Origin of the sequence: Variovorax sp. J2P1-31 (assembly GCF_030317215.1) — a bacterium.
GTDB lineage: Bacteria > Pseudomonadota > Gammaproteobacteria > Burkholderiales > Burkholderiaceae_C > Variovorax.
Genome location: NZ_JASZYA010000003.1, coordinates 619079 through 849764, shown reverse-complemented (window position 1 = coordinate 849764; position 230686 = coordinate 619079). Strand labels below are relative to the sequence as shown.

Sequence of the window (230686 nt, the reverse complement as noted above, 5' to 3'; positions counted from 1 at the left end):
TCCTTATCTACCGCCGCTGCCGCCATCCATCACCGCCTTGGGCGTCTGCTGCATGCCGCGCAGCGTGACGATCTCGCCCAGCGTCGCGTAGTTGGGCCCGCCGATGCGGCACACCGGGTCGAGCGCGCGCGTGTCGACCTTGCCGTCGTGCAGCAGGCCGTCGCGCAGGTGGAAGGCCGTGACCTCGCCGACGATGAACTCGGCGCCGGTCTCGCCGAAGGCGATCACGCGCTCCAGCCGGCATTCCATGCTGACCGGCGCATCGGCCAGCCGCGGCACGCGCACGGTCTGGCAGGGCAGGGTGCCCAGCCCGAGCAGCTCGGTCTCGCTCACGTCGGGCGCATGCTCGGCGCTGCTCTCGTGGATCGCGACCATCTGCGAGGCGTCGCCGATGTTGACCACGAACTCGCGCAGCGCGTGGATGTTGGCGCCGGTGTCCTTGCGCTGGCCGGCCTTGCGGCCGATGTTCACGCCCAGCAGCGGCGGCTTGTTCGACACGAAGGTGAAGCAGGAGAAGGGCGCGAGGTTGACCACGCCGGCTTCCGACACGGTGGTGATCCACGCGATCGGGCGCGGCACCACGATGCCGCTCATGAGTCGGTAGGTGGCTTCGGGCGAGAGGTCGCCGGCATCGAGAAACATGGGAGGGCCTTCCGGGGTGGCTGAGCCTCGATTGTCGGGAGCGAGGGCGCGCCGCCCATCGCGCACTTCCCGAAAACGTCCATCATACGGAACAGGCCCGTGATATTGCATTGCAGCATCGGGCTGCCGATTCTTAGAGTGGGCGGGTCGCCGATCAAACCGCAGTCCACTTGCGGTGCCGGCCTCAGAGCAGGAGACCCGTCTTGAAGATTTCGACCATCGCATCCTTCGCCGTCGCCACGTGCGCCGCCCTTGCCGTGCTGCCCGCCATCGCGCAGGGCCAGTGGCCCGACAAGCCCGTGAAGCTGGTGCTGCCCTATCCGCCGGGCGGCAACGTGGACGGTGCCGCGCGCATCATCACCGAGCAGCTGCAGGCGGTGTTCAAGCAGCCCTTCATCGTCGACAACCGGCCCGGCGCGGGCGGCATGATCGCGGCCGAGCAGGTGGCCAAGTCCACGCCCGACGGCTACACCTTCTTCATGGGCGCCAACGGGCCGATCCTGTTCTCGCCCACCATCTTCAAGCGCACCAGCGCCTACGACTGGAAGAAGGACTTCCTGCCGGTGAGCTCGGTGTCGTTCACGCCGCTGGTGCTGCAGGTGCATCCGTCCACGCCCTACAAGACCGTGGCCGACCTGATCGCCGAAGGCAAGAAGGCCGGCAACGCGCTGACCATGGCCTCGCCCGGCGCCGGCACGCAGAACCACCTGGTGAGCGAGTACCTGCAGCGCGAGAGCGGCGCCCACTGGACCACCGTGCACTACAAGGGCAACGCGCCCGCCACCACCGACCTGCTGGGCGGCCAGGTGCAGTTCAACTTCGACCAGATCTCGGTGGCCAACCCCTTCATCCAGCAGGGCCGCACGCGCGCCCTGGCCGTGACCTCGCCCAAGCGGCTGCCGCAGCTGCCCGACGTGCCGACGCTGCAGGAGGCGGGCTTCAAGGACTTCAGCACCGAGACCTTCACCGGCGTGCTGGCGCCGCGCGGCACGCCGCCGGCGATCGTCGCGCGCCTGTCCGAAGCGCTGCAGAAGATCCTGGCCGACAAGGCGGTGCAGGCCAGGTTCGACACCCTGGGCTCCGAGGCCCGCGGCAGCACGCCCGAGCAGTTCACGCAGTTCCTCACCAAGGAAGACGCGCGCTGGATGCCGGTCATCAAGCAAGCCAACATCTCGGCCGAATGATGGACGCCGCCACCACCGTCCTCGGGCGCGCCGCGCCCGCCGCGCGCACCAGCGTCTACGTCGAAGGCTTCAGCCACAAGAACCCGATCCCCGCGGGCTGCCGCGTCGGCCCGCTGCTCGAGAGCGGCAGCATCCAGGGCAACGACCCCGCCACCGGCAGGCCGGCCGAGACCATCGAGGCGCAGTGCCGCTTCATGCTCGACAACGTGCGCCGCATCGTCGAGGCCGCGGGCGGTGGCACGCAGGACATCGTGAAGCTCACGGTCTGGATGAAGGACCGCAGCCAGCGCCCCGCGCTCAACGTGCCCTGGCTCGAGATGTTCCCCGATGCGCGGTCGCGGCCCGCGCGCCACGCGATCATCGCGCCCGAGCTCGACATGGGGAAGCTGATCGAGTGCAGCTTCACGGCCTGGATCGCCTGACCTCTTCCACCACTCATCGCCCACGACCCATGCCCGACTACCTTCCCTTCGACCCCCATCCGCGCGCGCCGGTGCCGCTGCCGCCCGCGCTGGCCTGCGACAGCCAGTTCCATGTGTTCGGCCCGCGCGCGCAGTACCCGGTGCGGCCCGACGCCGCCTACGAGATGCCCAGCGCCACCTGGCAGCTCGCGCAGCGGCTGCACGCCACGCTGGGCATCGAGCGCGGCGTGATCGTCCAGGCCACCACCTACGGCGCCGACCACACGGTGGTGCTGGATGCGCTCGCAGGCCTCAACGCCGGTGGCCCGCGCCGCTACATGGCCTGCGCCAATGCCGCGGTGCTGACCGAGCGCGACGACGCCTACCTCCAGAAGCTGCACGATGCCGGCGTGCGCGGCGCGCGCTTCACGCGCGGCGGCCTGGGCATCCGCTTCAGCGCGGCCGAGCAGCAACGCGCCTTCGCGCGCGTCAAGGAGCTGGGCTGGTACGTCAAGGTGCAGCCCGAGCCCACCGGCATCGCCGAGCAGCTCGCGGCCTTCGAGGCGCTCGAGGTGCCGGTGCTGCTCGACCACATGGGCCGCGCCGATCCCTCGCGCGGCGAGGCCGACCCCAGCCTGGTGCGCATGCTCGAACTGCTTCGGCGCGGCAACTTCTGGGTGATGCTGTCGCTGTCCGAGAAGCTCTCGCGCACCGGCGCTCCCTGGGACGACGTGGTGCCGCTCGCGCAGCGCCTGATCGCGGCCGCGCCCGATCGTTGCGTCTGGGGCAGCGACTGGCCGCACCCGGTGTCGGTCAAGCAGCCGCCCAACGAGGGCGCGCTGCTCGAACTGCTCTACCGCTTCGCCCCCGATGCCGCCACGCGGCAGAAGATCCTCGTCGACAACCCCGCCCGCTTCTTCGGCTTCGAGACCGCATGAAACTCATCAGCTACCTTCACGGCGGAGCCTCGCACTGGGGCTGCGTCATCGGCGACGGCGTCGTCGACCTCGGCCGCCGCCTGCCGGCCTTCGCCTCCGTCGCGGCCCTGCTCGAGGGCGGCGAGGCCGCGCTCGCGCAGGCCCGCGAGGCTGCAACCGGTGCTTCGCCCGACCATGCGCTGGCCGAGGTCCGCGTCGACCTGCCCATCGCGCGGCCGCGCCGCGTGTTCTGCATCGGCGTGAACTACGCGCACCGCAACGCCGAGTACAAGGACGGCAGCGAGCTGCCCAAGTACCCGAGCATCTTCATGCGCGTGGCCGAGTCCTTCGTGGGCCATGGCGAGCCGCTGCGGCAGCCGATCGAATCGACACAGCTGGACTACGAAGGCGAGATCGCCATCGTCATCGGCCGCCGCGCGCGCCGGGTCGAGGGCGAGGACGCGCTGGCCTGCATCGCGGGCCTGACCTGCATGAACGAGGGCACGGTCCGCGACTGGGTGCACCACGCCAAGTTCAACGTGACGCAGGGCAAGAACTGGAACGCCTCGGGCGCCATCGGCCCTTGGATCGTCACGGCCGACGAGTTCCCGCAAGGCTACGGCGCGCTGCGCGTGCAGACGCGCGTCAACGGCGAGCCGCGCCAGGACGACACGACCGCGAACCTGATGTTCGACTTCGCCTACCTCGTGGGCTACCTCTCGACCTTCACCACGCTGGAGCCGGGCGACATCATCGCCACCGGCACGCCGATCGGCGCGGGCATCCGCTTCGATCCGCCGAAGTTCCTGCAGCCCGGTGACGTGGTCGAGGTCGAGGTCAGCGGCGTGGGTGTGCTGCGCAACGTGGTCAGGGCCGAAGAGGTGGCGGCATGAGCCTGGACCGGAACACCCTCGCCCAGGCGGCCGAACGCCTGGAGGAAGCCGAGCGCACGCGTGTCGCCTGCCGCCAGTTCTCGCTCGACCACCCGGACATGACGATCGACGATGCCTACGCGATCCAGCATGCCTGGATGCAGCTCAAGCTGCGCAAGGGCCGCACGGTCAAGGGCCACAAGATCGGCCTGACCTCCAAGGCCATGCAGCGCGCGGTGAACATCGGCGAGCCCGACTACGGCACGCTGCTCGACGACATGTTCTACCGCGACGGCGCGGTCATTCCGTCGGAGCGCTTCCTGCAACTGAAGATCGAGGCCGAGCTGGCCTTTGTGCTGGCGCGGCCGTTGTCGGGCCCCGACTGCACGCTGTTCGACGTGCTCGACGCCACCGCCTACGTCACGCCCGCGCTGGAGATCCTCGACGCCCGCATCCAGCGTGTCGACCCCGAGACGAAGCGCATGCGCAACGTGTTCGACACCATCTCCGACAACGCGGCCAACGCCGCGCTGGTGCTGGGCGGCCGGCCCTTCAAGCCGGCGCTGGTCGATGCCGACATGCGTCGCATCGGCGCCATCGTGAGCCGCAACGGCGAGGTCGAGGAGACCGGCCTTGCGGCGGGCGTGCTCAACCACCCGGGCTACGGCGTGGCGTGGCTGGCCAACCGGCTGCACCGCTTCGGCGTCACGTTGCAACCGGGGCAGGTGATCCTCGCGGGCTCCTTCATCCGGCCGATCGAGGTCGGCAAGGGCGACACCGTGGTGGCGGACTTCGGCGAGTTCGGCACGGTGTCCTGCCACTTCGGCTGAACCGGCCTCAGGCGTACAGCGGCTCCTCGTCCATCGACTCGCACTGGTCCTGCAGCATCTGGATCTGCCCCTTCCAGTAGTCGCTGGTGCCGAACCACGGGAAGTTGATCGGGAAGATCGGGTCTTCCCAGCGCCGCGCGAGCCAGGCGCTGTAGTGGATCAGCCGCAAGGTGCGCAGCGGCTCGATCAGCGCGAGCTCGCGGCGGTCGAAGGAGCGGAACTGCTCGTAGCCGTCGAGCAGGCCGCTCAGCTGGCCGGTGCGCTGCGCGCGGTCGCCCGACAGCAGCATCCACAGGTCCTGCACCGCGAAGCCGCTGCGCGCGTCGTCGAGGTCGACGAAGTGCGGGCCGCCGTTCGGGCGGTCGGTCGGGGTCCAGAGGATGTTGCCCGGGTGCACGTCGCCGTGCAGCCGCAGCTTGCGCAGCTGGGCGTCGGTCGAGGTGGGCGAGAGGGCGGTGGCGGCGATGCGGTCGAGCGCGGCGTTGCAGGCGGTTTCCCAGGCGCGCTGCACGTCGAGCGGCACCTTGTCGTGGCCCAGCAGCCAGTCGCGCGAGGCGGTGCCGAAGGTCTGCAGGTCGAGCGCCGGACGCGCGACGAAGGGCCGGGCCGCGCCGATGGTGTGGATGCGCGCCAGGAAGCGGCCCACCCATTCGAGCACCTCGAAGTCGTCGAGCTCGGGAGAGCGGCCGCCGCGGTAGGGGCTCACGCTGAAGGCGAAGCCGTCGTGGTGGTGCAAGGTTCGGCCGTGCACCTCGAGCGGTGGCACGGCCGGCACGTCGGCCGCGGCGAGTTCGAGCGCGAAGGCGTGTTCCTCGAGGATCTCGGCCGTGGTCCAGCGTTCGGGCCGGTAGAACTTGACGACCACCGACGCGTGGTCGGCCGGCTGGTCGAGGAACACCTGGTAGACGCGGTTTTCGTAGGAGTTGAGGGCGGTCAGCCGCCCGTCGCCGTGCAGGTCGAGCGTGGCCAGCGCGTCGAGCACCACGTCGGGCGTGAGGCTCTCGTAGGGATGGGTATTGGCGGGCGCACTGGAAGAGGTCATGCGGCCATTGTCGCCACACCGACCCCCGGGGCCGTTACAGACCTTCCGGTCGCGTCTGAAGCGAAAGGATATGACCGACGCGCGGGTCGCCCTGGCCCGCCAGCACCTGCGCGTAGGCGGCCTGCACCGCCTCGCCGCCCTCGTGGTGTTCGGCGCGCAGCCAGGGCTGGCGCGGGTCGGCCACGGTGGCGAGGAAGTCGTGCCAGGCGGCCACCATGCGCCGGCCGAATGCGTCGGCGCCCCATTCGGCGCTGCGCTTCTGGATCTGCGCGGGCGCGAAGAACAGCGTGGCGCGCGGGCCGGGCAGGTCCTTGCCCGCGCCCTTGGCCGAGAGCTGCGCCACATGGGTGCCGCCGATCGAGCTGCTGTAGCGCAGATCGGTGAAGCGCGTGTGGATGGCCGTGCGCAGCGCGCCGTTGCCGGCGAAGTCGATGTAGACGCAGGGCGTGTCGGCCGCGATGGCATCGAGCGCATCGTAGGTCACGACGCGGTGGTAGCAGCCCAGGCTCTCGCAGAAAGCCACGTTGGCGGCCGAGGTGAGGCCGACCACCTCGATGCCCTGGCGCTGGTGCAATTGGAAGGCCGTGCCGTAGGCGGTCTTGCTCGAGGCGCTGGACAGCAGCAGGGTGCGGGCGCCGAAGAAGTCGTTGTCGGCCATGAAGTCGTCGATCAGCCACGAGGTGATGAACAGCGGCCGCAGCAGCGACTGCAGGTCCTCGGTGTCCGCGGTGTAGAGCGGATCGGTATCGCAGCGGAAGTACTGGTTGTAGACGGCCGGCAGCTCGGCGCGGTGCGGCGCCGCGTCGGTGAAACGCGCGGGTGAAAGCCGGTCGGGGCTCAGCACCGTGCCCGACGCCATCGGCCAGTAGCCGTAGAGCCGCTCGCCCACCGCCACGCCGGGATGCAGCGACTGCACCACGCGCGCGAAGCCCCACACCGGGATGTGGCCCCAGCCCTCTTCATCGGCCGGGAAGAACTGCCAGTAGCGCATCGCGTCGCCGAAGGCGGCGTAGGTGATGTTGTTGGAGGTCAGCGCGAAGCGGTCGATGCGAACGCGCACCTGGCCGTCGGCCAGGGGTGGGTCGGCGGCGGTCTGCAGGCGCGTGGTGGCGAGCTGGTCCTTGCGGACCTGGAAACGGGTGGTGGTATGCATGGGGCGGTCTCCACGGGGCGTGAATGGGGGGGCCGGCAGCCACCTTAGCCGCGCCGGATGAAAACGGCCATCGCGCCCGGTGTCGGGTCGTCACGCGCGAGACAAGCGTCGCCATGAAAAAAGCGCCCCGGCTCGTGGCCGGGGCGCCTGGTCGTGCTGCGGGGACGCGGGATCAGGCGATCGTCAGCGTCACGTCGATGTTGCCGCGGGTGGCGTTCGAGTACGGGCAGACCTGGTGGGCGGTGTCGACCAGCTTCTGCTTCGTTTCGGCGTCCAGGCCGGGCAGCGTGATGGCGAGCTGCACGGCGATGCCGTAGGCCGCGCCGCCATTCGTCGGGCCGAGCGAGACCTTGGAGTCGATCGCGACGTCTTCCGGCACCTTGACGCCGATCTTCGGGCCCACGGCCTTCATCGCGCCGATGAAGCAGGCGGCATAGCCGACCGCGAACAGCTGCTCGGGGTTGGTGCCCGGCTTGCCCGAACCGGGCGAGCTCAGCTGCACGTCGATCGCGCCGTCGCTGCTCTTGCCTGCGCCGTCGCGGCCGCCGGTGGTGTGGGCTTCGGCGGTGTAGAGAACCTTGTCGAGTTTCGTGGTCATGGTCGTTCCTTGAAGAGGAGGTGGGAAAAATGCTTCCGAAAGAAGAAGCGGTGGGATGGAAACAGGTGGGTGGCTAGGCGGCCTTGATGCGGTCGCGCAGGGTCTGGATCTGCTGCGTCAGCGCGACGAGTTCGGGCACCGAGCACTGGGCCGCGGCCATCAGGCAGGCCGGCACATCGGCGGCGCGCGCCTTGAGCCGGCGGCCGGCGGCGGTGAGCGTGATGCGCACGCGGCGCTCGTCGGCCGCGTCGCGCATCCGCGTCAGGTAGCCGTTGGCCTCGAGGCGCTTGAGCAGCGGCGTGAGCGTGCCCGAATCGAGCGACAGGCGTTCGCCGAGCTCGGACACCATCTCGCCGTCGCGCTCCCACAGCGCGAGCATCACCAGGTACTGCGGGTAGGTGAGCTGGAGCTTCTCGAGCATCGGCTTGTAGAGCCGCGTCATGGCCAGCGAGGTGGAGTACACGGCGAAGCACAGCTGGTTGTCCAGCTTGAGCATGTCGTCGAGGGTGGGGGCGGAGCGCATGGTCTGAACTGTAGCGAACAATTGAATTGTGCGCAAAGTAATTGCCGGGATGCCGTCAGGGTCGAAGCGACGGCGTCATGGCGCCGTCATGCAAGGCGTGCAGCGCCGGCCGGCTCCGGACGGCGCCGCAGGCGCGATCAGTTGTCCATCAATGCCTTGGCCACCGCGTGGAAGGCCGGCAGCGTCAGCGGGTCGTTGCCGGCGTTGGCGGCGATCGGGTGCGCGGCGTAGCGCACGATCACCATCTCGGCCTTCGGGTCGACGTAGATGCTCTGGCCGTGGATGCCGCGCGCCATGTAGGCCTGGTGTTCGTTGTGCGTGATCCACCACATGTCGCGGTACGACCAGCCCGGCAGCAGCGCATAGCCGGCCTTGGCGAAGTCGGCCTTGCTCGCGCCGCGCGTGATGTCGGCCACCGCGGCCGCGGGAATCACCTGCTGCCCGTTGGCCCGGCCGCCGTTGCGCATCGTCTCGCCGAAGCGGGCCAGGTCGCGCAGCGTGGTGTTGAGCCCGCCGCCGCCCGACTCGGTGCCGATGCGGTCGACCATGAAATAGGCGTCCTGCTCGGCGCCGATGCGGCGCCAGATCTTCTCGCTCATCAGCTCGGCCAGCGACTGGTTCGATGCGCGCCGCAGGATCCAGGCCAGCACCTCGGCGTTGACCGTCTTGTAGGCGAAGGCTTCGCCGTGCGCGCCTTCCTTCTGCAGCGTCTTGAGGAAGTCGTAGAAGGTCCTGGGCCCGGCATAGCCCGGTGCCTGCGCGAGCATGCCGCCGGCGCGTGCGTAGTCCCAGATCTCGGCCTTGGGGTCGGCGTAGTTCTCCGAATACTTCACGCCGATGGTCATGTCCATCACCTGGCGCACGGTGGCGTCGCCGTAGGCGCTGTCCTTGAGTTCGGGCAGGTACTTCGTGACCGGCGCGCCGGGGTCGAGCCGGCCCTCGGCCGCCAGGATCGCGGCCAGCGTGCCGACGAAGGACTTGGTGACCGACATCGCGAGGTGCGGCCGCTCGGGCGTGAGCGCGCCGAAGTACTTCTCGTAGACCACCTGGCCGCGGTGCAGCACCAGGATGCCGTCGGTGTAGGTGCGCGCCACCATCTGGCCGAAGTTCATCGTCTCGCCGCCGATCGCCTGGAAGCGGATGCCGTCGAGGTCGCGCGGCGCCGCGGGCAGGGCCGATGCCGCGCCGCCGCCGCGCCACACGTTGGCCGTCGGCACGGTCTCGCGCACATGCGAGAAGGTCCAGCGGTTGCGCGGGAACACACCGCCGGTGCCGGCGTCGAAGACGATCAGCTTGTCGGGCGGCGGCGGGAAGCCCTGCATCCAGCCCAGGGCCTCGACCGAGGTGGCCGCGGGGTCGGGCAGCGTGGGCGGCGGCGTCTGGGCACTGGCGATGTTCATCGCGAACAGTGTGCCAGCGGCCAGCGATGCCGCGCGGCGCAGGAGGGATTGGACAGGCATGGGTGGGTCTCCTCTGTTGAAAAACCTGCGGGTGGGGCGCGCGGTGCGGATGCCGTCGCCCGTGTGTCTCAACGGCCGGTGAAGCGGGCCGGCCGGCGCTCGATGAAGGCGCGCACGCCCTCGGCCGCGTCCTCGCTGCTGGCGAGGCGCTTCTGCGTGTCGATGAACTCGGCCACCGCGGCCATCGGCCCCTGCTCGACGGCCTTGAGCACGTTGAGCCGGGTGGCGATCACCGCTTGCGGCGCCTGGGCCGCGATCCGTTGCGCGATGCGCAGGGCCTCGCCCAGCTCCTCGCCGGCCGGCAGCACACGCTGCACGAAGTTGAGCCGCAGCGCCTCGGCACTGCCGAACTCGTCGGCCGTGAGCAGGTGCAGCATCGCGTTGCCCAGGCCCGCGCGCTCGGCCATGCGCAGCGTCGCGCCGCCCGTGGCCATGATGCCGCGCTGCACCTCCAGCTGCGAGAAGCGGCAGTTGTCGGCCGCGACCACGATGTCGGCGCCCAGCATGAGCTCGATGCCGACCGTGAAGCAGATGCCCTTGACCGCCACCACCATCGGCTTGGTGCGCCGGCGATAACCCTCGAGCCCGAAGTCGTGCGGCTCGACCAGGCCCTTGGGCACCACCTTCTCGCCGCGCTGCATGAATTCGGAAAAGGCCGGCAGGTCGAGCCCGGCCGTGAAGTGATCGCCGAAGGCATGCAGCACGCCGACCCGCAGCGAGGGGTCGTCGTCGAGCCGGGTGTAGGCCTCGGCCAGCTCGCGGAACATGCGCGGCGTCCAGCCGTTGCGCTTGGCCGGGCGGTTGATGCCGATCAGGAGCACATGGTCGAGCACCTGCGTGTCGATGCATCCCTCGGGCGGCGGGGTGGTGCCGGTGGCGATCATTCTTTGGTCTCCTGTCTTTTTGTTCTTCCTGCGCGCTATCTTCTCTCATCGCGGAACACCGCGGAACCGGCTTTGCCGGGCCGCTGGTGTGGCCCCCTGGAAGGGGGAAGGGCGCCGCCACACGAAGTGGGCCAGCCCCTCGGGGGTCAGTAGGTGTACACGCCTTGGCCGGTCTTGCGGCCGAGTTGGCCGGCCGCGACCATTTCCTTCAGCAGCGGGCAGGGGCGGTACTTCGAATCGCCGTACTCCTCGAGGTAGACCTCCATCACGGCCAGGCACACGTCCAGGCCGATCATGTCGGCGAGGGCCAGCGGGCCGATGGGCTGGTTGGTGCCCAGCTTCATGCCGGCGTCGATGTCCTCGGCGGTCGCGATGCCTTCGGACAGCACGAAGAAGGCCTCGTTGATCATCGGCACCAGGATGCGGTTGACCACGAAGCCCGGCGCGTTCTTCACCGTGATGGGCGACTTGCCCAGGCGCACCGCCAGTTCCTTGACCGCGTCGTGCGTGGCGTCGCTGGTGAGGTAGCCGCGGATCAGTTCGACCAGCGCCATCATCGGCACCGGGTTGAAGAAGTGCATGCCGATGAAGCGGTCGGCGCGCGAGGTGGCGGCCGCCAGCTTGGTGATCGAGATCGACGAGGTGTTGGTCGCGATGATCACTTCGGGCGCCAGCAGCGCATCGACCTGGCCCAGGATCTTGAGCTTGAGCGCGTGGTTCTCGGTGGCGGCCTCGATCACCAGCTGCGCGCCCTTGAGGTCCTCGTAGTTCGTCGAGCCCTGGATCAGCGCCAGCGCGGCCGCCTTCTGCTCGGCCGTGAGCTTGTCCTTCTTGATCAGCCGGTCGAGGCTGCCGCCCACGGTGGCCAGGCCCTTGTCGACCGCGGCCTGCGAGATGTCGACCATCACGACCTTGACGCCCGCGACCGCGCACGCCTGCGCGATGCCGTTGCCCATGGTTCCGGCGCCGATGATGCCGACGGTTTGAATGCTCATGCCAAATGCTCCTGAGGAAATGAAAAAAGAGGGGTGCGCGGCGAAGGCGCGCAGAAGGACATTGTGGCGCAGCGCCGGTGCATTAAAGTGCCCGCTTTCCCCTTCGAGACACTTCGCCATGACCACCCTCGGCACCCCCCTGTCCCCCACCGCCACCCGCGTGATGCTGCTCGGCTCCGGCGAGCTCGGCAAGGAGGTGCTGATCGCGCTGCAGCGCCTGGGCGTCGAGACCATCGCGGTCGACCGCTACGAGAACGCGCCGGGCCAGCAGGTGGCCCACCACGCGCGCACCATCACCATGAGCGATCCGGCCCAGCTCAAGGCGCTGATCGAGGCCGAGCGCCCGCAGCTGGTGGTGCCCGAGATCGAGGCCATCGCCACGCCGATGCTGCAGGAGCTCGAGGCCGCGGGCGTGGTGCGCGTGATCCCCACCGCGCGCGCCGCGCGCCTCACAATGGACCGCGAAGGCATCCGCCGCCTCGCAGCCGAGACGCTGGGCGTGCCCACCAGCCCCTACAAGTTCTGCGATTCGCTGGCCGAGCTGCAGGCCGCCATCGACGCCGGCATCGGCTACCCCTGCATCGTGAAGCCCGTGATGAGCAGCTCCGGCAAGGGCCAGAGCAAGATCGACGGCCCGGCCGATGTGCAGAAGGCCTGGGACTACGCGATGGCCGGCGGCCGCGTGAGCCACGGCCGCGTGATCGTCGAGGGCTTCATCGACTTCGACTACGAGATCACGCTGCTGACCGTGCGCGCGCCCGACGCCCAGGCCGCAGTGCAGACGCACTTCTGCGAGCCCATCGGCCATGTGCAGGTGGGCGGCGACTATGTCGAGAGCTGGCAGCCGCACCCGATGTCGCCGGTGGCGCTCAAGAAGGCACAGCAGATCGCGCGCGCCGTGACCGACGACCTGGGCGGCCAGGGCCTGTTCGGCGTCGAGATCTTCGTCAAGGGCGAGGAGGTCTGGTTCAGCGAGGTCAGCCCGCGCCCGCACGACACCGGCATGGTGACCATGGCCACCCAGTGGCAGAACGAGTTCGAGCTGCATGCCCGCGCGATCCTGGGCCTGCCGGTCGACACCACGCTCAAGAGCGCGGGCGCCAGCGCGGTGATCTACGGCGGCGTCGACGCCACCGGCATCGTGTTCGACGGCGTGGCCGATGCGCTGTCGGTGCATGGCGTCGACATCCGCCTGTTCGGCAAGCCCGAGAGCTTCGTCAAGCGCCGCATGGGCGTGGCGCTGGCGCATGCGGCCGATGTCGACACCGCGCGCGCCAACGCCAAGGAAGCCGCTTCGCGCGTGAAACCGCGCCAGGCCTGAACCCTGTCCCCTCCACTCGCGGAAGAGAGCGACCCATGCTGCATCCCCAGGCCCGTGCCCTGCTCGATCTGATGAAGGAACGCGGCGTGCCGCCCACGCACACGCTCTCGCCGGCCGAGGCCCGCGCCACCTACCGCGAGCGCCGCACCTTCACCCAGCCCGATGCGCCCGAGGTGGCCGAGGTGCGCGATCTGCAGGCCGAGGGCATTCCGTTGCGGCTCTACCGCCCGCTGGGCGCGAAGGCCGATGCAGTGCTGCCCGCGCTGGTGTACTTCCACGGCGGCGGCTGGGTCATCGGCGACCTCGACACGCACGATGTGCTGTGCCGCGGCCTGGCCAACGGCGCGGGCTGCGCCGTGGTCGCGGTCGACTACCGCATGGGGCCCGAGCATCGCTTCCCCGCGGCCGTCGACGATGCGCTGGCCGCCACGCGCTGGGTCCATGCCCACGCCGCCTCGCTGGGCCTCGATGCGCAGCGGCTCGCGGTGGGCGGCGACAGCGCGGGCGGCAACCTCGCGGCCGTGGTCGCGATCGCGGCGCGCGATGCGGGCGACCTGCCGATCGCCTTCCAGCTGCTGATCTACCCGGCCACCGACATGCGGCGCGGTCAGCCCTCGCACAGCACCAACGGCGAGGGCTACCTGCTCACGCGCGACACGCTGGCCTATTTCCACGACCACTACATCGACGACGCGCGGCACGACCTCGACCGGCGCGCCTCGCCGCTGCTGCACCCCGACCTGTCGAGGCTGCCGCCCGCGCTGGTGCTCACCGCCGGCTACGACCCGCTGCGCGACGAAGGGCTGGACTACGCGAACGCGCTGGCCGCGGCCGGCAACCGCAGCAGCCATGTCTGCTTCGAGCGCCAGATCCACGGTTTCCTGCCCATGGGCCGGGTGCTCGACGAAGCGAACACCGCGCTCGCGCTGTGCGCGGCCGAACTGCGGCGCGCCTTGCAGGCCTGATTGCTAGCTGCCGGCCTTGGCGCGCCGGCCCTTCGCGGCCGGGCGCAGCCCGTGGATCACATGGTCCGCGAAGGCCGCGGCGATCGCGTCGCCGCGGGTCTCGCCCTTCTCGGTGAACCAGCGGTTGATGTTGTTGATCGCGCCCATGAAGAAGAACACCGCGAGCTTGGGGTCGCAGGGCGCGATCGCGCCTTCGTCGATGCAGCGCGTGACCAGCGCGCGCAGCTGCGTGTCGACCACGCGGCGGCGCTGCTGGATCAGCGCGTGGTGCTGCGCGGTCATCGAGTAGTACTCGGTCAGCACCACGCAGGTGCCGAGCTCGCTGGTCATCTTGCGGATGTAGCGCTCGACGAAGTCGCGCAGCGCCTCGAGCGCCGCGGGCTGCCCGGCTTCGGCTTCGGCCAGCGCCTCCTCGGCCATGCCGATGGCCAGCCGATGGCACTCGTAGAGGATCTCGTGCTTGTTCTTGACGTAGCGGTAGAGCGCGGGCTTGGTCACGGCCAGCGCGTTCGCGATGTCGTCCAGCGTGGTGTTGTGGAAGCCCTTGACGCCGAAGGTGCGGCCGGCGGCGGCGATCAGCGCGCGCTTGCGGATCTCGCGCGGGTCGGGCGTGCCGGCCAGCGCATTGTTCCAGCGTGGCGGCTTCGGCGGGGTTTTGACTTTGGACGTGGGAGCCATGGATGCAGGGGATTGTGGGCCAAGCGCGCAGCGGGTCTGCCCGCTTGACGCCTCGCCTTGTCGTTCCTATATTAACGACAAGTTACTGCCGAGTAACTTTCATTGACCGCAAAGAACCGAGCGGGCACGGGCTTCCCGCGCACCGACTTCCTCCGGAGACAAACACCATGGCATTCCTTCGTTCCCTGGGCCGCTCGCTGTGCGTGGGCGCCGCGCTCCTTCCCTGGGCGCTGGCCGCGACGGCGCAGGCGCAACCGACGCTCAAGATCGCCCACATCGACACCTTCTCGGGCCCCACGGCCTCGACCGGCGTCACCGTGGCCAAGACGCTGCTCTATGCGGTCGACCTGATCAACGAGCGCGGCGGCGTGCTGGGCCGCAAGCTCGAGGTGGTGCCGCTGGACAACGCGGGCGATCCGGCCAAGGCGATTTCGATGCTCAACAGCACCATCGACCAGAAGATCAGCTTCATGGTGCAGGCCGGCAACTCGGGCATCGCGGGCGCGTTGCAGGGCGCGATCGAGAAGCACAACGCGCGCAATCCCGACGCGCGGGTGCTCTACCTCAACTACGGCTCGGCGCTGCCCGAGCTGACCGGCGAGAAGTGCAGCTTCTGGATGTTCCGCTTCGAGGCCCACCAGCTGATGAAGATGTACGCCATCGCCGACTACGTGAAGCAGAACCCGCAGATCAAGAAGATCTACCTGATCAACCAGGACTACGCCTTCGGCCGCCAGGTCAGCGCCGACGCGCGCGCCATCATCGGCAAGGCACGGCCCGACGTGCAGTTCGTCGGCGACGACTTCCATCCCTTCGGCAAGGTCAAGGACTTCTCGCCCTACGTGCTGAAAATCAAGCAGTCGGGCGCCGACACGGTGCTCACCGGCAACTGGGGCAACGACCTCTCGCTGCTGGTGCGCGCGAGCAAGGAGTCGGGCTCGAACGCGCGCTACGTGACCTACTACGGCGGCCTGTTCGGCGTGCCCACCTCGATCGGTGCCGCGGGGGAAGACACGGTGTTCCAGATCTCGTCGTGGCACCCCAACGTGCCGGTCGAGGACAAGCAGCCGGCCCTCGAGAAATACCAGCGCGACTTCAAGGCCAAGTACGGCGAGGACCTCTACTACACCTCGATCCTGGTGCAGATGGACATGCTGGCGCGCGCCATCCAGAAGGTGGGCAACACCACCGACCTGGTGAAGATCGCGCAGGCCCTGGAAGGCATGGAGTACGACTCGCCCTTCGGCAAGATCCAGATGCGCAAGGAAGACCACCAGGCCACGCATCCGCTCTACATCAACCAGTTGGTGAAGGGCGTCAAGTACGACGCCGAGGGCCTGGGCATGGGGTGGAAGACGGTGGCGAAGGTGCCGGGGCCCGTGACGGAACTCCCCGTGAACTGCCAGATGAACCGACCGGGCGTATGACCCACCCCCGTAGCGCCTGCGGCGCCTCCCCCTCCAGGGGGCGACACCGGCGGCCTGGCAGAGCCAGTTCCGCGGTGTCCCTGGACGGTGACCTTGACGGTTTCATGCGTCGTGCTTCGTGCGACGGTGCGAGGGAGGCCTGAGATGCCCGTGCAAGACATCCGTTCGACGATCGAAGGCAAGGTGGCGGTGGTCACCGGCGGTGCCTCGGGCCTGGGCGCGGCCACCGCGCAGGCGCTGCGGGCCGCGGGTGCGCGGGTCGTGCTGATCGACCGCGATGCGGCGGCGGTCGAAGCGGCGGCGTCACGCCTCGGCGCCACCGGCTTCGCGGCCGACGTGGCCGATGCCGAGGGCATCGAGGCCGTGTTCGCGCAGGTCGAGGCGCGCCTCGGCCGCACCGCGCTGCTGGTCAATTGCGCGGGCATCGCCGATCCCGGCAGCGTGGTGCGCCGCGGCGTCGCCATGCCGCTGGCGGCCTTCCGCCGCGTGGTCGAGATCAACCTGCTGGGCGCGATCAACTGCATCCGCTGCGCGGTGCCGCAGATGATCGAAGACCGCGCCGGCGACGCCGAGGCCGGCGTGATCGTCAACACCGCTTCGATCGCGGCCTTCGACGGCCAGATGGGGCAGGCGGCCTATGCGGCCTCGAAGGGCGGCGTGGCCGGCATGGTGCTGCCGCTGGCGCGCGAGCTGGGCGAACACGGCATCCGCGTGATGGGCATCGCGCCCGGCGTGTTCGAGACGCCGATGACGCTCAACCTCGCGCCCAGGTCGCGCGAAGTGGTGTTCGCGGCCGTGCCGCCGTTCCCCAAGCGGCCGGGTCAGGCCGACGAATTCGCGGCGCTGGTGCTGGCCATCGTCGCCAACCCGATGCTCAACGGCGAGGTGATCCGCCTCGACGGCGGGCTGCGCATGCCGGCCCGCGTCTGACGCGGGCGCTTCGACAAAGAAAAAGGACGCGATGCAGATCGACCAAACAGTGGCCGTCGTCACCGGCGCGGCCTCGGGCCTGGGCCGGGCCACGGTGCAGCGGCTGGCGGCGCAGGGCGCGCGCGTGGCCGCGATCGACCTGGCCGGCGCGCCGCTCGACGCGCTGGCGCAGGCCATGCCGCAGGTGCTCGCGATCGGCGGCGACGTGTGCTCCGACGCCGGCATGGAAGCGGCCTTCGCGCAGGTGCGCGACGCTCTTGGCACGCCGCGCATCCTGGTCAATTGTGCGGGCGTGCTCGGCCCCGCGCGCGTGTTCCGCACCGACAAGGCCACGGGCAGGGTCATGCCGCGCGAACTCGACGTGTTCCGGCGCGTGATCGAGGTCAACCTGGTGGGCACCTTCAACACCATCCGCCTGTTCGCCGAAGGGCTCGGCGGCGACGATGCGGCCGATGGCGAGGACCGCGGCGTGATCGTCAACACCGCTTCGGTGGCCGCCTACGAGGCGCTCTCGGCGCAGACGGCCTACGGCGCCTCGAAGGCCGGCGTGGCCAGCATGACCTTGCCGCTGGCGCGCGAACTCGCGCGCTTCGGCATCCGCGTGATGGCGATCGCGCCCGGCACCTTCGAGACCGGCATGTACGAGGTGGTGCCCACCCACACCCGCCGCACGCTGATCGACGATGTGCCCTTTCCGCCGCGGCCCGGCCGGCCCGATGAGTTCGCGCACATGGTGCAGGCGCTGATCGAGAACGGGATGATGAACGGCTCGGTGCTGCGCATCGATGGCGCGGTGCGCATGCGCGAACCCACGGCGCCGCGCGAAGCGAGGCCGCAGCCATGAGCGACGCACTGCGCCTGGAGGCGCTCTACGGCGACCGGCTCGTGCCCTGCTATGCCGAGCGGCCGCGCAACCTCGACGCGATGCTGCGCGCTGCGGTGGCGGCGCGCGGCGAGGCGCCCGCGATCGAGGATGGCCACACCACGATCAGCTACCGCCAGCTCGACCGCCTGGCCGACCGCGTCGCCAGCGGCCTGGTCGCGCACCAGGTCAAGGCCGGCGACCGCGTGGCGCTGTTCGTGGGCAACCGCGCCGAATTCGTGGTGCTGCTGGCCGGCCTCTGGCGCCTCGGCGCGATCGCGGTGCCCATCGGCGTGCGGCAGAGCGCGCCCGAACTCGCCTACATGCTCAACCAGTGCGGCGCGTCGGCGCTGGTGTTCGATGCCGCGCTGGCCGACCGGCTGCCGCCGCGCGAAGAGATCACGGGCGTGCACTGCCGGGTGTGCATCGAGGAAGCCGGTCACCCCTCGGATGGGCTGACGTACACCGGACTGCTGGCCGGCGGCAACGACGCACCGGTGGCGGCCGACTTCGCCGACACGCAGCCCGCCTGCATCATGTACACCTCGGGCACCACCGGCCATCCCAAGGGTGCGGTGCTGTCGCACCTGGGCTTCTTCCACACCGCGCGCCACTACGTGCGGCGCTTCGGCTACACGGCCGACGACCGCTTGCTGCTGACCATCCCGGGCTCGCACATCTCCGGGCTGCTGGCGGTGGTCGTGGTCGCGCTGCAGGTGGGCGGCTGCCTGGTGCTGCAGCGCCAGTTCAACGCCGGCGAGACGCTGGCGCTGATCGAGGCGCGCCGCGTGAGCGCCGCGGTGATGGTGCCGGCCATGTACAACCTGTGCCTCTTGCATCCGGAACTGCCGCAGCGCGATCTCTCGTGCTGGCGCATCGGCCATTTCGGCGGCGCCGCGATGCCCGAGGTCACGATCGCGCGGCTGGCCGAGGCGCTGCCCGGCCTGGCGCTCTACAACGGCTTCGGCGCCACCGAGACGACCTCGGCCGTCACGCTCACCGAGCGCGGCGATGCGGCGCGCCACCCCGACACCGTAGGCACGGTCGTGCCCTGCGTCGACATCCGCGTGCTCGATGCCGAGGGGCGCGAGGTGGCGGTCGGCGCATCGGGCGAGCTGTGGATCCGCAGCCCCGGCAACGCCATCGGCTACTGGGCCAACGCCGAGGCCACGCGCGCGTCCTTCGTGGCCGGCTACTGGCGCTCGGGCGACATCGGCAGCGTCGACGCCGAGGGCTTCGTGCGCGTGTTCGACCGTCTCAAGGACATGATCAACCGCGGCGGCTTCAAGGTCTACTGCGTGGAGCTGGAGAACGTGATCCAGCGCCATCCCGGCGTGATCGAGGTGGCGGCGGTCGCGAGCCCGTGCCCGGTGCTGGGCGAGCGCACCCATGTGTTCGTGCACGCCACCGAGGCCATCGACACCGAGGCGGTGCGCGCGCTGTGCCGCCGCATGCTGGCCGACTACAAGACGCCCGACTTCGTCACGGTCAGCGCCACGCCGCTGCCACGCAACCTCAACGGCAAGCTGGTCAAGGCACCGCTGCGCGCGCAGGCGCGCGAGGCGGCCGTGCAACGCCACGCCACCCCTTCCTCAGAAAGAAGCGCATGACATCCTCCCCCGTCTACATCCTCGGCGGCCACCAGACCGACTTCGCGCGCAACGCCGCGCGCGCCGGCGACGGCCTGTTCGAACTCATGCGCGAAGCGGTGCAGGGCGCGCTGGCCGATGCGCGGCTCGAGGCGCGTGACATCGAGGCCGGCCACGTCGGCAATTTCGTGGGCGAGCTGTTCACCGGCCAGGGCCAGCTGGGCGGCATGCTCGCGGCCATCGACCCGGGCTTCGACGGCACGCCCGCGGGCCGGCACGAAGCGGCCTGCGCCTCGGGCAGCATCGCGCTGCTGGCCGCGAGCGCCGAGATCGAATGCGGCCGCTACGACTGCGTGCTGGTCACCGGCGTGGAGCTCGAGCGCAACGTGCCCGGCGCGGTGGCGGCACAGCACCTGGGCGCGGCCACCTGGGTCGGCCAGGAAGGCAAGGGCGCGACCTACGTCTGGCCGCACATGTTCCATCTCGTGGGGCAGGAATACGAGCGGCGCTTCGGCCTGAAGTACGAACACCTGGCGCGCATCGCCGAGATCAACATCGGCAACGCGCGCCGCAACCCCCTGGCGCAGACGCGCGACTGGCGGTACACCGATGCCAGCTTCACCGCCGACGACGAAGCCAACCCGGTGATCGAAGGCATGATCCGGCGCCAGGATTGCGGCCAGGTGACCGACGGCGCCGCGGCCGTGGTCCTCGCCTCGCCGCGCTTCGCGCAAGCCTGGGCCGCGCGCCACGGGCTGTCGCTCGATGCCGTGCCGCGCATCGCGGGCTGGGGCCACCGCACCGCGCACCTGCAACTCGCGCCCAAGCTGCAGGCCAGCGCGGGCCAGCCCTATGTGTTCCCGCATGTGCGCGAGGCGATCCAGGGCGCGTTCCGGCGCGCGGGCGTGGCCGACGTCTTCGCGCTCGACGGCATCGAGACGCACGACTGCTTCACCACCACCGAGTACATGGCCATCGACCACTTCGGCCTCACCGCGCCGGGCCAGAGCTGGCGCGCGATCGAGGACGGCACCATCGCCCACGGCGGCCGCCTGCCCATCAACCCCAGCGGCGGCCTGATCGGCCTGGGCCACCCGGTCGGCGCCACCGGCGTGCGCATGGTCCTCGACGCCGCCCGCCAGGTCACCGGCCGCGCCGGCGCCTGCCAGGTCGAAGGCGCCCGCCGCTTCGCCACCCTCAACATCGGCGGCAGCGCCACCACGGTCGTGAGCTTCGTCGTCGAAGCGAGCTGAACGCAAACAAACCACCCCGCCCCAAAGCAGAAAGCCGCCCGAGAGGGCGGCTTTCTTGTTCGTGGGACACCGCGGAACCGGCTTTGCCGGGCCGCTGGTGTCGCCCCCGGAAGGGGGAGGGGCGAAGCGACACGCAGTGCGCGAGCCCTTGGGGGAGAGCCAAGTACTACCGCGGAACCGGCTTTGCCGGGCCGCCGGTGTCGCCCCCCGGAAGGGGGGAGGGCGAAGCGACACGCAGTGCGCGAGCCCCCGGGGGGAGAGTCAATCCTCTACGAAGGCTTCCTCGCGTTTTGCCTTGATCGACGGCAGCAGCACGATGCCCAGCAGCAGCACCGCGGCGACCAGCAGGCCGGCCGACAGCGGCCGCGTGACGAACACGCTCCAGGTGCCGCGCGACAGCAGCAGCGCACGGCGCAGGTTCTCTTCCATCATCGGGCCCAGGATGAAGCCCAGCAGCAGCGGCGCGGGTTCGGCCCTGAGCTTGAGGAACAGGTAGCCGATGAAGCCGAACAGGCCGACCATCCAGACGTCGAAGGTGTTGTTGTTGGTCGAGTACACGCCCACCGCGCAGAACAGCACGATGGCCGGGAACAGGAACTTGTAGGGCACCGTCAGCAGCTTGATCCACATGCCGATCAGCGGCAGGTTCAGGATGATCAGCATCGCGTTGCCGATCCACATCGAGGCGATCAGGCCCCAGAACAGTTCCGGGTTGCTGGTCATGACCTGCGGGCCCGGCTGGATGTTGTGGATGGTCATCGCACCGACCATCAGCGCCATCACGGCGTTGGGCGGGATGCCCAGCGTCAGCAGCGGGATGAAGGAGGTCTGCGCACCGGCGTTGTTGGCCGACTCGGGCGATGCGACGCCGCGGATGTTGCCCTTGCCGAAGGGCACTTCGCCCGGCTGCATCTTGATCTTCTTCTCGAGCGCGTAGGCCGCGAAAGCCGCCAGCAGCGCACCGCCACCGGGCAGGATGCCCAGGGCCGAACCCAGGGCCGTGCCGCGCAGCACGGCTGGCGTCATGCGCTTGAAGTCGTCCCTGGTGGGCCACAGGCCCTTGACGTTGGCGGTGAACACTTCGCGCTCGTCGTCGGGCTGCGAGAGGTTGCCGATGATTTCGCCGTAGCCGAACACGCCCATGGCGATCACCACGAAGCCGATGCCGTCGGTCAGTTCAGGGATGTCGAAGCTGAAGCGGGCCACGCCCGAGTTCACGTCGGTGCCCACGATGCCCAGCAGCAGGCCCAGCACGATCATCGCGACCGCCTTGAGCAGCGAGCCCGAGGCCAGCACCACGGCGCCGATCAGGCCCAGCACCATCAGCGAGAAGTATTCGGCCGGGCCGAACTTGAAGGCCAGCTCGGTCAAGGGCGGCGCGAAGGCGGCCAGGATCAGCGTGCCCACGCAACCGGCGAAGAAGGAGCCCAGGCCGGCCGCCGCGAGCGCGGGGCCCGCGCGTCCCTGTCGGGCCATCTGGTAGCCGTCGATGCAGGTGACGACCGAGGACGATTCCCCGGGCAGGTTGACCAGGATGGCGGTGGTGGAGCCGCCGTACTGGGCGCCGTAGTAGATGCCGGCCAGCATGATCAGCGCCGACACGGGGGGCAGCGCGTAGGTGGCGGGCAGCAGCATCGCGATGGTCGCGACCGGGCCGATGCCGGGGAGCACGCCGATCAGCGTGCCCAGGATGCAGCCGATCAGGCAGTACAGCAGGTTCGTGAAGGTGAACGCGACGCCGAAGCCGATCGAGAGGTTGTGAATCAGATCCATGGTGTTCTTTCTTTTTCTCGCTCAGCCCGAAATGAACGTGGGCCAGACCTGGATCTGCAGCTTGAGCGCCCAGATGAAGGCCACGTAGCTGCCGACGGCGAGGATGGTGGCCAGCACCAGCACGTCGCGCAGCTTGAAGTGCTCGCCCGCGAGGCTGGCGATGATGGTCAGTGCATAGATCGCGAGGATCAGTCCCATGGCGGGCAGGCCGATGCTCGGCAGGCCGCCCAGCAGGATGCCGAAGGCCAGGTTGGCGGCGATCACGAAGAACAGCGGCTTCCAGGCCCACTTGCCGATCTTTCCGCCGTCGGCGGTCTCGACCACCAGCGACTGGAAGATGATCACCAGCCCCAGCAGGGCCAGCAGCACGCCCAGCATGAGCGGGAAGTAGCCGGGCCCCATGCGGGCGCCGTCTCCGATGTTGTACGTGGTGGCGCCGACCGCGAAGGTGGCGCCCACGGCAGTGAACATGACCCCTGAAAAGAAGTCAGCCTGACTCTTGATACCCATTGTCTCGACCCTCTGATTGGAAGGCATGAGGGTCGTCCGCGGCGCCTGACCATGGGCTGACGAAAGCGCTAAGCAGTAACGCGTAGCGCGCGCTTCGGGTCTGCCCGGAGTCAGGTTGCAAAGCCGTCGATGGCCGGGGTACAGACGCAAAAAAGGCTCCCGAAGGAGCCTTTTCATTTCACGGATGTGAGAGCGAGGGCTTAGTAGCCGCCGCGGCCACCGCCGCCGCCGCCGTAACCACCACCGCCGCCGCCACCGCTGCGGCCGCCGCCACCGCCGTAGCCGCCGCCGCCGCCACCACCGTAGCCGCCGCCACCGCCGCCGCCGCTACGGCCACCGCCGAAGCCGCCGCCGGCCGGACGGGGTTCCATCGGGCGAGCTTCGTTGACGGTCAGAGCGCGACCGTCGAGGGTGTGGCCGTTCAGGCCTTCGATGGCTGCCAGCGCTTCAGCGTCGGAACCCATTTCGACGAAACCGAAACCCTTGGAGCGGCCCGTTTCGCGTTCCATCATGACCTTGGCGCTGGTGACAGCACCGAACTCGCCGAAGGCTTGTTCCAGATCGTTGTCGCGGATGGAGTAGGACAGATTGCCTACGTACAGTTTTTTGCCCATGGAGGGACTCCTAATTCAAACCAAAATAACAAAGCGATGGAGTCCCAGAATCACAACTGACTGAATGAGCGCTGTGGCGCGAAACTGACCGATCACCGGTTCACGCTGCAGACGGAGACCGCCTGAAACGCTAGGGCATTGTCGTTCACTCCTGGCGTTTTGGGTGAAAAGCTTTGCCCACCCCCGCGTAAACCCCGAAAAAAAAGCAAGTGGCCCCTGCGAAGGGGTGGGCTGGCTATGCTTGCCGCCTCGCTCCTCGCCTGACTTCCGGGCCCTGTTCAAGACACCATCTCCGCATGCCATTCACCGCCCTGGGCCTTCTTTCTCCTCTTGCGCTGGCTGCCAGCGCCCAGGGCTATGCCGAGCCGACGCCGGTGCAGAGCGCGGCCATTCCCGCGGTGCTGGCCGGCCGCGATCTGCTGGCCTCGGCCCAGACCGGATCGGGCAAGACAGCCGCCTATGCGCTGCCTTTGCTCCAAAAACTGTTGGATGCACGCAACGGTTCGGCGCGCGATCTGCCGGCGCTGGTGCTGGTGCCCACGCGCGAACTTGCCGCCCAGGTGGGCGACACCCTGCGGGAATTCGCCCGGGCGCTGCCCCGGCCGCTGCGCATCGCGGTGGCTTTCGGCGGCGTGTCGATCAACCCGCAGCTGATGGCGCTGCGCGGCGGCGCCGACGTGATGGTCGCCACGCCCGGCCGGTTGCTGGACCTGGTCGAGCACAACGCGCTGCGCCTCGGCGCGCTGTCGACCCTGGTGCTGGACGAGGCCGACCGGCTGCTGGACCTGGGCTTCGCCGAGGAACTGCAGCGCATCCTGGGCCTGCTGCCCGCGCGCCGCCAGACCCTGCTGTTCTCGGCCACCTTCCCGCCGGCCATCGAGGCGCTGGCCGCCACGGTGCTGCGCGACCCCTTGCGCATCGACGTGCCCTCCGAGCCCGCCACCGCGCCCGACATCGCCCAGCGTGCCATCGAGGTCGACGCCCCGCGCCGCACCCAGCTGCTGGCCAGGCTGGTGCGCGACGAGCGCTGGGCGCGGGTGCTGGTGTTCGTCGCGACCAAGCATGCGGCCGAGATCGTGGCCGACAAGCTGCGCAAGGCCGGCCTCGAGGCCGAGCCCTTCCACGGCGTGTTGAGCCAGGGCAAGCGCAGCCAGGTGCTGGCCGACTTCAAGGCTTCGCGGGTGCAGGTGGTGGTGGCGACCGACCTGGCCGCGCGCGGCATCGACGTGGTGCAGCTGCCCGCGGTGGTCAACTACGACCTGCCGCGCTCCGCGGTCGACCATGTGCACCGCATCGGCCGCACCGGGCGCGCGGGCGAGCGTGGCGTGGCGGTGAGCTTCATTACCGAGAACGACGAGGCGCATTTCCGCCTGATCGAGAAGCGCCAGGGCGCGCAGGTGCCGCGCGAGCAGGTGGCGGGCTTCGAGCCCGCGCCGCGCCAGGCGTTGAACGCGCAGGCCGAAGCCGGCACGGGCGGCATCAAGGGCAAGCGCCCGAGCAAGAAGGACAAGCTGCGCGCGGCGGCCGTGGCCGCAGCCGCCAAGACCGGCGGCTGAAAGGTCGCCTTGTGTGAGGTCAGCGCGCCGCCGCGAGCGCGCTGAGCCTTTCGGCCTGACGGGGCCCGCTCCGGCGCGGGCTTGCCCCGGATTCCCATCGAGCGCCGCTTGCGGTCCGTCCCTGCCTGGCGACGCTTGGCGCAGACCTCATGGTTTCCACCAGTAAAACGTTACACCGATTGGTCCTACGATCCAAAAACGGCTTGTGTAACGATTTACCGACTTCTTGTGGGGTCGGCATTGCCCGCCGTCACCAGGAGACAACAACATGAACCAGCCTTCCCGACGCCTCGTCCTGAGCCGTGCCTGCGCCGCCGCCGCGGCGCTCGCCGTGCCTGCCTTCGCGCGCGCCCAGTCGACGGTCCAGCTGCGGATGAGTTCCTCGCTCACGGCCGACAGCAATTCCTCGCACTTCCTCTGGTACCAGCGCTTCGCCCAGAACCTCAAGGCGGCCACCGGCGACAAGCTGGCGCTGACCTATTTCCCCAACAACCAGCTGGGCAAGGAGTCCGACGTCGTCCAGCAGGTGCGCCTGGGCGCCATCGACATGATGGTTTCCGGCACCTCGATCTGGGCCACCGCGGTGCCCGAGATCGGCGTGCTCGACATGGGCTACCTGTTCCAGAACGCCGATCACGTGGGCAAGTCGCTCGACGGGCCGGCCGGCGCCGCGCTGTCGAAGCTGCTGCTGGACCGCGCCTCGGTGAACGTGCTGGGCTATGCCTACAGCCTGGGCGCGCGCAACGTCTACACCAAGGCGCCGATGAAGTCGGCGACCGAGCTGCGCGGCGTCAAGGTCCGGGTGCTGCCGGTGCCCAACTTCGTCGCCACCCTCAAGTACATGGGCGCGGTGGCCACGCCGATCCCCTTCGGCGAGATCTACACCGCGCTGCAGACCGGCGTGGTCGACGGCCTCGAGCAGGACGCGCCGACCGTGCTCTCGGGCAAGTTCTACGAGGTCGCGAAGCACTGCATGCTGACCGAGCACATCTTCAATCCCGTGATGCCGGTGATCAGCAAGCGGGCCTTCGAGCGCATCCCGGCCGCGCTGCAGAAGCCTTTCCTCGAGGCCGCGCGCGATGCCACGCAGTTCCAGCGCGGCCAGGCCGCCAGCACCGAGGCCAAGGCCTTCGAACAGCTGAAGGCGCTGGGCGTCACGGTGAGCACCGTGGACCGCGCCGCGTTGACGCGCGACGTGTCGAAGCTGTGGACGGAGTTCGCCACGCAATACCCCGCGACGCGGCCGATCGTCGATGCCATCGGCAGCGCCAGGGGCTGAAGCCATGGCGCTGGCCACTTCCAACCCTTCCACCGCTTTCTCCGCGACGGCGCCCTCGGCGATGTCCGGGCGCGAGCGCATCGAGCGCGCCTCCGCCCGCCTGCGCGTGGCGATCGAGGCCGTGGCGGCGCTGGTGCTCGCCATCGACGTGCTCGTGGTGTTCTGCTCGGTCGTGTGGCGCTACTTCCTGCACGACCCCTTCGACTGGGCCGAGGAGGTGGCCAGCGGCCTGTTGCTGCTGCTGGTGTTCCTCGGCGCCTCCATCGGGCTGGCCCGGGGCCAGCACATGGGCATCGACAGCATCCGCGGCCTGCTGCCGGCGCGCGGCAGGGATTTCGCCGTGCAGTGCTGCAACTGGGTGGTGCTGCTGGTGGCCGGGGTGATGAGCGTCTCCGGCCTGCAGCTGATGGCGTCCAGCCGCGGCCAGATCACGCCGCTGGGCCTGCCGCAGGTGATCCTGGTCGCGCCGGTCGTGATCGGCGGGCTGCTGTTCCTGGTGTTCGCGCTGCGCAACCTGCTGCTGGCGCCGAAGGGCGCGGTGCGCGGGCCGGGCATCGCGGTGGCGGCGATCGTGCTGGCGGTGATCGGCCTGCAGCTGTTCGCGCCCGCGGCCATGCCGGGCGCCGGCGTGTGGATGCTGCTGTCCTTCGTGCTGTGCCTGGTCGGCGGCGTGCCGATCGCCTTCGCACTGGCCTTCAGCTCGGCCACCTACTTCACGCTCAACCCCAGCCTGCCGATGGTGGTGTATTCGCAGCAGGTGGCGGCCGGCGCGGAGCACTTCGTGCTGCTGGCCATTCCCTTCTTCGTGCTGGCCGGCCTGGTGATGGAGGTCAACGGCATGTCGTCGCGGCTGATCGAACTGCTGGTGCGCGCCGTGGGCCGCCTGCGCGGCGGCATCAACCTGATCATGATCGTCGCGGTGGCCTTCTTCTCCGGCATCTCCGGCTCGAAGCTGGCCGACGTGGCGGCGGTGGGCGGCATCATGATGCCCGCCGTTCGGCGCTGCAAGCAGGACGAGAACGAGGCCGCCGGCCTGCTGGCCGCCACCGCGGTGATGGCCGAGACCATCCCGCCGTGCATCAACCTGATCATCTTCGGCTTCGTGGCCAACGTGTCGATCGGCGGGCTGTTCATCGCCGGGCTGGTGCCGGCGGCCTTCCTCGCCGCGGCCCTGGCCGTGCTGGCCGTGATCGTCGGCACCCGGGCCGACCCGGCGCAGGCCTTTCCCCACCGCCGCCGCCTGCTGACGCTCATCGGCGGCGCGATGGTCGGGCTGCTGATGATCCTGATGATCGGCAAGGGCGTGACCTCGGGCATCGCCACCTCGACGGAAGTGTCGGCCTTCGCCGTGGTGTACGCGCTGCTGGTCGGCGGCCTGGCCTTCCGCGAGCTCAGCTGGCGCAGCGTCTACAAGCTGTTCGTGGACTCGGCCGCGCTGGCCGGTTCGATCCTCTTCATCGTCGCGGCGGCCTCCAGCGTGTCCTATGCGCTGACCATCGAGCAGATCCCGCAGGACCTGGCGGCGGCGATGGTTGCGGCCGGCCACACCTACGGCGTCTGGCTCTTCATGCTGATCTCGATCGCGCTGCTGATCGTCTTCGGCTCGGTGCTCGAAGGCGCGCCGGCGCTGATCATCTTCGGTCCGCTGCTCACGCCGGTCGCCACGCAGCTGGGCATCCACCCGCTGCACTACGGCATCGTGCTGGTGATCGCGATGGGCTTCGGCCTGTTCGCGCCGCCGCTCGGGCTGGGCCTGTTCGCCACCTGCGCGGTGACCGGCACGCGCATGGTCGACGTCGCGCGGCCGATGGCAAAGTACCTGGCCGTGCTGCTCGTGGCGCTGCTCGTCATCGCCTTCGTGCCCTCCCTCACCCTCTGGCTGCCCGCCCGTTTCGGATTCTCTTGAAAAACACCACCGTCACCATCGAGGACGTCGCCCGTCAGGCGGGCGTGTCCATCAGCACCGTGTCGAACGTGCTCAACGGCCGCGAGGCCCGCATGACGCCCGAGACGCTGGCGCGCGTCCGCCAGGTCATCGAGACGCTGGGCTTCCGGCCCAACCAGTCGGCGCGCCGGCTGAAGACCGGCCACATGCCGATGATCGGGCTGCTCGTGCCCTCGATCGCCAACCCCTTCTTCGGCGCCCTGGCGCGCTGGGTGGAGGACGCCGCGCTGGCGCGCGGCTACGGCGTGCTGCTGTGCAATACCCAGCGCAGCGCCACCCGCGAACGCGAGTACGCGCAGGCCTTCATGGCGCAGGGGATCCAGGGCGTGATCCTCGGCTCCTCGCTGCAGGCCCAGGAACACCTGGGGCCGATGATCCGCAACGGGCTGGCCGCGGTCTGCTTCGACCGCACGGCCCAGCATGCCGAGCTGCCGATCGACTACGTCAGCCTGGACAACCGCAGCGCCGGCGCGATGGCGGCCGAGCACCTGATGTCGCTGGGCCACCGCGCGATCGCCTATGTCTCGGCGCCGCTGCACTCGGTCAACCGCATCGCGCGGCTCGAAGGTGCGCGCGAGGCCTGCCAGCGCGCGGGCGTGCGTTTCGAGGTGCAGACCCAGGAGGTGGCGCCCGGCCAGTCCGAGATGGAGATGGCCGAGATCGGCCGGACCGCCGCGCTGGCGTTGCACGAGAAGGGAACGCTCGCCACCGGCATCGTGGCGATGAACGACATGCTGGCCATCGGCCTGCTCGCGGGCCTGCGGCAATCGGGGCGGCGGGTGCCCGAGGACGTGTCGGTGATCGGCATCGACGACATGTTCCTCGGCCAGTACCTGAGCCCCGGGCTCAGCACCGTGCGCCAACCCATGCACGAGATGGCGGTCGCCGCGGTCGAGCGTGTGCTGGAGCGCATGAAGGACACCGACCAGGCGCCGCACGAACTGATCTTCGTGCCCGAGCTGGTCGTTCGCGAATCCACCGCCGCCGTCGGCGTGCGCCACCAACCCACCAGGAACCAACAGGCATGACTCCACAGCAAGCAACCCTCACCACCCTCGTCACCGGCGGCGCGTCGGGCATCGGCGCCGCCATCGTGCGCGCCTGCGCCGCGCGCGGCGACAACGTGGTCTTCACCTACTGGTCCAGCGAGGAAGAGGCCAAGGCCCTGGCGGCGGAGTTCGGCGACCGGGTGCTGGCCCTGCGCTCGGACGTGACCGACGAGCAGCAGGTCGATGCCGCCTTCGAGGCCGCCATCGGGCGCTTCGGCCGCGTCGACGTGCTGGTCGCCAATGCCGGCGGCCTGCTGCAGCGCGTGAAGTGCGCCGACACCACCCTCGCGTTCTGGCGCCAGGCCATGGATCTGAACCTCACCAGCGCCTTCCTCTGCTGCCGCGCCGCGCTGCGGCACATGACGCCCCGGCGCACCGGCAACATCGTGATCATGGCCTCGCTGGCCGGCCACGACGGCGGCGGCCCGGCCGCCACGCACTACGGGGCCGCGAAGGGCGCGCTGCTGGCCTATGCGCGCGGGCTGGCCAAGGAGGTCGGCCCCGATGGCATCCGCGTCAACGCGATCGCCCCCGGCCTGATCGCCACGCGCTTCCACGACGTGTTCAACACGCCGCAGGGCCGCGCCGCCGGCGTCGAGCGCACGCCGCTGCGCCGCGAAGGCCAGCCGGAGGACGTGGCCAAGGCCGCGCTGTTCCTGAGCTCGGACGATTCGTCCTTCATCACCGGCGAGGTGATGGAGATCAACGGCGGCATGGCGCTGTTCTGAACAGGCCCTAAGCCTTGAAGCGCTTGCGCGTGAGCGCGAGCGCCAGCCAGAACGCCGCCACCCCGTAGACCACCAGCACCAGGCCGTGCCGCAGCGCATCGGCCGGCCACTGGTCCATGAACAGCGGCCGCACCAGCGCCACCGCGTTGGTCAGCGGCAGCCAGGCCGCGATCGCGCGCACGAAGCCGGGCAGCTGCTCCAGCGGGAAGAACACGCCCGAGAGGAACATCATCGGCGTCATGAACAGCGTGAAGTAGTAGGTGAAGAAGTCGTAGCCCTTGGCCAGCGCGTTGAAGATCAGCGCGATCGACGAGAAGGTGATGCCCGCGCCCGCGAGCACGCACCAGGCCAGCAGCAGCTTCGGGCTGTGGCTGATGCCCAGGCCCAGCATCACCAGCAGGATCGCGGTGGTGGTGAAGATGGCCTTGAAGGCGGCCCACAGCATCTCGGCCAGCACCACGTCGTCGAGCCCGACCGGCGCGTTCATGATGCCGTCCCAGGTCTTCTGCACGTGCATGCGCGAGAAGGCCGAGTACAGCGCCTCGAAGGAGGCCGCGTTCATCGCGCTCATGCAGATCGAGCCGCTCGCGAGGAACAGGATGTAGGGCACCCTGGTGCCGTCGACCTCGACCTGCCCGACCAGCGCGCCCATGCCGTAGCCGAAGGCCACCAGCCAGATCAGCGGCTCGGCGATGTTGCCGATCAGGCTGGGGATCGCGAGCTTGCGCCACACCAGCAGGTTGCGCAGGAACACCGGCCACCAGCGCATGGACAGCGCGGGCGGGCGCCAGATGGAGGGGCGGGCTGCGTTCAGGGGGAGGGGGGTGGCGGACATGGCTATCCATCCTCGCGGATCTGGCGGCCGGTGAGCTTGAGGAACAGGTCCTCGAGGTTGGCCGGCCGGTGGAAGGTGCGCAGCCCGCCGTGCTGGGTCAGCGCGTTCAGCAGCGCACGCGCGTCCTGCGTGTAGAAGAACACCGTCTCGCCGCTGACCTCGATGCGCGCGGCCAGCGCCTGGAGTTCGGGTGCCTTGGCCAGCGTGAGCGCGCCGTTGCCGTAGACCTCGACCACGTCGGGCTCGAGGTGCTCGGCGATCAGGTCGCGCGGCCGGCCCTCGGCGATCTTGCGGCCGTGGTCGAGCACCAGCAGGCGCGAGCACAGCCGCTCGGCCTCGTCCATGAAATGGGTGGTCAGCAGGATCGACTTGCCCTGCTGCAGCAGCACCTGCAGCCGCTCCCACATCAGGTGGCGCGCCTGCGGGTCGAGGCCGGTGGTGGGCTCGTCGAGCAGCAGCAGCCGGGGGTCGTTGACCAGCGCGCGCGCCAGCGACAGCCGCCGGCGCATGCCGCCCGAGAGTTCGCCGGGCTTGGCCGCGGCCTTGTGCGAGAGCGCGGCGAATTCCAGCAGCTGCGGGATGCGCGGTGCGATCTGCGCGCGCCGAAAGCCGAAGTAGCGGCCATAGACCAGCAGGTTCTCGGCGCAGCTGAAGTCGGGGTCGAGGGTGTCGAACTGCGTCACCACGCCGAGCCGGGCCTTGATCGCTAGCGCGTCGCGCGGCATCTGCAGCGGGCCGTTCTCGCCCTGGTAGGTGATCTGGCCGCCGTCGGGCGCGGTCAGGCCCAGGCACATGCGCAGCGTGGTGGTCTTGCCCGCGCCGTTGGGGCCGATCACGCCCAGGCATTCGCCGGCCGCGATGTCGAAGGACAGGTCGTCGACCACGGTGGTCTCGCCGTAGCGCTTGCGCAGCCGCTCGGCCTGGAAGAGGGGCGGCGCGCCCGGGTGGGCCGCGTGCGGCAGCGTCGCCTCAGCCATGCACGCTGCGGCTGTCGGCCGGTGCCTCGTCGCGTTCGTCCATGCCGTAGTCGCGCACCACGCTGGCGATGCGCAGCCGGTAGTTGCCGAACACATGGCTGCGGCCCGCGGCCTGCGCGCGCCGGTGGGCGTCGAGCGCCCGCCAGGCGGCCAGCGAGGCCTCGTCGCGCCAGAAGCTCAGGCTCAGCATCTTGCCGGGTTCGTAGAGGCTCTCGAAGCGGTCGATGGACAGGAAGCCGTCCATCTTCAGCAGGTCCTCGCGCAGGGCCGCGGCCATCTGCAGGTAGGTGTCGCGCTGGCCTTCTGCGGGCCAGACTTCGAAGATCACAGCCATCATCGTGAAGCGTCTCCATGAAGGTCGGCCGATGGGGTCTGCGGCCGGCCTGGGTCCTGATGATCGCATCTTCGCTGCGCATTCGTCAGGGTCCCGCGCCGGGCCGGGCTCTTACACTGGCGCGTCCATCCGGGCGCATGGCAACTGGGAGTTCAGGGAATGAAGGTTCTTGTTCTGGGCAGCGGCGTGATCGGCGTGAGTTCGGCCTACCAGCTGGCGCTGGCCGGCCACGAGGTCACGGTGGTGGACCGGCAGCCGGCCGCGGGCATGGAGACCAGCTACGGCAATGCCGGCGAGGTCTCGCCCGGCTATTCCTCGCCCTGGGCCGGGCCGGGCGTGCCGCTCAAGGCCGTGAAATGGCTGCTGATGCACCACCGCCCGCTGGTGATCCGGCCGCAGCTCGACCTGGCGCTGGTGCGCTGGGGCTTCGCGATGCTGCGCAACTGCACCGCCGCGCGCTACGCGCTCAACAAGGGCCGCATGGTGCGCCTGGCCGAGTACAGCCGCGACTGCCTGCGCGAGCTGCGCGCGCAGACCGGCATCGAGTACGACCAGCGCATGCAGGGCACGCTGCAGCTGTTCCGCACCCAGGCCCAGCTCGACGGCACCGCGGCCGACATCGCGGTGCTGCGGCGCGACGGCGTGCCCTTCGAACTGCTCGACCGCGAGGGCTGCATCCGCCACGAACCCGCGCTGGCCGCGGTGCGCGAGAAGTTCGTCGGCGGCCTGCTGCTGCCGGGCGACGAGACCGGCGACTGCTTCCAGTTCACGCAGCGGCTGGCGGCGCTGGCGGCCGGGCTCGGCGTGCAGTTCCGCTACGGCACGCAGATCCGCCGGATCGAAGCGTCGGGTGGCGCCATCACCGGCGTGCAGACCGCCGCCGGCACGCTCGCCGCCGACGCCTACCTGGTCGCGCTGGGCAGCCATTCGCCGCTGCTGCTGAAAGACCTGGGCCTGCGCATCCCGGTCTACCCGGTCAAGGGCTATTCGATCACCGTGCCGATCACCGACGCGGCCGGCGCGCCCGAGTCGACCGTGATGGACGAGACGCACAAGGTGGCGGTGACGCGCCTGGGCGAGCGCATCCGCGTGGGCGGCACGGCCGAGCTGGCGGGCTACACGCTGAAGCTGCACGAGGCGCGCCGCCAGACGCTGGAACACGTGGTGACCGACCTGTTCCCGCAGGGCGGCGACGTGTCGCGCGCCGAGTTCTGGTGCGGGCTGCGCCCCATGACGCCCGACGGCACGCCCATCGTCGGCGCCACGCGCTGGCCCAACCTGTTCCTGGCCACCGGCCACGGCACGCTGGGCTGGACCATGGCGGTCGGCACCGGCCGGGCGCTGGCCGACGTGATCTCGGGCCGCACGCCCGACATCGACCTCGATGGCCTGACGGTGGCGCGCTACGCCGACGCCTACCGCTGAGCGCGCGGCCGGGTGCGCAGCGGATCGAGCAGCGGCTTGAGCCCGTTGTGGTCGATCTCGTGCATCAGCTGCAGCAGCCGGCCGATCTCGCCCTTGGGAAAGCCTTCGCGCGCGAACCAGGTGAGGTAGTTGCCGGGCAGGTCGGCGATCAGCAAGCCCTTGTGCTTGCCGAAGGGCATCTCCAGGGTCACGAGGCGTTGCAGGTCTTCGGGGTTCATCGGGCCACGGGTCCCGGGGTGGCGTGCGCCACGTCGAAGCGCGCCGCCAGTTCGTGCAATCGCCGGTCCAGCGTCCAGAGGCTGCTGCCGGGCGTGACCAGCGTCGACGCCAGAAGGCTCAGGTCGACCAGGCCGCAGCCGAGGCCGTAGAGCTTCTCTCGTTCGACGAAGTCCATGACCTCCGACGGCGTGGCCTGCGAAGCGGCCCGCAGCAGGCCGATGTCGCGCAGCGTGCGCTGGCGCGGCGCCGGCGGCGTGCCGCAGGCCAGTTCCAGCACGACCATCGGATGGGTCAGCACCCGGTCCTGCGACAACAGCGAAGCAAGCGCGTCGTTGCCGTGCCGGAAGTGGTCCACCCAGACGGAGGTGTCGACCAGCACCACGCTCATCGCGCGGCCGGCGCTTCGCGGCGGCGCGGGATGTCCGGCATCGAAGGGGCCTTGCCGCCCAATGCGCTCAGTCGCTTGGCCGCCTGGACGCGGACGAAGGTCTGCACGGCTTCGCGGAAGAGGTCGGCCTTGTCCATGCCGGGGTCGGCCAGCTCCAGCGCCTGCTGGTAGAGCGTGTCGTCGAGGGTGACGGTGGTGCGCATGTGTGCCTCGATTGATGCGAAATTGCATCAATATTAGCATCAACCGCCCGCGCGCTTGACCGTCATGCCCTTCTTCTGCAGCGCGGCGATCACGGTCTCGCGGTGGTCGCCCTGGATCTCGATCACGCCGTCCTTGACCGTGCCGCCCGAGCCGCAGTTGGCCTTGAGCTGCTTGCCCAGCGCGGCCAGGCCTTCGGCGTCGAGCGGCACGCCGCGTATCAGCGTCACGCCCTTGCCCTTGCGGCCCTTGGTCTCGTGCGAGACGCGCACGATGCCGTCGCCGGCCGGCACGGCCTTGCGCAGGGTCTTGCAGACGCAGGCCGTCATCGGCTTGGCGCAATCGGGGCACACGCGGCCCGTGTCGGTGGAATAGACCAGGCGGCTGCCTGGGATGCTGCTGTTCATCGTCGAGAGGCGGAAGAAGAAGGGAGGGCTCAGGCCGGGGCCAGCGGAAAACGCACGCTGAACACGACGAAGGGCTCGGCATGAGCGTAGCCGATGTGGCCGCCGTGGGCGCGCACGACCGCCTGCGCGATGTAGAGCCCCAGCCCCAGGCCGTTGCGGTTGCGCGGGTTGGGCTGTTCGCGCCGCTTGAAGGCATTGAACAGCTGCGACGCCAACTCCGGCGCGATCGGTGGGCTCACGTTGCTCACGTCGAGCGTGGCCTGGCCCGCCTGGTGGCTCAGCTGCACGATGATCGATTCGCCTGGCGCGCCATGCTGGCGGGCATTGCTGATCAGGTTGCTGAAGACCTGCGCCATGCGGTCGCCGTCGACCTGCGCGAGCAGCCGGGGCGGCGCTTCCCGGATCAGCTGCACGCCCGGGTGGGCGGTGCGCATCTCGTCGAGCAGATCGTCGAGCAGGCCGGTGAGGTCGACCTCGGTGCGGTGGATGTCCAGGCCGCCGCCGGTCTGCAGGCGCGACATGTCGAGCACCTGCGAGATCATGCGCGCCATGCGCGTGCTCGAGGCCTGGATGCGCTGGCCCATGCGCCCGCCGGTGCTGGTCACGCTGCGGCCCTCGGCCTCGGCTTCCTTGCCCAGCAGGCGGGCGGCCATGGCGATCGAATGCAGTGGGTCGCGCAGGTCGTGGCCCAGCATGGCCATCAGCTCGGAGCGCCCGCGCGCCACCTCGGCCACGTGCGCCGAGCGTGCGCGCAGCAGTTCGTCGAGCAGGCGGCGGCCGAAGGCGGTGTCGTCGGCGTCCCAGGGCACCGAGGTGTCGCGCACCGTTTCGCGCCAGACGTCGAAGGAACCGCGCGGCGTCAGGCGCGGGCCGAGCGGGCCGATCCGGTAGGTCTTCTCGGGGTGGCCGCCCCACTGGATGGTCTCGAGCTGCTCCTTGCGCAGCAGCACCAGCCAGCCGTGGGCGTCGGGATCGAAGGACAGCGCCAGCATGCCGCACCAGACGCCGGCCGCGTCGGCCAGCGCGGGCGCGAGCTGCCGCAGCGACGGGGTCGCCAGCATCTGGCCGACCGGCGCCTGCGCCGCGTCCAGCCACTGGATCAGCTGCACGGCGACGTCGTGCGGCACCTCGCCCTCGATGTGCAGCTTCGAGGCTTCGGCGATCACCACCGCGTGCGCCTGGAAGGCGGCGGCCAGGTCCGGCCCCATCGCGGCCAGGGCCGTGGCGGTGTCGTCGGAATGCAGCGCGGCCTCGATCAGGCGCGTGCGCAGGTCGGCGGCCTCGGCGCTGCGGCGCGCGTGGTCGCGCGCCATCAGGCTCTGCACGTTGGCCGCCAGGATCTGTGCGAGCACGTCGCAGGCCATGCGCACCGAGTAGGGCACCTGCAGCGGCGCCATGTGGTGGCAGGCCAGCATGCCCCAGAGCTGGCCGTTGACCACGATCGAGATGCTCATCGAGGCGCCCACGCCCATGTTCTGCAGGTACTCGATGTGGATCGGCGACACGCTGCGCAGCACGCAGTGGCTCATGTCCAGCGCGTCCGTCACGCCGGGCGCCGGCTGCACCGGCACCGGCGCCGCATGCACGTCGGCGATCAGCCGCAGCGTGTTGACCACGTAGAGCCGCCGCGCCTGGGCCGGGATGTCGCTGGCCGGGTAGCGCCGCCCGAGGAAGGGTTCGAGCGTCTCGATGCGGTCCTCGGCCACCACGTCGCCGCTGTCGTCGTGGCGGAAGCGGTAGCCCATCACGCGGTCGAAGCCGGTGAGCTGCCGCACCGCGCGCACGGCGAACGCCATCAGGCCGGCGACAGAGTTCTGGCGCTTGATGCGCTCCATGGCCCGGTGCGCCTTGAGCGCGAAGTCGGCCATCACATCAGCGGTGGCGGGGCGCAGTTCGAATTCGGCGATCACCACGCCGGCCGCGCCGTGCACCACGAGGTCGAACACCTGGCCGTTGACGCGCACCTCGGAACTGGTCGGCAGGCCGTCGTCGGGCAGGGCCAGCAGCTCGTCCAGGGCCGCGTGCACGTCGGCATCGGCCGCGAAGTGATGCGGCGACAGGATCTCGCCGGCCGCCGGCGCCGTCGGCCCGAGCAGCGCGGCGGCATTGGCGCTGACGTAGACCGCGGCCCTGGCGGCGGAGAAGGCGAACAGCGCGCCGTGCGACTGGATCAGGCCCGGGATGTGGATCGGCTCGCGCGCGCAGTTGTCCAGGTTGATGGGCAGGTCCGCCGTGCTCATGCCGTGGTCTCCGTGCGCCGGTGGCATTGCAGCAGCAGCTCGAAGGCATGCACCGCCCCGTCGCAGGCGCCGCGCACCGCATCCGGTGCGAAGGACTGGGCCCGCAGCTCGGCGATGAAGGCCTTCCAGCGCGCGCCGGTCTGCTCGCCCGCGCCCTGCAGGTAGTTCAGCGGATGGGGCGCCAGGCGCTCGGCCAGCTGGCGGTAGAGCACCCGGCCGCCCAGGCGCGAACCCTCGAGCACGTAGGCGATGCCCCAGAGGAAGGCGGCGTCGCGCTGCAGGCGCCCGGGGGCCGCGTCGGTCGCGTGCGGCGAGGGCTCGGCGGGCAGCAGCGCGTCGCACAGGCGCAGGTCGTCCGCGAGCTGCAGCCGGTGCGCGTCAAGGGGCGGCGGCGCGGGCTCGAAGGCGGCAAGCCGGTGCATCCAGGCATCGAGCAGCCGCAGGTGCGCGCGGTAGTCCGCCAGGCTGGGTGAGGGGCGCGCCAGCGGCAGGCATCGATCGACTTCGGAATGAAGGGGGCCGGTGGCCGCTCGCAGGGCGTCGAGGATGTCGGTGGGCACTGGGGGGCTGGCCTGGGAGGAATGTTCGGAGGGTCCTGACATCGCTGCGCGGCAGTACTTTCGGGGCCATGATAGGCTTGATGCGGTGCACGTCACCGTTCTAATTTTCGAGGACGATACCGCGCCCGGCCATGTCAAAAGACACATCCGCGCGGCGGCCGCCTCGACGGCGCGGGCCTGTCGCCCGCGTGGGCTGCGCCGGGCGGCCTACTGGAACGCGACCTCGGCGAAGCTGCGCAGCTTGCGGCTGTGCAGCCGGCTCGAGCCTTCGGCGCGCAGGATCTCGATGGCCTTCATGCCGATGCGCAGGTGCTGCTCCACGCGCTCGCGGTAGAAGTGGTTGGCCATGCCCGGCAGCTTGATCTCGCCGTGCAGCGGCTTGTCGCTCACGCACAGCAGGGTGCCGTAGGGCACGCGGAAGCGGAAGCCGTTGGCGGCGATGGTCGCGCTCTCCATGTCCAGCGCCACCGCGCGGCTCTGGCTGAAGCGGCGCTGCGGCTCGTTCTGGGGCAGCAGCTCCCAGTTGCGGTTGTCGGTGCTGGCCACGGTGCCGGTGCGCATGATGGTCTTGAGCGCCGGGCCGTCGAGCTGCGTGACGTCGGCCACGGCCTTTTCCAGCGCCAGCTGGATCTCGGCCAGCGCCGGGATCGGCACCCACAGCGGCAGCTCCTCGTCGAGCACATGGTCCTCGCGCACATAGGCGTGGGCCAGCACGTAGTCGCCCAGCTGCTGGCTGTTGCGCAGGCCCGCGCAGTGGCCCAGCATCATCCAGGCGTGCGGGCGCAGCACCGCGATGTGGTCGGTGATGGTCTTGGCGTTGGACGGGCCGACGCCGATGTTGACCATCGTGATGCCGGTGCGGTCCTCGCGCACCAGGTGGTAGGCCGGCATCTGCGGCAGCCGCGGCGGCGCCATGCCGCCCTCGGGGCCGTCGTAGCCGACGCGGTAGTGGGTCACGTTGCCCGGCTCGATGAAGGCGACGTAGGGGCTGTCGGGCTTGGCCATCTCCTCGTGCCCGAGCGCCACGAACTCGTCGATGTAGAACTGGTAGTTGGTGAACAGCACGAAGTTCTGGAACCACTCGGGCGCGGTGCCGGTGTAGTGGCGCAGCCGGTGCAGCGAGTAGTCGACGCGCGCGCCGGTGAACAGCGCCAGCGGCTCCGGCTCGCCGGGCTTGGCTTCGTAGGTGCCGTTGGCGATGCCGTCGTCCATCGCGGCCAGGTCGGGCAGGTCGAACACGTCGCGCATCAGCGCGCGCCGCTCGGCGGTCATGGTGCCTTCGATGTGGTCGTTCTCGGCGAAGGAGAAATGGATCGGGATCGGCTGCGTGGCGGTGCCGACCTCGAGCTCGACGCCGTGGTTCTCCAGCAGCAGCCGGAACTGCTCGAGGTAGTAGTGGTGGAACAGGTCGGGCCGGGTCAGCGTGGTCTCGTAGCGGCCGGGGCCGGCCACGAAGCCGTAGCTCAGGCCGGCCGTGGTCGGCGGGCTCTGGCGCGACACCGTGTGGGTGTGGACGCGCACGAAGGGGTAGCAGGCGCGCACCCGGCCGGGCAGCGTCTCGCCGGCCACGAAGCGCAGCATCGAGTCGCGCAGATGGGACAGCGCCTGTTGGTAGATCAGCTGCACTTGCGCCAGCGCCGCGGCGGCGTCGGTGAAGCGGGCGGGGGCGACGAAAGGAGGCATGTAGGGCATGACGGCATTGTGCAATGCCGCGGTGACCGGCGCGCCCGCGCGCACGCGCGGAACCTCAGTCCAGCAGGCAGTCCAGCACCTGGGCCAGCATGTCGTCCACGCCGCGGGCCTGCACCGCGCCCGGCAGCGCGACGTCGCCGTGCATCACGAAGACCGGCTTGCCCCACTTGAGGCCCATCGCCATCTCCGACAGCGTGCCCATGTTGCCGCCGATGGCGACCAGGCACACGCCGCTGCGCGCGATGATGCCGTTGCGCATCTCGCCCATGCCGGTGGGAATGGCCACGCTGAGCCATTCGTTGGCGTTGCGGTCGTCGTCCTCGGGCAGGATGCCGACCGCGATGCCGCCGGCCTCGATGGCTCCGCGCGAGGCCGCGGCCATCACGCCGCCACGCCCGCCGCAGACCACCGCCATGCCCGCGCCGGCCAGCGCATGCGCCACCGCATGGGCGGCCTCGCACTCGGCCGGCCCGCCGTCGCCGGGGCCGATGATCGCCACCGGCTGGCGGTGGCGCGCCGGCCCCCGCTGCCGCGCTGCCAGGCGCGCCAGCGCCTCAATGACCGGCGCCGACAGCACCACGCTCGCGCCTTCGCGTAAAGACATCGCCCACTCCCATCACGATCACACACACCACCATCAGCACCAGCGACAGGGCCGCCGCCACCGCGAAATCGGACCCGCCGTCGCCCACCTGCGCCAGCAGCATCAGCGGCAGGATGTTGAGCTGGGTGCCCACCAGCGCCAGCGCCGTGCCGTAGGTGCCCATCGCGATCGCGGCCACCATGCAGGCGTTGGACAGCACCGAGGGCAGCACCTCGGGCAGCACCGTGTCCCGGAAGGCACGCGCCTTCGACGCACCCAGCGTGCGCGCCGCCTGCGCCGGGCGCAGGTCGAGGTTGGCGAACACCGGGTACAGCGACAGCGCCACGCGCGGGATCAGGTAGTAGGCATAGGCGAGCCCCAGGCCCGAGACGCTGTAGATCCAGCTGCCGATCACGGCCGGGTCGGCACCCAGGCCCGCGAGCAGCTGCGTCACGAAACCCGCACGCCCGAAGGCCAGGATGAAGCCGTAGGCGATCACCAGGCCCGAGAAGGCCAGCGGCAGGCCCAGCAGGGTCATCATCCATTGGCGCCGGCCCTCGGGCTGGCGCGCGAGTTCGATCGCGATGCCGGTGCCCACCAGCGCCGAGATCGCGCCCGCCGCCAGGCCCAGGCCCAGCGTGTTGCGCAGCGCGCCGAAGAACAGCGGGTTGCCGAACAGCCGCCCGAAGGCGCTGCCGCCCTCGCCGAAGGCCTCGGGCAGCAGCGCCGCCAGCGGCACCGCGAAGAACAGCGCCATGAAGGCCCAGGCGGGCCAGGCGCCAAAGCGTCGCATGCCGGCCTACTTCCCCAGCGCGGCCTGCGCCCAGAGCTTGTCGACCTCGGCCTTGCGCTCCGAGGCCTTCACCACGTCGAGCGGCCGGATCTGCGGCGCGGGCGGCATCTTGGCGGCCACGTCGGCCGAGAGCGGCGTGCCCGGCACGGCGGGCCGCACGAAGCCCTGCGCGAACAGCGACTGGCCGGCCTCGCTCATGATGAAGTGGAGCCACAGCTTGCCCGCGTTCGGGTTCGGGCCGTTCTTCACCAGGCTGATGGCGTACGGCGCGGCCACGCTGGCTTCCTTCGGGATCACGACTTCCACCGCGTCGCCCATGCCGTCGACGTGCTTGGCCTTGAGGCCGTCGTTCTCGTAGCTGATCCACACCGGGATCTCGCCTTTCAGGAACTTGGCGTAGGGCGTGGTGCCCTCCACGCGCAGCACGTTGCCGGCCGCATGCAGCTTGCCCAGGTAGTCGGTACCGGGCTGCACGTTGTCAACGCCGCCGCCGTTGGCGTAGGCCGCGGCGAAGGTCAGCACCTGGCCGATGCCGGTGGAGCGCGGGTCGAGGTAGACCACCGTGCTCTTGAACTCGGGCTTGAGCAGGTCGGCCCAGCCGGTCGGCACGTTCTTCACCAGCTTCCTGTTGACCAGGAAGGCGATGTTGAGCGTGTGGATGGTGAACCAGCGGCCCTCGGGCTCGCGGAACACCGGCGGCAGCTTGTCGAAGTCGACGGGCTTGAAGGGCGCGACCAGGTCCTTCTTCGCCGCTTCGACGGCCGAGGCCGCGAAGTAGTAGGCGGTGTCGGCCTGCGGGCGGCGCCTGGTCTTCTCGAGCGAGACCACGGTGGCGGCCGAGCCGATGTCGTTGTAGGTCAGCTCGATCTCGGGGTAGCGCTTCTTGAAGGCCGCGAACAGCGCCTTCCAGTTGGCCCATTCGGGGCCGGTGTCGAAGGACACGCACAGGCCTTCCTTCTGCGCCTCGGCGTAGAGCGCCTTCTCGCCCGCGTAGAGCTCGGGGCCGTCGAAGGCGAAGGCGGTGCGGGCCGCGAGGCTGGCCAGCGGCAGTGCGCCGGCGGCCTGGATCAGATGTCTGCGTTGCATGGTGGCTCCTTGGAGGAAAAGATCAGTGGTCGAGCAATCGGAGGTGTTCGGGCGCGATCGCGATGGCCTGCGCGGCCGGCAGGGGCGATTCGGCGAGGAAGGGCTTGGGCGCCCCCGCCACCTCGAAGTCGTAGCGCGTGAGCGCGCCCAGGTAGCGTTGCGCGCCGGTGCGGCCCGCGAGGCGGTTCACCGCATCGGGCGCCGGGTCGGGCGCGATGTGCTCGGGGCGCACCAGCACATGCACCGCGGCCCCGGCGGCCCGCGTGCCCGTGGGCGCGGCGAGCTCGGCGAAGCCCAGATCGATGCGATCGGTGCCGCTGACCCTGGCCGGCAGGATCGTCGAGAGCCCGACGAACTCGGCCACCGCGCGGCTCGCGGGGTGCTCGTAGATCTCGCGCGGCGTGGCGATCTGCAGCAGCCGGCCGTCCTTGAGCATGGCCACGCGGTCGGCCATCACCAGCGCTTCCTCCTGGTCGTGCGTGACCAGCAGCGTGGTGGCGTCGAAGCGCTGCTGGATAGAACGGATCTGGTCGCGCAGGTGGCCGCGCACGCTCGCGTCGAGCGCCGACAGCGGCTCGTCGAGCAGCAGGGCGCGCGGGTCGATGGCCAGGGCGCGCGCCAGCGCCACGCGCTGCTGCTGCCCGCCGGAGAGCTGCGCCACCGCGCGCTGCGCGTACGCGCCCAGGCCCACGATGTCGAGCAGTTCCTGCGCGCGCCGGTGGCGCTCGGCCGTGCCCACCTTGCGCAGCTGGAGCCCGTAGGCCACGTTGTCGCGCACGCTCAGGTGCGGGAACAGCGCGTAACTCTGGAACACCATGCCGATGTGGCGCTGGTGCACCGGCGTGCGCGACATGTCCTCGCCGCCCAGCACGATGCGGCCCGTGTGGCCGGTCTCCAGCCCCGCCACCAGCTTGAGCAGGGTCGACTTGCCCGAGCCGCTGGGCCCGATCACCGCGACCAGTTCGCCGGTGCGCACGTCCAGCGACAGCTCGTGCAGGCCGTGCGTGCTGCCGGGGTAGTTGTAGCTGACCTTGTCGAGGAGGAGGCTCATGCGCGTCGCTTCACCAGGGAGGAAGACAGGAGGGCCGACGCGCTCGCCAGCACCAGGAGGATCACCGTGGCCGCACAGGCGAAGCCCGTGGCGCCGTAGAAGGCCTGCAGCAGCACCACCGGGTAGGTGCGGTTCTGGAAGCTGGTGAGCAGGTTCGACACGCCGAATTCGCCCACCGAGAGGGCGGCCACCATCACCAGTCCGCTGACCAGGCTCTGGCGCAGGCTGGGCAGCACGATGCCGGTGAACTGCTGCCAGCCCGAGGCGCCCAGCGTGGCGGCCGCCTGTTCGAGCCGGCCCAGGTCGAGGTGGCGCAGGTCGGCCAGCAGCGTGTTCGTGAGGTAGGGCAGCGTGAGGATGGCGTGCGCCGCGATCAGCAGTGGCATCGAGCCCAGCCAGGGCGCGAGGTCGGTGTTGAATACGATCATGTAGCCGAAGGCCATGGTGATGGGCGGCACCGCCACCGGCGTGGCGCTCACGATGCGCGCCGCCAGGCTGCCGCCGCGGCGCGCGCCGTGGTACAGCGCATAGGCCAGCGGCAAGGCCAGCACGGTGTTGATGGCGCAGGCCGACAGCGCCACCACCAGGCTGCTCACGAAGGCCTTGCGGAAGGAGGTGTCCTGCCAGAGGTCGACATACCACTGCCCCGTGATGCCCGTGGGCAGCAGCGTGTTGGTCCAGTTGCCGCCCAGGCTGCCGATCATCAGCAGCACGATGGGCAGCAGCAGGTACAGGCCGTAGAGGAGCGAGATGCCGCGAACCAAGGGTTGTCTCCAATGTCATGGACACCCGGCATACTTTCCGGATGCGCTACTGTCTGCGCGGTGCATGCCGCAGCGATGCTCCGAATTCTAGGAAGCGCATGCCAAGCCATGGGTGAAAGTTGGATGACGACGTTTGAGCAGTTGGAAAGTGTTTTTCACGCGGCTTTCACACAGCGGGGCCATGGATGAAGCGCGACTGTCCCACCATCCAGGAGCTGCTGGCCTTCGACGCCGTGGCGCGCCACGAGAGCATCACGCTGGCTGCGGGCGCGCTGTGCATCACGGTGAGCGCGGTCAGCAAGCAGATCGCCGGGCTCGAGGCCTTCCTGGGCCGCGCGCTGCTGCAGAAGAACGGCCGCGGCGTGCAGCTCACGCCGCAGGGCCGCGTGTACTGGCAGAAGATCTCGGGCGGGCTGCGCGCCATCGAGACCGCGACCTTCGAGGCGCGCTCGGGCGATGCCGGCGCCGGCCTGCTCACGCTGGCGAGCGTGCCCACCTTCCTCACCAAGTGGCTCATCCCACGCCTGCCCGCCTTCAGCCAGAAGAGCCGCCATGTGATGCTGAGCTTCAGCCGCCATTTGGAGCCCAGCGACGGCATCCCGGCCGGCGTGGACGCCGCCATCCGCTACGGCCCCGACGGCTGGCCGGGCGTGGTGTCGGAGTACATCGCGGGGCGCGAGTTCGTGCTGATCGTGGCGCGCGCGCTGGTCGAGGGCCGGCACCGCATCGCGCAGCCGGCCGACATCCTGGGCCACACGCTGCTGCACCACGAGGGCGCGCCCACGGCCTGGCGGCAATGGGCTGCGCAGCACGGCGTGCCCGAGGTGCAGACCGTGGCCGGCCCGCGCTTCGCGCAGTACTCGGCGCTGATCCAGGCCGCGCTCAACGGGCTGGGCATCGGCCTGGTGCCCAAGCTGCTGGTGCAGGAAGAGCTGGCCGAGGGCGCGCTGCTGAGCCCCTGCGGCACGCCGGTGAGCGTCAACCAGGGCCACTACCTCTGCTACCGGCCCGACCGGCTCGACCTGCCGGCCTTCGCGGCGTTTCGCGCATGGCTGCTCGAAGAGGGCGTGGCCTCGCGCGGCGTCGAAGCCGAGGCATGATCCTTTCCACATCCAAGGAGACGAATCGATGAGAGTTGCAGTCATGGGCGCCGGCGCGGTCGGTTGCTACTACGGCGCCATGCTGGCGCGCGCGGGCCACGCGGTGGTGCTGATCGGCCGGCCTTCGCATGTGGAGGCCGTCCGCGCCCGCGGGCTGCGGCTGCAGACCCATGCCTTCGACGAACAGGTGAAGCTCGAGGCGAGCACCGACGCGAACGCGGTGCAGGGCGCCGACCTGGTGCTGTTCTGCGTCAAGTCCACCGACAGCGAAGCGGCTGCGGCGCAGATCGCACCGCACCTCGCGCCCGACGCGCTGGTGCTCACGCTGCAGAACGGCGTGGACAACGACGAACGCGTGCGCGCGGTGCTGCCGTCGCACGAGGTGGCCGCGGCCGTGGTCTACGTGGCGACCGAGATGGCCGGGCCGGGCCATGTGAAGCACCACGGGCGCGGCGAGCTGGTGATCGCGCCTGCGCGCCGCAGCGCCGAAGTGGCAGGGCAACTGATCGCCGCGGGCGTGCCCACGCAGATTTCCGACAACGTGCGCGGCGCGCTGTGGGCCAAGCTGATCCTCAACTGCGCCTACAACGCGCTGTCGGCCATCACGCAACTGCCCTATGGCCTGCTGGCGCAGGGCGCGGGCGTGACCGAGGTGCTGCGCGACGTGGTGGCCGAATGCCTGGCGGTGGCCAAGGCCGAAGGCATCGCGGTGCCGGGCGACACCGCCGCCGCCGTGCGCGCCATCGCGCAGACCATGCCCTCGCAGTACTCATCGACCGCGCAGGACCTGGCGCGCGGCAAGCTCAGCGAGATCGACCACCTCAACGGCCTGGTCGTGCGGCGCGGCGAGGCGCTGGGCGTGCCCACGCCCGCGAACCGGGTGCTGTTCGTGCTGGTGAAGCTGCTGGAAGGAAAGAAGCAGGCCTAGCCTGGCATGGGTTCGCGCATCGTCACGAACTCTTCAGCGGCGGTCGGATGGATGCCCACCGTGCTGTCGAACAGCGCCTTGGTCGCGCCCGCGCGCATCGCCACCGCGAAGCCCTGCACGATCTCGCCCGCGTCGGCGCCCACCATGTGCAGCCCGACCACGCGGTCGCTCTTCTTGTCGACCACCAGCTTCATGAAGGTGCGTTCCGTGCTGCCCGACAGCGTGTGGCGCAGCGACTTGAACTCGCTGGAGAACACCGTCACCTCGCCGAACTTCGCGCGCGCATCGATTTCGCTGTAGCCGCAGGTGCCGATGTTCGGGTGCGTGAACACGGCCGTGGGAATGAACTCGTAGTCGAGCCGGCGCTGGCCCTTGCCGAAGAGTTCGTCGACCACCACCATCGCCTCGGCCAGTGCCACCGGCGTGAGCTGCACGCGGGTCGACACGTCGCCCACCGCGTAGATCGACGGCACCGAGCTGCGGTAGTGCGCATCGACCGCGATGGCACCCTTGTCGTCGAGCTTCACGCCCGCGGCCTCGAGGCCCAGGCCCTGTGTGTTGGGCACGCGGCCGGTGGCGAACAGCACCGCGTCGGCCTCGATCTGCTGGCCGCGCGTGAGCGTGGCGGTCAGGCCCTGCGCACCGCGCGTGATCGATGCGACCTCGCTGTTGAGCCGGATGTCGACGCCGGCCTTGCCCATCTCATGGGCGACGAACTGGCGCACGTCGTCGTCGAAGCCGGTGAGCAGGTGGGCGCGGCGGTGCAGCTGCGTGACCTGGGCGCCCAGGCCGTTGAAGATCGAGGCGAACTCGGAGGCGATGTAGCCGCCGCCCACCACCAGCAGGCGCTTCGGGAAGGGGTCGAGGTCGAACATCGCGTCGGAGCTCACGGCGTGTTCGCGCCCGGGGAAGTCGGGCACGAAGGGCGTGCCGCCCGTGGCCACCAGCAGGTGCTTGGCGGTGTGGCGCCGGCCGTCGATCTCCACCGTGTGGGCGTCGATGAACTGGGCCCAGCCGGTGACCAGCGTGACGCCCGAATTCTTCAGCAGCGAGGCATAGACGCCGTTGAGCCGGCCGATCTCCTTGGCGCGTTGCGTCTTCAGGTGGGCCCAGTCGAAACGCGGCGCCTCGGGCAGTGTCCAGCCGTAGCCCGCGCTCTCCTCAAAGGCCTCGGCATAGCCGGCCGCGTAGCTGTAGAGCTTCTTGGGAATGCAACCCACGTTGACGCAGGTGCCGCCCAGCTCGGCGGCTTCGGCCAGGCCGACGCGGGCACCGGACTGCGCGGCCATGCGGGCGGCGCGCACGCCCCCGCTGCCGCCGCCGATGACGAAGAGATCGAAGTCGAATGTGCGCATGAGAAAGAGCTCCTTGCGGCCACTGTAGCGGCGGGCCGAAGACAGTGCCGCGGTCGGGACTTGGCGCCGGCGCGAGCGAGAATCCGCGTCGCAACGAGGGATCCACATGAGGAACAACGCAAGGAGATGCGCGGCGGGCCAGGCACGCGTGTGGCTGTCGGCGCTGGCGCTGTGCGCGATGGCCGTCGCGCCGGCCGCGGCGCAGCTCGCGCGCAAGCCGTCCTACTACCAGCAGCAGAACCCGCCGCAAGCCGAGGGGCCGGCCGCCCAGGGCACGCCGCGCGCCGGGGTGCCGGGGTCGCTGCCGGCCCTGCGACAGCGGGCCGATTTCGACGCGCTGGCCCGGGTCTACGACGCCGGCACGCCGATGCAGCTGGCCCATGTGCTGTTCGTCGTCGACCGGCAGGCCAGGCCGGTGCGCACCCATTACCTCGACACGCCGCGCTACCAGCTGCATGTGCGCTTCGTGCGCGACACCGGGCTTTCGCCGCGCGCGGGCAAGCGCGAGATCGACCGCAACTACCTCGTGCCCGACCGGCGCTTCCTGTTCGGCACCTTGAGCTGGCAGCAGAACATCGGCAGCTTCACCTACGAGTTCTGGGAAGGCGACCGGCTCACCGCGGCGCTGCTGCGGCAGGCCGATGCGCAGGTGAAGGCCAGCTTCTTCGCGCCGGTGAAATTCAAGACCAATTCCACGCTGCACGACCGGGTCGCGCAGGAGGCCGGTGTCGACTTCGTGAGCCAGGCGGCGCTGATCCGCGCGCAGCCCTTCCTGCCACTGAACCTCGGCACCGCGACCGGCCGCGTGCGCATCGTGGATGGCGCTGCGGGCCTGGGCGCGCTGCGGCCCGACGACATCGCGGTGCTGCGCGAGGTGCCGCTCGGCCTGCCGCCCGTGGCCGGCGTGCTGACCGAGCGGCCCTCGACCGCGCTGTCGCACGTCAACCTGCTGGCCAAGGGCTGGGGCATCCCGAATGCCTACGTGCGCGACGCGGCGGCCGTGTTGAAGGAGCATGCGAGCCAGTGGGTGGCGCTGAAGGTCGCGGCCTCGGGCTACCAGGTGCGGCGCCTCACGGCCGAAGAAATCGTGGCGCTGCCGCCGCGCGCCGTGCGCACCGCGTCCACCGGCGCCACGCCCGGCGCGGCCCAGGCCACCCGGCCCGACCTGCGTGAAGACCGCCTGCTGCCGCTGGCGTCGTTGCGTGCGCGAAACAGCGCGCAATGCGGCACCAAGGCCGCGAACCTCGGCGCCCTGCAGGCCGCGCGCATTCCCGGCACCTCGGTGCCCGACGGCTTCTGCATTCCCTTCGGGCACTACGACCGCTTCATGCGCACCCACGGCCTGGCCGAGCGCATCGCGCGCATGCAGCAGCAGCCCGGTTTCGCGAGCGACCCGACGATCCGCCAGCAGGCGCTGGCGCAACTGCGCGAAGAGATCGTGCAGTGGCCCGTCGACGCCGCCACCGCGGCCTCGTGGCGCGCCGCCTGGCAGGCGCAACTGGGCGGCGGCGGTGTGTTCGTGCGCAGCTCGTCCAATTCAGAAGACCTGCCCGGCTTCAGTGGCGCGGGGCTCTACACCACCGTGCCCAACGTCCGGAGCGGCGATGCGCTCGAACGCGCGGTGAAGACGGTCTGGGCCTCGGTGTTCAACCCCGAGGCCTGGGAGGCGCGCGGCGCCGCGGGCTTCGGTGCCCAGTCGGTGCTGATGGGGGTGTTCGTACAGGCCGCTATCGACGCCACGAACGCCGGCGTGATGATCACCCGCGACCCCTTCGACGCCGGCCATGCGCACACCACCTACATCTCGGCCAAGCGCGGCATCGGCATCCGCGTGGTCGAAGGCCGGCGCGTGGCGGAGCAGGTGATGTACTCGAGCTGGTCGAAGGCGATCCAGGTGCTGAGCCGTTCGGCCGAAGCCACCTCGCTGCAGCTCGACAAGGACGGTGGCGTGAAGGAGGTGCCGGTGGAGGAGGGGCGCGCGGTGCTGACCGACGAGCTCGTCGTGCGGCTGGCGACGGTGGGCGCGGCGGTCAAGCGCCGCTTCGACGGTGTGGACCAGGACATCGAGTGGGCGACGGTCGGCGACCGCATCGTGCTGCTGCAGGCGCGGCCCTATGTGGAGCGGCGTTGAGGGTTGCGCAAGCGCGGCCGGCAGGGTTTTGGCGCGCCAGTGAAAATCACAGCCAGGTGACTGGATCCAAAGGACGAAAAGAGATGACCGAACCCGTGAATGACAAGGGCTATGCCGGCGACGTGACGCCCGCGCAGGCCGCGCAATGGATGGCGAGCGGCGAGGCGGTGCTGGTCGACGTGCGCACAGACGCCGAGCGCGAGTGGGTGGGCTACGTGCCCGGCGCCGTGCCGCTGGCCTGGAAGCAATGGCCGGGCATGGCGCTCAACCCCGCGTTCGACGAGGGCGTGCGCGCCGCGGGCGAGGGCGGCCGGAAGCTGGTGCTGCTGTGCCGCAGCGGCGTGCGCTCCATCGCGGCCGCGAAGCGCGCCACCGAGCTGGGCCTCGAGGCCTACAACATCCTCGAGGGCTTCGAGGGCAACCCGGACGAGAACGGGCACCGCGGGCAGACCGGCGGCTGGCGCAGGCACGGGCTGCCCTGGAAGCAGAACTGACGCGCGACCGCCGCGAGGCCGAAGGCCTTGAAGCCACGGCGGAGTCCATTCCAACGGCTCAGGGCGGGGTCAGGAGATCGGGGCGATGGGCACGGAGCCAGGTTTCGGCAACGGCCAGCAATTGCGCGGCCTGGCCGATGCAGGCCTGCAGCGTGGCTGTGGACACCGGGTCGCCCTCGTAGTCGCTCACGTTGCGTTGCCGACGCAGCGCATCGAGCACGATGATCTCCGGCTGCGCCACACCCATCGTCAGGCCCAGGCTCTGGATGGCCGTCTGGTGGTGGCCGGGTTGGCTGGTGGATGTGCGGTAGCCGTTGGCCCACAAACCCAGCATCGCGCATTGCATGATGCATTTGTAGGCTGCATCGAAGCGGTTGTCGGCGCTGACCTGTACAACTTGCGCGTCGGCCAGGTTCCGCCGCGCGGCCTGAAGCAGTTTGGCGATGCCCGCCGCATCAGGCTGGTGGGCCTGCAACCGCCCGATCGCCAGCAAGTCCTGCAAGCTCATCGGCGCCTCCCTTCACAAACAGTTGTGGCTTGGCCAGGATGTCGCGCGCGAAGGCATCGCCAGTGCGCACGCGTTGCGCGAATTCCTCTGGTGCGTAGAGCACCGTGTTCACCTCACGGCCCAGCGCCGCGTGCAGAGGAAACACCGCCTGTGCCAGCGTCATGAAATTGACGTCGCCCAGCACCAGCAGGTCCACATCGCTGCCCGGCGAAGGCGTGCCGCGTGCCACCGAGCCGAACACCAGTGCCAGCCGGATCTGTGCATCCAGCGGCGCCAGCGCTTCGCGCACGGCAGGCACCACGCCATGCGTCTTGCGAAACAGGGCCGCCAGGTCCTCGAACAGGGGGTGGCCCGTGTTGGCGTTGTAGCGCACCTGGTTGCCTTGTTCGCTGCGCAGCAGCAGGCCGGTGCGCGCCAGCTTGTCCACCTCCCGCCCCAGCGTGCCCGCATGGCTGTCGGTCAGGCGCGCAAGCTCCCGCAGATGGAAGGCAGAGCGGGGCTGCAGCAGCAACACCGCCAGCACACGTTGCCGTGCTGCGGGAAACAGCAGGTCCATCAGGGAGGTTTCGTTGCTCATTAGGCGACGATTGTTGCCAATAAGGCGACGTTCGGCAAGTCCTGGATTTTCAATGCGCAAGCGTGAGGCCTGCCGCCTGAATCGATCCGCAAGAGGACGCAGCCGAACCGACGGCACTCAGAAGAAAGCCCACGGCATGCCGTGGGCCTCCCGTAAAAGAGCGACGAAAGGAAGCTCAGTTCAACGGCGGAATCCGCAGCTTCTGCCCCGGATAGATCTTGTCCGGGTTGCTCAGCATGGGCTTGTTGGCCTCGAAGATCGCGTTGTACTTGTTGGCGTCGCCGTAGTACTTCTTGGAGATGGCCGACAGCGTGTCGCCGCGCACCACGTCGTGGTACTGGGCGGGCGGCGCGGCCGGCGCGACCAGGTTGTTGTCGACGCTGGTCACGTTGGCGACATTGCCCGCCGCGAGGCCGGCCTTCTCGCTGGCTTCCTGCGAGGGCGCATTGCCGGCCAGCGTGACCACGCCCGTGGCCGCGGCATAGCTCACCGCGAGGTTGCTCAGGCCGAGGTTCTGCGTCTCGATGTAGGTCTTGATCGCGGCGGCGGCCGCCGCATTCGGGTCGGTGCCCGCTTCGGCCGCGTGCGCCGACGAACCGCCAAACAGCTTCTCGCCCGCTTCCTTGATGAAACTCAGCAAACCCATGGTGTCCTCACTTCGTATGTTGGTGGATCGGACTGCCACTTTAAGCACGCCAAAGGCGATCACGGTGTCAGCCGCCGACGCGTGTGCAAGCATTGGTAAAACCCGAACGACAAAGTCGCAATAATCCCGCCATGACCTTTCTCGCCATCGACATCGGCAACACGCGCCTCAAGTGGGCGCTCTATGCGGCTGGACACCCGGGTGCGGAACTGCTGGCCAGCGGCGCCGAGTTTCTCGACCACATCGAGCGCCTGGCCGAGGGCCCCTGGGCCGACATGGCGTCGCCGACGGCGATGCTGGGCTGCGCCGTGGCCGGCGACGCGGTGCGCCGGCGCGCCGAGGAGCAGGTCACGGAGCGCTTCGACTGCGCCGCGCGCTGGGTGGTGGCCAGCGCGGCCGAGGCCGGCATGGTCAACGGCTACGACCACCCGACGCGGCTGGGCGCCGACCGCTGGGTCGCGATGATCGGCGCGCGCCACCGCATGCTGGCGCAGGGCGCGCCGCGGCCGATGGTGGTGGTGATGATCGGCACCGCCGTGACGGTCGAGGCCATCGATGCCGACGGCCGCTTCCTCGGCGGCCTGATCCTGCCGGGCCACGGCATCATGCTGCGCGCGCTGGAGTCGGGCACCGCCGGGCTGCACGTGCCCACCGGCGACGTGCGGGAGTTCCCGACCAACACCAGCGACGCGCTCACCAGCGGCGGCACCTATGCGATCGCGGGCGCGGTCGAGCGCATGCGCCAGCATGTGAAGGCGCATTGCGGCGCCGAACCCGCCTGCTACATGACGGGCGGCGCGGGCTGGAAGATGGCGCCCTCGATGGTGAGCCCCTTCGAACTGGTCGACGGGCTCATCATGGACGGGCTGCTGGTGATCGCCGAGGCGCGCGCGGCGGCCTGAACCCCTTGCGAAACTCAGCCGGCCTTGGCGCCGGTGAGTCCGTCCACGGCCTGGAACATCGCCTGCCGCGCCTGGCTGATGATCTGGCCCTTCCAGGCGTCGGTGTCGGTGTAGAAGGCTTCGCGCATGCGCGCATGGATCGCGTCCGCCAGCTCGGGCGCGGCCTCCGGGTGCTTGTGCAGCCAGTGGTCGGCACGCAGCGCGCCGGTCATCTCGAGGATGGGCAGCGTGCCGTACTCGAGCGCGATGCCGGTGTACTCGGCCTGCGGGCATTCGGCGTAGATCGCACCCCAGTTCAGGCCGGTCAGCAGCGCCGAGGTGGAAGAGCCGTCGTAGATCGAGGTGACCGGCGTCTCGGCGCCCCACCAGGCGTTGGCGCGCGCATAGGCGGCGGCATCGTCGCGGCAGGCGAAGATGCGTTCGCCGATGCCGTTGGGCCCGAGGCCGGTGTGCAGGTCGATCCAGGCCAGCTGCCGCGCCTTCTGTGCATGCGTCTGCAGCACCTGGCGGAAGGTGCGGTTGCTCCAGGTCGGCGCGGTGCCGCCGAAGAACACGCCGTCCTCGAACTGGTACTGGCCGCCCGAGACCGCGGCCTGGTAGGCGACCACGCCGTGCTGGCCGATCCAGGCCTCGAGCTCGGCCTGGTTCTGCGCCGATGGCGGCCATTGCTCGGGCAGCAGCAGCGGGTGCAGGCCGGCGTAGGCGGCGTTGACCGGCAGCGGCTGCGTGAAGTCCATGAAGTTGCGGTTGAGGTCGACGTTCTCGTGGGTCACGCGCCGGCTGTAGGAGAAGCCGTGCGGGTTGAGCGCATGCACGTAGAGCACGCCGACGCCGGCCGCGCGGGCCTTCTCGCGCCACTCGGCGTCATGCAGCGCGAACACCTGCACGCCGCTGCCGCAGTGGCCTTCGACACCGTGGCAGGCGCTGGTGATCAGCAGCAGCTGCCTGGCATCGGCCGGGCCTTCGTAGGCCACGTCCATGGCCAGGGCCTCGCCTTCGCGGCCCGGCAGCGGATGCGGATGGGTCTCGACCGTGAGGCCCGCCGTGACGCAGCCCTGCAGGAACTTGCGGCGCGCTTCGGCATAGGTCGGAGAAAAGGCCTCGGTCACGCCGATCATGCGGCGGCTCCGGGCTGGCCCTGGGCGAGGAACTGCTCGGCCAGTTCGACCCAGCAGGTGGCGCCGAGCGGAATCAGGTCGTCGTTGAAGTCGTAGCTGGCGTTGTGCAGCGTGCACGGGCCCCCGCCGTGGTGCATGTCGCGGTGCGCGCCGTCGCCGTTGCCGATGAAGGCATAGGCACCGGGCTTGGCCTGCAGCATGAAGGCGAAGTCCTCGGCCGTCATGGCGCCTTCCTGCGGCAGCACGTTCTCGGCGCCGACGATGCCGGCCATCACCTTTCGCGCGAAATCCGCTTCCGCAGGCGTGTTGATGGTCGGCGGGTAGTTGCGGTGGAAGTGGAAGTCGACCTCGGCGTCGTGCGCCGCGCTGATGTGCTCGGCGATCTTCTTCATGCGCGACTCGATCAGGTCGAGCACCTCGAGCGTGAAGGTGCGCACCGTGCCCTGCAGCTCGCAGCTGTCGGGGATCACGTTGTTGGCTTCGCCGGCGTGGATCATCGTGACCGAGATCAGGCCGGTCTCGGTGGGTTTCTTGCTGCGCGTGAGGATGGTCTGGAAGGCCTGCACCATCTCGCAGGCCACGGGCACCGGGTCGATGCCGGTGTGCGGCAGCGCCGCATGGCCGCCCTTGCCGCGGATGGTGATCTTGAAGTCGTTGCTCGAGGCCATGGCCGGGCCCGGGCTCACCGCGAACTGGCCGGCCTTCATGCCGGGCCAGTTGTGCATGCCGAACACGGCGTCCATGGGGAATTGCTCGAACAGCCCTTCCTTGATCATCTCGCGCGCACCGCCGCCGCCTTCCTCGGCCGGCTGGAAGATCAGGTAGACGGTGCCGTCGAAATTGCGGTGCTTGGCCAGGTGCTGCGCCGCGGCCAGCAGCATGGCGGTGTGGCCGTCATGGCCGCAGGCGTGCATCTTGCCGTGGTGCTTGCTCGCGTGCTCGAAGGTGTTGAGCTCGGTGACGGGCAGCGCGTCCATGTCAGCGCGCAGGCCGACGGCCCGGGTGCTGGTGCCGTTCTTCACGATGCCGACCACGCCGGTCGTGCCCAGGCCGCGGTGGATCGGGATGCCCCATTCGGTGAGCTTGGCCGCAACCACGTCGGCCGTGCGCACCTCCTGGAAGCAGAGTTCGGGATGGGCATGCAGGTCGCGTCGGATCGACGCGATGCCTGCCGCTTGAGTAACGAGCGAATCGATGAGTTTCATAGGATAAGTGTTGCACACCCCCAGGCTCCGCGCACTCCGTGTCGCTCCTCCTTCCCCCTTGCAGGGGGCAACACCAGCGGCCCGGCAAAGCCGGTTCCGCGGTGTTCTCCGGGAATACCCTTCAGCGACCGGTTTCCTTGAGCCAGGCCGCGCGTGCCGCCAGCGCGGTGTCGGTGAAGTCGGTGAACACGCCATCGACGCCCAGCCGGTAGTAGGCCAGGTACTCGTTCTTCGGGTCGCCCTTGTAGTCGGCCGCGAGCCGGCGCGACTCGTTGCGGAAGGTGAAGGGGTGGACGAACAGGCCGGCCTTGTGGGCGTCGGCCACCAGCGTGGTGGGCGCCAGCGAGGTGGCGTCGGCGTCGTTGACCTTGCCGTCGCCGTTGAGGTCGCGGGCCTTGCCGTCGGCGCCGACCGTGCCCTTGATGCTCAGGATGTAGCGCTTCCAGGGGCCGATGCCGTCGGCGTAGGTCGCGATCTCGGCCAGGCCGGCGGGCGTGACCATGGTGTCGAAGTTGCGCTTGTCGCCGGCCAGCGTCCATTCGTAGGGGCGGTCGACCGGCACCGCATAGGTCATGACGCCGGTGCGCAGGTCGATGCCGTCGCCGTCGATCAGCTGGATCCGCTTGGTCTTCAGGCCCTTGGCCTTCATGTACTTGAGGCTGCCCGGCTCGAAGGATTGCACGAAGACCGGCGCGCTGGCGCTGTTCCAGCCGGCGGCCTCGAGGGTGGCGATCAGCTTGTCCTCCAGCGGCAGGCCCAGGTTGCGGAACCAGGTCGGGTTCTTGGTCTCGGGGTAGATCGCGATGGTGCGGCCGGTCTCGCGCGACTTGGCCTTGGCCAGGTCGATCACGGCCTGGAAGGTCGGCACCTTGAAGCGGCCGTTGAACTGCTGCGGCCGCTCGGCGTCGGTCGAGATCGCGCCCAGCGTCTGCAGCTCGGCCAGCGTGAATTCATGGATGAACCAGCCGGTCTGCGTCTCGCCGTCGACCTGGATCGTCTTCTTGCGCGAGGCGAACTCGGGGTGCGTGGCCACGTCGGTGCTGATCGCCAGGTTCGGGTCGTGCCGCGTGACCAGCACGCCGTCCTTGGTCGACAGCAGGTCCATCTCGATCACGTCGGCGCCCAGCTCGATCGCGCGGGCGTAGGCCTCGAGCGTCTCCTCCGGCAGGTAGCCCGAGGCGCCGCGGTGGGCCACCACCAGCGGCGGCTTGCCGTCGAGCGTGGGCAGCGCGGCGGTCTGCAGCGGGGCGGTGCAGCCGGCGGCGGCGAGGGCGGCGGTGGCGCCGAGGGCCCACAGCGCGGCGCGGCGCGGCGCCGGACGGGAAGCGGCGGCAGGGGCGAAGGACGGGAAGGTCATGGCATCTCCGGGTGGACGTTGGGAGGCGCAGCCTACACCCGCGCCATGACACGTCCGATGCACGGTCCGGCGTCTTCCCGGACAATGGTCCGCATGCCGCACACTCTTTCCGCCCGCAGCCTCGAAACCGCGCAGACCCTGGTGCGCATGAACACGGTCAGTGCCAACAGCAACCTCGAGCTGATCCATTTCGTGCGCGATCGCCTTGCCGCGCTGGGCGTGCGCAGCCGCCTGACCTACAACGCCGACAGGACCAAGGCCAACCTGTTCGCCACGCTGGGCGAGGGCCGGCCCAGCGGCATCATCGTCTCGGGCCACACCGACACCGTGCCCTGGGACGGGCAGGACTGGAGCGTCGACCCGCTGTCGGCCATGGTCCAGCACTGGCCCGTCGAGGGCGGCGGACCGGTGCCCGTGGGGCGGGTGGCCGAACTCGCCGCGCTGGGCAGCCCGCGGCTCTATGGGCGCGGCGCGGCCGACATGAAGGGCTTCATCGCGGTGGCGCTGGCCAATGCCGAGCACTTCCTCGAAAGCGATTCCCCCTTCGCCGTGCACTTCGCCTTCAGCTACGACGAGGAGGTGGGCTGCTTCGGCGTGCGCGAACTCATCGCCGACATGAAGGCGCAATCGATCCAGCCCGTGGCCTGCATCATCGGCGAGCCCACCAGCATGGTGCCCGCCATCGCGCACAAGGGCGTGTACCGCTACCGCTGCTGCGTGCGCGGCAAGGAGGCGCATTCCTCGCTCACGCCGCAGTCGGTCAACGCCATCGAGATGGCGGCGCGGGTGGTCGGCAAGGTGCGCGACATGGCCGAGGGCTTCGAGCATCACGAGCCGCGCTACGAGGGCTTCGACGTGCCCTTCAGCACCGCGAGCGTGGGCCAGTTCCATGGCGGCATCGCCGACAACGTGGTGCCGCGCGACGCCGAGTTCCGCTACGAATTCCGCAACCTGCCGACCGCCGATGCGCAGCAGATGCAGCAGGAGGTCCGGGCCTATGCGAGCCGGCTCGAAGCGCCGATGAAGAAGGTGGCGCCCGACACCGGCTTCCAGTTCGAGACCATCTGCGAAGTGCCCAGCTTCCTCGGCTCCGCCAAGGACCCGATCACGCGGCTCGCGCAGCGGCTCGCGGGCGAGGACCGCACCACGCTGGTGGCCTTCGGCACCGAGGCGGGGCTGTTCAAGGGCGCGGGCATTCCCACCATCGTCTGCGGCCCGGGCAGCATCACCCAGGCGCACCAGCCCGACGAGTTCGTCACGCTCGAACAGCTGGCGCGCTGCGAGGCCTTCCTGCAGGGGCTGGCGCGCACGCAGAGCCTCGACTGATGCCGCGCGCCCCGGCCCGCGGAGCTGCATGGTCACGATGAAACGCGTCGCGCTGGGCCTGCTGTGCGGCGCCGCGCTGCTCTACGGCGTGGCACACGTGCTCGAGGCGCGTCATCCCGCCTGGGGCTATGTCGCCGCGTTCGCCGAGGCCGCGATGGTGGGCGCCATCGCCGACTGGTTCGCGGTGGTCGCGCTGTTCCGCCGGCCGCTGGGCCTGCCCATTCCGCACACCGCGATCATCCCGGCCAACAAGGACCGCATCGGCGCCAAGCTGGCCGGCTTCATCCTCGACAACTTCCTGAGCACGCCGCAGGTGCTGGCCAAGCTGCAGGCCTTCGACCCCGCGGCCCGGCTCGCGCAATGGCTGGCGCTGCCGGCCAACGGCGATCGCCTGGGCGTGCATGCGGTGGCGATGGTGCGCTACGGCCTCACGGCCTTCGACGACGAGCGGGCGCGCGCCTTCCTGGCCCGCGCCGCGTCCGCGGGCCTGGCGCAGCTCGACCTGTCGCGGCTGCTGGGCCAGATGCTCGATGCGGTGACGGCCGACGGCAAGCACCAGGCGTTGCTCGACGACGTGCTGGCGCAGGTCGCCAAGGTGGTCGAAGGCGAAGAGGTGCAGGAGCGCATCGCCGAAGCCATCGCACGCGAGATCCGCACCCTGAAGTACGTGGGCCTCGACCAGGTGGCCGCGCGCGTCGCCACGCGCAAGATCGTCGCCGCCGTCTCGCGCACGCTGGGCGAACTCGCGGCCGAGCCCGAACACCCCTTGCGCAAGCGCTTCGACCATTTCATGGACGACTTCGTCGTGCGCCTCCAGCACGACCCCGAGTTCCACGCACGCGGCGAGCAGATCCGCGCCGAACTACAGGCCCATCCCGCGCTGGGCGAGTACCTGCACGGCCTCTGGGGCCAGCTGCTGGCCTGGCTCGACGACGACCTGGGCCGCGCCGATTCCAGCATCCGCCGCCGCATCGCCGGCATGGCCAGCTCGCTGGGCCAGCGCCTGCAGCAGGACGCGCCCTTCCGCCGCTGGATCAACGAACAGATCACCGACGCCGCCCCGGTCGCCATCGAGCGCTACCGCGAGGACATCCGGCGCTACATCGTCGAGCGCGTGGGGCAGTGGAACGCGCAGGAGATGACGCTCGAACTCGAGCGCCACATCGGGCGCGACCTGCAGTTCATCCGGGTCAACGGGACGCTGGTGGGCGGGCTGGTGGGCTTGAGCATCCACACGGTGACGCGCTTCTTCGGCGCCTGAGGCTACGCGGCCAATCCCCGGTACAGGAAGTCCACGCCCTCGGCCAGGCTGCGGTCGGAGGCGGGGAGGCCCGCCATGGCGAAGCCGTTGAGGTAGTCGGCGAGCACCGCGCCGGCGATCGCGGTATGCGCAGCGCCCAGGGCAAGGCCTTCGACGGCATTGCCGAACAGCCGGGCGAAGTGGTGGGCCACGCCTTCGCGTACACCCGGGTCGCGCGCCATGACGACGGTCAGCATGGGTGCGGCCGAGGCCAGTTCCACATAGGCCTGCGCAATGAAGCGCAGGCGCGCGCGTGGCGTGTTCGCGCGCCGGGGTATCTCCAGCTCGCCGAGCCGGGAGAAATGATGGTCGGCCAGGGCCTGCAGCAGCGCGGTCTTGTTCGGGAAATAGTGATAGACCGCCATCGGGTCGACGCCCAGCGCACGCGCGAGCTCGCGCATCGAGAAATCGGTGCCGCTGCTCTCCAGCAGCGTCGCGGCGGCGACCAGGATCCGGTCGGGTTCCAGCCGTTGCCGGGGGCGTTCGGGTGTCATGCCGGGTGGCGGGGGGATCGCTTTCATCTCTAGAATTCTACGTTGTAGAAATTCAGGAGTTCCCCATGCATCGTCCCCATGTCCGCGTGTTCGTCGCCGCCAGCCTCGATGGTTTCATCGCCGGCGCCCAAGGCGACCTGAACTGGTTGTCGGCCTTCGACGATCCGCCCGAACTGACCGGCTACGCGCGCCTGAGCGCGCAGACCGACACCGTCGTCCTCGGGCGCAACACCTACGACACCGTGCAGGGCTTCGACGGTTGGCCCTATGACGGCCAGCGGGTCGTGGTGCTCACGAAGCGCAGCCTCGGGGGCGCGCATGGCGAGGAGGCGCATGCCGGCAGCCTGCAAACACTGCTGCACACGCTGTGGACGCAAGGCAGCCGCAACGTCTACCTGGACGGTGGCCAGGCCATCCGCCAGGGCCTGCTGTCGGGCTGCGTCGACGAGCTGACGATCTCCTGGGCGCCGGTGCTCCTGGGCACGGGCGTGCCGCTCTTCGGCCCGGAGCTGGCGATGACGCGCCTGCCGCTCGTGGCCAGCCGAAGCCTGCCGAGCGGCCTGCTGCAATGCACCTACGCGCCGAAATCTTGAGTGCGGCTGGCGCCGGATCTCGCACAATGCCCGCGAACGGCCGATGCTGCGATTCCGCCGAAACAAAAAAAGGAGACACCATGACGGAGACACCCAAGACCAAGGGCCCTGCCTCTTACTTTCCTTCCATCGAGAAGACCTACGCGAGGCCGATCGCCCATTGGATGGCGGTGCTCGAGCAGGCGCCGACACGCAAGCACATGGAACTCGTGAACCTGCTCAAGACGGACCATGGGATGGGCCACGGGCATGCGAACGCGCTGGTCGCCGTGTTCCTGGCGCAGGCGGCGCCCGCGAAGCCGTAGGCTTGGGTCGATTCACTCGAGAAGGCTCGCCATCGACCAAACGCCCGAATGTGTTGCGCGCCTATTCAACGACCAGCCCCAGCTCGCGCGTCATCGTCTGGTACGTGGGCCAGGTCCGCTGGATGAACTGCTGCAACTCGACCCCGGTCCATGGCGGGCCTTCCACGCCCAGTTGCGCCAGCACGGTCTTCACGGGCTCCGATTTCGTGGCCGAATCGCGGGCCACCTCTGCGAGCCTTTGCACCACGTCCCTGGGCAGATTGGCCGGACCCAGCAGCATGTTGCACTCCTTGAGGTTCTCGAACGCCGGCCCCGTAAAGCCCTCGTCGGCCCAGGTCGGGATCCCCGGCAGCAGCGCTTCCGAGCGGTCGCCCGAGATCACCAGGATCGGCCGGAAGGCCCCGCGCTGGATGCCAGCCGCCATGCCGGCCATCGAGCCGGCCCCGATGTCGATGTTGCCGGCCATCAGGTCGAACACCATCGGCCCCGTTCCCTTGTAGTTGACGAGGTCGAACTTCGCACCGGTCTGCTTGGCCAGCTGGCTCATCATCAGCTGCCAGCCCGAGCCGATGCCGTAGTTGCCGACGCTCACCGGGCGCTTGCGCGCCAATTCGATCAGCTCCTTGAGGTTCTTCACCGGCAGGTCCTTCTTCACGACCATCGGCGAGGTGCCGGTGCTGAACGCAGCGACCGGCGTCAGGTCCTTGGTCGTATCGAGCGGCACCTTCTTGAGCAGCACGGGCGCCTGCGCCAACTGGCTGTGCAAGGTGATCAGCAGCGTGTAGCCGTCCGGCGCGGAACGCGCGACGGCGTCCGCGGCGATCATGCCGATGGCGCCCGAACGGTTCTCCACGACCACCGGGACGCCGAGCCGCCCCGTCATGTATTCCGCGAGTGCGCGTGCGGTCGCATCGTTCGATGAGCCCGGCGCCTGCGCGGCGATGATCTTGATGGGCTTCGCGGGCCAGGCCTGCGCGCGTGCCGGGCCCGGCAGCCAGCCGGCGGCCGCAAGACCCAGCCCGGCGCCGATGAAGCGGCGGCGTTGCGCCGCCGCGGGGAGGAATGTCGATTCGATGTTCGTCTTCATGTTGTCTCCTTCTTGTTCTGGGAATTCGGGTGCCGGCCATGCCGGTCGCGGCGGCCGGACCTACATGCCGATCCGGTCTGCGCGGTCGACCAGGTTCTTCACGATGCGCACCGATGCGATGTCGATCATCTTTCCGTCGTACTGGACGGCGCCGAGCCCTTGCGCCAGCGCCGCGTCGTAGGCCCGGATCATTTCGCGCGCACGCGCGACATCGGCTTCCGCGGGGGAGAAAGTGGCCTGCGCGATCTCCACCTGCGACGGATGGATGGCCCACTTGCCGACCATGCCGAGCGTCATGGCCCTGCGGCATTCCTCGCGGAAGGCCTCGGGTTCCTTGAAGTCGGCGAACGGCCCGTCGACGGCGTCGATCCGGTGGGCACGCGCCGCGATCGTGAGCTTGTGGCGCTGGTAGCTCCAGATGTCGCCGGGGTAGCCGCTCGGGCCGCCGATGTCGCGGATCGACACGCCCTGGCTCGCCGAATAGTCGCCCATGCCGAAGATCAGGCATTCGAGCCGCGGCGTCGAGGCGGCGATTTCCTCGACGCGCATCATGGCCTCGACCTCCTCGATGAGCACGTCGATGCCGATGCGCTTCTTGAGACCGAGCTTTTTCTCCATCATGGTGAGCAGCTTGTCGACAAACTGCACGTCGGACGCGCTCATGGCCTTGGGCAGCATGATCATGTCGAGGTTCTCGCGCGCACCTTCGACGACCTCGATGATGTCCTCGTAGGCGTACTCCGTGCCGAGGTCGTTGATGCGCACGCAGCGCGTGGTGCGGCCCCAGTCGAGCGTGTTCAGGGCCTGCACGATCTTGGCGCGCGCCGGCCGCTTCTCCGATGGCGCGACCGCATCCTCGAGATCGAGGAAGACGAAGTCGACGCCCATGCCCGCGGCCTTCTGCATCATCTTCTCGCTCGAGCCGGGGACGGACAACTGGCAGCGGCGCAGGCGCCTGGGTCTTTCTTGCATGGGTCTGTTCCTTGAGGTGTCAGAAGAAGTCGAGAAGGTGCTCACTGGATGACGTGCCCGGACCGCAACGAAGCGATCTCGTCGCCGCTGAAGCCGAAGGTCCGGAGCGTCTCGTCGGTGTGCTCGCCCGTCAGCGGCGCGCGGCGGCGTACGCCGCCCGGCGTGCCGCTCATGCGCACAGGTGTGCCGGCCACGGTGAGCGGTCGAGAGGCGCCGGGCTGTTCGACCTCGACCAGCATCTGGCGTGCGCGGAAGTGCGGATCGCCGAAGATGTCGGCTGCATCGAAGACCGGGCCGAACGGAATCTCTCCGCCCAGCAGCGCCGACAGTTCGGCCTTGGTGTGGCGGGCCGTCCAGCGGCCCACGATCTCGTCGACGGCGGCCTTGTTCTCTACACGCGCATCGTTGGTGGCGTAGCGTGGGTCCGTCGCGAGTTCGGGCTGCCCCATGCATTGGACGAGCGGGACCCAGAAGCGGTCGTTCGGCACGCCCAGGCTCACGTGGCCGTCCTTCGCGGGGAAGAGCCCGAAGGGGCACAGCAGGGGATGGCCGTTGCCCTCGGGCCCCGGCACCCGTCCGGTGGCGCTGTGCTGGAACACCAGGCGTTCGCAGACGGCGAGCACCGCATCGACCATCGCCACGTCGAGGAACTGGCCCTGGCCGGTGCGCTGCGCGCGCCAGCAGGCCGCAGCGATGCCGTAGGCCAGGTGCATGGCCGGCACGATGTCACCCACGCCGGGCCCGATCTTCGTCGGCGGGCCGCCCGCCACGGCACCGGTGATGCCCATGATGCCGCCCATCGCCTGTGCCACCGGGTCGTAGGCCGGCCAGGCCGCGTAGCGGCTCTCACCGCTGCGTGCGTCGCCGAAGCCGCGCAGTGCCGCATACACCAGGCGCGGGTTCTCCAGCGCGAGCGTCTCGTAGCCGAGGCCCAGCCGCTCCATCACACCGGAACGGTAGTTCTCGACCAGCACGTCCGCCTGCCGCACCAGGCGCAGCAGCGCGGCCTTGCCGGCGGCCTGCTTGAGGTCGAGGACCAGCGAATCCTTGTTGCGGTTGATCGACGCGAAGTAGCTGCCGAAGCCTTTGTCCTCGATCCGTCTCGCGCCATCGAGATGCGGTCCGGTGCGGCGCGTGAGGTCGCCACCGGGCGGCTCGATCTTCACGACATGCGCACCCTGGTCGGCCAGCATCATCGTGGCATAGGGGCCCGCGAGCATTTGTGTCAGGTCGAGCACGACGAGGCCCTCGAGCGCGCCGGTCGCACCCCGGGGAGATGCTGCAGCGCTCACCTGTCGGCCCAATGGCTCTTGCGCTTGAGCAGCACGGTCCGCTCCGCTTCCACGCAGAGCTTGTCGTCCTGGTTCAGGCCGTAGTGCCGGAAGCGCACGATGCCGGCATCGGGCCGCTCTGCGTCCCGGCGTTCGAGCACCTCGCTGAAGGCGTAGAGCGTGTCTCCGTGGAAGACCGGGTGCGACAGGCGGATCTTGTCGAGCGTCAGCTCGGTCAGGCATTGCTCGGCCGTGTCCTGCGCCGCCAAGCCAAGCACCATTGAGAGATTGATGCCACCGAACACCACGCGCTGCGCGAAGATGCCGCGAGCATCCTGCTGCATCGCATGCTCGTTGAAATGCCCCTCGGCGGTGTTCATGACCATGTGGGTGAGGAGCACGTTGTCCATCTCGGTCACGGTCTTGCCGCGTGCATGCCGGATCAATGCCCCCACTTCGAAGTCTTCGAAGTAGTTGTCGGTGCTGGTGAGTTCCGATGCCTTCATGCCGTGGCTCCCCGCTTCGCGGCCTGCTTCTCGAAGGCCCGGCCCGCGATCATGGCTTCCACTTCCGACTTGCCCAGCAGCTGGGTCGAGATGATGCGTTGCTGGATCTCCGAGGTACCCTCGAAAATCTTGGTCAGGCGCGCATCGCGCCAGTAGCGTTCGACCGCGAACAGCTTGGTGTATCCCGCGCCGCCGAAGATCTGCATGGCCTCGGAGGTCACGCGCTCGGCCATCTCGGAGGCGAAGTACTTGACCATCGACGCTTCCTTGTCGCAGCGCCGACCGCTGTCGATCTGTCCGCACACGTAGTACATCAGCTGGCGTGCCGCCTCGATCTCGGTGGCCATGGTCGCGATCTTGAAGCGGATGGCCTGGTATTCGGCGATCGGCATGCCGAACTGCTTGCGCTCGCCTGCATAGGCGATGGCATCTTCCAGCGCGCCCTGTGCGAGGCCGATGGCACGCGCCGCCGTATGGGCGCGCGCGCCTTCGAGCCCCTTGGTCATCAGGTGGAAGGCCTTGCCTTCCTCACCGATGAGTCCTTCGGCCGGCACCCGCAGCCCGTCGAGTGCGAGCTCGAAGGTCTTCCACCCGAAGTAGCCGATCTTCGGGATCGGGGCCCCTGTCATTCCCGGGGGAAAGCTGCCGCGCTCCTTCTCGATCAGGAAGCACGAGATGCCCAGGTAGCGCTTGTCTGCACTCGGGGGCGGCGAGGTGCGTGCGAAGAGCGTGAGGTAGTCGGCGCCGTCGGCAAAGGTGCACCAGTACTTGTTGCCCGTGAGCACCCAGTCGTCGCCATCGCGCACGGCGCGGCAGGAGATCGATGCCAGGTCGGAGCCGGTATCGGGTTCGCTCAGGGCGCTGGCGTTGAGGAACTCGCCGCGCACGACACGCGGCAGGTAGCGGACTCGCATCTCTTCGGGCATGGCCGACTTGATCCAGCCCCCTTGTGCGCGCGCCACGATCGAGGCCACCGACATCCAGCCGCGCGCCAGCTGCTCGCAGATAAGGCAGTACTCGAAGTAGCCGAGCCCCATGCCGCCGTATTCCTCCGGAATCATGATGCCGAAGTAGCCCATGTCGGCCAGCTTCTGGCGCAGGTCCATGGGGATCTCTCCCCCTGGCCCGTCGAGCCGGTTGGCCACCGGCAGCACCTCGCGCATGGTGAAGTCCCGTGCCGCGTCGCGAATCATGCGACGCTCATCGGTCATGTAACCCAGTCCGTCTTCTGACATTTCAATTCCTTGTTCTGACGAGGTTGGAGCGCTTGAAGCGGATGACTTCCTCGCCTTGCTGGTTCGACCCGCGGGTATGCCAGGTCACGATTCCGTAGCCGGGCCGGTTGGCGGCCAGACGTCGCGCGATCACCTCGGAATGCGCATACAGCGTGTCGCCGGGATACACGGCCTCGTGATAGCCGAGCTCGTCGACGCCCAGGAAGGGGCCGCCGCCCTCTGACAGGTCCTCCACCGACAGCCCGAACACCGTGTTGAACACCAGCAGCGGATTGACGGGGGTGGTCGGGTGGCCGTGCGCCTTGGCAAAGGCCTCGTTGGTGTAGTGCGGGTTGTAGTGCAGCGTGAGCGTCGAGAAGAGCGTGTTGTCGGCCGCCGTGACCGTGCGGCCCCAGTGGTGCGAGAAGGTGCGCCCGATCTCGAAATCCTCGTAGCGGTTGCCGCGTGGTCGGAGCGTCGCGCCGGCCTTGAGCCGCACGACCGTGCTTTCGTTGGGGGTCATTGGATGGCTTCGAACAGGGGTTGGAGGGAAGGGGCACGGTCCAGTCCGGCCACGGCTTCGACGAATCGGTCGAATCGTTCTGTCCCGAGCACCGGTTCGGCGATCGAACGGGCCTTGGCCAGCAGGCGCGTCCATTGCGCATTCAGGTCCGTGGCGGGAATTGCTACGTTGGCAGCGCGCGAAAGGGTTCGGCCGTCGCGCGTATGCATCGTCACCACGGCCGTATCGCGGTCCTCGGCCTCAACCACGTGCATCGACACGCATCGGGCCGCGGCGGCGTAGCGCGCATCAAGCGCCGTGCTGTCGGTGTAGAGGCCGAGGTCGGCGGTGTCGGCACCGTCGAGCGCGAGAGCGGCGAGATGCTGGATCGAGAACTTGATGCCGAGGCTGTCCTGGGGCACCGCGATGTCGCACACCCCGCGATGGTTGCCCGCGACCTGGATGGTCATCGACGCCAGTGCGCCGAGATCGACACCCTCGTGCTGTCGCAGCCCGCGGACCGCCTCGATCGTGGAATGGGTGAGGTAGCAGGAAGCGTGGTACTTGAAGAGCGTCCGCTCGATGGCGAAGCCGCGGCTCGTGTCGATCGCGGGCGCAAAGCTGTTCAGCGTTGGTGCCATGGTGCGGGCAAAGCCCTGCGCGCATTCGATCGCACTGTCGTTCACGGTGAAGCCACGCGCCGCCAGCTCCGCCGCCATCAAGCCGTTCATGGCGGCCTTGCCGGCGTGCAACGGCTTGCCCATGGTGCCGAACATGCACTTGAGCCCGGCGGCCTGGGTCGCGGCGAGCCCCAGTGCGTGCGCGGTCTGTCCACGGTCCAATCCGCGCAGGTTGGCGCAGGCTGCGGCTGCACCGAAGGTGCCGACCGTTCCTGTGACGTGGAAACCGTGCTGGTAGTGGCTCGGCCCGACCATCTCTCCGAGTCGGCTCTCGATCTCGTGACCCACCACCAGGGCACGCAGAAGGTCGCGACCCGATGCCGAACGGGACTGCGCCAGGGCGAGAACAGCCGGTGCCACCGGCACCGTGGGGTGCCCGAACATTCTCGATGCCACATCGTCGTAGTCCAGCGCATGGCCGGCGGAGCCGTTGATGAGCGCTGCGTCGTGCGGGGCGGCACGCTGTCCACTGGCCAGCAGAAGGCATGCCTGCTCGGCCGTTCCATGGTAGGCGTCGACAAGAATTTTCACCAAGGGCTCGGTCGTGCCTGCGATGCCGACGGCCAGCCAGTCGAGCAGGACATGCTTGGCCCATTGGTACGCCACGGGGGTGATGCATGCATCGTCGGTGCGGCTGATCCAGTCGGCCATGACCTGCGTGACCGCAACGCCGGTGTTGGCGTCGTCCATCTTCTTTTCCACGTTGTCTCCTGCCCTTGATCGGGCTGCCTGATGAGTTCGACAAAGTATTGAGCAGGCAGCCGTACAGGTGCATCACATATGTGATGGATCGATCAAGGCCTGAGTCATCACATATGTGATGAAGATGCCCGAGTGCGAACGCCAGACTCGGTACGCCCGCTCGCCTCTCCGGTGACGCGGTCCTTCAACCCAACGGTGCCTTGTCATGACACTCACTGCGTCTTCCCGCCGGCCGCGACGCTCGGCCATGTATGTTCCCGCCACCAACCTGCGTGCCCTGTCCAAGGTCGGCGCGCTCGACTGCGACACCGTCATCCTCGATCTCGAAGATGCGGTGGCGCCCGACATGAAGGAGGCCGCGAGGCGCAACATCGAGGCCTTCTTCGCGACGCCGCGGGACGGCCTGCAGGAGCGGGTCATCCGGGTCAATGCCGTCGACACGCCGGACTTCGAGCAAGACATGGCCACCGTCGCCGCCTGTCGACCCGATGCGGTCCTGGTGCCGAAGCTGTCGAGGGTCGGGGACTTCGCGGCGATCGCCGCTGCGCTGCAACGCCACGGCCCGCATCCGGCGCTGCGCCTCTGGGCCATGGTCGAGACGCCTGCGGCGTTGCTCTCGCTCGACGAGATCGTTGGCGCCGGCCTGGCTTCTCAGCCCCGGCTCGAATGCCTCGTGGTCGGCACCAACGACATCGCCAAGGAGACGGGGGTGTCCACCGAGGATGGGCGCATCTTCCTGCTGCCCTGGCTGATGCACGTCGTGCTCTGCGCCAAGCGCCATGGCGTCTGCGTGCTCGACGGGGTCTGGAACGATTTCGCCGATCAGGCGGGCTTCGCGACTGAAGCGGCGCAGTCAGTGAAGATGGCTTTCGATGGCAAGACGCTGATTCATCCGGCCCAGATCGATCCGGCGAACCGGGCCTTCTCTCCGTCGGTGGAGGCTGTGGCGCAGGCGCGGCAGGTCGTGGCGATCTTTGCCCGACCGGAGAACGCCGGCGCCGGTGTCGTCAATCTCGACGGAAGGATGGTGGAGCGCCTGCATCTGGCGCAGGCGCGGGCCTTGCTGGCCCTCTGCGATGCGGTCGAGACGCGGCGCGCGAGCCGGCGCTGAGGCCCGTGCCGTTCAGCAGCTGGCGGCGACTGCCAGCACGGTCCGCACGAGTTCGGCGCGGCGTGTGTGCAGGCGCTCGACCGGTGCGCCGACGCCGATGCTCAGGTATTGCCCGCGGATGGGGGTGGCCAGCAGCGTCGCGATCACGCCCGCGCCGGATGTGGCGAGGTTCGCCGATTCGTAATAGCCCTGCTCGCGAGCCGACTCGACGGCCCGCATGGTGGTGGCGATCCTTGCGACCGGCCCGGTCCGTCCCGGTTCGGCGTTGTAGCGTCGCAGCAGCCGGCCGATCTGCTCGTCGTTCTGGGTGCTGAGCAGCATGATGCCCGTCGCGGTGCGGTGCATCGGACGCATGGTGCCGGGCGATGGGGAGAAACGCAGGGCATTCTGCGATTCGAGGACCGACAGATACTGCAGCAGGATGCCGCTCTGGCGAGCCAGCAGCACGGTCTCGCCGGTTTCGTTCGCGAGTCGCCGCAGCGCGTCCTGGACCGCATCGCGCTTGTGCGGAATGCGTGTCGCCCAGTCGCCCAGGAACGCCACGCGCACCGACGGGCAGTACTCGCGCGTGGTCGCATCGAACTCCATGTAGCCGCGGGACACCATGGATTTCAGCAGCATCGAGACGCTGGACTGCGGCGCCGCCAGTTTCTGTGCGATGGCGGTCACGCGAAGCGGCCGCTGCTCGGCGTCGAACAACTCGAGCAGATCGAAGACGCGTATGGCTGATTTGACGAGACCACTGTGCACCGAGGGCTTCCAGAAACGGGGATGGAGTCCGTCATTGTCTCAGCCCGCGCGTCGTGACCCTACGCCGCCACCGTCGCCGCCCCCTGCCGGATGCCCATGGCCTCCAGCGTCTGCGCGATCGCCTCGACCGCGCCCGGGATGCCGGCTTCGCCGAAGTGGCCCATGCAGCCCACGCGGAAGGTCTCGACCTGGGTCAGCTTGCCCGGGTAGAGGATGTAGCCGCGCTTCTTGACCTCCTGGTAGAAGGTCTTGAAGTCGTAGTTGGCGTCGGCTGGCGCGTGGAAGGTGACGATGATCGGCGCCTGGATCGCAGGGTCCAGGAAACTGCGCAGGCCGAGCGCGGCAAGGCCGTCGACCAGGGCCTGGCAGTTGCGCGCGTAGCGGCCGCCGCGCGCCGCGAGACCGCCTTCCTCGATGTACTGCGCAATGGCCTCGTCCAGCGCGGCCACCACATGGGTCGGCGGCGTGAAGCGCCATTGCGTGGTCTTCTCCATGTACACCCACTGCTCGTACAGGTCCATGCTCAGCGAGTGGCAGTGGCCTTCGCATGGCTCGAGCACGGCCCGCCGCACGACCACGAAGCCCATGCCCGGCACGCCTTCGAGGCACTTGCCCGAGGCCGCGATCACCGCGTCGAAGGGCGTCTTGCGCGCATCGATCTCGAGCGCGCCGAAGGAACTCATGGCGTCGACGATCAGGCCGCGTCCGTGCCGGGCCACGACCTGCGCGATGTCGTGCAGCGGGTTGAGCACGCCGGCCCCGGTCTCGCAGTGCACCATCGCCACGTGCGTGATGCCCGGGTCGGCCGCCAGGGCGCGTTCCACGTCGGCGGCCTGCACCTGCTTGTCTTCGGTGTAGTCGATGGTGGTGACCTTGCGGCCCAGCACGCGGCAGATCTTCGCCAGGCGCTGGCAGTAGGCGCCGTTGCTGGGCACCAGCACATGGCCGTCGCGTGGCACCAGGGTGCCGATGGCGGCCTCGACCGAGAAGGTGCCGCTGCCCTGCATGGGCACGCATTCGTGCGTGCCCTGGCCGTGCACGATGTCGAGCACGCGCGCGCGGATGCGCGCGGTGATCTTGTTGAAGTCGCCGTCCCACGAACCCCAGTCGCGCAGCATCGCCTGGCGCGTGCGGTCCGAGGTGGTGAGCGGGCCCGGCGTGAGCAGGATGGGGCTGGTGCTGGAACTCATCGTGATGTCTCCGTACGGGTGGGGGAGGGGAGGGAGGAAGCGGGTCAGCCGCGCCCGAGCTGGCGCCAGGCCTGCGTGCGCGACAGCAGCACGCGCGTGAGCAGCGAATAGACGATGCACACCACGGTCGAGGTGACGACGATCAGGCTGGCCAGCGCCGCGGCCGGGCCGATGTCGCCGGCGTCGTCCATGTGCATGATCGCGACCGAGGCCAGGATGGTGTCGGGCGTGTAGAGGAAGATGGCGCACGACAGGCTGGCCATCGAGACCACGAAGAAGTAGCGGCCGATGTCGAGGATCGCGGGCAGGCACACCGGCACCGTCACGCGGAAGAAGGTCTTGATGAACGGCACCTTGAGCGAGGCCGAGACGGCCTCGAACTCGTTGTCGATCTGCTTGAGCGCCGTCACCGCCGTGAGGTGGCTGGAGGTGTAGTAGTGCACCACCATCGAGATCACCAGGATCGCCATCGTCTGGTAGAGAAAGCCCAGCGGGTTGGCCGGATGGTTGAAGAACATCACGTAGCCCAGGCCCAGCACCAGCCCGGGCACCGCCATCGACAGCACCGCCATCATGTGCATGGTGCGGCGCATGAGCCCGAGGTTGCGCGTCTTCTCGATCAGGTAGGCGCCCACGAAGACGATGAAGGAACCGGCCACGGCCGTGATGGCCGCCACCTCGAGGCTGTTGAAGTAGGCCGCGGCCATGTCGCTCTCGAGCAGCACGAAGTGGTAGTGCTTGAGCGTCGGCGACAGGTCGTAGGGCCACAGCGTGATCAGCGAGGTGTAGATCGCCATGCCGATGGTGGCCAGCAGCAGGCCGCACACGCCGACGCAGAACAGCAGCAGCAGCGCATCGGCCAGCTTGCGCGGCTTGGGACGGTAGGGCACCGAGCGGGCCGTGAGCTGGGCCTTGAGCTTGCGGCGCACCACCCAGTCGATGGCGAAGGAGATCACCGAAGGCAGCAGCAGCAGCATGCCGACCACCGCGCCGATCGAGAAGTTGTGCTGGCCCACCACCTGCTTGAACACGTCGACCGACAGCACGTTGAAGTTGCCGCCGATGACCTTGGGCGCGCCGAAGTCGCTCACCACGTAGGTGAAGACCACGGTCGAGGCGCTGATGAGGCCGTACTTGCACGACGGCAGCGTGATGGTCATGAACTGGCGCAGCGGCCGGGTGCGCAGCGCGGTCGCGGCCTCGTAGAGCCGGCCGTCGGCCAGCGACAGCGCGGTGACCAGGATCATCAGCGCATGCGGGAAGGTGTTGTAGACCTCGGCCAGGATGATGCCGGGCGCGCCGTAGATCGACATGCCACCCAGCAGGAACTTGAGCGCGCCCTGGTTGCCGAACCACTGCACGAAGGAGATGGCCGACAGCAGCGACGGCGCGAGCAGCGGAATCAGCGCGATCAGCCGGAAGGTGGCCTTGAGCCACACCGGCATGCAGCTGCGCGTGAGCGCATAGGCGAACACGAAGGCCGTGGGCACCGAGATCGCGACCACGGCCGCGGAGACCCAGACCGAGTTCCAGGCCGCGCGCAGCAGGCTGGGCGTCTGGAAGTAGGTGATGAAGTGGGTCAGGCCGACGAAGCGGCCCTCCTTGTCCTGCACCGCATGGGCCAGGATGCTCGCCAGCGGCGCGACCAGGAACACGAAGAGCATGGCCATCACCGCGAGCAGCACGGCGCGCGCGATGAGCTCGTCACGGCTCCAGCGCATGCCCGGGCGGCGGAAGGCGGCGCGTGGCGTCAGGGTCGGGGCGTGTGCCAGCGTGTTCATGCGTGGGCTCGCGCGGCGGGGGCCGACGGTGCGGCGAAGGCACGGATGCGGTTGGCCCGCAGCGCGATCTCGATCGTGTGGCCCTCGCGGATGTCGAGGTCGTGCAGCTGGTTGAGCGAGAAGTGCAGGCCCAGCGTCTGGCCATGCAGCGCGTCGGCCGTGACTTCGGCGATGCACAGCCCACCCAGGAACTCGACCTTGCTCACCAGAACGTTCATGCGGTTGGCGGTGTCCTCGCGCAGGTTCTCGGCCATGCGGTCCTCGGGCCGCAGGTAGAGGTTGACCGCGTCGCCCGGCGCGAAGGCCGCGTCGCAGGCGTCGCACTGCAGCTCCAGGTCGCCCACCTTGAAGCGCTGCTGGCCCAGTGCCATCGCGCGCAGCACGTTGACCTTGCCCACGAAGTCGGCCACGAAGGGCGTGGCCGGCCGTTCGTAGATGTCCATCGGCGTGCCGACCTGCTCGATCACGCCGTGGTTCATGACCACGATGCGGTCGGCCATCGACAGCGCCTCTTCCTGGTCGTGCGTGACCATGATGGTGGTGATGCCGACCTGCTTCTGCAGCCGGCGGATCTCGCCGCGCAGGCGGATGCGCTCGATCGCGTCGAGCGCCGACAGCGGCTCGTCGAGCAGCAGCAGCCCCGGCCGGGTGGCGAGCGCGCGCGCCAGCGCCACGCGCTGCTGCTGCCCGCCCGAGAGCTGGCTCGGGTACTTGGCGCCCGAGGTCGGCAGCCCCACCAGCGTGAGCAGTTCGTCGACGCGGGCCTTGATCTCGGCCTTGCGGGCGCGCGAGTTCACGAGGCCGTAGCCCACGTTGTCGGCGATGCTGAGGTTGGGGAACAGCGCATAGGACTGGAACACGATGCCGTAGTCGCGCCGGTCGGGCGGCAGCCACGAGACGTCCTTGCCGTTCTGCAGTATCTGGCCTGCGGTCTGCGTCTCCAGCCCCGCGATGATGCGCAGCAGCGTGGTCTTGCCGCAGCCCGAGGGGCCGAGGAAGCACAGCATCTCGCCCGCGTTCACCCGCAGGTGGATGTCGCGCAGCGCGCTGAAGGTCTCGAAGTCCTTGCGGATGCCGACGATCTCCAGCGCGGCGCGGGCCGGATCTGCGAGAGGGTTGCCAACGTTTAGGTCCATGGTTCGCACTCGGTGTGACGAACGCCGCAAGAGCGACGTCGCGGGTGGGAGAAGCGCTTCTTGACCCTTCGCGGGACACCGCGGAACCGGCTTCGCCGGGCCGCTGGTGTCGCCCCCGGAGAGGGGGTTGGCGAAGCGACACGAAGTGCGCGAAGACTGGGGGTGAACCCGTTACTTGGGCTCGGCCTTGCCCTCGTAGCGCTTGCTCCACTCGGCCAGGATGCGCTCGCGGTTCTTGGCGGCCCAGTTCAGGTCGTTCTTGGCCAGCAGCTTTTCGTAGTTCTCGGGAATGCCCTCGAGCTTCGAGGCCACGCCCGGGTAAGCCACCACCGCCCACCAGTTGGCCGTGATCTGGTTGGCCTCCTTGGTGGCCATCCAGTCGGCGAAGCGCTTGGCCAGCTCCATCTTCTTGCTGGTCTTCATGATGCTCGTGGCCTCGATGTCCCAGCCCAGGCCTTCCTTGGGAAAGACCAGGTCGACCGGCGCGCCCGACTTCTTGACCTGGTGCGCGCGGAACTCGAAGGAGATGCCGATGGGGAACTCGCCCGCGCCCGCCTGCTTGCAGGGCTTGGAGCCCGAGTGCACGTACTGGGCCACGTTCTGGTGCAGCGCGTCCATGTACTTCCAGCCTTCGGCCTCGCCCATGTTCTGCAGCCAGTACGACACGTCGAGGTAGCCGGTGCCGCTGGAGGCCGGATGCGGCATGGTGATCGCGCCCTTGTAGATCGGCTTGGCCAGGTCCTGCCAGCTCTCGGGCTTGGGCAGGCCCAGCTTCTTGGCCTCGACGCGGTTGAAGCAGACGGTGGCGGCCCAGACGTCCATGCCGACCCAGGCCGGTGGCCGCGCGCTGTCGGAATAGGCGGGGTTGAGCGCGCCGAAGCCCTTGGGCTCGTAGGCCTGCAGCATGCCCTCCTGCGCCAGCAGCGCCAGGCTGCTGGCGGCCAGGCCGGCGACCACGTCGGCCTGCGGGTTGGCCTTCTCGGCCAGCAGCTTGGCGGTGACGATGCCGGTCGAGTCGCGCACCCACTTCACCTCGATGTCGGGGTTGGCCTTCTCGAAGGCGTCCTTGTAGAGCTTCATGGCGTCGGTCTCGAGCGCCGTGTAGACCAGCAGCGGCGTGCGCTGCTGGGCCAGCGCGAGACCGCTCGCGGCGAGGCCGATGGCCGCGGTGACTGCGATGGAGAGGGCCGTCGTGAGGCGGCGCGCGCTTCGGATCATCGTCATCTTCAACTCCTGTTCAGCTGGCTGTCGAACCCCCGTGGCGGGGGTGGATTGGCGGGCTCCCGAAGGCGGAATGCGGGTCTACGGTCGTCTCGGGGTGGAGGCAATGTAGATTGTGTATTGCGGACTGTCAATAAAAAATTGTTGACAGTTTTCAATTCGAGGCCAAAATAAGGTCCATGGCAACGCACAACTCCACCTCCGCCCTGGCCTTCCTTCAATCGAGCTCGCTGCCGATGCTCATGCAGGACGAGATCGAGCGACTGATCATGAATGGCGAGCTGGCCGTGGGCAGCCGCATCAACGAGAGCGAGCTGTCGCAGCGCTTCAACACCAGCCGCGGGCCGATCCGCGAGGCGCTGCGCGCGCTGGAAGAGGCGGGCCTGGTGCGCAACGAGAAGAACCGGGGCGTGTTCGTGCGCGAGATCTCCTTCGAGGAGGCCGACGAGATCTACGAACTGCGCGAGGCGCTGGAAGAGATCATCGGCCGGCGCGTGGCCGCCAGCATGCAGCCCGACGCGCTCGAGCGCCTGCGCGCCATGATCGAGCCGATGCGCGAGGCCGCGCTGGCGCAGGACCTGGAGCAGTACGCGCAGCTCAACCTGCAGTTCCACGACATCCTGCTGGACACCGCGGGCAGCCGCAAGCTCACCGAGACCTACAAGCGGCTGGTGAAGGAGCTGCACCTGTTCCGCATGCGCGCCCTCGACACCGGCGGCGGCCTGCGGGTGTCGGCCGACGAGCACCGCGAGATCGTCGACGCCATCGCCAGCCGCGACCCCGAAGCCGCCGGCCAGGTGCTGCGCCGGCATGTGGCCGGCAGCCGCGCCCGCATGCACAAGGCCATGGGCCGCCCCGACAGCACGCCCGAATCCCATCTGCAGAAAACCCCCAGGACAACCTGACCCGCAAGGAGATCCGAGATGACCGTGAAGACGCTGGAAGTCAATGCCCGAAGCTATCGCTGGATGAGCCGACCCGTCGTGGTCGTCTGCGTCGACGGCTGCGAGCCCGCCTACCTGGATGCGGCCATCGCGGCCGGCGTGGCGCCGACCATCGCGCGCATGCGTGCGTCCGGGGCCGACCTGCTGGCCGACTGCGTGGTGCCCTCGTTCACCAACCCCAACAACCTGTCGATCGTGACCGGCGCGCCGCCCGCGGTGCACGGCATCTGCGGCAACTACTTCTTCGACCGCGAGCTGGGCCAGGAAGTGATGATGAACGACCCCAAGTACCTGCGCGCCGGCACCGTGCTCGCGGCCTTCGCCGATGCGGGCGCCAAGCTCGCGGTGGTGACCGCCAAGGACAAGCTGCGCAAGCTGCTGGGCCACCGCATGAAGGGCATCTGCTTCTCCTCGGAGAAGGCCGACCAGGCGACGATCGAGGAGAACGGCATCGAGGGCGTGGTCGAACTGGTCGGCATGCCCGTGCCCTCGGTCTACAGCGCGGAGCTGTCGGAGTTCGTGTTCGCGGCCGGCGTGAAGCTCATGGCCTCGCGCCGCCCCGACCTGATGTACCTGTCGACCACCGACTACGTGCAGCACAAGGCCGCGCCCGGCAGCCCGGCCGCCAATGCCTTCTACGCGATGATGGACGGCTACCTCGCGCAGCTCGACGCGATGGGCGCCACCATCGTGCTCACGGCCGACCACGGCATGAACGACAAGCACAACGCCGACGGCTCGCCGCAGGTGATCTACCTGCAGGACGTGCTCGACGGCTGGTACGGCAAGGACGTGGCGCGGGTCATCCTGCCGATCACCGACCCCTACGTGGTGCACCACGGCGCGCTCGGTTCCTTCGCGACGGTCTATGCGCCCGACGAAGCCCGCGTGCCCGGCTGGATCGAGCGCATCCGGGGCGTGCCCGGCATGGAGCTGGTGCTCTCGCGCAAGGACGCGGCCGAGCGCTTCGAGCTGCCGCCCGACCGCATCGGCGACATCGTGGTGGTCAGCGAGCGCCACACGGTCATCGGCACTTCGGCCAGCCGGCACGACCTGTCGGCGCTCGAGGTGCCGCTGCGCTCGCACGGCGGCGTGTCGGAGCAGCAGGTGCCGCTGATCTGCAACCGGCCCGTCAGCGGCATCGCCGCCAGCCGCCGCCTGCGCAACTTCGATGCGCTCGACATCGCCCTGAACCACGCGCAGTGACGCCGGAGCACCTGCACCATGAGCCAAGCCACGTTGAAGCCAGGCACCGTCCACCACGAAGCGCTGCGCATCGCCGGTGAGAAGATCCACCGCGAGCGCACCATCGAGGTCACCTACCCCTACACCGGCGAAGTGATCGCCACCGTGCCCAAGGCCACGCTGGACGACCTGCGCCAGGCCTACCGCATCGCGCGCGACTACAAGCCCACCCTCACGCGCCACGAGCGCTACAAGATCCTGATGCGCGCGGGCGAGATCATCGCCTCGCGGCTGGACGAGATCTCGCGCGTCATCACGCTCGAATCGGGCCTCTCGCGCAAGGACACACTCTACGAAGTGGGCCGCGCGTCCGACGTGCTGCTGTTCGCCGCCAACCAGGCGCTGGTGGACGACGGCCAGGTCTTCTCCTGCGACCTCACGCACCACGGCAAGAGCCGCAAGGTCTACACGCTGCGCGAGCCGCTGCAGGGCGTGATCACCGCGATCACGCCCTTCAACCACCCGCTGAACCAGGTGATCCACAAGGTGGCGCCGTCGATTGCCACCAACAACCGCATGGTGCTCAAGCCCAGCGAGAAGACGCCGCTCACGGCCTTCCTGCTGGCCGACATCCTCTACGAGGCGGGCCTGCCGCCGCCGATGCTCTCGGTGGTCACGGGCGACCCGCGCGAGATCGCCGACGAGATGCTCACGCACGCCGACGTCGACCTCGTCACCTTCACCGGCGGCGTGGCGATCGGCAAGTACATCGCGGGCAAGGCGGTCTACAAGCGCCAGATCCTCGAGCTGGGCGGCAACGACCCGATCATCGTGATGGACGACGCCGACATCGAAGAAGCGGCCACGCTCGCGTCCAGCGGCTCGTACAAGAACTCGGGCCAGCGCTGCACCGCGATCAAGCGCATGCTGGTGCAGGAGGCGGTGGCCGATCGTTTCGTCGAATTGCTGGTCGAGAAGACCCGCGCGCTCAGGCACGGCGACCCGATGGACCCGGCCACCGACGTGGGCACCGTGATCGACGAGGCGGCCGCCAGGCATTTCGAGGGCGTGGTCGACGAAGCCATCGCCTCGGGCGCGCGCCTGCTGCACGGCCACGTGCGCAACGGCGCGTCGTACGCGCCCACGGTGCTCGACCGCGTCGACCCCGAGATGACGGTGGCCAAGCACGAGACCTTCGGCCCGGTGTCGCCGGTGATCCGCTTCAAGACCATCGAGGACGCGATCCGGATCTCCAACGGCACGGCCTACGGCCTGTCGTCCGCGGTCTGCACCAACCGGCTCGACCACATCACGCGCTTCATCCGCGAGCTGAACGTGGGCAGCGTCAACGTGCGCGAGGTGCCGGGCTACCGGCTCGAGCTCACGCCCTTCGGCGGCATCAAGGACTCGGGCCTGGGCTACAAGGAAGGCGTGCTCGAGGCGATGAAGAGCTTCACCAACACCAAGACCTATTCACTGCCGTGGTAGCCAACGCACCGCTCGACATCGCGGGCATCGTCGCCCTGTTCGAGGCCAAGGGCCACGCGCAGTACGACGGCGAACCCGTGACGCAGCTCCAGCACGCGCTGCAGTCCGCGCACCTGGCCGAGCAGGCCGGCGCGTCCAGCGAACTCATCACCGCCAGCCTGCTGCACGACCTGGGCCACCTGCTGCACGGCATGGAAGGCACGCCCACGCAGCAGGGGCTGGACGACCTGCACCAGTACCGCAGCCGCGCCTTCCTCAAGCACCTGTTCGGCCCGGCCACGCTGGACCCGATCCGGCTGCACGTGGACGCCAAGCGCTACCTCTGCGCGCGCGAGCCGGGCTACCTCGAAGCCCTGTCGGCCGATTCGCAGCGCAGCCTGGTGCTGCAGGGCGGCGTGTTCGACGCGGCCCAGGCGCTGCAGTTCGAGGCGCTGCCGCATGCGCTCGATGCGGTGCGCCTGCGCCGCTGGGACGACAGCGCCAAGCGCGCCGACGCGAAGACGCCCGACCTGGCCCACTACGCAAGGCACATGGCCTTGGCGGCCACGGCGCGGCCATGAACGCCGTGCGGCCGCCCGCGCTCAGGCGCCGTCCGGCCACGCCGCAGGACATCCCCTTCCTGTTCGCGCTGCGCCAGCAGACGATGAACGGCCACCTGGTCGCATCGGGTGCCGAGATCGACGATGCCCATCACATGGCGCGGCTGATGCACCGCTTCGAGTGCGCCGAAGTGCTGCTGCAAGAGGGCGTGCCGGTCGGCCTGCTCAAGGTCTCGCGCGACGCGCTGGAGTGGGTCGTGATCCAGATCCAGCTGGTGCCGGCCTGCCAGGGCGGCGGCATCGGTGCCGCCTTGCTGGGCGAAGTCGTCGATCAGGCCACCCAGGCCGGCGCCCACCTCACGCTCAGCGTGCTGAAGGCCAATCCGGCCCGCGGGCTCTACGAGCGTTTCGGCTTCGTCATCGAACGCGAGAACGGTTTTTCCTACGAGATGCGGCGCAAGCCCTGACAACCTGAGAGAGCACGCGACATGCGCCCCTTCTGGATCGAACAGGCTCTCATCGACGACGGCGAACTCGCTCCCGCGCTGCAGGGCGCGCAGCGGGCCGACGTGTGCATCGTGGGCGGCGGCTTCACCGGGCTGTGGACCGCCATCCAGGCCCGGCAGCGCAACCCCGCGCTCGACATCGCCATCCTCGAGAGCGACCTCTGCGGCGCCGGCGCGAGCGGGCGCAACGGCGGCTGCCTGCTGACCTGGTCGGCCAAGTTCTTCACCCTGCGCCGGCTGTTCGGCGAGGCCGAGGCCATCCGGCTGGTCAAGGCCTCGGAGGCCGCGGTGCAGCACATCGCGGACTTCTGCCGCGCGCAGGGCATCGATGCCGAACTGCGGCAGGACGGCACGCTCTACACCGCCACCTCGCAGGCCCAGGTCGGCACGCTCGATCCGGTGATGCAGGCGCTGGAGGACTGCGGCATCCATTCCTACCGCACCCTGCCGCCCGAAGAGGTGGCGCGTCGATCGGGCTCGGCGCGCAACCTGGCGGGCGTGTACTCGCCCATCGCCGCCACCGTGCACCCGGGCAAGCTGGTGCGCGGCCTGCGGCGCGTGGCGCTGCGCATGGGCATCCGCATCTACGAGCGCAGCCCGATGCTGGACTTCACGCAGGGCCATCCGGTCACCGTGCGCACGCCGGCCGGCAGCCTCGAGGCGCCCAAGCTGGTGCTGGCGATGAACGCCTGGATGGCGCGCGCGCTGCCGCAGTTCGAGCGCAGCATCGCCATCGTGTCGAGCGACATGGTGATCACCGAGAAGTGCCCCGAGCTGCTGCAGGCCATGGGGCTGACCGACGGCGTGTCGGTGCTGGACTCGCGCACCTTCGTCTACTACTACCGCAGCACCGCCGACGGCCGGCTGATGCTGGGCAAGGGCGGCAACACCTTCGCCTGGGGCGGGCGCATCGCGCCGGTGTTCGACCAGCGCTCGCCCTACGAGGCCGACCTCAAGCGCGCGCTCGACGATTTCTTCCCCTCGCTGCGCGGCGTGCCCGTCACCGCCAGCTGGAACGGCCCCTCGGACCGCTCGGCGACCGGCTTCCCCTTCTTCGGCCGCCTGAACGGCGCGCCGCACATCGTCTACGGCTTCGGCTACTCGGGCAACGGCGTGGGCCCCACCTACATGGGCGGGCAGATCCTCTCGTCGCTGGTGCTCGACGAAGACAACGCCTGGACGCGCAGCCCGCTGCTCCAGGGGCCGCTGGGGCTGTTCCCGCCGGAGCCGATCCGCTACGTCGGCTCGCTGGTGGTGCGCAACGCCATCCGCCGCAAGGAAGCGGCGGAAGACCGCGACCTGCGGCCGTGGAAGGTCGACCGGCTGCTCAGCAAGTTCGCCAATGCGGCGGGGAAGGCGGACAAGGCCTAGGGCCGCGGCCCGAAGGGCAGCACCGGCGCCACCGGCGGCGGCCGCTGCGGATACACCGAGGTGCCGAAGGTGTTGCCCATGCGGTGGCCGGTGGCGGCGCGGTTGAACACGCCCAGCTGGTTGCCGGGCCGCTGCACGATGGCTTCCGAGCCCATCGTCGCGTCGCGCGATGCCGGGTGGGCGGGGGCAGGACGCAGCCGCTCGCTGAGGCAGGCGAAGGACGCGGGCGCGCGCGCGCCGTCGACTTCCACCTCGACGCAGCGGGCCGGGCCGTCCTGGGGCTCGTCCGCCAGCGCCGGCGCCATCGCCGCCCACAGGGCAAGGGCGAGGGCAGGCGGGAACAGCGGCGGGCGGCGGGCGATGGGCATGGGAACTCCGGTCGCGCGAGGGCGCGCAACCCGCCAGCCTGGCGCCTGCGTGTGACATGCGCATGTCGCGCGACACCTGGCGTTGCGGCGTCACGGATCGGTCATGCGCGCCGCCTAGCATGCCGCGTACTTCCGACGTGCAGGGCCGAGGTCCTGCCGCAGCGTCGCCCGCGCGTTCTTCCCGTGTCCGTCCTGATGATTCCAACCCATGGTGCTTTCCCTCGCCCCAGGCTGCCGATGGGCACAGGCCTGGTGCCTGGTGTGGATGCTCGTCTGGGGCAGCACGGCCGCGGCCACGACGGAGCCGCGCGACATGGCTGAGGCCGGTCCGCGCCTGCACTTCGACCTGCCGTCCCAGCCGCTGCAGAAGGCGCTCGCGGATTTCGGCGGGCTCACCGGCCATTCGGTGCTGGTCGACAGCACGCTGACCCAGGGCCGCACGGCCCAGGCGGTGCGCGGCGTGTTCGCGGCGCAGGAGGCGCTGCGGCTGCTGCTGGCCGGCACCGGTTTGCATGCGCGCTACAGCGGGCGCGATGCGTTCACGCTGGTGCCCGAGCCGGCGACGGCGGAGGTGCCGATGCCCGAGGCGACGACGGCACCGGGCCTGGGCGGCGTCGCGCCTTCCGCCGCCGCGGATTTCGCGGGCGCGCTCCAGTCCGCCATCACGCAGGCCCTGTGCGCGGCGCAGCCCCACAGCTTCGGCCGCTACCGCGCCGCGCTGCAGCTGTGGACCGGGCCCGAAGGGCGCATCCGGCGCGCCAGCCTGCTCGAGCCCAGCGGCGAGGCCGCGCGCGACGCCGAACTGCTCGCGCGGCTGCGCGGCCTGGCCATCGGCCGCGTGCCGCCGCCCGGGCTCGCGCAGCCGCTCACGGTGCTGCTGAGTCCGCGCGCCGACCCGGTCGCGGTCTGCCGCGCCGCACGCGCGGACGGGGGCTGAGGCGCATGCCCGAATCGATCAAGGCCGCGCTGCGCGCGCTGTTCCTGTCGCGCTACGACCAGTTCCGGCGCCACCTGCACCAGCGCCTGGGCTCGGAAGACCTGGCCAACGACGCGCTGCACGAGACCTACCTGCGCATGGAATCGATGAGCGTGCTGGGCGCGATCCGCTACCCCTCGGCCTACCTGTTCCGCATCGCGCTCAACATCGCCGAGGACCAGCGCAAGAGCGGCGCGCGGCTGCTGAGCGTGCCCGACGTCGAGGCGCTCTACGAGATGGCCGACGAGATGGCCGACCCGGCCCGCACCGCCGAGGCGCGTGGCGAGATCGAGGCGCTCGAGCGCGCGCTGGCCGAACTGCCGCGGCGGCGCCGCGCGATCGTGGTGGCGGCGCGCATCGACGAGATGCCGCACCGCGAGATCGCGCGCCGCTTCGGCGTGTCGGAGCGCACCGTCGAGAAGGAACTGCGCGCCGGCCTCGAGCATTGCTGCGAACGGCTGGGCCGTGATTTCATCCAGCGCTTCGGTCCGGGCGCGGGAAAACCGTCTAAGTCTCATGCGTGAAGAAGTGAACGACAGCGCCGAACAGCAGGCCATCCGCCGCCAGGCGCAGCAATGGGTGGTGCGGCTGGCCTCGCACGCGGCCGACAGCGACGATGCGCTGGCCTTCAGGCGCTGGTGCGAACGCAGCCGGGAGCATGCCTCGGCCTTCGTGCAGGCGCGCGCGGTCTGGCAGGACCTGCGGCCGGCCGCGCAGCGCCTGCAGCGCGCCGAGGCGGCGCGGGCCGTGCGCCCGGGGCGCCGCGCCTTCCTGGGCGCGGCGCTGGCGGGCACCGCCGCCTGGGCGGTGCTGCGCCCGCCGCTGGGCCTGTGGCCCGCGCTGGGCGACCTGGCGGCCGACCTGCGCACCGGCACCGGCGAGCAGCGCGAGTGGGTCACGGCCGAGGGCATCGTGGTGCAGCTCAACACCCGCACGCGCATGGACCTGCGCGGCACCGAGGGCGGCGTGGCGCGGCTCGAATTGCTCGAGGGCGAGGCCGAGATCCGCACCGACCTCGACAGTGCCGCGCCCGCGGTGCAGCTGCGCGTCGGCGATGGTGTGGTCAGCGCGCAGCGCGCGCGCTTCAACGTGCGCTTCATCGACGGCGAGGTCTGCGTGACCTGCCTCTCGGGCCGCGTCGACGTGCGCCGCGGCGAGGCGGGCAGCACCGCGGTGGATGTGGACCGGCAGCTGGTCTACGCCAGGGCGCGGCCCGCCGTCGCGCGGCCCGCCGATGCGGCGGCCGTCAGCGCCTGGCGGCGGCGCCAGCTGGTGTTCGACCAGACGCCGCTGGCCGAGGTGGTGGCCGAGGTCAACCGGTACCGTCCGGGCAAGCTGATCCTGACCGACGCCGAGGTCGGCCGCAAGCGCGTGCAGGCCAGCTTCTCGATCGACCGGCTCGACGACGTGATCGCGCTGGTGCGCGAGGTCTACCGTCTCGAGGTGACCGCGCTGCCGGGCGGCATCGTGCTGCTGGGCAGCGCATAGGGCGCGCGGCCGGGCTTGGATGGCGAGATGGCGCCGGGCTCGCGCACCGTGAGGCCGGTGTTCGCGTGCTTGGCGTCGTGCTTGGCGATGGCCGCCTCGGCCGCCACGTCCTCGGCATGGGCGAAGCGGCCCGGCGCGATGCGCACCGCGCCGATCGACAGCGTGGTGAAGGGAAAGAAGTGCAGCGTGCCGTGCCGGTCCTTGCCCTCGATGCCGCCGGCCTCGCGGGCCGCGTCGTCGTAGAGCCCCAGGGCCTCGAGGTCGAAGTCCTCGATCATGCGCGCGCAGCGGGCCTGCCAGTCCTCGCTCTGGAACAGCACCAGAAAATCGTCGCCGCCGATGTGGCCCACGAAATCGCGGTGCGCGTCGGCATGCTTCACCGCCAGCCGCGCGAGCATGCGGATCATCTCGTCGCCGCGCCAGTAGCCGTAGTGGTCGTTGAAGACCTTGAAGTTGTTCAGGTCCGCATAGCAGGCGGCGAAGCCCGCATGGCTGGCCAGCAGGCGTTCGATGTGGATGCTGATCGGGATGTTGCCGGGCAGGAAGGTCAGCGGGTTCGCATGGCGCGCGGCCTCGATGCGCGCCTCGGTCACGGCGCGCACCAGCTGCTCGCCCGTGCCCAGGCCCAGGTAGCGCTTGTCCTCGGTGACGATGAAGCCGTCGTTGAGGTAGCGCTGGTCTTCCGACATCAGGATGCCCACCAGCTGCTCGACGTTGTCTTCCAGCTCGACCACGCGCGGGCTGGTGTTGGCGTAGCCGATGCAGGGCCGCCGCCCGTGCACCTCGCGGAAGTAGAGCCGCGCGTAGTCGTTCATGAACGACTGCCGGTTGATCAGGGCCACCGGCCGTCCCTCGTCGACCACCGCCAGCGCATGCAGCTCGGGATGGGCCTGGAACAGGGTCGAGACCTCGTCGATGGGCGTGGCCGGGCCCAGCGTGGGCGCCTGGATCACCGCCAGGCTGCGCAGCACGCCGGGCTGGGCCTGCTGCGCCGCGTGCGGCATCACGGCGATGCGGCTGTCCTGGATCGCCTCGGCGATGGGCGAGGGCGCGGCCGCATGCAGCGTGCGCGTCGGGCGGCCGAACAGGTAGCCCTGGCCGTGGTCGATGCCCAGGTCGCGCAGCACCCGCAGGTCCTTGGTGTCTTCCACGCCCTCGGCCACCAGGGTGGTGCCCAGCGTGTGGCCGAAGCCGACGATGGTGCGCACCAGCTCGAGGTTGTGCGGCGAGCTCGCGATGCCGTGGGTGAAGAACTTGTCGATCTTCACGAAGTCCGGCCGCAGCTCGCTCCACAGCCGCAGGTTGGACTGGCCCTCGCCGAAGTCGTCGAGCGCGATCCGCGCGCCGGTGCTGTGCAGCGCCTTCACCGCCAGCCGCAGCGCGCCCATGTGGCTGGCCGGGCGGTCCTCGGTGATCTCGACCGTGACCGAGCGCGGCGCGATGCCGTGCAGGGCCAGCGCGCGCTCGAAGCGGCCGGGTACGGGGCCTTCCATGGCCGCGGCCAGCGCGTCCGAACTCATGTTGAGGAACAGCTGGCCCGGTGCGGTCAGGCGGCCCCAGTGCCGCAGGATCACCTCGACGCAGGCGAGTTCGAACTCGGTCAGGCAGTCTTCCTCCGCGGCCAGCGCCAGCAGCGCGGCCGGCGTGTGGAAGGGTGTGCCCAGCGGGCCGCGGATCAGCGCCTCGTGGCCGAAGATGCTGCCCTTGCGCAGGTCCACGATCGGCTGGAACACCGGGTACAGCGCCTCGTCGCGGTACAGCCGTGCCAGCGTTTTTTCGGACGGATTCATTCGTGGGCCAGGCGCTCGCGGCGTCGTCGGTTCGCAAAGGAGAAGGGCAGACGGATCGCGTCCGGGTGCAGCATGGACCTGTCGTGTGTCAGCACTGCGACGGCGCGGCGCGCGGCCTGTCATGGCCGGGTCAAGCCCGGACCGAACAATGGCCGCTGCACCTGGCCCGGCGCGATTCCTTTGTGAAGTTTTCGTGACATGCTGCAGTCGCGTTTCCCCTGTTCTGTCATAGCTCCCGTCAGCCACGACATGCCCGCGCCGGCCAGGCCCGCGGGCGCCGTGGCGCGGTCGAGCCATTGAACACGAACAGGTCACCCATGCAACGCAACACGGCGGTCCAGCGCAACAGGCGCGCATCCTCTTTCCTGGTCCTTTCCCCGGGCCCGCGCGGCGCCTTCGGGCGCACGCGGCTCAACCCGATGATGCGGGCCGTGGCGGCCCTGCTCACGGACGGCGCGGCGATCGGTGCCGCGGGCCCGGCACAGGCGCAGCGCGCGCTCGGCGCGGCCTGGATGGCGCAGAAGAACCTGGCGCAGGACACGGCCGCGGCCACCGGCCGCCTGCCCAACGGCCAACTGGCCTCGACGCTCACCAACCCGCTGGCGCAGCAGCAACAGGCCCAGGCGCAGCTGGCGCGTTCGATCGGCAACCTGAACCTCGCGGCACGCGGCATCGCGCAGCAGCAGGCGGCGCAGGCCGCGGCGCGCGCGGCGGCGCTGGCCGGCGCCTCGAGCGTGCCCGACGGGCTGGGCGAGGGCGGCCTGCAGGTCGACACCAACAGCCTCACGGCCGGCTGGGCCAACGCACAGGCACCGGTGCAGTCCCGCAGCGGCGGCCAGACGAAGGTCACGGTCGCGCAGACCGGCGCGCAGGCGGTGCTCAACTGGGAGACCTTCAACATCGGGCGCGACACCACCCTGAAGTTCGAGCAGCAGCCGAGCTGGGCGGTGCTCAACCGGGTCAACGATCCGCAGGCGCGGCCTTCGCAGATCCAGGGCCGGATCCAGGCCGAGGGCACGGTGATGGTGGTCAACCGCAACGGCATCGTGTTCTCGGGCGCGAGCCAGGTCGACACGCGCAACCTGCTGGCCTCGGCCGTGGGCATGAGCGATGCGCAGTTCAAGAAGGGGCTGTTCAGCGAGGCCCAGGGCACGAAGTTCGTCCCCAGCCTGGCCAACGACCTCGCGACCACCGCCAGCAGCTTCAGCCACGGCGCGGCCACCGGCGACGTGGTGGTCGAGGCCGGCGCGCGCCTGCAGACCCACCAGCCGGTCAGCGTGACCGAGGGCGGCGGCTACGTGATGCTGCTGGGCCGCGAGGCGCGCAACGCCGGCCAGATCGTCACCGCGTCGGGCCAGACCGTGCTGGCCGCGGGCGATGCCTTCGTGATCCGCCGCGGCATGGGCACCGAGGCCAACCAGAGCGCGACCACGCGCGGCAACATGGTGGGCACGCTGCGCCAGGACGGCTCGGCCGCGGGCCTGGCGCTCAACACCGGCCTGCTCCAGGCGGCCACCGGCGACATCACGCTCACCGGCCACACGGTGCGCCAGCAGGGCGTGGCGGTGGCCACGACCTCGGTCAACGCGCGCGGCACGGTCCACCTGAACAACGCCGAGGGCGACACCGAGGGCCGGGTGCTGCTCGAGCCGGGCAGCGTCAGCGCGGTGCTGCTGTCCGATGCCGTGGGCACGGCGCTGGACGCGCAGCGCGATGCGCTGCTCAAGGACTCCGACAAGGCCGGCGACGGCGTGCAGCACCGGCGCGACCAGTCGCTGGTGCTGGTCGACAGCGCGGGCGCGGTCGACTTCGGCGCCGACTCGCTCACGCTGGCCACCGGCGGCCAGGTGATGGTGAAGGCGGCGCGCACCGAGGTGGCCGGCGGCGCCGCCATCGACGTGTCGGGCGCGGTGGGCGTGCGGGTGGCGATGGAGGCCAACAACGTGCTGGTCAACGCGCAGGGCAACGAGCAGCGCGACGCACCCGTCAACCGCGACGGCAAGCGGCTGAACAACAAGAACATCTGGGTCGACCGGCGCGACCTGGTGTTCGTGCCGGCGGGCACCCAGGGCTACGAAACCGACCGCTGGTACACGGCCGGCGGCCTGCTGGAGGTCGGCGGCTACCTGGGCATCACCGGCCACGGCGTGGGCGAGTGGATGGCGCAGGGCGGCACGGTGCAGTTCTCGGGCAACAGCCTGGCCACGCAGGCGGGCAGCCTGATCAACCTGGCCGGCGGTTCGCTCGACGTGCAGACCGGCTACGTGAAGCAGACCTTCCTCAAGGGCGCCGACGGGCGCCTCTACAACGCTTCGCGCGCACCGGGCGACCTGCTCTACACCGGCGTGTACCAGGGCTTCGAGTCCGCGCATGCGCGCTGGGGCGTGAGCGAGCATTACGCCAGCCCGCTGATCGCGCCGGAGCGCCGACTGGAGAGCGGCTACACCGTGGGCCGCGATGCGGGCCGGCTGATCGTCGCCACGCAGGCCGCGGCGCTGGAAGGCGCCATCGACGGCGCCACCTTCCAGGGCGCGCGCCAGACGCGCGCGCGCGACACCGTGCTCGACGGCTACCAGCAGGCCCAGACCGCGGTGGCGCGCGGCGCGCAACTGGTCGTGGGCACGCACGCGCCGGTCTACGACAGCGGCACCAAGAACCTGGCCTACGTGCCCGGCGCCGTGGCCGCCACCGTCACGCTGGGCGGCGCGCCGGGCGCGGGCATCCACCTGGCGGCCGACTGGCTGCGGGCCCAGCACCTGGGCGTGCTGCGGGTGCATGCCACGGGCAGCATCGTGGTGGGCGATGCGCTGTCGGTGGCGCCGGGCGGCGAGATCGTGCTGCATGCGCACGACGTGCAGGTGAACGCCGACCTCGGCGCGCGCGGCGGCAGCATCGTGCTGGGCAACGTGGTGAAGAAGCTCGCGGGCAGCAGCGGCTGGCTCGACAGCGCGATCGCCGCCGCCCCGGCGGCGGCCGGTCCCGCGCGCACCGTGGTCGCCGAGGGCGTGCGGCTGGACACGCGCGGCCTCTGGTCCAACCTCGCGCTCGATCCGAACGACGTGCATGCGCTGCCCTACCTGAACGGCGGCAGCATCCGCATCCACAGCAGCGGCGAGGTGGTGGTCGCCCAGGGCGCGCTGCTCGATGCCTCGGCGGGTGCCGTGCTGCGTGCCAACGGCAGCCAGACCGGCGGGCGCGGCGGCGACATCGCGCTGCTGGCCGACGGCCTGGCGGCCAGCGGCGGCAGCGGCGCCGTGCCGGGCCGGCTGGTGCTGGGTGGCGAGCTGCGCAGCCTGGGCGCCAAGGGCGGCGGCACGCTGCGGCTGCAGTCCGGCGGCGCGGTCGTGATCGGCGGGCAGGTGCCCGGCGGCGACGGCCGGCTGCCGGCGGGGCAGGCCTCGCCCGTCGACCTGATCGCGCAGGACGCCTTCACCATCGCCGCCGGCGCGGTGCTGCCGGCCGACTACCGCTACACGCGCACCCGGGCCCTGCCCGGCGAGGTGATCGGCGCGCAGCCTCTGATCGGGCCCGCCTCGGCCGTGACGCTGCACGCGGACTGGGCCCTGCCGAAGGTGCTGGGCAGCAGCGATTCGTACACCGTCCAGACCCAGTCCGGCGCCGCGTTCACGGTGTTCGGGTGGACGTCCTCGCCGCCCACGGTGCCCGCGGGCACGGTGATCACCGGCATCACCACGGCGCTCGGCGGCTTCCCCCTCACCTACGGCGTGCCGGCCGAGGTGTTCCCGCAGGGCCTGCCGATCCAGCCCACGGCCGCCGTGATCAAGGCCGGCGCGGTGGCGGCCGTCGAGGCCGGCTTCGCGGCCGGCACCCGCATCGTCGCCGGCTTCAGCCTCGCGCAGGACCTGGCGGTGGTGCGCCCGCTGCAGCTCGATGCCGGCCTGTTCCGCTCGGGCTTCTCGCGCTACGAGATCACCGGCCACCAGAGCCTGGCGGTGGTCGCCGGCGCCGACCTGCGGGTCGAGATGCCGGTGCTGCGGCTGGACCCGGAGGCGGCGCGCACGCGGGCCACGGGGGCGGACCCCGCGGGCCTGCTGTCGGCCTGGCTGCCCGAGGAGTTCACCGCCGATCCCGTGCGGCGCCAATTGCAGCAGCGCCAGGGCGCCGACCTGCAGCTCAACGCGGGCTACGGCGTCGGCTCGCTGGCCACGCTGACCGTGGCGCAGGGCGCGCGCATCGAGGTGGACGCGGGCCGCGCCATCGGCCTGCGCAGCAACGGCCAGGTCATGGTCGACGGCACGCTGCGCAGCGCGGGCGGGCGCATCGACTTCGGGAACTTCGGCTACGGACCGAGCGGCGCCTCGTCCGTCGGCCATGACCGCTCGATCTGGATCGGCGAGCATGCCGTGCTGGACGTCTCGGGCGCGGCGCACGTGGCGGTGGACGCCAAGGGCCGGCGCTACGGCACGGTGCAGGGCGGCGGCAGCATCCAGATCGGCGGCAGCTACAACGCCGACGCGACCTTCGCCGACGGCGTGGACGCCTTCATCGTGGTGCGTCCCGGTGCCCTGCTGGACGCCTCGGGCACGCAGGCCGTGCTCGACCTGCCGGACCTGGGCCGCACGGACCTGGCATCCAACGGCGGGCTGATCCACCTCAACAGCTTCAACGGCCTGTTCGTGGACGGCACGCTGCGCGCCCCCGCCGGCGGCGCGGGCGCGGCCGGTGGCACGCTGGCGCTGGTGCTGGAGGCCCCCAATTACGCCGAAGCCAGCCACCCCGATGCACGGGTGCGCTCGCTGCGTGAATTCACGCTGGGCCAGCAGCAGGGCGACAGCGTGTTGCCGGCCGGCCTGCTGCCCGGCCGCGCCAGTGCAACCCTGGCCTACGGCCACGGCCGCCTGGGCGTGGACCGGGTGCAGGCTGGCGGCTTCGACAACCTGTCGCTGCTGGTCAACGGCGTGCTGAGCTTCGACAGCCCGGTGAACCTGGCCATGGACCAGAGCCTGCGCCTGACGGCCCACAGCTTCAGCCTGGCCGAAGGCAGCACCTCGGGCGCGCGGGTGTCGCTGGCCGCGCCCTACGTGCGGCTGGCCGGGGCCTCGCGCGTGCAGCGCGACAAGCACATCATTCCCGGCTCGGCCACGGTCGGGCGACCGGTGCCGATCGCGGATTCGCGCCTGCTGGTGGATGCGGGCCTGCTCGACGTGTTCGAGGCCGCGGTGTTCGGCAGCTCGATCAACCTGGCCCAGATCACGGGCAACGTCAGCGTGCAGCGCGCGGGCTTCGACACCGTGGAACTGCGCAGCGCCGGCGACCTGCGCATGCTGCGGCCGCTGGTGCGCGACCGCACCGTGGTCGACACCGCCGGCGACCTGCTGCTGGTGGCCAGCCAGATCTATCCCGCCACCGGCGCCCTCGGTGAATTCCGGGCGCAGGAGGTGGGCCGCGGCCTGCGCATCGAGCGCACCGGCGATGCGCTGCCGCCGGTGCCGTACTCGGCCTTCGGCTCGCTGGTCTTCCTGTCCAGCCGGATCGAGCAGGGCGGCGTGCTGCGCGCGCCGCTGGGCAGCATCGTGCTGGGCAAGATCGACGTCGGCGACAACCCCGCCACCCACAGCGTGCTGCTGCGCGACGGCAGCCTGACCTCGGTGAGCGGTGCCGGCCTGCGCATGCCCTATGGCGGCACCAAGGACGGCCTGACCTATGTGTACGACGGCAAGGACGTGGTCTACCGCGGCCTGGGCGGCGGCTCGGTCGTGAACCTGATCGGCGACCGTGTCGACGTGCAGCAGGGGGCGGTGATCGACCTGTCGGGGGGCGGCGAACTCCTGGGCGCGGCCTTCCTCTCGGGCCGCGGCGGCTCCACCGATGCGCGGCTGAACCCGCTGGTGCAGGTCAAGCCCTCGGGGGCCTTCGTGCTGCCGGGCCTGGCCACCAATCCGGTCTACGCGATCGTGCCGGGCGCGCAGCCCGGCGCCGCGCCGCTGGCGGCCGAGAAGGGCGCCGGCGACCCCGTGGTGGGACGCCAGATCACGCTCGGCGCGGGCGTGCCGGGCCTGCCGGCCGGCACCTACACGCTGATGCCCTCTTCCTACGCCCTGCTGCCCGGCGCCTTCCGGGTGGAACTCAACGGCCTGGCCGCCAGCGCCATGCCGCCCGGTGCCACCGCGGCCATGCGCAACGGTTCCTTCAGCACCGCCGGGCAGCTGAGCATCGCCGGCACGCCGCTGCGCGAGGTGCTGGCCACCCAGGTGATCCTGACCCCGGCCGACACGGTGCGCAGCTATTCGCAGTACAACGAGACCGGCTATGCCCGCTTCGGCCTGGACTGGGCCGCGCGCGACGGCGCGCCGCGGCCCCTGCTGGAGCGCGACGCCAAGCGCCTGCGCATCGACATGGGCACGCGACCGGCCGAAGGCAAGGGGCTGGAGATCGCGGCCGGCACGGTGCGCAACCAGCCGGCGGCCGGCGGCTTCGGCAGCGAGCTGGTGCTGGGCGCGCTCGGCAGCGGCGGCGCCATCGAGATCCTGGCCCCGGGCCAGGCGCCCACCGCCGGCTTCGCCGGGGTCTCGGTGCGTGCCGACATGCTCAACGCCGTGGGCGCCAGCACCCTGGCCATCGGCGGCGCGCCGGGCTCGACCTTCGAGAGCGAGCGCAACACCCAGAATGCGCGCAACGTGAGCTTCGGCACGCCCTACTCGGTCAGCGGCAGCATCGTGCTGCGCGCAGGGGCCCGGCTGGAGGCCGCGCAGGTCTTCCTGGCGACCGGGCAGAAGGCGGGCGGCATCGTGCTCGAACAGGGCGCCGGCATCCACACGCTGGGCCACGGCGCCGCGTCCTGGGATTCGACGCACGGCTACATCTTCGACCCCGGGCAGGTGTCGCTGCTGGCGGTGTCCAACGGCTGGCTCGACGTGCTGGCGCCGACCGAAAGCACCGACACCCGCTTCGGCTCGGGCCGGATCCAGATCGGCCAGTGCGCCGGCAGCGCCGACTGCCGGGGCGACACCACGCTGTATTCCAGCGGCACCATCACGGCCGCCACCACCAACAGCTTCGAGCTGGGTGACTCGGTGCGCTACGGCGCGCGCAACCTGGTGCTGGCCGTGGGCGGCATCAACGTGGGCAGCGCCGAGGCGCTGGCGCGCGCGCGCAACGACGGCGCGCTCACGCCGGGCCTCACGCTCAACCAGCAGGTGCTCGACCGGCTGGTCCGCGGCGACACCAGCACCGGCGCGCCGGCGCTGGAGAACCTGGTGCTGGCCGCCAGCAGCGCGGTCAGCTTCTACGAATCGGTGAAGCTCAGCACGCTGGACGCGAACGGCAAGTCCTCGCTGGCCCAGCTGGTGCTCACCGCGCCGGCCGTGTACGGCCACGGCCAGGCCGGCGACGTGGCGCGCATCGAGACCGACAGCTTCGTCTGGAACGGCTCGGCGCTGCCGCCCGGTGGCGTGGTCACCGGCGGCCCCGGCACGGGCAGCGGCCAGCTGGTGATCGATGCGCGGCAGATCGAGTTCGGCTACGGCGCGCAGACCCAGCCCAAGACCGTGCTCTCGCACGACCGGCTGGCGCTGGGCTTCGCCGCGGTCGAGCTCAACGCCAGCGAGCGCATCACCGCCAACCACCGGGGCTCGCTCGCGGTCTACCAGTCGCAGGGCGCGTGGGACGACGCGGCCAAGGCCTTCGGCTACAGCGGCGGCGACCTGCGCCTGCGCGCGCCGCTGATCACCGGCCACGCCGGTTCGGTCAACGCGATCCGCGCCGGCGGCAGCCTCAGCGCCACCGCGCCCGCGGGCCGCGCGGCGGCCGCGCCCGACAACGCCGCGCTGGCCTCGGCCCTGGGCGCCGAGCTGTCGCTGGACGCCGGTGCCGGCCTGCTGATCGACACCGCCGTGCTGCTGCCCAGCGGCAAGCTCACGCTCTCGGCGCAGGGCAACGTGCAGCTGGCCGACGGCGCCCGGCTCGACCTGGCCGGCCGCCGCATCGACTTCTTCGACCTGCCCAAGTACAGCTGGGGCGGCGAGGTGCGGCTGGAGAGCCGCGGCGGCGACGTGCTGCAGGCGGCCGGCTCGCGCATCGATCTGTCGGCGCAGTACAACCGCGCCGGCCGGCTCGGCGCCGTGGCGCTGGAAGGAGCCCAGGGCACGGTCGACCTGCGCGGCACGCTGCTGGGCCATGCCAGCGGCCACTACGACGCGGGCGGCACGCCGGTGCCCCATGCCGCGGGCTTCGTGGACATCCGCGCGCAGCACATCGCCGACTTCGCCGGCCTGAACGCGCGCCTTGGCGACGGCGGCGTGGTCGGCGGCCGCAGCTTCCAGCTGCGCCAGGGCGACCTGGCGATCGGCGACGAACTCAAGGGCCGCGAGATCAACGTCTCGGTGGACCACGGCAGCCTGCGGGTGCACGGCCGCATCGATGCCAGCGGCGAGCAGGCCGGCAGCATCCGCCTGGCCGCGAAGCAGGGCGTGACGCTGGACGGCACGGCCGTGCTCGACGCCAGCGCCAGCGTGCTGCGCCGCGACAGCTACGGCCAGGCGATCGACGCGCCCAACCGCGCCGTGATCGAGATCGATGCGGGCGAGGGCCTGCTGCGCATCGCCGGCGGCGCGCGCCTGGACCTGCGCGTGGCGGGGGCCACGCAGAAGCACGGCACGGTGGCGCTGAACGCGCCGCGCGTGGGCGCCAACGACGTCGCCATCGACGCGGCCGGCCCGGTGGCCATCGAGGGCGCCAAGGCGATCCACGTCAACGCCTTCGTCACCGACCACGGCGCCGCGCCGGGCACCGAGGCCACGGTGGACGGCAAGAGCTACCAGGTGATCGACCAGGCCTACCTGGACCGCCTGCACGCGGCCAGCGATCGCTTCATCGATGCCGCGCTGGCCAACGGCGCGCTCATGGACGGCCGGCTGGCCGGCCTGCGCGCGCACGCCGACGCCTTCCACCTGCGCCCGGGCCTGCGCATCGTGGCCGATGCGGCCGTCAACCCCGACGGCAACCTGCACCTCGACGGCGACATCGACCTCTCGGGCCACCGCTATGCCAGCGTCAACCCGCACACGCCGCGGAGCGCCCGCCACGGCTCGGGCGAGGCCGGCGCGCTGGTGATCCGCGCGCAGGGCAACCTCGAGGTCTACGGCAGCCTCAGCGACGGCTTCGACGGCTCGCGCCTGTCGCTGGGCGCGACGCCCGACGACAGGGGCTGGTTCCTGCCCGCCGGCGTGACGGCCTTCGGCGGCGACGTGGTGATCCCGCATGCCGGCTTCGTGACGCTGGACACCGGCACCGAGTTCGCGCTCGGCCGCACCCTCAACTACGCCGCGCCGGTGCAGGCGGCCACGCTGCCGGTGGGCACCGTGCTGCCCACCGCCATCACGCTGGCGCAGGTGCTGAACCTGCCGGCGGGCATGGTGCTGGGCGCGGCCGTGCGCGACGCCGCCGGCACCGTGCTGCACGCGGCCGGCAGCGTGGTGCCGCAGGGGGGGCTGACGCTGCCCGTGGGCACGCGGCTGGACGCGGGCCTGCGCCTGCCGGGCCCGGCGCGCATGCAGGCCGGCCTGTGGCCGGCGGGCGTGCCGCTGCCGGTGGCCATGACGCTGGCGCGGCCGCTCGCATTGGACAAGGGCGCGATCGTGCCTTCGGAAACCGTGGTCAAGCTGCCCGGCGGCGTGGACAAGGTGAGCCTGCGGCCCGCGCTCGACGCCGACGGCAACCAGGGCCGCACCTGGGCGCTGGCGCCGATGCTGGCGGCGGGGTCGCAGTCGTGGGACCTGCGCCTGGTGGCCGGTGCCGACCTGCAGGCCGCCGACACGCGCCTCACGCAGCCGCACAGCACCGCGCGGCTGCAGCTGGCCGACGCGCATTTCGGCATGGGCCAGCGCTTCGTCGATGTGCCGGGCACCGGGTCGCCCGCCACCTACCTGTGGGGCGACCTGAGCCTGTTCGAGCAAATGATCATCGAGTTCTGGGGCGAGTACGTGCTGAGCTTCATGCCGGTGTCCGGCACGCCGATCACGGCCGCGCAGATCCAGGAGCTGCGCGACAACTACATCCTCAGCGCCAGCCCCGGCGAGCTGAACGACTTCGGCTACGGCGACCTGGCCGCGGTCGACACGCCGGCCACCCCGCCCGACCGCGCCAGCAGCTTTTATCCGGCGCGCGAGCAGCTCTTCAGCGTGCTGCGCACCGGCACCGGCGACCTCGACCTGGTGTCCGGCGGCGATCTGCAGACGCGCTCGCCCTACGGCGTCTACACCGCGGGCGCGCCGGCCGCGTCGATGGGCGCGGCCTACGACCAGCCGCGCGGCCTCGCCAGCGACGGCACGCCGCTGTGGCAGGCCGAGGGCAAGCTGTTCGAGCACCTGGTCGACGGCGGCGCCCGAAGCCTCTACGGCGCCTGGTATCCCACCGGCGGCGGCAACCTGCTGGTGCGCGCGGGCCGCGACATCGCGGGCGATCTGATGGGCCGGCTCGGCGGCCTGCGTCCCTGGCTGCCGATGGGGGCGGTGCGCGACCAGATCGGCAGCAGCACCGTGGGCAACTGGCTGTGGCGCCAGGGCACGGGCAGCGTGGAGGCCGGCAAGGACCAGGTGCCGGTGGCCTGGTGGATCAACTTCGGCACCTACGTGCAGGGCTCGGAGGATGGCAGCTACCTGCCTTCGTATGCCGCCACGCGATTCGAGAACGATCCCTACCTGGTCGGCTTCACCGGCTTCGGCACGCTGGGCGGCGGCAACCTGGTGGTCGAGGCGGGCGGACAGGCCGGCATCGTCGGCCCGCGCGGCGAGGCTCCCCCGAACTACGGCACCCAGAGCGAACGCAGGAACGCCATGCCGCGCAGCGAGGGCCTGAACCTGGCCGTGGCCAGCACCGGCCGCATGAACGCCGCGGGCGAGCTGGTGCTCACCGGTGGCGGCGACCTGGACCTGCGCATCGGCGGCGGCCTCAACCCCAATGCCGAGCTGCGCCGCAACGAGCACGACCTCAACAGCACCTTCGCCAACCTGCGCGGCGCGCTGCGCGTGCAGGCCGGCGCCATCGGCGGGCTCGACCTGCACTATGGCGCGCGCGACCAGATGGATTCGCGCGGCGGCGACCCCTTCTCGGCCGGCCGCGCCTACGGCGGCGGCGGCCCGGTGCTGGTGCTGGGCGACGCGGTCGCGCGGCTGGACACGCGCGGCGATCTGGTGCTGGGCGGCGTGGCCGACCCGGGCCGCACCAAGCTGCTCAATGCGACCCCCTTCACCTACGACGGCCGGTACCACGCCGGTGGCGGCTGGAGCTGGTTCTCGCTCTGGACGCCGGCCACGGCCATCGACCTGTTCAGCGCCGGCGGCAACCTCACGCCCACCACGGCCTGGGCCGAAGGCCAGGCGCGCGAGGAGACGCAGCAGGCGGTGCAGGGCGCCAACCAGTCGCCCTCGCGGGACGGCCAGCACTATCCGTCCATCCTGCGCGCGGTGTCGGCCAGCGGCAGCCTCTACTACGGCGTGGGCACCACCTCCCTGCGCTACGGCGCGGTGGTGCGCGCGGAGCGCATGGGCCTGACACTGGCGCCCGCGCCCATCGGCGTGCAGTACGCCAACGCCACCGGCACCGGCGAGCTGCAGCTGCTGGCGCGCGATGCGATCTATGCCGGCGGCTATGCGGTCACCGCCTCCACGGCCGATCCGGCGGGGCTGAGCAGCCCCTTCCGTCCCGGCTTCATGGGCGTCGTCGCGGCGACGGGCGGCGGTGATCAGGGCCAGGGGCCGGTCGTGGTGCACAACGTGCATCCGGACCTCCTGGCCAACCAGGGCGCGACGGTGTCCGGCAACGGACGCCAGAACACGGCCTCGCTGTTCACCTTCGGCAGCCAGGCCACCTCGGCCTATGCGGCCGTCGGCCAGGCGCCGGCGCACTACTACGCGGTGGAGGGCGACATCGTCGGCCTGCGCATGGGCCAGATCGCCGAGATGGGCTACCTGGGCTCGGGCGGCACGCGCTACGAGGGCTCGATGCCGGTGGCCATCCGCGCCGGCCGCGACATCACCGATTCGGGCACGCGCCTGGGCTACAAGGACACGGTCGGCACGGGCCGCGGCAACCTGATCTCGCATGGCCGCGCCGACGACATCTCGGTCGTGGAAGCCGGCCGCGACGTGCGCCACAGCACCTTCTACGTGACCGGCCCCGGCCTGATCGAGGTCAGCGCCGGGCGCGATCTCTACTTCGCCGACCGGGGCGAGATCAAGACCCTGGGCGCTGTGGTCAATGCCATCCCGGGCGACCGCGCCAGCGGCGCCAGCGTGGTGCTGGCGGCCGGCATGGGCGAGGGCGCGCGCTGGGATGCCTTCGCGGCGCGCTACCTCGACCCGGCCCACCTGGCCGACCCGGGCCGGCCGCTCGCCGACCAGCCGGGCAAGGCGCTCACCGTCTACGGCGGGGCGCTCACCATGGCCCAGTGGCTGGCGCGCGAGTTCGGCTACAGCGGCGACGAGGCCGGGGCGCCGGCCTTCCTGCAGCGCCAGCAGGCGCTGCTCGACGACACGCGCCGCGCCGCGCTGGCCGAGGGCCGCACGGCGGCCAACCGCTCGCTGGCGCGCGAGTACCGGGTGGAGAGCCGGCAGCACCTGGTCAACTGGTTGAGCGAGCGCTTCGGCAGCGGCGACAACCGCCTGGGCCTGCGCTTCGACGCCAGCCTGATGGACGCGCGCGCCTTCTTCGACGCCCTGCCGCCCGCGCAGCAGCGCGCCTTCCTGCGCAACGTCTACTACGCCGAACTCAAGGCCGCGGGCCGCGAGTACAACGAGGAGGGCGGGCCGCGTGCCGGCAGCTACCTGCGCGGGCGCGAGGCCATCGCCACGCTGCTGCCCGCGCAGGACGCGCAGGGCCGCGCACTGGCCTACGGCGGCGACCTCACGCTGTTCAGCAGCGCGATCTACTTCGACGCCGACTACGTGGACACCAACGGGGTCGGCAAGGACCGGCCCACGCCGGGCCGCAACTACATCACCAAGGCGGAGTGGACGGCGCTGGGCAGCCCGGGCTACGGCGTGTCCTTTTACGACGTGCTGGACGCGGGCATCCACACCAACTTCGGCGGCGACATCAGCATCATGACGCCGGGCGGGCGCACGCTGGTGGGCGTCGACGGCGGCTTCGTGCCGGGCCCGGGGGCCGGCGTGATGACGCAGGGCGAGGGCGACATCCAGGTCTACGCCCACGGCAGCGTGCTGATGGGCCAGAGCCGGGTCTTCACCACCTTCGGCGGCAACATCCTGGCCTGGTCGGCCGAAGGCGACATCAACGCCGGGCGCGGCGCCAAGACCACCGTGGTCTACACGCCGCAGCGCCGCGTCTACGACAGCTTCGGCAATGTGTCGCTTTCGCCCTCCACGCCCAATTCGGGCGCGGGCATCGCGACGCTCAACCCGATCCCGGAGATTCCGCCGGGCGACATCGACCTGATCGCGCCGCTGGGGACCATCGACGCGGGCGAGGCGGGCATCCGCGTCTCGGGCAACGTGAACCTGGCGGCGCTGCATGTGGTGAACGCGGAGAACATCCAGGTGCAGGGCAAGGCCGTGGGCATCCCGGTGGTGGCGGCGGTCAACGTGGGCGCGCTCACGAACGCCAGCGCCGCGGCCTCGCAGGCCTCGGTGGCGGCGCAGGACATGCTGCAGCGCGAACGCGCGGCGGCGCGCCAGGCGCTGCCCTCGGTGTTCACGGTGCGCATGCTGGGCTTCGGCAACGAGGCGCCCGCGGCGCCGCCGCCGGGCCGCGAAGGCGGCGCGAACGGGCGTGCCGCCTACGACCCCGGCGGCGTGGTGCAGGTGCTGGGCGCGGGCGTGCTGAGCGCGGCGCAGCAGCAGCCGCTCACGCCGGGCGAGCGGCGCGGGCTCGCGCGCTGAGGCGGGCGGCGCGGGCTCGAACACGCGGGTGACATGACAGTGTCATTCGCGGTGCGCAGCATCGGGCCGCGCGATGGCCGCCTTGCGAGGTGCTGGCGCGCGCCCCCGCCATGCACCCCTTCGCCCCTTCCCGTGAACCCTCCCCATGCCGGCCGTCATGCGACGCGTGCTGGCCGTCGTGATCGTGATGGCGAGCGTGTGCGGCATGGCGCGGGGCGCCTCGACGGTGCCGGTGGCCGCGCCCGCGGCGCCGGCCGGCGTGCTGCGCTTCGACATCGCCGCGCAGCCGCTGGCCGAGGCGCTCACGGCCTTCCATCGGCTCACCGGCGCCTCGCTGCTCTACGACGCCAGCACCGCCAGCGGCCTGAGCGCCGCCGCGGTGCAGGGCGAGATGACGCCGGCCGCTGCGCTGCAGCGGCTGCTCGAGGGCACGGGCGTGGTGGCGCGGCCCACCTCCGCCACCGGCTTCCTGCTGGCGCGCGAGCCGCTCGAGGCGGCCGCGCCGCTGCCCGCGCCCGCCGCGGCGCCGGCCGATGCCGTGCAGGCCGTCCCCGACCCGGCCCTGCTGCGCTACCGCGGCCGGCTGCAGGCGCGCATCCTGTCGGCGCTGTGCGCGGACCCGCGCACCGTGCCCGGCACCTACCGGCTGGCGATGAACCTCTGGGCTGGCGCCGACGGCCGCATCGCGCGCCTGCGCATCCATCCCACGGGCGAGGCGGCGCGCGACGCGCGCATCGAAGCCCTGCTGAGCGGCCTCGACCTGGGCGACGCGACACCGGCGCCGGGCACCTCACCGGTCGCGCTGCTGGTGCTGCCGCGGCCGCCGTCGCAGACCGGCGACTGCGCCGCGGAGGCCCCATGAGCGAGATGCCGACCGAGCTGCTGCGCTTCTTCGTCGACCGCTACGACATGCTCAAGCGCAAGCTGGTCCACCGCCTGGGCTCGACCGAGATGGCCGAGGACGTGCTGCACGACACCTACGTCAAGCTCTCGACCCGCGCGCTGGGCGCGCCGGTCAAGAGCCCGCAGAGCTTCCTGCTGCGCACCGCCGTCAACCTGGCGATCGACCGCATCCGCGCCGACCGGCAGCTGCTGTCGATGGAGGAAGTCGACGCGCTGCTGTTGCCCGACAAGGGCGCCAACCCCGCCGACGCGGCCGCGGCGCGCATCGAGCTCGAGGCCGTGGCGCACGCCATGGACCGCCTGCCGCCGCTGCGCCGCCAGCTGCTGTTCGCCTCGCGCGTCGAGGGCACGCCGCAGAAGGAGCTGGCGCAGCGCTACGGCATCTCGCTGCGACGGGTCGAGCGCGAGATCCACCTGGCCCACGCCTTCTGCGCCGAGCAGATGCAGATCCACCGGACATAGAGAAAAATAGTTGGCGGTCGGAGGCCGCGCCGTTCGTCCAGGTGGAGTGCCCCGGACTTTTCACGGCGTGAAGGCGGCGCGCTTCCGATCCATCGATGAACCTGAACATGGCTTCCAACTCCTCCGGCGAACCGGCGTCCTCCCTCGACGAGGAGGCGCGCGCCTGGGTGCGCCGGCTGCAATCGGGCCAGGCGCGCGGCCGCGATGCGCGCCTGCTCTCGGACTGGTGCGCGCGCAGCGCGGCGCACCGCGAGGCCTTTGCGCGCGCGCGCCAGGAGTGGCGGGACATCGGCGCGGTCGCGCTCACGCACGGCCGGCTGTTCCCGCGGCGCCGGCGGGCCGATGCCGAGGGCGCGGTGCTGGCCGGCGTCGACCCGCGGCGCCGCTGGTTCCTGGGCGCGGGCCTGTCGGCCGCGGGCGCGGCGGCGGTGGTCGCGGCAGTGCGGCCGCCGCTGGGCCTCTGGCCTTCGTGGGACGAGTTCGCGGCCGACTACCGCACGGGGGTCGGCGAGCAGAGCCGGGTGGCGCTGTCCGATGCGATCGACCTGACGCTCAACACCCGCACCAGCCTGTCGCTGCGGCCGGCCGGCACCGCCGAGGAGGGCCGCCGGCTGCGCCTGATCGCGGGCGAGGTCGCGGTGCGGCGCGGCCCGGATGCCGCGCCGCTGACGCTGGACATCGAGGGCGCGCAGGTGCTGCCCGGCGTGGGCAGCGTCGAGCTGCGGCGCCTGGCCGACCGCTGCGTCGTGACCTGCACCGAGGGCTCGGCCGTGGTGCTGTCCGACGCGGGCCGCCTCGCGCTGCGCGCGGGGGAGCGCGTGGGCGTGGGCGCCGGCGGCGTGTCGCGCGTGGCCACCGTCGACGTGGCCCAGGCCGCGGCCTGGCACCGGGGCGTGGTGGCCTTCGACAACACGCCGCTGTCGGAGGCGGTGGAGGAGATCAACCGCTACCGCGCGGGCCGCGTGGTGCTCACCAGCAACGCGCTGGCCCGCCATCGGCTCAGCGGGCATTTCCGCATCGATGCGCTGGACGAGGCGATCGGGCAGATCGAGGTGCTGTTCGGCGCGCGTGTCACACGGCTGCCGGCCGGACTGGTGATGCTGGGGTAGGCGAGGGCGGCGCGCAAAAAAGTTCGGAATTGCTGGCGGGTCTTTCGCGCTGCAACGTCTAGGGAAGGTCGTCCATTCCGCGCCCGCATGCGAGCGCCGGACAGCCCGAATCCAACCGACGTCCTCACGAGTCCCCTCATGTCGCCACGCCAGAGCCCCGCACGCCCCGTCCCCTCCCTTCATCCCGATCGCGGTGCCGCGCGCGGCCGGCCGATGCGCTCGCCGCGCCTGAAGCCCGTGACCGCGGCCGTCGTCGTGCTGCTGCTCGCCGGCGGCGCCCACGCGCAGCGCGCGCTGGGCCCCGCATGGATGGCGCAGAAGAACCTGGTGCAGAGCACCGCGGCCGCGACCGGCCGGCTGCCCAACGGCCTGCCGGTGTCCTCGCTCAACAGCCCGCTGGCACAGCAGCAGGCGGCCAACGCGCAGCTCGCACGCTCGATCGACAACCTCAACCTCGCGGCGCGCGGCATCGCGGCGCAGCAGGCGGCACAGGCCGCGGCACGCGCGGCGGCGCTGGCGGCCGGCGGTGGCGTGCCCGATGGGCTGGCCGAGGGCGGCCTCAAGGTCGACACGAACAGCCTCACGGCGGGCTGGTTGAACGCCAACGCGCCGGTGCCATCGCAGGTCGAGGGGCGCACCAACGTCGCGATCCAGCAGACCGCCGACAAGGCGATCCTCAACTGGGAGACTTTCAACGTCGGCAGGAACACGACGGTCGAGTTCAAGCAGCAGGCCGACTGGGCCGTGCTCAACCGCGTCAACGACCCGAACGCGCGGCCCTCTCAGATCCAGGGGCAGGTCAAGGGCGACGGCACGGTGATGGTGGTCAACCGCAACGGCATCGTGTTCAGCGGCTCGAGCCAGGTCGACACGCGCAACCTGGTGGCCTCGGCCGTGGGCATGAGCGATGCGCAGTTCAAGAAGGGACTGTTCAGCGAGGCCCAGGGCACGAAGTTCATCCCGAGCCTGGCCAACGACCTCGCGACCACGGCGAGCAGCTTCAGCCACGGCGCGGCCACGGCCGATGTGGTGGTCGAGGCCGGCGCGCGCCTGCAGACGGCGCAGCCGACCAGCGTCACCGACGGCGGCGGCTATGTGCTGCTGGCGGGGCGCGAGGTGCACAACGCGGGCCAGATCCACACGGCCGCCGGGCAGACGGTGCTGGCCGCGGGCGATGCCTTCGTGATCCGCCGCGGGCAGGGCACCGAAGCCAACCCGAACGCGACCACGCGCGGCAACGTGGTGACCACGCTGCGCCTGGACGGCTCGGCCGCCGGCCTGGTCCGCAACACCGGCCTGATCCAGGCCGTCACCGGCGACATCACGCTCACCGGCCAGGATGTGCGCCAGCAGGGCGTGGCGGTGGCCACCACCTCGGTGAACGTGCGCGGCACGGTGCACCTGAACAATGCGGGCGGCGACACCGACGGCCGGGTCCAGCTGGGCGAAGGCAGCCTCACGGCCGTGCTGCTGTCCGAGTCCGCCGCCACCGCGCTGGACGCGCAGCGCGATGCGTTGCTCAAGGACTCCGACAAGAGCGGCGACGGCGTGCAGCACCGGCGCGACCAGTCGCTGGTGCTGATCGACAGCGCGGGCGCGGTCGACTTCCGCGCCGACTCGCTCACGCTGGCCACCGGCGGCCAGGTGCTGGTGAACGCGGCACGCGCCGAACTGGCCGCGCGCGCCGCCATCGACGTGTCCGGCGCCGTGGGCGTGCGCGTGGCGATGGAAGCCAACAACGTGCTCATCAATGCGCAGGGCAACGAGCAGCGCGACGCGCCCGTCAACCGCGACGGCAAGAGCCTGAACAACAAGAACATCTGGATCGACCGGCGCACCCTGGTCAAGGTCCCGGCGGGCACCAACGGCTACGCAACCGACCGCTGGTACACGGCGGGCGGGTTGCTCGAGGTGGGCGGCTACCTGGGCATCACCGGTCACGGCATCGGCGAATGGGCGGCGCAGGGCGGCACGGTGCAGTTCACCGGCGGCGAGGTGGCCACCCGCGAGGGCAGCCTGATCAACCTGGCCGGCGGTTCGCTCGACGTGCAGACCGGTTATGTGAAGCAGACCTTCCTCAAGGGCTCCGACGGCCGCCTCTACAGCGCTTCCCGTGCACCGGGCGACCTGCTCTACACCGGCGTGTACCAGGGCTTCGAGTCCACGCATGCGCGCTGGGGCGTGACCGAGAACTTCGCCAGCCCGCTGATCGCGCCGGAGCGCCGGCTGGAGAGCGGCTACACGGTGGGGCGTGATGCGGGCCGGCTGATCGTGGCGACGCGGGCGGCCGAACTGCAGGGGCAGTTGGAGACGGGCGTCTACCAGGGCCCGCAGCAGACGCGCGCCCGCGATGCCGGCCTGGACGGCTATGCGCAGGCGCAGACGGCGGCGGCGCGCGGTGCGCAACTGATCGTGGGCCGCTACACCGCGGTCTACGACAAGGACACGCGCACCCTGCGCGACAACCCGGGCGCCGTGGTGAACGAGGTGCTCATCGGCAACGCCGGCACCGGTCCGTCCGGCGCCGGCCGCATCGTGCTGGATGCGGCCTGGCTCGGCGCGCAGCGGCTCGACACGCTGCATGCCTACGCCCTCGGCAGCGTGACGGTGGACGAGGCCGTCAGCGTGGCGCAGGGCGGCAGCATCGCGCTGCATGCCACCGAGGTGCAGGTGAATGCCGACCTTACGGCGCGCGGCGGCAGCATCGCCCTGGGCAACCTGGTCGAGCGCATCACCAGCGTCAGCCTGGGCTGGCTCTACAGCCCCATCGCCGCGCAGACGCCGGCCGGCGCCATCGAGCGCACCACCGTGGCCGGGGGCGTGACGCTGGATGCGCGCGGCGTGTGGACCAACCTGCGCCAGGACGCGAGCGACGCCGGGGGCCTGCCCTACGTCCACGGCGGCCGCATCGCGCTGCGCAGCAGCGGCGACGTGACGGTGGGCGCCGGCGCGCTGCTCGACGTGTCCTCGGGCGCGGCACTGCTGGCCGACGGCAAGACGCGCGGCGGCAAGGGCGGCAGCATCACGCTGATCGCCGATGGCCTGCCGGCGGGCAGCGGCAAGGCCGGCCACCTGCGTCTGGAGGGCGAGCTGCGCGGCCACGGCGTGCAGGGCGGCGGTACGCTGCACCTGCAGACCGGCGACGCGGTGGTCATCGGCGGCCAGGTCGCCGGCAGCGACGGCACGCTGGCGGCGGGCCAGGCCTCCCTGTCCGACCTGGTCACGCAGGGCGCGTTCACCGTGGCCGAAGGCGCGGTGCTGCCGGCCGACTTTCATTTCGTGCGCACCCGCGCGCTGCCGGGCGAGGCGGTCGGCGGCTCGCCGCTGATCGACCTGAACCAGTCCGCCAGCTGGATCACGCTGGCCGCGGACTGGCTGGCGCCGGTGCCCACCGGCAGCAACTCCTACTCCATCGTCCGGATGGGGGGGCAGCAGATCAACATGTACGCCTGGAACCAGCCGGTGCGCGTGCCGGCCGGCACCGTGATCATGGCGATCAGCAACGCGAGCGGCTTCCCGGTGAGCTATGTGCTGCCGGCCGATGCCTTCCCGGACGGCATGGGCATTGCGCCCTCGGCCGGCGTGATGAAGGCCGGCACGCTCGCGCCCAAGGACATCACCTATGCCGCCGGCACCGTGTTGCGCGCGGGCACGGTGCTGCCGCAGCCGGTGGCCGTGGCGCCGCTGATGCACGTGGCGGCCGACACCTTCGGCCTGGGCTTCTCGCGCTACGAGGTGGTGGGCCTGGGCGGCGTGGCGGTGGCCGAAGGCGCCGACGTGGCCGTGCGCATGCCGGTGCTGCAGATCGATCGCCGCGCCGCCCACGACCTGGCCACGGGCGCCGAGCCGGCGCAGGCGCTCAACCTGTGGGAGCCGCCGCTGTTCACCGAAGACGCGGCGGCGCACCGCCTGGGGCAGCGCGCCGGCGCCAGCATCGCGCTGACGGCCGGCCGCCAGGCCAGCGCGCTGGCGCCCACGCTGGCGGTGGGTGCCGATGCGAAGCTCACGGTCGATCCGGGGCAGGCCATCACGCTCACCGGCAACGGGCAGATCACGATCGAGGGCGCGCTGCAGGCCGCCGGCGGCCGCATCGAGGTGCAGCCGCTGGGCTATGGCAATGACGACATCGCTTCGGTCAAGGCGCACGACCGCTCGGTCTGGATCGGCTCGCGGGCCGTGCTCGACGTGGCCGGGCTGGCCGCCACCGCCACCGATGCGCTGGGGCACCGCTATGGCACGGTGCTGAACGGCGGCAGCATCCAGATCGGTGGCGGCTACCGTGCCGACGCCACCCTGGCCAATGGCATCGACAACTTCATCGTCGTGCGTCCCGGCGCGCGGCTGGACGCCTCCGGCACCTCGGCCCTGCTCGACCTGCCGCAGCAGGGCGCCACCGTGGTGGCCTCCCACGGCGGCCTGATCTACCTGAGCAGCTTCAACGGCCTGTACCTCGACGGCGAACTGCGCGCGGCCGCGGGTGGCGCCGGTGCCGCGGGCGGCACGCTGGCCCTGGCGCTGGACACGCCCAACTACGTGAACAGTGCCGGCCCCGACGCCGGCGTGCTGGTGCAGCGCGAGATCGCGCTGCTGAGCCGGCAGGCGCCCGAGGCGCTGGCGGCCGGCCTGCGGCCCGGCCAGGCCGATGCGGCGCTGGTGTACGGCCATGCGCGCCTGGGCGCCGACCGCGTCGGGGCCGGCGGCTTCGACAACCTGAGCCTGCTGTCCGGCGGCGTGATCACGCTGGAAGGCGGGCTCGACCTGAGGCTGGGCCAGAGCCTGCGCCTCACGTCCGGCAGCATCAGCCTGGCCGAAGGGTCCGCCGAGGGCGCCAGCGTGCGCCTGGCCGCGCCGCAGGTGCGCCTGGCCGGGGTCACACGCAACCAGAAGGACTTCAACCTGCTGCCGCGTGCGATGCCCCAGCCTTCGGGCATCCTGGGCATGGTGGAAGTGGCCGCGGGATCGCGGCTGCTGGTGGAGTCCTCGCTGCTCGACGTGCTCGACGAAGTGAAGTTCGGCACCTTCGGCCAGGTGCGGGCGGCCGATCCGCTCATCACGCGGCCCGGCTTCGACCTCGTGACGCTGCGCAGCCAGGGCGACATGCGTTTCCTGGCCTCCAGCCGCGGCGTGGGTTTCAATACCTCGCTCAGCACCGTGGGCGACCTGGTGCTCGCGGCCAGCCAGCTGTACCCGGCCACCGACGCCCGCGCGCAGGTCGTCGCCGGCCAGCGCGGCGCATTGTCCAACTGGGGCAGCTTCGAGATCGGCTACGACCCGGCGCGCAGCCTGCGCATCGAGCACAGCGGCGGGCCCGCAACGGCGCTGCCCTACGCGGTGTTCGGTTCGCTGCAGCTGCTGTCGGCCAACGTGGTGCAGGGCGGCGTGGTGCGCGCGCCGCTGGGCACGGTCACGCTGGGCGTCGGCACGGCCCAGGGCACGCCGCCGTCCACCGTGCAGCTGCTGCCGGGCAGCGTCACCTCGGTGAGCGCGGCCGGGCTGGTGATGCCCTACGGCGGCACGGTCGACGGGCTGACCTACAACTATGCCGGCCTCGACGTGCCCTACTACGGGCTGGGCGACCTGCTGGGCAGCGTGCGCCTGACGGCGCGCGACATCGATGTGCAGGCCGGCGCCACGCTGGACCTGCGCGGCGGCGGTGAGCTCCAGGGCGCGGGCTTCCTGTCGGGCCGTGGCGGGTCCACCGACGCGCGCCTGCACCCGCTGCTGCAGGTGCAGGCGAACGGCCGCTTCGTGCTGCCGGGCCTGGCCACCAACCCGGTCTACGCCATCGTGCCGGGCGTGCAGGCCGCGGCCGCACCGGTCGCGGCCGAGAAGGGCGCGGGCGACCCGGGGGTGGGCCGCCAGATCACCATCGGCGCGGGCGTGCCCGGGCTGCCCGCGGGCACCTACACGCTGCTGCCTTCCAGCTATGCGCTGATGCCCGGCGCCTTCCGCGTCGAACTCAACGGCCTGGCCCCGAGCCACGCCGCCTTCGGCCTCACCCACGCCATGCGCAATGGCTCGTACAGCACGGCGGCACGCCTGGGCGTGGCCCACACCGGCATCGTCGATGCGCTGGGCACGCAGGCCGTGCTGACGCCGGCCGACACGCTGCGCAGCTACGCGCAATACAACGAGACCAGCTACGCGCAGTTCGGCCTGAACTGGGCCCTGCGCGACAGCGTGCCGCGCCCGCAGCTCGAGCGCGATGCGCGCGTGCTCTCGCTGCTGCCGGGCGCGCAGCTGCAGATCGCCCCCGGCACGGTGCAGTTCGCCGCGGCCGAGGGAGGGCGCGGCGGCACGGTGTCGCTGCTCGGATCGCGGATCGAGGTGCTGGCCGCCGGCGCCGCGCCCACCGCGGGCCACGACGGCCTCTCGGTGCAGGCCGACCTGCTCAACGGCATCGGCGCCAGCGTGATCGCCATCGGTGGCTTGCCTGCCTCGACCTTCAGCGCCGTCGCGGGCTACGGCTCGACCGCCGACGCCTGGCGCGTCGGCCTGGGCTCGTCCTCCAGCCCCACCAGCGAGATCGTGCTGCGCGCGGGCGCGGTGCTGTCCGCCCCGCAGGTCTTCCTGGTGACCGGCCGCGCGGACGGCGGCATCACGCTGGAGCAGGGCGCGGGCATCGACACCCTGCGCCGCGGCGCGGCCGCCTGGAGCGCGGCCGACGGCTACGTCGTCGCGCCGGGACCGACTTCCGTGCTGGCGCTGAGCAACGGCCGCCTCGACGTGCTGCCGCCCACGACCACCAGCACGCCGGGCGCCGGCGCCGGCCGCATCCACATCGGCAGCTGCGCCGCCGGCGCCGGCTGCACCGGCGAGACCCGCCTGTATTCGGAGGGCACCATCACCGCGGTGACCGACCAGTCCTTCCTGCTGGACGATTCGGTGCGCTATGGCGCGCGCGACCTGGTGCTGGCCGTGGGCGCCATCAACGTTGGCACGCAGGCGCAGCTGGCCACCGCCCATGAGGGCGGCATCCTGCCCGCGGGCCTCACGCTCGACCAGCAGGTGCTGGACCGCCTGCTGCGGGGCGACACCCGCACGGGTGCGCCCGCACTGGAAAACCTGGTGCTGAGCGCGCGCGACGCGGTCAACTTCTTCGGCAGCGTGAAGCTGTCGACGGTGGACGCAGCCACCGGCCGCTCCGCGTTGAAGAACCTGGTGCTGGGCTCGCCCGCGATCTACGGCTGGGGCGAGGCCGGCGACGTGGCGCGCATCGAGACCGACACGCTGGTGTGGAACGGTGCGCTCACCCCGCCGGGCGCGCTGGTGACCGGCGGCGCCGGCAGCGGCAGCGGCCGCTTCGTGGTGGACGCGCGCCAGATCGAATTCGGCTACGGCCCGCGCAGCCAGGCCGACACCCTGAACAGCCACGACCGCCTGGTGCTCGGCTTCGACAGCGTGCACCTGAACGCCAGCGAGCGCATCACCGCCAACCACAAGGGCTCGCTGGCCGTGTACCGGTCGCAGGGCGCCTGGGACGACGTGGCCCAGGCCTACCACTACAGCGGTGGCGACCTGCACCTGCTGACACCGCTTTTGACCGGCCACGCCGGCTCGGTGAACACCCTCAAGGCCGGCGGCGCCATCACGGCCAAGGCCCCGGCCGGCAGCGCCTCGCCGTTGCCCGACAACGCCACGCTGGCCGATGCGCTGGGCGCCACGCTCTCGCTCGATGCGGGCCGAGGGCTCACGCTCGACACCGCGGTGCTGCTGCCCAGCGGCAAGCTCGGCCTGTCGGCCGGCGAGGATGTGCGGCTGGACGACGGCGCGCAGCTGGACCTGGCGGGCCGCAAGATCGACTTCTTCGACGTCAGCAGCTACAGCTGGGGCGGCGAACTGAAGCTGGAAAGCCGCTCCGGCGACGTCACGCAGGCCGCCGCTTCGCGCATCGATCTGTCGGCGGCGCGCAACCGCGCCGGCCGCCTCGCGGCCATCGCCGCCGAGGGCGCGGTGAGCCTGGCCGGCGCCATCGACGGCCGCACCAGCGGCCGCTACGACGCCGGCGGCACGCAGGTGCCCTTCGCGGCCGGCACGGTGGAAGTGCATGGCCTGCGCATCGACGACTTCACCGGCCTCAACAAGCGCCTGACCGACGGCGGCGTGTTCGGCGGCCGCAGCTTCCGCCTCGGCCAGGGCGACCTGGTGATCGGCGACGAGCTCAAGGCGCGCGAGATCAACGTCTCGGTGGACCACGGCCAGCTCACGGTGAACGGCCGCGTCGATGCCAGCGGCGAGCAGGCCGGCACCATCCGCCTGGCCGCGAACCACGGCCTGACCCTGGCCGGCACGGCCGTGCTCGATGCCAGCGCCAGCGTGCTGCGCCGCGACAGCTACGGCCAGGCCATCGAGGCGCCCAACCGCGCCGTGATCGAGATCGATGCGGGCGACGGCCGCCTGGTGCTGGCGCAGGGCGCCACCCTGCGGCTCGACGTGGCCGGCGCGGATGCCCGCTACGGCACGGTGGCGCTCAATGCCCGGCGCCTGGGCGGCGCCACCGGCAACGACGTGGACATCGATGCCGCCGGCGCGCTGACCATCACCGGCGCGCGCTCCATCGCGCTCAACGCCTTCCAGCGCTACGACGACGCGCCCCTGGGCACCGAGACCACGGTCGACGGCCGCCCCTACCAGGCCATCGACCAGGCCTGGCTGGACGCGCGCCACGCCGAGAGCGCCACCTTCATCGGCAACGCGCTGGCCAACGGCGCGCTGATGAATGGCAGGCTCGCCGGCCTGCGGGCCTACACCGACCAGTTCCGCCTGCGTCCCGGCGTCGAAGTGGCCACCACGGGCGACCTGCATGTGGATGGCGACATCGACCTGTCGGGCCACCGCTACGCCAGCGTCAACCCGCATTCGCAGCGGACCGGCGTGCACGGCTCCGGCGAGGCCGGCGCGCTGGTGCTGCGCGCGGGTGGCAACCTGCAGATCTTCGGCAGCATCAGCGACGGCTTCGATGGCTCGCGGCTGGGCGAGACGCCCGACGACAAGGGCTGGGTGCTGCCGGCCGGCCGCATGCCCTTCGGCGGCGACCTGGTGATCCCGCATGCGGGCGTGGCCACGCTGGACGTGGGCACGGTGTTCAAGGCCGGCCGCACGCTCAACTACGACCTGCCGGTCACGGACCTGACGCTGCCCGCCGGCAGCGTGCTGCCCGTGGCCATGCCGCTCGGCCAGAGCCTGACGCTGCCTGCCGGCACCGTGCTGGCCGCGGCCGTGCGCGATGCCGACGGCACGCTGCTGCACGCCGCCGGCACCGTGCTGCGCGAGCCGCTGCTGCTCGCGGCCGGCCTGCGGCTGGAGGCGGGCTTCCGCCTCACGGCGCTCACCAAGCTGGCGGCCAGCGTCTGGCCGGCCGGCCGGAAGCTGCCGATGGACCTCACGCTGGCGCAGCCGCTGACCCTGGCCAAGGGCGCGATCGTGCCCTCGGAAACCGACGTGGTGCTGCCGGACGGCGCGACGGTGGTCGATCTGCGCCCCGCCGACGCGCAGGGCCGGCAGGGCCGCACCTGGGCGCTGGCACCCATGCTGGCGCCGGGCTCGCAGTCGAGCGACCTGCGCCTGGTGGCCGGCGCCGACCTCGGCGCCGCCGATTCGCGCCTGACCCGGCCCGGCAGCACGGCGCGGCTGCAGCTGGCCGATACCCACTTCGGCCTGGGCACCGCCTACGACCAGACCTACCAGCTGCCGCTCGGCGTCGACCCCGGCTTCCTCGAGATGATGAGCCTGTACTACGGCTTCGACTGGCAGCCGGGGACGCTGCTGAAGCCCGACACCATCCAGGTGCTGAAGGACTACGGGCTGATCTGGCAGAAGGTCGAGGAACTCAACGATTACGGCTTCGGCACGGTGGTCGAGTTCCTGGGCGAAGAGACGGTGATGAAGCCGGCGCGCCAGCAGCTGTTCAGCGTGCTGCGCACCGGCACCGGCGATCTGGACCTGATCGCCGCCGGCGACCTGGACCTGCGCACGCCCTACGGCGTGTACACGGCCGGCACGCCCTCGGCCATGCCGGGCGCGGGCTTCGACCGTGCGCGGGCCCGGGCCGCCGACGGCACCATCCTGCAGACCGCAGGCGCGGCCTTCGAACCCCTGGTGGACGGCGGCGCCGCCAGCCTCTATGCGGCCTGGTACCCCGAGCGCGGCGGCAACGTGCTGCTGCGGGCCGGTGGCGACCTCACGGGCGACCTGATCGGCAACAACGCCGCCTACATCGAGCCCTACTACACCTTCGGCACCACGCGCCAGCAGCACGCCAGCACGGCGGTGGGCAACTGGCTCTGGCGCCAGGGCACCGGTTCGGTGGAAAGCGGCGCCAGCGCCGTGCCCACGGCCTGGTGGATCAATTTCGGCACCTACGTGGGCGGCGGCGCCGACGGCCATCCCGACGAGTACGGCACCTACCTGTACGGCAACGACCCGTCCCTGGTCGGCTTCACCGGCGTCGGCACGCTGGGTGGCGGCAACCTGCGGGTGGAAGCGGGCGGCAACGCCGGCATCATCGACCCGCGCGGCAGCACGCGGCCCAACCCGTCCGGCCAGCAGCTCGACCCGTCGTCGCACAACCCGCGCAGCCAGGGCCTGCACCTGGCCGTGGCCAGCACCGGCCGCATCACGGCCGACGGCACGCTGGTGCAGACCGGCGGCGGCGACCTGGACCTGCGCCTGGGCGGCACGCTCAACCCCGACGCCACCTGGCGTCGCAACGAGCACGACCTCAACAGCACCTTCGTCAACCTGCGCGGCGCGCTGCACATCGACGCCGGGGCCATCGGCGGCACGCAGCCGCGCTATGGCGCGCTGAACCTGGTGGACACGCGCACCGGCGACCCGTTCGCGGCCGGGGCGGTGCTGGCCGGCGGCGGCCCGATCCTGGTGCTGGGCGACAGCACGGTGCGCATCGAGACGCGCGGCGACCTGGTGCTGGGCGGCGTGGCCGACCCCGGGCGCACGCTGATGCTCGAATCGACCTCGTTCTCCTACCAGGGCACGCAGCATGCGGACCTGGGCTGGACCTGGTTCTCGATGTGGACGCCGGCCACGGCCCTCGACCTGCTGAGCGCAGGCGGGAACCTCACCCCCACTACGGCCTGGGCCGAAGGCGGGGCGCAGGAAGACGTGCGCTGGAACGGCGACGGCCGCAACCAGTCGTCCAACAGCGATGGCTATTTCTATCCATCCATCGTGCGCGCGGCGGCGGCCAACGGCAGCCTGTACTACGGCGTGAGCACCACCCCGCTGACCAACAACTTCGGCCGTACGCCGCTGCGCGTGGGCTTCGGCGTGGTGCTGGCGCCGTCGCCCACCGATGCGCAGTTCGCCAATGCCACCGGCCGCGGCGAACTGCAGCTGCTGGCGCGCGACTCGATCTTCGGCAGCGGCTTCGTGTTCAGCGCCTCAACGGCCGACCCGGCCGCGCTGGCCAGCGTGTTCCGGCCCGGTTTCGTCGGCCAGGTGGCGGACTCGGGCGGAGGACCCTACGGTTGGGATCCGCTCTGGGTGCACAACACCGCGGCCGAGATGGCGAGCCGCAACACCTGGATCAGCACGCAGGGTGGGCGCTACAACGTGGCGCCGCTGTTCACCTTCGGCAGCACGGCCACCAGCGCCTACGCCAGCGTGGGCCAGGCACCGGCGCGCTACTACGCGGTGGACGGCGACATCGTCGGCCTGCGTGTGGGCCAGGAGGTGCTGCTGGGCTTTCCAGCGGGCGCCCAGGGCTCGCGCCATGAAGGCTCGATGCCGGTGGCGATTCGCGCCGGCCGTGACATCACCGATTCGGGCACGCAGCTCGGCCGCGCCGACACCACCGTCAATGTCAAAGGCTCCATCGGCGACACCCGCGGCAACCTGATCGCGCACACCTTCGCCGATGACGTGTCGGTGGTGCAGGCCGGCCGCGACATCCGCTACAGCAGCTTCTACGTTACCGGCCCCGGCCTGCTGGACGTGAGCGCCGGTCGCAACGTCTACCTGGCCGACAAGGGCGAGTTCAAGAGCCTGGGCCCGGTCGTCGACGGGGTGCCGGGCGACCGCGCCAGCGGTGCCAGCATTGCCGTGGCTGCCGGCCTGGGCACGGGGGCGCACTGGGACGCGTTCGCCGCGCGCTACCTGGATCCGGCCCACCTGGCGAACCCCGATCTGCCCTTTGCCGACCAGCCGGGCACCGCGCTGACCGTGTACAGCGGCCAGCTCAGGCTGTCGCAATGGCTGGCGCGCGAGTTCGGCTACACCGGCGACGAGGCCGGCGCCGAGGCCTTCCTGGCCACGCAGCAGGGCAAGCTCGACCGACAGCGCGAGCAGACCCTGGCCGGCGGCGGCACGGACGCCGGCCGGGCGCTGGCCCGCGAGTACAAGGTCGAGAGCCGGCTGCACCTGGTCAACTGGCTGAACGAACGCTTCGGCAAGGCGGGCAGCAACCGTTCGGGCCTGCACTTCGATGCCGCCACCATGGATGCGCGCGCCTTCTTCGACGCGCTGCCGGCCGAGCAGCGCAGCGCCTTCCTGCGCAACGTTTACTACGCCGAGATCAAGGCCGGCGGGCGCGAGTACAACGACGAGGGCGGCAAGCGCTTCGGCAGCTACCTGCGCGGGCGCGAAGCCATCGCCACGCTGCTGCCCTCGCACGACGCGCAGGGCCAGGCGCTGTCGTATGCGGGCGACCTGACGATGTTCAGCAGCGCGCTCTACTACAACGCCGACTATGTGAACAACAACACCGGCCAGGCGCGCCCGCGCCCCGGAGTGAACTACCTGACCTACGCGGAGTGGGTGGCGCTGAACCGGCCGGGCTACGGCGTGTCCTTCTACGACGTGCTGGACGCGGGCATCCACACCAACTTCGGCGGCGACATCAGCATCATGACGCCGGGCGGGCGCACGCTGGTGGGCGTCGACGGCGGCTTCGTGCCGGGCCCGGGCTCGGGCGTGATGACGCTGGGCGAGGGCGACATCCACATCTACGCGAAGGGCGACATCCTGATGGGGCAGAGCCGCATCTTCACCACCTTCGGCGGCAGCATCCTGGCCTGGTCGGCCGAGGGCGACATCAACGCCGGCCGCGGCGCCAAGACCACGGTGGTGGCCACGCCGCAGCGGCGCGTCTACGACAGCGTGGGCAACGTGACGCTGTCGCCGGCCACGCCCAGCACCGGCGCCGGCATCGCCACGCTGAACCCGATCCCGGAGATCCCGCCGGGCGATGTCGACCTGATCGCGCCACTGGGCACCATCGATGCGGGCGAGGCCGGCATCCGGGTCTCGGGCAACGTCAACCTGGCGGCGCTGCAGGTGGTGAACGCGGAGAACATCCAGGTCAAGGGCCAGTCGATCGGCATGCCGGTGGTGGCCTCGGTCAATGTGGGCGCGCTGACCAACGCCAGCGCCGCCGCCGCGCAGGCCGCGGGCGCGGCGCAGGAGGTGATGCAGCGCGAACGCGCGGCGGCACGCCAGGCGCTGCCCTCGGTGTTCACGGTGCGGGTGCTGGGCTTCGGCAACGAGCCGGTGGACGGCGGCGGCGCGCGCTCGTCCGGCGCCCCCGCGGCGGCGCCGGTCGGCTACCGGCCGGAGAGCGCGGTGCAGGTGCTGGGCCAGGCCAGCCGCGTCGACGAAGGCGCGCGCAACCAGCTGACGCCTGCCGAGCGCCGCACGCTGGGACTCTGAGCCCGCGATCCGGTTCTCTCGTCTCGTGAAGAAGGCGGCCGCCGCAAAGGGGCCGCCTTTCTTTTTTGATGAAGTTTTCGTGACAAACGACAGTCGCCGCGCGCCGGTTGCGTCTATGTATCCGTACGCAACTGCGACATGAAGGACTTCCATCATGGGTCGGCTTCGACCGTGCGCCGTGCGGCTTCACCTTCCTGCGCGGTGCCCTGACCGGCATCGCGTCGCATCCATTTTGAAGATCGAGTTGGACCCATGCATGAACTGAACGAGAACAGGCCGCCGATGCGCTGGACAGCGGTGTGCCTGGCCGTGCTGAGCCTGGCCGTGCCCCTGGCCGCCGGTGCCCAGGCCGCGGACGCGCCCGCGGCCGCCGCGCAGCCCGCGGCCGAACAAGCGCAGCGCAAGGTCGATGTCGTCGAGTACATCGTGCGCGGCAACACCGCGCTCGACGTGCGCGACATCGAGCAGGCCGTGACGCCCTTCCTCGGGCCCGAGCGCACGATGAAGGACATTGAGGGCGCGCGCGATGCGCTGCTGGCCGTCTACCAGGCCAAGGGCTTCCAGTCGGTCTACGTCGACCTGCCCGAGCAGCAGGTGACCGAGGGCATCGTGTTCCTGCAGGTCAACGAGACCCGCGTGGGCCGCGTGCGCGTGATCGGCTCCGAGTACACCTCGCCGGTCGACGTGCGCGAGCAGGTGCCCGCGCTGCGCGAAGGCCAGGTGCCCGACTTCAACCTGGCCCAGACCCAGCTCACCGCGCTCAACCGCGGCGGCAAGCGCCAGGTGATGCCGCTGGTCAAGCAGGGCGCGCTGCCCGGCACCATGGACGTCGACCTCAAGGTCGACGACGAGAGCCCGTGGCGCGCCAGCCTGGGCCTCAACAACGACTACAGCGCCGACACGCGCAAGCTGCGCGGCACCGCCTCGATCGGCCACGACAACCTCTGGCAGATGGGCCACAGCGCCTCGATCAGCTTCTTCGGTGCGCCGCAGGACCTGAACCAGACGCAGGTGATCTCGGCCTCGTACAGCGCCCCGATCCCCGGCACCGCCTGGGCGCTCGAAGCCTCGGCCTACAAGTCCGACAGCGCGGTCGCCACCGTGGGCGGCACCAACGTGCTGGGCAAGGGCCATTCGATCGGCTTCAAGGCCACCTACACCGTGCCCAACGCCGGCGACTGGTGGCACACGCTGAGCGTGGGCATCGACTTCAAGGACAACAAGGAAGCGCTGATGCTGGGCAAGACCGGCGACACCGTGCCGCTCAAGTACGCGCCCATCACGCTCGGCTACAACGGCTTCCTGCAGGCCGAGCGCAGCCAGGTCGGCCTGGGCCTGTCGCTGGTGACCGGCACGCGCAGTTCCTTCGGCTACGGCAGCGACTGGCAGGCCTTCGACTACAAGCGCTACAAGTCCTCGCCCAGCTTCATGGTGCTCAAGGGCGACCTGAACGGCAGCTACACGCTGGCTGGCGATTCGCAGATCGGCTTCCGCCTCTCGGGCCAGCTCAGCGATTCGCCGCTGGTGTCGAGCGAGCAGATCGCCGCCGGCGGCATGAACTCGGTGCGCGGCTACCTGTCGGCCGAGAGCACCGGCGACATCGGCCTGGTCGGCTCGCTCGAGTGGCGCACCAAGCCGCTGGACTGGCTCGGCCCGATGGTCGAGAACTGGCGCCTCTACACCTTCGCCGATGCGGGCCGGCTGCGCCTGAAGAGCCCGCTGGCCGAACAGCAGGACGGCTTCACGCTGGCCTCGGTCGGCTTCGGCACCACCTTCCGCGTCGCCGAGCGCCTCAACGGCCGCGTCGACGTGGGCTATCCGCTCAAGAAGGGTGCGCGCACCGAGAAGCACGACACCCGCATCAATTTCAGCCTGACGGCCAATTACTGACCGTCGGCACGACCCCTCGATCTTTCATCGTCATTCCTACGAGCTTCCGGAGAACTCTGTCATGCGACGCACACTATTTGTTCTGCTCACCTTGTTGAGCACGCTCCTGCCGGGCCTGGCGCACGCCTGGTGGCAGCCCGACTGGGCCTACCGCAAGCCCCTCACCGTCGACGGCGGCCCGCAGGCCGGCGCGATCGGCGGCGACGCCGGCCGCACCCCGGTGCTGGTGCGCCTGCACACCGGCAACTTCAGCTTCCAGGGCGTGAACGAGACCGGCGCCGACCTGCGCTTCGTCGCCGGCGACGACAAGACGGTGCTCAACCACCAGATCGAACAGTTCGACCCGCTGCTGGGCATGGCGCTGATCTGGGTCGACGTGCCCGCGGTCGGCGCGGGTGCGCCGCAGAAGCTGTGGATGTACTACGGCAACCCCAAGGCCCCGGCCTCGGGCAACGGCCAGCGCACCTACGACCCCGACTACACGCTGGTCTACCACTTCGCCGAAGCCAACGTGCCGCCGCGCGACACCACCGCCTACGGCAACCATGGCCAGAGCGCCGTGGTCAGCCTCGACGGCACCGTGATCGGCAAGGGCGCGCAGCTCGGCCGTGACGCGCTGATGCTGCCGGCCTCGCCTTCGCTGGCACAGAAGGCCGGTGCACCGTTCACCTTCTCGGCCTGGATCAAGCCCGAGCAGCTCGGTGCCCAGCAGGTGGTCTATGCCCGCCGCGACGGCGCCAGCGAACTCGTGATCGGCGTCGACCAGGGCGTGCCCTTCGTGCGCATCAACGGCCAGCGCAGCGCGCCCGGCCAGCCGATCCAGGCCGGCCAGTGGGCCTACCTGGCATTGAAGTCCGACGGCCAGAACGCCACGCTGTTCGTGGGCGGCCGTCCGACCGTCTCGCTCGCCGCCGCGATGCCGGCACTCGCCAGTGCCGCCTCGATCGGTGCCGATGCGGCCGCCGCCGCCACGCCGGCCGGCCAGGCCGCCGTGCCGGCACTGGCCGCCTTCACCGGCGCGATCGACGAAGTGCGCCTGTCGAAGGTCGCGCGCCCCGACGCCCTGCTGCTGGCCGATGCCGTGTCGCAAGGCGCCGAATCGCGTCTCGCCGTCTTCGGTGCCGACGAGCAGCAGGCCGGCAAGAGCCACTTCGGCTTCATCCTCGCGGCCATGCCGCTGGACGCCTGGATCGTGGTCGCGCTGCTGGGCCTGATGATGGTGCTGTCGTGGGCCATCATGATCGGCAAGGGTCGCAGCTACGGCGCCGCCTCGCGCGCCAACGCCGCCTTCATCGGCCTGTTCCGCGAAACCGCCGGTGCCCCGCTGGACCGCCTGGCCGTGAGCAACGCCGTGTCCGAGCAGGTCAAGGCCGACTCCTCGCTGTGGCGCCTGTACGAAGTGGCGGTCGACGAGATGCGCCGCCGCCATGACCGCGGCTACGACCTCAACTCCGTGTCGGCCTCCACCATCGGTGCGATCCGCGCCGCGATGGACGGCGTGATGGTGCGCGAGAACGAGCGCATGTCCAAGCGCATGAACTGGCTCTCGACCACCATCGAAGGCGCGCCCTACGTCGGCCTGTTCGGCACCGTGATCGGGATCATGCTGGTGTTCGTCGTGGCGGCCATGGCCGGCGCGGTGGACATCAACTCGGTGGCCCCCGGCATGGCCGCGGCCCTGCTGTGTACCGCCGCCGGCCTGGGCGTCGCGATTCCCGCGCTGTTCGGCTACAACTGGCTCGCCTCGCGCTCGGACGCCATCGGCGCCGACATGGCGGTGTTCGTCGACGAGTTCGTCACGCGCCTGGCCGAAGAGCAGGGCGAAGGCCGCTCGCTGCCGCAGGCCGCGCCGGCACGCAGCGCGCGCCGCGCCGGCATCGACGCCGACGCCGGCTGGACTTCCGCTCCTGGCCACGTGGCTGCCTGAGGCCGAGAGAAGACCATGGCCAACCCTGCCAAGTTCGGCACCAAGAAGCGCTCCGGCGGCATCAACATCACGCCCTTCGTGGACGTGCTGCTGGTGGTGCTGGTGATCTTCATCCTCACCAGCAACGCCAGCATCCCCGGCATCAAGGTCGACCTGCCGAAGGCCAGTTCCTCGATCGCGCTCGAGAAGCCCAAGACCAAGGCCATCACGGTCGACAACGCGGGCCAGCTGTTCCTCGACGCCTACCCGGTCTCGCTGGCCGAACTCGAGGAGCGCCTGCGCACCGAGAAGGCCCTGTCGCCGGACTTCCCGGTCATCGTGCGCGGCGACGCCGCGGTGCAGTACGCCAAGGTGGTCGAGGTGCTCGACCTGCTGCGCCGCATCGAGCTCAACCAGGTCGGCCTGGTGACCGGCAAGCCGAGCTGAGGACGTGCCCGTGAACCTAGCCCATCCAACCAGCCCGCGGCGGCCGGCGTCGAAGGACGCGGCCGGCCTGTGGCGTCGCTGGGGCGGTGTCGTCATCGGTGCGGTGGTGCTGGCGCTGCTGGCGGCGCTGGTCTGGTACCTGCTGTCCGACACGGCCAGCCAGAAGCGCCAGGTGGCCGACGCGCCGATGCTGATGCTGCCGCCGCCCCCACCGCCGCCGCCGCCCGAGCCCGAGAAGCTGCCCGAGCCCGAACCCGAGAAGGTCAAGCCCGACGTGGTCGAGCCCGAGCCGACGCCGATCGACAACAAGGAGCCGCCCAAGGACGACGCGCCGCCCAGCCCGTCGCAGGACGTGGGCGACCCGGTGACCATCGACGGCGCGGCGCAGGCCGGCACCGACGCCTTCGGCATCGCGGCCGGACGTGGCGGCGGCATGACCGGTGGCGGTGGCGGCGGCGGCCTGGGCAGCGGCTCCTACGGGCGCTACGTGGCCAATGCGCTGCAGCAGGCCCTGGCGCGCGACCCGCGCACCCGGCAACTGACCTTCGACGACATCCAGATCGACCTGTGGCTCGACGCGGCCGGCAAGACCACGCGCGTGCAGCTGGTGAAGAGCACCGGCAACCCGCAGTCCGACGAGGCCGTGCTCGCCATGGCCCGCGAGATGACCCGCATCGACGAGAGCCCGCCGGCCTCCGCGCGCTTCCCGATGCGCGTGTCCATGAAGGGGCGCCGGCCTTGACCGAGGCGCGCGGCACCCCGTCCATTCCATCCAATTTCCTGAGCAATCCGATGAACCAATCCAAGACTCTCCGACGCAGCGCGCAGTCGCTGGCGGCGGCCTCCGCCCTCGCGCTGCTGGGCGCGATGGGCTCCGCAGCCCATGCGCAGACCGCCGCCGCACCGGTGGGCGACAGCGCCATGGTGCGCCTGGTCCGCGGCCTGATGCAAAGCGGCACGCTGAGCAAGGACGTGGGCGAGGCGCTGCTGGCGCAGGCCCAGACCGAAGCCATGGCCGCGCAGCAGCTGCAGCGCCAGGCCGCGGCCGCCGCACCGGCGGCCACGGCCGGTGGCGGCCTGCGCGTCGAACCGGGCGACGTGCGCGTGCCCTACATCTCGCAGACCGTGCGCGACCAGATCCGCGACGAGGTCAAGGGCCAGGTCATGGCGCAGGCCAAGTCCGAAGGCTGGGCCGCGCCCAACGAGACGCCGGAGTGGAGCAAGCGCATCCGCGTCGAAGGCGACGTGCGCGTGCGCAACGAGTCGCGCAGCTACTCGGGCGGCAACTCCAACATCGAGATCAACTGGCCGGCCTTCAACGAAGGCAACGGCTTCGACGTCAACAACAACACCAACCTCGCGCTGCCCTCGCTGCTCAACACGCGCCAGGACCGCCGCAACCAGTTCCGCGCCCGCGCCCGCCTGGGCATCTTCGCGGACATCAGCGACCAGACCAAGGCCGGCATCCGCCTGGCCTCGGGCAGCGACGGCAGCCCGGTGTCGACCACCCAGACGCTGGGCGGCGGCCTGTCCAAGAAGAACGTCTGGCTCGACCAGATGTGGCTGTCGTACCAGCCGACCGAATGGCTCACCTTCACCGGCGGGCGCTTCGGCAATCCCTTCGTCTCGACCGACACGCTGTTCTCCAGCGACCTGAACTTCGACGGCATCGCCGCGCAGTTCGACAAGACGCTGGCCAACAAGGACATCTCGGTCTTCGGCACGCTGGGCCTGATCCCGCTCGAGTACTCGTCGGACAGCTTCCCCAGCCGCCAGCAGGACAAGATGGCCAGCGAGAACAAGTGGCTGCTGGGCGCACAGGCCGGCGCGCGCTGGAAGCTCGACAGCGTCAACAGCCTGCGCGGCGCGATCGCCTACTACGACTTCAAGAACACCGAAGGCAAGGTCTCGACGCCGTGCGCGCTGTATGCGGGCGCCGACAGCTGCAGCACCGACTGGGCACGTCCGGCCTTCATGCAGAAGGGCAACACGCTGATGCTGCTGCGCGACATCGCGCTCAACCCGCTGGACCCGGGCAACACGCCGCAGCCACAGTACGTGGGCCTGGCCTCGAAGTTCCAGCTGGTCGACCTGAACTTCCGCTGGGACACGCGCGTCGCGGGCAACGCGCTGCGCCTGGACGCCAACTTCATCCGCAACATGGCCTACGACAAGTCGGAGATGTTCGCCCGCGCACGCGGCGGCATCATCAACAACTTCGGCGGCTCGGGCGCCACCACCGAGGCGGACTTCCAGAGCGGCGGCAACGCCTACAGCCTGCAGGCCACCTACGGCAAGCCCACGCCCGCGGCCCGCGGCGACTGGAACGTGCTGGCCGGCTACAAGCGCATCGAACCCGACGCGCTGCCCGACGGCTTCAACGACTCGACCTTCCACCAGGGCGGCACCAACGCCAAGGGCTACTTCCTCGGCGCTTCGTACGCGATCGACAAGAACGCCTGGTTCACCGGCCGCTGGTCGGCGACCAAGCAGGTCTTCGGCGCGCCGCTGGCGATCGACACGCTGCAGCTCGAATTCAATGCACGGTTCTAAGGAGCGGCGCGTGAACACCCCATCGAATCGATCGCTCGCACGCTGGCGTCCGCTGGCCTGCAGCCTGGCCGCCGCGCTGGCCTGCGGTGCCGCACTGGCCCAGACGCCGCCGGGCCAGGGCATGGAAGAACGGCTGCGCGCGCAGCTGCGCATCACCACCGCGCAGCTGCAGCAGGCGCAGAACGAGCTGGCGCAGCTCAAGTCCGGTGCCGCCCCCGCGGCACCCGTGGCCGCGGCACCGGCGGGCGAAGTCGCCGAACTGAAGAAGGCGCTGGCCCGCGCCGAGGCGCAGCTGGGCGCCGAGCGCCAGGGCCGCGCGCAGGCCACCGAAGGCAGCCAGCAGGTCAAGGCCCAGGCCCAGGCCGCGACCGAGCGCGCCACCGCGCAGGTCGCGCAGTTCCGCAACGCCTACGACGAGCTGCTGAAGATGGCGCGCGCCTCGGAGGCCGAGCGCCAGCGCCTGGCCGCCGAGACGCAGCTGCAACGCACCGCGGTCACGCAGTGCGAGGCCAAGAACACGCAGCTCTACGCCGTGGGCCAGGAGATCCTGCGCGCCTACGAGACCGTGGACCTGGGCAGCGTGCTCGCGTCGCGCCAGCCCTTCGCCGCGCAGAGCCGCGTGAAGTACGAGCAGATCGCGCAGCAGTACGGCGACAAGCTCTACGAAGGCCGCTTCGACGCGCGCAGCGTGAGCGCGCCGGCGGCCCCCGCCGCGGCGCAGTGAAGCGACGCACCATGGTCCGCCGCCTGATCGACGTGCCGGCACCGACCCTGCTGCTGCTCGGCCGCGAATGCTTCGTCATGCTGCTGGGAAGCCGTGACGAACACCGCGGCCTGCAGCAGGAAGGCGCGGCCATGCCGGTGGCGAAGGCGCCGCGGCGGTCCCTGGTGTGGGTTGACAACGCAGTGAAAGAGATGAACCGAATGAAGAAGCAATTTGCAGTCCGCATGCCCTCGCTGCGTGCCGCGGCCGGCGTGCTGTTGGCCTCGTGCCTCGGCGCGGCGACGGCGCAGACCCCACCCCAGGCCTCGCCCGCGAACCCCGTGGTGGCCAGCCTGGGCGCGGTGACGGTCGGCCGGGCCGACGTCGAGCGCCTGCTCCAGGGCCTGCCCGAAGCCGAGCGCGCGGCGCTCAAGGACAACCGCGGCGCGCTCGACAACTGGCTGCGCCAGCGGCTCGCCAGCGAAGCGCTGCTGCGCGAAGCCCGCGCCAAGGGCTGGGCCGAGCGGCCCGAGGTCAAGGCGCGCATCGATGCCGCGGTCGACGAGATCACGCAGCGCATCGTGGCCACCAGCTACCTCGAATCGCTGGCCCAGCTGCCCGCAGGCTTCCCCTCGGACGCCGAGGTGAACACCGCCTACGAACAGGGCAAGGCCGGCTTCGCGCTGCCCGCGGTCTACCGCGTGGCGCAGATCTACCTGGCCGCCCCGGCCGGCGACGCGGCCGCGCAGGCCAAGGTGCGCGACGAAGCCCGCAAGCTCGCCACGCAGGCGCGCAGCGGCGATTTCGCGAGCCTGGCGCGCAGCCGCTCCGACGACAAGCGCAGCGCCGAGCGCGGCGGCGAGGTCGGCGCCTTGCCGCTGGCCCAGCTGCTGCCCGAGGTGCGCACGGTGGTGGGCAAGCTCAAGGTGGGCGAGGTCAGCGAGGCCGTGGCCTCCGACGCCGGCTTCCACATCGTCAAGCTGCTCGAGACCCAGCCGGCGCGCGTCGCCACGCTGCAGGAAATGAAGCCGCAGCTGCAGGCCGCGCTGCGCCAGCAGCGCCAGCAGCAGCTGGTGCAGGCGCACATGGCGGGCCTCGCGCCGGCCGGCAGCGTGACCATCGACGGCGCGGCCCTCGACGCGGCGCTGCGCCAGACCCCTTGATTCCACACCCTCTTCCTCACCTCTTCCGGAGACCCTTTCCATGACCGAAAAATCGACCCCCACCACCGCCGCGCCCGCGCTGCTGCAGAGCCTCAACGCCGCCGTCGTGACCGATGCCATCCAGGCCGCCGGCTGTGCCGTCACCGCCGTCGAACAGGACGGCGTGGTGCGCCTGCACAGCGCCAGCCACGGCATCGGCTTCCAGGTGCTGTGGGGCAACCCCATCGCCGCCGGCGAGTACGCCGACCTCACGCTGAGCTGCCCGCTGCGCGTGCAGGGCGGCACGCTGCCCGAGGGCGTGCTCTCGTCGTGGCACCGCAGCAAGCGCTTCGCGCGCGTGGCGCAGCACGGCGACTTCGTGGTGCTGGAGATGGACGTGGTGGCCGCCGGCGGCGTGGCCCCGGCCCACCTGGCGCTGTCGCTCAACCTGTGGACGCAGATGATGGGCCAGTTCTTCCTGCACCTGCGCAACTACAAGGCGGCTTCGGAAGCCGAAGGCGAGGCCCAGGCCGATGCGCCGGCCGCCGTGGAAGCCGCCGTCGAGGCGTGAGCCCCATGCGCCTCGCTGCCGGCGTGGCCGGGCCCCGGGCCGACGCGCCCTCGCTGCACGACACCAGCGGACCCGACTCGCCTGCCAAACGCGCGCTGCGGGCCGCCACGCAGCAGGCCCAGCGCGCCCAGCGCGCCGAGGCCGCGCGGCTGCGCCAGCGCGCGGCGCTGCTCGAACTCATGGTCCAGACCATGGCCGAACTGCACATCTCGATGGCCGAACTCAACGAGGCGCGGCGCCACTGGCGGGGGTAGGGTCCTACAGGGCGACGGTGCGTCGGCTCGTGCGCTGCGCCCGCTGCTCGACCAGCTGCTGGATCAGCGGTCCGAGCTCCTCCGCGAGCGGCACATGGTCGGGGCTGTCGTTGAGCAGGCCCGAGGTGGGCATGCCGGGTTCCTGCGCATCGCTGGGGCTCTGGACAATGCTGAGGCCGCCCGCGCCCTTGATGGCGATCAGGCCGTCGGTGCCGTCGTTGCCGCTGCCGCTCAGCAGCACGCCGATGACCTCCCGGCCGAAGACACGGGCCGCGCTCTTGAACAGGCGGTCGGCCGCCGGGCGTTGGAGCCGGACCTTCGGCCCGTCGTCCAGTTCCAGCTGGCCGGCCGCGTCGAACACCAGGTGGTGATCCGGCGGGGCCAGGTAGAGATGCCCGCGTCGCAGGGTCTCGCCGGCGTCGGCATAGGAGACGTCCAGCGGCGTCGCCTTCATCAAGGCCGCGGCCAGGGATTTGGGATGTCGTTCGTCGGGGTGCAGCACCACGACGACCGCGGCGGGGAAATTGCTGGGCAGGGCAGCAACCAGGCGCTTCAGCACGTCGAGCGCACCTGTGGCTCCACCGATGACGACCACGTCCATGGGCAGCTCCTGTTGCCAGGACCGCCCGCCTGCCGGGAGGGCAGGCGCATGACGCGAAATGCGTCTCGGCCTGGAATGTGAAGGCGAAGTTACATCGATGCACGCCCATCCCTTGTAGGGCGATGCCTACCTTCGCTGCCCCGGTGTGCGCGACTTTCGGGGCCTTCGTCACGCGCCGGTCAAATTGCGCGGGCAGCATGCGCTGCGACACCCGCCGTGCCTTTTCGCGGCGTCCCCCCTGCACCGCATGACCTCCCCCCGCCCATGGCAACCCCGGCTCCGCTCGCCTGCGCGTTCGCATTGGCGATCGGCATGAGCCTGGCGCTGGCCGGACCGGCGGCCGTGCAGCGGCCTGAATCCGCATCCTCGCGTGCCGCGGTCATGGCCTTCGACCTGCCGGCCCAGCCGCTGGCCGAAGCGCTCGAGACCTTCGGCGCGATGACGGGCTGGTCGGGCTTCTACCAGGCCGACAAGGTGGCGGGCCGGCGTGCACCGGCCCTGGCCGGTCGCTACCCGCCCGAGGCCGCGCTGCGCCTGCTGCTCGAGGGCTCGGGCCTCGCGGTGCATTTCACCGCGCCCGGGGCCTTCGTGCTCGAACCGGGGGGTGAGGCGGCCCCGGCGCCGGGCGTCGCGGCGGCGGCCCCGCGCGATCCGGTCTACGACGGCCTGCTGCAGTCCCGCGTGCGCGAGATCTTCTGCCGCGACGCGCGCACCATGCCCGACGGCTGGCGCGTGGCGCTGAGCTTCCAGGTCGATGCCGAGGGCCGCATCGCGCGCCCGATGCTGCTCGACAGCACCGGCGATGCCACGCGCGACGGCGCCATCCTGCAGGCCCTGCGCGAGGTGCGCGTGGGCCGTGCGCCGCCGGCGGGCCATTCGGCCGAGCCCTTCGTCATGCTGATCGTGCCACGCGCCCTGGCGGCCGCGCGCGACTGCGAGGCCCGATGAGCGAGAAGACCGGGCTGGGCGCGCTGCGCGACTTCATGCTGGGCCGCTACGAGGAGCTCAAGCGCCGGCTGACGCTGCAGCTGGGCAGCGCCGACCTGGCGGGCGACGCGCTGCAGGACACCTGGCTGCGCCTCGAAGGCGGCGCCGAATCGGCCGCGCCCGTGCAGTACCCGCTGAGCTACCTGATGCGCATGGCCACCAACGCCGCGCTCGACCGGCTGCGCGCCGAAGGCCGCTTCCTGGGCGGGGCCGAGGTGGAGCAGATCTTCGACAGCCTGAGCGACCCCGCGCCCGGCCCCGCGCAGACCGCCGAGGCCCGCTCCGAGGCGCAGCGCCTCGCGGCCGTGCTCGAGGAGATGCCGCCGCGGCGCCGCCGCATCCTGATCCTGATCCGGGTCGACGAGATGCCGCGCCAGGAAGTGGCGCGGCGCCTGGGCGTGTCGGTGAGCCTGGTCGACCGCGAACTGCGCCGCGCCCACGAGCATGTGACGGAGCGCATGCGATGAGGCCGCGCCGCAGGTGTGCAGTTTCGGCGCGCGAGAACCGTCTTCTGTCCATGCGCCCCGCGTTTTCCGTTTCACCCGTTGCCAGCCATGCCCGCGGAGCCGTCGATGCGCGCGCCTGAACTCGAGGCGCAGGCCCAGGCCTGGGTGCGCAAGCTGGCCTCGGGCGCGGCCCGGCCACGCGATGCGCGCGCGCTGAAGCGCTGGTGCGAGACCAGCGAGGCGCACGCCCAGGCCTTCCGCACCGCCCACGGCCAGTGGCGCGCGCTGCGCCCCGCGGCGGTGCTGGCCGGCCGACACGACCCCGAGCTCGCGCGGCTGCGCGCCGTCGACACGGCGTCGATGCCCACCCCCGTGCTGTCGCGCCGCCGCATGCTGGGCGGGGCCATGGCGATGGCCGTCACCGGCATCGGCGTGGCGCTGGTCAAGCCGCCGCTCGACCTCTGGCCTTCGGTGGAGGCGCTGCGCGCCGACATCCGCACCGGCGTGGGCGAGCAGCGGCGCCTCGCGCTGGGCCCGTCGGTCACGGTCGACCTCAACACCCGCAGCAGCCTCGCGCTGCGCGCCGCCGACGGACCGTCCGCGGGCATCGAGCTGATCGACGGCGAGGTGTCGGTCGATGCGGCGCGTGCCGCGCACCCCTTCACCGTGACCGCCGCCCAGGGCCAGGCCTGGACCACCGACGGACGCTTCGAGGTCCGCTGGCGTACCGACGGCATCTGCGTGACCTGCCTCGAAGGCCGCGTGCAGGTGGCGGCCGGCGGGCGCGAGGCCACGCTCGGGCCCGCGCAGCAGCTCAGCTACGACAGCCACGCGCTGGGCACGCCACGGCCGATCGACCTGGCCGCGCTGTCGCCCTGGCGCGAGGGCGTGCTGAGCTTCCGCCACACCGCGCTGACCGAGGTGGTGGCGGAGATCAACCGCTACCGGCCGGGCCGCGTGCTGCTGCTGGCGCGCGCGCTGGGCGACCAGCCGGTCAGCGGGCGCTTCGTGATCGCCGACCTGGACCAGGCGCTGGTGCAGATCCAGCGGCTGTTCCGGTTGGAGCGCACGGCGCTGCCCGGCGGGATCGTGCTGCTGGGCTAGGGCCCGAGCAGCGTGATCGCCAGCCCCGCGGCCGCGCAGGCCCCGAGCAGCGGCAGCACGCCGACCTTGAAACGGAACAGTGCGATGGCCGAGGCCGTGGCGATCGCGGCCGAGACGATGTCGAAGGGCCCGCCGAAGCCCTGGGGCCACAGCACATGGTGGGCGAAGAACAGCGCCAGGTTCAGGATCACGCCCACCACCGCCGCAGTGATGGCCGACAGCGGCGCCGTGAAGCCCAGCCTGCCGTGCGTGGCCTCGATGGCCGGTCCGCCGGCCAGGATGAAGACGAAGGACGGCAGGAAGGTGAAGAAGGTCACGACGCTGGCGGCCAGCGCGCCGGCCAGGAACAGCGCGTCCGGCCCCAGCACCTGCTTCAACCAGCCGCCGACGAAGCCCACGAAGGCCACCACCATGATCAGCGGGCCCGGCGTGGTCTCGCCCAGGGCCAGCCCGTCGATCATCTGGGCGCCGGAGAGCCAGTGGTGCTGCTCGACCGCGCCCTGGTACACATAGGGCAGCACCGCATAGGCGCCGCCGAAGGTCAGCAGCGCCGCCTTGCTGAAGAACCAGCCCATCTGCGTGAGCGTGCCCTGCACGCCCTGGACCGCGACCAGCATGCCCATGGACAGCAGCCAGAGGCCGGCGCCCACGCCCAGCACCTTGGCCAGCCGCGCGCGCGAGAAACGCGCATGGGGTGGTGTCGGCGTGTCGTCGTCGATCCATGCCGGGCCGTAGTGCGCGGACGCACGGCCGTGGCCGCCGCCGGGCGAGAACACCGCGGGCGCCCAGCGCGCGCCTAGGTGGCCGATCGCGCCGGCCGCCAGCACGATCGCGGGGAAGGGCGTGTCGAAGGCGAAGATCGCGACGAAGGCGGCCGCGGCGATGCCCCACATCCAGCGGTTCTTCAGCGCGCGGCTGCCGATGCGGTGCGCCGCGTGCAGCACCAGCGCGGTGACGGCCGGCTTGATGCCGTAGAAGATGCCGGCCACCGCCGGCACGTTGCCGAAGCGCAGGTAGACCCACGACAGCGCGATCAGGATGCACAGCGAGGGCAGCACGAACAGCACGCCGGCGACGATGCCGCCGCGCGTCCTGTGCATCAGCCAGCCGATGTAGGTGGCCAGCTGCTGGGCCTCGGGGCCGGGCAGCAGCATGCAGAAATTCAGCGCATGCAGGAAGCGCTGCTCGCTGATCCAGCGCCGGCGCTCGACCAGCTCGGTGTGCATGATCGCGATCTGCCCGGCGGGCCCGCCGAAGCCGATGAAGCCCAGCTTGAGCCAGAAGCGCAGGGCTTCTGCGAAAGTGACGGGAGGGGGCGCGGCAGGCGAGGGCGGCGCAGGGGGCGAGGCAGTGTCCACGGACGGCTCCGAAGGGGTCTCCAGCGCTTGGACGGGACACCGTCTTGTTTCAGGCCGGGAGGCTGTTTTCCCGGCGACGGCATCCTAGCAGCCGGGTGTGACTAGAACGCGTGCCGCAGGCCGACGCTGTAGACGTTCTGGTCGTAGCCCGCCGCGCCGAGCCCGTAGAAGCGCTGGCTTGCCAAACCCTTGTTCTGCATCCGCACCAGGTTGGCGATCAGCGCGGTGCGCTTCGACAGGAAGTACTCGGCCCCCACCCGCACGAAGGCGCTGTCGTCGGGCGTGCCCTTCTGGTCGCGCGCCACGTAGTCGAGCGTGAGGTTCATCGGCAGCTTCGGCGGGGTCCAGACCAGCCCGATGTCGTAGGCCGCGGCCTTGGGCACGCCGATGCTGGCGTCGGGTGTGCTGGCCGCGTAGCCGCCATGCAGGCGCCAGCTGCCGGTGGCGCCGGGCTGGAACAGGTAGCTCGCGCCGACCGTCGCCAGCTTCGTCGCGCGGCCCTGCGCGTCGTGCTGGACGCGCCAGGTCGCGCCCGCCTCGAAGGGGCCGCCGGCCGCGTAGTTGGCGGCGATCTCCGAGGTGTGGCCGGTCGTGCCTTCGCCCAGCGCATAGAGCCCGCGCAGCGTCACGCCGCTCCAGTTGGGCGACACGTACTTCACCGAGTTCGGGATCGTCTCGCTGATGCCGCCGAACTCGCCGAACTGGAAGGCGGAATAGCCGGCGAAGACGAAGTAGCGCCCGAGGATGTCGTCTTCGACATCCCAATGGCGGCCCAGCGTCAGCGTGCCGAAGCCGCCCCGCAGCCCCACGTAGCTGCTGCGGTTGAAGAAGGCCGTGGCGTTGGACGGGTTGCCGGTGTCCAGCGAATAGCCCATCTCGAGGTTGAACACCGCGGAGAGCCCGCCGCCCAGGTCCTCGCTGCCGATGAAGCCCAGGCGCGAGGCCGTGACCTTGCTGTTCTCCAGCCGGGTGGTGCTGCCGAGGTTCGTGCCTTCGCGCACGTGGGTGACGTGGACCAGTTCGGTGGCGGCGATGCCGTACAGCGAGACCGACGACGCGTTCCCGGGCGGCAGGCCGCGCGAGGACTGGGCGTGGACCGACAAGGCCAGCAGGAGGAGCGCCGCGGCGCAGGGGAGCCTGTGGAAGAGGTTCATGGTGTGGGTTCGTGAATGAAGAAGAAAAATTGGGGACGTGCGCATCCGCACGGCCGATGGCGGCCGCGTTTAAAAAAGGGATTCGGAAGCTAGGCCTGCAGCGCCGCGGCCGCCATGCGCATGGCCGCGCCGACCGGCGCGATCACCGGCACCGCGAAGCGGCCGGCGATGCGTTCGGCACTCTCGGCCAGCGGGCCGCCGCCGATCACCACCGCCTGCGCGCCGTCCTGCTGGATCGCGAGCGCGACCGCTTCGGCCAGGTACGCGTCCTGCAAGGCAGGGTCGGCGGCCAGGGCCAGCGGATCGCCGGGCGGAATCCGGCAGCCGGTGAAGCAGTGGGTGAGGCCGAGCCGATCGACCGCCGCGGTGATCGCCGGACCGAGGTCGGGGGTGGTCGTCGCGATGCCGAAGCGGCGTCCGCCCAGGGCACCTTCGCGCATCGAAGCCTCGCCGATGCCGAAGACCGGAATCGACACGCTGGCTCGGAGCGCCTCCAGCCCGGGATCGCCATAGGCCGCGACCACGATCGCGCCGACCTCGGCCGCGCGCCGCCGGCCGATCGCGAGCACCTCTTCCACCGAGATGGCCAGTTCCTCGACGGTGGTGATCATCCGCGCGCCGCGCGCGGCGGTCTCGCTCTCGAGCGCGAAGGCCGGGGGCAGGGCACGGCGCGCGATGGCATGCATCATCGCGGTCGTCTCGCGCGAGGTGTTCGGGTTGATCAGCAGAACGATGGGTTTCATGGCGGACGGTCCGGCGCGCGGCGCGGCACTCAGTGGGAGGAAACAGGTCGGGCCGGTACAGCGGGCACCGGTGTGTCGGCCTCGTCGTCGCCGCTGCCCTCGATGGATTTTCCGAAGGTCTCGGGCGCGAACTGGACCGCGAGCGCGAAGATCCCGTACATCACGGCGATCATCCCGAACATGCCGGCCACGCCATGGAGGTCGAACATCTTCCCCGCCGCCAGCTGCGACAGCGCGCCGCCCACCGTGCCCAGTGCCAGCAGGAAGGACACGCCCAGGCCGCGCATGCGCGTGGGGTAGAGCTCGGGTGCGTAGATCCAGATGGAGGTGTTGAGCGTGAGCACGCAGAACTGGAACAGCGCACCGAAGACCAGCACGTAGGCCACGCTGCCGGTCAGGTTGCCGAAGGCCAGGCCCGCGAGGCAGGCCGCGATGGCGCCGAAGGTCAGCACCCGCTTGCGCGGCAGGTTGTAGCCCAGAACGGACGCGGCAATCGCGCCCAGCAGGCTGCCGCTCTGCATCACGATGGTGAAGGCGAAGCTCTTGGTGATCGAGTAGCCCTGCGCCACCAGGATGGTGGGCATCAGCGTGAGCACCGACAGCTGGGCGCCGAAGGTCATCCACGAGGCGATGCCGACGGCGATGGTGCGGCGCGCATAGACGCCGCTGAAGATGTCGCCGATGCGGGTGGCCCGGCGCTGCGGCGCGGTCGATTCGGCATCGGCCGTGATGTATTCACGCAAGGGGTAGCTGCCGTTGGCGAGCTGGCCCGCGGCCAGCATCGACAGCACCTGGTTGGCCTCCTTCACCTTGCCCTGCGACAGCAGGAAGCGCGGTGTCTCCGGAATGAAGCGCCGGTAGAACACGATGAAGACCGCCGGCAGCACCAGGCAGCCGAACAGCCAGCGCCAGGCGTTGTCGCCCGGGAAGATCGCGAACACGCCGAGCGCGAAGGCCGGTGCCAGCATGTTGCCCAGCCCGCCGCCGCCGACGTTGATCAGCCCCACCGCCGTGCCCCGGAAGCGTGCCGAGCAGAACTCCGCCAGCATGGTGACCGCGGTCGTGATCTCGCTGCCCAGGCCCAGCCCCACGATGAAGCGTCCGATCGACAGCACGGTGTAGTTCGGTGCGGTGGCGCAGAGGATGGCGCCGAAGGTGAACAGCGCCAGGTTCACGTTGAGCATGAAGCGCCGGCCCTTGAGGTCGGCGAAGTAGCCCGAGCCCAGCCGGCCCATCGCGGCCGCGATGAAGGTGATGGTGTTGAGGAAGCCGATGTCGGTGGCGCTCAACCCCCACTGCTGGCGCAGCAGCGGGCCCACCAGGCCCACGGCGTTCTGCTCGAACACGTCGAACAGCACGCCACAGACCACCAGGAAGATGATGCTCTTGTGCGACCGCGTCACGCCCATGCCGTCCAGTGCCGTCTCGAGTTGACGCATCTGGGCGGTCTGTGGTGCGGACGAAGAAACGATTGCTTCTCCAGCCATGAAAACTCCTCGGTTCTTAACGTTTTGAAGAGGCGGTCTTGTTCGGAACGCCCAGCCTTGGTGCCTTCACCAAGTCACCGAAAGATGAAATGCAGATTTCGTGCCAGAGTTTCAATGAAAACTGGTTTTCATTGAAACGCGTAGAAACCCGCGTTCCGGGTCCAGGCGCCGATGCGGCCGGAAGCCTGGAAACTCAGGCCGAAGGGGGGCGCGGTGCGGCTTCCGCGCGCAGCTCGGCGAAGGCCTGGTGCGCGGCCTCGACGCCCGACAGGCGCTTGCGGCCCGCCGCGCCGGCCTGTTCCATCACGCGCGTGGCCAGCAGGTCGCACAGCAGCATGAGCGCCACGTGGTTGTCGAGCGGCCCCGGGGCGGCCGAGTGGCAACGGATCACCCATTGCGCGTTCACGTGGGTGCGCGAGAGCTGGTCGGTGACGTACAGCACCTTGGCGCCCGCCGCCGTGGCGCTGCTCGCGAACTGCGCCGCGACCGCCGGGCTGCGCCGCAACGCGAACACCACGAGCACATCCTTGTCGCCCATGTCCATCGCGTACTCGCCCAGGGTTTCACCCGCGCCGGGAATGACCTGGGTGCGCGGCAGCAGCTGCGCGAGCTGCCAGCGCAGGTAGCTCGCGAAGCTGCGGTTGCTGCGGTAGCCGAGGAACCAGACGCTGCGTGCCTTGGTGATCGCCCTGGCGATCTCGTCCACCGTGGATTCGGCGATGTGGCTGAAGGTGGAAGCGATGTTCTGCTGTGCGAGCCGGATGTGGGCTTCGATCGACCCCTCGGGCGCGCCCGGCCGCAGCGCATCGAGGAACAGCGGCGAGCCCTCCGAGCGCTCTTCGCGCGCATGGCGCCGCGCGCTCTCGTAGCTGTCGTAGCCCAGGCGCCGGATGAAGCGCGTCATGGTGGCGTTCGACACCTTCACCAGCGCGGCCAGCTCCGAGGCGTTGTAGCTCGCGAGGTCGCCGGGGAAATCCAGGATGAACTCGCCCAGCCGCCGTTCGCTGGGCGGCAGCGCGTCCAGCATGTGGCGGATCTGGGCGAGGAAGGAGGTGGCTGGGGGGGAGGGCGGGGTGGTCATGGGCGGGCGAGGGCTCGCTTGATCTTATGTCGAGGCCCAACGGTTGCATGCCAACACCGGGTCGCCTGCCGTGGCTTCACGTGCCGCAACCTGTGTCGGGTGCGGCAGTTTTTTGAAAACCATTGGGGCGGCAAGAAGTGACAGCACTGCCGACACCACTGCCCTGGCTTGTCATCCTGACCCAGGTCAACGGTCTGAGGAATGCGAGTGATCACTGCGAAACGGCTTGGCAGCAGCTGATCCGGGACGAATGACGCCCCGTCCCAGGACGCAGCACGGCTGATGACCCGGTCCGTCTCCACCCGCGCAAAGATGTGGCGTCACTTTCGCTCCGGCGGCGGGCTGCGGAGGCGGCTTCGGCTGCCGCTGAAAGAGCGGGGCCTGCGCATCCTGATGTACCCGGCCTCTCGGAATGCATGACGGTCCCGTGACATGCGTTTTTCGAGCGCAGATTCGTACAGCTTTCCAGCGCGGCATCCGTCTAAGGACGAGGCCCTCGCCGCATGCGCGGCGTGAGGGCCACGACCTTCGTCCATTCGTTCGCCCTCGAAAGAAATCTGTCATGTTGTCCCGTCATCCTGCCCCGATGAAGCCCGCCACCCCTGTTCCTGCACGCAGCGATCGGCGCGTGCGGCGGATGAAGCCGCTGGTGCGTGCGCTCACGGTGATGCTCGCCGCCGGTGGCGCGATGCATGCGGCGCAGGCGCAGCGGGCCTTCAGCCCGGCGTGGATGGCGCAGAAGAACGTGGCGCAGAACACCGCGGCGGCGACCGGGCGTCTGCCCAACGGCCAGCCGGTGTCGATGCTCACCAATCCGCTGGCGCAGCAGCAGGCGGCCAACGCACAACTGGCGCGTTCGATCGACAACCTCAACCTCGCGGCGCGCGGCATCGCGGCGCAGCAGGCGGCGCAGGCCGCGGCGCGCGCGGCGGCGCTGGCCGTCGCCTCGAGCGTGCCCGACGGGCTGGGCGAGGGCGGCTTGAAGGTCGACACCAACAGCCTCACGGCCGGCTGGCTCAACGCCAACGCGCCCACGCAGGCCACGGCCGACGGGAAGACTACGGTCGCGATCCAGCAGACCGCCGACAAGGCGATCCTCAACTGGGAGAGCTTCAACGTCGGCAGGAACACCACGGTCGAGTTCAAGCAGCAGGCCGACTGGGCCGTGCTCAACCGCGTCAACGACCCGAACGCGCGGCCCTCGCAGATCCAGGGGCAGGTCAAGGGCGACGGCACGGTGCTGATCGCCAACCGCAACGGCATCGTGTTCAGCGGCACGAGCCAGGTCGACACGCGCAACCTGGTGGCTGCGGCCGCCCACCTCGACGACGCGGGCTTCAAGGCCAACGGCATCTATGCGGCGGGCAACACGCCCAACTTCAAGGACGCGCTGGGCCAGGTCGAGGTGCAGGCCGGCGCGCGCATCACGACCCCGGCGCCGAAGACGGCGACGCAGGGCGGTGGCTATGTGCTGCTGATGGGCAGCGAGGTGCGCAACGCGGGCGCCATCGCCACGCCCGGCGGCCAGGCGCTGCTGGCGGCGGGCGACGGCTTCACGATCCGCAAGGGCGTGGGCACCGACGGCAACCAGGCCTCGACCACCCGCGGCAACGAGGCGCTCGTGACATTGAACGCGGGCAGCACGGCCGGCAAGGTGGTCAACACCGGGCTGATCGCGGCGACCACGGGCGACGTCACGCTGACCGGCCGTGAAGTGCACCAGGACGGCGTGGTGGTGTCGAGCACCACGGTCAACACGCGCGGCACCGTGCACCTCGGCGCGCTCGGTGCCGCCGGCGCCGTGACCCTGGGCGCGGGCAGCACCACCGCCATCCTGCTCGACACTGGCGGCGCCTCGGCGCTCGACAGCCAGCGCGCGGTCCTGGTGACGCCGGTGGTGGACGGCGGCGGCAACATCATCGATGCCGGCAACGACCGGCGCGACCTCTCGCGCGTGGAGATCACCAGCGGCGGCACCGTGGACTTCGCGCGCGACTCGCTCACGCTGGCCACCGGCGGCCAGGTGGTGGTCAACGCTGCGAAGCGAAGCCTGGTGCGCGACGGCGCGGTGATCGACGTCGCGGGCGCGGTGGGCGTGCAGCTCACGATGGAGAGCAACAACGTCAAGATCAACGTGCAGGGCAACGAGCAGCGCGACGCGCCGGTCAACCGCGACGGCAAGGCGCTCAACAGCAACGACGTGTGGATCGACCGCCGCAGCCTGGTCTTCGTGCCCAAGGGCACCAACGGCTACGAGAACGACCGCTGGTACACGGCCGGCGGCCTGCTGGAAGTCGGCGGCTACCTGGGCACGCAGGGCCACACGGTGGGCGAATGGATGGCGCAGGGCGGGGTGGTGAACTTCGGCGGCGCCGAGGTGGTGACGCAGGCCGGCTCGGCCATCAACCTCTCGGGCGGCACGCTGGACGTGCAGACCGGCAAGCTCAACCAGAGCTGGCTCAAGGGGGCCGACGGCCGCCTGTATGAATTGAACAAGGCGCCGGGCGACCTGCGCTACACGGGACTCTACAAGGGCTTCGAGGACACGCACGAGCGTTGGGGCGACAAGGCCACCGAGTACTTCCACAGCCCGCTGATCGCGGCGCGCCAGCGCCTGGAGAACGGCTACACCGTGGGCCGCGACGCCGGCCTGCTGGTGGTGGGCACGCGCAGCGCGGTGCTCGAAGGCGGCATCGTCGGCGACACCTACCAGGGCCCGCGCCAGACGCAGGCGCCCAACGCCGCGCTCGACGGCTACAACCAGTCGCAGAAGGCGGTGGCGCGCGGCGCGCAGCTGGTGGTCGGCAGCTACGCGGCGCTCTACGACAAGAGCACCGGCCTGATGCACCGACGGCTCGATGCCGTGGGCGCGAAGGACGTGGTGCTGGGCGACACCGCAGAGCGCATCGCCGCCGGGCTCGACCTCACGGCCGCGCTGCCGGCCGCGCGCCAGGGCACGCTCTACCTCGACACCACGCTGCTCAACGGCTTCGCGCTGGGCGCGGTGCGCATCGCGGCCACGGGCTCGATCACGGTGGAGGCGGAGCTGACGCTGGGCAATGGCGGCGACCTCACGCTCTACGGCCCGCAGGTGGCCGTGAACGCAAACCTCACGGCGCACGGCGGCCGCATCCGCCTGGGCAACACGCTCACGCAGGCCAGCACCAACTACATCGACGACACCACCAGCCTGGGCGCCGCCGCGGGCCTGCGCGCGGGCGTGGCGGTGACCCAGGGCGTGACGCTGGACACGCGTGGCCTGTGGAGCAACCTGTGGCGCGACCCGGCCGACACGCATGCCATGGCCTGGCGCGACGGCGGCAGCGTGTCGATCCGCAGCAGCGGCGACCTGCGGCTGGCCGAGGGCAGCGCGATCGACGTGTCCTCGGGTGCGGCACTGCTGGCCGACGGCAAGGCGCAGCAGGGCGGCAAGGGCGGCGACATCCGGCTGCAGGCCAACGCCGGTGGCGGCAGCACCGACGGCGTGCTGGCGATCGAGGGCGTGCTGCGCGGCGGCGGCACCACGGGCGGCGGCACGCTGAGCCTGGAGACGAGCCGCGTCCGCATCGGCGGGAGCGCGGACGTGGCCGAGCCCGGCACGCTGGTGCTGGCCGGCAGCTTCTTCGACAAGGGCTTCGGCCGCTACGAACTCGTCGGCGACGGCGGCCTCACGGTGGCCGAGGGCACGCAGGTCGAGGTGACGATGCCGGTGCTGCGCGTCACGCCGGAGGCGAAGAAGCTCGCGACCGGCGCCGATGCCGGCGCAGCGCTGCAGGCCTGGACGCCGCCGCTCTACACCGAGGATGCGGCCAAGGGCGTGCTCAAGCAGCGCGCGGGCGCGAGCCTGAGCCTGCAGGCAGGCACGGCGCAGACGCTGGCGGCGGACCTGCCCAACGTGTCGGCGCTGATCGGGCAGGGCGCGCGGATCGCGGTCGATCCGGGCCAGTCGATCCAGGTGCTGAGCGTGGGCCAGCTCACCTTGCAGGGCACGCTGCAGGCGCACGGCGGCAGCATCGCGCTCAAGAGCCTCGACCTCACGCGGCTCGAGCAGGAGCGCGCGGTGGATGTGGCGCACAGCCGCTCGATCTGGATCGCCGAACAGGCGGTGGTCGACGTGTCGGCCACGCCCGCCACCGCGCTCGACGCGCAGGGCCGGCGCTACGGCATCGTGCGCGACGGCGGCAGCATCGTGGTCGGCGGCGAGATCAAGGAGAGCGACGGCTCGGCCACGGCCGCCAACGGCTTCATCGTGGTGCGCGAGGGCGCGCTGCTCGACGCCTCCGGCACCGCCGCCGTGCTCGACCTGGGCGATGCCGGCCCGGTCGCGGTCGCGAGCCGCGGCGGGCGCATCGCGCTGGCCACGAACAACGGCCTCTACCTGAACGGCGAACTGCGCGCCCATGCCGGCGGTGCCGGCGCGGCCGGCGGCGCGCTGCAGGTCGCGCTGGAATCGCCCGAGGTGCGCACCAGCGCCGGCGTGCCGGGCTACACGCTGGCCGAGAACGGGGTGCGCGGTCATCGCGAACTGGTCATCGGCGGGCTGCAGGGCCCGTCGGACCTGCCGGCCGTGCTGGCCCCGGGCGCGGCCGATGCGGCCTTGGTCTATGGCCACGGCCGGCTGGGCGTGGACACCCTCGCGCGGGGCGGATTCGACACGCTGGCGCTGTTCACCGCCGGCAGCATCAGCCTCGAGGACAACGCCAGCCTGCGGCTGGGCCAGAGCCTGTCGATCTACGGCGCGCTGGTGCTCGCCGCCGGCGCGCGCAGCGATGCGCGCATCACGCTCGAAGCACCTTATGTGCGGCTGGCGGGCATCACGCAGAGCAGCTCTCAGGACGTGACCCGCGGGCGCATCGGCGTCGTCGACACCGGCGGCTGGCTGCCCTCCAAGGCCCAGCTGGAGGTGCGCGCCGGCCTCATCGACGTGCGTTCCCAGTACGCGATGAGCAGCATCCACGGCAGCGTTCCGCTGAGGCCGACAGCCGGCACCCCGACGCCGACCGGGCCCCTGATCGAGCGGCTGGGCTTCGACCATCTCACGCTGGTCAGCGAAGGCGACCTGCGCTTCCTCTCGGACAAGCCGCCATCGCCGAACGGTGCGCCTGTCAGCGGCATCTCCACCCCGGGCGACCTCACATTGCGCGCCGCGCAGATCTATCCGGCCACCGGCGTCTCGGCCTCCATCTACGCGGGCGTGCTGCCGAACAGCCGCTACGCGCCCGATCGCGTGCTGCGCATCGAGCGTCAGGGCGATGCCACACCCGGTGTTCCCTACGCGGTGTTCGGCCAGCTGATCCTCGGCGCCGCGACCATCGAGCAGGGCGGCGTGCTGCGCGTGCCGCTGGGCTACCTGCGCGTCGGCGACGGCAACACCCAGCGCGTCGATTTCCTGCCGGGCAGCCTGACCTCGGTCAGCGGCAACGGCCTGCTGATGCCCTATGGCGGCACGGTCGATGGCCTCAACTACCTCTACGATGGCAAGAAGGTCGAACTGACCGGTGTGGGTGGCACCGACACGCGCGGCCAGACGCTGGTGGCCGGCCTCACGCTCGGCGGCGCGAGTGCCAACGTGCAGGCCGGCGCGGTGCTGGACCTGTCGGGCGGTGGCGACCTCACCGGCACCGGCTTCATCGGCGGGCGCGGCGGCTCGACCGATGCGCGCTACCACCCGCTGGTGCGCAACGCGGCCGACGGCAGCTTCAGCCTGCCGGGGCTCGGCACCAACCCGGTCTACGCCATCGTGCCGGGCGTGCAGGCGCCCCAGGCGCCCGTCGCCGGCGAGCGCGGCGCGGTCGATCCGCTGGTCGGCCAGCAGATCACGCTGGGCGCCGGCGTGCCGGGCCTGCCCGCGGGCACCTACACGCTGATGCCCTCGACCTATGCCTTGCTGCCCGGCGCCTTCCGGGTCGAGCTCAACGGCAGCGCCGCGAAGCAGGCCGCGGCCATGGCCAGCAGCCCGCTGCGCAACGGCTCGTGGTCGGCGGCCGCGCAACTGAGCGTGGCCCGCACCGCCATCGGCGACACCTTGTTCCGCCAGGCCATCCTCACGCCGGCTGCCGTGCTGCGCACCTTTTCGCAGTACGACGAGACCTCCTTCAACCAGTTCATCCTGAGCGATGCCGCGCGCCAGGGCGTGCCGCGCGCGATGGCGCCAGCGGACGCACGCACGCTGCTGCTGAACTTCGTGCCGGGCGCGGGCAAGGCGTCGCTCCAGTTCGACGGCATCGGCCGCTTCGACGCGGCCCAGGGCGGCTACGGCGGCACCGTGGCCGCCATCGGGGGATCGAGCAGCGGGCAGATCGAGATCGTGGGCGCCGGGGCGGCCGCCACGCCGGGCTTCACAGGCGTGACGTTGAGCGCCGATGCGCTCAACCGCATGGGCGCATCGAGGCTCATGCTCGGCGGCCTGCAGTACGTGACCTACGGCCCGGGGGGCCGCATCGTGATGTTCAACAGCGGCGCCAGCGAGCTCACGCTGCGCCAGGGCGCGCTGTTGTCGGCGCCCGAGGTGTTCCTGCTGGCCGACGCCGCCAACGCCGCGATCCCCAGCCACCTGGTGATCGAGCAGGGGGCGGGCATCCACACGCTCGGCAAGGGCCGTGCCGCCTACGACTCGGCGGACGGCTTCGTCTACGCGGGCTCGGCCGGCAGCCTGGTGGCGGTGTCCAACGGCGTGCTCACCATGCTGCCGGTGCCCGCCAGCGTCGACACCTACGGCAACCGCAGCCTGCAGGTCGGCGCCTGCACCGTCTCGCCTTGCGTGGGCGTGACCGAGCTGTATTCCGAAGGCACCATCGCGCTGTCCACGCCCGACCGCTTCGTGCTCGACGACACCGTGCGCTACGGCACGCGCAACCTCACGCTGGCGGTGCAGGGCATCAACGTCGGCGACAGCGCGGCGCTGGCCGATGCGGCCGCGCGCCAGGTGCTGCCTTCGGGCCTGGCGCTGAACCAGGGCGTGCTCGACCGCCTGCTGCGCGGCGACACCCGCTACGGCGCGCCGGCGCTCGAGACGCTGGAACTCAACGCCAGCGGCGGCATGCGCTTCTTCGGCAGCGCCTCGCTCGACACCATCGACCCGGCCACCGGGAAGTCCTCGCTGGCGCGGCTGGTGCTGGGCACGCCCGCCATCTACGGCGCGGGCGACGCGAACGACGTGGCCACCATCCGCACCCAGCACCTGATCTGGAAGGGCGCGCCCGACGCGCCGGCGACCGCGGTCACGGGGGGCGCGGGCACCGGCAGCGGCACGCTGGCCATCGAGGCCGCGCGCATCGAGTTCGGCTACGGCCCCGGCACGCAGCCCACGGGCACCAGCGACGACGCGCGGCTGGCGCTGGGCTTCGCCGATGTGCGGCTCACGGCCAGCGACCGCATCACGTCCAACCACAAGGGCAGCCTGTCGGTCTACCAGTCGCAGGGCGCCTACGACGCGGCCACGGGCTACGCCTACAGCGGCGGCAACCTCACGATCGACGCGCCGCTGGTGACCGGCGAGGCCGGTTCCATCCAGCGCATCACCGCGGGCGGCGACCTGCGCGTGACCCGCACCGCGCCAGCCATCGCGTCGGCCGCCGACGCCGCACTCGGTGCGGAACTGCGCCTCGCGGGCCGCGATGTGCGGATCGACAGCACGCTGGCGCTGCCCACGGGCAAGCTGGTGATCACGGCCCAGAACGAACTCACGCTGACCGGGCGCGCGCAGCTCGACCTGGCCGGGCGCAAGATCGATTTCAACGACGTGAGCAAGTACAGCTGGGGCGGCGACCTCACGCTGGAGAGCCTGGCCGGCAACGTGCGCCAGGCCGAGGGCTCGGTGATCGACCTGTCGGCGCAGAACAACCGCGCCGGCACGCTCAAGGTCGTGGCACTGGGCGCGCAGGCCGGCGTGGTCGACCTGCAGGGCACGCTCCGCGGCACCGGCAGCGGCCATTACGACGCGGGCGGCACGCGGGTGCCCTACCTCGCGGGCGCCGTGGAGATTCGCGCGCAGCGCCTGGGCGATGCCGGCACGCTCGACAGCCAGTTCGCGTCGCTCAACCAGCGCCTCAACGAGGGCGGCGTGTTCGGCGCCCGCACCTTCCAGCTCAAGCAGGGCGACCTCACGATCGGCGACGGCCTCAAGGCCGGCGAGATCAACGTGTCGGTGGACAACGGCAGCCTCACGGTCACCGGCACCGTGGACGCCAGCGGCGCGCGCGTGGGCCAGATCCACTTGGCGGCGAAGAACGCACTCACGTTGACGGGCACGGCCATGCTCGACGCGCACGGCACGCTGCTGCGGGTGGACAGCTACGGCAAGATCATCGATTCGCCCAACCGCGCGATCGTCGACCTGAGCACGCGCGAGGGCGTGCTCACGCTGGCCGACGGCGCGCGCATCGACCTGCGCCACGGCACCAGTGCCGTGACGGGCACAGCGGCTGGCCAGAACGACGGCCGCGCGCGCGGCACGCTGGAGCTCTCGGCCCCGCGCCTGGGGGCCAACGGCCTGCCGAACACGCCTGACGCAGCGGTCTACGGCGACATCGCGATCGATGCGCGCGGCGCGCTCGACATCCGCGGCGCGCGCTCCATCGCGGTCAACGGCATGCAGCGCTACGACGACGCGCCGCTGATCGCCACCCCGGCCGCCAGCGGCCGGCCCTACCAGGAGATCACCCAGGCCTGGCTCGACGGCAGGCACGCGGAGAACACGAAGTTCGTCGATGCCGCGCTGGCCCGTGACAGCCTCGTCAGCCCGGTGAACGGCAAGCTGGCCGGCCTGCGCAGCGCGGCCTATGCCGACGCCCTGCACCTGCGCCCGGGCGTCGAGATCGTGAGCAACGCGGTGACCAACCCGGGCGGCGACCTCGTCGTGTCGGGCGACCTGGACCTGTCGGGCTACCGCTATGCGAGCCTGAACCCGCACACGCAGCAGACCGGCGTCTACGGCTCGGGCGAGGTCGGCACCCTGCGCATCCGCGCGGCCGGCAACCTCGACATCTTCGGCAGCATCAACGACGGCTTCGCGCCGCCCCCCGCCACGCCGGACGACAAGGGCTGGCTGCTGCTGCCGGGCGTGAGCTTCTACGGCGGCGACACGGTGATCCCGCGCGCCGGCGTGGTGCTGGGCGACGGCACCGCCTTCGAGGGCGGCACCGCGCTCAACTTCGACCTGCCGATCCAGTCGCGCGCCTTCGGTGCGGGCATGGTGATCCCCGTGACCAGCGAACTGGCGGCGCCGATGCTGCTGAGCGCGGGCACGGTGCTCGCGGCGAACGTGCGCGATGCCTCGGGCCGGATCCTCCATGCGGCGGGCAGCATCGTCGGCGAGACCGTGACGCTGCCCCAGGGCACGCGCCTGGATGCAGGCATGCGCCTGCCGACGAACGCCACGCTGGCCGCGATGGTCTGGCCCAGGGGCGTGCTGCTGCCGGGCGTCGGCACGCGCTATGTGATGAATGGCAACACGCTGCTGCCGGTGGGTGCGCTGCTGCCCGCGGCCACGAACATCAAGCTGCCGGGCGACGCCACGTCGGTCGACCTGCGCCCCGACGGCACGGGCCGGCTCTGGGGCGCGGCCGCGATGCTGCCCGAGGGCTCGCAGTCGTGGTCGCTGCAGCTGGTCGCAGGCGCCGACCTCGGCGCGGCCGATGCGCGCACGCTGCAGCAGCACCCGCTGGCGGGCGACCTGCGCCTGGCCGACACCCACTACGGCCTGTTCGCCAAGGCGCTGCCGTTCAAGGGCTCGTTCGCGTGGACGCAGCAGGCGGCCGATGACCTGGGCCTCGAGGCAGGTGCAAAGATCACCGACGAAATCGCCCAGCAACTCAGCGAGGGCGCCTACCAGACCGCCGCGGCGCTGTGCGCGGACAACCCGTCCTACTGCGCGCCCATCTCCGCCTACACCTGGACGCAGGCCGCGGTCGACGAGATCGGGCTGCCGGAGATCGTGGCGGGCAAGCCCATCGACGACCAGTGGCTGCGCGATGCCACCGGCGACCCGACGCAGAGTGCGGCCAACTACTGCTCGGCTTCGCCCTCGCATTGCGCCTCCAGCGCGGTGACGGAGTACGAACACCTGCCCGGCAGCATCCGCTTCAGCGTGCTGCGCACCGGCGCCGCCGACCTCGAGTTGCGCGCCGCAGGCGATCTGGCGATGAAGTCGCTGTATGGGGTCTACACGGCCGGCACCTCGTCGCAGGCCACGCAGGCCGGCGATCCGTACAACCTGCCGCGCGCCGTGGGCAGCAAGGGCACGGTGCTGATCGATGGCAACGAAGGCTACGAGAAGCTGGTCGACGGCGGCGCCGACAGCCTGGCGCGTGCCTGGTACCCGAGTGGCGGTGGCAACCTCACGCTGCAGGCCGGTGGCAACCTGACCGGCGACCTGGTGCAGGCCCTCACCGTCTACGGCATGGGCCGTCCCCGGACGGAAGACGGCGGCGTGACCAGCCCCGACACCGCCAACTGGCTGTGGCGCCAGGGCAGCGGCCACACGCTCGGCGAAGGCAGCGACCAGCCGACGGCCTGGTGGATCAACTTCGGCAGCTACGCGACGCGCAAGGACGCCGACGCGCTGGTGGGCTTCACCGGCTTCGGCACGCTGGGCGGCGGCGACCTGCGCGTGGACGTGGGTGGCGATGCGGGCATCGTGGCCAAGCGCGGCGCGGCGGTCCGCAACGAAGGAAACAACCGGCGCAGCGAGGGCCTGGTGCTGGCCGTGGGCGGCACCGGCCGCGTGCTGGCCGACGGCAGCCTGACACTCACCGGCGGCGGCGACCTGCGCCTGCGCGTGGGCGGTGCGCTCAACCCCTTCGCACTGGAATCGCTCAACGACATCCAGGCCAACGGTCTGCTCAATGGCACCATCGTCAATCTGCGCGGCGACGTGCAATTGCAGACCGGCGCCATCGGCACCCAGTCGCTGCGCTATTCGCAATACGTCTCCCTGCTGTCCGAGCGCGACAGCCGCGCCCTCGATCCGTTCGCGGCCGGGCGTGCGGTGGCGCAGGGCGGCATCGTGCTGGTGCCGGGCGATGCCAACTACCAGCTGAACACGCGCGGCGACCTGGTCGTGGTGGGCGCCAACGACGCGGGCCGGGCCGTGCTGCAGAACCCCACGCCCTTCACCAGCGCCGCGGGTGCGGGCAGCGGCGAGGGCTGGTTCACGCTGTGGACGCCCCACACCGCCATCCGCCTGTTCTCGGCCGGTGGCGACCTGACGCCGCAGATGGCCAACGCCGGCACGCCCGACACCGACATGGGCAACGTCTATCCGTCGATCCTGAGCGCGGTCGCGGCCAGCGGCAGCCTCTATTACGGCAGCATGGCCACGGCCAACACGACGGCAGCGGGCGGCGCGCTGGTGCTCGCGCCATCGTCCAACAGCCTGCTGGAGTTCCTCGCCACCGAGTCGATCTACGGCGGCGGCTTCACCGTCAGCCCTTCGGGCGCGGTCGACAGCGCCATGGCCACGCCTTTCCATCCGGCCTTCCAGGGCACGCTGGCGGCCGGCACGGCGGTGAGCAACCTGGCGCGCGCCGGCAACCGCGTGCTGAACGGACGGCCGCTGTTCGCGCTCGGCGCCAACACCGTTTCGGCAGGCAGCGAGCACGGCAGCGAACCGGTGCGCTTCTATGCGGTCAATGGCGACCTGGTGGGCGTGGCCACGGGTCGCATCAACGTCTTCGAGGCCAACGATCCGACGCGCGCCGGCCAGACCTACTACGAGGGCGGACAGCCGGTGTGGATGATGGCCGGGCGTGACATCGTCGGCAGCGGCACGCCCATCGGCCAGGGCATCGGCATCGGCAGCAGTTTCTACACCGCCTACACGACCTCGGGCAACCTGTTCACGCACAGCGACGCGTCCGACGTGTCGGTGGTCGCGGCCGGGCGCGACATCCTCTACAGCAACTTCGGCATCGCCGGCCCCGGCACGCTGGAGATCACGGCCGGGCGCCACATCCAGATGGAAGACCGCGCGGGCGTGACCAGCCTGGGCCCGGTGGTGCCGGGCGACCGCCGGCCCGGCGCGCGCATCGCGATGCTGGCCGGCGTGGGCGCGCAGGGGCCCGACTACAGCGGCTTCCTGGCGCGCTACCTGGGGACGGCAAACCGCGCCCAGGCGGGCCTGCCGCTGGCCGACCAGCCGGGCAAGGTCGTCAAGACCTACGACGCCGAAATGCTCGCATGGCTGGCCGACCCGGACAACGGCCTGGGCTTCACCGGCACGGGCACCGAGGCGCAGGCCTTCTTCGACGCGCTCCCGCCGCAGCAGCAGCGCATCTTCGCGCGCCAGGTCTACTTCGCCGAGCTGCAGGCCGGCGGGCGCGAATACAACGACGGGGACAGCACGCGCTTCGGCAGCTACCTGCGCGGGCGCAACGCCATCGCGGCGCTGTTCCCCGAGACCGCTGCCAATGGCCAGCCGATCGACTACCGCGGCGACATCACGGTGTTCCGGGGCACGCGCACCACGGTCGCCGACGGCGTCAGCACGACCATCGTGCGCAGCGGCTTCGTGCGCACGCTGTTCGGCGGCGACATCCAGCTGCTCACGCCGGGCGGCCGCCAGGTCTTCGGCGTCGAGGGCGAGGCGCCGCCGGCCAGCTCGGGCGTGCTGACCCAGGGCGCGGGCGACATCGCGATCTACTCGCTGGGCAGCATCCTGCTGGGCCAGAGCCGGATCATGACCACCTTCGGCGGCGGCATCCTGGGCTGGTCGGCCGAAGGCGACATCAACGCGGGCCGGGGCTCGAAGACCACGGTGGTCTACACGCCGCCCAAGCGGGTGTACGACAGCTGGGGCAACGTCACGCTGTCTTCCGATGTGCCGAGCACCGGCGCGGGCATCGCGACGCTGGCGCCGATCGCGGAAGTGCCGGCGGGCGACATCGACCTGATCGCGCCGCTGGGCACCATCGATGCGGGCGAAGCGGGCATCCGCGTGTCGGGCAACGTGAACCTGGCGGCGCTGCAGGTGGTGAACGCGGCCAACATCCAGGTCAAGGGCCAGTCGGTGGGCATCCCGACCGTGGCGGCGGTGAACGTGGGCGCGCTGAGCAACGCCAGCGCCGCCGCCTCGCAGGCCGCGGGCGCGGCGCAGGAGGTGCTGCAGCGCGAGCGCATGGCCTCGCGCCAGGCGCTGCCCTCGGTGTTCACGGTGCGGGTGCTGGGCTTCGGCACCGAGGCGCTGCCGTCCGAGCCGGCCGACACCGGTGCGCGCCCGGCCCCCGGTGGCCTGCAGCGCGCGGTGCGCTACGACCCGGACAGCGCCTTCCAGCTGCTGGGCCAGGGCGCGCTCGACCCGGCGCAGCGCGCACGGCTGACCGAAGCCGAGCAGCGCCGGCTGCCGCGCTGAGCGGCTTCCGCACCGGGCGGCGCGCACCCAGCGGTGCGCGCCGCCTTTTTTTTCTTCATGAAGTTTTTGTGACAAACGACAGTGGCGCGTGCGCTGTTCCGTCTTGGATCAGGGCCGCTCATCGCCAGGAGGCGGTGCGCGCCCCACCCACCCGACGACCGACCGCCACCATGCCTTCCTTCCTGCCGCGATCCACGCACGCCATGCCGCGCGCCAGCCTCTGGGCGGCAGGGGTGCTGCTCGCCTGCGCCATGCCGGCCGTGGCCGCGCCCGAGGCCAATGCCAGCGGCGTGTTCCTCAACGAAGAGGGCGAGGTGCTGACGGCCGCGCATGCGGTGGCCAACTGCAAGTCGCTGTTCGTGATCAAGGGCGCACAGGTGGCCGAGGCCCGCGTGCGCGCGGTCGATGCCGGGCTCGACCTGGCCGTGCTGCAAAGCACGCTCAAGCCCTACCTGAGCGCCACGCTGGCCCAGGCCGATGCACTGCCCGCGACCAGCGTCGGCGTGTTCGCCGAAGCCTACGAGACGCTGCGGCGGCTGCCCGACCGCGCGCTGCTGCGCAGCAACGCGATGACCGTGCCCGGCGCCGAGGGCCTGCAGCTGCTGTCGGGCGCGCGGCCCGGCGCCAGCGGCACGGCCGTGCTGGGCGCCGACGGACTGCTGCTGGGCGTGGTGGTCGAGCGCGTGGCCGCGGCGCCGCATGCGTCGGGCCAGGTGCTGAGCCGCACGTCGTCGACCGCGCCGCTGACCGGCGCCACGCAGGTGCGCGCGGTGTCGGTGGCGGCCATCAAGCCCTTTCTGGCGGCGCACGGCATCGCCTTCTCGCAGAGCACCAGCGCGCAGCTGAGCGCCCACCAATCGCCGGCCGCCCGTGCATCGACGCTCTCCGTCGGCGTGCTGTGCGGCGGACCCCGACCGATCGATTCCACGACTGCCCCATGACCTCTTCCTCTGCCTCCTCCTCCTCCTTCTCGACCCTGCGCCGCGGCTGGGGCCGCCTGCTGCGCGCCTGCGGGCTGGTCGGCCTCGGCCTGGCCGCCACGGGCGCGCCGGTGCAGGCCCAGACGCCGGTGCCGCAGCACTGGATCAGCTACGCCAACATGGCCGGCAACCAGCTGCAGTCCACGCTCAGCGATCCGGCCGATGCCGTCGTGCAGCGGCTGCATGCCTGGATGCAGGCGCGGCTGCTGCGCGAAGGCGCGCCGCCCCCGCCGCCGCTGGTGGTGCGGGTCTGGGTCGCGGCCGACGGCCGGGTCGAGCGCGTGGCCTTCGATTCGCTGGGCGACGCGCAGGCCGATGCCGACCTGCGTGCGCTGCTCACCGCGCAGCCGCTGAGCGAGCCGCCGCCGCGCGACATGCGCCAGCCCATGGTGCTGCAGCTCACGCTGAGCTTCACGGCCGCCACCTGAGCGCCATGGCCGCGCGCATGCAAGGGTGGCGCCGGGGGCTGGTCGCGGCGTGCCTGGGCGCCGCGTGCACGCTCGCGCCGGCCGCCGCGCCCTGGCCGGTCGCGGGCTTGCCGGCGCTGGTCAAGGCCCAGGGGCCGGCCGTGGTGCACATCGGCGTCGAGCGCGACGCCACGCCGCCGCGGCGCTACAGCGACCGCGGTCTGCCGCTAGGCACCGAGCCCGCGGCCGACACGCGCAGCTTCGGCACCGGCTTCATCCTCGAGGCCGACGGGCTGATCCTCACCAACGCCCACGTGGTCGCGCGCGGCACGCAGATCCGCGTGACCCTGCCCGACCGGCGCGAGTTCAAGGCGCAGGTGGTGGGGCTCGACGCGGCCTCCGACATCGCGCTGCTGCGCATCGAGGCCCAGGGCCTGCCCACGGTGCGCATCGGCGATCCGGCGCGCGCCGAGCCGGGCGACGGCGTGGTCGCGATCGGCTCGCCCTACGGCTTCGGCAACTCGGTCACCGCGGGCATCGTGAGCGCCAAGGGCCGGCTGCTGCCCGGCGCCGACGCGATGCAGTTCCTGCAGACCGACGTGCCGATCAACCCCGGAAACTCGGGCGGCCCGCTGTTCAACCTGCAGGGCGAGGTGATCGGCATCAACTCGCGCATCTACAGCCGCAGCGGCGGCTACCAGGGCCTGTCCTTCGCGATCCCGATCGACACCGCGATGCGCATCAAGGACCAGCTGCTGGCCACCGGCCGCGTCACGCGCGGGCGCATCGGCGTGTCGGTGCAGGAGGTCGGGCAGGCGCTGGCCGACACCTTCGGCCTGCCGCGGCCGGCCGGCGCGCTGGTCAACGACGTGGCGCCGCGCGGCGCGGCCGAGCGCGGCGGCCTGCGGCCCGGCGACGTGATCCGACAGGTGCAGGGCCGCGAGGTGGTGCAGGCGGCCGATGCGCTGGGCCTGATCGCCGAGCAGCCGCCCGGGCGCACGCTGCGGCTGGTGGTCTGGCGCGACCGCGCCGAGCGCGTGATCGAGGTGCAGGTCGAGGGCTACGACGCGCCCCGGACCGCGCCCGCCGCGCCCTCGGCCCCGGCCCGCCTGGGCTTCGCGGTGCGGCCGCTCGCGCCGAACGAGCAGCAGCTGCTGCGCGTCGAGGGCGGGCTGCTGGTGCAGCGTGTGAACGCGGCCGCCTCGCGCGCCGGCGTGCAGGCCGGCGACCTGATCCTGGCCTTCAACGGCCAGCCCATCGACAGTGCCGAGACGCTGGCCAACGAACTCGAGCTGGCGGACGGCGCCGCGGCCCTGCTGGTGCAGCGCGGCGCGACCCGGCTCTTCGTGCCGATCTGCGCACGGGCGGGCCAGGCCAAGTGCTGAGGCGGCGGTGCACAGAGGCGGTCGGCCGCCGCGTTGTCACCGACAGGTCATGCCGCCTGCCTACGATCCGCGGCGCACGCGTGCCGGGCGATTCTGCCGCGGTGCGATTCATCGATCGGCATGGACCACAGGACGCGCGACTCCCGATGGCAAGCATGGCGCTGTGCGCCCGCAACTGGTTGCTGGCGGGCTGCATGGCGGTCCTGGTCGCGGGCGCGCCGCCAGCCGGCGCGGCCCCGGCGGGCGAGCCGATGGCCGAGGCCGCCTTCGACCTGCCCGCGCTGCCGCTGGCCGAAGCACTGGCGCGCTACGACGCGCTCACCCAGCTCTCGGTCTTCTTCGCCTCGGCGCTGGTCGAGGGCCGGCGCAGCGCCGCGCTGCGCGGCCGCCTCGCGCCGCCCGAGGCGCTGCACCGGCTGCTCGAAGGCAGCGGCCTGCAGGCGCGCGCGGTGGCGCCCGATGCCTTCGTGCTGATGCCGGCGGAGGAAGCCGCTCCGCGCGCGGCCTCGGCGACCGAGGCGAACGTGGGCCGCGAGGCCTCGGACAACGCGCGCGTGCAGGCCGCGCTACTGCAGGCGCTGTGCGCGCGCGACGACCTGGCGCTCGGGCGCTACCGGCTCGCGCTGCGCGTGCGCATCGACGGCACCGGGCGCGTGGCGCAGGCGCGGCTGCTCGACACCACCGGCGATGCGCGGCGCGATGCGGCCATCGTCGCGGCCGTGGCGCGGGCCGAACTCGCGCCGCCGCCGGCCGACCCGCGCCAGCCCTTCGTCGTGCTGCTGCGCGCGCAGCCCGCGGACGCGCCGCCGGTCTGCGCGCAACCCTGAGCCCCTTCCATGAGCCAAGCGAGCCTGTCCGCCCTGCGCGAGCTGCTGACCCAGCGCTACGACGAGCTCAAGCGCCGCCTGAGCTTCCGCCTGGGCTCGGTCGACCTGGCCAGCGATGCGCTGCACGACACCTGGGTGCGGCTCGACGAGCGCAAGGAGGCGCTGGGCCCGATCGCCAACCCGGCCGCCTACCTGATGCGCATGGCGACCAACGTGGCGCTCGACCGCATGGAGCGCGACAAGCGCTACATGGGCGCCGACGAGATCGATGCGCTGATGGACGAGATCGCCGACCCCGCGCCCGGCCCGGACGAACTCGCGGCCGCGCGCGACGAGATCGAGGCGCTGTCGCATGTGATCGACAGCATGCCGCCGCGGCGCCGCGCGATCTTCCTCGCGGTGCGCGTGGACGAGCTCTCGAACCAGGCCGCGGCGGCGCGCTTCGGCGTGTCGGCGCGGCTGATCGGGCTCGAGCTCAAGCGCGCCCACGAGTACTGCATGGCCCGCCGGCCGAACAAGGACGCCTGAGTTGTTGTTTGCCGATCCGGTGCCCGCCAACCGTCCTCTGAGGACGGCCTTCCGACCATGACCCTGTCCCACTCCTTGCCCCCCACGCCACCGCGCGACGCCATCGCGCGCCAGGCCCGCGCGTGGATGGACCGCGTCGCGGCCGGCGAGATGACGCCGGCCGACGCCGACGCGCTGCGCCGCTGGTGCCGGGCCGACCCCGCGCACCAGGCTGCTTTCGCCTCCGCGCGCCGCGGCTGGGCGCTGCTGGGCGCGGCCGGCGCGCTGTCGGCCGCGCGCGCGCCGCAGCGCGCCGTCGTGCCTTCACCTTCGCGCCGCTGGTTCGTCGGCGGCGGCCTGGGCTTCGCCACCGCGGCGGCGGCCGCGGCCATCGTGCACCCGCCGCTGGGTCTCTGGCCGTCGATCGGCGAGCTGCAGGCCGACCACCGCACCGGCATCGGCGAACGCCGCAGCGTGGCGCTGGGCGAGGGCGTGCGCGTGGAGCTCAACACCCGCACCAGCATCGCGCTGCGCCCCGACGGCATCGCGCTGATCGCGGGCGAGGCCGCGGTCGACCTGCAGGGGCCGCGCAGCCGCATCACGGTCGAGGCCGGCCGGGCCCAGGTGAGCGCCTCGGATGCACGCTTCGAACTGCGCAGCGGCCCCGAGGGCATCTGCGTGAGCTGCCTGGCCGGCCGCGTCGAGGTCGCGCACGCGGCCGGCGCGCGCACGCTTGCGGCCGGCCAGCAGCTGGTCTACGACGCGCGCGTGCTGGGCCCGGCACGCGCGGTCGATGCCGGCGCGCTGTCGCGGCTCTCGGCCTGGCGCGAGGGCTACCTGCGCTTCGTCGACACGCCGCTGGGCGAGGTGGTGGCCGAGATCAACCGCTACCGCGCGGGCCAGGTGGTGCTGCTCGACCGGCAGCTGGCCGGCAGGCAGGTGACCGGCCGCTTCCAGATCGCCGCGCTCGACCGCGCGATCGCGCAGATCCAGCATTCGTTGGGCCTGGGCGTGCGCTCGTTGCCGGGCGGTCTGGTGTTGTTGAGTTGACGGCCGGCGCCGCCGCGCTGTCACGAAATCTTCAAAAGAAAAGCTTGCCGATCCGGCCGGGCCCGCCGGTCTAGGTTCCAAGCGCCGCTCATTTGTCGCGGCGCACGGATCACAGAAGAAGGATCGAGGGCATCACATGGATACGCGCATTCACCACCCGGCCGGGGCCGCCACGTCGTCACATTCCCAGGCGCGCAGCGCCTTGCGCCTCACGCCGCTGGTGCAGGCCCTGATGCTGGCACTGGCCGCCGGCGGCATGGTGGGCAGCGCGCATGCGCAGCGCGCGCTGGGCGCGGCCTGGCTGGCGCAGAAGAACGTGATCCAGGGCACGGCGCAGGCCACCGGCCGGCTGCCCAACGGCCAGCCGGTGTCGAGCCTCACCAACCCCACGCAGCAGCGCGACAACGCGCAGATGCAGCGCTCACTCGACAACCTCAACCTCGCCGCACGCGGCATCGCGGCGCAGCAGGCGGCCCAGGAAGCGGCGCGGCTGGCGGCGCTCAATGCCACGGCCACGGTGCCCGATGGCCTCGTGGACGGTGGCCTCAAGGTCGACACGAACAGCCTCACGGCCGGCTGGCTCAACGCCAAGGCGCCGGTGCAGAGCGTCGCGGGCGGGCGCACGGTGGTGGGCATCGAGCAGACCGATGAGAAGGCGATCCTCAACTGGGAAAGCTCCAACGTGGGCCGGAACACCACGGTGAAGTTCGACCAGTCCAAGGGCCGCAACGCCAAGGACGGCACCAACGGCTGGATCGCGCTCAACCGCATCAACGACCCGGGCGGCAAGCCGAGCCAGATCGCGGGCCAGATCCAGGCCGAGGGTTCGGTCTATCTGGTCAACCGCAACGGCATCGTGTTCCATGGCAGCAGCCAGGTGAACACGCGCTCGCTGGTGGCCTCGAGCCTGTCGCTGTCGGACAAGCAGTTCAAGCTGGGCATCAACAACCAGCAGTCCTTCCCCGATGCCTACGAGGGGCAGGGCGACGCCTTCGGCATTCCGCAGTTCGGCGATTTCACGGCCGTGCGCCCCGACATCAACCTGGGCTTCGAGCCCGGCCGGAACGGCGCGCCCGACAAGCTGGGCGGCGTGGACCGCTTCGTGCCCGGTGCGCTGCCGGGCGCGGTGCAGGTGCTGGCCGGCGCGCGGCTGGAGGCGGCCAGCGGCGGCAAGGTGATGCTGTTCGCGCCCAAGGTGAGCAACGCGGGGCGCATCTCGGCGCCGGACGGGCAGGTGATCCTGGCGGCGGGCGAGAACGTCTACCTCAACGAGTCGCGCGCCACCGACCGCGACCCGCTGCGCGGGCTCGACGTCGCGGTGTCGGCCGCGCAGGGCTGGGCCTTTGCCTGGACCCACCTCTACAACGCGCTCACCACCGGCACCAGTCCCTACAACCCGGCCTTCACCGAAGCGCTCAAGGCGGTGGTGCTCAAGGAGATGGCGGAGCGCGCCAGCAGCGTCGGCTACGACGTGACCAACAGCGGCATCGTGCAGGCCGAGCGCGGCAACATCACGATGCAGGCCATGGACGTGCACCAGAACGGCGTCGCCCTGGCCACCACCGCGCTGAACAACCGCAACGGCTCGGTGCTGCTGCGCGCCTGGGGCCTGGGCACGCACGCCTGGCAGAACAGCGACACCAACGACGTGCTGCTGAACTGGGCCGCCGGCACGCTCACGCTGGGCGAGGGCAGCGTGACGCGCGTGGGCTTCGACGCCGGCGACACCAGCGAGATCGAGACCACCGCGCTGGCCACGCGCTACCAGCCGGGCTGGATCAGCCTCTACGGCCAGCTGATCGACTTCCGGCCCCAGGCCGGCGTGATCGCGCCCGCGGGCACGGTCAAGGTCGAGTCGGCGGTCAATCCGCTCAACATCCAGCTGGGCTACTTCCGCCCCAGCCACCTCGGCGACGCGAGCCGCATCTACCTCGACCGCGACGCCTACGTCAGCGTGGCGGGCGTGCAGGGCGCGCGGGTCGACATGGCGCGCAACTTCATCGAGGCCGAGCTGCGCATCAACGAGCTGCGCGATTCGCCGCTGCAGCTCGACGCCTGGCTGCGCGGCAAGAAGCTGATCGTCGACCGGCGCGCCAACGGCGTGTTCACCGACGGGCCGATGGCCGGCGTCGAGTGGGTGAAGAACGCCGCCGGTGCCTACATCCCCGGCGCCTGGGTCGGCACGCCGCTGGCCGACGTGGCGGGCTGGGTCGGCGTGGGCAAGACCGACCTGGCCGAGCTGTCGACCGACGCCGGCACCATCACGCTGCGCGCGGGCGGCGCCTTCATCTCGCGCGAGGGCTCGCTGCTCGACGTCTCGGGCGGCTCGGTGCGCTACGCCGACGGGCTCAACACCGCGACCAAGCTGATCGGCGCCGACGGCCGCGTCTATAGCGCCGACAAAGCCATGCCCGACATGGCCTTCACCGGCATCGCGGGCCAGTACGTGGAGAGCCACTCGCGCTGGGGCGTGTCCACCGCCTGGCAGAGCCCGGTCATCGGTCGCCACATGCTCGAGTCGGGCTACACCGAAGGCCGCGCGGCCGGCACGGTGAAGATCTTCGCCGGCTCGGGCATGGTGCTCGAGGGCGGCTACGCGGGCGACGTGGTGGTCGGCGAGCGGCAGCAGAAGCAGGCGGCGAAGAAGGCCGGCGGCACGCTGGCCTTCGGCAACGGCAGCGTGGAGGAGCGGCCCTGGTCGCTGGGCGAACTGGTGATCGGCCGCGACCCGCACCGGCTGGCCGCGGACTTCGGCGCGAAGTCGCCGCTGGGCGAGGACTTCGTCGCCCCGCCGCTGCCGGGACGCGTGGACAAGCTCAGCTACATCCGCGACGACGAACTCAGCGCCTCGGGCATGGGCACCATCGAATTCCACCTGCGGCGCGACTTCACGCTGCAGGCCGGCGCGGTGCTGGACCTGGCGCCGGGCGCCTCGGTGCTGGTCAACGAGTTCGAGAACTCGACCAACACGGTCACCATCGACGGCACCGTCCGCGCGGCCGGCGGCGACATCCGCATCACGGCGGCCAGGGGCACGCTCCGGCTCGGCGAGGGCGGCCGGCTCGACACCGGTGGCCAGTGGATCAACAGCTGGCGCGACGGCGTGCAGCCGCGGCATTGGGCGATCCATGGCGGCACGGTCATGCTCGATGCCGAGAAGCTCGACATCGCCACCCAGGCCGTGATCGACGTCTCGGGCGGCGGCCGCGTCGACGCGGGCAAGAAGGGCCTGCCGGCACTGCGCGTGGGCAACGCAGGGACGGTCGGCCTGACCGGCCTGGCCGCGGGCGCCGACCTCGGCGCGCTGGACCTGCGCGCGCTGGCCGCGGGCTCGGCCGGCACGCTGGCGCTGACCACGGCCGCGTCGGTGCAACTCGGCGGCAGCGCGGCCGCACCCGATGTGCTGTGGCTGCCGGGCGACCTTTACGGCGCGCGCGGCTTCGGCGTGGTGTCGGTGAACAGCCTGGGCGACATCCGCGTGCCCGACGATGCGCAGGTCACGCAACTGCCGCACAGCCTGGCGCTGGACGGCTTCGACTACCGCCACCTGGCCAGCGGCACCCGGCTCGCCGAGGCGGTGCCGGTCGCGGTGCTGGCGCCCGAGCAGCGCTTCGCGCGCCGCCCGGTGCAGTTGGCGCTGGGCGGGACGGGTGACATCACGGTCGGCAGCGGCGCGGTCGTGCGTTCCGATGCGGGCGGCACGCTCCGCCTCAAGACCGAGGCCGGCGCGACCACGGTGCACGGCACGCTGGAGGCGCCGGCCGGCCGCATCGAGCTCGAAGGGCGGCAGGTCGCACTGAGCACCGGTGCACAGCTGCTGGCGCGCGGCGTGCCGCTGCTGCATGCCGATGCCACGGGCGTGCAGGTCGGTCAGGTGCTCGACGGCGGCACGGTGGCCATCGGCAAGGGTCCTTCGCTGCTGACGCTGGAAGAGGGCGCGCTGGTCGACGTGTCGGGCGCCACCGGGCGCATCGACGGTGTGCGCAGCGGCAACCGCTTCGGCGGCAGCGCCGCGCCGATGCAGACGCTCGACAGCCACGGCGGCAGCATCCTGATCTCGGGCACCGGCCTGATCGCGAGCACGCTCAAGGCCGAGGCCGGCGGCCCCGGTGCGCGCGGCGGCCGGCTGCAGCTCATGCTGGCGGCGCCCACGTCGGCGCTCGGATCGCCGCTCGAACAGCTCGCGCAGAACCTGGTCGACCCCGACTGCTTCGGCCTGCCGGGCGACGGCGTCTGCGGCAACTGGACCGGCGGCCTCGACTACGACTGGGCGCCCGGCCTGCGCAGCTGGGGCTACGACATCGACCGGCCGATGGTCATCCCGACCGCGCTGCTCGCGCACCTCCAGGACACGCAGGAGATCGTGCTGTCCGACCGGGCCACCCAGCCGGGCCGGACGCCGGCGCTCGACGGCAGCGCCTTCGGCCTGACGCCCGAAGTGCTGGACCTGTTCCGCGACAACCTCTTCTATGCCGACCTGCTGCGCGATGCGCTGGCCACGCCGGGCCAGCGTCACGCCTTGACGGTGCGCCCGGGCAGCATCGCGCGCGGCGGCTTCGCGGACCTCGCGCTGACCGGCAACGTGCGGCTGGACCAGGTCGATCTTTCGCTGGGCCGCTCGATTGCCATCACCGGACCGATCGTCGGCCACGAAGGCACGAGCTCGCGGCTGCGCGCGCCGCAGCTGGTACTCAGCGCACTGAGCGACGGCGTGGCCGCGGCCGCGCCGGCCGGCGCCGCGGCCGCCGGTCAGCTCACGCTCGCGGGCCGGCTGGTCGACATCCGCCGCGACACGCAGGGCGGCGATGCGGGCATGCACATCGGCGGCTTCGCGCGCACCGTGATCGAAGGCGACGAGATCCGCTTCGCGGGCGAGCTGCCCACGCAGATCCAGGACGGCAGCCGCTTCGACATCCGCCTGGCCGTCGACGGCGCGCTGGTGCTGCGCGCGGGCCAGGTCTATCCCTCGACCGGCATGAGCGGCGTGGTGCAGGCCGGCGATGCGATCACGGTCGAGCGCCTGGGCGATGCGCGCTCGGCGCCGCTGTCGGCCGGCGGCACGCTGCGGCTCGAGGCGCCGGTGATCACGCAGAACGGCGTGCTGCGCGCGCCCTTCGGCCAGATCGAACTGGTCGCCGGCCGACAGCTGACCTTGGGCGACGGCAGCCTGAGCTCGGTGTCGGGCGCGGGCCTGGACGTGCCCTACGGCTACCTGGTCAACAACGAGCACTGGCACGACCCGCGCAAGGCCGCCGACGGCAGCACCGCGGGCGGCTCGATGACCGCGCCGCCCGAGAAGCGCATCACGCTCAAGGCGCCCGAGGTGAACCTCGCCAAGGGCGCGGTGCTCGACATCACCGGCGGCGGCGACCTGCACGCGGCCGAGTTCGTGCCCGGCCCCGGCGGCTCGCACGACGTGCTCAACGTGCCCGGCATGTATGCCATCGTGCCCGGCTACGACAGCGCCGCGCCGGTCAACGGCGTGCCCGCGGGCGCGCGCGTCTGGCTCGCGGGCGGCCCGGGCCTGGCGGCCGGCTGGTACACGCTGCTGCCGGCCCGCTATGCGCTGCTGCCCGGCGCCTTCGCGGTGCAGGGCAACGGCCGCGACTGGCGCGGCGTGGCCACCGGCGCGGCCCGCCTGCCCGACGGCAGCTTCGTGGTCCAGGGCCGCCGCGGCGACAGCCTGGGCGGCACGCAGGACGAGCAGGCCTCGGGCTGGCGCGTGCTGCCCGGCGCCACGGTGCGCAAGTACACCGAATACAACGAAGCCTTCGCCAACGAATTCTTCTCCTCCGAGGCCTTCAAGCTCACGCAGTACCGGCTGACCGGCCAGAACGTGGTCACGCCGCGGCTGGCACGCGACGGCGGCGCGGTGCTGTTCGAGGCCACGCAGACGCTGCTGCTCGACGGCACGCTGCGCTCGCAGCCCGATGCGGGCGGACGCGGCGGCCTGGTCGACATCGCGGGCCAGAAGATCGCCATCGTCGGCGCCGGCCAGGACGCGGGCGACCTGCGCCGCGACGGTTACCTGGTGATCGACGCGGCCAGCCTCTCGGGCTTCGGCGCGGGCAGCCTGCTGGTGGGCGGCAAGCGCAGCGGCGATGCGCTGGGCCTGCGGCTGGACGTGACGGCCAGCGACATCGTGGTGCGCAACGACGCGGGCTCGGCGCTCTACGGCCCCGAGATCATCCTGGCGGCGAGCGAGCAGGTGCGCGTCGACGCGGGCAGCCGGCTGGCGGTCAAGGGCCGGGCCACCTCCGGCGGCGGCGACCTGATCGTCACGCCGCACACGGCCGCGGTCTACACCGACCCCGACGGCCGGCTCGACGACAACGGCGACGGCGTGATCGACGCCAGGGACGCCAAGGACGACGTGCTCACCGCGCCGGCGCGCGACCATGGCGCGCTGCTGCGCCTGTCGAGCGGCGAGGCGGCGCGCGTGGTGCGGCAGAACGTCGACATCGGCGAGGGCGGCCTGGTGCGCATCGGCGCGGGCGCGGTGATCGACGGCGGCGCGGCGCTGCTGATCGACGCCACGCGCAGCACCGAGCTCGCGGGCTCGGCGCAGATCCGCGCGACCGACCTGTCGGTGGCGGCCGGGCGCATCGGCTTCGGCGGCGGCAGCGGCGGCATGGTGCTGGACGCGGGCTCGCTGGCGCAGCTGTCGGATTCGACGCGGCTCACGCTGCGCAGCTATTCGAGCTTCGACTTCTACCGCTCGCTGGACCTGGGCGCCGCGGGCCTGGCCTCGCTGACCTTCGACGGCGCGGCCTTCGTGGCGGCGGGCGCGGGCGACATCACGGTCCAGGGCGACCGCGTGACGCTGGCCAACAGCGGCGGCACGGCGGCACCGATGCCGGCCGGCGGCAGCGGCAGCCTGCGCATCGATGCGCGCGAGCTGGTGCTGGGCCAGGGCCAGAAGACCTTCGCGGGCTTCGCCGCGGTCTCGCTGGGTGGCAGCGAGCGCATCGTGGGCGAGGGCAAGGGCGGCATCGACAGCGGCGCGAGCGCGCTCACGCTACGCACGCCGCTGCTGACCGGCCGCGGCGGCGCGGTGCAGAGCATCGCCACGCAGGGCGAGCTCGCGCTGCTGGCGCAGGCCGAGCCGGGCACGGCCCCGGCCGATGCCCAGGCCAGCCTGGGCGCGAGCCTCTCGCTGGCCGGGCGCAACGTGCGGGTCGCGAGCCGCGCGCAGGCGCTGGGCGGCAGCATCGACATCACGGCCAACGGCGGCAGCGTGGTGGTGGCCGAGGGCGCGGTGCTCGACGTCGGCGGCTTCGCCAAGCAGTTCTTCGACGTGGCCGAATACGCGGACGCGGGCAGCATCCGCATCGGTGCCATCGGCGGCGACATCCGGCTGCAAGGCGGCAGCCGCCTGAACCTGGCCGCGCACCCGGACGGCGGCAACGCGGGCCGGCTGAGCCTGGCGGCCTCGGGCGGCGGCACCGTGCGGCTGGACGGCGAGATCGCGGCGCAGGCCGGCGCCGACGGCGGCAAGGCCGGCGCCTTCTCGCTCGACATCGCGGCGCTGCCCGACTTCGCGGCCTTCAGCCAGCGCCTCAACGATTCGGGCTTCAACCGTTCGCGCCAGTTCCGCGTGCGCGAGGGCGACGTGCGGCTCGACGGCAGCACCACGGTGGAAGACTTCGCGCTGGTGGCCGACCAGGGCCGGGTCGACATCACCGGCCGCATCGATGCGCGCAGCGCCTACGGCGGCGCGATCCGCATCGTCGGCGGCGACGGCCTGACGATGCAGGCCGGCGCGCAGCTGCTGGCCGGCACGACCGGCGAACTCGGCAGCGGCCGGGTCACGCTCGAGGCCACGGGCGGCGTGCTCGCGCTGCGCGGCGGGCGCATCGACGTGGCGGGCGCCGACGGTGGCGTGGTGCGGCTGCGCGCCTTGCGCAATGCCGCCAACGACGACATCGCGGTCACGCAGCTCGCGGTCGATCTGGTGGGCGCGCGCTCGGCCGTGCTCGAGGGCACGGCCAGCTACACGGCCGACACGGTCGAGGCGGTCAAGGCGGTGGCGGTCGCCGAGGCCCATGCCTTCGCGGCCCGCGCCGCGGCGATCCAGGCGCGGCTGGGCAGCGGCATGCAGGTGATGGCCGGCATCGAGATCCAGAGCCCGGGCGACCTCACGCTGGGCAGCGACTGGAACCTGCACCAGGACTTCGCCGGTGCGCACGAGGGCACGCTGAGCCTGCGCGCCGCGGGCAACCTGGTCCTCCACGGCCACCTGAGCGACGGCTTCGACGCGGCCGACCGCACGGGCGTGCTGCAGGACGCCGCGTCGTGGAACCTGCGGCTGGTGGCCGGGGCCGACCTGGCATCGGCCGACCGGCTGGCGCTGCAGCCGCTGGCCGGCCTGGCGGCGGGCCAGGGCTCGATCACGATCGGCACCGCCAACACCGCGGCGGCCGGCGAACCCGACAACGGCGCCGGCAAGCTGCTGCGCACCGGCACCGGCGACATCGAAGTGCGCGCCGGCCGCGACCTGACGCTGGCGCACCGCGACTCGGTGATCTACACCGCGGGCCGCAAGGACCTGAGCCGCTGGGACGACTTCACGACCGCGCGCGCCGATGCGCGCTACGGCACGGCCGGTGGCAACCTGGACCTGAACGCGCAGGGCAACATCACGGCCGCGCCCTCGGACCAGCGCTACACGCAATGGCTCAACCGCCAGGGCAACCTCAGCCCCGGCTTCTTCTTCGGCGAATACAACGACGGCACCTTCGGCGAGATCGACGGCGTCTACGGACCGATCCCGCACGCACCCGAGCAATCGAGCTGGTGGGTCAACCACGGCGAATTCCGCCAGGGCGTGGGCGTGTTCGGCGGCGGCAACGTCCGGGTCCGCGCGGGCGGCGACGTGGTGGACCTGGGCGTCTCGCTCACCACCACGGCGCGCGTGCGCGGCGGCCTGTCGGTGGGCGCGCCGATGACCATGGAGATGCGCAACGGCGGCGCGCTGACGGTGGACGCGGCCGGCGCGCTGCGCGGTGGCCAGTACTACGTGGCGCGCGGCGCGGGCGAGATCAGCGCAGGCGAAACCGCGACCGGGCGCAGCGTGGACGTGCGCCGCCACGACGGCGGCAGCAGCACGGTCAGCGCCACCTACGCGCTGGCGCCGGTGCTGGCGCTGGGCGACGCGACGATGACGCTGCGCACCGCCGGCGACCTGCGGCTGCAGACCGTGCTCGACCCGCTGCTGGTGCGCTACGGCGAGGGCTACCGCCCCACGGGCCTGGTGCTCGACTACGGCGCCTACATGAGCGGCTACACCGCGCGCACCGCGCTGCGCCTGCTGTCCACGGGCGGCGACGTGACGCTGGTGAACCAGGGCGAGTACGTCTTCCGCGACGTCGACCTCTACAACAACAACACGGCCGACAACAACCTGGCGGGCAAGGGCGCCAACCGCTATCCGGCCCTGGTGCAGGCCACGGCGATGAACGGCTCGCTGGCCCTCGAGGGCGCGATGTACCTGATGCCCGCGGCGCGCAGCGACCTGCGCCTGCTGGCCCAGCAGGACGTGGTGCTGCGCAACGGACCGAACGCCGGCACGCCCGAGCAGCCCTTCACCGAGATCGTGATGGCGCGCGCCACGCCGGCCATGATGCCCTCGGCCTTCGTGCCGCTGGGCGGCGACGGCGCGCTGCACCAGGTCAACCTGAACGCGCTGCTGCGCAACGACATGGGGCTGAGCTACACCGGCGCGACCCAGGAGCTCTACTACCAGGGCCTGCGCAACCCCGACCCGCTGCCGCTGGCCGGCGACCACGAACCGAGCCGCGTCTACGCCGCGAAGGGCTCGATCCTGGGCCTGGACATGACGGCCAGCGAGCAGACCTGGGCCCGGGCCGGCACCGACATCCGCGGCATCCGCCTGAGCGCGCGCAACGTCCATGCGCAGGACAGCACGCTGCTCGAGGCCGGCAACGACATCCTCTCGATGCGCTCGGTGCGCAACGCCAGCGCGGGCGCGGGCCTGATCACGGTCGAAGGCGCGGGCGCGCTCGTGCTGTCAGCCGGCCGCGACGTGTACGCCGACGACCTGCAGATCCAGACGCTGGGCAACCGGCGCTACGACAGCAACAACCGGCCGGTGCCGCTCACGCAGGTCAATGGCCTGCCCGACAACGGCGCGTCGATCACGGTGATGGCCGGCATGAACGCGGCCGCGGGCTACGGTGCCTTCGCCGCGGCCTACCTCGATCCGACGAAGGTCGCGGCCATGCCGGCCTACCTCACGACCCGCGGTGCCGACGGCACGCTGCTGCCCAGCTACCTGAGCGACCGCATCGAGACCCGTCTCGGCGGCCTGCAGAAGACGGTGCGGCGTGGCCTGGTCTCGTACATGCACGACATGACCGGCGAGACGCTGGCGCCGCTCGAGGCCTGGGCGCGCTTCAACACGCTGCCCGCGCTGGCGCAGCAGCAGTTCATCCGCCAGATCTACCTGCTCGAACTGCGCGAGGCCGGGCGCGACCAGAACGAGCCGGGCACCGGCGGCCTGCCGCGCAACGGCGGCTACAACCGCGGCTACGAGGCCATCAAGACCCTGTTCCCCGGCACCGGCTGGAAGGGCGACGTGGCGGCCAACCAGCTGATGCTGCGCACCATGGCCGGCGGCGACATCAACGTGCTCACGCCGGGCGGCGGCCTGCAGGTGGCGGCGCTGGGCGCGACCGTGCCCGAGGGCTACGGCCTGGTCACGCTGGCCTCGGGCCACATCGACATCTTCGCCAACGACGACGTGACGGTGAACCGCTCGCGCATCCTGTCCTTCGTGCCCGAGGCCACGCAGCAGGGCAGCGACCAGATCATCTGGTCGACCGTGGGCGACATCGACGCGGGCCGCGGCTCGAAGACCGTGCGCGTGCCCTCGGCGCCCGAGGTGCTGACCGACCTCAACGGCAACACCACGGTGCGCGAGAAGTCCGACATGAGCGGCAGCGGCATCGGCACCGTGGGCGACGGCGACGTCGACCTGGTGGCGCCGCTGGGCACGGTGAACGCGGGCGATGCGGGGCTACGCGTGGCGGGCAACCTCAACATCGCGGCGCTGCAGGTGCTCAACGCCGACAACATCCAGGTCAAGGGCGAGAGCAAGGGCATTCCGGTGATCGCCGCGGTGAACATCGGCGCGCTGACCAACGCCAGCGCCGCGACCGCGCAAGCCACGGCGGCGGCGCAGGAGGTGCTGCAGCGCGAGCGCGCGGCGGCGCGCCAGGCGCTGCCCTCGGTGTTCACGGTGCGGGTGCTGGGCTTCGGCGGCGAGGCGCCCGAGGGCGCGCCGCGTTCGCCGGCACCGGCCGCGCGCGGCGGCCATGCGGGTGCGCCGGGCCAGGCGCTCGAGGTGCTGGGGCAGATGGACCTGCCGGCGGCGCAACTGAGCCAGCTGAGCGCGACGGAGCAGCGCAACCTGCGGCGCTGAGCCCGGGCCGCTTATTCCGCCGACAGGTTGGCGGTGCGCACCACCGCCCGCCAGCGCTCGAGGTCCTCCTTCATGAAGCTGGCCATGGGGCCCGATGGCACGAGCTTCGGCAGGAAGCCCGCTTCGGTCAGCGCCGCGCGGGCCGATGCGCTGCCGAAGGTGGCCTGGGTCGCTTCCGACAGCCTGTCCAAAACGGCCGCCGGGACCTTCGACGGCGCGAACAGCGCCGACCAGGCATCGGCCTCGCAGTTGGCCACGCCCTGCTCGGCCAGGGTCGGCACTTCAGGCATCTGCGGTGCCCGCGTCGCGGAGGCCACCGCGAAGGCCTTGAGCGTGCCGCTGCGCAGTTGGCCGATGACGCTGGGCAGGGTGGAGAACCAGCCGTCCAGGCGGCCGCCAATCAGGTCCGGCAGCACCTGCGCCGAGCCGCGGTAGGGCACGTGGACGGCCTGGATCTGCGTGGTGGCGCGGAACAGTTCCAGCGCCAGATGCGATGCGGAGCCGTTGCCGGTCGAGCCGAAGGCGAGGGGCGCCTTCCTGCCCCTGGCGATCAACTCGGCCAGGCTGCCGGCGGGGTGGTCCTTGCGGGTCACCAGAAGATGCTGCATGGCCGCGATCCCGAGCACCGGCTTGAAATCCGCGAAGGCGTCGTAACCCGGCTCCTTCACCAGCAGCATGTTGGAGCCGTGCGTCTGGTTGTTCCCCAGCAGCAGCGTATGGCCGTCGGGCTCGGCCGCGGCCACCATGCGCGTGCCGATCATGCCCGAGGCACCGGGCTGGTTGACGACCAGGCAGGTCGCGCCGAGGCCCTTGCGCAATCCGTCGGACAGCAGGCGCGCGATCGTGTCGGTGGGCCCGCCCGCCGGGTAGGGCACCACGATCCGCACCTGCCCGGAAGAATGGTCGGCGGCGGCCTGTGCCTGTCCCAGCCGCCCCAGAAAGGGCAGGGCCGCGGCGACGAGCGCCTGCCGGCGCGTGAATGCGATCATGGTGTGTCTCCTGTTTTGAATGGCATTCCCGAGGGGTTGGAAATTCTGGATCGCGGGCCGGCACCGGCGCTGTATCCACCGATACATGCATCGCGGTTGCGATGCCGGGGACGCGAAGACGCGGACCCATAATGAAAAAATGAGCCACTCGCGCGTTTACGCTTCATGGGATGCGTCCCTGAGAATTTCTTCGCTGTGGGAGCAGGCGACGATCGCCGGGACCCGCGTGAAGCTGCTGGAGGGCCACATGCTCTACCAACGGGGAAGCCGGTCGGATCACTTCTACCGCGTGCACAGCGGCTTCGTGGCGGCCACCGTCAATCGCGCCGACGGCGCATCGCTGCTGCTGGAAATCTTCGGCCCGGGCGCGATCTTCGGCGAAGGCCCCACCTTCGCCGGCACGCCGCGCACGGCGACCATCACCGCACTGACCGATGCGGAACTCGTCGGCTACACCAGGGACTGCCTCGCCGCCAGCGCGGAGTCGAACCATCGGCTGGCGCTCTCGCTGATCGAGTTGCTCGGCGCCAAGAACCATGTGCTCGTCAACAAGCTGGCCCGCTTCGCATCGGGCACGCCCTTCGATCGGCTGGTCGGACTGCTGGGTCGGATCGCGGCGACGGACCGATCGCCGGGCCAGGACGCGGTGGTGGTCTCGCTCACGCACGAACAGATCGCCTCGATGTCGGGGCTCAGCCGGGTCACCGTGACGCGCACGCTCAAGGCGATGGCGGCCGAGGGGCTGCTGTCCACGCACCCTTCGCATGTGCGGATCCTCGACCGGGCCGCGATCATCGCCTTGCTGAACCGCGACTGAGCGGCGTGCGCCGCGTATCCAGCGATACAGCGCCTGGCGGCCGATCTCCGTAATCTCCTGCGGCAGCGGAATGGACCGCCAGCGCAAGGATCAATGTATGGGTTTCAGCTTGGATGGCAAGGTGGCCGTGGTGACCGGTGCGGCCCGCGGCAATGGTGCGGCGATCGCTGCCGGCCTGGCGCAGTACGGCGCCAGTGTGGTGGTCGTGGATGTGGACGAGGAGGGTGCGCACGCGATGGCGGCCCGGCTGCAGCGCGACGGCCATCGCGCATGGGCCTTCGGCCTCGATGTGCGCGACAGCGCGGCCTGCGGCCGGTTCGCGCGCGAGGCGATCGCGCTCGCGGGCCGCGTGGACGTGCTGGTCAACAACGCGGGCGTTCGGCCCTACCATGCCTTCGATGCGCCGGAGCGCGACCGCCTCTGGCGGCAGGCCATGGACGTGAACGTGGAAGCGGTCCGCCACCTGAGCCTGGCGTTCGAGGACGCCCTCGCGGCGTCGGGCGGCACCATCGTCAACATCACCTCGACGGCCGCGACCTTCGCGTCGCCGCGCTCGATTTCGTACTCGACCTCGAAGGCCGCCGCGCAGATGCTGACGCGGGTGCTGGCCCTCGAACTGGCGCCGCGCGGCATCCGGGTGAACGCGATCGCGCCCGGCGTCATGGAGACGGCCATGACCGCGGCCTCGCGTGCCGACCCGGTGCGCAGTCCGCAGCTGATGCAACGCATCCCGCTGCGTCGCTTCGGCAACCCCGAGGAGCTGGTGGGTGCCGCGGTGTTCCTGGCCTCCGGCATGTCCAGCTACATGACGGGTTCCGTCATCACCGTCGATGGCGGCTTCCTGGTCAGTTGTTGACGGGCCGCCCTTGATCTCTCGTCGTGTCGCTCTCAGGCGCCACGCCATCCCGTCTTTCCGGACCAAAAAAAATGATTCACTACCTCTCGCTTCAACAACTGCCGGACACCGGGGATGCGGACGGCGACCGCTACCGCGCGCTGGCCGCCGACCTGGCGCCGCTGGAGCGTTCGCTGCCGGGCCTGGTCTCGCGGACCGTCTCGCGCGTCTACGACCGCACGCACCGTCAGCTCTCGATGGCACCCGCGGACATCCCGGTCGATGCCGTGACGCGCCTGTGCTTCGCGGACTACACCGCGCTGCGCCAGGCGCTCGCGTCGTCGGCCTTCCAGCGTCGCCGCGAGGTGCTGGTGCAGACGATGGCGCGCAGCACCGGGCTGGTCGTGCTCTCCAACGAGGTGATCCCGCGGCCGGCGGCGGTCGAAGGCGCGCCCTGGCTCAAGCGCATGGGCCTGTTCCAGATCAAGGAAGGCGTCTCGCGCGAGGCCTTCCGGCGCTGGTGGTTCGAGCAGCACGGTCCCAGTGCGGCGAACCTTCCGCAGCTCAAGGCCTATGTGCAGAACGCGGTGGTCGATGCCGTCGACGAACGCGCTCCGGCGCGCGAGCTGCCCGCGATGCGTTGCGACGGCGTCACCGAGATGTGGTTCGAAGACCTGTCCGCGATGGAGGCCGCCTTTCCGCACCGCACCGCCACGAAGATCACGCAGCAGGCCTCGGGCCTGACCGAGCGCATCGCCACGGTGCTGATCGAGGAAGACGCCGCCGCGTGAGCTGAACAGGCACGGCGGGGCACGCGCCTAGAGGGCCTTGGCCAGGCGCGACACGCCCTCGGCGATGGCCTCCTCGCTGGCGGTGGCGAAGGACAGCCTGAAGCAGCCGGGGTCCGGTGCGTCGGCGAAGAAGGGCGCGCCCGGCACGAAGGCCACGCCCTGTGCGATGGCACGGGCCGCGAAGTGCCTGGCGTCGCTGCCGTCACTGAGCCGGGCCCAGACGAACAGCCCGCCGCCGGGCCGCGAGAAGCGCACGGCGTCGCCGAGATGCCGTTCCAGCGCGCTGCACATCGCGTCGGCGCGCCGCGCATAGACGCGCCTGGCCTGGTCCAGGCTCGGTGCGAGGCGGCCCGACGCCAGGTACTGCGCGGCCGTGGCCTGCGCGAAGGTGCTGGTGTGGGCGTCGCTGAACTGCTTGCACATGGTCGCCCGCGCCAGCAGCTCGGCCGGGCCCGCCAGCCATCCGATCCGCAGGCCCGGCGACAGCACCTTGCTGAGGCTGCCGCAGCGCGCCAGCCAGGGGCGCGCGCCCGGCACCTCCGAGGCCAGCGCGAGCAGCGACAGCGGCGGCGCATCGTCGGCGAAGTACAGCTCGCCGTAGGGATCGTCCTCGACCACCAGCGTGCGGTACCTGGCGGCGAGTTCCAGCACCTGGAGGCGGCGCTGCAGCGACAGCAGCGCGCCGCTCGGATTGCCGAAAGAGGGGATCAGGTAGACGAGCTTGGGACGGTGCTGCGCGATGAGCGCCTCGAGCGCATCGACCCGCACCCCGTGTGCGTCGATGGGCGCGCCGATCAGCTCCGCGCCGTAGAGGCGGAAGCACTGGATGGTGGCCAGGAAGGTCGGTGCCTCGACGATCACCTTGTCGCCCGGATCGATCATCGTCTTGGCGAGCAGGTCCAGCGCCTGCTGGCTGCCGGTGGTGACGATCAGGTCCTCGGCCGTCATGTCGATGGCGCCCTTGGCGCGTTCGTGCGCCGCGATCGCGCCGCGCAAGGGCCCGAACCCTTCGGTGGCGCCGTACTGCAGCGCGCCGGCCGGGTCGTCGGCCAGGGCGCGCGTGCTGGCGTCGCGCAAGCCTTCGATGTCGAACATGGCGCTGTCGGGAAAGCCGCCCGCGAAGGAGATGATGCCGGGCCGGCCCAGCAGCTTGAAGAGTTCCCGGATGGCGGAGGTCTCGACTTTGTCGAGCCTGGAAGCGAATGGCAGGGTCATGGAGTCCGTTCAGAAAAGTGAAGAGGCGGGGGCTGCGGTGCCGGCATCAATGCCACACCCCCGCTTCGGCCAGCGCTGCGCGGGCGCTCTGGTACGACGCATGGGCCGCGCTGTCGAGCGTGCGCGCGCGGTGCGCGTCGGAGATGATCTCCACGCCCCAGGGGCCCTGGTAGCCCGTGGCATGCACGGCGCGGATGAAGCCGGGGAGATCGATCGATCCGTCGCCGCAGCACCTGCGATGCAGGATGGTGTCGTTCCACACGCTGTCGCTCGCCGGCCCCGCATCGCTCAGTTCGACCGAGCAGATGGCGTCGGCGGGCAGCGCGGCGATGGCGGCCCAGTCCTGGCCCACGCGATCCAGGTGCCAGACATCGAGCAGCAGGCCGCCGTTGGGCGGTGAACCGGCCGCCCGCAGCAGCGCCAGGCCCTGGGCGACGGTGTCGAGCTGGGTCCAGGGCAGCAGTTCGAGCCCGATGGACACGCCGTACGCCCGCGCGCGCTCGCACAGGGCCGCGAACCCGTCCGCCAGGCAGGCCAGGGGCCAGTGGGCGCCCAGCCGGTCGCCGCCCACCTTGATGTGGCGTGCGCCCAGCGCCTGGGCGGCTTCCAGCAGCGCCCCCGCGCGGGCATCGGCGAGCGCCCGGCGTTCGCCGGACGAGAACCAGTCGGTCAGGAACTCGAGTTCCAGCTCCTGCAGCCCTTCGGAGCGGATCACGTCGCGCATCGCCGGCAGCCCGATGCGCGCGGCCACCGCGGCCACGTCGTCGGCCATCAGGCCCACGCCCCGGTAGCCGGCATCGACCGCCGACCGCATGCGCGCCTCGAAGTCGAAGGGGCTCACCTGACTGGGGTTGCGCGGCATCGCCTGCCCGGCCAGGGTCCAGTACGCGGCGAGCAGCCGGGGAGCGCTCACTGCAGCACCCATCCCGAGGCCTTCACGACGGGCGCCCAGTGCCGGGCCGCGGCCGTGACCCATTCGCGTTGCAGCTGCTCGGGGCTCGCGTACAGCACCTCGTTGCCGATGCTGGCCAGCCGCTCCGTCGTGTCCTTCTGCTGCAGGATCCTGGCGACCGAGGTGCTGAACGCATCGACCATGGCCGGCGGCAGGCCCTTGGGGCCGAAGAAGGCCAGCCAGGGATTCACCTCGAGGCCCTTGAGCCCCAGTTCCGAGAAGGTCGGCACGGTGGGCTCGACCTTCGAACGCGAGGCGCCGGAGACGGCCAGGATGCGCAGCTTGCCCGCGCGATGGTGCTCGAGCGCATCGGTGAGGGACACGATGCCCGCGGGAATCTGCCCGCCGATCAGCTCCTGCACCAGCGGGGCGCCGCCCTTGTAGGCCACCGGTTCCATGTGGACGCCCAGGGCGCTGCCGATCAGCTGGCCCGAGAACTGGGCCACGCTGCCGGCGGCACCCACACCGTAGTTGCCTTGCGAGGGGTTGGCCTTGAGCCATGCCGCGTAGCCCTGGAAGTCCTTGACCCCCACGCTGTTGCTCACCACCAGCGCGTTGTAGTAGTTCGCGACGCCGGCCAGCGGCGTGAAGTCGACGGCCGGGTCGTAGCCGGGCTGCTTGTAGGTCAGCGGGATGATCACCTGGGCATGGTCGATGGTCAGCATCACCGTGGTGCCGTCCGGTGCCGCGTCCTTGACCAGCCGGGTCGCGACCATGCCGCCGGCGCCGGGCCGGTTGTCCACGATGACGGCGCGCCCGAGCAGCCGTCCCAGGGGCTCGGCGATGGTCCTGGCGACGACGTCGGTGGCGCCGCCGGGTGCGAAGCCCACGAGGATCCGCAAGGGGCGATCCGTGCCCTGGGCGCGGACGGCGGGCAGCGCCATCGCGGTGGCGGCGGACGCGGCGATCTGGAGCACGGTGCGGCGAGAGACTGGCATGGCGGTTCCTTTCAAAGGGTGGGGGGCGTATCGGGCGTGGGCGCATCCGGGTGGATCAGTCCGCGCTGCTTGAGCGCGGCCCACAGCGCGTCCGGGATGCGGTGGCGGGCCGCGGACAGGGCGAGGTCGAGTTCCTCGATGCTGCGCGGGCCGGGGATGACGGCCGCCACGCTGGGGTGGGCGAGCGGGAACTGCAGCGTCGCGGCGGCGATCGGCACGCCGTGCTCGTGGCACAGGTCGCGCAGCGCCGCGACCTTGTCCCGCACGGCCGGCGGCACCGGCTTGTAGTTCCAGAGTTCGCCGCCGACCAGCACGCCGGCATTGAAGGGGCTGCCCACGACGATCGACACCCCGTGCCGCTGGCAGGCCGGCAGAAGATCCTGCAGCGGTCCCTGGTCCAGCAGGGTGTAGGCCCCGCCCAAAAGGAACAGGTCCCAGCGGCCCCAGTCCATCGCGTCCAGGCACACCTGCGGCTCGAACACGCCCAGCCCCGCCGCGCGGATCGCGCCGCTCTGCTTCAGTTCCGCCAGCGCCCTGGCGCCGCCTTCGCGCAGGTCGCGCAGATGCTTTTCGTTGGCCGCCCCGTGCACGTACTCGCCGATGTCGTGGACCAGCAGGATGTCGATCCGGTCCAGGCCCAGGCGCTGCAGGCTGTGCTCGAAGGAGCGCATGACGCCGTCGTAGCTGTAGTCGTACACCGCGCCGAAGGGCATCGGCCGCGGCGTGCCGTTGGGGCCGGCCTCGGGGTTGGCTTCGGGCACCAGCAGGCGGCCGACCTTGGTGGAGAGCACCCAGTCCGAGCGCTGCTCGTGGCGCAGTGCATCCCCCACGCGCCGCTCGGCGGCGCCGTAGCCATAGAAGGGCGCCACGTCGATGTACCGGATGCCGGCCTCCCATGCGTGGCGCAGCAGGGCCTCGGCCTCGTCCCTGCGCACCGGATGCCGGCTGCCGCCCAGGGTCGCGCAGCCGAGCCCCAGGGCACCGACGCGCAGGCCGCTGCGGCCGACTTCGCGCTGTTGCGGATTCATGCCGCGACCCTCCCGGCAGCGGCCTGCGCGCCGAGGAAGCCGATCGTCCGCTCCCACGCCAGGGCCGCGCTGCTCGCGTCGTGGCTGGCGCGGGCGTCGCAGTGGAAGCCGTGCATGGCGTCGTAGGTGTGGACGCGCACGCGCTCCGGGTACTTTTGCCGAAGCGTCTCGCCCCCCCGCACCGGGATGTGCTCGTCGCGCTCGGCCAGGTGCACCAGCACCGGCACGCGCGGCGCCGCCTCCACGGCGCCGTCGATGCCGCCCGGGTAGTAGCAGACCGCCGCCGAGAGGCCCTCCACCTGCGCCGCGGCCAGCCACGCGACGAAGCCGCCCCAGCAGAAGCCCACGACGCTGCGCGGGAGGCCGGGCGACAGCGCCGCGGCCGCGGCCTGCACGTCCCGCACGGCCGTCTGGGGGGCGGCCTGCTTCATCAGGGAGACACCGCGTTCGATGCCGTCGGGGCCATAACCCAGTTCGACCCGCGGCATCAGGCGATCGAACAGCGACGGCGCCACCACCTCGAAGCCCGCAGCGGCCAGCGACGCGGCCACGGCGCGGATGTGCTCGTTGACGCCGAACACTTCCTGCAGCAGCACGACACCGGCTTTGGGCTGCGCGGGGCGTTCATGCCAGGCCCGCATGCGATGGCCGTCTTCGCCGCTCACGTTGATCCAATCACCCATCTCGCAACTCCATGATGACAAAGAAGAAGAGTTTCTTTGGCACCCGGCCGGCGGGGTGTATCCGGAGATACCGGAGCGGCGCTCTTTTTGTCAGTACGCGTCGAGGCAGCGTTCCAGGCCGGCCGGATCGAGGATCTGGACGTACTTCGTGCGGGTGCACACCAGCTGGCGCTGCGCCAGCGCCTTGAGCGCGCGCGTGACCGACACGCGGCTCAGCGCCGTCATGTCCGCCAGTTGGCTGTGGGTGAGATGCACGGACGTCGTGGCGCCGGGCGCCGGGGCGGCGCCGTGCGCATCGTCACGCCATGTGCGCGCCACGCGCGCCAGCAGTTCCACCAGCCGCTGCTCCGGGTCCGAGGAGGTGAAGCGCGTCAGCTTGTTGAGCAGCAGCCGGTTCTTGATGCCGAGCAGGCGCACGAGGGAGATGGCCAGCTCGGGCTGCTGCGCGAACGCGGTGCCGATGGCCTGGGGGTCGTACTGGCTCAGGACCACCGGCGTGATGGTGGTGGCGGTGGCCGAGCGGATCGGGCCGGTGAAGGCCGAGCCTTCGCCGAAGAGCGCGCCGGGCCCGAAGATGTCCAGCAGCAGGTTCGCTCCGTTGGGCCGCTGCAGCGTCGTCTGCACGTAGCCGGAGCGGATCAGATAGAAGTACGGATGCTGCGAGCCTTCGGCATACAGGATCTCGCCGCCGGCCCGCCGGATCACCTGGCCCAGGTCGACGGCCTGCAGCCAGGGCCCGGAGACGGTGAGCGACGCGTCCCAGGAGGCGTAGGCGGCGGACCGTGGCTTGTTCATCGCGGCCCGTCGAGATCGGGTGCGGTGCGCGGCGGTTCAGGCACGGGCATGGGCCACCACCTCGTCAATGCTCCGGTCGGTACACCCCGCGCACCTCTCCGAACAGCCGCGTGATGCCGTAGAGCGCATCGAGGCGGGGCGTCTCGAGGCCCACGCGTCGGCCCAGTTCGACGACGGCGCCCACCAGCATGTCGAGCTCGATGCCGCGGCCCGCCTCCACATCCTGCAGCATCGACGGCTTGAAGGCGCCCAGCCGGGCGGTCACGGCGTGCCGGTCCTCGGCGCTCTCGCGGATCGCGCAGCCCAGGCGCTCCCCGATGGCCGCCGCCTCGCCCATCGCGGCCGAGCAGAAGGCCCGCAGCAGCGGGTCGCCGAGGATCCGGTCGACCGTGGCGCCGGTGATGGCGCTGAGCGGGTTGATCGTCATGTTGCCCCAAAGCTTGTACCAGATGTCGTAGCGGATGTTCGGGCTCTGCACCGCATCGAAGCCGGCATGGGAGAGCAGCTCCACCACCGCCGTCGCGCGGGGGCTGCTGCCGCCCGACGGCTCGCCGACGATCAGGCCCTGGCCCATCTTGTGGACGACCCGGCCGGGCTCGGCCACCGAGGTGCTGGCGTGCACCACGCACCCGAGCACCTGCGCGGTGGGAAGGGCCGCGGCGATTCGCCCGCCGGGGTCGACGCTGGCCAGGGGGGCGCCGAGCGCGCCGGGCAGCCCCGCGCAGAACCACCAGGGCACGCCGTTCATGGCGGGCAGCACGACGGTGTCGGGCCCCAGCAGCGGGGCGATGCCGTCGGCCACCTGCGCGAGCGCCGGGCCCTTGACCGCGATGACGACCAGATCCTGGCGCCCCAGTTCCGACGCGTCGGCCGCCACGGTCGCCGGCGCCTGCAGAAGCCCGCCGGCCGTGTCCATGCGCCAGCCATGGCTGCGCAGTGCGTCCAGCGTGGCGCCGCGCGCGACGGCGCTGACCTGCGCGCGTCCGGCCCGCGCCAGCCGGGTTCCGATGAAGCCGCCGATGGCGCCGGCTCCGACGATGCAGACTTTCATTTCATACTTTCTTCTGGCAGCAGCTTGCCGGGGTTCATCAGGTGGTGCGGATCGAGGGCTTGCTTGATCGATCGCATGAGGCGAAGCGCGACCCCGCTTCGGTAGCGGTCGGCTTCGTCGCGGCGCAGCACCCCCAGGCCATGCTCGGCCGAGATCGAGCCGCCATGGGCCGCCACGGCGTCGTGCACGAAACGGTTGATCGGCGCCTCCAGCGCCAGGAAGGCGGCTTCGTGCGCCGCCCCCTTGGCGTCGGCCGCCGGCGAGAGGTTGTAGTGCAGGTTGCCGTCGCCCAGGTGCCCGAACACCACCCCGCGCACCCCGGGCCAGCGGCTTTCGAGCCCGGCATCGGTGGCGCGGATGAAGTCCGCGATGCGCGAGATCGGCAGCGAGATGTCGTGCTTGATGGTCTTGCCCTCGGCGCCCTGCGATTCCGAGATGTGCTCGCGCAGCGCCCAGAGCGCATGGAACTGCGCCAGGCTGGACGACAGCGCGGCGTCGGTGGCCCATGCCGCATCGATCGCGCGCGCCAGCAGCCCCTCGATGGACTCGGATGCCAGGGCTTCGCTGCGCGCGTCGCTGACCTCCATCAGCACGTACCAGGGCGAGCGTTCGGCCAGCGGGAAGCTGGCCGAGGCGATGTGCCTTTGCACGAGCCGGATGCACGCATCGCTCATCAGTTCGAAGGCCGTCAGCCCGGCGCCGAGCTGTTGCTGCGCCAGCTGCAGCAGGGCCGTGGCCGCGGCCGGGTCGGGGACGGCCACGAAGGCCGCCACCCGGGCGGCCGGCAGCGGATGCAGCTTGAGCACCGCGGCGGTGATGACGCCCAGCGTGCCTTCGCTGCCGATGAACAGGTCGCGCAGGTCGTAGCCGGTGTTGTCCTTGCGCAGGCCGCGCAGGCCGTTCCAGACCTCGCCCTCGGCCGTCACCACTTCCAGCCCCAGGCACAGCTCGCGCGCGTTGCCGTAGCGCAGCACCTGCACGCCGCCGGCGTTGGTCGCGAGGTTGCCGCCGATGGTGCAGCTGCCCTCGGCCGCCAGGCTCAGCGGGAACAGCCGGTGGGCCGCGCGGGCCGCCGCCTGCACCTGCTGCAGCGTGACGCCGGCCTCGACCTCGATCGTGTTGTTGACCGGATCGATGGCGCGCACCCGGTTCAGCCGTGCCAGCGAGAGCAAGAGCGCGCGGCCGCTGTCGTCCGGCGTGGCCCCGCCGGACAGGCCGGTGTTGCCGCCCTGCGGCACCACCGGCACCCGGTGGGCGTGGCACCAGCGCACGACGGCGGCCACGTCCTGCGCGCTGTCGGGCTGGGCGACGGCCCAGGCGGCGCCGGTCCACTTCCGGCGCCAGTCGGTCAGGAAGGCCGCCTTGTCCTCGGCCGCGCTCAGGAGCCGGCCCGAGAAGGCCTCGCGCAGGGTGCTCAACGCGGGGACGTCGGCCGCCCCGGGTGCGCGGGCAGGCGAGGGATGAAGCGGCGTGTCCGGCACGAAGAAGGTTCCTGGGTGGCGTGTGTCTGCGATGGGGATGCAGTGTCTCCAGGCGCTCGCCGGTGCACAAACAATGGATTCCGGCAGATCATCAAGGCCCACTTGATAATCGATGCATGCCGCTGACCCGCTTCACCTTGCGCCAGATCGAGGCCTTCGTGGCCGTCGCCGACCAGCACAGCTTCGCGGGTGCCGCGCAGCTGCTGGGCATGACCTCCCAGGCCGTGAGCCAGCTGGTGGCCGAGCTGGAGACCTTGCTGGGCTTTCGCGTGTTCGACCGCACCACGCGCCGTGTGAGCCTGTCGAGCGCGGGCATGGACTTCCTGAGCTCGGCGCAGAGCATCCTGCGCCATGTGCAGGGCGCCGAAAGCGCGGCCTCCGACCTGCGCAACCGGGCCGCCGGCATCGTGCGGGTGGGGGCGCCGCTGGTCCTGGCCAGCGCGGCGATTCCCGCGGCGATCCGGGCCTACCAGGCCGAGCGGCCGCGGGTGATCATCCGCATCAAGGACGTCTCGGTCGACACGCTGGTCGATGCGGTGGTCGCCGGCGACGTCGACCTCGCCGTGGGGCCGGACCGTCCCGTCGGCCCGGACGCCGGCCGGGAGGTGGTGTTCGAGAGCCTCTGGGTGCTCTGGTGCGCGCGCACGCATCCGCTGGCACGCCGCAAGCTGCTGCGCTGGGCGGACCTGCAGGGCACGCCGCTGGTGGCCGCCGGGCGCGACCACGAGCGCAGCGTGGCGCAGATGCACCTGAACATGCCGGAGGGCGAACGCGTGACGCCGGTCGAGATCGTGGACAACGTCTCGACCGCGCTGGGCATCGCGGCGCAGGGGCTGGCGGCCACGCTGGCGCCGGCCTACGTCGGCGTGATGGCGGCCTCGCTCGGCCTGGTCATGCGGCGCGTGGTCGACCCGGAGACCGTGCGCACGGTCTGCCTCTACCGCCCCAACGGACGCCACCTGTCACCGGCGGCCGAAGGCTTCGCCGAGCACCTGATGCGCTGGCTTCCGCAGTGGGCCGCGCCGGCCGACGCCTGAACGGCGCGCGTCGAAGACAGATCCCTGTGACTGCCCTGGCGGGCCGCCAGGCGGCGGCGTTCGCCTGCGGGCGGGGGACGAAGCGCCGACCGCGGTGGGTCCGGATTGACAGTTGCACGAATTCTAATTAAATTAAATTTAAGGTAATTTCGATGGCATCGGGCCATCGGGTTGCTGCCCCGCAAGCGTGCCGAAGGCCCTTGCTCCATCCAAAAAGTGCGCTCGTGCGCCTGGAGACATCCCTTGATTCCTCGTCTGGTTTCCGCTGCCGCATGCAGCTTTCTCGTGTTGTGCGCCGCCTCCGTGCAGGCGCAGGTCAAGGTCGGCGTGATCGTGTCGGCGACCGGCGCCGGCGCTTCGCTGGGCTCGGTGCAGAAGAAGGCCGTGGCCATGCTGCCGACCGAGCTCGGCGGCCAGAAGGTCAGCTACATCGTGATGGACGACGCCTCCGACACCAACCAGTCGGTCAAGGCTGCGCGCAAGCTGATCTCCGACGAGAAGGTCGACGTGCTGATCGGCTCCTCGATGTCGGCACCCTCGATCGCGCTGGTCGACGTGGTGGCCGAGCAGAAGGTGCCGCTGGTCAGCATGGCCGGCAGCTCGCGCATCACGACGCCGGTGGACGAGAAGCGCCGCTGGGCCTTCAAGACGCCCTTCGACGAAGCGCTGGCCATCGACGCCACGCTCAAGCGCGCCAGCGCCTCGGGCACCAAGCGCCTGGGCGTGCTGGCCACCTCCGACGCCTACGGCGACACCTGGACCGCCGAGCTCAACCGGCTGAAGTCGAAATATCCGCTGGAGATCGTGGCCGTCGAGCGCTATGCGCCGGCCGACACCACGGTGCTGGCCCAGGCCGCCAAGGTGCTGGCTGCCAAGCCCGACGCGATCCTGGTGGCGGCCTCGGGCACGCCGGCCGCGCTGCCGCACAAGACGGTGCGCGAGCGCGGCTTCAAGGGCACCGTCTACCAGACCTACGCGGCGCTGGCGCCCGAGGTCTACAAGCTCGGCGGCAAGGACATGGACGGCACCATCGCCGTGACCTCGGCCGGCTTCCAGCCCGACCAGCTCGACCCGTCGAACCCGATCCGCAAGGCCTCGGCGCTCCTGATCGACAAGTACGAGGCGCTCTACGGCAAGGGCAGCTTCAGCTCCTACGTGGGCAACCTCTGGATGGCCTCGCAGCTGGTCGAAGCCGCCGTGCCCGAAGCCCTGAAGACGCAGAAGCCCGGCACGCCCGAGTTCCGCGCCGCCATCCGCGACCAGATCGAGCGCGTCAAGGGCATGGTCACCCAGACCGGCTACGTGAACATGTCGCCGACCGACCACGTGGGCTACGACGAGCGCGCCACCGGCGTCTTCGAGTACCGCAACAACGCCTGGGTCCTGCTGTCCAAGTAAGCGCCATGCCGGTCCGGTGCCGCGCCTGAATGCAGGCGCGGCACCGGACCTTTTCACTGTGCTTTCCGAACGCCCCATGGACACTTCTCTCGCCATTCTCCTGACCCAAGACGGCATCGTCACCGGCGCGATCTACGCGCTGCTCGCGACCGCGCTGGTGCTGGTCTTCAGCATCACCCACGTGCCCTTCGTGCCGCTGGGCGGCTTCGTCACCTTCACCGCGCTGACGCTGGTCGCGATCCAGGAACAGCGCACGCCGCTGGTCGCCTGGGTGGTCGTCACCATGGGGGTGCTGTGCTTCCTGCTCGAGCTGGGCAGCGCCTGGCGCAGCGGCACCGGCGGCCGGACGATCCTGGCCGCGGCCGGCAAGTACCTGCTGGCGCCCGTCGCGCTGAGCGGGCTGGCCGTGCTGGCCAGCCGCAGCCACGTGCCGGTGCCCGTGGGCATGCTGGCCGCCTGCCTGCTGATCGTGCCGATCGGGCCGATGATCTACCGGCTGGCCTTCCAGCCGCTGATCGACAGCGACCCGCTGACCTTCTTCATGCTGTCGATCGCGGTCGAGGTGGCGATGATCGGCGTGGGCCTGGTGCTGTTCGGGCCCGAGGGCGCGCGCACCGAGGCGTACACCGACTTCCAGCTCACGCTGGGCGAGCTGGTGATCCCGGGCCAGAGCCTGTTCATCCTCGGCGCGGCCGTGCTGCTGACCGTGGGGCTGTTCTTCTTCTTCAACCGCACCATCCGCGGCAAGATGCTGCGCGCCACGGCGGTCAACCGCACCGGCGCGCAGCTCATGGGCATCAGCGTGGTCCGGTCGGGCCAGCTGGCCTTCACCCTGGCCGCGCTGATCGGCGCCATCTGCGGGCTGCTCATCGCGCCGCGCATCACGCTCAACTACTCGTCGGGCCTGATGATCGGCATGAAGGGCTTCATCGCGGCCGTGGTCGGCGGCTTCGTGAGCTACCCGATCGCCGCGCTGGGCGCGTTGCTGATCGGCCTGCTCGAATCCTTCTCCTCGTTCTGGATGAGCGCCTGGAAGGAGGTCATCGTCTTCACGCTGATCATCCCGGTGCTGCTGTTCCGCACGCTGCACGGCGGCGACAGCGACGACACGCATTGAGATAGGACCCGACGTGAAGAACTCCTACCTCAAGAATTCCGCGCTCGCGCTGCTGCCGCTGGTCGTGATCACCGCGCTGATCCCGGTGCTGCCGATCCGCGAGTCGTGGGTCACGACCTTCAGCTACATCGGCATCTATTCGATCGTGGCGCTCAGCGTGGTGCTGCTGACCGGCATGGCCGGCATGCTGTCCTTCGGCCAGGCCGCCTTCCTCGGCCTGGGCGCCTACGCCACGGCCGCGCTCAGCACCCACCTGGGCTGGTCGCCCTGGCTGGGCCTGCTGGCCGGCTGGGTCGTGACGGCCTGCTCGGCCTGGGTGCTGGGCCGCGTCACGCTGCGCATGACCGGGCCCTACCTGCCCATCACCACCATGCTGTGGGGCCTGGCGCTGTACTTCACCTTCGCCAACCTCGACGTGCTGGGCCGCAACGACGGCATCAGCGGCATCCCGGCGGTGCGGGTCGGCACCTGGTCGCTGGAAGGCCAGACCGCGATGTACGCCCTGATCTGGGCGGTGGTGGTGCTGGCGCTGCTGGGGCTGCGCAATTACCTGAACTCGCGCCTGGGCCGCGCCACGCGCGCGCTGCTCAGCGGCACCGTGATGCCCGAGGCCATGGGCATCGACACGGTGCACCTGAAGACGCTGGTGTTCGTCTATGCCGCGCTGCTGGCCTCGACCGCGGGCTGGCTCTACGCCCACATGGTGCGCGCGGTGAGCCCGAGCGCCTTCGGCTTCAACTACAGCGTGGAGTTCGTCTTCATGGCGGTGGTCGGCGGCGTGGGCCAGCTCTGGGGCGCGCTGCTGGGCGCCGGCGTGCTCACCATCCTCAAGGACCTGCTGCAGAGCTACGTGCCGCGCCTGCTGCCGCTCGAAGGCAACTTCGAGGCCATCCTGTTCGGCATCCTGATCGTGGTGATCCTGATCAAGACGCGCCAGGGCCTGTGGCCCTTCATCCAGCGCAAGATCCGCATCGCACCGGTGGCGGTGGCGCCGGCCGACGCGGCCTTCCTGCCGCGCTCGGGAAAACCGGCCGCCGGCACGCTGCTGCTCAAGCTCGAGGGCGTGCTGCGGGTCTTCGGCGGCCTGGTGGCGGTCAACAAGGTGTCTTTCGAAGTCAAGGCGCGCCAGATCGTGGCGCTGATCGGGCCCAACGGCGCCGGCAAGTCGACCACCTTCAACCTGGTCACGGGCGTGCTGCCGGTGAGCGGCGGGCGCATCGAGTACCGGGGCCAGCCGATCTCGGGCCTGAGCTCGCGCCAGATCGTCAAGGGCGGCATCTGCCGCACCTTCCAGCATGTGCGCCTGCTGCCCGAGATGTCGGTGCTGGAGAACACCGCCATCGGCGCGCACCTGCGCCCGGCCGGCGACGCGCGCCGCGGCGTGCTGCGCAGCATCCTGCGTCTCAACGGCCGCGAGGAGCGCGAGCTGCTGGGCGAAGCCGCGCTGCAGCTGCAGCGCGTGGGGCTGGGCGACTTCCTCCATGCCAACGCCGGTTCGCTCTCGCTGGGCCAGCAGCGGCTGATCGAGATCGCGCGCGCACTCTGCGCCGACCCGGTGCTGCTGATGCTGGACGAACCCGCGGCCGGCCTGCGCCACCTCGAGAAGCAGGCGCTGGCCGCGCTGCTGCGCCAGCTGCGCGGCGAAGGGGTGACGGTGCTGCTGGTCGAGCACGACATGGAGTTCGTGATGGGCCTGGCCGACGACATCGTGGTGATGGACTTCGGCTCGAAGATCGCGCAGGGCACGCCCGCGCACGTGCAGCAGGACCCGGCGGTGCTGCAGGCCTACCTGGGAGGAGAAGAGCTATGAACGCCACCACCGCGCCACAGGACATCCTGTCGCTGCACGACGTGCACGTGGCCTACGGCAACGCGCAGGCCATCGAGGGCGTGTCGCTGCGCATGCGGCCCGGCCAGATCGTCAGCGTGATCGGGCCCAACGGGGCCGGCAAGTCGACGCTCCTCAACACCGTGATGGGCATCCTGCCGCCGTACTCGCGCGTCGATGGCCGCTTCGTCTTCCACGGCGACGACATGAGCCGCAGCGACGTGGCGGCGCGCGTGGGCCTGGGCATCAGCCTGGTGCCCGAGAAGCGCGAACTGTTCGGCACCATGAGCGTGCTCGACAACCTGGTCCTCGGCGCGATCCCGCGCCGCGCCAGCGGCCAGGCCGGCTGGATGGACCAGCTCGAGACGGTCTACGACATCTTCCCGCGCCTGCGCGAGCGCCGCGAGCAGATGGCGGCCACGCTGTCGGGCGGCGAGCGCCAGATGCTGGCGCTGGGCCGCGCGCTGATGTCCAAGCCCGCGCTGCTGATGCTCGACGAGCCCAGCCTGGGCCTGGCGCCGCGCGTGTGCCGCGAGATCTTCGCGGTGGTGAGCGCGCTGCGCTCGACCGGCGTGTCGATCCTGCTGATCGAGCAGAACGCGCGCGCCGCGCTGCAGATCTCCGACTACGCCTATGTGCTGGAGATGGGCCGGCTCACGCTCGAAGGCGAGGCCGCCGAGGTGGCGGCCAACGAGCGCGTGATCCAGGCCTACCTGGGCGTGGGCCGAAGCGCGGCCGCCGCCTGATGGCACCATCGAAGGCAACGCCTGCGCCACGAAAGAAGGCTGCAGTTCCTCACGACATCCAGCCGGAGACCCCGCCCATGGCGAAGCCGACCGCGACCAAGCGCAAGACAGCCGTCGTGTCCCCCGACACGGAAATCTCGACCGACCTGCTGGTCAACCAGTGGACGCGCGAGCGGCCCGACCTCGACATGCGGGCCTTCGGCCTCACCTTGCGCATCACCGGCCTGGCCCTGCTGATCGGCCAGTTCGGCGAGAAGGTGGCCAAGCGGCTCGGGCTGCGCTACAGCGAGATGCTGCTGCTGCACGCGCTACGCCGCGAGGGCGAGCCCTTCGTGCTGCGGCCGACCGACATCCTCAAGCTGCTCAAGGTGACCTCGGGCACGGTCACCTACCGCGTCGACCGGCTGGAGAAGATGGGCGTGGTGCGCCGCATCCCCGACCCCGAAGACCGGCGCAGCATGATGGTCCAGCTGACCGCGCTCGGCATGCAGCGCATCGACGAAGCCGTCGACATCACGGTCGGCCAGGCGGCCGTCGACCTCAAGGAACTGGTCGACGACGAAGCCGCCTTCGCCGCGACCACCGAGGCGCTGCGCCTGATCAACGCCGCCTACGACCGAACCATGACGGCCGCGGAAAACCCGCTGCTGCACCAGAACCCCAAGCGCAAATGACCCTTCAGCCTCCCTCGCAACCCGCAGACACCGAACGCTCTTCGAACCCCTGGCTCGCCCACGCGGCCGTGCGCCATCCGCAGCCCTACGACGAGGGACTGCCGCATGCCATCGGCCTGCACCTGCCGCTGCCCGGCAAGGTGCCGGGCTGGCCCAGGTCGCTGTTCGGCCAGTGGCGGCTCGACCCGGTCGGCGAGGCCGCGGGCTGGCTGGAGGCGCACCGGGTCTGGCGCCGCGAGCACATGTCGCGCATCGGCTACGACGACGCCGAGTACCGGCGGCCCGAGCTGGCCTGGTCGCAGCGCAACTTCGTCCACACCCAGATGATGGTGGAGGACCGCTACTTCTACGACCCGGTGCAGGGCCGCTACACGGTGGACCGCTACCTCGACGACCTCGAGCAGCGCTTCGGCGGCCTCGACAGCGTGCTGATCTGGTGGGTCTACCCCAACATCGGCATCGACGACCGCAACCAGCTCGACATGGCGCATGCGCTGCCTGGCGGCGTGGCCGGCCTCAAGCAGGCGGTGGCCGACTTCCACCGGCGCGGGGTCAAGGTCTTCCTGCCCACCATGCCCTGGGACCACGGCACGCGCGACGACGGCCTGTCGGACTGCGAGGCCATCGTGCGGCTGGCGGTCGAGGTCGGCGCCGACGGCATCAACGGCGACACCTACGGCAGCGTGCCGCGCATCTACGCCGAAGAGGCCGAGCGGCTGGGCCATCCGCTGGTGCTGCAGCCCGAGGTCTCGACCACGGTGGAGGAGGCGCTGCGCTGGAACCTGCAGAGCTGGGGCAAGCCCTCGGCCGAGATCATCCCGGCGGTCAGCAAGCTCAAGTGGCTGGAGCCGCGCCACACCGTGAGCGTCGAGAACCGCTGGTCGCGCGACCGCACCGACGACCTGCACTACATCTTCTTCAACGGCATCGGCTACGTGGCCTGGGAAAACGTCTGGGGCATCTGGAACGGCCTGACCGCGCGCGATGGCGCGGCGCTGCGCCGCATCGCGGCCATCGAGCGGCGCTTCGCGCCCCTGATCACCAGCGCCGACTGGGCGCCCTATGCGACCACGCTGCAGCAGGGCGTGTTCGCCTCGCTGTTCCCGGGCGAGGACCAGGCGCTCTGGACCATCGTGAACCGCAACGAGTACGCGATGCAGGGTGAACAGATCGAGGTGCCGCACCGGGAAGGCGCGCGCTACTTCGACCTCTGGAACGGCGTGCCGCTCGAGCCGCATCTGCAGGACGGCACGGCGATCCTCTCGCTGGATCTGGAGGCGCGCGGCTTCGGCTGCGTGCTGGCGCTGGGCCCCACGGCTTCGCTCGAGGCCGTGCAACCCTTCCTCGACCAGATGAAGGCGCAGGTGCCGCTGTCGTCGCTGTCGAAGCAGTGGACGCCGCTGGCGCAGCGGATGGTCGACACGCCGGCCACCCCGGCCCAGGCCGAGGCGCCCGAGGGCATGGTCACGATTCCCGGTGGCGACTTCCCGTTCCAGGTCGCGGGCATCGAGATCGAGGGCGCGACCTGGGCCGGCCTCGACGTGCAGTACCCCTGGGAGCCGGGCGCGCGCCGCAGCCACCGGCACCGGATGGCGATGCGGCCCTTCCACATCGACCGGCATCCGGTCACGCACGGCGCCTTCGAGTGCTTCATCGCCGCGACCGGCTACCGGCCTGCCGACGACCAGAACTTCCTGCGCGACTGGACCGACGGCCGGCCGCCGCCGGGCTGGGCCGACAAGCCCGTGACCTGGGTCTCGATCGAGGATGCGCGCGCCTATGCGGCCTGGGCCGGCAAGCGCCTGCCGCACGAATGGGAGTGGCAGTACGCGGCCCAGGGCACCGACGGCCGCCGCTATCCCTGGGGCGACACCTGGCGGCCCGATGCCGTGCCGGCCCCCAACACCGGCCGCGGCCTGCAGCCGCTGGACGACGTGGGCGCCCACCCCGAGGGCGCGAGCCCCTTCGGCGTGCAGGACCTGGTCGGCACGGTCTGGCAGTGGACCGACGAATTCCACGACACGCACACGCGCGCGGCCGTGCTGCGCGGCGGCAGCGCCTACCAGCCGCAGAGCTCGCACTGGTACTTCCCGCAGGCCCATCGGCTCGACCAGCACGGCAAATACCTGCTGATGGCGCCGGGGCGCGACCGGTCGGGCATGGTCGGCTTCCGCTGCGTGGTCGACGCGCAAGGCTGAGTACGGGGGCAGGGCGCGGTGTCCGGCCCGAGCAGCGCGCGACGTTAGAACTTAGACTCGCCCGATGCTCGCCCCCCCGGCTTCCGCCCCGACGCCTTCCCCCGCCGTGACCGTCCACGGCGCCTGTCCCCACGACTGCCCCGACACCTGCGCGCTGGTCACCACCGTGCAGGACGGCGTGGCGGTCAAGCTGCAGGGCAATCCCGCGCACCCGCACACCGGCGGCGTGCTGTGCACCAAGGTCTCGCGCTACCTCGAGCGCAGCGTGCACCCCGAGCGGCTGCTCCATCCGATGAAGCGCAGCGGGCCCAAGGGTTCAGGCCAATTCGAGCGCATTTCGTGGGACGAGGCGCTGGACGCCATCGCGGCCCGGCTGGGCCAGCTGGCGGCCCATGACGCGAGCACCATCCTGCCCTACAGCTATGCCGGCACCATGGGCCTGGTGCAGGGCGAGTCGATGGACCGCCGCTTCTTCCACAAGCTGGGCGCCTCGCTGCTCGACCGCACCATCTGCTCGACCGCCGGCGGCGAGGCGATGGCGCTGACGCTGGGCGGCAAGGTGGGCATGCGGGTCGAGTTCTTCGCCGAGGCCAAGCTGATCCTGATCTGGGGCAGCAACTCGATCGGCAGCAACCTGCATTTCTGGCGCCACGCCCAGGCGGCCAAGCGCGCCGGTGCGCGGCTGGTGTGCATCGACCCGCGCAAGACCGAGACGGCCGACAAGTGCGACGAGCACATCGCGCTGCTGCCCGGCACCGACGGCGCGTTGGCCCTGGCGCTGATGCACGAGCTGATCGTGCACGACTGGCTCGACCACGACTACATCGCACGCTACACCGTGGGCTGGGACGCGCTGCGCGAACGCGCGCTGCAGTGGCCGCCCTCGCGCGCGGCGGCGGTGTGCGGCGTGCCCGAGGCGCAGATCGTCGCGCTGGCCCGCGACTACGGCCAGACGAAGCCTGCCGCCATCCGGCTGAACTACGGCATGCAGCGCGTGCGCGGCGGCGGCAACGCGGCCCGTGCCGTGGCGTGCCTGCCCGCATTGACCGGCGCCTGGCGCCACCGGGCCGGCGGCGTGCTGCTGAGCAGCTCGGGCGCCTACCCGGTCGACCGCGCGGCACTGCAGCGGCCCGACCTGCTGGCCGGCCGCCGGCCGCGCACCATCAACATGAGCTGCATCGGCGATGCACTCACCGGCGACGCGCGGGCGCTGTCGGGCGGCGCGCCGGTGCAGGCGGTGGTGGTCTACAACAGCAACCCGGTGGCGGTCGCGCCCGAGTCGGCCAAGGTGGCGGCCGGCTTCGCGCGCGAGGACCTGTTCACCGTGGTGCTCGAGCAGTTCCAGACCGACACCGCCGACTATGCCGACTACCTGCTGCCCGCCAGCGTGCAGATCGAGCACTGGGACATCCACACCAGCTACGGCCACACCGACGTGCTGCTCAACCGCCCCGCGGTGGCGCCGCGCGGCGAGGCGCGCAGCAACGCCTGGGTGTTCCGCGAACTGGCGCGGCGCATGGGCTTCGACGAGCCCTGCTTCGCCGACGACGACGAGGCGCTGTGCCGCGCCGCCTTCGCGCCCGGCGCGATCGACGTCGAACAGCTGCACGCCCAGGGCTTCACCACGCTGCGGCTGCCCGACGCGCCCTTTGCCGAAGGCAACTTCCCCACGCCCTCGGGGCGCTGCGAGTTCTTCAGCGAGCGCCTCGCGGCCCAGGGCGCCGACGGCCTGCCCGACCATGTGCCCAACCACGAACCGGCCGGCAGCTCGGCCGCGTACCCGCTGGCGATGATCTCGCCGCCGGCGCGCAACTTCCTGAATTCGACCTTCGTCAACGTGACCAGCCTGCGCGCCATCGAGGGCGAGCCGCTGCTGGAGATCCACGCCGACGACGCCGCGGCGCGCGGCATCGAGAACGGCGCCATGGTGCGGGTGTTCAACGGACGTGGCGAGCACCGCTGCCGGGCCGAGGTGTCGCGCCGCGCGCGCACGGGCGTGGTGCACGGCCTGGGCATCTGGTGGCGCAAGCTGGGCCACGACGGCACCAACGTCAACGAGCTCACCAGCCAGCGGCTCACCGACATCGGCCGCGGCCCGACCTTCTACGACTGCCTGGTGCAGGTGGAGCGCCTGCCATGAGCCGTCTGCGGCGCGGGATGCTCGCGGCCGGCGTGGTGGGGCTGATCGGGCTCTCGGGCTGCGCCGACCTCGGCTACTACTGGCAGTCGGCCAGCGGCCACCTCCACGTGATGCGCGCGGCCCGGCCCGTGCCCCAGTGGCTGGACGACCCGAGCACCTCGGCCGCGCTCAAGGCCAAGCTCGAACTCACGCAGCGCATCCGGCGTTTCGCGGTGACCGAACTGGGACTGCCCGACAACCCCAGCTACACCGGCTATGCCGACCTGCACCGCAATGCCGCGGTCTGGAACGTGGTCGCCGCGCCGCCCTATTCGCTGACCCTGCAGACCTGGTGCTTCCCGGTGGCGGGCTGCGTGGGCTACCGCGGCTACTACGACGAGGCGCTGGCCCAGGCCGAGGCGCAGAGCCAGCGCGCCAAGGGGTTGGAAGCGGCGGTGTACCCGGTGCCGGCCTATTCGACGCTGGGCTGGCTCAACTGGGCCGGCGGCGATCCGCTGCTGAGCACCTTCATCGGCTACCCGGAGGGCGAACTCGCGCGGCTGATCTTCCACGAGCTCTCGCACCAGCTGGTCTACGCGTCGGGCGACACTTCCTTCAACGAATCCTTCGCCACCGCGGTCGAACGCATCGGCGGCGCGCGCTGGCTCGCCACCCAGGCCAGCGAGGCGGCGCGCACGGAGTACGCGCAGTTCGATGCGCGGCGCCAGCAGTTCCGCGCGCTCACGCTGGCCACGCGCCAGCGGCTGCAGGCGGTCTACAGCTCGCCGCAGGCCAAGGCCCAGGACTGGGCCGCGGTCGAGGCACAGAAGCGCGCGGTGATGGAGGGTTTCCGGGCCGAGTTCGCCACCCTGCGCAGCGGCTGGCCGCCGCGCCAGCAGGCGGCCTACGACGGCTGGGTGGCGCGCGCCAACAACGCGGCCTTCGGCGCGCAGGCGGCCTACGACGACCTGGTGCCGGGTTTCGAGGCCCTGTTCGAGCGCGAGGGCCGCGACTGGCCGCGCTTCTACGCCGAGGTCCGGCGCATGGCGGCCCTGCCCAAGGCCGAGCGGCATGCGGCGCTGCAGGCCGGGGCGGCGCTCACGGCGCAGCGTTCAAAACGTGAGAAGGAAGCGTCGCGAACGCCCTGAGCCTGCGTCGATGCGGCATCGGGGGCGCAGCAGCGTCATTCCACGTGCTCAGCGCAGGGATTCGATCAGGTCGATGTACTTCTGCTTGGCCTCGTCCGCCGACAGGCCCTTCTGCGCGGTCCAGGCGTCCCACTTGGCGCGCGCGACGATGTCGCTGAAGCTGGGCCGCTTGGCCGTGTTGTCGCTCTCGGTGGCCTGCTTGAACAGGCCGTAGATCTTCAGCAGCGTCGGGTTGTCGGGGCGTTCGGCCAGCAGCTTGGAGTTGGCCTGGGCGGCTTCGAAGAGGGATTGCAGGTCGGACATGGGCAAGAAGCACTCGAGAAAGCAGGGGAGCGCATCTTAAGGGAGCCTCAGTCGCGCAGGCCGGCCCGCGCCAGTTCGACGTCGAGCCGTTCGCGCGCGTCGGCCGGCGCCAGGGCGGCCGCCTTCTCGTAGAGCGCCATGGCATCGGCCAGCCGGGCGTCGCCTTCGAGCATCAGCAGCCCGCGGCCGTATTCCATCCAGCCGCTGGCCGAGTCCGGGTTGAGCGCGAGGCCGCGCTCGAACAGCGCCAGGGCGGTCTCGGCGCGCACGCCGTAGGTCATGCGTCCGACCAGCGGCCCGACCTTGTCGATCACCTCGGCATGGAAGGCGCCCAGCGCCAGGTGGGCATCGGCGTGACGGGGCTGGAGCGCGATCACGCGTTCGAGCGCCAGCTTGACCTTGTTGCCCAGCCCCTGTGCCAGCGCGCGCGCCACGCTGATGCCTTGCGCGTAACGGCCGAGCGCATAGGCCTCCCAGTAGAGCGCATGGCAGTTGTCGGGCTCCGCGGCGGCCTGGCCGGCGGCCCGTTCGGCCACCTGCAGGAACAGTGCGAGCCGGACCCGCTCACGCGGTTCCAGGTAGTTGGCATAGACCGCCGTGGCCTGGTTGGCGAGCATCAGTCCCTCGCCACCGAGCTGCAAGCCGAGCGTGGCGGCCTGCGCGAACTCGCCGTTGTGGTACATCGCCCAGCCCTCGGCCAGCGCGGGGGCCTGCGGCGCCAGTCCGGCCTGGCCCGCGTGCAGCCGCATCCATTGCGCCAGCGTGGCCTGCGGGTCGAAGCGCGGCATGTCGTCGTAGGGAAAGGGCACCCAGTGCATCGCCGCGGCGGCATCGGTCGCCGGGCCGTGGCAACCGGGGGGCAACAGGGAGAGGGGCTGGAAGTCCTGCGTGGCCATGGTGTTGTCTCGGGTGATGGCTGCGTCGTTGTCTCGTCCGCCGGGTTCTTGTGCTGTCGTCGCTAGGCCGTCAGGGCCGCATCTTCGCCTTCGTAGGCCCGGCTCAATGTCAGCAAATGCCGACGCTGCTCGGGCACCAGGTAGGGGGTGAGCAGGTGCAGGGTGTGGTGGGCGCCGCGCAGCAGCGCACCCTGCGCATGGGCCGGTTCGAGCGCCTCGCGCGGGTTGCGCACGTACTCGTAGCTCAGCCAGTAGGTCAGCACCACCACCATGCTCTGGGCCAGGGTGTCGACCTCGCGCGCGTCGATGTCGAGGTGGCCGGCGCGGTCCAGGCCGGACAGCAGCGCGCGGATGGCGGCGGCCTTGTTCTGCAGCACCAGCTGGAACTGGGTCTCCAGATGGCGGTTCTTGCTCAGCAGGTCGTTGAGGTCGCGGTAGAGGAAACGGTAGCGCCACAGCAGCTCGAACAGGCTGTGCATGAAGAACCAGGCGTCTTCCACGTCGCCGACGCCTTCGCTGGCATGCAGCAGTTCGTCGAGCTCGGCCTCGTACTGGCTGTAGAGCCGGTTGATCAGCTCGTCCTTGGCCGGGTAGTGGTAGTAGAGGTTGCCGGGACTGATGTTCAGTTCGCCGGCCACGAGCGTCGTCGACACGTTCGGCTCGCCGAAACGATTGAACAGGTCGAGGGCTGCTTCGAGGATGCGCTCGGCAGTGCGGCGCGGCGCCTTCTTGGCCATAAGTCCGCCTTGTGATGTCAGCCGTTTTTTGTCTCTGGCCCCACTCTAGCGCAAGTGGATGCCAGCGGGGTGACATCGAACGAGAGAAGGCCGCGCCGTGGCGCGGGGTTTCTCAGCCTTCGCTGCGCGGCGCGCGGCGGCGCGGGCGGGGCGGTTCCGCCGGCTCGTCCTGCGGGGCGCCGGCCTGGAGCCGGGCCTCGAGGGCCTCGACCCGCTCGCGCAGGGCGTTGAATTCCTCGATCGAGGGGTAGCCGAGGTTGGCCAGCGCGCGCGCCACCCGTTCCTCGAAGATGTTCTCCAGCTTGCCCCAGCCGGCGGCGGTCTTGGTGCCGAGCTCGCTGGCCAGGCCCGCCATGCGGCTCTGCGCCTGGGCCAGCGTTTCCTCGGCCGCCTGCTGGGTCTTCTTCTGCATGCCGGCGCCGTCCTTGACCAGCGCCTCGAAGGCCTTGCTGCCTTCCTGCTGCATCTTGGCGAAGGCGCCCAGGCCGGCCAGCCAGATCTGCTGGGCGGAGTCCTTGATCGGGTCGGCCTTCCTGTCGTCGTCCTTCGTTGCCATGGCGGTGTTCCTCAGTCTTCCTTGCTGACGGCGACGCGGTACCCGTGGGTCTTGAGCAGCGAATGCTGGCGCGAAGCCTCGAGGTCGTTGGCGACCATCTCGCTGATCATCTCATCGAGCGTGATCTCGGGGATCCAGCCCAGGTCCTTCTTGGCCAGCGAGGGGTCGCCCAGCAGGGTCTCGACCTCGGCCGGACGGAAGTAGCGCGGGTCGACCGAGACGACCACGTCGCCCGGCTTCACGCCCGGCGCCGCGTCGCCCTCGACGCTGCGCACCACGGCCTTCTCTTCCACGCCGGTGCCGACGAAGTCGAGCGTGATGCCCAGCTCGGCCGCGGTCTTGCGCACGAAGTCGCGCACGCTGTACTGCACGCCGGTGGCGATCACGTAGTCCTTGGCGTTGTCCTGCTGCAGCATCATCCACTGCATGCGCACATAGTCCTTGGCATGGCCCCAGTCGCGCAGCGCGTCCAGGTTGCCGACGAACAGGCAGGCTTCCAGGCCCTGCGCGATGTTGCACAGGCCGCGCGTGATCTTGCGGGTGACGAAGGTCTCGCCGCGGCGCGGGCTCTCGTGGTTGAACAGCACGCCGTTGCAGGCGTACATGCCGTAGGCCTCGCGGTAGTTCTTGGTGATCCAGTAGGCGTAGAGCTTGGCCACGCCGTAGGGGCTGCGCGGGTAGAAGGGCGTGCTCTCGCGCTGCGGGATCTCCTGCACCAGGCCGTAGAGCTCGCTGGTGCTGGCCTGGTAGAAGCGTGTCTTGTCCTGCAGGCCCAGGAGGCGGATGGCCTCGAGCAGCCGCAGCGTGCCGATGGCGTCGACGTCGGCGGTGTACTCGGGTGCCTCGAAGCTCACGGCCACGTGGCTCTGCGCGCCCAGGTTGTAGATCTCGTCGGGCTGCACCTGCTGCACGATGCGCGTCAGGTTGCTGGTGTCGGTGAGGTCGCCGTAGTGCAGGTGCAGCTTGCGGTTCTTCTCGTGCGGATCCTGGTAGAGGTGGTCGATGCGGTCGGTGTTGAACGAGGACGCGCGGCGCTTGATGCCGTGCACCTCGTAGCCTTTTTCCAGCAGGAATTCGGCCAGGTAGGAGCCGTCCTGGCCGGTGATGCCGGTGATGAGTGCTTTCTTGGGGATCGTCGTCATGGTGGGCGTGCTCACTTGGTTTGCGCGACCAGCGCGACGCGGCCGTAGGTGTCGTCGAAGCGCACGATGTCGTCTTCGCCGAGGTAGCTGCCGGACTGGACCTCGATCACTTCGAGCATCGTCTTGCCGGGGTTCTCGAGCCGGTGGACCGTGCCCAGCGGGATGTAGACCGATTCGTTCTCGCGCACCAGGATGGTCTCCTCGTCGCGCGTGACCTTGGCCGTGCCCTTGACCACCACCCAGTGTTCGGCGCGGTGGTAGTGCATCTGCAGCGACAGCTTGGCGCCGGGCTTGACCGTCAGGCGCTTGACCTGGAAGCGCTCGCCGTTGTCCACGCTGTCGTAGGCGCCCCAGGGGCGCGCCACGCGGCGGTGCTCGGTGGCCTCGTTGCGGCCTTCGCGGTTGAGCATCGCGACCACGTCCTTGACCTGCTCGGCGCAGGCGGCGCTGGCCACCAGCACCGCGTCCTGCGTGTCCACGATGATCAGGTCCTCGGTGCCCAGGGCCACCACGGGGCGCAGCGGGGCGTGGACGAAGGTGTTGCGCGCATTCAGGGCGCTGGCCATGCCGCTCAGGCGGTTGCCCTCGTCGTCGGCCGGGTAGAGCCCGGCCACGGCGTTCCAGCTGCCCACGTCGCTCCAGGCGCCGGCGAAGGGCACGACGGCGATCTGCTTGTGTTTCTCGAGCACCGCGTAATCGATGCTCTCGCTGCGGCAGGCCTCGAAGGCCTCGCGGTTCAGGCGCACGAAGCTGCCGTCGGTGGCCGGAGCCTGGGTGGCCTGCTGGCAGGCGGCCAGAATGTCCGGCGCGTGCTCGCGCAATGCCGCGATCAGCGTGGAGGCCTGGACCAGGAAGATGCCGGCGTTCCAGAAGTAGCCGCCCTTGAGCAGCAGCGACTGGGCGACCTCGGCGTTGGGCTTCTCGACGAAGCGCACCACGGCCTGGCTGCCCGGCGCCGCGGCCAGCGCCGCGCCGGATTCGATGTAGCCGTAGGCGGTGCTGGGGAAGCTCGGCACCACGCCGAAGGTCACGATGTTGCCGGCCAGCGCGGCGTCGATGCCGGCGCGCACCGTCTGGGCGAACAGTGCGGCATCGGGGATGTGGTGGTCGGCCGGCGCGAAGAGCAGCAGGTCGTCGGGGGCGGCCAGCAGGGCGGCCACGGCCATGGCCGCCGCGGTGTTGCGGCCCATGGGCTCGAGCAGCTGGGTGCCGCCGACGCCCGCGGCGTCCATCGCCTCCTGCACCAGGAAACGGTGGTCATCGGCCGCGACGCAGGTGATGCGCGGGTTGAGCACCTGCAGGCGCTCCAAGGTCAATTGCAGCAGGCTCTTGCCGTCGATCAGCGGCGCGAACTGCTTGGGCAGCGACTTGCGCGAGAGCGGCCACAGCCGCGTGCCGCTGCCACCGCAAAGAACAACCGGATGTATGGAATTTGTCATGGTATTTCGCGGAAATGAGGCGGTGATGACCGACGACACAGTGGTTCTTTTCGAGGCCTCGGGCTTCTGAAGAAGTAAAACTAAAGAACTCTTACTTTAGCTGCTAATTGTTTCCAATCGTGTGCTTGATTTGGCGTAATCCCCTATTTTTGACTCGGATCGCCCGGGGTATCACTACGTATGACGCCTTTCCATGGATTAGACCGTTGCATCAGGGCGTACACACGGGGCTATGAAACGCCATTGGCTCGCAATGTGCCATGGATAATGAAGCGCTTGGGCCCACCGACGGCCGATTCAACAGACCAAGAGCTTCCCACATGATCCTTGTCACCGGCGGCGCCGGATTCATCGGCGCCAACTTCGTACTCGACTGGCTGGCCCAAGGCGACGAGCCGGTCGTCAATCTGGACAAACTCACCTATGCGGGCAATCCGCAGACGCTGGCCTCGCTCAAGGATGATGCACGCCACGTTTTCGTGCAAGGCGACATCGGCGACAGCGCGCTGGTCGACCGGCTGCTGGCCGAGCACCGGCCGCGCGCGGTGCTGAACTTCGCGGCCGAGTCGCACGTCGACCGTTCCATCCACGGACCCGAGGACTTCGTCCAGACCAACGTGCTGGGCACCTTCCGCCTGCTCGAGTCGGTGCGCGGTTACTGGAGCGCGCTGCCCGCGGACCAAAAGGCAGCCTTCCGCTTCCTGCACGTGTCGACCGACGAGGTCTACGGCTCGCTGTCGGCCACCGACCCCGCCTTCACCGAAGAAAACAAGTACGAGCCCAACAGCCCGTACTCGGCCAGCAAGGCCGCCAGCGACCACCTGGTGCGGGCCTGGCACCACACCTACCGCCTGCCCGTAGTGACCACCAACTGCTCGAACAACTACGGTCCCTTCCATTTCCCCGAGAAGCTGATCCCGCTGATGATCGTCAACGCGCTTGCCGGCAAGCCGCTGCCGGTGTATGGCGACGGCATGCAGGTGCGCGACTGGCTGTATGTGAAGGACCACTGCAGCGCCATCCGCCGCGTGCTCGAGGCCGGCCGACTCGGCGAGACCTACAACGTGGGCGGCTGGAACGAGAAGCCCAACATCGAGATCGTGCACACCGTCTGCGCGCTGCTGGACGAACTGAGCCCGCGCGCCGATGGCCAGCCCTACGAGGCACAGATCCGCTACGTGACCGATCGCCCGGGCCACGACCGCCGCTATGCGATCGACGCGCGCAAGCTCGAACGCGAGCTGGGCTGGAAGCCGGCCGAGACCTTCGACAGCGGCATCCGTAAGACCGTGGCCTGGTACCTCGCCAACGGCGACTGGGTGCGCAACGTGCAGAGCGGGGCGTACCGCGAATGGGTCCAGAAGCAATACGACGCCAAGGCCGCCGCATGAAGGTGCTGCTGCTGGGAAAAGGCGGCCAGGTCGGTTGGGAGTTGCAGCGCAGCCTGGCGCCGCTCGGTGAGCTGGTGGCGCTGGACTTCGACAGCACGGATCTCCACGCCGACTTCAGCCGCCCCGAGCAACTGGCCGAGACCGTGCTGAAAGTGCGCCCCGACGTCGTCGTCAATGCGGCCGCGCACACGGCGGTCGACAAGGCCGAGAGCGAAGCGGACTTCGCGCGCACCCTCAACGCGACCGCGCCCGGCGTGGTCGCCGAGGCTGCGCAGCAGGTCGGCGCGCTGATGGTGCACTACTCCACCGACTACGTCTTCGACGGCAGCGGCAGCGCGCCGTGGAAGGAAGACGACCCCACGGGCCCCTTGAGCGTCTATGGCCGCACCAAGCTCGAGGGCGAGCAGTTGGTCGCGCAGCACTGCGCCAGGCACCTGATCTTCCGCACCAGCTGGGTCTATGCGGCGCGCGGCGGTAACTTCGCGAAGACCATGCTTCGCTTGGCGAAGGAGCGCGAGCGGCTGACCGTCATCGATGACCAGTTCGGCGCCCCCACCGGTGCCGAATTGCTGGCCGACGTCACGGCCCATGCGATCCGCGCAACGCTGCGCGATCCGCACAAGGCCGGCCTCTACCACCTCGTAGCAGGTGGCGAGACCACTTGGCACGGCTATGCACGCTTCGTGCTCGAGCAGGCGCTGCAAAAGGGCGTCGCATTGAAGGCGAGGCCTGATACCGTCGATGCGGTCCCCACCAGCGCCTTCCCGACGCCGGCCGTGCGACCCGCCAACTCCCGCCTGGATACCCACAAGCTGCAGGCCACATTCGGCCTCGTGCTGCCCGATTGGCAAGCGGGTGTGACCCGTATGTTGAGCGAAACGCTTTGACCAAGAAAAGACGAACACGATGACGCAACGCAAAGGGATCATCCTCGCCGGCGGCTCCGGCACCCGTCTGCATCCGGCCACGCTGGCGATGAGCAAGCAACTGCTGCCCGTCTACGACAAGCCGATGATCTACTACCCGCTCAGCACGCTGATGCTGGGCGGCATCCGCGAGATCCTGATCATCAGCACGCCGCAGGACACGCCGCGCTTCCAGCAGCTGCTGGGCGACGGCAGCCAATGGGGCATGAACCTGCAGTACGCGGTGCAGCCCAGTCCCGACGGCCTGGCCCAGGCCTTCCTGATCGGCGAGCAGTTCATCGGCAACGCCCCCAGCGCGCTGGTGCTGGGCGACAACATCTTCTACGGCCATGACTTCGCGCAGCTGCTCGGCGGTGCCGATGCGCAAGCCGCGGGCGCGACCGTCTTCGCCTACCACGTGCAGGACCCGGAACGCTACGGCGTGGTCGACTTCGATCCGCAGGGCAAGGCCCGCAGCATCGAGGAGAAGCCCGAGCAGCCCAAGAGCAACTACGCGGTGACCGGCCTGTACTTCTACGACAAGCAGGTGGTGGACATCGCCAAGGCCGTGAAGCCGAGTGCGCGCGGCGAACTCGAGATCACGGCCGTTAACCAGGCCTACCTCGAGCGCGGCCAGCTGAACGTGCAGATCATGCAGCGCGGCTATGCGTGGCTGGACACCGGCACGCACGAGAGCCTGCTCGAAGCCGGTCAGTTCATCGCCACGCTGGAGCATCGGCAGGGGTTGAAGATCGCCTGTCCTGAGGAGATCGCGTGGCGGGCGGGCTTCATTGACCGCGAACAACTGGCCAGGTTGGCTGCCCCATTGCAGAAGAACGGCTACGGCAAATACCTGTCCCGCCTGCTGGCCGAGGAGATTCGCTCGTGAAAGTTATACCCACTGAGATTCCGGACGTGCTCGTCATCGAGCCCAAGGTGTTCGGCGATGCGCGCGGATTCTTCTTCGAGAGCTTCAACCAGAAGGTCTTCGACGAGGCCCTCGGCCGGCATGTCGACTTTGTGCAGGACAACCATTCCCGCTCGAGCAAGGGAGTGCTGCGTGGCCTTCACTATCAGATCCAGCAACCCCAGGGCAAGCTGGTTCGCGTCGTTCGGGGTGCGGTGTTCGACGTGGCGGTGGACATCCGAAAATCTTCACCGACCTTCGGGCGTTGGGTCGGCATGGAATTGTCCGAGGAGAACCAGCGCATGCTGTGGGTGCCGGAGGGCTTCGCGCACGGTTTCGTTGTGCTGAGCGAGTCCGCGGATTTCCTTTACAAGACGTCCGACTACTACATGCCCCAGCATGAGCGCTGCATCGCTTGGGATGACCCCACGCTGGCCATCGTCTGGCCGGACAGCCTGAAGCCGACGCTGTCCGCCAAGGATCAGGCGGGGCGGCGGCTGGATCACGCGGAGGTGTTTGAATGACGCCCCGCGCATTTGATCGCCTCTGCACCGGGGGCGCAGCAGTGCTCCGCTCACATGGCGCCACTGCCGTGAGCTTGGCCACGGTCCGGCGGACCTTCGACGACGCACCGCAGGTGTCGCTCGCGTGATTCAAGCCGATTCCTGGATGGCGCGCGCGACGCGCAAGTCTGCCGACATCGCACGAAAGCCGGTTTTGGCCGTACGCGCGCTGCGGCAAACCTTCGCTTATTACGGATCCCCTCAGCTGGTCGCGCGCAAGGCGTGGCGCGCGTGGCAGCAGGAAGGTTGGAGAGGTCTGTGGCGACGCGCACGCGCCGTTTTGCAGATGGCCGATGCAGCGGACCCGCGGCGTGGCTGGGCTGGATTGGCCAACGGGCTGTTCGTGGTGCCGCCCCCGTTGGATGGCTCATTCCTGCCCCTGGTGACGGTGATCGTGCCCAACTTCAACCATTCCAAGTACCTGCGTGCACGGCTGGACTCGATCTATCGTCAGGACTACGACCGGTTCGAGGTGATTCTGCTCGACGACGCTTCGTCGGATGACAGCGTCCAAGTGCTGCGCGAGTACGCCGAACGTCATGCCTCGAAGACGTCATTGCATGTCAATGCAGCGAATTCTGGTGGTGTGTTCCATCAGTGGAAGAAGGGCCTGTCGTTGGCTCGAGGCGAACTGATCTGGATCGCCGAGAGCGATGACTACTGCGAACCGACCCATCTGTCCGAACTGGTCCGCTTCTTTCGCAACGAAGCGGTCACGCTGGCGTTTTGCCGCAGCGAGTTCGTGCGCGGTGAAGAGTGCAAGACCGAGTGGAGCACGGACGAGGCACTGGCCGATTGTCTGGGTGACCTGGTGCGCCAGCCCTTCATACAGTCGGCCCATCGTCTGGTCAACAACGCGTGGGGTAAGAAGAATCTGGTGGTGAATGCCAGCAGTGCGGTGTTTCGTCATCCAGGCGCCTTGCCATTGCTGCAGGACGAGGCCTGGACGCGCCTGCGCCTTTGCGGCGACTGGATCTTCTATCTCCATCTGGTCCGCGGTGGCTTGGTGGGGTACACGCCTCAAACCACGAACTACTACCGCCAGCATGGCGAAGGCACGTCCTTCCAAATACGTCAACGCGACACTTACTACAGCGAATTCGAGGCGGTCGCCCATGCCGTGTTGAAGCTGTACCGGATCGACACCGAGATCCTGGCGTCTCAGCAGCAGGCTTTGTATGTTGAGTGGTGTGCGGCCCGGGGCGCGAAGGCCGAGGTGGAATTCGCGCAGCTCTACGACCTCGAACGGGTCCGCCGGGCGGTGGGAATGCGCTCGCCCAATGTGCTGATGGCAGGTTTTGCATTGATCGCCGGCGGAGGCGAGACCTTCCCTGTCATGCTGGCGAATCTGCTGCGACAGCAGGGCGTCGCCGTAACCTTTTTCAACTGCCGCCATGTGCCGACGGAGCCCGGGGTGCGCAAGATGCTGGAGCGCGGCGTACCGTTGGTCGAACTCGACCATCTCGGTCGCATCGGGGCGCTGTGTGAAGAATTGGGCGTTGAACTTGTGCATTCGCACCATGCCTGGGTCGACATGACGCTCGCCCAATGCCTGACCCGGCAGCCTGGCATCCGGCAGGTCGTCTCCATGCACGGCATGTACGAGATGATGACGCCGGACGCGCTGGCCAACGTCATGCCCATGCTGGATGAGCACATTGACGGCGTCGTGTACACCGCCGCCAAGAACCTCGGGCCCTTCTCGCCGGCGTTCCAGGCAGAGAAGCATTTCACCCTCATCCGCAATGCGCTGACCGTCCAGCCGGTCACGCCGGCAGACCGCGCCGCGCTCGGCATGACCGAGCAGGACTTCGTCTTTTGCCTGGTGGCACGGGCGATTCCTGAAAAGGGTTGGGAGGAGGCCATCGATGCTGTCGAGCGTGCCAATCTTCTGGGCAGCCGTCCGATCCACCTGGTGCTGATCGGCGAGGGCATCGAGTCGACGCGGTTGGCTGCGCGTGCAAGCGACCGGGTGCATTTTCTGGGGTTCAGGTCCAATATCCGGGATTACTACCTCATGTCTGACATGGGCCTGCTGCCCTCTCGTTTTCCAGGAGAGAGCGCCCCGCTGGTGCTGATCGATTGCCTGTTGGCAGGCAGACCCCTGCTCGCGAGTCGTATCGGTGAAATTTCCGACATGCTGCAAGGCGACGGTGAGCCGGCCGGCGCGGTCTTCGATCTGGAACCCGGTTTCGTGATCCCGGTCGAGCAACTTGCCCAATGGATGGCTCGAATGGCGAACGAGCCCGGCTTGTACGAGCGGGCGGCCGCACAGGTCCCCCGAGCGGCGGTGAAGTTCGACCCGCTCGTGATGGTGCATTGCTACATGGATTTCTATCGCGATGTGTTGCTGACCGCTGATGGCCGGCTGGAAAGCCCGCAGTTTTGAAAGAAGCGACATTGAAGAAGACCTGTCTGATCCTGGGTGGTGGAGGCTTTATCGGTTCGGCCATCGCCGATCGACTGCTTGCCGAAGGTTGGGGCGTGCGCGTCTTCGATCGGCCCGGGGTACGGCCCTATCGCGTCTTCGGCCCCCATGAGCCCCTGGAATGGATGGAGGGCAATTTCCAAGACCGAGCGGCATTGCGCGTTGCGCTGGGGGGCGTGGACGCCGTGGTGCATCTCATCTCGACCATGCTGCCAAGGCAGTCCAACGACTCGCCCGATGAGGACGTGCAGTCCAACGTCCTGGGCTCCCTGCAACTGATGCAGGAGATGGTGGCTCAGGGGGTGCAACGCATCGTGTTCGCATCGTCGGGCGGTACGGTCTACGGCGTCCCGACGCATCTGCCGATTCGTGAAGACCATCCGACGCAGCCCCAGGTGTCCTACGGCATCTGCAAGCTGATGATCGAGAAGTACCTGTACCTGTTCAGCCAGTTGCATGGACTGCAGCCGGTGTGTCTCCGCATTGCCAATCCCTATGGCGGTCGCCAGCGGATCGATACCGCACAGGGGGCCGTGGCGGTCTTCCTCCACCGCGCCTTGCATGGCGAGACCATCGAGATCTGGGGCGACGGCTCGGTCGTGCGGGACTACCTGCATGTCGACGACGTGGCGAGCGCGATCTCCGCCGCGCTGCGTTACGAAGGCCGGCACCAGGTGCTCAACATCGGCGCGGGTTGCGGCCTGAGTCTGAATGGGTTGCTCGACGAGATCGAGTCCCTGCTCGGCGCCAAGGTGGACCGGCGCTACTTGCCTGGCCGCAAATTCGATGTTCCCGCGAGCGTTCTGGATATATCGCTGGCCAATGCCGAACTCGGCTGGGCGCCTCGCATCGGGTTCGCAGAAGGCCTTCGCCTCACCCTGGCTGCGCAGGGTCGCTGACCCGCGCTCGACTGGCTCCGTTGCTGCGTCGATAGATCGACGCGGCAACTCTTTTGGACAGTTACATGCATACATCCGCCCTCGATTTCGGCAAACTGTTCTTTGAGACCTATTGCAGTGAGCTGCAAGGCGCCACCGTGCACGACATCGGCGCTCAGAACGTGAACGGCTCGCTGAGCGACGTGCTTCCCCCCCACCTTGCCTACGTCGGCGTCGACTTCGTGGAGGGCCGGGGAGTCGACATCGTGCTCGAAGACCCCTATCGCCTTCCTTTCGCCGACGACAGTCTGGATGTCATCGTCTGCAGCTCGTGCTTCGAGCATTCTCAGTTCTTCTGGCTGGCGTTCCTGGAGATGTTGCGGGTCCTCAAGCCTGAGGGACTGCTGTACTTGAATGTGCCCAGCAATGGCAGCTTCCATCGCTACCCTGTGGACTGCTGGCGCTTCTATCCCGACGCCGGGATGGCGCTCGAGGCATGGGCGAACAGGGAGGGTTTCGCGTCCAAGCTGCTGGAGTCCTTCGTGGGCGAGCGGTCTCCGGAAGGCTTCGCCAGCGGCGGTGCCTGGAACGACTTCGTGGCGGTTTTCGTCAAGGATGCCGTGCATGCGCCTCACTACGCCAGGCGCATGCTGCATTCCCTGCCGAATTGCTGGAATGGCGTGGACGCAACGGCAGGCAAGGAAGTCAACAGTGCGTTTCTGAGCCCCGACCATGCGGAGGTGACACAGCTGCAGATCGCCATGCATCGTCAGCAGGAAAAGGCTGGCGCTCAGGCGCTCAGGCGGGATGCACAGGTCCGGCAGCTCGAAGAGGCGTTGGCAGCGAAGGATCAGGCGCTGGCGCAGATCGCTGTCGAGCGCGAGAGCGCCGATGCGAAGGCGACGCTGTACGCAGAACAGGCGGAGCAGTTGCAACGCCGGCTGACCGAGACGCTGGACTCCCGATCCTGGCGTGCCACTGCTGGCGTGCGCAAGCTGGGGACGCTGGCGCGAAAAGTGCGCAATCGTGGACGGCGCATGCTCGCAGGCTCCAATCAGGGCGCCGCGCACCTGGATGCCGCCGAAGCGAAAAGAGCCGCCCTGGAGGCCGAGGTCGCGACCCTGGCCGCCACCGGCCTGTTCGACGAGAGCTACTACCTGGCGACCTATCCCGATGTGGCGCACGGCAACCAGCCGCTGCATCACTACTGCGCATTCGGCTGGCGCGCGGGACTCGATCCGTCCGCGGAATTCTCCACGCGCTACTACCTGGAGAGTTATCCGGACATCGAGGAAGCCGGGATGAATCCGCTGCTGCACTACGCGCTGGCCGGCCAGGAGGAGGCGCGGCACACCTTGCCCAAGCACTTGCGCAAACGCCCCGCCGAAAAAGTTGCTGCCGAATGCGAAGCCATCCGTCGAACCGAACTGTTCGACGAGGCCTTCTACCTGGCCATGTATCCCGACATTCGGCCAGTGCCCCAGGACCCGCTGCATCACTACTGTGAGAGGGGATGGCTGGAGGGGCGAGATCCCTCGGACATGTTCAACACCGAAGCGTATCTGTCTACCTACCAGGACATCGACGAGAGCGGACTCAACCCCCTCTGGCACTACGCCGTCGCCGGCGCGGGCGAGAACCGCTCTCCCGATCCTGGAGAGCTCACCCGCTGTGAAGATGATGTGAACTTCGGCCCATGCGACAGCGACGTCAAATTCATCGTCATGCACCATTGCGTCGACTGGGCCGCAGTTTTCGCGGGTGCCAGCTACAGGAACGGCACTCGTCCAGGCGTGGAGCTCGGCTTCTACGAAAGCGCCAATCCAGCGCTTCTCCGGAAGCAGGCCGAAATGGCCGCCCGACATGGGGTTCACGGTTTTTGCTTTGTCGTGGATGCACGGAATCAGCGGTCGCATCCGATGCTGGATGTCTGGCAAGCGCAAACTGACATCGATCTGCACTGCTGCGCCCGGCTCGATCTGCATCCGGACGAACCGTGCTCGGAATCGCTGCTGGTCTCCATCGCCAGGGCCTCGGGTGATCCCCGGTGGATTCGAGTGGGAGGGCTGCCGATGCTGCTCGTGCAGCCGGCGGCCGGTCGGGACGTGGGCGGGGCACTGCGTGCCATTCGCAGGACGCTGGAGCGCTTGCGGGGTAAGTTCTTCCTCGTCGCCTGCCTGCCCGATAGCGTAGATCCGCTTCAGGACTGCGACGCCGTGACGGTGTTGCCGACGGGCGCCGATGGCACCGGGCCTATGCCGTCCTATGCCTTGATGGCCAAGCACGAGCTGGCACGCTTGGAGCGCGCCGCGACTGCTGCGCTGCCCAGACTGCCGCTGGTCCTTCTGGGAGCCCGTGGCGAGGAGCCCGAGGTCAGGCGCCATGAGTACAGGCGATTCCGACTCGGGACCTATCGCCGTTGGCTGGATGCCGCCATTGCGCATGTACGCGCCAGCACCATGCCAAGCGCCGAGCGCTTCGTGTTCGCCGATGCTTGGAATGATTGGCAGGCCGGTCTTGTGCTGGAGCCCGATCTCCAAGGCGGATTCGGACGCTTGAACGAGAGTACGCGCGCGCTGATGGGGATTGATTCCGGCTTGGCCACGCCGAAGGTCACGGTGATCGTGGTCAGCTACAACCACGAGCGCTTTCTGCGGCGGCGCCTGGACAGCATCTATGCCCAGTCGTACAAGAATTTCGAGGTGCTGCTGCTTGACGACCGCTCCACCGACCAAAGCCGGGCGCTCTTGGACACGTATGCAGCCAAGCACCCCGCCAACACGCGCACGATCTACAACGAGACGAACTCCGGCAGTCCTTTCCGGCAGTGGGCGAAGGGTATCGCGGCGGCGACCGGCGATCTGGTGTGGATTGCCGAGAGCGACGACTTCTGCAATTCGACATTTCTGGAAGAGATGGTACGAAGCTTCGATGACAAAGCCGTGATGCTGGCCAGTGCTCGCTGTGTGTTCGTCGGCAGCGATGAAGCTCCCTTGCCCGATGGATTCAAGAGCTATGTCGCCGATCTCGAATGCGCGTCCAAATGGAACGGGCCGTACGTGGAGACTGCCCACAACGAGGTGCGTGCGGCACTCGGCATCAAGAACACCATCCCCAATGCGAGCGGGGTGCTCTTCCGTCGCCCGCTGGACATGCCCCTGCTCGAAGACCCCGATTGGCGGGCCATGCGTGTGGCGGGCGACTGGGTGTTCTACTTACATCTTCTTCGGGGCGGGAAGATCGCGTACGTGCCCGGTGCGATCAACTACTTCCGTCGCTACGAGGGCAGTGCGGCCGAAGTGACTTACCGCAAACGGGTGTTCTATCAGGAGCTGGGCTTCGCGAGCCGAACGGTGGCGGCGTTGTACGACGTACCGTTGAGCATCCTGGAGCGCTGCCGCGACGGCTATCGACGCGTCTACCGGGACCTGGTCGGCGGCGACGATGCGGAATTCGACGAGTGGTACGACTACGACGCCGTGCTGAGAGCGCGCGAGGCACGCCAGCCGAACGTGCTGGTGACAACCATGGGATTCTTCCCGGGCGGGGCCGAGATCTTCCCGATCCAGCTGGCCAATGAATTCAAGGCGCAGGGCCAGTCGGTGCTGCTGCTGAGCACGGGCCTGGGTGCGTTCGAGGACCGCATCTGGCGGATGCATCGCAACGACGTGCCGGTGGTGGAGACGCACGATCTGGAGGCCACACGTCAGCTGATCAGAGATTTCGGCATCGAGGTCCTCAACTCGCATCAGTGGTACATCCAGCGATATCCTGCCCTGCAGGAGAACGTTTTCGAGGGGCTTCGCGCACATGTGGCGACGTTGCACGGCATGATCGAGCACGGCAGTGCTTTCGACGTCACTTCGGCAGAGTTGGGAAAGGCCGACACCGGGGTCAGTCGTTGGGTGTACACCGCGGACAAGAACCTGACGCCCTTCATCAAATTGGGTTTGCATGAACCCGGCTCGCCACGCTTCCTCAAGATGCCGAACGGCGTTCAGGCCCCGCATGCCGACGCCGTGTCGCGCGCGCAGCTCCATATTCCCGACGATGCCTTCGTGCTGTGCTGCGTCAGCCGGGCCATTCCCGACAAGGGCTGGCGCGAAACGATGGCGGCAGTCGGATCGGCGCGCGAGCTGAGCGGGCGGGATATTCACCTGGTCCTCGTGGGTAACGGACCGGTTTATAACGAGCTTCGGCGCGAGGCCATTCCGTCCTTCGTCCACCTCGTGGGATTTAGCGAGAACTCCGTGGGCCACTATCTCTTGGCCGACATGGGCATCATGCTGACACGGTTCAAGTCGGAGAGTTTCCCGCTGACCATCATCGATTGCCTGTTCGCCGGCCGGCCCTACATTGCGACGGATGTGGGCGAGATCCCTAACATGCTCACCGACGGTGAGCAGTTGGCCGGCGCGCTGGTGCGGCTCGAAGACTGGAAGATCCCTGTGCAGGAGGCGGCCCGGGTCATTGCCGCGTTCGCCGATGACGCCGGCCGCTACCAGGCGGCCACCGGCGTGGTATCCCGCTTGATCAGTCGCTACCGAATCGAATCGGTTGCGCAGCGCTACATCGAAGTGTTCGACGAGTGCTGCCGACGAGGAGACTCATGAGCGCTGCAGGGCGTTGTCGTACGAAGCGCCGTGGGGCAGGCCTGAACCATCGACGTGCCACAGGGAGAATTGGCGTGTCGACAGGCGCATGGTCTAATTTTGCTGGTTGAATTCAACGGATAAAGACATTTCCAATGACCGTGCGTCTCGTCGTCTGCTATCTCTTGCCTCTTGCCATCGGGCATTCGAGCCTTGGTGCGCTTCCGGCCCCAGCTCCTAGCGACGCGGTTGCCGGGTAATGGCGCGATCCGATCAAGGGCAGCGTGTCATCGCGGTCGATCTGGATGGTTCGCTGGTCCAGTCGGACATGCTGATCGAGAGCCTGTTCATGTTTGTCCGCATGCATCCGCTGCGGATCTTCCAGCTCTTCGCTTGGGTCTTGCATGGCAAGGCCTACTTCAAGCGGCGCATCGCGGATGCGGTGGCGCCCGATGCGAGCACACTTCCCTACAACCGAGCGCTGCTCCGGTGGCTTGAGTCGCAACGTGCGGGCGGCGCAGCCCTGGTGCTCGCGACGGCATCGGACCAAAGGATCGCTCGAGACATTGCCGGGCATCTCCAGATCTTCGAGGGGGTCCTGGGCACCGAAGACCGCAATCTCGCCTCCCGCAACAAGCGGGATGTCCTGGTGGCACGCTACGGCAGGCTCGGCTTCGAATACGTGGGCAATTCGCGCGCCGACCTCGCCGTCTGGGAGGCTGCGAGCGTCGTCCATGTCGCCAACCCGGACCGGGGCGTGCTTGCGGCGGCGGCGAAGTTCGGGCGCATGGGGCAGCTGTTCGATGAGCGAGCAGGGCAGCTCGGTGTTTTGCGCAAAGCCTTGCGCATGCACCAGTGGGCGAAGAACCTGCTCGTGTTCGTTCCGTTGCTGGCCGCGCATCGGTTGATGGAACTGCCCGTGCTGGCCAACGGCCTGCTGGCATTCTTCTGTTTCGGCGCCTGCGCTTCGAGCGTCTACTTGCTCAACGACATGTTCGATCTCGCGGACGATCGCAAGCATCGCAGCAAATGCCATCGACCCTTGGCTTCCGGCGCGCTGTCGGTATGGCATGCCATGTTCTGGATTCCCGCGTTGCTGGTGGTCGCCTTCGCTGTCGCGCTGCTGTGGCTGCCACTCATGTTTTCCGTCGTCCTGCTCGGGTACTACTTCCTGACGCTGGCCTACTCCATGTGGCTCAAGCGGATCGTGATGCTCGATGTGGTCATTCTCGCGATGCTCTACACCGTACGCGTGATCGCGGGTGCCGCGGCGATCTCGCATGCGCCCACCTTCTGGATCCTGGCGTTCTGCATCTTCATTTTCCTGAGCCTGGCCTTCGTCAAACGCTACACGGAGCTCTACGATGCCAAGGACCGGGGAGACAGCGCGAAAGCGCCCGGCCGCGGCTACCTCCCGTCCGATTTCGAGTTGCTGGCCTCTCTTGGCGGCTCGGCGGGCTATCTGTCGGTGCTGGTCCTCGCGCTCTATGTGAACGATGCTGCGGCTCAGATCCTCTATCACCATCCGCACTGGATGTGGATGGCCTGCCCACTGCTGTTGTTCTGGCTCAGCCGGGTGTGGTTGATCGCGCATCGCGGCCAGATGCACGACGATCCGATCGTCTTTGCGCTGCGGGATCGTGTAAGCCGCTGGGTCGGCGTCGCCTTCGTCATGGTCTTCATCCTGGCTGCGATCTGATGGAGCCGTTGTCGTCATGGGGGCGCTATCCGAAGCATCCGCAGCAGGGTCATCCCGTGAATTGGCCCTCTGAGCTGGAGGGCGCCGTGGCCGCTGCGGGGGCGATGACGCTGGCTTTCGGCCAGGGACGGAGCTACGGAGACTCCTGTCTCGCGTCGTCAGATCACGTTCTCGCGATGCAGGGCCTCGACCGCTTCCTGTCGGCAGACTGGACGACTGGGCGCGTCTTCGCGCAGGCAGGACTGACGCTGGACACGCTGATCCGCGTCGCGTTGCCCCGGGGATGGTTCGTGCCCGTGACGCCGGGAACCAAGTTCGTCACCCTGGGCGGCGCAGTGGCCAACGACGTGCACGGAAAGAACCACCATGTGATGGGCACCTTCGGTCGTCACGTCCGACGGATCCTGCTTCATCGTGCGGCCGAGGGCGTGATCGAATGTTCGCGCGAGGTGAATGCGGAACTGTTCGCGGCAACCATCGGCGGGCTCGGCCTGACCGGCATCATGCTGGCGGTCGAATTGGACCTGCGCCCGGTGCGTTCCTGCCACATCGAGCAGCGCAACATCAAGTTCGGCAATCTGGAGGAATTCTTCCAGTTGTCGGCGCAGCACGATGCGAACCATGAGTACGCTGTCGCGTGGATCGATTGCCTGGCCATCGGTGCCTCGGCCGGGCGGGGACACTACACCCTCGGGACGCATGCGGAAGACGGGGTGCTGCAGTCCGCGACCGGCAAAGTGAAGCACATGCCGATCGATCCACCCATCTCGCTGGTGAATTCGCTGAGCCTGCGCCTCTTCAACGCGCTCTACTATGGGCGTCAACGTCAAAAAGAAGTCGACGCGACGGTGGGTTATGACGCCTTCTTCTACCCGTTGGACAGGCTGCTCCAATGGAATCGCATGTATGGACGGGCCGGATTCCAACAGTATCAGTGCGTCGTCCCGGATGCCGATGCCCGTGCCGTCATTGCGGCCGTGCTGCAGACCATTGCGCAAAGCGGCACCGGATCCTTTCTTGCCGTGCTCAAGCATTGTGGCGAGGCGTTGTCGCCAGGCTTGCTGTCGTTCCCGAGGCCGGGCGTTTCGCTGGCCCTTGACTTCGCGCAACGCGATGTGGTCAATGCACGCCTTTTTGCCAAGCTCGATGCGCTGGTCCACGAGGCTGGCGGTCGTCTCTATCCTGCAAAGGACGCCCACATGAGTGCGGCGCATTTCCAATCGGCCTATCCGGCATGGGAGACGGTGGAGCGCCTGCGCGACCCCCGTCTCATGTCGCGCTTCTGGCAACGTGTAACTCCTAGGTGACCCGTGACTCCCAAAAACATCTTGATCGTCGGCGCCACCTCAGGCATCTCCGAAGCCGTGGCGCGCCGCTATGCGGCGGAGGGCGCTCGCTTCCTGCTGGTCGCGCGCCAGCAGGACAAGGTCGATATCATCGCCGCCGACCTGAAGGTCCGTGGTGCCGCCGGTGCCAGCCCTGAACTGTGGGATGCGAATGACGTGGCTGCGCTGCCCGCCGTGCTCGACCGGGCTTGGCAGTCGCTGGGACGCGTCGATGTGGCCTTGATCGCACACGGCACCCTGCCGGACCAGCGACGTGCCGAGGTCGACATGGCCTATGCCATCGAGCATTTCCGTCTCAATGGGGAAAGCGCTATCGCCTGCATGCTCGGACTCGCTGCGCGCTTCGAGGCGCAGGGCGATGGCGTGCTGGCCGTGATCGGTTCGGTGGCGGGCGACCGGGGCCGGGGCAGCAACTACCTCTACGGCGCGGCGAAGGCGGCGGTCGATGCCTGCGCTTCGGGGCTGCGCGCTCGCCTGTTCAAGAAGGGCGTGCATGTGCTCACCATCAAGCCCGGCTTCGTCGCCACGCCGATGACCGCAGGTCTCGACCTGCCTGCCAAGCTGACGGTTTCGCCCGACCGTGTGGCCGGCGACATCCAGAAGGCGATCGCGGCGCGCAAGGATGTCTTGTACACCCCATGGTTCTGGGCGCTGATCATGCTGATCATTCGCCTGATCCCCGGCCGGATCTTCAAACGACTCAGCCTCTGAGGTGCTCTTGCGCTCCCGGCCTCGTCCGTCCAATGCGCGGATGATGCGCTTCCAACCTACATAGAACGCGGAAATGCCTGCAAGATGAAGAAGAAGATCGTCCTTCCCGGTGGCGCCGGCCTCGTGGGTCAGAACCTCGTCGCGCGCTTGCGCGCCAAGGGGTACACCGACATCGTCGTGATCGACAAGCACGAGGCCAATCTGGCGATCCTCCAGCAGGTGCAGCCCGACGTGACCGTGGAACTCGCCGACCTTTCGAAGCCCGGCCACTGGCAGCGACTCTTCGCCTCGGCCGATGTCGTCGTGATGTTGCAGGCGCAGATCGGCGGGCTCGACTATCAGGAGTTCGTCGACAACAACGTCAGGTCGACCGACCTCATCCTGGCGGAAATACGAAAGCACCGCATCCCCCAACTGGTGCATATCAGTTCCTCGGTTGTCGAGTCGGTGGCCCAGGACTTCTATACCGAATCGAAGAAGGAACAGGAGCAGCTCGTGGTGAAGAGCGGCATCGAATGCCCGATCCTTCGGCCGACGCTGATGTTCGGCTGGTTCGACCGAAAGCACTTGGGCTGGCTGTCGCGTTTCATGGCGAAGATGCCGGTGTTCCCCGTGCCCGGCGACGGTCGTTTCATGCGTCAGCCGCTGTATGTCGGCGACTTCTGCAATGTGATCATCAGCTGCATCGAGAACGATATCCGCAGCGGCGTCTTCAATGTCACTGGCCGTGAGCAGGTCGACTACATCGACATCATCCGCCAGATCAAGCGTGCCACACGCGCCAGGGCGCGCATCGTGAAGATTCCCTACGGCCTGTTCTATGCGCTGCTCTGGACCTGGGCCTTGTTCGACAAGAAGCCCCCGTTCACCACGCAGCAGCTGCAGGCATTGGTGGCGCGGGACGAGTTCGAGGTGATCGATTGGCCGGGCATCTTCGGTGTGCGCTCGACGCCTTTTGACGAGGCGCTGGACGAAACCTTCAACGACCCGGTCTACAGCAAGATCGCGCTGGAGTTCTGAGATGACGACACAGGCAACGCAGGGCGCACGGACAGGGCAGCGCATCGCGGTACTCGGCGCGGGACCGATGGGCTTGGCCGTGGCCTATCAACTGGCGCTAGACGGGCATCGTCCAGTGGTCTTCGAGGCGGACGACCGCGTCGGAGGCATGACGGCCACTTTTGATTTCGGCGGATTGCAGATCGAGCGCTACTATCATTTCCATTGCACGTCGGACACGGCCTTCCTGCAGGTGCTCGAAGAGCTCGGTCTGGCGCAGAAGATGCACTGGGTGGCCACCAAGATGGGCTATTGGTACCAGGACCGGCTGCAACCCTGGGGCAATCCGATCGCACTGCTCACCTTCAGGGGCCTGGGCATGGTCGCCAAGTTCCGCTACGGGCTGCATGCTTTCCTTTCGGTCAAGCGCAACGACTGGAAGCCGCTGGATCACGTCGAGGCCACTGGCTGGATCCGGCGTTGGGTCGGCAAGGAGGCCTACGAGGTGCTCTGGCAGCGCCTTTTCGACTACAAGTTCTACGATTACACGAGCAATCTGTCGGCCGCCTGGATCTGGAGCCGCATCCGGCGCATCGGGCGCTCGCGCTACAGCTTGTTCAAAGAGAAGCTGGGCTATCTCGACGGCGGTTCGCAGACCCTGCTCGATGGCCTGAAGGCGGCCATCGAGGCCCGCGGCGGGGAGATCCGTCTGTCCACGCCTGCATCGAAAGTAACCATCGCGCACGGACGCGTGACGGGCGTGCAGAACGCGCAAGGCGTCGAGGCCTTCGACAAGGTGGTCAGCACCGTGCCGCTGCCCTATGTGTCGCGCCTGATGCCCGACCTGCCGCCGGCAGTGCTTTCGGCCTTTGCCGCACTGAAGAACATTGCCGTTGTCTGTGTGATTGTGAAGCTGCGCAAGCCGCTGACCGAGAATTTCTGGCTCAACATCAACGACCCCGAGATGGACATCCCTGGCCTGGTCGAATACAGCAACCTGCGCCCCCTCGACCCGCATGTGTTGTACGTGCCCTTCTACATGCCGGGCGAGCATCCGAAATACCAGGAGCCCGACACCGTGTTCCTGGACAAGGTCCGTCGGTATTGCATGAAGATCAATCCGTCGCTGACGGCGGAAGACTTCATCGACCTGCGCGCCAGCCGCTACCGCCATGCGCAGCCGATTTGTGATCCGGGCTACCTCGACAGGTTGCCGCCGGCAGCTTTGCCAGTCGGTGGGTTGTGGGTGGCCGATACCTCGTACTACTACCCCGAGGACCGGGGCATCTCCGAGAGCATCGGTTTCGGGCGCGAACTCGCCAGATCGGTGGCCGCCGCCGACGTGGCGGCGCCTGCCGCGTGATGGCTTCGATGCTCAGTCCGCAATTCATCCGCTTTCTGCTCGCTGGCGGCATCGCGGCGGCTGCCAACTACGGGTCCCGCTTCTTGTTCGGCATCTGGTTGGATTACGGCGTGTCGATCGTTCTGGCCTACCTGGTGGGCATGACCGTGGCCTTCATCCTGATGCGGCAGCATGTCTTCACCTCGGCTCGCGGCCCGGTGTCGGCCCAGGTCGCCAAGTTCGTGCTGGTGAACCTGCTGGCTGTCGGGCAGACCCTGCTGATCAGCCTGCTCTTGGCGCGCTGGGTGTTGCCGGCACTGGGCGTCGTGGCGCATGCCGAAGCCATAGGGCACTTGGTGGGCGTGCTGGTGCCGGTGGTGACCAGCTACTTCGGACACCGGATGCTCACTTTCAAGTGAGCACGTACTGTCCATTTTTCCCTGTCCTCGGACCGAACGTCGCCCGCTTCTCGCCCCCGAACAACATAGATCGCCGTGAAAAATAGAAATGTATGGACCGGTTGGCCGGTCGCCGATGGCTTCCTGCGCTTCATTGCGCTCGTGTGCTTCTGCTATGCGGGCTATCTTGCGCTGCGCTACGCCTCTCAGCCTTTGCTGGACAAGTACTTCTTCCGGCAGACGCAGACGGCGCTGACCTCACTCTGGATGATGAAGGATGGGTTCAGGCTGGCCTATGAGACACCGGTGGCGGGTGCGCCCTGGAGCATTCCCTTCGAGTTCCCGCTGTACCAATACATCGTGGCATTGGTGGCCAGGATCACTACCTTGCCTTTGACCGATGTCGGCCGCGTCACGAGTTTTGTCTTCCTGGTCCTGTGCCTTTGGCCGGTCCGCACGATCGTTCGACTGCTGAAGCTCGAATCCGCTGTGTTCTGGGTTTTCTCGGCATTGCTGTTGTCCAGCCCCGTGTACCTCTACTGGGGGCGCAGCTTCATGATCGAGACGGCCAGTCTGTTCTTCGTGCTGGTGGCGATCCGATTTTTCATCGAGCTGCTGCAGGGCTCGGGTTCGGGGCGTCATGCCTTGCTTTTCTTGGTTTTCATGGGCCTCAGCATCCTGCAGAAGGCGACCACGGGTCTTCCGGTGCTGGCTGTGTTGGGCCTCGTTTTCTTTTTCTCGAGCCTGATCGAGTTTCTGTCCCATGGCCGCGATCTTGGCGCCGGGAAGAGGGCCCGCTTCGTCATGCGGCGAATCGGGCTCGCCGTGCTCTACGTCGGCGTACCGCTGGCAGTGGGAGTGCTGTGGACGCTCTACACGGACAAGGTGAAAGAGAGCAACCCCCTCGGAGTTCACCTGACGTCCAAGGCGCTCAGCGCGTGGAACTGGGGTGCATTCGGTCAACGAACCTCCCCCGAACTCTATACGGAAGTGTTCTGGAACCGAATGTGGGTTCAGAACCTGGCCGGGCTGCTCGGCTTGGCAATCGTTCTTCTTTTCCTCTGTTTGCCTCAACAGCGGGGAGCTAAGACGGTCGTGGCGTCTGCGCTTGTCATGGCATTCGCGCCGCTTTTGCTGTTCACCAACCTTCATCTGGTTCACACTTACTATCAATCGGCAAACCTGCTGTTTGCGATTTTCGCCCTGGCGGTCAGCATCGTCTACGTCTCGCGTCGAATGAACGGATCCGGCTGGCCGCTGGTTTTGTTCGTCGTGATGGCGGTGTCCTCCAACCACTACTGGTTCTCCGACATCTATTCCACGGCGATGAAAGAATCGTTCTCCGTGTCCAGGAGCCGCGAACTCGGCATGGCTGAAATCCTGAGCCGGGAAATTCCGGCGGAAAAGGGTTTCGTCGCGTTCGGCAGTGACTGGAATTCGGCGCTCGCCTACTTCTCCGGGCGACGGTCGTTCACCGTCCCGGTTTTCATGGGTGGATACGAGGAGAACTCGAAGAATCCGTCGAACTACATGCGTGCCGCTGACCTTGGCGGCGTCACGCTCTGCCCGCCGGTCGCACATCCGACACTTGCCGACTTGCAGTCCTGGTCGGTACAGCAGAAAGATTGGAAGATCGGCGCGGCCCATGGCTGCTATCTGGCCTTCCCTGCGCACGCGCCGCTGGACGCAGGCCTCAGGAAATCCGCCGTCCAATGCGAGGGCGCGCTCGACGGCGTGGCCCTTCAGGGCACCGTCGGTGAACAGAGCCTTTTAGCCGTGGGATGGCTGCGCGAAAAGGAAGGCTCGCCAGGAGGCGATGTCTATCTTTCGCTGGAGAAAGAAGGTTCTCCGCCGCTGTATCTGGAAGCCCTGCGTGTCTGGCGACAGGATATCAATGATGCGTTTCCGAAGCCGCTCGGCGCATACCATGGGTTCTCGAGACTGGTGGGCGTCGAGGCGCTGCACGGAGCCTACAAGGTCGGGATCGTCCGAAAAACAGGCGAAACGCTGGAGCAGTGCCAGTTCTTCAAGGAAGTCCGGCTTCCCTGACCATGGGCGCAAGCCCGCAGAAAAGGCGGTGCGGGCCCAGGGCGTCAATTCCAAGCCGCATTCAAGCCCGCGGGCCCACGACGGCGAGGGTTCAGCGTTCGACGATGCGGCCGTGTTCCAGGTGGATCACACGGTTGCATTCCCGCGCGATCAATTCGGGCGAGTGCGATGCCAGCACCAGGATGCCGGACTTCGACACAACGTCCTTCATGCGCTGTTCTGCCTTCTCGGTGAACTCCGCATCGCCCACGGACAGCCATTCGTCCATCAGCAGGATGTCCGCCTGCACGCTGGTCGAGATCGAGAAGGCCAGGCGCATCAGCATGCCGGTGGAGTAGGTGCGCACCGGCATGTTGACGTATTCGCCCAGGCCGCTGAACTCGCAGATCTCGGCCGTCAGGCCCTCGACCTGCTTGCGGCTCATGCCCATGACCAGGCCGCGCAGCATGATGTTCTCGATGCCGCTGGCATCGGGTTCGATGCCCAGCGAAGGATCGATCAGGCTGGCCACGGTGCCCTGGCGGACGAAGTCGCCGGCCGAGGGCTCGTAGACGCCCGCGAGCGTGCGCAGCAAGGTCGACTTGCCGGCGCCGTTGTGGCCCAGCAGGCCCAGGCGGTCGCCGCTCTTCAGTTCCAGGTTGATGTCGTGCAGGGCCTGCACCACGTTCACGCCGGTTTCCTTGCCGAAGCGGCCGCCGGTGACCGAAGCCGCCAGCGTCTTCTTCAGTGACGCGGAGCCCGCACCGTAGATGGGGAAGCTGACCGAGACGTTTTTGAGGGAGATGAGCGCCATGTTCAGAGCCAGTAGACGACGCGACGACGGTACTTCGCGAAGAGGAGGACGGCGACGACGACGCCGCCCGCCGTCCAGCCGAGAACGCCGAGCCAGTTGTGCAGCGTGGCGGTGCCGCCCATCAGGGGGGTGCGCAGCAGATCGAGCATCTGCGCGAAGGGGTTCCAGAGGATGTACCGGGCGCGGCCCGGCAAGCTCTCGGGCATCCAGAACACGGGCGTGAGGAACATCAGCATCTGCATCAGGCTGGTCACGATCTGCGTCACGTCGCGAAAGCGCGTGCACACCAGCCCCAGCACCAGGCCGATCGCGTGCGCGTTGATCAGCAGCAGCACGAAGGCCGGGATCACGAGCAGCGCCGACCATGACAGCGAGATGCCCGCCCAGAGTGCCACCGGGATGTAGAGCACGATCTGGTGCAGGAACTGGATCAGGTTGCGCGACATGCTGCGCCACACGAAGAGGCTGATCGGGAAGTAGCCCTGCTTCAGGTAGTGGGCCGAGCCGATGAAGGCGTTGCAGCCTTCGGTCACCATGGCCGAGAACAGGCCCCAGAAGATCATTCCCAGCGTCAGGTGGGGGAAGAACTTGGACAGGTTGGTGCCGAACAGCGAGCTGTAGAGCGGGCCCATGCCGGCGATCATCGCGCCCATGCTGAGCGTCAGCCACAGGGGGCCGAGCATCGAGCGGCGGTAGCGCAGCACGATGTCGAACCAGGCGAGCGTCCACCAGATGTCGGTGCGGCGGGTGCCTTCCCACCAGTCGGCCCAGGCGCTGCGATGCAGGTTGGAGTGCGCCTGGCTCATGGCGCGGTGTACCGATGCGCCCAGGAAGGCGCGATGTCAGAGAGGGGTGTCATTTTTGGGGTCGCGCTGGGCGCGTGGGAGACCGGCGGGATGCGCAGTAGGAAATGAATGGAGGGCGTGCTTGGGGCGGACGCTATAGAGAGAGCGCCGATTTTACCGACCCCTGTGTTGCAGGACGTAGCGCCAGAACGCCCCCGAGGTCCAGACCTTCAGCAGGCTGGTCACATGCCAGTAAAGGTGCCGGCGGCTGGCATGGCTGGCCCGCTGGGCCTCGTGCCTTGCCAGCAGCTGTTCCGCCACCTGCAGTTTCCAGCCGGCCAGCTGCGTGCGGGCGCAGATGTCGAAGTCCTCGCCGTACATGAAGAAGCGTTCGTCGAAGCCGTGGATCTGCGCGTACGTGGCGCTGCGGAACAGCATGAAGAGGCCGGGAATCCAGGCAGGCTGCGAAGGGGCCACGTAGCCGGGCCGATTCCGCGTGAGGATCTCCACCGGTGTGATCAGGGCCCGGTGCGCCTCCGGCGCCGATTTGCCCGGTTCCAGGATGCGCGGGGTCAGCAGGCCGCTGTCGGCGCCGGCTTGCAGGATCAGCGGCGCGAGCACGTCGCCGTCGAGGCGGATGTCCGGGTTGAGCACCAGGAACCAGGGCGTGGCGCAATGCGCGAAGGCTGCGTTGTGATTGGCGCCGAAGCCCTTGGGCGCGGGGTTCTCGATGCGCTCGACGGGGAAGCCCCAGTCCATGCCTTCCAGCAGGTCGGCTTCGGGGATGTTGACCGTGAGCACCACCTTCTCGACCGAGGCCGAGCACCAGCGGTCGAGTTGCGCCAGCAGGGGCCGGATCAGGCCCAACTGGCCATGGCTGACGATGGAGACCGTGATGGGCTTGTGCGGGGGGGAGGATGTCGGCATGGTCTAATTTCGCTCGGGAATTCTAGGTCCCGCACACTCCCCACATGATTGCCCTGATCGTTGTCAGTTTCGTCGTCTCCGCGTTCGCCGTGCTGGTGTTCATGCGGCGGGCGCGCCGTCACGCGCGCCTCTATGCGGCCGACATGCCTCAACGCTTCCACAAAGGCCATGTGCCGCGCCTGGGTGGCGCAGGCATCTTCCTGGGCACCGGCGTGGCCTGGCTGTTCGCGGGCCTGTTCGGCGACCCCTTCAACGTCGGCTGGCCGCTGGCCGCCGCGGCCTTGATGCTGCTGTGCATCGCGCCCGCGGTGCTGGGCGGCATCGTGGAGGACATGACCCAGCGGGTGCCGGTGCGCTACCGCCTGGGCTTGACCCTGGGTTCGGCCTTGCTGCTGTGCTGGCTGCTGGGCCTGGGCGTGCACCGCACAGGTTTTGCCGCCGTGGACGGCTGGGTGGCGCTGGTGCCATGGGGCGCGATGCTGATCGCGGTGCTGGCCATCGGCGGCCTGCCGCATGCCTTCAACATCATCGACGGCTACAACGGGCTCGCGGGCACGGTCGCGGTGCTGGTCTGCCTGGCGGTGTCGCATGTGGCGCTGCAGGTGGGCGACCGGCAGCTGGCGGTCATGGTGATCTGCCTGTTCGGCGCCACGCTGGGCTTCCTGATGTGGAACTACCCCAGCGGCCGCATCTTCGCCGGCGACGGCGGGGCCTACGTCTGGGGCATCGTGATCGCGGTGGCCTGCGTGATGCTGGTGCAGCGCCACGCCAATGTCTCGCCGTGGTTCCCGATGCTGCTGCTGATCTACCCGGTGTGGGAGACGCTGTTCTCGATCTACCGCAAGCTCGCGCGCGGGCAGTCGCCCGGCACGGCCGACGCGCTGCATTTCCACCAGCTGATCTTCAGGCGCATCGTCCGGGTGGCCTTCTCCGACGACGAGGCGCGGCAGCTCCTGGCGCGCAACAACCGCACCTCGCCCTATCTCTGGATGTTCGCCGCGCTGTCGGTCGTGCCGGCGGTGCTGTTCTGGAACAACACCCTGGTGTTGATGCTGTGCACGCTGCTGTTCGTCGCGACCTACGTGGCGGCCTACCTGATGATCGTGCGCTTCAAGGTTCCACGCTGGTTGAAGCCGTGACCCTCGCGTCGCACTGAGCGCGAAGATGTCCTTGCGCCGCAACGTGATGTGGAACCTCGCAGGCGCGGGCCTGCCGTTGCTGGCCGGCGCGGCATTCATTCCCTACCTGTTGCATGCGCTCGGCGTCGAGCGCTTCGGCATCCTCACGCTGGTGTGGGCGCTGGTCGGCTATTTCAGCCTGTTCGACCTGGGCCTGGGGCGCGCGCTCACGCAGCAGGTGGCGCAGCAGCTGGCGGCCGGCCGGCGCGCCGGGATTCCCTCGCTGGTGCGCAGCGGGCTCATGCTGGCGTCGGCGACCGGTGCGCTGGGCGGTGTCGTGCTGGCCTTTGCCGCCGAACCGCTGGCGGTCCATGTGCTGAAGGTGTCGGAGGCGCTGCATGTCGATGTCTTCCATGCGCTGCTGATCGCGGCGGTGGGCGTGCCCTTGACGACGGCGACCGTCGGGCTGCGCGGCGTGCTCGAGGCCTATGAAGATTTTCGCGACGTCAACCTGTTGCGCATGCTGCTCGGCGTGGGCAACTTCGGGCTGCCGGCCCTGAGCGTCCTGCTCTGCGGCCCGTTCCTGGTGCCGATCGTGGCGGCGCTGATCGTGGCGCGCGCCGTGTTCGGCCTGGCGCATTGGGTGCTTGTGCGCAGGAGGCTGGGCGGTGGCTTCCGCGGCGTGCCGATCGAGCGCCGCCACCTGCGGCATCTGATGTCCTTCGGCCTGTGGATGACCGTCTCCAACGTGATCAGCCCGCTGATGGTCACGGCCGACCGCTTCATGATCTCCGGCGTGCTGGGCGCCGCCGTCGTCGCCTACTACACCGTGCCGTCCGAGGTGCTGGCGCGCGTGCTGATCCTGCCCGGCGCGCTCACCGGGGCGCTGTTCCCGCGCCTGGCTTCGCTGATGGCCCGCGACCTGGAGGCGGCCCGGCGCCTCTACCACCGGTGCGTGGGATGGGTGGCGCTGGCACTGCTGCCGCTGTGCGCGCTGATCGCCTGGGGCGCGCACGCGGGCCTGACGCTGTGGCTGGGTGCCGATTTCGCCGACCATTCCGCGCCCGTGGTGTCGATCTTCGCGCTGGGCTTGCTGCTCAACGGCGTGGCCTTCGTGCCCTTCGCCGCGGTGCAGGCGGCCGGCCTGGCGCGGCTGACCGCGCAGCTGCACCTGGTCGAGGCCGCCTTCTACTTTCCCATGCTGCTCGCGGGCCTGTACCAGTTCGGCCTGGTCGGCGCGGCCCTGGCCTGGACCGGCCGCGTCGGCGTCGACCTGGTGCTGTTGCTGCTGGTGGCACAACGGCAGGTCTTCGCGCGCGGACTCGCGCCGCCATTGCGGCACAATTTGGCAACCTCCGAAACGGAACGCTCATGACCGACCCCGTCCTCAACATCCCCCCCCGCGACAAGGCCGAGATCCTGGCCCAGGCGCTGCCCTACATCCGCAAGTTCCACGGCAAGACCATCGTCATCAAGTACGGCGGCAATGCCATGACCGATCCGGCCCTGCAGGCCGACTTCGCCGAAGACGTGGTGCTGCTCAAGCTGGTCGGCATGAACCCGGTGGTGGTGCATGGCGGCGGGCCGCAGATCGAGGCCGCGCTCAACAAGCTCGGCAAGAAGGGCCACTTCATCCAGGGCATGCGGGTCACCGACTCCGAGACCATGGAAGTCGTCGAATGGGTGCTGGCCGGCGAGGTGCAGCAGGACATCGTGGGCCTGATCAACCAGGCCGGCGGCAAGGCCGTGGGCCTGACCGGGCGCGACGGCGGCCTGATCCGCGCACAGAAGCTCAAGCTGGCCGACCGCAACGATCCCAGCGTGCAGCACGACGTGGGGCAGGTGGGCGAGATCGTGTCGATCGACCCGAGCGTGGTGAAGGCGCTGCAGGACGATGCCTTCATCCCCGTCATCAGCCCGATCGGCTTCGGCGAGGAGAACGAGAGCTACAACATCAACGCCGACGTGGTGGCGGGCAAGCTGGCCACGGTGCTCAAGGCCGAGAAGCTGATGCTGCTGACCAACACGCCGGGCGTGCTCGACAAGGCCGGCAACCTGCTGACCAACCTGAGCGCGCGCGAGATCGACGAGCTGTTCGCCGACGGCACGATCTCCGGCGGCATGCTGCCCAAGATCGAGGGCGCGCTGGATGCCGCCAAGAGCGGCGTCAACGCGGTGCACATCATCGACGGCCGCGTGCCGCACGCGATGCTGCTGGAGATCCTCACGGACCAGGCCTACGGCACGATGATCCGAGCACGGTAGGCTCTCCCCCGAGGGCTCGCGCACTGCGTGTCGCTTCGCCTTCCCCCTTCCGGGGGCGACACCAGCGGCCCGGCAAAGCCGGTTCCGCGGTGTCTCACGCTCAAAACATTCAGGGCGCGTAGCCGCGGGGGTTGGCTTGCTGCCAGCGCCAGCTGTCGGCGCACATCGCATCGAGCCCGCGCCGCGCGCGCCAGCCCAGCGTGGCCTGCGCGAGCGTTGGATCGCCCCAGTAGGCCGGCACGTCGCCCGGGCGGCGGGGGCCGATCTCGCAGGCGATCTGCCGTCCGCTGGCGCGTTCGAAGGCCTTGACGACCTCCAGCACCGACGCGCCGGTGCCCGTGCCCAGGTTGAGCGTGACCAGTCCGGGTGCCGCTTCGGCATGGCGCAGCGCCGCCACATGGCCTTCGGCGAGGTCCATCACGTGCACATAGTCGCGCACGCCCGTGCCGTCGGGCGTGGGGTAGTCGCCGCCGTGCACCGACAGCTTGTCGCGCAGGCCCACGGCCACCTGGCAGACGAAGGGCATGAGGTTGTTGGGCTTGCCCTGCGGGTGCTCGCCGATCAGCCCGCTCTCGTGCGCGCCGACCGGGTTGAAATAGCGCAGCAATGCGATGCGCCAGTCGGGCTGCGCCAGCTGCAGGTCGATCAGGGCTTCCTCGACCATGCGCTTGGAGCGGCCATAGGGATTGGCCGGCCGGCAGGGCGCCCCTTCGGGGATGGGGGAACTGTCGGGCTCGCCGTAGACCGTGGCGGACGATGAGAAGATCAGCGTGCGGACGCCGGCCGCCTGCATCGCGGACGCGAGCACCCAGGTGCCGTGCACATTGTTGTCGTAGTAGCCGATCGGGTCGGCCACCGAATCGCCGACCGCTTTCAGGCCCGCGAAGTGGATCACGCCCACGATCTCGTGCGTACGGAACACCTGGTCGAGCAGGGCGCGGTCGCGCACATCGCCTTCGATGAAGGCCGGCGTGGTGCCGGTGATGCGCGCCAGACGTTCGAGCACCCGCACGTCGCTGTTGCCGAGGTTGTCCAGGATCACCGGCGCATAGCCGGCTTCGATCAAGGCCACGCAGGTGTGGCTGCCGATGAAGCCGGCACCGCCCGTTACCAGAATGTTCTTGCGCATCGCTTGTTCGGTCCGTGGTCAAAAGGGCTATTCTGCGCGACGCCCAGGGGGGCCTCATCGCCGCTCGCGCAGTAGGCACGCACTCACCGCCCTGTGCGAGAATCATTTTTTTACATATGCGTGCGCCGCCCATGCAAAACGAAGAGACCAGCGCCCCGTCCCGCGACTCTGCCCCGTTGTCCGAGGCTCCGCCGTCCGTTCGCAAGCGGCCGAAGCCGGGCGAGCGCCGCGTGCAGATCCTGCAGACCCTGGCCGCGATGCTGGAGCGACCCGGCGCCGAGCGGGTGACGACGGCCGCGCTGGCGGCGCAGCTCGACGTCAGCGAGGCGGCGCTCTACCGCCACTTCGCCAGCAAGGCGCAGATGTTCGAGGGCCTGATCGATTTCATCGAGCAGAGCGTGTTCACGCTGGTCAACCAGATCGCCGAGCGCGACGGCGCGGGCCGCGAGCGGGCCGCGCGCATCGTGACGATGGTGGTGCAGTTCGCCGAAAAGAATCCCGGCATGACGCGGGTCATGGTGGGCGATGCGCTGGTCTACGAGAACGAGCGGCTGCAGAGCCGCATGAACCAGTTCTTCGACAAGATCGAGGCCACCTTGCGCCAAGTGCTGCGCGACGTCACGGTGGCCGACGGCTCCGCGACACCCACGGTCGATGCGCAGGTGCGCGCGGGTGCGCTCACCGCCTTCGTGGTGGGGCGGCTGCAGCGCTTCGTGCGTTCGGGCTTCCGCCGCCTGCCTTCGGAGCACCTGGACGCCGCCGTCCAACTGATGCTCTGAAGAAGGAACGCGGCGTCGGCCGTGTTCAGCCCTGCAGCTGCTTGAGCGCCTGCGCCACGCCGGCGCCGTAGGCCGGGTCGGCCTTGCTGCAGTTGTCGATGTGGCGCTGCTTGATGAAGTCCGGCGCATCGCCCATGGCGCGCGCCGTGTTCTCGAACAGCACCTGCTGCTGGGCCGGGCTCATCAGGCGGAACAGGTCGCCCGGCTGCTTGTAGTAGTCGGCATCGTCCTCGCGGAAATTCCAGAAGTCGGCGTCGCCCTTGATCTTCAGCGGCGGCTCGCGGTAGTCGGGCTGTTCCTGCCAGTGGCCGAAGCTGTTGGGCTCGTAGTGCGGCGTGCCGCCGTAGTTGCCGTCGACGCGCATCGCGCCGTCGCGGTGGTTGCTGTGCACCGGGCAGCGCGCGGCGTTCACCGGGATCTGGTGGTGGTTCACGCCCAGGCGGTAGCGCTGCGCGTCCGAGTAGGCGAACAGCCGCGCCTGCAGCATCTTGTCGGGCGACACGCTGATGCCGGGCACCAGGTTGTTGGGCGCGAAGGCGCTCTGCTCGACGTCGGCGAAGAAGTTCTCCGAGTTCTTGTTCAACTCGATCACGCCGACCTCGATCAGCGGGTAGTCCTTCTTGGGCCAGACCTTGGTCAGGTCGAAGGGGTGGTAGGGCACGGTGTCGGCATCGGCCTCGGGCATGACCTGCACGAACACGGTCCACTTGGGGAAGTCCTTGCGTTCGATCGCGTCGAACAGGTCGCGCTGGTGGCTCTCGCGGTCGGAGCCCACGAGCGCGGCCGCCTCGGCATCCGTCAGGTTCTGGATGCCCTGCTGCGTCTTCATGTGGAACTTGACCCAGAAGCGCTCGTTGCTGGCACTGATGAAGCTGTAGGTGTGCGAGCCGAAGCCGTGCATGTGGCGGTAGCTGGACGGGATGCCGCGGTCGCTCATCACGATGGTGACCTGGTGCAGCGCCTCGGGCAGGCTGGTCCAGAAGTCCCAGTTGTTGGTGGCGCTGCGCAGGTTGGTGCGCGGGTCGCGCTTGACCGCCTTGTTGAGGTCGGGGAACTTGCGCGGATCGCGCAGGAAGAACACCGGCGTGTTGTTGCCCACCAGGTCCCAGTTGCCTTCCTCGGTGTAGAACTTGAGCGCGAAGCCGCGGATGTCGCGCTCGGCATCGGCCGCGCCGCGTTCGCCGGCCACCGTGGTGAAGCGGGCGAACATCTCGGTCTTCTTGCCGACCGCGCTGAACAGCTTGGCGCGCGTGTAGCGCGTGATGTCGTGCGTGACGGTGAAGGTGCCGAAGGCGCCCGAACCCTTGGCGTGCATGCGGCGTTCGGGGATCACCTCGCGGTTGAGGTTGGCCAGCTTCTCGAACAGCCAGACATCCTGCGACAGCAGCGGGCCGCGCGGGCCGGCGGTCAGGCTGTTCTGGTTGTCGACGACGGGGGCGCCGAAGGCGGTGGTGAGTTTGGACATCGGTGGAGCTTCCTTTCAAAAATAGCAACGGGCTATCGACTGCCCGCCCATTGTGGTTCGATGCTATCCACCGCGCAATGCAATGCCCATAGGAATTTCCGAAGCGCTTCATAGACACGCCAGTGCGCGCCTTGCGAGGCGGACATCAAGCCGTCACCGAAACCCCCAGCCCCTGGCCCGCGGCCACGATCTCGCCCCAGGTCGCGTCGTCGACCACCACGCCATCGCGCTCGCGCGCCAGGCGTGCCGCGCGCTCGGGCTCGCCCGCGATCTGCACATGATCGAAGCCCGCGCCCGGCGGGCTCTGCCGCAGCCAGTCGACGAAGCCCTGCGCTTCTTTCGCGAAGCTGGCCTGCGTGCCCAGTTTGGCGGGGTCGATCAGCACCGTCAGCATGCCGTTGAAGACCGAGCGCGCGGTGTCCGCGGGCCGGTGCCAGGTGCCGCCACCGCTGAGCGCACCGCCCAGCAGTTCGCAGGCCACGGCCATGCCATAACCCTTGTGCTCGCCGAAGGTCATGAGCGCGCCGAACAAGCCCGGCCCGCCCGCGGGCCCTCCGCTGCCTGCTTGCGGCACCACCACCACGCCCGGGTCGTCGGTGGGCCGACCCTGTTCGTCGATCAGGTAGCCGGGCGGGATGCGCTCGCCCTTGTTGTGGGCCACGCGCATCTTGCCCTGCGCGACGCGGCTGGTCGCGAAGTCGAGGATGAAGGGCTCGGCACCGGCCAGCGGCACGCCGATGCAACAGGGGTTGGTGCCGAAGCGCCCGTCGCCGCCGCCCCAGGGCGCGACCACCGGCCGCGACAGCACGTTGACGAAGTGCATCGCCACCAGGCCCTGCGCCGTCGCCATCTCCGCGAAATGCCCGATGCGGCCCAGGTGGTGCGCATGCGCGAGCGTGAAGATGCAACTGCCGTGCTGCTTCGCGCGCGCGATGCCCATCTCCATCGCCTGCACGCCCACCACCTGCCCGTAGCCGCCCTGGCCGTCGAGCGCCAGCAGCGTGCCGATGTCGGCGGTGACCGCGACGGACGTGTTGGGCTTCAACCCGCCCTCGGCCACCGCATCGACATAGCGCGGCACCATGCCGATGCCGTGCGAGTCATGGCCGCTGAGGTTGGCGAGCACGAGGTTGGCCGCGACCTGTTCGGCTTCGGCGGGGGCGCTGCCGGCGGCGGTGAGGATTTGGGCCACCTGTTGGCGAAGGAGGGCGGCGGAAACGGTTCTGGACATTCAAAGCTCCTGGGTGTTTGGCTCCTTCCCCCTCTGGGGGAAGGCTGGGATGGGGGCTGCGTCGAAGCGGGCGCAAGCTTGTGAGGCTGCGAGCCCTCACCCCCGCCCTCTCCCGCAGGGAGAGGGAGGAAAAGCAAACTCACATCACCGCGCCGACCTGCCATGGCACGAACTCGTTCTGCCCATAGCCATGCTTCTCGCTCTTCGACGGCTCGCCCGAGGCGGTCGCCAGCACCATCTCGAAGATGCGCTGCCCCATCTCCTGGATCGACACCGTGCCTTCGACGATCTCGCCGCAGTTGATGTCCATGTCCTCTTCCTGGCGCTTCCACAGCGCCGAGTTGGTCGCGAGCTTGAGCGAGGGCGAGGGCGCGCAGCCGTAGGCCGAGCCGCGGCCGGTGGTGAAGCAGATCAGGTTGGCGCCGCCCGCGACCTGGCCGGTCGCGCTGACCGGGTCGTAGCCCGGCGTGTCCATGTAGACGAAGCCGTGCGCCGTCACCGGCTCGGCGTACTCGTACACCGCCTCGAGGTTGCTGGTGCCGCCCTTGGCCACCGCGCCCAGCGACTTCTCGAGGATGGTGGTGAGCCCGCCCGCCTTGTTGCCCGGCGAGGGGTTGTTGTTCATCTCGCCCTGGTTGATCTCGGTGTAGTGCTCCCACCACTTGATGCGCTGCACCAGCTTCTCGCCGACCTCGCGCTTGACTGCGCGGCGCGTCAGCAGGTGCTCGGCACCGTAGACCTCGGGCGTCTCGCTGAGGATGGCCGTGCCGCCATGCGCCACCAGCAGGTCGACCGCCGCGCCCAGCGCCGGGTTGGCGCTGATGCCCGAGTAGCCGTCGGAGCCGCCGCACTGCAGGCCGATCGTGATGTGGGAGGCGCTGCAGGGTTCGCGCTTGACCGCGTTGGCGCGCGGCAGCATCTCCTGGATGAGCGCGACGCCTTTCTCCACCGTCTTGCGCGTGCCGCCGGTGTCCTGGATGTTGAAGGTGCGGAAGTTCTCGCCCTCGGCCAGGTGGCCGGTGTCGAGCCAGGCCTTGATCTGGTTGGCCTCGCAGCCCAGCCCGACCACCAGCACCGCGGCGAAGTTGGGGTGCGTGGCGTAGCCGGTCAGCGTGCGCTCGAGGATCTGCATGCCCATGCCCTGGGTGTCCATGCCGCAGCCGGTGCCGTGGGTGAGCGCGACGATGCCGTCGACGTTCGGGTAGTCGGCCAGCGCCTGCGGGTTGGTCTTGCGCGAGAAGTGGTCGGCGATGGCGCGCGCGGCGGTGGCCGAGCAGTTCACGCTGGTCAGCACGCCGATGTAGTTGCGCGTGGCCACGCGGCCGTCGCCGCGCTTGATGCCCATGAAGGTCGCTTCGCGCCGCGCGGGCGCGGGCTTGACGTCGGCGCCGTAGGCGTAGTCGCGGGCGAAGTCGCCCTTGTCCGGGCCCATGTCGAGGTTGTGCGTGTGCACGTGCTCGCCCGCGGCGATGGGCTTGCTGGCGAAGCCGATGATCTGGTTGTAGCGGCGCACCGGCGCGCCGGCCTCGATGGCGTGTGCCGCCACCTTGTGGCCGGCCGGCACCAGGCCGCGCACGGTGAAGTTCTCCACCGCGGTGCCGCCCACCAGCTGGCTGCGGGCGATCACCACGTCATCGGATGGGTGGAGGCGAATGAAAGGGGTCATCGGGGGCTCGTGTTCTGGAGAGAGAGAAGAAAAAAGAAGGAACTCATTGCATGAGCTTGGGCAGCCACAACACGGTGGCCGGCCAGTAGGTGATCAGCGCCAGGCTCAGCAGCAGCGGCACCAGCCAGGGCAGGATCGCCACCGTCGTGCGCTCGATGCTCAGGTTGGCGATGCGCGCCAGCACGAACAGCACCATGCCCATGGGCGGGTGCAGCACGCCGATCATCAGGTTCAGCACCATCACCACGCCGAAGTGCACCGGGTCGATGCCCAGCTGGGTCGAGATCGGCAGCAGGATGGGCACCAGGATCGTGATGGCGGCGGTGGTCTCGAGGAAGCAGCCGACGAACAGCATCAGCAGGTTCGCGAGCAGCAGGAACAGCCAGGGCTCCTTGGTGAAATTGAGCACCCAGGTCGCGATGTCCGCGGTCACGCCGGTGGCGGTCAGCATCCAGCCGAAGATCGAGGCCGCGGCGACGATGAACAGCACGGTCGAGGTGGACTCCACCGTGTCGAGGCACACGCGCACGAACATCTTCCACTTGAGCGTGCGGTACCAGAAGAAGCCCAGCACGATGGCCCAGACGCAGGCCGCGATCGCGCCCTCGGTGGCGGTGAACAGGCCGGTCGCCATGCCGCCGATCAGCAGCACCGGCGTCATGATGGGCAGCACCGCCTCGAACTTGAACACCTTGTCGGCCACGAACAGGATCACCAGCGCAACCAGCACCGCCGGCTGCGCGGGCACCCCGAGCGTGTCGACCGCGAACCACAGCGCCATGGGCCAGGCGCAGACCACCAGCAGCTCGATCAGCGCCTTGATCACGCGCGGCCAGACCAGCTTGACGTCAGCGCCCCAGCCGTTCTTGTGCGCGTAGTAGGCGACCGTGAGCATCATCAGGAGGGTCATGATCGCGCCGGGCATCAGCCCCGCGATGAACAGCGCGCCCACCGAGACGTTGGCCATCATCCCGTAGATCACGAAGGGCAGGCTGGGCGGGATGATCGGGCCCAGCGTGGCCGAGGCCGCGGTCACGCCGACCGCGAACTCGGTCGAGTAGCCGTGCTCCTTCATGGCCTTGATCTCGATCGTGCCCAGGCCGGCCGCATCGGCGATGGCCGTGCCGCTCATGCCCGAGAAGATCACCGAGCCCAGGATGTTGACGTGGCCCAGCCCGCCGCGCATCCAGCCCACCAGCGCGAGCGCGAAGTTGTAGATGCGGTTGGTGATGCCCGCGTTGTTCATCAGGTTGCCGGCCAGGATGAAGAAGGGCACGGCCAGCAGCGGGAAGCTGTCGATGCCGCTCACCATGCGGTGGATCACGACGAAGGGCGGCAGGTTGCCCGACCAGTAGATGTAGACCAGCGAGGCGCCGGCCATGGCCACGGCGACCGGCAGGCCGGCGCTCATGAAGAGGAGGAAGGCGATCTTGAGCATGGCGTCTTCCCCTCAGCGGTCCCCGATCGTGGACTCGGGGCGCTCGAGCACGCAGTAGCCGCGCTGCCAGTGCACCCAGCTCACCTGCAGCGAGCGCGCCAGCATCGCGACGAAGCCCAGCAGGCAGACGCCGTAGACGATGTTCATCGGCAGGTCGACGATGGTCATGGCGGCGTTGTTGCCGATCTTGATCATCATCTGCACCGTCATCACCACCGCCGCCACGAAGAACAGCGTGCGCAGCACGTCGACCGCGATGCCCAGCGCCTTGCCCATGCGCGCGGGCATGTGGCGGTAGAAGAAGTCGACCTGGATGTGGTTGTTCTTCGCCACCCCGATCGAGGCGCCGATGAACACCACGCCGATCAGCAGGTAGCGTGCGATCTCCTCCGTCCAGGCGGCCGAGTCGTTGAGCACGTAGCGCGTGACGAACTGGTAGAGCACCGTCAGCCCCAGTGCCCAGAAGATCCCCAGCGCGGCCCAGGCCTCGACCGTCGTGCCCGACAGGTCGACCGCCTCGTCGGTCACATGAAACTCCCCGTCATCCCCCAGCAACTTGTCGCTCATCGCATCTCCATCGTGTTGTGTTTTGGTTTTTTCTCGACAGCCTCAAGGGGGATGCAGGACGCTTGGCGAGCGCCGCAAGCCTGCGTTGAGAAGCGCAGACGTACTCCTGTACGTCGAGCATCGCAAACGCAGGATCGCGGCGCGCAGCAGCGTCCTGCACCCCAGTCAACGGATAGCGAGGATGCGGTCGTAGTCTTGTTGGCGGTAGCCATGGTCCGTCGGCTTGGTGTTCTTCAGCACCGCGTCGCGGAAGGCGTTCTTGTCGACCGTGATGATGTTGTTGCCGCGCTTCCTGAACTCCTCGACCAGGCGGGCTTCCGCCGCGATGATCTCGCGGCCGGTCTTCTCGGCCGCTTCCTGCGTGACCTCGGTGAAGACCTTCTTGTCGTCGGCGCTGAGCTTGCCCCAGAGCTGGCCCGAGACCACGGTCAGCAGCGAGTCGACGATGTGGCCGGTCAGCGAGATGTTCTTCTGCACCTCGAAGAATTTCTTGGCCTCGATGGTGGGCAGCGGGTTCTCCTGCGCGTCGACGGTGCCGCTCTGCAGCGCGAGGTACACCTCGGCGAAGGCGATCGGCGTGGCGTTGGCGCCCAGCGCCTTGGGGAAGGCCAGGTAGGCCGGCGCGTCGGGCACGCGGATCTTCAGGCCCTTCATGTCCTCGGGCTTGGCCACCGGCCGCGCTGCGCTCGAGGTCACGTGGCGCGCGCCGTAGTAGTTGAGCGCGGTGATGTGGTTGCCGGTCTTGTCGTCGTAGCCCTTGGCCAGTTCCTTGAAGACGTCGCTCTTGGCGTACTTCAGCTGGTGCTCGGCGTCGCGGAAGATGAAGGGGAAGTAGGAGATCGCCAGCGGCGTGTAGCTGCGGCCGGCGAAGCTGGCGCCGGTCAGCACCATGTCGACCGTGCCCAGCGTCAGGCCCTGGTTGATGTCGGCCTCCTTGCCCAGGCTGGAGGCCGGGAACACCTGGATGTCGTAGCGGCCGTTGGTGCGCTTCTTGATCTCCTCCGCGGCCCAGACCGAGTACTTGTGGAAGGGCTCCGAGGTCTCGTACACATGGGCCCACTTGAGCTTGGTCTGCGCGCCCGCGGTGCCGGCCACCCCGAAGGTGGCGACGGCCAGGGCGCCCAGCGCCACGGCCTTGAGGACCCAACGCTTGCGCTTGTCGTTCGTGCGATTCATGTGGCTTGTCTCCGTTGTTGTGTGATGGGGAACGAGAAACCTTGCTGGCGCATCGATCAGGCAGCCTTCTTCGCGCGGCGCCAGCTCGCGCTGAATCTCTGGTGGGACTTGTCCATGTGCTCGTGCATGGCCGTGCGCGCCGCATCGGCATCGCGCGCGGCGATGGCGTCGCGGATCTGCTCATGCTCCGCGATGGCCGAACGCCAGGAGGGCAGGGTCTCGAAGTAGCCACCCAGGCGCGTGAAGATCGGGCCGTTGCGCGAATCCCAGAAGCCTTCGACCGTCTCCTGCAGCACCGTGTTGCCGCAGGCGCCGACGATGGCCAGGTGGAAGGCGCGATCGCCTTCCAGCGGCATCACGTTGCGGCCGGCCAGTTCCTGCATCAGAACGATGGCGCGCGTCATCGCGTCCACGTCCTTGCGCCGGCCCTGCACCGCGGCCAGCGCGGCGGTCTCGCCCTCGACCACGCGGCGCGCGCGGATCAGCTCCAGCGGCCCCCATTCGAGGGCGGCGACCGGCGCCGCCTGGCGTTGCGAGCGGTCCTGCACGTACACGCCCGAGCCGGTGCGCACCTCGACCCAGCCCTCGACCTCGAGCGCGATCAGCGCCTCGCGCACCGAGGGCCGGCTCACGCCCAGCTGGCGCGCCAGGTCGCGCTCGGCCGGCAGCCGTGCGCCGGTGGCGAATTCGCCGTCGCCGATCAGCGTGCGCAGCTGGTCGGCGATCTGGCGGTAGAGGCGCTGGGGCGCGATGGACTGCAGAGGCACGGGCAGGAAAGAAGAAAAAGGGGGGTTAAGGGTTGTCCTGAATTGGACAAGTGGTCAGGCCAATTCAGAATACGGGCGCCGTCGGGTGCTCGCCATCGGGCGAAACCCTGAAAACCCCACCTCCATCCCCCATCACCAGGACATCGCATGAGACTCCAGGGAAAGACTGCCCTCATCACGGCCGCCGGCCAGGGCATCGGCCAGGCCACCGCGCTCGCCATGGCCGCCGAAGGCGCCCAGGTCTGGGCCACCGACGTCAACGCCGCGCTGCTCGAGCGCTACGCCGGCACGCCCAACGTGCAGACCGCGGTGCTCGACGTGCTCGACAAGGCCGCCATCCACGCGCTGGTGGCGCGCATGCCGGCGGTCGACGTGCTGTTCAACTGCGCGGGCGTGGTGCACAACGGCACCATCCTCGACGCGAGCGACGACGACCTCGACTTCGCCTTCCGCCTCAACGTGCGGGCCCAGTTCTGGGCCATCCAGGCGGTGCTGCCGCGCATGCTGGCCGCGGGCGGCGGCAGCATCATCAACATGGCCAGCGTCTGCTCCAGCATCAAGGGCCTGCCCAACCGCAACGTCTACGGCACCACCAAGGCCGCGGTGCTGGGCCTGACCAAGAGCGTGGCGGCCGACTACGTGCTGCAGGGCGTGCGCTGCAACGCGGTGTGCCCGGGCACGGTCGACACGCCCTCGCTGGGCGAACGCATCAACGCCAACGCCGATCCGGTCGAGGCGCGCAAGGCCTTCATCGCGCGCCAGCCCATGGGCCGGCTCGCGCAGGCGCACGAGATCGCGCCGGTCGTGGTGTTCCTGGCCAGCGATGAGTCGGTCTTTGCCACCGGCCAGGCCTTCTCGGTCGACGGCGGCATCACGATCTGAGGCGCGCCGGCAGCGGCCGGCCTCACTGAATACACTTCCCACCACCTTTGAAAGGAATCTCTGAATGAAACTCGTGCGTTACGGCAACCCCGGCAAGGAAAAGCCAGGCCTCATCGATGACAACGGACAACTGCGTGACCTGAGCGCGGTGGTCAAGGACCTGGGTCCGGAACAGCTGGGCGATGCCGCGCTGGCCAAGCTGCGCAAGCTCAAGACCGACAAGCTGCCGCTGGTCAAGGGCAAGCCCCGCCTGGGCAGCCCGGTGGCCAATGTCGGCAAGTTCATCGCCATCGGCCTGAACTATGCGGACCACGCCGCGGAATCGAACCTGCCGATTCCCAAGGAACCGATCGTGTTCATGAAGGCCACGAGCTGCATCCAGGGCCCGAACGACCCGGTGATGCTGCCCAAGGGCTCGGTCAAGTCCGACTGGGAAGTCGAACTCGGCGTGGTCATCGGCACGCGCGCGCGCTACGTCTCGCAGAAGGACGCGCTCAACTTCGTGGCCGGCTACTGCACCATCAACGACATCAGCGAACGCGAGTACCAGATCGAGCGCGGCGGCACCTGGGACAAGGGCAAGGGTTGCGACACCTTCGGCCCGATCGGCCCCTGGCTGGTGACGCGCGATGACGTGCCCAACCCGCAGAAGCTCGCCATGTGGCTGGACCTCAACGGCAAGCGCGTGCAGACCGGCAGCACCAAGACCATGATCTTCTCGGTGGCCAAGCTGGTGAGCTACGTCAGCCAGTTCATGACGCTGATGCCCGGCGACGTCATCACCACCGGCACGCCCCCCGGCGTGGGCCTGGGCATGAAGCCGCCGCTCTACCTCAAGAAGGGCGACGTCATGACCCTGGGCATCGAAGGCCTGGGCGACCAGCGCCAGGAAGTGATCCCCTTCAAGCTCTGAAGGCGGTGAGGGCGGGCGCGCCATGCGCCCGCCACGGTGTGCTTCGGCGCGCTTCGCTCAACGCAGGGCGAGCACCAGCGCGTCGAACACCAGCCGCACGCGCGCCGGCACCGGCGCGCGCTGCGGTCGATAGACATTGATCGGCCAGGGCACCGGCGCCTCGGCCTGCAGCACCTCCACCAGTTCGCCCGATGCCAGCCACGGTTCGGCCAGCGGCGCGATCAGCTGGCCGAAGCCCAGGCCGGCCAGCACGGCCGCGCATTCGGCATCGATGTTGTCGCTCACGAAGGCCGGCGCCGACACGGTGAACAGTCGCTTGCGGCTGAAGGCCCAGGGCCAGGGTCGGCCCGAGCTGCGGTCGATCAGCGCCGTCACCGGCAGCGCCGACAGCGCCTCGATCTCGCGCGGCGTACCGACGCGCGCGATCAGCGCGGGCGCGGCCACCACGCGCAACGCCATCTTGCCCACGGTCCGCGAGACGAAGCGGGCATCGCGCAGCGGCCCCACGCGCACGCCGATGTCGATCTGCTGGTCGACCACGTCGGCATGCTGCTCCGACAGCCGCAGGTCGAGCACCAGCCCGGGGTGCGCCGTCAGCAGCGGGGCCAGCGCCTGCGGAATGAAGCGTGCATACATGTGCGGC

177 protein-coding genes (2 of these 177 cut by a window edge) are annotated in these 230686 nt (G+C 70.1%); 94 read left to right on the top strand and 83 right to left on the bottom strand.

Annotated elements, in window-relative coordinates:
• Both QTI20_RS23755 and QTI20_RS23750 read right to left on the bottom strand, forming a co-directional pair.
• Positions 1 to 26, bottom strand: the 5' portion of a protein-coding gene (locus tag QTI20_RS23755; protein ID WP_286553838.1) for an IclR family transcriptional regulator. The gene continues 796 nt to the left of window position 1, outside the view; 26 of the gene's 822 nt are visible here — the first part of the coding sequence; it begins with the start codon at positions 24 to 26; its stop codon lies beyond the left edge, outside the window.
• The gene (locus tag QTI20_RS23750) at positions 4 to 642 is read right to left on the bottom strand and encodes a flavin reductase family protein (RefSeq protein ID WP_183028013.1); all 639 of its coding nucleotides are present in this window, start codon (positions 640 to 642) and stop codon (positions 4 to 6) included. The genes QTI20_RS23755 and QTI20_RS23750 overlap by 23 nt, the downstream gene beginning before the upstream one ends.
• Positions 643 to 845: 203 nt before the next feature.
• On the opposite strand from QTI20_RS23750, the gene QTI20_RS23745 reads away from it, so the two are divergent.
• The 5 genes from QTI20_RS23745 to hpaH are packed head-to-tail and all read left to right on the top strand — an operon-like array spanning position 846 to position 4846.
• On the top strand, positions 846 to 1826 hold the full coding sequence (locus QTI20_RS23745; protein ID WP_286553839.1) for a Bug family tripartite tricarboxylate transporter substrate binding protein: 981 nt from the start codon (positions 846 to 848) through the stop codon (positions 1824 to 1826).
• Positions 1826 to 2248, top strand: coding sequence for a RidA family protein (locus QTI20_RS23740; RefSeq protein WP_286554808.1), 423 nt, complete (start codon positions 1826 to 1828; stop codon positions 2246 to 2248). Before QTI20_RS23745 ends, QTI20_RS23740 begins: the two co-directional genes overlap by 1 nt.
• A gap of 29 nt (positions 2249 to 2277) precedes the next feature.
• Entirely contained in the window at positions 2278 to 3165 is an 888-nt protein-coding gene (locus QTI20_RS23735; protein WP_286553841.1) for an amidohydrolase family protein, read from the top strand.
• Positions 3162 to 4037 carry a fumarylacetoacetate hydrolase family protein gene (locus QTI20_RS23730; protein ID WP_286553843.1) on the top strand — a complete coding sequence of 292 codons (876 nt, stop codon included), beginning with the start codon at positions 3162 to 3164 and terminating at the stop codon, positions 4035 to 4037. Before QTI20_RS23735 ends, QTI20_RS23730 begins: the two co-directional genes overlap by 4 nt.
• Entirely contained in the window at positions 4034 to 4846 is an 813-nt protein-coding gene (gene hpaH, locus QTI20_RS23725; RefSeq protein ID WP_286553844.1) for a 2-oxo-hept-4-ene-1,7-dioate hydratase, read from the top strand. Before QTI20_RS23730 ends, hpaH begins: the two co-directional genes overlap by 4 nt.
• Positions 4847 to 4853: 7 nt before the next feature.
• Here hpaH and QTI20_RS23720 read toward each other — a convergent pair whose 3' ends face one another.
• The 7 genes from QTI20_RS23720 to QTI20_RS23690 form a co-directional block, all read right to left on the bottom strand.
• Entirely contained in the window at positions 4854 to 5888 is a 1035-nt protein-coding gene (locus QTI20_RS23720; RefSeq protein ID WP_286553846.1) for a serine/threonine protein kinase, read from the bottom strand.
• A gap of 34 nt (positions 5889 to 5922) precedes the next feature.
• A complete protein-coding gene (locus QTI20_RS23715) occupies positions 5923 to 7041 on the bottom strand; it encodes a DUF2855 family protein (protein WP_286553848.1) in 1119 nt (372 codons plus the stop codon).
• A gap of 172 nt (positions 7042 to 7213) precedes the next feature.
• A complete protein-coding gene (locus QTI20_RS23710) occupies positions 7214 to 7639 on the bottom strand; it encodes an organic hydroperoxide resistance protein (RefSeq protein WP_183028020.1) in 426 nt (141 codons plus the stop codon).
• Between the two features lie 73 nt (positions 7640 to 7712).
• Positions 7713 to 8162 carry a MarR family winged helix-turn-helix transcriptional regulator gene (locus QTI20_RS23705; RefSeq protein ID WP_286553849.1) on the bottom strand — a complete coding sequence of 150 codons (450 nt, stop codon included), beginning with the start codon at positions 8160 to 8162 and terminating at the stop codon, positions 7713 to 7715.
• 137 nt (positions 8163 to 8299) lie between these two features.
• Complete coding sequence (locus QTI20_RS23700) at positions 8300 to 9622, bottom strand: serine hydrolase domain-containing protein (RefSeq protein ID WP_286553850.1); 1323 nt, start codon at positions 9620 to 9622, stop codon at positions 8300 to 8302.
• Positions 9623 to 9690: 68 nt separating this feature from the next.
• The gene (locus QTI20_RS23695; RefSeq protein ID WP_286553852.1) at positions 9691 to 10506 is read right to left on the bottom strand and encodes a crotonase/enoyl-CoA hydratase family protein; all 816 of its coding nucleotides are present in this window, start codon (positions 10504 to 10506) and stop codon (positions 9691 to 9693) included.
• 146 nt (positions 10507 to 10652) lie between these two features.
• Positions 10653 to 11501: a 3-hydroxybutyryl-CoA dehydrogenase gene (locus tag QTI20_RS23690; protein WP_286553853.1), complete on the bottom strand. Its 849-nt coding sequence runs from the start codon at positions 11499 to 11501 to the stop codon at positions 10653 to 10655.
• 118 nt (positions 11502 to 11619) lie between these two features.
• On the opposite strand from QTI20_RS23690, the gene purT reads away from it, so the two are divergent.
• Together purT and lipP1 are read left to right on the top strand one after the other, a co-directional pair.
• Positions 11620 to 12822: a formate-dependent phosphoribosylglycinamide formyltransferase gene (gene purT, locus QTI20_RS23685; RefSeq protein WP_286553855.1), complete on the top strand. Its 1203-nt coding sequence runs from the start codon at positions 11620 to 11622 to the stop codon at positions 12820 to 12822.
• Between the two features lie 35 nt (positions 12823 to 12857).
• The gene (gene lipP1 / locus QTI20_RS23680) at positions 12858 to 13787 is read left to right on the top strand and encodes a LipP1 family hormone-sensitive lipase (protein WP_286553856.1); all 930 of its coding nucleotides are present in this window, start codon (positions 12858 to 12860) and stop codon (positions 13785 to 13787) included.
• Positions 13788 to 13790: 3 nt separating this feature from the next.
• On the opposite strand, the gene QTI20_RS23675 is transcribed toward lipP1, so the two are convergent.
• Positions 13791 to 14465: a TetR/AcrR family transcriptional regulator gene (locus QTI20_RS23675; protein WP_183028028.1), complete on the bottom strand. Its 675-nt coding sequence runs from the start codon at positions 14463 to 14465 to the stop codon at positions 13791 to 13793.
• 167 nt (positions 14466 to 14632) lie between these two features.
• Here QTI20_RS23675 and QTI20_RS23670 point away from each other — a divergent pair, with 167 nt between their 5' ends.
• From QTI20_RS23670 to QTI20_RS23650, 5 genes are all read left to right on the top strand, one after another.
• Positions 14633 to 15892: a branched-chain amino acid ABC transporter substrate-binding protein gene (locus QTI20_RS23670; protein WP_286553857.1), complete on the top strand. Its 1260-nt coding sequence runs from the start codon at positions 14633 to 14635 to the stop codon at positions 15890 to 15892.
• 144 nt (positions 15893 to 16036) lie between these two features.
• Positions 16037 to 16822, top strand: a complete 786-nt coding sequence (locus QTI20_RS23665) for an SDR family NAD(P)-dependent oxidoreductase (protein WP_286553858.1) — start codon at positions 16037 to 16039, stop codon at positions 16820 to 16822.
• 31 nt (positions 16823 to 16853) lie between these two features.
• On the top strand, positions 16854 to 17666 hold the full coding sequence (locus QTI20_RS23660; RefSeq protein ID WP_286553859.1) for an SDR family NAD(P)-dependent oxidoreductase: 813 nt from the start codon (positions 16854 to 16856) through the stop codon (positions 17664 to 17666).
• Positions 17663 to 19294: a class I adenylate-forming enzyme family protein gene (locus QTI20_RS23655; RefSeq protein WP_286553860.1), complete on the top strand. Its 1632-nt coding sequence runs from the start codon at positions 17663 to 17665 to the stop codon at positions 19292 to 19294. Before QTI20_RS23660 ends, QTI20_RS23655 begins: the two co-directional genes overlap by 4 nt.
• Positions 19291 to 20526, top strand: a complete 1236-nt coding sequence (locus QTI20_RS23650) for an acetyl-CoA acetyltransferase (RefSeq protein ID WP_286553862.1) — start codon at positions 19291 to 19293, stop codon at positions 20524 to 20526. The genes QTI20_RS23655 and QTI20_RS23650 overlap by 4 nt, the downstream gene beginning before the upstream one ends.
• A 261-nt stretch (positions 20527 to 20787) precedes the next feature.
• Here the strand turns inward: QTI20_RS23650 and QTI20_RS23645 are convergent, their stop codons facing one another.
• The 3 genes from QTI20_RS23645 to rbp all read right to left on the bottom strand — a co-directional run bounded on the left by QTI20_RS23645 (position 20788) and on the right by rbp (position 23423).
• The gene (locus tag QTI20_RS23645; RefSeq protein WP_286553864.1) at positions 20788 to 22299 is read right to left on the bottom strand and encodes a tripartite tricarboxylate transporter permease; all 1512 of its coding nucleotides are present in this window, start codon (positions 22297 to 22299) and stop codon (positions 20788 to 20790) included.
• 21 nt (positions 22300 to 22320) lie between these two features.
• On the bottom strand, positions 22321 to 22809 hold the full coding sequence (locus QTI20_RS23640) for a tripartite tricarboxylate transporter TctB family protein (RefSeq protein ID WP_183028034.1): 489 nt from the start codon (positions 22807 to 22809) through the stop codon (positions 22321 to 22323).
• A 200-nt stretch (positions 22810 to 23009) separates the two neighbouring features.
• On the bottom strand, positions 23010 to 23423 hold the full coding sequence (gene rbp, locus QTI20_RS23635; protein WP_286553865.1) for an RNA-binding regulator: 414 nt from the start codon (positions 23421 to 23423) through the stop codon (positions 23010 to 23012).
• 296 nt (positions 23424 to 23719) lie between these two features.
• On the opposite strand from rbp, the gene QTI20_RS23630 reads away from it, so the two are divergent.
• The 5 genes from QTI20_RS23630 (at position 23720) to QTI20_RS23610 (ending at position 29980) form a co-directional block, all read left to right on the top strand.
• A complete protein-coding gene (locus tag QTI20_RS23630) occupies positions 23720 to 24979 on the top strand; it encodes a DEAD/DEAH box helicase (RefSeq protein ID WP_286553866.1) in 1260 nt (419 codons plus the stop codon).
• A 268-nt stretch (positions 24980 to 25247) separates the two neighbouring features.
• The gene (locus tag QTI20_RS23625; RefSeq protein ID WP_286553868.1) at positions 25248 to 26258 is read left to right on the top strand and encodes a TRAP transporter substrate-binding protein; all 1011 of its coding nucleotides are present in this window, start codon (positions 25248 to 25250) and stop codon (positions 26256 to 26258) included.
• Between the two features lie 4 nt (positions 26259 to 26262).
• Positions 26263 to 28164 (top strand): TRAP transporter large permease, encoded by a 1902-nt coding sequence (locus QTI20_RS23620; protein ID WP_503011432.1) that lies wholly within the window; start codon positions 26263 to 26265, stop codon positions 28162 to 28164.
• Entirely contained in the window at positions 28161 to 29231 is a 1071-nt protein-coding gene (locus QTI20_RS23615; protein ID WP_286574284.1) for a LacI family DNA-binding transcriptional regulator, read from the top strand. The genes QTI20_RS23620 and QTI20_RS23615 overlap by 4 nt, the downstream gene beginning before the upstream one ends.
• Positions 29228 to 29980: an SDR family NAD(P)-dependent oxidoreductase gene (locus QTI20_RS23610; RefSeq protein WP_286553872.1), complete on the top strand. Its 753-nt coding sequence runs from the start codon at positions 29228 to 29230 to the stop codon at positions 29978 to 29980. The genes QTI20_RS23615 and QTI20_RS23610 overlap by 4 nt, the downstream gene beginning before the upstream one ends.
• A gap of 7 nt (positions 29981 to 29987) precedes the next feature.
• Here the strand turns inward: QTI20_RS23610 and QTI20_RS23605 are convergent, their stop codons facing one another.
• The 3 genes from QTI20_RS23605 to QTI20_RS23595 are packed head-to-tail and all read right to left on the bottom strand — an operon-like array spanning position 29988 to position 32129.
• Entirely contained in the window at positions 29988 to 30815 is an 828-nt protein-coding gene (locus tag QTI20_RS23605) for an ABC transporter permease (RefSeq protein ID WP_286553874.1), read from the bottom strand.
• A 2-nt stretch (positions 30816 to 30817) separates the two neighbouring features.
• Positions 30818 to 31792 carry an ATP-binding cassette domain-containing protein gene (locus QTI20_RS23600; RefSeq protein ID WP_286553875.1) on the bottom strand — a complete coding sequence of 325 codons (975 nt, stop codon included), beginning with the start codon at positions 31790 to 31792 and terminating at the stop codon, positions 30818 to 30820.
• On the bottom strand, positions 31785 to 32129 hold the full coding sequence (locus tag QTI20_RS23595; RefSeq protein WP_219210988.1) for an antibiotic biosynthesis monooxygenase family protein: 345 nt from the start codon (positions 32127 to 32129) through the stop codon (positions 31785 to 31787). Before QTI20_RS23595 ends, QTI20_RS23600 begins: the two co-directional genes overlap by 8 nt.
• Positions 32130 to 32285: 156 nt before the next feature.
• Here QTI20_RS23595 and QTI20_RS23590 point away from each other — a divergent pair, with 156 nt between their 5' ends.
• Positions 32286 to 33551: a D-amino acid dehydrogenase gene (locus QTI20_RS23590; protein ID WP_286553879.1), complete on the top strand. Its 1266-nt coding sequence runs from the start codon at positions 32286 to 32288 to the stop codon at positions 33549 to 33551.
• Here QTI20_RS23590 and QTI20_RS23585 read toward each other — a convergent pair.
• The 12 genes from QTI20_RS23585 to QTI20_RS23530 form a co-directional block, all read right to left on the bottom strand.
• On the bottom strand, positions 33542 to 33769 hold the full coding sequence (locus tag QTI20_RS23585) for a DUF3820 family protein (RefSeq protein WP_183028045.1): 228 nt from the start codon (positions 33767 to 33769) through the stop codon (positions 33542 to 33544). The genes QTI20_RS23590 and QTI20_RS23585 overlap by 10 nt on opposite strands.
• A complete protein-coding gene (locus QTI20_RS23580) occupies positions 33766 to 34158 on the bottom strand; it encodes a type II toxin-antitoxin system VapC family toxin (protein WP_286553881.1) in 393 nt (130 codons plus the stop codon). The genes QTI20_RS23585 and QTI20_RS23580 overlap by 4 nt, the downstream gene beginning before the upstream one ends.
• Positions 34155 to 34361, bottom strand: coding sequence for a type II toxin-antitoxin system VapB family antitoxin (locus QTI20_RS23575; protein ID WP_286553883.1), 207 nt, complete (start codon positions 34359 to 34361; stop codon positions 34155 to 34157). The genes QTI20_RS23580 and QTI20_RS23575 overlap by 4 nt, the downstream gene beginning before the upstream one ends.
• Positions 34362 to 34400: 39 nt before the next feature.
• On the bottom strand, positions 34401 to 34766 hold the full coding sequence (locus tag QTI20_RS23570) for a translation initiation factor Sui1 (protein WP_286553885.1): 366 nt from the start codon (positions 34764 to 34766) through the stop codon (positions 34401 to 34403).
• Positions 34767 to 34795: 29 nt separating this feature from the next.
• Positions 34796 to 37006: an ATP-binding protein gene (locus QTI20_RS23565; protein WP_286553886.1), complete on the bottom strand. Its 2211-nt coding sequence runs from the start codon at positions 37004 to 37006 to the stop codon at positions 34796 to 34798.
• Positions 37003 to 37566 carry a biliverdin-producing heme oxygenase gene (locus QTI20_RS23560; protein ID WP_286553888.1) on the bottom strand — a complete coding sequence of 188 codons (564 nt, stop codon included), beginning with the start codon at positions 37564 to 37566 and terminating at the stop codon, positions 37003 to 37005. Before QTI20_RS23560 ends, QTI20_RS23565 begins: the two co-directional genes overlap by 4 nt.
• A gap of 207 nt (positions 37567 to 37773) precedes the next feature.
• The gene (locus tag QTI20_RS23555; RefSeq protein WP_286553890.1) at positions 37774 to 39258 is read right to left on the bottom strand and encodes an AMP nucleosidase; all 1485 of its coding nucleotides are present in this window, start codon (positions 39256 to 39258) and stop codon (positions 37774 to 37776) included.
• Between the two features lie 55 nt (positions 39259 to 39313).
• Positions 39314 to 39862, bottom strand: a complete 549-nt coding sequence (locus QTI20_RS23550) for a TIGR00725 family protein (protein WP_286553892.1) — start codon at positions 39860 to 39862, stop codon at positions 39314 to 39316.
• Complete coding sequence (locus QTI20_RS23545) at positions 39813 to 40634, bottom strand: ABC transporter permease (RefSeq protein ID WP_286553893.1); 822 nt, start codon at positions 40632 to 40634, stop codon at positions 39813 to 39815. The genes QTI20_RS23550 and QTI20_RS23545 overlap by 50 nt, the downstream gene beginning before the upstream one ends.
• 6 nt (positions 40635 to 40640) lie before the next feature.
• Positions 40641 to 41720 (bottom strand): extracellular solute-binding protein, encoded by a 1080-nt coding sequence (locus tag QTI20_RS23540; RefSeq protein ID WP_286553895.1) that lies wholly within the window; start codon positions 41718 to 41720, stop codon positions 40641 to 40643.
• A gap of 22 nt (positions 41721 to 41742) precedes the next feature.
• Positions 41743 to 42771 carry an ABC transporter ATP-binding protein gene (locus tag QTI20_RS23535; RefSeq protein WP_286553897.1) on the bottom strand — a complete coding sequence of 343 codons (1029 nt, stop codon included), beginning with the start codon at positions 42769 to 42771 and terminating at the stop codon, positions 41743 to 41745.
• Entirely contained in the window at positions 42768 to 43535 is a 768-nt protein-coding gene (locus QTI20_RS23530) for an ABC transporter permease (protein WP_286553898.1), read from the bottom strand. The genes QTI20_RS23535 and QTI20_RS23530 overlap by 4 nt, the downstream gene beginning before the upstream one ends.
• Positions 43536 to 43720: 185 nt before the next feature.
• Here QTI20_RS23530 and QTI20_RS23525 point away from each other — a divergent pair, with 185 nt between their 5' ends.
• Both QTI20_RS23525 and QTI20_RS23520 read left to right on the top strand, forming a co-directional pair.
• The gene (locus QTI20_RS23525) at positions 43721 to 44635 is read left to right on the top strand and encodes a LysR substrate-binding domain-containing protein (protein WP_286553899.1); all 915 of its coding nucleotides are present in this window, start codon (positions 43721 to 43723) and stop codon (positions 44633 to 44635) included.
• A gap of 28 nt (positions 44636 to 44663) precedes the next feature.
• The gene (locus tag QTI20_RS23520; RefSeq protein ID WP_286553900.1) at positions 44664 to 45563 is read left to right on the top strand and encodes a ketopantoate reductase family protein; all 900 of its coding nucleotides are present in this window, start codon (positions 44664 to 44666) and stop codon (positions 45561 to 45563) included.
• Here QTI20_RS23520 and gorA read toward each other — a convergent pair.
• Positions 45560 to 46918, bottom strand: coding sequence for a glutathione-disulfide reductase (gene gorA, locus QTI20_RS23515; RefSeq protein WP_286553902.1), 1359 nt, complete (start codon positions 46916 to 46918; stop codon positions 45560 to 45562). The genes QTI20_RS23520 and gorA overlap by 4 nt on opposite strands.
• 106 nt (positions 46919 to 47024) lie before the next feature.
• Here gorA and QTI20_RS23510 point away from each other — a divergent pair, with 106 nt between their 5' ends.
• On the top strand, positions 47025 to 49049 hold the full coding sequence (locus QTI20_RS23510; protein WP_286553904.1) for a PEP/pyruvate-binding domain-containing protein: 2025 nt from the start codon (positions 47025 to 47027) through the stop codon (positions 49047 to 49049).
• An 83-nt stretch (positions 49050 to 49132) separates the two neighbouring features.
• On the top strand, positions 49133 to 49543 hold the full coding sequence (locus QTI20_RS23505) for a rhodanese-like domain-containing protein (RefSeq protein ID WP_183028060.1): 411 nt from the start codon (positions 49133 to 49135) through the stop codon (positions 49541 to 49543).
• Positions 49544 to 49601: 58 nt separating this feature from the next.
• On the opposite strand, the gene QTI20_RS23500 is transcribed toward QTI20_RS23505, so the two are convergent.
• From QTI20_RS23500 to lysM, 3 genes are all read right to left on the bottom strand, one after another.
• On the bottom strand, positions 49602 to 50051 hold the full coding sequence (locus tag QTI20_RS23500; protein ID WP_286553906.1) for a DNA-binding protein: 450 nt from the start codon (positions 50049 to 50051) through the stop codon (positions 49602 to 49604).
• Positions 49999 to 50628, bottom strand: coding sequence for a nucleotidyltransferase domain-containing protein (locus QTI20_RS23495; protein ID WP_286553908.1), 630 nt, complete (start codon positions 50626 to 50628; stop codon positions 49999 to 50001). Before QTI20_RS23495 ends, QTI20_RS23500 begins: the two co-directional genes overlap by 53 nt.
• Positions 50629 to 50803: 175 nt before the next feature.
• Positions 50804 to 51274, bottom strand: a complete 471-nt coding sequence (gene lysM / locus QTI20_RS23490) for a peptidoglycan-binding protein LysM (protein WP_286553909.1) — start codon at positions 51272 to 51274, stop codon at positions 50804 to 50806.
• 131 nt (positions 51275 to 51405) lie between these two features.
• Here lysM and QTI20_RS23485 point away from each other — a divergent pair, with 131 nt between their 5' ends.
• Entirely contained in the window at positions 51406 to 52176 is a 771-nt protein-coding gene (locus QTI20_RS23485) for a type III pantothenate kinase (RefSeq protein ID WP_286553911.1), read from the top strand.
• Positions 52177 to 52190: 14 nt separating this feature from the next.
• Here the strand turns inward: QTI20_RS23485 and QTI20_RS23480 are convergent, their stop codons facing one another.
• The 3 genes from QTI20_RS23480 to QTI20_RS23470 form a co-directional block, all read right to left on the bottom strand.
• Complete coding sequence (locus tag QTI20_RS23480; RefSeq protein WP_286553913.1) at positions 52191 to 53294, bottom strand: M14 family metallopeptidase; 1104 nt, start codon at positions 53292 to 53294, stop codon at positions 52191 to 52193.
• A complete protein-coding gene (locus tag QTI20_RS23475; protein WP_286553915.1) occupies positions 53291 to 54499 on the bottom strand; it encodes a M20 aminoacylase family protein in 1209 nt (402 codons plus the stop codon). Before QTI20_RS23475 ends, QTI20_RS23480 begins: the two co-directional genes overlap by 4 nt.
• Before the next feature lie 121 nt (positions 54500 to 54620).
• Positions 54621 to 55856: a glycerophosphodiester phosphodiesterase gene (locus tag QTI20_RS23470; protein ID WP_286553916.1), complete on the bottom strand. Its 1236-nt coding sequence runs from the start codon at positions 55854 to 55856 to the stop codon at positions 54621 to 54623.
• Between the two features lie 93 nt (positions 55857 to 55949).
• Here QTI20_RS23470 and QTI20_RS23465 point away from each other — a divergent pair, with 93 nt between their 5' ends.
• Together QTI20_RS23465 and QTI20_RS23460 are read left to right on the top strand one after the other, a co-directional pair.
• A complete protein-coding gene (locus tag QTI20_RS23465) occupies positions 55950 to 57182 on the top strand; it encodes a M20/M25/M40 family metallo-hydrolase (RefSeq protein WP_286553918.1) in 1233 nt (410 codons plus the stop codon).
• Positions 57183 to 57210: 28 nt separating this feature from the next.
• The gene (locus tag QTI20_RS23460; protein ID WP_286553920.1) at positions 57211 to 58443 is read left to right on the top strand and encodes a DUF445 domain-containing protein; all 1233 of its coding nucleotides are present in this window, start codon (positions 57211 to 57213) and stop codon (positions 58441 to 58443) included.
• A gap of 2 nt (positions 58444 to 58445) precedes the next feature.
• Here QTI20_RS23460 and QTI20_RS23455 read toward each other — a convergent pair whose 3' ends face one another.
• Complete coding sequence (locus QTI20_RS23455; protein ID WP_286553921.1) at positions 58446 to 59003, bottom strand: TetR/AcrR family transcriptional regulator; 558 nt, start codon at positions 59001 to 59003, stop codon at positions 58446 to 58448.
• 38 nt (positions 59004 to 59041) lie between these two features.
• Between QTI20_RS23455 and QTI20_RS23450 the strand changes: the two genes are divergently transcribed.
• Together QTI20_RS23450 and QTI20_RS23445 are read left to right on the top strand one after the other, a co-directional pair.
• Positions 59042 to 59569: a dihydrofolate reductase family protein gene (locus QTI20_RS23450; protein WP_286553923.1), complete on the top strand. Its 528-nt coding sequence runs from the start codon at positions 59042 to 59044 to the stop codon at positions 59567 to 59569.
• 80 nt (positions 59570 to 59649) lie between these two features.
• Positions 59650 to 59874 carry a DUF4287 domain-containing protein gene (locus tag QTI20_RS23445; RefSeq protein ID WP_286553924.1) on the top strand — a complete coding sequence of 75 codons (225 nt, stop codon included), beginning with the start codon at positions 59650 to 59652 and terminating at the stop codon, positions 59872 to 59874.
• Positions 59875 to 59935: 61 nt separating this feature from the next.
• On the opposite strand, the gene QTI20_RS23440 is transcribed toward QTI20_RS23445, so the two are convergent.
• The 7 genes from QTI20_RS23440 to QTI20_RS23410 are packed head-to-tail and all read right to left on the bottom strand — an operon-like array spanning position 59936 to position 66808.
• Complete coding sequence (locus tag QTI20_RS23440) at positions 59936 to 60961, bottom strand: Bug family tripartite tricarboxylate transporter substrate binding protein (protein ID WP_286553925.1); 1026 nt, start codon at positions 60959 to 60961, stop codon at positions 59936 to 59938.
• A 60-nt stretch (positions 60962 to 61021) separates the two neighbouring features.
• Positions 61022 to 61933, bottom strand: coding sequence for an HpcH/HpaI aldolase/citrate lyase family protein (locus QTI20_RS23435; RefSeq protein ID WP_286553927.1), 912 nt, complete (start codon positions 61931 to 61933; stop codon positions 61022 to 61024).
• Positions 61934 to 61974: 41 nt separating this feature from the next.
• Positions 61975 to 63225, bottom strand: coding sequence for a CaiB/BaiF CoA transferase family protein (locus QTI20_RS23430; RefSeq protein ID WP_286553928.1), 1251 nt, complete (start codon positions 63223 to 63225; stop codon positions 61975 to 61977).
• Positions 63222 to 63710, bottom strand: coding sequence for a MaoC family dehydratase (locus QTI20_RS23425; protein ID WP_286553929.1), 489 nt, complete (start codon positions 63708 to 63710; stop codon positions 63222 to 63224). The genes QTI20_RS23430 and QTI20_RS23425 overlap by 4 nt, the downstream gene beginning before the upstream one ends.
• Positions 63707 to 64921 (bottom strand): acyl-CoA dehydrogenase family protein, encoded by a 1215-nt coding sequence (locus tag QTI20_RS23420; protein ID WP_503011433.1) that lies wholly within the window; start codon positions 64919 to 64921, stop codon positions 63707 to 63709. The genes QTI20_RS23425 and QTI20_RS23420 overlap by 4 nt, the downstream gene beginning before the upstream one ends.
• Before the next feature lie 25 nt (positions 64922 to 64946).
• Complete coding sequence (locus tag QTI20_RS23415) at positions 64947 to 65447, bottom strand: MaoC family dehydratase (RefSeq protein ID WP_286553931.1); 501 nt, start codon at positions 65445 to 65447, stop codon at positions 64947 to 64949.
• Positions 65444 to 66808 (bottom strand): MmgE/PrpD family protein, encoded by a 1365-nt coding sequence (locus QTI20_RS23410; protein WP_286553932.1) that lies wholly within the window; start codon positions 66806 to 66808, stop codon positions 65444 to 65446. Before QTI20_RS23410 ends, QTI20_RS23415 begins: the two co-directional genes overlap by 4 nt.
• 247 nt (positions 66809 to 67055) lie before the next feature.
• Here QTI20_RS23410 and QTI20_RS23405 point away from each other — a divergent pair, with 247 nt between their 5' ends.
• Entirely contained in the window at positions 67056 to 67919 is an 864-nt protein-coding gene (locus QTI20_RS23405; RefSeq protein WP_286574280.1) for an HpcH/HpaI aldolase/citrate lyase family protein, read from the top strand.
• Between the two features lie 12 nt (positions 67920 to 67931).
• Here the strand turns inward: QTI20_RS23405 and QTI20_RS23400 are convergent, their stop codons facing one another.
• The 5 genes from QTI20_RS23400 to QTI20_RS23380 all read right to left on the bottom strand — a co-directional run bounded on the left by QTI20_RS23400 (position 67932) and on the right by QTI20_RS23380 (position 74000).
• Entirely contained in the window at positions 67932 to 68669 is a 738-nt protein-coding gene (locus tag QTI20_RS23400) for an IclR family transcriptional regulator (RefSeq protein ID WP_286553935.1), read from the bottom strand.
• 59 nt (positions 68670 to 68728) lie between these two features.
• Positions 68729 to 69859 carry a 2-aminoethylphosphonate--pyruvate transaminase gene (locus tag QTI20_RS23395; RefSeq protein ID WP_286553937.1) on the bottom strand — a complete coding sequence of 377 codons (1131 nt, stop codon included), beginning with the start codon at positions 69857 to 69859 and terminating at the stop codon, positions 68729 to 68731.
• Positions 69860 to 69903: 44 nt separating this feature from the next.
• Positions 69904 to 71640, bottom strand: a complete 1737-nt coding sequence (locus QTI20_RS23390) for a putative 2-aminoethylphosphonate ABC transporter permease subunit (RefSeq protein WP_286553938.1) — start codon at positions 71638 to 71640, stop codon at positions 69904 to 69906.
• A complete protein-coding gene (locus tag QTI20_RS23385) occupies positions 71637 to 72776 on the bottom strand; it encodes a putative 2-aminoethylphosphonate ABC transporter ATP-binding protein (protein WP_286553940.1) in 1140 nt (379 codons plus the stop codon). Before QTI20_RS23385 ends, QTI20_RS23390 begins: the two co-directional genes overlap by 4 nt.
• A 171-nt stretch (positions 72777 to 72947) precedes the next feature.
• On the bottom strand, positions 72948 to 74000 hold the full coding sequence (locus QTI20_RS23380; RefSeq protein WP_286553942.1) for a putative 2-aminoethylphosphonate ABC transporter substrate-binding protein: 1053 nt from the start codon (positions 73998 to 74000) through the stop codon (positions 72948 to 72950).
• Positions 74001 to 74176: 176 nt separating this feature from the next.
• Between QTI20_RS23380 and QTI20_RS23375 the strand changes: the two genes are divergently transcribed.
• Genes QTI20_RS23375 through QTI20_RS23350 form a run of 6 tightly spaced genes read left to right on the top strand, consistent with a single transcriptional unit; the run spans position 74177 to position 80030 of the window.
• Entirely contained in the window at positions 74177 to 74902 is a 726-nt protein-coding gene (locus tag QTI20_RS23375) for a phosphonate utilization associated transcriptional regulator (protein ID WP_183028085.1), read from the top strand.
• Positions 74903 to 74920: 18 nt separating this feature from the next.
• A complete protein-coding gene (phnA, locus tag QTI20_RS23370) occupies positions 74921 to 76147 on the top strand; it encodes a phosphonoacetate hydrolase (RefSeq protein WP_286553943.1) in 1227 nt (408 codons plus the stop codon).
• Between the two features lie 18 nt (positions 76148 to 76165).
• On the top strand, positions 76166 to 77614 hold the full coding sequence (gene phnY, locus QTI20_RS23365) for a phosphonoacetaldehyde dehydrogenase (RefSeq protein ID WP_286553945.1): 1449 nt from the start codon (positions 76166 to 76168) through the stop codon (positions 77612 to 77614).
• Positions 77608 to 78174 carry a phosphonate degradation HD-domain oxygenase gene (locus QTI20_RS23360; protein ID WP_286553947.1) on the top strand — a complete coding sequence of 189 codons (567 nt, stop codon included), beginning with the start codon at positions 77608 to 77610 and terminating at the stop codon, positions 78172 to 78174. The genes phnY and QTI20_RS23360 overlap by 7 nt, the downstream gene beginning before the upstream one ends.
• Positions 78171 to 78620 carry a GNAT family N-acetyltransferase gene (locus tag QTI20_RS23355; protein ID WP_286553948.1) on the top strand — a complete coding sequence of 150 codons (450 nt, stop codon included), beginning with the start codon at positions 78171 to 78173 and terminating at the stop codon, positions 78618 to 78620. The genes QTI20_RS23360 and QTI20_RS23355 overlap by 4 nt, the downstream gene beginning before the upstream one ends.
• 21 nt (positions 78621 to 78641) lie before the next feature.
• Complete coding sequence (locus tag QTI20_RS23350) at positions 78642 to 80030, top strand: FAD-dependent oxidoreductase (RefSeq protein ID WP_286553949.1); 1389 nt, start codon at positions 78642 to 78644, stop codon at positions 80028 to 80030.
• Here the strand turns inward: QTI20_RS23350 and QTI20_RS23345 are convergent.
• Positions 80027 to 80398: a hypothetical protein gene (locus tag QTI20_RS23345; protein ID WP_286553950.1), complete on the bottom strand. Its 372-nt coding sequence runs from the start codon at positions 80396 to 80398 to the stop codon at positions 80027 to 80029. The two genes, QTI20_RS23350 and QTI20_RS23345, sit on opposite strands and share 4 nt — an antisense overlap.
• 208 nt (positions 80399 to 80606) lie before the next feature.
• Here QTI20_RS23345 and QTI20_RS23340 point away from each other — a divergent pair, with 208 nt between their 5' ends.
• From QTI20_RS23340 to QTI20_RS23330, 3 genes are read left to right on the top strand one after another with little or no spacing between them, the layout of a single operon-like run.
• Positions 80607 to 81335, top strand: a complete 729-nt coding sequence (locus tag QTI20_RS23340; RefSeq protein ID WP_286553952.1) for an STN domain-containing protein — start codon at positions 80607 to 80609, stop codon at positions 81333 to 81335.
• Positions 81336 to 81340: 5 nt separating this feature from the next.
• Complete coding sequence (locus QTI20_RS23335) at positions 81341 to 81898, top strand: RNA polymerase sigma factor (protein ID WP_286553953.1); 558 nt, start codon at positions 81341 to 81343, stop codon at positions 81896 to 81898.
• Complete coding sequence (locus QTI20_RS23330; RefSeq protein ID WP_286553954.1) at positions 81891 to 82862, top strand: FecR family protein; 972 nt, start codon at positions 81891 to 81893, stop codon at positions 82860 to 82862. Before QTI20_RS23335 ends, QTI20_RS23330 begins: the two co-directional genes overlap by 8 nt.
• On the opposite strand, the gene QTI20_RS23325 is transcribed toward QTI20_RS23330, so the two are convergent.
• Complete coding sequence (locus QTI20_RS23325) at positions 82805 to 84652, bottom strand: EAL domain-containing protein (RefSeq protein ID WP_286553955.1); 1848 nt, start codon at positions 84650 to 84652, stop codon at positions 82805 to 82807. The two genes, QTI20_RS23330 and QTI20_RS23325, sit on opposite strands and share 58 nt — an antisense overlap.
• Before the next feature lie 317 nt (positions 84653 to 84969).
• Here QTI20_RS23325 and QTI20_RS23320 point away from each other — a divergent pair, with 317 nt between their 5' ends.
• The 14 genes from QTI20_RS23320 (at position 84970) to QTI20_RS23255 (ending at position 124113) form a co-directional block, all read left to right on the top strand.
• Positions 84970 to 98508, top strand: coding sequence for a filamentous hemagglutinin family protein (locus tag QTI20_RS23320; protein WP_286553956.1), 13539 nt, complete (start codon positions 84970 to 84972; stop codon positions 98506 to 98508).
• A gap of 145 nt (positions 98509 to 98653) precedes the next feature.
• A complete protein-coding gene (locus tag QTI20_RS23315; RefSeq protein ID WP_286553957.1) occupies positions 98654 to 99370 on the top strand; it encodes an STN domain-containing protein in 717 nt (238 codons plus the stop codon).
• Positions 99367 to 99873 (top strand): RNA polymerase sigma factor, encoded by a 507-nt coding sequence (locus QTI20_RS23310; RefSeq protein ID WP_286553959.1) that lies wholly within the window; start codon positions 99367 to 99369, stop codon positions 99871 to 99873. The genes QTI20_RS23315 and QTI20_RS23310 overlap by 4 nt, the downstream gene beginning before the upstream one ends.
• A gap of 107 nt (positions 99874 to 99980) precedes the next feature.
• Positions 99981 to 100982 carry a FecR family protein gene (locus QTI20_RS23305; protein WP_286553961.1) on the top strand — a complete coding sequence of 334 codons (1002 nt, stop codon included), beginning with the start codon at positions 99981 to 99983 and terminating at the stop codon, positions 100980 to 100982.
• Positions 100983 to 101120: 138 nt separating this feature from the next.
• Complete coding sequence (locus QTI20_RS23300; RefSeq protein WP_286553963.1) at positions 101121 to 114647, top strand: filamentous hemagglutinin family protein; 13527 nt, start codon at positions 101121 to 101123, stop codon at positions 114645 to 114647.
• A 252-nt stretch (positions 114648 to 114899) separates the two neighbouring features.
• Positions 114900 to 116537 (top strand): ShlB/FhaC/HecB family hemolysin secretion/activation protein, encoded by a 1638-nt coding sequence (locus QTI20_RS23295; RefSeq protein WP_286553964.1) that lies wholly within the window; start codon positions 114900 to 114902, stop codon positions 116535 to 116537.
• Between the two features lie 61 nt (positions 116538 to 116598).
• Positions 116599 to 118464, top strand: a complete 1866-nt coding sequence (locus tag QTI20_RS23290) for a DUF2341 domain-containing protein (protein WP_286553965.1) — start codon at positions 116599 to 116601, stop codon at positions 118462 to 118464.
• A 15-nt stretch (positions 118465 to 118479) separates the two neighbouring features.
• On the top strand, positions 118480 to 118890 hold the full coding sequence (locus tag QTI20_RS23285) for an ExbD/TolR family protein (RefSeq protein ID WP_183028102.1): 411 nt from the start codon (positions 118480 to 118482) through the stop codon (positions 118888 to 118890).
• Between the two features lie 10 nt (positions 118891 to 118900).
• The gene (locus QTI20_RS23280; RefSeq protein WP_286553968.1) at positions 118901 to 119632 is read left to right on the top strand and encodes an energy transducer TonB; all 732 of its coding nucleotides are present in this window, start codon (positions 118901 to 118903) and stop codon (positions 119630 to 119632) included.
• 50 nt (positions 119633 to 119682) lie between these two features.
• A complete protein-coding gene (locus QTI20_RS23275) occupies positions 119683 to 121443 on the top strand; it encodes a putative porin (protein WP_286553969.1) in 1761 nt (586 codons plus the stop codon).
• Between the two features lie 10 nt (positions 121444 to 121453).
• On the top strand, positions 121454 to 122167 hold the full coding sequence (locus QTI20_RS23270; RefSeq protein ID WP_286553970.1) for a hypothetical protein: 714 nt from the start codon (positions 121454 to 121456) through the stop codon (positions 122165 to 122167).
• The gene (locus QTI20_RS23265; RefSeq protein WP_286574278.1) at positions 122164 to 123309 is read left to right on the top strand and encodes a peptidylprolyl isomerase; all 1146 of its coding nucleotides are present in this window, start codon (positions 122164 to 122166) and stop codon (positions 123307 to 123309) included. The genes QTI20_RS23270 and QTI20_RS23265 overlap by 4 nt, the downstream gene beginning before the upstream one ends.
• A gap of 40 nt (positions 123310 to 123349) precedes the next feature.
• Positions 123350 to 123859, top strand: a complete 510-nt coding sequence (locus tag QTI20_RS23260) for a YbjN domain-containing protein (RefSeq protein ID WP_286553972.1) — start codon at positions 123350 to 123352, stop codon at positions 123857 to 123859.
• Positions 123860 to 123864: 5 nt separating this feature from the next.
• The gene (locus tag QTI20_RS23255; RefSeq protein ID WP_286553974.1) at positions 123865 to 124113 is read left to right on the top strand and encodes a hypothetical protein; all 249 of its coding nucleotides are present in this window, start codon (positions 123865 to 123867) and stop codon (positions 124111 to 124113) included.
• Between the two features lie 4 nt (positions 124114 to 124117).
• On the opposite strand, the gene QTI20_RS23250 is transcribed toward QTI20_RS23255, so the two are convergent.
• On the bottom strand, positions 124118 to 124714 hold the full coding sequence (locus QTI20_RS23250) for a chemotaxis protein CheB (protein WP_286553975.1): 597 nt from the start codon (positions 124712 to 124714) through the stop codon (positions 124118 to 124120).
• A 264-nt stretch (positions 124715 to 124978) separates the two neighbouring features.
• On the opposite strand from QTI20_RS23250, the gene QTI20_RS23245 reads away from it, so the two are divergent.
• The 3 genes from QTI20_RS23245 (at position 124979) to QTI20_RS23235 (ending at position 127251) form a co-directional block, all read left to right on the top strand.
• Complete coding sequence (locus tag QTI20_RS23245; RefSeq protein WP_286553977.1) at positions 124979 to 125662, top strand: secretin and TonB N-terminal domain-containing protein; 684 nt, start codon at positions 124979 to 124981, stop codon at positions 125660 to 125662.
• Positions 125659 to 126168 (top strand): RNA polymerase sigma factor, encoded by a 510-nt coding sequence (locus QTI20_RS23240; protein WP_286553979.1) that lies wholly within the window; start codon positions 125659 to 125661, stop codon positions 126166 to 126168. The genes QTI20_RS23245 and QTI20_RS23240 overlap by 4 nt, the downstream gene beginning before the upstream one ends.
• Positions 126169 to 126273: 105 nt before the next feature.
• A complete protein-coding gene (locus QTI20_RS23235; protein ID WP_286553981.1) occupies positions 126274 to 127251 on the top strand; it encodes a FecR family protein in 978 nt (325 codons plus the stop codon).
• On the opposite strand, the gene chrA is transcribed toward QTI20_RS23235, so the two are convergent.
• From chrA to QTI20_RS23210, 5 genes are all read right to left on the bottom strand, one after another.
• Entirely contained in the window at positions 127248 to 128609 is a 1362-nt protein-coding gene (gene chrA, locus QTI20_RS23230) for a chromate efflux transporter (protein WP_286553984.1), read from the bottom strand. The two genes, QTI20_RS23235 and chrA, sit on opposite strands and share 4 nt — an antisense overlap.
• A 101-nt stretch (positions 128610 to 128710) precedes the next feature.
• Entirely contained in the window at positions 128711 to 129763 is a 1053-nt protein-coding gene (locus tag QTI20_RS23225) for a porin (protein ID WP_286553986.1), read from the bottom strand.
• A gap of 89 nt (positions 129764 to 129852) precedes the next feature.
• Positions 129853 to 130506 carry an aspartate/glutamate racemase family protein gene (locus tag QTI20_RS23220; protein WP_286553987.1) on the bottom strand — a complete coding sequence of 218 codons (654 nt, stop codon included), beginning with the start codon at positions 130504 to 130506 and terminating at the stop codon, positions 129853 to 129855.
• 29 nt (positions 130507 to 130535) lie between these two features.
• Positions 130536 to 131993, bottom strand: coding sequence for an MFS transporter (locus QTI20_RS23215; protein ID WP_286553988.1), 1458 nt, complete (start codon positions 131991 to 131993; stop codon positions 130536 to 130538).
• Between the two features lie 193 nt (positions 131994 to 132186).
• Positions 132187 to 133074 (bottom strand): MurR/RpiR family transcriptional regulator, encoded by an 888-nt coding sequence (locus QTI20_RS23210; RefSeq protein ID WP_286553989.1) that lies wholly within the window; start codon positions 133072 to 133074, stop codon positions 132187 to 132189.
• 586 nt (positions 133075 to 133660) lie between these two features.
• On the opposite strand from QTI20_RS23210, the gene QTI20_RS23205 reads away from it, so the two are divergent.
• From QTI20_RS23205 to QTI20_RS23170, 8 genes are all read left to right on the top strand, one after another.
• Positions 133661 to 146422 (top strand): filamentous hemagglutinin family protein, encoded by a 12762-nt coding sequence (locus QTI20_RS23205; protein WP_286553990.1) that lies wholly within the window; start codon positions 133661 to 133663, stop codon positions 146420 to 146422.
• 170 nt (positions 146423 to 146592) lie between these two features.
• A complete protein-coding gene (locus QTI20_RS23200) occupies positions 146593 to 147363 on the top strand; it encodes a S1 family peptidase (RefSeq protein ID WP_286553991.1) in 771 nt (256 codons plus the stop codon).
• Positions 147360 to 147830: an energy transducer TonB gene (locus QTI20_RS23195; RefSeq protein ID WP_286553993.1), complete on the top strand. Its 471-nt coding sequence runs from the start codon at positions 147360 to 147362 to the stop codon at positions 147828 to 147830. Before QTI20_RS23200 ends, QTI20_RS23195 begins: the two co-directional genes overlap by 4 nt.
• A gap of 17 nt (positions 147831 to 147847) precedes the next feature.
• Positions 147848 to 149194: a trypsin-like peptidase domain-containing protein gene (locus QTI20_RS23190; protein ID WP_286553994.1), complete on the top strand. Its 1347-nt coding sequence runs from the start codon at positions 147848 to 147850 to the stop codon at positions 149192 to 149194.
• 155 nt (positions 149195 to 149349) lie between these two features.
• Entirely contained in the window at positions 149350 to 150021 is a 672-nt protein-coding gene (locus QTI20_RS23185; RefSeq protein WP_286553996.1) for an STN domain-containing protein, read from the top strand.
• A gap of 9 nt (positions 150022 to 150030) precedes the next feature.
• On the top strand, positions 150031 to 150549 hold the full coding sequence (locus tag QTI20_RS23180; RefSeq protein ID WP_286553998.1) for an RNA polymerase sigma factor: 519 nt from the start codon (positions 150031 to 150033) through the stop codon (positions 150547 to 150549).
• A 57-nt stretch (positions 150550 to 150606) separates the two neighbouring features.
• A complete protein-coding gene (locus QTI20_RS23175; protein WP_286554000.1) occupies positions 150607 to 151578 on the top strand; it encodes a FecR family protein in 972 nt (323 codons plus the stop codon).
• A 136-nt stretch (positions 151579 to 151714) separates the two neighbouring features.
• Complete coding sequence (locus tag QTI20_RS23170) at positions 151715 to 163021, top strand: filamentous hemagglutinin family protein (RefSeq protein WP_286574277.1); 11307 nt, start codon at positions 151715 to 151717, stop codon at positions 163019 to 163021.
• 11 nt (positions 163022 to 163032) lie between these two features.
• On the opposite strand, the gene QTI20_RS23165 is transcribed toward QTI20_RS23170, so the two are convergent.
• Positions 163033 to 164010 (bottom strand): Bug family tripartite tricarboxylate transporter substrate binding protein, encoded by a 978-nt coding sequence (locus QTI20_RS23165; RefSeq protein WP_286554005.1) that lies wholly within the window; start codon positions 164008 to 164010, stop codon positions 163033 to 163035.
• Between the two features lie 226 nt (positions 164011 to 164236).
• Here QTI20_RS23165 and QTI20_RS23160 point away from each other — a divergent pair, with 226 nt between their 5' ends.
• The 3 genes from QTI20_RS23160 (at position 164237) to QTI20_RS23150 (ending at position 166453) form a co-directional block, all read left to right on the top strand.
• Positions 164237 to 164827, top strand: coding sequence for a Crp/Fnr family transcriptional regulator (locus QTI20_RS23160; RefSeq protein ID WP_286574276.1), 591 nt, complete (start codon positions 164237 to 164239; stop codon positions 164825 to 164827).
• A gap of 97 nt (positions 164828 to 164924) precedes the next feature.
• Positions 164925 to 165683, top strand: a complete 759-nt coding sequence (locus tag QTI20_RS23155) for an SDR family NAD(P)-dependent oxidoreductase (protein ID WP_286554008.1) — start codon at positions 164925 to 164927, stop codon at positions 165681 to 165683.
• Positions 165684 to 165754: 71 nt separating this feature from the next.
• Positions 165755 to 166453, top strand: a complete 699-nt coding sequence (locus QTI20_RS23150) for an EthD domain-containing protein (protein WP_286554010.1) — start codon at positions 165755 to 165757, stop codon at positions 166451 to 166453.
• Between the two features lie 27 nt (positions 166454 to 166480).
• Here the strand turns inward: QTI20_RS23150 and QTI20_RS23145 are convergent, their stop codons facing one another.
• From QTI20_RS23145 to QTI20_RS23110, 8 genes are all read right to left on the bottom strand, one after another.
• Complete coding sequence (locus QTI20_RS23145; RefSeq protein WP_286554810.1) at positions 166481 to 167662, bottom strand: aminotransferase-like domain-containing protein; 1182 nt, start codon at positions 167660 to 167662, stop codon at positions 166481 to 166483.
• A 52-nt stretch (positions 167663 to 167714) separates the two neighbouring features.
• Positions 167715 to 168581: a sugar phosphate isomerase/epimerase family protein gene (locus QTI20_RS23140; RefSeq protein WP_286574275.1), complete on the bottom strand. Its 867-nt coding sequence runs from the start codon at positions 168579 to 168581 to the stop codon at positions 167715 to 167717.
• Positions 168578 to 169558 (bottom strand): Bug family tripartite tricarboxylate transporter substrate binding protein, encoded by a 981-nt coding sequence (locus QTI20_RS23135; protein ID WP_286554013.1) that lies wholly within the window; start codon positions 169556 to 169558, stop codon positions 168578 to 168580. Before QTI20_RS23135 ends, QTI20_RS23140 begins: the two co-directional genes overlap by 4 nt.
• A gap of 11 nt (positions 169559 to 169569) precedes the next feature.
• Positions 169570 to 170586, bottom strand: a complete 1017-nt coding sequence (locus QTI20_RS23130; protein WP_286554014.1) for an aldo/keto reductase — start codon at positions 170584 to 170586, stop codon at positions 169570 to 169572.
• Positions 170583 to 171269, bottom strand: coding sequence for a dienelactone hydrolase family protein (locus QTI20_RS23125; protein ID WP_286554015.1), 687 nt, complete (start codon positions 171267 to 171269; stop codon positions 170583 to 170585). Before QTI20_RS23125 ends, QTI20_RS23130 begins: the two co-directional genes overlap by 4 nt.
• Positions 171270 to 171359: 90 nt before the next feature.
• Positions 171360 to 172064: a Crp/Fnr family transcriptional regulator gene (locus tag QTI20_RS23120; RefSeq protein ID WP_286554018.1), complete on the bottom strand. Its 705-nt coding sequence runs from the start codon at positions 172062 to 172064 to the stop codon at positions 171360 to 171362.
• A gap of 64 nt (positions 172065 to 172128) precedes the next feature.
• Positions 172129 to 173115 carry a 2-dehydropantoate 2-reductase gene (locus tag QTI20_RS23115; protein ID WP_286554020.1) on the bottom strand — a complete coding sequence of 329 codons (987 nt, stop codon included), beginning with the start codon at positions 173113 to 173115 and terminating at the stop codon, positions 172129 to 172131.
• A complete protein-coding gene (locus QTI20_RS23110; protein ID WP_286554021.1) occupies positions 173112 to 174533 on the bottom strand; it encodes an FAD-binding oxidoreductase in 1422 nt (473 codons plus the stop codon). The genes QTI20_RS23115 and QTI20_RS23110 overlap by 4 nt, the downstream gene beginning before the upstream one ends.
• A gap of 179 nt (positions 174534 to 174712) precedes the next feature.
• On the opposite strand from QTI20_RS23110, the gene QTI20_RS23105 reads away from it, so the two are divergent.
• The 9 genes from QTI20_RS23105 to QTI20_RS23065 all read left to right on the top strand — a co-directional run bounded on the left by QTI20_RS23105 (position 174713) and on the right by QTI20_RS23065 (position 186861).
• On the top strand, positions 174713 to 175633 hold the full coding sequence (locus tag QTI20_RS23105; protein WP_286554024.1) for a LysR family transcriptional regulator: 921 nt from the start codon (positions 174713 to 174715) through the stop codon (positions 175631 to 175633).
• 288 nt (positions 175634 to 175921) lie between these two features.
• Positions 175922 to 177031 carry an ABC transporter substrate-binding protein gene (locus tag QTI20_RS23100; RefSeq protein WP_286554026.1) on the top strand — a complete coding sequence of 370 codons (1110 nt, stop codon included), beginning with the start codon at positions 175922 to 175924 and terminating at the stop codon, positions 177029 to 177031.
• A 76-nt stretch (positions 177032 to 177107) separates the two neighbouring features.
• Positions 177108 to 178148, top strand: coding sequence for a branched-chain amino acid ABC transporter permease (locus QTI20_RS23095; RefSeq protein WP_286554027.1), 1041 nt, complete (start codon positions 177108 to 177110; stop codon positions 178146 to 178148).
• A 13-nt stretch (positions 178149 to 178161) separates the two neighbouring features.
• Positions 178162 to 179958 (top strand): branched-chain amino acid ABC transporter ATP-binding protein/permease, encoded by a 1797-nt coding sequence (locus QTI20_RS23090; RefSeq protein WP_286554028.1) that lies wholly within the window; start codon positions 178162 to 178164, stop codon positions 179956 to 179958.
• Positions 179955 to 180722 (top strand): ABC transporter ATP-binding protein, encoded by a 768-nt coding sequence (locus tag QTI20_RS23085; RefSeq protein WP_286554029.1) that lies wholly within the window; start codon positions 179955 to 179957, stop codon positions 180720 to 180722. The genes QTI20_RS23090 and QTI20_RS23085 overlap by 4 nt, the downstream gene beginning before the upstream one ends.
• A 77-nt stretch (positions 180723 to 180799) precedes the next feature.
• Positions 180800 to 181396, top strand: coding sequence for a MarR family transcriptional regulator (locus QTI20_RS23080; protein WP_286554030.1), 597 nt, complete (start codon positions 180800 to 180802; stop codon positions 181394 to 181396).
• Positions 181393 to 183594, top strand: a complete 2202-nt coding sequence (locus QTI20_RS23075; RefSeq protein WP_286554032.1) for an SUMF1/EgtB/PvdO family nonheme iron enzyme — start codon at positions 181393 to 181395, stop codon at positions 183592 to 183594. The genes QTI20_RS23080 and QTI20_RS23075 overlap by 4 nt, the downstream gene beginning before the upstream one ends.
• 64 nt (positions 183595 to 183658) lie before the next feature.
• Positions 183659 to 185734: a molybdopterin-containing oxidoreductase family protein gene (locus tag QTI20_RS23070; RefSeq protein WP_286554034.1), complete on the top strand. Its 2076-nt coding sequence runs from the start codon at positions 183659 to 183661 to the stop codon at positions 185732 to 185734.
• Positions 185731 to 186861 (top strand): aminopeptidase, encoded by a 1131-nt coding sequence (locus QTI20_RS23065; protein ID WP_286554036.1) that lies wholly within the window; start codon positions 185731 to 185733, stop codon positions 186859 to 186861. Before QTI20_RS23070 ends, QTI20_RS23065 begins: the two co-directional genes overlap by 4 nt.
• Positions 186862 to 186909: 48 nt before the next feature.
• On the opposite strand, the gene QTI20_RS23060 is transcribed toward QTI20_RS23065, so the two are convergent.
• From QTI20_RS23060 to QTI20_RS23035, 6 genes are all read right to left on the bottom strand, one after another.
• Positions 186910 to 187164 (bottom strand): acyl-CoA-binding protein, encoded by a 255-nt coding sequence (locus tag QTI20_RS23060; protein WP_286554037.1) that lies wholly within the window; start codon positions 187162 to 187164, stop codon positions 186910 to 186912.
• A gap of 47 nt (positions 187165 to 187211) precedes the next feature.
• Positions 187212 to 188060, bottom strand: coding sequence for a tetratricopeptide repeat protein (locus tag QTI20_RS23055; RefSeq protein WP_286554038.1), 849 nt, complete (start codon positions 188058 to 188060; stop codon positions 187212 to 187214).
• Between the two features lie 62 nt (positions 188061 to 188122).
• Positions 188123 to 188797 carry a TetR/AcrR family transcriptional regulator gene (locus QTI20_RS23050; RefSeq protein ID WP_286554039.1) on the bottom strand — a complete coding sequence of 225 codons (675 nt, stop codon included), beginning with the start codon at positions 188795 to 188797 and terminating at the stop codon, positions 188123 to 188125.
• A 112-nt stretch (positions 188798 to 188909) separates the two neighbouring features.
• Positions 188910 to 189353 carry a phasin family protein gene (locus QTI20_RS23045; RefSeq protein ID WP_286554040.1) on the bottom strand — a complete coding sequence of 148 codons (444 nt, stop codon included), beginning with the start codon at positions 189351 to 189353 and terminating at the stop codon, positions 188910 to 188912.
• A gap of 11 nt (positions 189354 to 189364) precedes the next feature.
• Positions 189365 to 190495 carry a GDP-mannose 4,6-dehydratase gene (gmd, locus tag QTI20_RS23040; protein WP_286554041.1) on the bottom strand — a complete coding sequence of 377 codons (1131 nt, stop codon included), beginning with the start codon at positions 190493 to 190495 and terminating at the stop codon, positions 189365 to 189367.
• An 11-nt stretch (positions 190496 to 190506) separates the two neighbouring features.
• Positions 190507 to 191934, bottom strand: a complete 1428-nt coding sequence (locus QTI20_RS23035; RefSeq protein WP_286554042.1) for a mannose-1-phosphate guanylyltransferase/mannose-6-phosphate isomerase — start codon at positions 191932 to 191934, stop codon at positions 190507 to 190509.
• A gap of 320 nt (positions 191935 to 192254) precedes the next feature.
• On the opposite strand from QTI20_RS23035, the gene rfbB reads away from it, so the two are divergent.
• The 14 genes from rfbB (at position 192255) to QTI20_RS22965 (ending at position 212142) form a co-directional block, all read left to right on the top strand.
• Entirely contained in the window at positions 192255 to 193325 is a 1071-nt protein-coding gene (rfbB, locus tag QTI20_RS23030; protein ID WP_286554044.1) for a dTDP-glucose 4,6-dehydratase, read from the top strand.
• Positions 193322 to 194212, top strand: a complete 891-nt coding sequence (gene rfbD, locus QTI20_RS23025) for a dTDP-4-dehydrorhamnose reductase (protein ID WP_286554046.1) — start codon at positions 193322 to 193324, stop codon at positions 194210 to 194212. The genes rfbB and rfbD overlap by 4 nt, the downstream gene beginning before the upstream one ends.
• Positions 194213 to 194231: 19 nt before the next feature.
• Positions 194232 to 195119 carry a glucose-1-phosphate thymidylyltransferase RfbA gene (gene rfbA / locus QTI20_RS23020; RefSeq protein ID WP_286554048.1) on the top strand — a complete coding sequence of 296 codons (888 nt, stop codon included), beginning with the start codon at positions 194232 to 194234 and terminating at the stop codon, positions 195117 to 195119.
• Positions 195116 to 195661 carry a dTDP-4-dehydrorhamnose 3,5-epimerase gene (gene rfbC / locus QTI20_RS23015; protein WP_286554049.1) on the top strand — a complete coding sequence of 182 codons (546 nt, stop codon included), beginning with the start codon at positions 195116 to 195118 and terminating at the stop codon, positions 195659 to 195661. The genes rfbA and rfbC overlap by 4 nt, the downstream gene beginning before the upstream one ends.
• 124 nt (positions 195662 to 195785) lie before the next feature.
• Positions 195786 to 198089 carry a glycosyltransferase gene (locus QTI20_RS23010; RefSeq protein WP_286554051.1) on the top strand — a complete coding sequence of 768 codons (2304 nt, stop codon included), beginning with the start codon at positions 195786 to 195788 and terminating at the stop codon, positions 198087 to 198089.
• Entirely contained in the window at positions 198086 to 199027 is a 942-nt protein-coding gene (locus QTI20_RS23005) for an NAD-dependent epimerase/dehydratase family protein (protein WP_286574273.1), read from the top strand. The genes QTI20_RS23010 and QTI20_RS23005 overlap by 4 nt, the downstream gene beginning before the upstream one ends.
• Before the next feature lie 65 nt (positions 199028 to 199092).
• Positions 199093 to 203619: a glycosyltransferase gene (locus QTI20_RS23000; RefSeq protein WP_286554054.1), complete on the top strand. Its 4527-nt coding sequence runs from the start codon at positions 199093 to 199095 to the stop codon at positions 203617 to 203619.
• 238 nt (positions 203620 to 203857) lie between these two features.
• Entirely contained in the window at positions 203858 to 205297 is a 1440-nt protein-coding gene (locus QTI20_RS22995; protein ID WP_286554056.1) for a UbiA family prenyltransferase, read from the top strand.
• Entirely contained in the window at positions 205297 to 206604 is a 1308-nt protein-coding gene (locus QTI20_RS22990) for an FAD-binding oxidoreductase (RefSeq protein ID WP_286554057.1), read from the top strand. Before QTI20_RS22995 ends, QTI20_RS22990 begins: the two co-directional genes overlap by 1 nt.
• A 3-nt stretch (positions 206605 to 206607) precedes the next feature.
• Positions 206608 to 207354 carry an SDR family oxidoreductase gene (locus QTI20_RS22985; RefSeq protein WP_286574271.1) on the top strand — a complete coding sequence of 249 codons (747 nt, stop codon included), beginning with the start codon at positions 206608 to 206610 and terminating at the stop codon, positions 207352 to 207354.
• Positions 207355 to 207438: 84 nt separating this feature from the next.
• Positions 207439 to 208374 (top strand): NAD-dependent epimerase/dehydratase family protein, encoded by a 936-nt coding sequence (locus QTI20_RS22980; RefSeq protein WP_286554061.1) that lies wholly within the window; start codon positions 207439 to 207441, stop codon positions 208372 to 208374.
• A gap of 1 nt (position 208375) precedes the next feature.
• Positions 208376 to 209716 carry an NAD(P)/FAD-dependent oxidoreductase gene (locus QTI20_RS22975; RefSeq protein ID WP_286554063.1) on the top strand — a complete coding sequence of 447 codons (1341 nt, stop codon included), beginning with the start codon at positions 208376 to 208378 and terminating at the stop codon, positions 209714 to 209716.
• Positions 209716 to 210114 (top strand): GtrA family protein, encoded by a 399-nt coding sequence (locus QTI20_RS22970; protein WP_286554065.1) that lies wholly within the window; start codon positions 209716 to 209718, stop codon positions 210112 to 210114. Before QTI20_RS22975 ends, QTI20_RS22970 begins: the two co-directional genes overlap by 1 nt.
• Before the next feature lie 75 nt (positions 210115 to 210189).
• Positions 210190 to 212142: an ArnT family glycosyltransferase gene (locus QTI20_RS22965; protein WP_286554067.1), complete on the top strand. Its 1953-nt coding sequence runs from the start codon at positions 210190 to 210192 to the stop codon at positions 212140 to 212142.
• A gap of 91 nt (positions 212143 to 212233) precedes the next feature.
• Here QTI20_RS22965 and QTI20_RS22960 read toward each other — a convergent pair whose 3' ends face one another.
• From QTI20_RS22960 to QTI20_RS22950, 3 genes are all read right to left on the bottom strand, one after another.
• Positions 212234 to 212935, bottom strand: a complete 702-nt coding sequence (locus QTI20_RS22960) for an ABC transporter ATP-binding protein (protein WP_286554070.1) — start codon at positions 212933 to 212935, stop codon at positions 212234 to 212236.
• A 2-nt stretch (positions 212936 to 212937) separates the two neighbouring features.
• Positions 212938 to 213741, bottom strand: a complete 804-nt coding sequence (locus QTI20_RS22955; RefSeq protein ID WP_286554072.1) for an ABC transporter permease — start codon at positions 213739 to 213741, stop codon at positions 212938 to 212940.
• Positions 213742 to 213894: 153 nt separating this feature from the next.
• Complete coding sequence (locus QTI20_RS22950; protein WP_286554076.1) at positions 213895 to 214647, bottom strand: glycosyltransferase family 2 protein; 753 nt, start codon at positions 214645 to 214647, stop codon at positions 213895 to 213897.
• A gap of 44 nt (positions 214648 to 214691) precedes the next feature.
• On the opposite strand from QTI20_RS22950, the gene QTI20_RS22945 reads away from it, so the two are divergent.
• Genes QTI20_RS22945 through argB form a run of 3 tightly spaced genes read left to right on the top strand, consistent with a single transcriptional unit; the run spans position 214692 to position 218030 of the window.
• The gene (locus QTI20_RS22945; RefSeq protein WP_286554077.1) at positions 214692 to 215786 is read left to right on the top strand and encodes a glycosyltransferase family 4 protein; all 1095 of its coding nucleotides are present in this window, start codon (positions 214692 to 214694) and stop codon (positions 215784 to 215786) included.
• Between the two features lie 25 nt (positions 215787 to 215811).
• Positions 215812 to 217140, top strand: a complete 1329-nt coding sequence (locus tag QTI20_RS22940; RefSeq protein WP_286554079.1) for a flippase — start codon at positions 215812 to 215814, stop codon at positions 217138 to 217140.
• Entirely contained in the window at positions 217137 to 218030 is an 894-nt protein-coding gene (gene argB / locus QTI20_RS22935) for an acetylglutamate kinase (protein WP_286554081.1), read from the top strand. Before QTI20_RS22940 ends, argB begins: the two co-directional genes overlap by 4 nt.
• A 109-nt stretch (positions 218031 to 218139) precedes the next feature.
• Here argB and galE read toward each other — a convergent pair whose 3' ends face one another.
• The gene (gene galE / locus QTI20_RS22930) at positions 218140 to 219159 is read right to left on the bottom strand and encodes a UDP-glucose 4-epimerase GalE (RefSeq protein WP_286554083.1); all 1020 of its coding nucleotides are present in this window, start codon (positions 219157 to 219159) and stop codon (positions 218140 to 218142) included.
• 131 nt (positions 219160 to 219290) lie between these two features.
• Here galE and slmA point away from each other — a divergent pair, with 131 nt between their 5' ends.
• A complete protein-coding gene (gene slmA, locus QTI20_RS22925; RefSeq protein WP_286554085.1) occupies positions 219291 to 219938 on the top strand; it encodes a nucleoid occlusion factor SlmA in 648 nt (215 codons plus the stop codon).
• A 25-nt stretch (positions 219939 to 219963) separates the two neighbouring features.
• Here slmA and QTI20_RS22920 read toward each other — a convergent pair whose 3' ends face one another.
• The 7 genes from QTI20_RS22920 to QTI20_RS22890 all read right to left on the bottom strand — a co-directional run bounded on the left by QTI20_RS22920 (position 219964) and on the right by QTI20_RS22890 (position 228248).
• Positions 219964 to 221403, bottom strand: coding sequence for a catalase (locus tag QTI20_RS22920; RefSeq protein ID WP_286554086.1), 1440 nt, complete (start codon positions 221401 to 221403; stop codon positions 219964 to 219966).
• A 145-nt stretch (positions 221404 to 221548) separates the two neighbouring features.
• Positions 221549 to 222634: a malate/lactate/ureidoglycolate dehydrogenase gene (locus QTI20_RS22915; protein ID WP_286554088.1), complete on the bottom strand. Its 1086-nt coding sequence runs from the start codon at positions 222632 to 222634 to the stop codon at positions 221549 to 221551.
• A gap of 139 nt (positions 222635 to 222773) precedes the next feature.
• Positions 222774 to 224300 (bottom strand): UxaA family hydrolase, encoded by a 1527-nt coding sequence (locus tag QTI20_RS22910; RefSeq protein ID WP_286554090.1) that lies wholly within the window; start codon positions 224298 to 224300, stop codon positions 222774 to 222776.
• Positions 224301 to 224343: 43 nt separating this feature from the next.
• Complete coding sequence (locus QTI20_RS22905) at positions 224344 to 225738, bottom strand: TRAP transporter large permease (RefSeq protein ID WP_286554091.1); 1395 nt, start codon at positions 225736 to 225738, stop codon at positions 224344 to 224346.
• A 12-nt stretch (positions 225739 to 225750) separates the two neighbouring features.
• On the bottom strand, positions 225751 to 226305 hold the full coding sequence (locus tag QTI20_RS22900) for a TRAP transporter small permease (protein ID WP_286554092.1): 555 nt from the start codon (positions 226303 to 226305) through the stop codon (positions 225751 to 225753).
• A 165-nt stretch (positions 226306 to 226470) separates the two neighbouring features.
• Complete coding sequence (locus QTI20_RS22895) at positions 226471 to 227481, bottom strand: sialic acid TRAP transporter substrate-binding protein SiaP (protein WP_286554093.1); 1011 nt, start codon at positions 227479 to 227481, stop codon at positions 226471 to 226473.
• Positions 227482 to 227537: 56 nt separating this feature from the next.
• Positions 227538 to 228248, bottom strand: a complete 711-nt coding sequence (locus QTI20_RS22890) for a FadR/GntR family transcriptional regulator (protein ID WP_286554094.1) — start codon at positions 228246 to 228248, stop codon at positions 227538 to 227540.
• Between the two features lie 147 nt (positions 228249 to 228395).
• On the opposite strand from QTI20_RS22890, the gene QTI20_RS22885 reads away from it, so the two are divergent.
• Both QTI20_RS22885 and QTI20_RS22880 read left to right on the top strand, forming a co-directional pair.
• Positions 228396 to 229130 carry an SDR family oxidoreductase gene (locus tag QTI20_RS22885; RefSeq protein WP_286554096.1) on the top strand — a complete coding sequence of 245 codons (735 nt, stop codon included), beginning with the start codon at positions 228396 to 228398 and terminating at the stop codon, positions 229128 to 229130.
• Positions 229131 to 229194: 64 nt separating this feature from the next.
• Positions 229195 to 230043, top strand: coding sequence for a fumarylacetoacetate hydrolase family protein (locus tag QTI20_RS22880; protein ID WP_286554099.1), 849 nt, complete (start codon positions 229195 to 229197; stop codon positions 230041 to 230043).
• A 57-nt stretch (positions 230044 to 230100) separates the two neighbouring features.
• Here QTI20_RS22880 and QTI20_RS22875 read toward each other — a convergent pair whose 3' ends face one another.
• A protein-coding gene (locus QTI20_RS22875) for a LysR family transcriptional regulator (protein ID WP_286554101.1) crosses the window boundary here: on the bottom strand, positions 230101 to 230686 show its 3' portion. It continues 299 nt past the right edge of the window; only the last 586 of its 885 coding nucleotides appear in the window; its start codon lies beyond the right edge, outside the window — the gene reads right to left on this strand; the stop codon is at positions 230101 to 230103.

Excerpts from the sequence above, each read along its gene's own strand:
- QTI20_RS23710 (WP_183028020.1), bottom strand. The coding sequence starts at position 7,639 with ATGACCACGAAACTCGACAAGGTTCTCTACACCGCCGAAGCCCACACC.
- QTI20_RS23600 (WP_286553875.1), bottom strand. The coding sequence starts at position 31,792 with ATGGCTGAGGCGACGCTGCCGCACGCGGCCCACCCGGGCGCGCCGCCC.
- QTI20_RS23260 (WP_286553972.1), top strand. The coding sequence starts at position 123,350 with ATGACCGAAAAATCGACCCCCACCACCGCCGCGCCCGCGCTGCTGCAG.
- QTI20_RS23095 (WP_286554027.1), top strand. The coding sequence starts at position 177,108 with ATGGACACTTCTCTCGCCATTCTCCTGACCCAAGACGGCATCGTCACC.
- QTI20_RS23520 (WP_286553900.1), top strand. The coding sequence starts at position 44,664 with ATGAGAGTTGCAGTCATGGGCGCCGGCGCGGTCGGTTGCTACTACGGC.
- QTI20_RS22970 (WP_286554065.1), top strand. The coding sequence starts at position 209,716 with ATGGCTTCGATGCTCAGTCCGCAATTCATCCGCTTTCTGCTCGCTGGC.
- QTI20_RS22980 (WP_286554061.1), top strand. The coding sequence starts at position 207,439 with ATGAAGAAGAAGATCGTCCTTCCCGGTGGCGCCGGCCTCGTGGGTCAG.
- QTI20_RS23295 (WP_286553964.1), top strand. The coding sequence starts at position 114,900 with ATGCATGAACTGAACGAGAACAGGCCGCCGATGCGCTGGACAGCGGTG.
- QTI20_RS23505 (WP_183028060.1), top strand. The coding sequence starts at position 49,133 with ATGACCGAACCCGTGAATGACAAGGGCTATGCCGGCGACGTGACGCCC.
- QTI20_RS23665 (WP_286553858.1), top strand. The coding sequence starts at position 16,037 with ATGCCCGTGCAAGACATCCGTTCGACGATCGAAGGCAAGGTGGCGGTG.
- QTI20_RS23120 (WP_286554018.1), bottom strand. The coding sequence starts at position 172,064 with ATGAACAAGCCACGGTCCGCCGCCTACGCCTCCTGGGACGCGTCGCTC.
- QTI20_RS23590 (WP_286553879.1), top strand. The coding sequence starts at position 32,286 with ATGAAGGTTCTTGTTCTGGGCAGCGGCGTGATCGGCGTGAGTTCGGCC.
- QTI20_RS23690 (WP_286553853.1), bottom strand. The coding sequence starts at position 11,501 with ATGAGCATTCAAACCGTCGGCATCATCGGCGCCGGAACCATGGGCAAC.
- QTI20_RS23525 (WP_286553899.1), top strand. The coding sequence starts at position 43,721 with ATGAAGCGCGACTGTCCCACCATCCAGGAGCTGCTGGCCTTCGACGCC.
- QTI20_RS23550 (WP_286553892.1), bottom strand. The coding sequence starts at position 39,862 with ATGTCTTTACGCGAAGGCGCGAGCGTGGTGCTGTCGGCGCCGGTCATT.
- QTI20_RS23050 (WP_286554039.1), bottom strand. The coding sequence starts at position 188,797 with ATGGCCAAGAAGGCGCCGCGCCGCACTGCCGAGCGCATCCTCGAAGCA.
- QTI20_RS23215 (WP_286553988.1), bottom strand. The coding sequence starts at position 131,993 with ATGGCTGGAGAAGCAATCGTTTCTTCGTCCGCACCACAGACCGCCCAG.
- QTI20_RS23180 (WP_286553998.1), top strand. The coding sequence starts at position 150,031 with ATGAGCCAAGCGAGCCTGTCCGCCCTGCGCGAGCTGCTGACCCAGCGC.
- QTI20_RS23075 (WP_286554032.1), top strand. The coding sequence starts at position 181,393 with ATGACCCTTCAGCCTCCCTCGCAACCCGCAGACACCGAACGCTCTTCG.
- QTI20_RS23205 (WP_286553990.1), top strand. The coding sequence starts at position 133,661 with ATGAAGCCCGCCACCCCTGTTCCTGCACGCAGCGATCGGCGCGTGCGG.
- hpaH (WP_286553844.1), top strand. The coding sequence starts at position 4,034 with ATGAGCCTGGACCGGAACACCCTCGCCCAGGCGGCCGAACGCCTGGAG.
- purT (WP_286553855.1), top strand. The coding sequence starts at position 11,620 with ATGACCACCCTCGGCACCCCCCTGTCCCCCACCGCCACCCGCGTGATG.
- lysM (WP_286553909.1), bottom strand. The coding sequence starts at position 51,274 with ATGGGTTTGCTGAGTTTCATCAAGGAAGCGGGCGAGAAGCTGTTTGGC.
- QTI20_RS23675 (WP_183028028.1), bottom strand. The coding sequence starts at position 14,465 with ATGGCTCCCACGTCCAAAGTCAAAACCCCGCCGAAGCCGCCACGCTGG.
- QTI20_RS23555 (WP_286553890.1), bottom strand. The coding sequence starts at position 39,258 with ATGCCCTACATGCCTCCTTTCGTCGCCCCCGCCCGCTTCACCGACGCC.
- QTI20_RS22945 (WP_286554077.1), top strand. The coding sequence starts at position 214,692 with ATGATTGCCCTGATCGTTGTCAGTTTCGTCGTCTCCGCGTTCGCCGTG.
- QTI20_RS23250 (WP_286553975.1), bottom strand. The coding sequence starts at position 124,714 with ATGGACGTGGTCGTCATCGGTGGAGCCACAGGTGCGCTCGACGTGCTG.
- QTI20_RS23395 (WP_286553937.1), bottom strand. The coding sequence starts at position 69,859 with ATGAGTTCCAGCACCAGCCCCATCCTGCTCACGCCGGGCCCGCTCACC.
- QTI20_RS23345 (WP_286553950.1), bottom strand. The coding sequence starts at position 80,398 with ATGCCCATCGCCCGCCGCCCGCCGCTGTTCCCGCCTGCCCTCGCCCTT.
- QTI20_RS23355 (WP_286553948.1), top strand. The coding sequence starts at position 78,171 with ATGAACGCCGTGCGGCCGCCCGCGCTCAGGCGCCGTCCGGCCACGCCG.
- QTI20_RS22955 (WP_286554072.1), bottom strand. The coding sequence starts at position 213,741 with ATGAGCCAGGCGCACTCCAACCTGCATCGCAGCGCCTGGGCCGACTGG.
- QTI20_RS23055 (WP_286554038.1), bottom strand. The coding sequence starts at position 188,060 with ATGGCCACGCAGGACTTCCAGCCCCTCTCCCTGTTGCCCCCCGGTTGC.
- QTI20_RS23310 (WP_286553959.1), top strand. The coding sequence starts at position 99,367 with ATGAGCGAGATGCCGACCGAGCTGCTGCGCTTCTTCGTCGACCGCTAC.
- QTI20_RS23225 (WP_286553986.1), bottom strand. The coding sequence starts at position 129,763 with ATGAACCTCTTCCACAGGCTCCCCTGCGCCGCGGCGCTCCTCCTGCTG.
- QTI20_RS23650 (WP_286553862.1), top strand. The coding sequence starts at position 19,291 with ATGACATCCTCCCCCGTCTACATCCTCGGCGGCCACCAGACCGACTTC.
- rfbA (WP_286554048.1), top strand. The coding sequence starts at position 194,232 with ATGACGCAACGCAAAGGGATCATCCTCGCCGGCGGCTCCGGCACCCGT.
- QTI20_RS23375 (WP_183028085.1), top strand. The coding sequence starts at position 74,177 with ATGGCAACGCACAACTCCACCTCCGCCCTGGCCTTCCTTCAATCGAGC.
- QTI20_RS23640 (WP_183028034.1), bottom strand. The coding sequence starts at position 22,809 with ATGGGTATCAAGAGTCAGGCTGACTTCTTTTCAGGGGTCATGTTCACT.
- QTI20_RS23595 (WP_219210988.1), bottom strand. The coding sequence starts at position 32,129 with ATGATGGCTGTGATCTTCGAAGTCTGGCCCGCAGAAGGCCAGCGCGAC.
- QTI20_RS23135 (WP_286554013.1), bottom strand. The coding sequence starts at position 169,558 with ATGCCAGTCTCTCGCCGCACCGTGCTCCAGATCGCCGCGTCCGCCGCC.
- QTI20_RS23570 (WP_286553885.1), bottom strand. The coding sequence starts at position 34,766 with ATGAACAGCAGCATCCCAGGCAGCCGCCTGGTCTATTCCACCGACACG.
- QTI20_RS23445 (WP_286553924.1), top strand. The coding sequence starts at position 59,650 with ATGACGGAGACACCCAAGACCAAGGGCCCTGCCTCTTACTTTCCTTCC.
- QTI20_RS23035 (WP_286554042.1), bottom strand. The coding sequence starts at position 191,934 with ATGACAAATTCCATACATCCGGTTGTTCTTTGCGGTGGCAGCGGCACG.
- QTI20_RS23300 (WP_286553963.1), top strand. The coding sequence starts at position 101,121 with ATGTCGCCACGCCAGAGCCCCGCACGCCCCGTCCCCTCCCTTCATCCC.
- QTI20_RS23000 (WP_286554054.1), top strand. The coding sequence starts at position 199,093 with ATGCATACATCCGCCCTCGATTTCGGCAAACTGTTCTTTGAGACCTAT.
- rfbB (WP_286554044.1), top strand. The coding sequence starts at position 192,255 with ATGATCCTTGTCACCGGCGGCGCCGGATTCATCGGCGCCAACTTCGTA.
- argB (WP_286554081.1), top strand. The coding sequence starts at position 217,137 with ATGACCGACCCCGTCCTCAACATCCCCCCCCGCGACAAGGCCGAGATC.
- QTI20_RS23065 (WP_286554036.1), top strand. The coding sequence starts at position 185,731 with ATGAGCCGTCTGCGGCGCGGGATGCTCGCGGCCGGCGTGGTGGGGCTG.
- QTI20_RS23415 (WP_286553931.1), bottom strand. The coding sequence starts at position 65,447 with ATGACCCCCAACGAAAGCACGGTCGTGCGGCTCAAGGCCGGCGCGACG.
- QTI20_RS23125 (WP_286554015.1), bottom strand. The coding sequence starts at position 171,269 with ATGGGTGATTGGATCAACGTGAGCGGCGAAGACGGCCATCGCATGCGG.
- QTI20_RS22950 (WP_286554076.1), bottom strand. The coding sequence starts at position 214,647 with ATGCCGACATCCTCCCCCCCGCACAAGCCCATCACGGTCTCCATCGTC.
- QTI20_RS23380 (WP_286553942.1), bottom strand. The coding sequence starts at position 74,000 with ATGACGATGATCCGAAGCGCGCGCCGCCTCACGACGGCCCTCTCCATC.
- QTI20_RS23455 (WP_286553921.1), bottom strand. The coding sequence starts at position 59,003 with ATGAAAGCGATCCCCCCGCCACCCGGCATGACACCCGAACGCCCCCGG.
- QTI20_RS23510 (WP_286553904.1), top strand. The coding sequence starts at position 47,025 with ATGAGGAACAACGCAAGGAGATGCGCGGCGGGCCAGGCACGCGTGTGG.
- QTI20_RS23130 (WP_286554014.1), bottom strand. The coding sequence starts at position 170,586 with ATGAATCCGCAACAGCGCGAAGTCGGCCGCAGCGGCCTGCGCGTCGGT.
- QTI20_RS23165 (WP_286554005.1), bottom strand. The coding sequence starts at position 164,010 with ATGATCGCATTCACGCGCCGGCAGGCGCTCGTCGCCGCGGCCCTGCCC.
- QTI20_RS23435 (WP_286553927.1), bottom strand. The coding sequence starts at position 61,933 with ATGCAAGAAAGACCCAGGCGCCTGCGCCGCTGCCAGTTGTCCGTCCCC.
- phnA (WP_286553943.1), top strand. The coding sequence starts at position 74,921 with ATGACCGTGAAGACGCTGGAAGTCAATGCCCGAAGCTATCGCTGGATG.
- gmd (WP_286554041.1), bottom strand. The coding sequence starts at position 190,495 with ATGACGACGATCCCCAAGAAAGCACTCATCACCGGCATCACCGGCCAG.
- QTI20_RS23105 (WP_286554024.1), top strand. The coding sequence starts at position 174,713 with ATGCCGCTGACCCGCTTCACCTTGCGCCAGATCGAGGCCTTCGTGGCC.
- QTI20_RS23495 (WP_286553908.1), bottom strand. The coding sequence starts at position 50,628 with ATGAGCAACGAAACCTCCCTGATGGACCTGCTGTTTCCCGCAGCACGG.
- QTI20_RS23700 (WP_286553850.1), bottom strand. The coding sequence starts at position 9,622 with ATGCCTGTCCAATCCCTCCTGCGCCGCGCGGCATCGCTGGCCGCTGGC.
- QTI20_RS22940 (WP_286554079.1), top strand. The coding sequence starts at position 215,812 with ATGTCCTTGCGCCGCAACGTGATGTGGAACCTCGCAGGCGCGGGCCTG.
- QTI20_RS23175 (WP_286554000.1), top strand. The coding sequence starts at position 150,607 with ATGACCCTGTCCCACTCCTTGCCCCCCACGCCACCGCGCGACGCCATC.
- lipP1 (WP_286553856.1), top strand. The coding sequence starts at position 12,858 with ATGCTGCATCCCCAGGCCCGTGCCCTGCTCGATCTGATGAAGGAACGC.
- QTI20_RS23705 (WP_286553849.1), bottom strand. The coding sequence starts at position 8,162 with ATGCGCTCCGCCCCCACCCTCGACGACATGCTCAAGCTGGACAACCAG.
- QTI20_RS23655 (WP_286553860.1), top strand. The coding sequence starts at position 17,663 with ATGAGCGACGCACTGCGCCTGGAGGCGCTCTACGGCGACCGGCTCGTG.
- QTI20_RS23085 (WP_286554029.1), top strand. The coding sequence starts at position 179,955 with ATGAACGCCACCACCGCGCCACAGGACATCCTGTCGCTGCACGACGTG.
- QTI20_RS23630 (WP_286553866.1), top strand. The coding sequence starts at position 23,720 with ATGCCATTCACCGCCCTGGGCCTTCTTTCTCCTCTTGCGCTGGCTGCC.
- QTI20_RS23465 (WP_286553918.1), top strand. The coding sequence starts at position 55,950 with ATGCCGCACACTCTTTCCGCCCGCAGCCTCGAAACCGCGCAGACCCTG.
- QTI20_RS23720 (WP_286553846.1), bottom strand. The coding sequence starts at position 5,888 with ATGACCTCTTCCAGTGCGCCCGCCAATACCCATCCCTACGAGAGCCTC.
- QTI20_RS23325 (WP_286553955.1), bottom strand. The coding sequence starts at position 84,652 with ATGAATCCGTCCGAAAAAACGCTGGCACGGCTGTACCGCGACGAGGCG.
- QTI20_RS23390 (WP_286553938.1), bottom strand. The coding sequence starts at position 71,640 with ATGAACACGCTGGCACACGCCCCGACCCTGACGCCACGCGCCGCCTTC.
- slmA (WP_286554085.1), top strand. The coding sequence starts at position 219,291 with ATGCAAAACGAAGAGACCAGCGCCCCGTCCCGCGACTCTGCCCCGTTG.
- QTI20_RS23695 (WP_286553852.1), bottom strand. The coding sequence starts at position 10,506 with ATGATCGCCACCGGCACCACCCCGCCGCCCGAGGGATGCATCGACACG.
- QTI20_RS23405 (WP_286574280.1), top strand. The coding sequence starts at position 67,056 with ATGTATGTTCCCGCCACCAACCTGCGTGCCCTGTCCAAGGTCGGCGCG.
- QTI20_RS23245 (WP_286553977.1), top strand. The coding sequence starts at position 124,979 with ATGGCAACCCCGGCTCCGCTCGCCTGCGCGTTCGCATTGGCGATCGGC.
- QTI20_RS23320 (WP_286553956.1), top strand. The coding sequence starts at position 84,970 with ATGCAACGCAACACGGCGGTCCAGCGCAACAGGCGCGCATCCTCTTTC.
- QTI20_RS23190 (WP_286553994.1), top strand. The coding sequence starts at position 147,848 with ATGCAAGGGTGGCGCCGGGGGCTGGTCGCGGCGTGCCTGGGCGCCGCG.
- QTI20_RS23115 (WP_286554020.1), bottom strand. The coding sequence starts at position 173,115 with ATGAAAGTCTGCATCGTCGGAGCCGGCGCCATCGGCGGCTTCATCGGA.
- QTI20_RS23275 (WP_286553969.1), top strand. The coding sequence starts at position 119,683 with ATGAACCAATCCAAGACTCTCCGACGCAGCGCGCAGTCGCTGGCGGCG.
- QTI20_RS22990 (WP_286554057.1), top strand. The coding sequence starts at position 205,297 with ATGGAGCCGTTGTCGTCATGGGGGCGCTATCCGAAGCATCCGCAGCAG.
- QTI20_RS23200 (WP_286553991.1), top strand. The coding sequence starts at position 146,593 with ATGCCTTCCTTCCTGCCGCGATCCACGCACGCCATGCCGCGCGCCAGC.
- QTI20_RS23580 (WP_286553881.1), bottom strand. The coding sequence starts at position 34,158 with ATGAGCGTGGTGCTGGTCGACACCTCCGTCTGGGTGGACCACTTCCGG.
- QTI20_RS23475 (WP_286553915.1), bottom strand. The coding sequence starts at position 54,499 with ATGAAACTCATCGATTCGCTCGTTACTCAAGCGGCAGGCATCGCGTCG.
- QTI20_RS23645 (WP_286553864.1), bottom strand. The coding sequence starts at position 22,299 with ATGGATCTGATTCACAACCTCTCGATCGGCTTCGGCGTCGCGTTCACC.
- QTI20_RS23660 (WP_286553859.1), top strand. The coding sequence starts at position 16,854 with ATGCAGATCGACCAAACAGTGGCCGTCGTCACCGGCGCGGCCTCGGGC.
- QTI20_RS23060 (WP_286554037.1), bottom strand. The coding sequence starts at position 187,164 with ATGTCCGACCTGCAATCCCTCTTCGAAGCCGCCCAGGCCAACTCCAAG.
- QTI20_RS23585 (WP_183028045.1), bottom strand. The coding sequence starts at position 33,769 with ATGAACCCCGAAGACCTGCAACGCCTCGTGACCCTGGAGATGCCCTTC.
- QTI20_RS23715 (WP_286553848.1), bottom strand. The coding sequence starts at position 7,041 with ATGCATACCACCACCCGTTTCCAGGTCCGCAAGGACCAGCTCGCCACC.
- QTI20_RS23420 (WP_503011433.1), bottom strand. The coding sequence starts at position 64,921 with ATGACCGATGAGCGTCGCATGATTCGCGACGCGGCACGGGACTTCACC.
- QTI20_RS23460 (WP_286553920.1), top strand. The coding sequence starts at position 57,211 with ATGGTCACGATGAAACGCGTCGCGCTGGGCCTGCTGTGCGGCGCCGCG.
- QTI20_RS23575 (WP_286553883.1), bottom strand. The coding sequence starts at position 34,361 with ATGCGCACCACCGTCACCCTCGACGACACGCTCTACCAGCAGGCGCTG.
- QTI20_RS23670 (WP_286553857.1), top strand. The coding sequence starts at position 14,633 with ATGGCATTCCTTCGTTCCCTGGGCCGCTCGCTGTGCGTGGGCGCCGCG.
- QTI20_RS23730 (WP_286553843.1), top strand. The coding sequence starts at position 3,162 with ATGAAACTCATCAGCTACCTTCACGGCGGAGCCTCGCACTGGGGCTGC.
- QTI20_RS23240 (WP_286553979.1), top strand. The coding sequence starts at position 125,659 with ATGAGCGAGAAGACCGGGCTGGGCGCGCTGCGCGACTTCATGCTGGGC.
- QTI20_RS23485 (WP_286553911.1), top strand. The coding sequence starts at position 51,406 with ATGACCTTTCTCGCCATCGACATCGGCAACACGCGCCTCAAGTGGGCG.
- QTI20_RS22910 (WP_286554090.1), bottom strand. The coding sequence starts at position 224,300 with ATGACCCCTTTCATTCGCCTCCACCCATCCGATGACGTGGTGATCGCC.
- QTI20_RS23500 (WP_286553906.1), bottom strand. The coding sequence starts at position 50,051 with ATGAGCTTGCAGGACTTGCTGGCGATCGGGCGGTTGCAGGCCCACCAG.
- QTI20_RS23335 (WP_286553953.1), top strand. The coding sequence starts at position 81,341 with ATGCCCGAATCGATCAAGGCCGCGCTGCGCGCGCTGTTCCTGTCGCGC.
- QTI20_RS23750 (WP_183028013.1), bottom strand. The coding sequence starts at position 642 with ATGTTTCTCGATGCCGGCGACCTCTCGCCCGAAGCCACCTACCGACTC.
- QTI20_RS22880 (WP_286554099.1), top strand. The coding sequence starts at position 229,195 with ATGAAACTCGTGCGTTACGGCAACCCCGGCAAGGAAAAGCCAGGCCTC.
- rbp (WP_286553865.1), bottom strand. The coding sequence starts at position 23,423 with ATGGGCAAAAAACTGTACGTAGGCAATCTGTCCTACTCCATCCGCGAC.
- QTI20_RS23080 (WP_286554030.1), top strand. The coding sequence starts at position 180,800 with ATGGCGAAGCCGACCGCGACCAAGCGCAAGACAGCCGTCGTGTCCCCC.
- QTI20_RS22960 (WP_286554070.1), bottom strand. The coding sequence starts at position 212,935 with ATGGCGCTCATCTCCCTCAAAAACGTCTCGGTCAGCTTCCCCATCTAC.
- QTI20_RS23620 (WP_503011432.1), top strand. The coding sequence starts at position 26,263 with ATGGCGCTGGCCACTTCCAACCCTTCCACCGCTTTCTCCGCGACGGCG.
- QTI20_RS23185 (WP_286553996.1), top strand. The coding sequence starts at position 149,350 with ATGGCGCTGTGCGCCCGCAACTGGTTGCTGGCGGGCTGCATGGCGGTC.
- QTI20_RS23070 (WP_286554034.1), top strand. The coding sequence starts at position 183,659 with ATGCTCGCCCCCCCGGCTTCCGCCCCGACGCCTTCCCCCGCCGTGACC.
- QTI20_RS23170 (WP_286574277.1), top strand. The coding sequence starts at position 151,715 with ATGGATACGCGCATTCACCACCCGGCCGGGGCCGCCACGTCGTCACAT.
- QTI20_RS23285 (WP_183028102.1), top strand. The coding sequence starts at position 118,480 with ATGGCCAACCCTGCCAAGTTCGGCACCAAGAAGCGCTCCGGCGGCATC.
- QTI20_RS23480 (WP_286553913.1), bottom strand. The coding sequence starts at position 53,294 with ATGATCGGCGTGACCGAGGCCTTTTCTCCGACCTATGCCGAAGCGCGC.
- QTI20_RS23195 (WP_286553993.1), top strand. The coding sequence starts at position 147,360 with ATGACCTCTTCCTCTGCCTCCTCCTCCTCCTTCTCGACCCTGCGCCGC.
- QTI20_RS23540 (WP_286553895.1), bottom strand. The coding sequence starts at position 41,720 with ATGCAACGCAGACATCTGATCCAGGCCGCCGGCGCACTGCCGCTGGCC.
- QTI20_RS22975 (WP_286554063.1), top strand. The coding sequence starts at position 208,376 with ATGACGACACAGGCAACGCAGGGCGCACGGACAGGGCAGCGCATCGCG.
- QTI20_RS23565 (WP_286553886.1), bottom strand. The coding sequence starts at position 37,006 with ATGAGCACGGCGGACCTGCCCATCAACCTGGACAACTGCGCGCGCGAG.
- QTI20_RS23450 (WP_286553923.1), top strand. The coding sequence starts at position 59,042 with ATGCATCGTCCCCATGTCCGCGTGTTCGTCGCCGCCAGCCTCGATGGT.
- QTI20_RS23425 (WP_286553929.1), bottom strand. The coding sequence starts at position 63,710 with ATGAAGGCATCGGAACTCACCAGCACCGACAACTACTTCGAAGACTTC.
- QTI20_RS23340 (WP_286553952.1), top strand. The coding sequence starts at position 80,607 with ATGGTGCTTTCCCTCGCCCCAGGCTGCCGATGGGCACAGGCCTGGTGC.
- QTI20_RS22905 (WP_286554091.1), bottom strand. The coding sequence starts at position 225,738 with ATGCTCAAGATCGCCTTCCTCCTCTTCATGAGCGCCGGCCTGCCGGTC.
- QTI20_RS23740 (WP_286554808.1), top strand. The coding sequence starts at position 1,826 with ATGGACGCCGCCACCACCGTCCTCGGGCGCGCCGCGCCCGCCGCGCGC.
- QTI20_RS23045 (WP_286554040.1), bottom strand. The coding sequence starts at position 189,353 with ATGGCAACGAAGGACGACGACAGGAAGGCCGACCCGATCAAGGACTCC.
- QTI20_RS22885 (WP_286554096.1), top strand. The coding sequence starts at position 228,396 with ATGAGACTCCAGGGAAAGACTGCCCTCATCACGGCCGCCGGCCAGGGC.
- QTI20_RS23545 (WP_286553893.1), bottom strand. The coding sequence starts at position 40,634 with ATGCGACGCTTTGGCGCCTGGCCCGCCTGGGCCTTCATGGCGCTGTTC.
- QTI20_RS23625 (WP_286553868.1), top strand. The coding sequence starts at position 25,248 with ATGAACCAGCCTTCCCGACGCCTCGTCCTGAGCCGTGCCTGCGCCGCC.
- QTI20_RS23470 (WP_286553916.1), bottom strand. The coding sequence starts at position 55,856 with ATGACCTTCCCGTCCTTCGCCCCTGCCGCCGCTTCCCGTCCGGCGCCG.
- QTI20_RS23605 (WP_286553874.1), bottom strand. The coding sequence starts at position 30,815 with ATGTCCGCCACCCCCCTCCCCCTGAACGCAGCCCGCCCCTCCATCTGG.
- galE (WP_286554083.1), bottom strand. The coding sequence starts at position 219,159 with ATGCGCAAGAACATTCTGGTAACGGGCGGTGCCGGCTTCATCGGCAGC.
- QTI20_RS22920 (WP_286554086.1), bottom strand. The coding sequence starts at position 221,403 with ATGTCCAAACTCACCACCGCCTTCGGCGCCCCCGTCGTCGACAACCAG.
- QTI20_RS23610 (WP_286553872.1), top strand. The coding sequence starts at position 29,228 with ATGACTCCACAGCAAGCAACCCTCACCACCCTCGTCACCGGCGGCGCG.
- QTI20_RS23220 (WP_286553987.1), bottom strand. The coding sequence starts at position 130,506 with ATGAAACCCATCGTTCTGCTGATCAACCCGAACACCTCGCGCGAGACG.
- QTI20_RS22900 (WP_286554092.1), bottom strand. The coding sequence starts at position 226,305 with ATGAGCGACAAGTTGCTGGGGGATGACGGGGAGTTTCATGTGACCGAC.
- QTI20_RS23305 (WP_286553961.1), top strand. The coding sequence starts at position 99,981 with ATGGCTTCCAACTCCTCCGGCGAACCGGCGTCCTCCCTCGACGAGGAG.
- QTI20_RS23735 (WP_286553841.1), top strand. The coding sequence starts at position 2,278 with ATGCCCGACTACCTTCCCTTCGACCCCCATCCGCGCGCGCCGGTGCCG.
- rfbD (WP_286554046.1), top strand. The coding sequence starts at position 193,322 with ATGAAGGTGCTGCTGCTGGGAAAAGGCGGCCAGGTCGGTTGGGAGTTG.
- QTI20_RS23235 (WP_286553981.1), top strand. The coding sequence starts at position 126,274 with ATGCGCGCGCCTGAACTCGAGGCGCAGGCCCAGGCCTGGGTGCGCAAG.
- QTI20_RS23330 (WP_286553954.1), top strand. The coding sequence starts at position 81,891 with ATGCGTGAAGAAGTGAACGACAGCGCCGAACAGCAGGCCATCCGCCGC.
- QTI20_RS22915 (WP_286554088.1), bottom strand. The coding sequence starts at position 222,634 with ATGTCCAGAACCGTTTCCGCCGCCCTCCTTCGCCAACAGGTGGCCCAA.
- QTI20_RS23255 (WP_286553974.1), top strand. The coding sequence starts at position 123,865 with ATGCGCCTCGCTGCCGGCGTGGCCGGGCCCCGGGCCGACGCGCCCTCG.
- QTI20_RS23385 (WP_286553940.1), bottom strand. The coding sequence starts at position 72,776 with ATGGACCTAAACGTTGGCAACCCTCTCGCAGATCCGGCCCGCGCCGCG.
- QTI20_RS23315 (WP_286553957.1), top strand. The coding sequence starts at position 98,654 with ATGCCGGCCGTCATGCGACGCGTGCTGGCCGTCGTGATCGTGATGGCG.
- QTI20_RS22995 (WP_286554056.1), top strand. The coding sequence starts at position 203,858 with ATGGCGCGATCCGATCAAGGGCAGCGTGTCATCGCGGTCGATCTGGAT.
- QTI20_RS23210 (WP_286553989.1), bottom strand. The coding sequence starts at position 133,074 with ATGACCACCCCGCCCTCCCCCCCAGCCACCTCCTTCCTCGCCCAGATC.
- QTI20_RS23290 (WP_286553965.1), top strand. The coding sequence starts at position 116,599 with ATGCGACGCACACTATTTGTTCTGCTCACCTTGTTGAGCACGCTCCTG.
- QTI20_RS23155 (WP_286554008.1), top strand. The coding sequence starts at position 164,925 with ATGGGTTTCAGCTTGGATGGCAAGGTGGCCGTGGTGACCGGTGCGGCC.
- QTI20_RS23350 (WP_286553949.1), top strand. The coding sequence starts at position 78,642 with ATGCGCCCCTTCTGGATCGAACAGGCTCTCATCGACGACGGCGAACTC.
- gorA (WP_286553902.1), bottom strand. The coding sequence starts at position 46,918 with ATGCGCACATTCGACTTCGATCTCTTCGTCATCGGCGGCGGCAGCGGG.
- QTI20_RS23440 (WP_286553925.1), bottom strand. The coding sequence starts at position 60,961 with ATGAAGACGAACATCGAATCGACATTCCTCCCCGCGGCGGCGCAACGC.
- QTI20_RS23535 (WP_286553897.1), bottom strand. The coding sequence starts at position 42,771 with ATGAGCCTCCTCCTCGACAAGGTCAGCTACAACTACCCCGGCAGCACG.
- QTI20_RS23150 (WP_286554010.1), top strand. The coding sequence starts at position 165,755 with ATGATTCACTACCTCTCGCTTCAACAACTGCCGGACACCGGGGATGCG.
- phnY (WP_286553945.1), top strand. The coding sequence starts at position 76,166 with ATGAGCCAAGCCACGTTGAAGCCAGGCACCGTCCACCACGAAGCGCTG.
- QTI20_RS22895 (WP_286554093.1), bottom strand. The coding sequence starts at position 227,481 with ATGAATCGCACGAACGACAAGCGCAAGCGTTGGGTCCTCAAGGCCGTG.